The sequence below is a fragment of the Nonomuraea sp. CA-143628 genome (genome assembly GCF_050942315.1).
Classification (GTDB): Bacteria; Actinomycetota; Actinomycetes; order Streptosporangiales; family Streptosporangiaceae; genus Nonomuraea.
Window position 1 is genome coordinate 12,569,031 of sequence record NZ_CP192072.1, and the last position, 219,683, is coordinate 12,788,713.

Annotated in this window: 239 protein-coding genes, 4 tRNA genes and 2 pseudogenes (2 of these 245 cut by a window edge); 111 read left to right on the forward strand and 134 right to left on the reverse strand. The window is 68.3% G+C overall.

The features are described from left to right. A protein-coding gene (locus tag ACQP2T_RS56985; protein WP_433513047.1) for a DNA polymerase domain-containing protein crosses the window boundary here: on the reverse strand, window positions 1–108 show its 5' portion. The gene continues 837 nt to the left of window position 1, outside the view; only the first 108 of its 945 coding nucleotides appear in the window; it begins with the start codon at window positions 106–108; the stop codon falls past the left edge of the window. A gap of 165 nt (window positions 109–273) precedes the next feature. On the opposite strand from ACQP2T_RS56985, the gene ACQP2T_RS56990 reads away from it, so the two are divergent. From ACQP2T_RS56990 to ACQP2T_RS57005, 4 genes are read left to right on the forward strand one after another with little or no spacing between them, the layout of a single operon-like run. Then, window positions 274–1,551, forward strand: coding sequence for an ABC transporter substrate-binding protein (locus ACQP2T_RS56990; RefSeq protein ID WP_433513048.1), 1,278 nt, complete (start codon window positions 274–276; stop codon window positions 1,549–1,551). Further along, window positions 1,518–2,429 (forward strand): carbohydrate ABC transporter permease, encoded by a 912-nt coding sequence (locus tag ACQP2T_RS56995; RefSeq protein WP_433519972.1) that lies wholly within the window; start codon window positions 1,518–1,520, stop codon window positions 2,427–2,429. Before ACQP2T_RS56990 ends, ACQP2T_RS56995 begins: the two co-directional genes overlap by 34 nt. Further along, window positions 2,419–3,249 (forward strand): carbohydrate ABC transporter permease, encoded by an 831-nt coding sequence (locus ACQP2T_RS57000; RefSeq protein ID WP_433513049.1) that lies wholly within the window; start codon window positions 2,419–2,421, stop codon window positions 3,247–3,249. The genes ACQP2T_RS56995 and ACQP2T_RS57000 overlap by 11 nt, the downstream gene beginning before the upstream one ends. Before the next feature lie 19 nt (window positions 3,250–3,268). Next, entirely contained in the window at window positions 3,269–3,796 is a 528-nt protein-coding gene (locus ACQP2T_RS57005; RefSeq protein ID WP_433513050.1) for a GNAT family N-acetyltransferase, read from the forward strand. On the opposite strand, the gene ACQP2T_RS57010 is transcribed toward ACQP2T_RS57005, so the two are convergent. From ACQP2T_RS57010 to ACQP2T_RS57020, 3 genes are read right to left on the reverse strand one after another with little or no spacing between them, the layout of a single operon-like run. Further along, window positions 3,793–4,551 carry a methyltransferase domain-containing protein gene (locus tag ACQP2T_RS57010; protein WP_433513051.1) on the reverse strand — a complete coding sequence of 253 codons (759 nt, stop codon included), beginning with the start codon at window positions 4,549–4,551 and terminating at the stop codon, window positions 3,793–3,795. The genes ACQP2T_RS57005 and ACQP2T_RS57010 overlap by 4 nt on opposite strands. Further along, a complete protein-coding gene (locus ACQP2T_RS57015; protein ID WP_433513052.1) occupies window positions 4,548–5,162 on the reverse strand; it encodes a GNAT family N-acetyltransferase in 615 nt (204 codons plus the stop codon). Before ACQP2T_RS57015 ends, ACQP2T_RS57010 begins: the two co-directional genes overlap by 4 nt. Window positions 5,163–5,213: 51 nt before the next feature. Next, window positions 5,214–6,038 carry a Uma2 family endonuclease gene (locus ACQP2T_RS57020; protein WP_433513053.1) on the reverse strand — a complete coding sequence of 275 codons (825 nt, stop codon included), beginning with the start codon at window positions 6,036–6,038 and terminating at the stop codon, window positions 5,214–5,216. A gap of 284 nt (window positions 6,039–6,322) precedes the next feature. Between ACQP2T_RS57020 and ACQP2T_RS57025 the strand changes: the two genes are divergently transcribed. The 4 genes from ACQP2T_RS57025 to ACQP2T_RS57040 all read left to right on the forward strand — a co-directional run bounded on the left by ACQP2T_RS57025 (window position 6,323) and on the right by ACQP2T_RS57040 (window position 9,831). Then, the gene (locus ACQP2T_RS57025; RefSeq protein WP_433513054.1) at window positions 6,323–7,594 is read left to right on the forward strand and encodes an MFS transporter; all 1,272 of its coding nucleotides are present in this window, start codon (window positions 6,323–6,325) and stop codon (window positions 7,592–7,594) included. 48 nt (window positions 7,595–7,642) lie between these two features. Continuing rightward, window positions 7,643–8,086, forward strand: coding sequence for an AAA family ATPase (locus ACQP2T_RS57030; protein ID WP_433519973.1), 444 nt, complete (start codon window positions 7,643–7,645; stop codon window positions 8,084–8,086). A 22-nt stretch (window positions 8,087–8,108) separates the two neighbouring features. Beyond that, the gene (locus ACQP2T_RS57035) at window positions 8,109–8,675 is read left to right on the forward strand and encodes a dienelactone hydrolase family protein (protein WP_433513055.1); all 567 of its coding nucleotides are present in this window, start codon (window positions 8,109–8,111) and stop codon (window positions 8,673–8,675) included. A gap of 142 nt (window positions 8,676–8,817) precedes the next feature. Continuing rightward, window positions 8,818–9,831, forward strand: a complete 1,014-nt coding sequence (locus ACQP2T_RS57040) for a hypothetical protein (protein WP_433513056.1) — start codon at window positions 8,818–8,820, stop codon at window positions 9,829–9,831. 54 nt (window positions 9,832–9,885) lie between these two features. On the opposite strand, the gene ACQP2T_RS57045 is transcribed toward ACQP2T_RS57040, so the two are convergent. Next, window positions 9,886–10,170, reverse strand: a complete 285-nt coding sequence (locus ACQP2T_RS57045; protein WP_433513057.1) for a hypothetical protein — start codon at window positions 10,168–10,170, stop codon at window positions 9,886–9,888. A gap of 40 nt (window positions 10,171–10,210) precedes the next feature. Between ACQP2T_RS57045 and ACQP2T_RS57050 the strand changes: the two genes are divergently transcribed. Together ACQP2T_RS57050 and ACQP2T_RS57055 are read left to right on the forward strand one after the other, a co-directional pair. Next, window positions 10,211–10,429: a hypothetical protein gene (locus ACQP2T_RS57050; protein ID WP_433513058.1), complete on the forward strand. Its 219-nt coding sequence runs from the start codon at window positions 10,211–10,213 to the stop codon at window positions 10,427–10,429. Window positions 10,430–10,569: 140 nt separating this feature from the next. Further along, complete coding sequence (locus ACQP2T_RS57055) at window positions 10,570–10,926, forward strand: hypothetical protein (RefSeq protein WP_433513059.1); 357 nt, start codon at window positions 10,570–10,572, stop codon at window positions 10,924–10,926. A 57-nt stretch (window positions 10,927–10,983) separates the two neighbouring features. Here the strand turns inward: ACQP2T_RS57055 and ACQP2T_RS57060 are convergent, their stop codons facing one another. Beyond that, window positions 10,984–11,607 carry a DJ-1/PfpI family protein gene (locus ACQP2T_RS57060; RefSeq protein WP_433513060.1) on the reverse strand — a complete coding sequence of 208 codons (624 nt, stop codon included), beginning with the start codon at window positions 11,605–11,607 and terminating at the stop codon, window positions 10,984–10,986. Between the two features lie 105 nt (window positions 11,608–11,712). On the opposite strand from ACQP2T_RS57060, the gene ACQP2T_RS57065 reads away from it, so the two are divergent. Both ACQP2T_RS57065 and ACQP2T_RS57070 read left to right on the forward strand, forming a co-directional pair. Next, on the forward strand, window positions 11,713–12,600 hold the full coding sequence (locus ACQP2T_RS57065; RefSeq protein WP_433513061.1) for an amidohydrolase family protein: 888 nt from the start codon (window positions 11,713–11,715) through the stop codon (window positions 12,598–12,600). 17 nt (window positions 12,601–12,617) lie between these two features. Then, window positions 12,618–13,316: a hypothetical protein gene (locus ACQP2T_RS57070; RefSeq protein WP_433513062.1), complete on the forward strand. Its 699-nt coding sequence runs from the start codon at window positions 12,618–12,620 to the stop codon at window positions 13,314–13,316. On the opposite strand, the gene ACQP2T_RS57075 is transcribed toward ACQP2T_RS57070, so the two are convergent. Then, a complete protein-coding gene (locus ACQP2T_RS57075; RefSeq protein ID WP_433513063.1) occupies window positions 13,273–13,914 on the reverse strand; it encodes a TetR/AcrR family transcriptional regulator in 642 nt (213 codons plus the stop codon). The two genes, ACQP2T_RS57070 and ACQP2T_RS57075, sit on opposite strands and share 44 nt — an antisense overlap. 118 nt (window positions 13,915–14,032) lie before the next feature. On the opposite strand from ACQP2T_RS57075, the gene ACQP2T_RS57080 reads away from it, so the two are divergent. Continuing rightward, window positions 14,033–14,803 carry an SDR family NAD(P)-dependent oxidoreductase gene (locus ACQP2T_RS57080; RefSeq protein ID WP_433513064.1) on the forward strand — a complete coding sequence of 257 codons (771 nt, stop codon included), beginning with the start codon at window positions 14,033–14,035 and terminating at the stop codon, window positions 14,801–14,803. Between the two features lie 10 nt (window positions 14,804–14,813). Here the strand turns inward: ACQP2T_RS57080 and ACQP2T_RS57085 are convergent, their stop codons facing one another. Next, a complete protein-coding gene (locus tag ACQP2T_RS57085; protein WP_433513065.1) occupies window positions 14,814–15,704 on the reverse strand; it encodes an EamA family transporter in 891 nt (296 codons plus the stop codon). A 68-nt stretch (window positions 15,705–15,772) separates the two neighbouring features. Between ACQP2T_RS57085 and ACQP2T_RS57090 the strand changes: the two genes are divergently transcribed. Next, window positions 15,773–16,630, forward strand: coding sequence for a LysR family transcriptional regulator (locus ACQP2T_RS57090; protein WP_433513066.1), 858 nt, complete (start codon window positions 15,773–15,775; stop codon window positions 16,628–16,630). On the opposite strand, the gene ACQP2T_RS57095 is transcribed toward ACQP2T_RS57090, so the two are convergent. Continuing rightward, complete coding sequence (locus ACQP2T_RS57095; protein ID WP_433513067.1) at window positions 16,605–17,204, reverse strand: chloramphenicol phosphotransferase CPT family protein; 600 nt, start codon at window positions 17,202–17,204, stop codon at window positions 16,605–16,607. The genes ACQP2T_RS57090 and ACQP2T_RS57095 overlap by 26 nt on opposite strands. 214 nt (window positions 17,205–17,418) lie before the next feature. Here ACQP2T_RS57095 and ACQP2T_RS57100 point away from each other — a divergent pair, with 214 nt between their 5' ends. The 3 genes from ACQP2T_RS57100 to ACQP2T_RS57110 all read left to right on the forward strand — a co-directional run bounded on the left by ACQP2T_RS57100 (window position 17,419) and on the right by ACQP2T_RS57110 (window position 19,620). Further along, window positions 17,419–17,928 (forward strand): hypothetical protein, encoded by a 510-nt coding sequence (locus ACQP2T_RS57100; protein ID WP_433513068.1) that lies wholly within the window; start codon window positions 17,419–17,421, stop codon window positions 17,926–17,928. A gap of 213 nt (window positions 17,929–18,141) precedes the next feature. Next, on the forward strand, window positions 18,142–18,648 hold the full coding sequence (locus tag ACQP2T_RS57105) for a GNAT family N-acetyltransferase (protein ID WP_433513069.1): 507 nt from the start codon (window positions 18,142–18,144) through the stop codon (window positions 18,646–18,648). Window positions 18,649–18,990: 342 nt separating this feature from the next. Next, window positions 18,991–19,620: a hypothetical protein gene (locus tag ACQP2T_RS57110; protein ID WP_433513070.1), complete on the forward strand. Its 630-nt coding sequence runs from the start codon at window positions 18,991–18,993 to the stop codon at window positions 19,618–19,620. Window positions 19,621–19,742: 122 nt separating this feature from the next. Here the strand turns inward: ACQP2T_RS57110 and ACQP2T_RS57115 are convergent, their stop codons facing one another. Beyond that, complete coding sequence (locus tag ACQP2T_RS57115; protein ID WP_433513071.1) at window positions 19,743–21,089, reverse strand: sialidase family protein; 1,347 nt, start codon at window positions 21,087–21,089, stop codon at window positions 19,743–19,745. A gap of 1,072 nt (window positions 21,090–22,161) precedes the next feature. On the opposite strand from ACQP2T_RS57115, the gene ACQP2T_RS57120 reads away from it, so the two are divergent. After that, window positions 22,162–22,527, forward strand: coding sequence for a hypothetical protein (locus tag ACQP2T_RS57120; RefSeq protein WP_433513072.1), 366 nt, complete (start codon window positions 22,162–22,164; stop codon window positions 22,525–22,527). A gap of 246 nt (window positions 22,528–22,773) precedes the next feature. Here the strand turns inward: ACQP2T_RS57120 and ACQP2T_RS57125 are convergent, their stop codons facing one another. From ACQP2T_RS57125 to ACQP2T_RS57135, 3 genes are all read right to left on the reverse strand, one after another. Beyond that, window positions 22,774–23,085, reverse strand: coding sequence for a hypothetical protein (locus ACQP2T_RS57125; protein WP_433513073.1), 312 nt, complete (start codon window positions 23,083–23,085; stop codon window positions 22,774–22,776). Between the two features lie 317 nt (window positions 23,086–23,402). Continuing rightward, window positions 23,403–23,555 carry a DUF433 domain-containing protein gene (locus ACQP2T_RS57130; RefSeq protein ID WP_433513074.1) on the reverse strand — a complete coding sequence of 51 codons (153 nt, stop codon included), beginning with the start codon at window positions 23,553–23,555 and terminating at the stop codon, window positions 23,403–23,405. A 273-nt stretch (window positions 23,556–23,828) separates the two neighbouring features. Continuing rightward, window positions 23,829–24,200, reverse strand: coding sequence for an ankyrin repeat domain-containing protein (locus tag ACQP2T_RS57135; RefSeq protein ID WP_433513075.1), 372 nt, complete (start codon window positions 24,198–24,200; stop codon window positions 23,829–23,831). Between the two features lie 364 nt (window positions 24,201–24,564). On the opposite strand from ACQP2T_RS57135, the gene ACQP2T_RS57140 reads away from it, so the two are divergent. Then, the gene (locus ACQP2T_RS57140) at window positions 24,565–24,777 is read left to right on the forward strand and encodes a hypothetical protein (protein WP_433513076.1); all 213 of its coding nucleotides are present in this window, start codon (window positions 24,565–24,567) and stop codon (window positions 24,775–24,777) included. Between the two features lie 243 nt (window positions 24,778–25,020). Continuing rightward, on the forward strand, window positions 25,021–25,209 hold the full coding sequence (locus ACQP2T_RS57145) for a hypothetical protein (protein WP_433513077.1): 189 nt from the start codon (window positions 25,021–25,023) through the stop codon (window positions 25,207–25,209). 271 nt (window positions 25,210–25,480) lie between these two features. Here ACQP2T_RS57145 and ACQP2T_RS57150 read toward each other — a convergent pair. Continuing rightward, window positions 25,481–25,554 (reverse strand) — tRNA-Gly (locus ACQP2T_RS57150). Window positions 25,555–25,653: 99 nt separating this feature from the next. Between ACQP2T_RS57150 and dcd the strand changes: the two genes are divergently transcribed. The 3 genes from dcd to ACQP2T_RS57165 all read left to right on the forward strand — a co-directional run bounded on the left by dcd (window position 25,654) and on the right by ACQP2T_RS57165 (window position 28,662). After that, window positions 25,654–26,229 (forward strand): dCTP deaminase, encoded by a 576-nt coding sequence (gene dcd, locus ACQP2T_RS57155; RefSeq protein ID WP_364010684.1) that lies wholly within the window; start codon window positions 25,654–25,656, stop codon window positions 26,227–26,229. 805 nt (window positions 26,230–27,034) lie between these two features. Next, window positions 27,035–27,652 (forward strand): DUF47 domain-containing protein, encoded by a 618-nt coding sequence (locus ACQP2T_RS57160; RefSeq protein ID WP_225294450.1) that lies wholly within the window; start codon window positions 27,035–27,037, stop codon window positions 27,650–27,652. A 5-nt stretch (window positions 27,653–27,657) separates the two neighbouring features. Beyond that, a complete protein-coding gene (locus ACQP2T_RS57165) occupies window positions 27,658–28,662 on the forward strand; it encodes an anion permease (protein WP_433513078.1) in 1,005 nt (334 codons plus the stop codon). On the opposite strand, the gene mshD is transcribed toward ACQP2T_RS57165, so the two are convergent. After that, window positions 28,595–29,563 (reverse strand): mycothiol synthase, encoded by a 969-nt coding sequence (gene mshD, locus ACQP2T_RS57170; RefSeq protein WP_433513079.1) that lies wholly within the window; start codon window positions 29,561–29,563, stop codon window positions 28,595–28,597. The two genes, ACQP2T_RS57165 and mshD, sit on opposite strands and share 68 nt — an antisense overlap. Window positions 29,564–29,671: 108 nt before the next feature. On the opposite strand from mshD, the gene ACQP2T_RS57175 reads away from it, so the two are divergent. Then, a complete protein-coding gene (locus ACQP2T_RS57175) occupies window positions 29,672–31,456 on the forward strand; it encodes a bifunctional metallophosphatase/5'-nucleotidase (RefSeq protein WP_433513080.1) in 1,785 nt (594 codons plus the stop codon). A gap of 157 nt (window positions 31,457–31,613) precedes the next feature. Here ACQP2T_RS57175 and ACQP2T_RS57180 read toward each other — a convergent pair whose 3' ends face one another. Beyond that, window positions 31,614–31,886 carry a hypothetical protein gene (locus ACQP2T_RS57180; RefSeq protein ID WP_433513081.1) on the reverse strand — a complete coding sequence of 91 codons (273 nt, stop codon included), beginning with the start codon at window positions 31,884–31,886 and terminating at the stop codon, window positions 31,614–31,616. Here ACQP2T_RS57180 and ACQP2T_RS57185 point away from each other — a divergent pair, their 5' ends adjacent. Both ACQP2T_RS57185 and ACQP2T_RS57190 read left to right on the forward strand, forming a co-directional pair. Continuing rightward, window positions 31,887–32,549, forward strand: coding sequence for a hypothetical protein (locus tag ACQP2T_RS57185; protein WP_433513082.1), 663 nt, complete (start codon window positions 31,887–31,889; stop codon window positions 32,547–32,549). After that, on the forward strand, window positions 32,546–33,526 hold the full coding sequence (locus ACQP2T_RS57190; protein ID WP_433513083.1) for a 2-hydroxyacid dehydrogenase: 981 nt from the start codon (window positions 32,546–32,548) through the stop codon (window positions 33,524–33,526). The genes ACQP2T_RS57185 and ACQP2T_RS57190 overlap by 4 nt, the downstream gene beginning before the upstream one ends. Here the strand turns inward: ACQP2T_RS57190 and ACQP2T_RS57195 are convergent. Beyond that, window positions 33,483–34,874 (reverse strand): ATP-binding protein, encoded by a 1,392-nt coding sequence (locus ACQP2T_RS57195; RefSeq protein WP_433513084.1) that lies wholly within the window; start codon window positions 34,872–34,874, stop codon window positions 33,483–33,485. The two genes, ACQP2T_RS57190 and ACQP2T_RS57195, sit on opposite strands and share 44 nt — an antisense overlap. A gap of 261 nt (window positions 34,875–35,135) precedes the next feature. On the opposite strand from ACQP2T_RS57195, the gene ACQP2T_RS57200 reads away from it, so the two are divergent. Both ACQP2T_RS57200 and ACQP2T_RS57205 read left to right on the forward strand, forming a co-directional pair. Next, window positions 35,136–36,125, forward strand: coding sequence for an NAD-dependent epimerase/dehydratase family protein (locus tag ACQP2T_RS57200; RefSeq protein ID WP_433513085.1), 990 nt, complete (start codon window positions 35,136–35,138; stop codon window positions 36,123–36,125). Between the two features lie 110 nt (window positions 36,126–36,235). Further along, a complete protein-coding gene (locus tag ACQP2T_RS57205) occupies window positions 36,236–37,642 on the forward strand; it encodes a purine-cytosine permease family protein (protein ID WP_433513086.1) in 1,407 nt (468 codons plus the stop codon). Window positions 37,643–38,082: 440 nt separating this feature from the next. Here ACQP2T_RS57205 and ACQP2T_RS57210 read toward each other — a convergent pair whose 3' ends face one another. Next, complete coding sequence (locus ACQP2T_RS57210) at window positions 38,083–39,852, reverse strand: alkyl/aryl-sulfatase (RefSeq protein ID WP_433513087.1); 1,770 nt, start codon at window positions 39,850–39,852, stop codon at window positions 38,083–38,085. 79 nt (window positions 39,853–39,931) lie between these two features. On the opposite strand from ACQP2T_RS57210, the gene ACQP2T_RS57215 reads away from it, so the two are divergent. From ACQP2T_RS57215 to ACQP2T_RS57230, 4 genes are all read left to right on the forward strand, one after another. After that, window positions 39,932–40,573: an HAD family hydrolase gene (locus ACQP2T_RS57215; RefSeq protein WP_433513088.1), complete on the forward strand. Its 642-nt coding sequence runs from the start codon at window positions 39,932–39,934 to the stop codon at window positions 40,571–40,573. A gap of 67 nt (window positions 40,574–40,640) precedes the next feature. Then, window positions 40,641–41,114 carry an N-acetyltransferase family protein gene (locus tag ACQP2T_RS57220; protein ID WP_433513089.1) on the forward strand — a complete coding sequence of 158 codons (474 nt, stop codon included), beginning with the start codon at window positions 40,641–40,643 and terminating at the stop codon, window positions 41,112–41,114. Between the two features lie 18 nt (window positions 41,115–41,132). After that, entirely contained in the window at window positions 41,133–42,071 is a 939-nt protein-coding gene (locus ACQP2T_RS57225; protein WP_433513090.1) for a ribose-phosphate diphosphokinase, read from the forward strand. Window positions 42,072–42,129: 58 nt separating this feature from the next. Next, on the forward strand, window positions 42,130–42,906 hold the full coding sequence (locus ACQP2T_RS57230; RefSeq protein WP_433513091.1) for an SDR family NAD(P)-dependent oxidoreductase: 777 nt from the start codon (window positions 42,130–42,132) through the stop codon (window positions 42,904–42,906). A 260-nt stretch (window positions 42,907–43,166) separates the two neighbouring features. Here ACQP2T_RS57230 and ACQP2T_RS57235 read toward each other — a convergent pair whose 3' ends face one another. Further along, a complete protein-coding gene (locus ACQP2T_RS57235; protein ID WP_433513092.1) occupies window positions 43,167–43,925 on the reverse strand; it encodes an SDR family oxidoreductase in 759 nt (252 codons plus the stop codon). A 10-nt stretch (window positions 43,926–43,935) separates the two neighbouring features. Between ACQP2T_RS57235 and ACQP2T_RS57240 the strand changes: the two genes are divergently transcribed. Together ACQP2T_RS57240 and ACQP2T_RS57245 are read left to right on the forward strand one after the other, a co-directional pair. Beyond that, the gene (locus ACQP2T_RS57240; protein WP_433513093.1) at window positions 43,936–44,664 is read left to right on the forward strand and encodes a nucleotidyltransferase domain-containing protein; all 729 of its coding nucleotides are present in this window, start codon (window positions 43,936–43,938) and stop codon (window positions 44,662–44,664) included. A 65-nt stretch (window positions 44,665–44,729) separates the two neighbouring features. After that, complete coding sequence (locus ACQP2T_RS57245) at window positions 44,730–45,368, forward strand: maleylpyruvate isomerase N-terminal domain-containing protein (protein ID WP_433513094.1); 639 nt, start codon at window positions 44,730–44,732, stop codon at window positions 45,366–45,368. 16 nt (window positions 45,369–45,384) lie between these two features. Here ACQP2T_RS57245 and ACQP2T_RS57250 read toward each other — a convergent pair whose 3' ends face one another. Continuing rightward, window positions 45,385–45,951, reverse strand: a complete 567-nt coding sequence (locus ACQP2T_RS57250; protein WP_433513095.1) for a TetR/AcrR family transcriptional regulator — start codon at window positions 45,949–45,951, stop codon at window positions 45,385–45,387. 73 nt (window positions 45,952–46,024) lie between these two features. Here ACQP2T_RS57250 and ACQP2T_RS57255 point away from each other — a divergent pair, with 73 nt between their 5' ends. Continuing rightward, complete coding sequence (locus ACQP2T_RS57255) at window positions 46,025–47,200, forward strand: FAD-dependent monooxygenase (protein WP_433513096.1); 1,176 nt, start codon at window positions 46,025–46,027, stop codon at window positions 47,198–47,200. A 67-nt stretch (window positions 47,201–47,267) separates the two neighbouring features. After that, the gene (locus tag ACQP2T_RS57260; RefSeq protein WP_433513097.1) at window positions 47,268–48,092 is read left to right on the forward strand and encodes an NAD(P)H-binding protein; all 825 of its coding nucleotides are present in this window, start codon (window positions 47,268–47,270) and stop codon (window positions 48,090–48,092) included. On the opposite strand, the gene ACQP2T_RS57265 is transcribed toward ACQP2T_RS57260, so the two are convergent. From ACQP2T_RS57265 to ACQP2T_RS57290, 6 genes are all read right to left on the reverse strand, one after another. Beyond that, window positions 48,082–49,086 carry an ABC transporter ATP-binding protein gene (locus ACQP2T_RS57265; protein ID WP_433513098.1) on the reverse strand — a complete coding sequence of 335 codons (1,005 nt, stop codon included), beginning with the start codon at window positions 49,084–49,086 and terminating at the stop codon, window positions 48,082–48,084. The genes ACQP2T_RS57260 and ACQP2T_RS57265 overlap by 11 nt on opposite strands. Further along, complete coding sequence (locus ACQP2T_RS57270; protein ID WP_433513099.1) at window positions 49,083–50,057, reverse strand: ABC transporter ATP-binding protein; 975 nt, start codon at window positions 50,055–50,057, stop codon at window positions 49,083–49,085. Before ACQP2T_RS57270 ends, ACQP2T_RS57265 begins: the two co-directional genes overlap by 4 nt. Further along, window positions 50,054–50,938, reverse strand: a complete 885-nt coding sequence (locus ACQP2T_RS57275) for an ABC transporter permease (RefSeq protein WP_433513100.1) — start codon at window positions 50,936–50,938, stop codon at window positions 50,054–50,056. The genes ACQP2T_RS57270 and ACQP2T_RS57275 overlap by 4 nt, the downstream gene beginning before the upstream one ends. Beyond that, the gene (locus ACQP2T_RS57280; RefSeq protein ID WP_433513101.1) at window positions 50,935–51,987 is read right to left on the reverse strand and encodes an ABC transporter permease; all 1,053 of its coding nucleotides are present in this window, start codon (window positions 51,985–51,987) and stop codon (window positions 50,935–50,937) included. Before ACQP2T_RS57280 ends, ACQP2T_RS57275 begins: the two co-directional genes overlap by 4 nt. Then, window positions 51,984–53,798 carry an ABC transporter substrate-binding protein gene (locus ACQP2T_RS57285; RefSeq protein ID WP_433513102.1) on the reverse strand — a complete coding sequence of 605 codons (1,815 nt, stop codon included), beginning with the start codon at window positions 53,796–53,798 and terminating at the stop codon, window positions 51,984–51,986. Before ACQP2T_RS57285 ends, ACQP2T_RS57280 begins: the two co-directional genes overlap by 4 nt. A 118-nt stretch (window positions 53,799–53,916) precedes the next feature. After that, complete coding sequence (locus ACQP2T_RS57290) at window positions 53,917–55,545, reverse strand: ABC-F family ATP-binding cassette domain-containing protein (RefSeq protein WP_433513103.1); 1,629 nt, start codon at window positions 55,543–55,545, stop codon at window positions 53,917–53,919. A gap of 28 nt (window positions 55,546–55,573) precedes the next feature. Here ACQP2T_RS57290 and ACQP2T_RS57295 point away from each other — a divergent pair, with 28 nt between their 5' ends. Beyond that, window positions 55,574–55,927 carry a DUF2809 domain-containing protein gene (locus ACQP2T_RS57295; RefSeq protein WP_433513104.1) on the forward strand — a complete coding sequence of 118 codons (354 nt, stop codon included), beginning with the start codon at window positions 55,574–55,576 and terminating at the stop codon, window positions 55,925–55,927. A gap of 123 nt (window positions 55,928–56,050) precedes the next feature. Further along, window positions 56,051–57,580, forward strand: coding sequence for an amino acid permease (locus ACQP2T_RS57300; RefSeq protein WP_433513105.1), 1,530 nt, complete (start codon window positions 56,051–56,053; stop codon window positions 57,578–57,580). Here ACQP2T_RS57300 and lipB read toward each other — a convergent pair. The 4 genes from lipB to ACQP2T_RS57320 are packed head-to-tail and all read right to left on the reverse strand — an operon-like array spanning window position 57,577 to window position 59,931. Then, a complete protein-coding gene (gene lipB, locus ACQP2T_RS57305) occupies window positions 57,577–58,212 on the reverse strand; it encodes a lipoyl(octanoyl) transferase LipB (RefSeq protein ID WP_358553236.1) in 636 nt (211 codons plus the stop codon). The genes ACQP2T_RS57300 and lipB overlap by 4 nt on opposite strands. 19 nt (window positions 58,213–58,231) lie before the next feature. Further along, window positions 58,232–58,414 (reverse strand): PspC domain-containing protein, encoded by a 183-nt coding sequence (locus ACQP2T_RS57310; protein ID WP_219529398.1) that lies wholly within the window; start codon window positions 58,412–58,414, stop codon window positions 58,232–58,234. A gap of 60 nt (window positions 58,415–58,474) precedes the next feature. Next, window positions 58,475–59,017, reverse strand: coding sequence for an HAD domain-containing protein (locus ACQP2T_RS57315; RefSeq protein ID WP_433513106.1), 543 nt, complete (start codon window positions 59,015–59,017; stop codon window positions 58,475–58,477). Further along, window positions 59,014–59,931 (reverse strand): AraC family transcriptional regulator, encoded by a 918-nt coding sequence (locus ACQP2T_RS57320; protein ID WP_433513107.1) that lies wholly within the window; start codon window positions 59,929–59,931, stop codon window positions 59,014–59,016. The genes ACQP2T_RS57315 and ACQP2T_RS57320 overlap by 4 nt, the downstream gene beginning before the upstream one ends. Window positions 59,932–60,005: 74 nt before the next feature. Between ACQP2T_RS57320 and ACQP2T_RS57325 the strand changes: the two genes are divergently transcribed. Continuing rightward, complete coding sequence (locus ACQP2T_RS57325) at window positions 60,006–60,818, forward strand: NAD(P)H-binding protein (RefSeq protein ID WP_433513108.1); 813 nt, start codon at window positions 60,006–60,008, stop codon at window positions 60,816–60,818. Window positions 60,819–60,828: 10 nt separating this feature from the next. Here ACQP2T_RS57325 and ACQP2T_RS57330 read toward each other — a convergent pair whose 3' ends face one another. The 6 genes from ACQP2T_RS57330 to ACQP2T_RS57355 are packed head-to-tail and all read right to left on the reverse strand — an operon-like array spanning window position 60,829 to window position 67,074. Beyond that, complete coding sequence (locus ACQP2T_RS57330; RefSeq protein WP_433513109.1) at window positions 60,829–61,590, reverse strand: ABC transporter ATP-binding protein; 762 nt, start codon at window positions 61,588–61,590, stop codon at window positions 60,829–60,831. Between the two features lie 49 nt (window positions 61,591–61,639). Next, entirely contained in the window at window positions 61,640–62,584 is a 945-nt protein-coding gene (locus tag ACQP2T_RS57335) for an ABC transporter ATP-binding protein (protein WP_433513110.1), read from the reverse strand. Next, window positions 62,584–63,423, reverse strand: coding sequence for an ABC transporter permease (locus tag ACQP2T_RS57340; protein WP_433513111.1), 840 nt, complete (start codon window positions 63,421–63,423; stop codon window positions 62,584–62,586). The genes ACQP2T_RS57335 and ACQP2T_RS57340 overlap by 1 nt, the downstream gene beginning before the upstream one ends. Then, window positions 63,420–64,334: an ABC transporter permease gene (locus ACQP2T_RS57345; protein WP_433513112.1), complete on the reverse strand. Its 915-nt coding sequence runs from the start codon at window positions 64,332–64,334 to the stop codon at window positions 63,420–63,422. The genes ACQP2T_RS57340 and ACQP2T_RS57345 overlap by 4 nt, the downstream gene beginning before the upstream one ends. A 2-nt stretch (window positions 64,335–64,336) precedes the next feature. Then, a complete protein-coding gene (locus ACQP2T_RS57350) occupies window positions 64,337–65,944 on the reverse strand; it encodes an ABC transporter substrate-binding protein (protein ID WP_433513113.1) in 1,608 nt (535 codons plus the stop codon). Continuing rightward, window positions 65,941–67,074: a C45 family autoproteolytic acyltransferase/hydolase gene (locus ACQP2T_RS57355; RefSeq protein ID WP_433513114.1), complete on the reverse strand. Its 1,134-nt coding sequence runs from the start codon at window positions 67,072–67,074 to the stop codon at window positions 65,941–65,943. The genes ACQP2T_RS57350 and ACQP2T_RS57355 overlap by 4 nt, the downstream gene beginning before the upstream one ends. A gap of 114 nt (window positions 67,075–67,188) precedes the next feature. Between ACQP2T_RS57355 and ACQP2T_RS57360 the strand changes: the two genes are divergently transcribed. Both ACQP2T_RS57360 and ACQP2T_RS57365 read left to right on the forward strand, forming a co-directional pair. Continuing rightward, complete coding sequence (locus ACQP2T_RS57360) at window positions 67,189–68,070, forward strand: MurR/RpiR family transcriptional regulator (protein ID WP_433513115.1); 882 nt, start codon at window positions 67,189–67,191, stop codon at window positions 68,068–68,070. Between the two features lie 41 nt (window positions 68,071–68,111). After that, window positions 68,112–68,942 (forward strand): undecaprenyl-diphosphate phosphatase, encoded by an 831-nt coding sequence (locus ACQP2T_RS57365; RefSeq protein ID WP_433513116.1) that lies wholly within the window; start codon window positions 68,112–68,114, stop codon window positions 68,940–68,942. A gap of 4 nt (window positions 68,943–68,946) precedes the next feature. Here the strand turns inward: ACQP2T_RS57365 and ACQP2T_RS57370 are convergent, their stop codons facing one another. Continuing rightward, complete coding sequence (locus ACQP2T_RS57370) at window positions 68,947–69,906, reverse strand: hypothetical protein (protein ID WP_433513117.1); 960 nt, start codon at window positions 69,904–69,906, stop codon at window positions 68,947–68,949. A gap of 87 nt (window positions 69,907–69,993) precedes the next feature. Between ACQP2T_RS57370 and ACQP2T_RS57375 the strand changes: the two genes are divergently transcribed. Continuing rightward, entirely contained in the window at window positions 69,994–70,608 is a 615-nt protein-coding gene (locus ACQP2T_RS57375) for a TetR family transcriptional regulator (protein WP_433513118.1), read from the forward strand. Here ACQP2T_RS57375 and ACQP2T_RS57380 read toward each other — a convergent pair. After that, window positions 70,557–71,708 (reverse strand): MFS transporter, encoded by a 1,152-nt coding sequence (locus ACQP2T_RS57380; protein WP_433513119.1) that lies wholly within the window; start codon window positions 71,706–71,708, stop codon window positions 70,557–70,559. The genes ACQP2T_RS57375 and ACQP2T_RS57380 overlap by 52 nt on opposite strands. Before the next feature lie 83 nt (window positions 71,709–71,791). Here ACQP2T_RS57380 and ACQP2T_RS57385 point away from each other — a divergent pair, with 83 nt between their 5' ends. Then, complete coding sequence (locus tag ACQP2T_RS57385; RefSeq protein WP_433513120.1) at window positions 71,792–72,109, forward strand: ArsR/SmtB family transcription factor; 318 nt, start codon at window positions 71,792–71,794, stop codon at window positions 72,107–72,109. Continuing rightward, the gene (locus ACQP2T_RS57390) at window positions 72,096–74,768 is read left to right on the forward strand and encodes an ATP-dependent RNA helicase (protein ID WP_433513121.1); all 2,673 of its coding nucleotides are present in this window, start codon (window positions 72,096–72,098) and stop codon (window positions 74,766–74,768) included. The genes ACQP2T_RS57385 and ACQP2T_RS57390 overlap by 14 nt, the downstream gene beginning before the upstream one ends. An 18-nt stretch (window positions 74,769–74,786) precedes the next feature. On the opposite strand, the gene ACQP2T_RS57395 is transcribed toward ACQP2T_RS57390, so the two are convergent. The 4 genes from ACQP2T_RS57395 to ACQP2T_RS57410 all read right to left on the reverse strand — a co-directional run bounded on the left by ACQP2T_RS57395 (window position 74,787) and on the right by ACQP2T_RS57410 (window position 79,124). Continuing rightward, a complete protein-coding gene (locus ACQP2T_RS57395; protein ID WP_433513122.1) occupies window positions 74,787–76,028 on the reverse strand; it encodes a serine hydrolase domain-containing protein in 1,242 nt (413 codons plus the stop codon). Between the two features lie 59 nt (window positions 76,029–76,087). Beyond that, a complete protein-coding gene (locus ACQP2T_RS57400) occupies window positions 76,088–77,317 on the reverse strand; it encodes a serine hydrolase domain-containing protein (RefSeq protein ID WP_433513123.1) in 1,230 nt (409 codons plus the stop codon). A gap of 248 nt (window positions 77,318–77,565) precedes the next feature. Further along, complete coding sequence (locus tag ACQP2T_RS57405; RefSeq protein ID WP_433513124.1) at window positions 77,566–77,946, reverse strand: VOC family protein; 381 nt, start codon at window positions 77,944–77,946, stop codon at window positions 77,566–77,568. A 293-nt stretch (window positions 77,947–78,239) separates the two neighbouring features. After that, window positions 78,240–79,124 carry a LysR family transcriptional regulator gene (locus tag ACQP2T_RS57410; RefSeq protein ID WP_433513125.1) on the reverse strand — a complete coding sequence of 295 codons (885 nt, stop codon included), beginning with the start codon at window positions 79,122–79,124 and terminating at the stop codon, window positions 78,240–78,242. Between the two features lie 179 nt (window positions 79,125–79,303). Here ACQP2T_RS57410 and ACQP2T_RS57415 point away from each other — a divergent pair, with 179 nt between their 5' ends. Both ACQP2T_RS57415 and ACQP2T_RS57420 read left to right on the forward strand, forming a co-directional pair. Further along, a complete protein-coding gene (locus tag ACQP2T_RS57415) occupies window positions 79,304–79,447 on the forward strand; it encodes a helix-turn-helix domain-containing protein (protein ID WP_433513126.1) in 144 nt (47 codons plus the stop codon). Beyond that, on the forward strand, window positions 79,444–80,220 hold the full coding sequence (locus tag ACQP2T_RS57420; protein WP_433513127.1) for a hypothetical protein: 777 nt from the start codon (window positions 79,444–79,446) through the stop codon (window positions 80,218–80,220). The genes ACQP2T_RS57415 and ACQP2T_RS57420 overlap by 4 nt, the downstream gene beginning before the upstream one ends. Window positions 80,221–80,317: 97 nt before the next feature. On the opposite strand, the gene ACQP2T_RS57425 is transcribed toward ACQP2T_RS57420, so the two are convergent. Further along, a complete protein-coding gene (locus ACQP2T_RS57425; RefSeq protein WP_433513128.1) occupies window positions 80,318–81,493 on the reverse strand; it encodes a threonine synthase in 1,176 nt (391 codons plus the stop codon). Window positions 81,494–81,551: 58 nt separating this feature from the next. On the opposite strand from ACQP2T_RS57425, the gene ACQP2T_RS57430 reads away from it, so the two are divergent. From ACQP2T_RS57430 to ACQP2T_RS57440, 3 genes are read left to right on the forward strand one after another with little or no spacing between them, the layout of a single operon-like run. Then, on the forward strand, window positions 81,552–82,382 hold the full coding sequence (locus ACQP2T_RS57430) for an SPFH domain-containing protein (protein WP_433513129.1): 831 nt from the start codon (window positions 81,552–81,554) through the stop codon (window positions 82,380–82,382). Next, window positions 82,375–82,536 (forward strand): hypothetical protein, encoded by a 162-nt coding sequence (locus ACQP2T_RS57435; RefSeq protein ID WP_433520012.1) that lies wholly within the window; start codon window positions 82,375–82,377, stop codon window positions 82,534–82,536. Before ACQP2T_RS57430 ends, ACQP2T_RS57435 begins: the two co-directional genes overlap by 8 nt. Window positions 82,537–82,555: 19 nt before the next feature. Beyond that, window positions 82,556–84,001: an amidase gene (locus ACQP2T_RS57440; RefSeq protein ID WP_433513130.1), complete on the forward strand. Its 1,446-nt coding sequence runs from the start codon at window positions 82,556–82,558 to the stop codon at window positions 83,999–84,001. A 37-nt stretch (window positions 84,002–84,038) separates the two neighbouring features. Here ACQP2T_RS57440 and ACQP2T_RS57445 read toward each other — a convergent pair whose 3' ends face one another. Continuing rightward, window positions 84,039–84,989: a LysR family transcriptional regulator gene (locus ACQP2T_RS57445; protein ID WP_433513131.1), complete on the reverse strand. Its 951-nt coding sequence runs from the start codon at window positions 84,987–84,989 to the stop codon at window positions 84,039–84,041. A 71-nt stretch (window positions 84,990–85,060) separates the two neighbouring features. Here ACQP2T_RS57445 and ACQP2T_RS57450 point away from each other — a divergent pair, with 71 nt between their 5' ends. Beyond that, complete coding sequence (locus tag ACQP2T_RS57450; protein WP_433513132.1) at window positions 85,061–86,377, forward strand: FAD-binding oxidoreductase; 1,317 nt, start codon at window positions 85,061–85,063, stop codon at window positions 86,375–86,377. Window positions 86,378–86,412: 35 nt separating this feature from the next. Here ACQP2T_RS57450 and ACQP2T_RS57455 read toward each other — a convergent pair whose 3' ends face one another. The 4 genes from ACQP2T_RS57455 to deoC are packed head-to-tail and all read right to left on the reverse strand — an operon-like array spanning window position 86,413 to window position 89,803. After that, window positions 86,413–87,261: an aldehyde dehydrogenase family protein gene (locus ACQP2T_RS57455; RefSeq protein ID WP_357959180.1), complete on the reverse strand. Its 849-nt coding sequence runs from the start codon at window positions 87,259–87,261 to the stop codon at window positions 86,413–86,415. Further along, the gene (locus ACQP2T_RS57460) at window positions 87,254–87,448 is read right to left on the reverse strand and encodes a hypothetical protein (protein ID WP_358432328.1); all 195 of its coding nucleotides are present in this window, start codon (window positions 87,446–87,448) and stop codon (window positions 87,254–87,256) included. Before ACQP2T_RS57460 ends, ACQP2T_RS57455 begins: the two co-directional genes overlap by 8 nt. Then, window positions 87,441–88,874, reverse strand: a complete 1,434-nt coding sequence (locus ACQP2T_RS57465; protein ID WP_433513133.1) for an aldehyde dehydrogenase family protein — start codon at window positions 88,872–88,874, stop codon at window positions 87,441–87,443. Before ACQP2T_RS57465 ends, ACQP2T_RS57460 begins: the two co-directional genes overlap by 8 nt. Beyond that, on the reverse strand, window positions 88,874–89,803 hold the full coding sequence (deoC, locus tag ACQP2T_RS57470) for a deoxyribose-phosphate aldolase (RefSeq protein WP_357959308.1): 930 nt from the start codon (window positions 89,801–89,803) through the stop codon (window positions 88,874–88,876). The genes ACQP2T_RS57465 and deoC overlap by 1 nt, the downstream gene beginning before the upstream one ends. A 195-nt stretch (window positions 89,804–89,998) precedes the next feature. Here deoC and ACQP2T_RS57475 point away from each other — a divergent pair, with 195 nt between their 5' ends. Both ACQP2T_RS57475 and ACQP2T_RS57480 read left to right on the forward strand, forming a co-directional pair. Next, window positions 89,999–90,145: a hypothetical protein gene (locus tag ACQP2T_RS57475; RefSeq protein WP_214640428.1), complete on the forward strand. Its 147-nt coding sequence runs from the start codon at window positions 89,999–90,001 to the stop codon at window positions 90,143–90,145. 289 nt (window positions 90,146–90,434) lie between these two features. Further along, window positions 90,435–93,335 (forward strand): helix-turn-helix transcriptional regulator, encoded by a 2,901-nt coding sequence (locus ACQP2T_RS57480; protein WP_433513134.1) that lies wholly within the window; start codon window positions 90,435–90,437, stop codon window positions 93,333–93,335. A gap of 180 nt (window positions 93,336–93,515) precedes the next feature. Here ACQP2T_RS57480 and ACQP2T_RS57485 read toward each other — a convergent pair whose 3' ends face one another. Then, complete coding sequence (locus ACQP2T_RS57485) at window positions 93,516–95,777, reverse strand: ATP-binding cassette domain-containing protein (RefSeq protein WP_433513135.1); 2,262 nt, start codon at window positions 95,775–95,777, stop codon at window positions 93,516–93,518. 73 nt (window positions 95,778–95,850) lie between these two features. Here ACQP2T_RS57485 and ACQP2T_RS57490 point away from each other — a divergent pair, with 73 nt between their 5' ends. Next, complete coding sequence (locus tag ACQP2T_RS57490; RefSeq protein ID WP_433513136.1) at window positions 95,851–96,627, forward strand: TetR/AcrR family transcriptional regulator; 777 nt, start codon at window positions 95,851–95,853, stop codon at window positions 96,625–96,627. 21 nt (window positions 96,628–96,648) lie between these two features. On the opposite strand, the gene ACQP2T_RS57495 is transcribed toward ACQP2T_RS57490, so the two are convergent. The 10 genes from ACQP2T_RS57495 to ACQP2T_RS57540 all read right to left on the reverse strand — a co-directional run bounded on the left by ACQP2T_RS57495 (window position 96,649) and on the right by ACQP2T_RS57540 (window position 104,219). Next, the gene (locus ACQP2T_RS57495) at window positions 96,649–98,253 is read right to left on the reverse strand and encodes an ABC-F family ATP-binding cassette domain-containing protein (RefSeq protein ID WP_433513137.1); all 1,605 of its coding nucleotides are present in this window, start codon (window positions 98,251–98,253) and stop codon (window positions 96,649–96,651) included. Between the two features lie 111 nt (window positions 98,254–98,364). After that, window positions 98,365–98,931, reverse strand: a complete 567-nt coding sequence (locus tag ACQP2T_RS57500) for a TMEM165/GDT1 family protein (protein WP_357959194.1) — start codon at window positions 98,929–98,931, stop codon at window positions 98,365–98,367. A gap of 223 nt (window positions 98,932–99,154) precedes the next feature. Next, window positions 99,155–100,189 (reverse strand): UDP-N-acetylmuramate dehydrogenase, encoded by a 1,035-nt coding sequence (locus ACQP2T_RS57505; protein WP_433513138.1) that lies wholly within the window; start codon window positions 100,187–100,189, stop codon window positions 99,155–99,157. Window positions 100,190–100,223: 34 nt separating this feature from the next. Beyond that, a complete protein-coding gene (locus tag ACQP2T_RS57510) occupies window positions 100,224–101,282 on the reverse strand; it encodes a hypothetical protein (RefSeq protein WP_433513139.1) in 1,059 nt (352 codons plus the stop codon). A 55-nt stretch (window positions 101,283–101,337) separates the two neighbouring features. Next, window positions 101,338–101,766: a MaoC family dehydratase gene (locus tag ACQP2T_RS57515; protein ID WP_433513140.1), complete on the reverse strand. Its 429-nt coding sequence runs from the start codon at window positions 101,764–101,766 to the stop codon at window positions 101,338–101,340. 1 nt (window position 101,767) lies between these two features. After that, window positions 101,768–102,217, reverse strand: coding sequence for a MaoC family dehydratase N-terminal domain-containing protein (locus ACQP2T_RS57520; RefSeq protein ID WP_433513141.1), 450 nt, complete (start codon window positions 102,215–102,217; stop codon window positions 101,768–101,770). 239 nt (window positions 102,218–102,456) lie between these two features. Continuing rightward, a complete protein-coding gene (gene rpmG, locus ACQP2T_RS57525) occupies window positions 102,457–102,621 on the reverse strand; it encodes a 50S ribosomal protein L33 (RefSeq protein WP_019632658.1) in 165 nt (54 codons plus the stop codon). Window positions 102,622–102,691: 70 nt separating this feature from the next. Beyond that, window positions 102,692–102,765: transfer RNA gene (locus ACQP2T_RS57530), tRNA-Met, on the reverse strand. Between the two features lie 296 nt (window positions 102,766–103,061). Further along, on the reverse strand, window positions 103,062–103,487 hold the full coding sequence (locus tag ACQP2T_RS57535; RefSeq protein WP_433513142.1) for a hypothetical protein: 426 nt from the start codon (window positions 103,485–103,487) through the stop codon (window positions 103,062–103,064). Window positions 103,488–103,739: 252 nt separating this feature from the next. Then, the gene (locus tag ACQP2T_RS57540) at window positions 103,740–104,219 is read right to left on the reverse strand and encodes a GntR family transcriptional regulator (protein WP_433513143.1); all 480 of its coding nucleotides are present in this window, start codon (window positions 104,217–104,219) and stop codon (window positions 103,740–103,742) included. Window positions 104,220–104,833: 614 nt separating this feature from the next. Here ACQP2T_RS57540 and ACQP2T_RS57545 point away from each other — a divergent pair. Continuing rightward, window positions 104,834–104,971: a hypothetical protein gene (locus tag ACQP2T_RS57545; RefSeq protein WP_433513144.1), complete on the forward strand. Its 138-nt coding sequence runs from the start codon at window positions 104,834–104,836 to the stop codon at window positions 104,969–104,971. Window positions 104,972–105,110: 139 nt separating this feature from the next. Here the strand turns inward: ACQP2T_RS57545 and ACQP2T_RS57550 are convergent, their stop codons facing one another. The 8 genes from ACQP2T_RS57550 to ACQP2T_RS57585 all read right to left on the reverse strand — a co-directional run bounded on the left by ACQP2T_RS57550 (window position 105,111) and on the right by ACQP2T_RS57585 (window position 109,514). Then, complete coding sequence (locus tag ACQP2T_RS57550; protein WP_433513145.1) at window positions 105,111–105,479, reverse strand: DUF6247 family protein; 369 nt, start codon at window positions 105,477–105,479, stop codon at window positions 105,111–105,113. 129 nt (window positions 105,480–105,608) lie between these two features. Further along, window positions 105,609–105,681: transfer RNA gene (locus ACQP2T_RS57555), tRNA-Thr, on the reverse strand. Window positions 105,682–105,749: 68 nt separating this feature from the next. Continuing rightward, window positions 105,750–105,953: a transposase gene (locus ACQP2T_RS57560; protein WP_433513146.1), complete on the reverse strand. Its 204-nt coding sequence runs from the start codon at window positions 105,951–105,953 to the stop codon at window positions 105,750–105,752. 167 nt (window positions 105,954–106,120) lie between these two features. Beyond that, window positions 106,121–106,285, reverse strand: a complete 165-nt coding sequence (locus ACQP2T_RS57565) for a hypothetical protein (protein WP_433513147.1) — start codon at window positions 106,283–106,285, stop codon at window positions 106,121–106,123. A 39-nt stretch (window positions 106,286–106,324) separates the two neighbouring features. Further along, window positions 106,325–106,486, reverse strand: a complete 162-nt coding sequence (locus ACQP2T_RS57570) for a DUF6444 domain-containing protein (protein ID WP_433513148.1) — start codon at window positions 106,484–106,486, stop codon at window positions 106,325–106,327. A 485-nt stretch (window positions 106,487–106,971) separates the two neighbouring features. After that, window positions 106,972–107,295, reverse strand: coding sequence for a DUF6247 family protein (locus tag ACQP2T_RS57575; protein ID WP_433513149.1), 324 nt, complete (start codon window positions 107,293–107,295; stop codon window positions 106,972–106,974). Between the two features lie 588 nt (window positions 107,296–107,883). Further along, window positions 107,884–108,390, reverse strand: coding sequence for a C40 family peptidase (locus ACQP2T_RS57580; protein ID WP_433513150.1), 507 nt, complete (start codon window positions 108,388–108,390; stop codon window positions 107,884–107,886). Window positions 108,391–108,503: 113 nt separating this feature from the next. Next, the gene (locus ACQP2T_RS57585) at window positions 108,504–109,514 is read right to left on the reverse strand and encodes a lysozyme (protein WP_433513151.1); all 1,011 of its coding nucleotides are present in this window, start codon (window positions 109,512–109,514) and stop codon (window positions 108,504–108,506) included. Window positions 109,515–109,763: 249 nt separating this feature from the next. On the opposite strand from ACQP2T_RS57585, the gene ACQP2T_RS57590 reads away from it, so the two are divergent. Continuing rightward, window positions 109,764–110,714, forward strand: coding sequence for an ATP-binding cassette domain-containing protein (locus ACQP2T_RS57590; RefSeq protein WP_433513152.1), 951 nt, complete (start codon window positions 109,764–109,766; stop codon window positions 110,712–110,714). Beyond that, window positions 110,695–111,438 (forward strand): ABC transporter permease, encoded by a 744-nt coding sequence (locus tag ACQP2T_RS57595; protein ID WP_433513153.1) that lies wholly within the window; start codon window positions 110,695–110,697, stop codon window positions 111,436–111,438. The genes ACQP2T_RS57590 and ACQP2T_RS57595 overlap by 20 nt, the downstream gene beginning before the upstream one ends. A 3-nt stretch (window positions 111,439–111,441) precedes the next feature. Here the strand turns inward: ACQP2T_RS57595 and ACQP2T_RS57600 are convergent, their stop codons facing one another. Next, a complete protein-coding gene (locus ACQP2T_RS57600; RefSeq protein WP_433513154.1) occupies window positions 111,442–112,509 on the reverse strand; it encodes a calcium:proton antiporter in 1,068 nt (355 codons plus the stop codon). Window positions 112,510–112,610: 101 nt separating this feature from the next. Between ACQP2T_RS57600 and ACQP2T_RS57605 the strand changes: the two genes are divergently transcribed. From ACQP2T_RS57605 to ACQP2T_RS57645, 9 genes are all read left to right on the forward strand, one after another. Then, window positions 112,611–113,117 carry an NUDIX hydrolase gene (locus tag ACQP2T_RS57605; protein WP_433513155.1) on the forward strand — a complete coding sequence of 169 codons (507 nt, stop codon included), beginning with the start codon at window positions 112,611–112,613 and terminating at the stop codon, window positions 113,115–113,117. A 39-nt stretch (window positions 113,118–113,156) separates the two neighbouring features. Continuing rightward, entirely contained in the window at window positions 113,157–113,507 is a 351-nt protein-coding gene (locus tag ACQP2T_RS57610; RefSeq protein ID WP_433513156.1) for a PadR family transcriptional regulator, read from the forward strand. Then, window positions 113,504–114,388, forward strand: a complete 885-nt coding sequence (locus ACQP2T_RS57615; RefSeq protein WP_433513157.1) for a hypothetical protein — start codon at window positions 113,504–113,506, stop codon at window positions 114,386–114,388. Before ACQP2T_RS57610 ends, ACQP2T_RS57615 begins: the two co-directional genes overlap by 4 nt. 34 nt (window positions 114,389–114,422) lie before the next feature. After that, window positions 114,423–115,325: a hypothetical protein gene (locus tag ACQP2T_RS57620; RefSeq protein ID WP_433513158.1), complete on the forward strand. Its 903-nt coding sequence runs from the start codon at window positions 114,423–114,425 to the stop codon at window positions 115,323–115,325. A gap of 6 nt (window positions 115,326–115,331) precedes the next feature. Next, a complete protein-coding gene (locus ACQP2T_RS57625) occupies window positions 115,332–117,071 on the forward strand; it encodes a peptidoglycan-binding protein (protein ID WP_433513159.1) in 1,740 nt (579 codons plus the stop codon). Further along, the gene (locus tag ACQP2T_RS57630) at window positions 117,064–117,741 is read left to right on the forward strand and encodes an ABC transporter ATP-binding protein (protein ID WP_433513160.1); all 678 of its coding nucleotides are present in this window, start codon (window positions 117,064–117,066) and stop codon (window positions 117,739–117,741) included. The genes ACQP2T_RS57625 and ACQP2T_RS57630 overlap by 8 nt, the downstream gene beginning before the upstream one ends. Next, complete coding sequence (locus ACQP2T_RS57635; protein ID WP_433513161.1) at window positions 117,741–118,919, forward strand: ABC transporter permease; 1,179 nt, start codon at window positions 117,741–117,743, stop codon at window positions 118,917–118,919. Before ACQP2T_RS57630 ends, ACQP2T_RS57635 begins: the two co-directional genes overlap by 1 nt. Window positions 118,920–118,929: 10 nt before the next feature. Beyond that, on the forward strand, window positions 118,930–119,334 hold the full coding sequence (locus tag ACQP2T_RS57640) for a GNAT family N-acetyltransferase (protein WP_433513162.1): 405 nt from the start codon (window positions 118,930–118,932) through the stop codon (window positions 119,332–119,334). A 69-nt stretch (window positions 119,335–119,403) separates the two neighbouring features. Next, on the forward strand, window positions 119,404–121,116 hold the full coding sequence (locus ACQP2T_RS57645) for a GMC oxidoreductase (protein ID WP_433513163.1): 1,713 nt from the start codon (window positions 119,404–119,406) through the stop codon (window positions 121,114–121,116). Window positions 121,117–121,160: 44 nt separating this feature from the next. Here the strand turns inward: ACQP2T_RS57645 and ACQP2T_RS57650 are convergent, their stop codons facing one another. Then, the gene (locus ACQP2T_RS57650; protein ID WP_433513164.1) at window positions 121,161–121,376 is read right to left on the reverse strand and encodes a hypothetical protein; all 216 of its coding nucleotides are present in this window, start codon (window positions 121,374–121,376) and stop codon (window positions 121,161–121,163) included. Between the two features lie 164 nt (window positions 121,377–121,540). On the opposite strand from ACQP2T_RS57650, the gene ACQP2T_RS57655 reads away from it, so the two are divergent. Then, complete coding sequence (locus tag ACQP2T_RS57655) at window positions 121,541–121,951, forward strand: hypothetical protein (RefSeq protein WP_433513165.1); 411 nt, start codon at window positions 121,541–121,543, stop codon at window positions 121,949–121,951. A gap of 61 nt (window positions 121,952–122,012) precedes the next feature. Here ACQP2T_RS57655 and ACQP2T_RS57660 read toward each other — a convergent pair whose 3' ends face one another. From ACQP2T_RS57660 to argG, 3 genes are all read right to left on the reverse strand, one after another. Then, window positions 122,013–122,663 (reverse strand): hypothetical protein, encoded by a 651-nt coding sequence (locus ACQP2T_RS57660; RefSeq protein WP_433513166.1) that lies wholly within the window; start codon window positions 122,661–122,663, stop codon window positions 122,013–122,015. Then, window positions 122,647–123,027 (reverse strand): hypothetical protein, encoded by a 381-nt coding sequence (locus ACQP2T_RS57665; protein ID WP_433513167.1) that lies wholly within the window; start codon window positions 123,025–123,027, stop codon window positions 122,647–122,649. The genes ACQP2T_RS57660 and ACQP2T_RS57665 overlap by 17 nt, the downstream gene beginning before the upstream one ends. A gap of 86 nt (window positions 123,028–123,113) precedes the next feature. Continuing rightward, complete coding sequence (argG, locus tag ACQP2T_RS57670; protein WP_358553123.1) at window positions 123,114–124,562, reverse strand: argininosuccinate synthase; 1,449 nt, start codon at window positions 124,560–124,562, stop codon at window positions 123,114–123,116. A gap of 125 nt (window positions 124,563–124,687) precedes the next feature. On the opposite strand from argG, the gene ACQP2T_RS57675 reads away from it, so the two are divergent. The 4 genes from ACQP2T_RS57675 (at window position 124,688) to ACQP2T_RS57690 (ending at window position 127,337) form a co-directional block, all read left to right on the forward strand. Next, on the forward strand, window positions 124,688–125,194 hold the full coding sequence (locus ACQP2T_RS57675) for a SigE family RNA polymerase sigma factor (RefSeq protein ID WP_433513168.1): 507 nt from the start codon (window positions 124,688–124,690) through the stop codon (window positions 125,192–125,194). Further along, the gene (locus tag ACQP2T_RS57680) at window positions 125,191–126,414 is read left to right on the forward strand and encodes a hypothetical protein (RefSeq protein ID WP_433513169.1); all 1,224 of its coding nucleotides are present in this window, start codon (window positions 125,191–125,193) and stop codon (window positions 126,412–126,414) included. Before ACQP2T_RS57675 ends, ACQP2T_RS57680 begins: the two co-directional genes overlap by 4 nt. Window positions 126,415–126,522: 108 nt before the next feature. Next, a complete protein-coding gene (locus ACQP2T_RS57685; RefSeq protein WP_433513170.1) occupies window positions 126,523–126,933 on the forward strand; it encodes a hypothetical protein in 411 nt (136 codons plus the stop codon). Window positions 126,934–126,941: 8 nt separating this feature from the next. After that, the gene (locus ACQP2T_RS57690; RefSeq protein ID WP_433513171.1) at window positions 126,942–127,337 is read left to right on the forward strand and encodes a hypothetical protein; all 396 of its coding nucleotides are present in this window, start codon (window positions 126,942–126,944) and stop codon (window positions 127,335–127,337) included. A 25-nt stretch (window positions 127,338–127,362) separates the two neighbouring features. On the opposite strand, the gene ACQP2T_RS57695 is transcribed toward ACQP2T_RS57690, so the two are convergent. Next, complete coding sequence (locus ACQP2T_RS57695; protein ID WP_433513172.1) at window positions 127,363–128,274, reverse strand: hypothetical protein; 912 nt, start codon at window positions 128,272–128,274, stop codon at window positions 127,363–127,365. A gap of 106 nt (window positions 128,275–128,380) precedes the next feature. Then, a complete protein-coding gene (locus ACQP2T_RS57700; RefSeq protein ID WP_433513173.1) occupies window positions 128,381–128,743 on the reverse strand; it encodes an Lrp/AsnC family transcriptional regulator in 363 nt (120 codons plus the stop codon). On the opposite strand from ACQP2T_RS57700, the gene ACQP2T_RS57705 reads away from it, so the two are divergent. Both ACQP2T_RS57705 and ACQP2T_RS57710 read left to right on the forward strand, forming a co-directional pair. Next, entirely contained in the window at window positions 128,711–128,890 is a 180-nt protein-coding gene (locus ACQP2T_RS57705; protein WP_433513174.1) for a zinc-binding dehydrogenase, read from the forward strand. The genes ACQP2T_RS57700 and ACQP2T_RS57705 overlap by 33 nt on opposite strands. 17 nt (window positions 128,891–128,907) lie before the next feature. After that, on the forward strand, window positions 128,908–129,243 hold the full coding sequence (locus tag ACQP2T_RS57710) for an antibiotic biosynthesis monooxygenase family protein (protein WP_433513175.1): 336 nt from the start codon (window positions 128,908–128,910) through the stop codon (window positions 129,241–129,243). Here ACQP2T_RS57710 and ACQP2T_RS57715 read toward each other — a convergent pair. After that, window positions 129,218–130,042 (reverse strand): class I SAM-dependent methyltransferase, encoded by an 825-nt coding sequence (locus ACQP2T_RS57715; protein WP_433513176.1) that lies wholly within the window; start codon window positions 130,040–130,042, stop codon window positions 129,218–129,220. The two genes, ACQP2T_RS57710 and ACQP2T_RS57715, sit on opposite strands and share 26 nt — an antisense overlap. Window positions 130,043–130,141: 99 nt before the next feature. Here ACQP2T_RS57715 and ACQP2T_RS57720 point away from each other — a divergent pair, with 99 nt between their 5' ends. Further along, window positions 130,142–130,744, forward strand: coding sequence for a TetR/AcrR family transcriptional regulator (locus tag ACQP2T_RS57720; RefSeq protein ID WP_433513177.1), 603 nt, complete (start codon window positions 130,142–130,144; stop codon window positions 130,742–130,744). A 57-nt stretch (window positions 130,745–130,801) separates the two neighbouring features. On the opposite strand, the gene ACQP2T_RS57725 is transcribed toward ACQP2T_RS57720, so the two are convergent. The 3 genes from ACQP2T_RS57725 to ACQP2T_RS57735 form a co-directional block, all read right to left on the reverse strand. Further along, window positions 130,802–133,567 (reverse strand): helix-turn-helix transcriptional regulator, encoded by a 2,766-nt coding sequence (locus ACQP2T_RS57725; RefSeq protein ID WP_433513178.1) that lies wholly within the window; start codon window positions 133,565–133,567, stop codon window positions 130,802–130,804. A 40-nt stretch (window positions 133,568–133,607) separates the two neighbouring features. Beyond that, on the reverse strand, window positions 133,608–134,864 hold the full coding sequence (locus ACQP2T_RS57730) for a S1 family peptidase (protein ID WP_433513179.1): 1,257 nt from the start codon (window positions 134,862–134,864) through the stop codon (window positions 133,608–133,610). 117 nt (window positions 134,865–134,981) lie between these two features. Continuing rightward, window positions 134,982–135,398 (reverse strand): hypothetical protein, encoded by a 417-nt coding sequence (locus tag ACQP2T_RS57735; protein ID WP_433513180.1) that lies wholly within the window; start codon window positions 135,396–135,398, stop codon window positions 134,982–134,984. 72 nt (window positions 135,399–135,470) lie between these two features. On the opposite strand from ACQP2T_RS57735, the gene ACQP2T_RS57740 reads away from it, so the two are divergent. From ACQP2T_RS57740 to ACQP2T_RS57750, 3 genes are all read left to right on the forward strand, one after another. Next, window positions 135,471–135,935 carry a hypothetical protein gene (locus tag ACQP2T_RS57740; protein WP_433513181.1) on the forward strand — a complete coding sequence of 155 codons (465 nt, stop codon included), beginning with the start codon at window positions 135,471–135,473 and terminating at the stop codon, window positions 135,933–135,935. Further along, window positions 135,932–136,420, forward strand: coding sequence for an RNA polymerase sigma factor (locus ACQP2T_RS57745; RefSeq protein WP_433513182.1), 489 nt, complete (start codon window positions 135,932–135,934; stop codon window positions 136,418–136,420). Before ACQP2T_RS57740 ends, ACQP2T_RS57745 begins: the two co-directional genes overlap by 4 nt. A gap of 81 nt (window positions 136,421–136,501) precedes the next feature. Beyond that, the gene (locus ACQP2T_RS57750) at window positions 136,502–137,515 is read left to right on the forward strand and encodes a zinc-dependent alcohol dehydrogenase family protein (protein ID WP_433513183.1); all 1,014 of its coding nucleotides are present in this window, start codon (window positions 136,502–136,504) and stop codon (window positions 137,513–137,515) included. 13 nt (window positions 137,516–137,528) lie between these two features. Here the strand turns inward: ACQP2T_RS57750 and helR are convergent, their stop codons facing one another. After that, a complete protein-coding gene (gene helR / locus ACQP2T_RS57755) occupies window positions 137,529–139,676 on the reverse strand; it encodes an RNA polymerase recycling motor ATPase HelR (protein ID WP_433513184.1) in 2,148 nt (715 codons plus the stop codon). Window positions 139,677–140,079: 403 nt separating this feature from the next. Here helR and rpoB point away from each other — a divergent pair, with 403 nt between their 5' ends. Next, the gene (rpoB, locus tag ACQP2T_RS57760) at window positions 140,080–143,550 is read left to right on the forward strand and encodes a DNA-directed RNA polymerase subunit beta (protein ID WP_433513185.1); all 3,471 of its coding nucleotides are present in this window, start codon (window positions 140,080–140,082) and stop codon (window positions 143,548–143,550) included. A gap of 132 nt (window positions 143,551–143,682) precedes the next feature. Here the strand turns inward: rpoB and ACQP2T_RS57765 are convergent, their stop codons facing one another. Further along, window positions 143,683–144,333 (reverse strand): TetR/AcrR family transcriptional regulator, encoded by a 651-nt coding sequence (locus ACQP2T_RS57765; RefSeq protein WP_433513186.1) that lies wholly within the window; start codon window positions 144,331–144,333, stop codon window positions 143,683–143,685. A 197-nt stretch (window positions 144,334–144,530) separates the two neighbouring features. Here ACQP2T_RS57765 and ACQP2T_RS57770 point away from each other — a divergent pair, with 197 nt between their 5' ends. Together ACQP2T_RS57770 and ACQP2T_RS57775 are read left to right on the forward strand one after the other, a co-directional pair. After that, window positions 144,531–145,754 (forward strand): FAD-dependent monooxygenase, encoded by a 1,224-nt coding sequence (locus ACQP2T_RS57770; RefSeq protein WP_433513187.1) that lies wholly within the window; start codon window positions 144,531–144,533, stop codon window positions 145,752–145,754. 25 nt (window positions 145,755–145,779) lie between these two features. After that, window positions 145,780–146,499 carry a TetR/AcrR family transcriptional regulator gene (locus tag ACQP2T_RS57775; protein WP_433513188.1) on the forward strand — a complete coding sequence of 240 codons (720 nt, stop codon included), beginning with the start codon at window positions 145,780–145,782 and terminating at the stop codon, window positions 146,497–146,499. Here ACQP2T_RS57775 and ACQP2T_RS57780 read toward each other — a convergent pair. Both ACQP2T_RS57780 and ACQP2T_RS57785 read right to left on the reverse strand, forming a co-directional pair. Next, the gene (locus ACQP2T_RS57780) at window positions 146,481–147,035 is read right to left on the reverse strand and encodes a 2'-5' RNA ligase family protein (RefSeq protein WP_433513189.1); all 555 of its coding nucleotides are present in this window, start codon (window positions 147,033–147,035) and stop codon (window positions 146,481–146,483) included. The two genes, ACQP2T_RS57775 and ACQP2T_RS57780, sit on opposite strands and share 19 nt — an antisense overlap. 125 nt (window positions 147,036–147,160) lie before the next feature. Then, window positions 147,161–147,694, reverse strand: coding sequence for an RICIN domain-containing protein (locus tag ACQP2T_RS57785; protein ID WP_433513190.1), 534 nt, complete (start codon window positions 147,692–147,694; stop codon window positions 147,161–147,163). A 530-nt stretch (window positions 147,695–148,224) separates the two neighbouring features. Here ACQP2T_RS57785 and ACQP2T_RS57790 point away from each other — a divergent pair. Further along, complete coding sequence (locus ACQP2T_RS57790; RefSeq protein ID WP_433513191.1) at window positions 148,225–149,403, forward strand: hypothetical protein; 1,179 nt, start codon at window positions 148,225–148,227, stop codon at window positions 149,401–149,403. Between the two features lie 46 nt (window positions 149,404–149,449). On the opposite strand, the gene ACQP2T_RS57795 is transcribed toward ACQP2T_RS57790, so the two are convergent. Genes ACQP2T_RS57795 through ACQP2T_RS57805 form a run of 3 tightly spaced genes read right to left on the reverse strand, consistent with a single transcriptional unit; the run spans window position 149,450 to window position 150,785 of the window. Next, window positions 149,450–149,590, reverse strand: a complete 141-nt coding sequence (locus tag ACQP2T_RS57795; RefSeq protein ID WP_433513192.1) for a hypothetical protein — start codon at window positions 149,588–149,590, stop codon at window positions 149,450–149,452. Between the two features lie 30 nt (window positions 149,591–149,620). Next, a complete protein-coding gene (locus tag ACQP2T_RS57800) occupies window positions 149,621–150,115 on the reverse strand; it encodes a DinB family protein (protein ID WP_433513193.1) in 495 nt (164 codons plus the stop codon). Window positions 150,116–150,134: 19 nt separating this feature from the next. Next, a complete protein-coding gene (locus ACQP2T_RS57805; RefSeq protein WP_433513194.1) occupies window positions 150,135–150,785 on the reverse strand; it encodes a class I SAM-dependent methyltransferase in 651 nt (216 codons plus the stop codon). A 117-nt stretch (window positions 150,786–150,902) separates the two neighbouring features. On the opposite strand from ACQP2T_RS57805, the gene ACQP2T_RS57810 reads away from it, so the two are divergent. Both ACQP2T_RS57810 and rpsO read left to right on the forward strand, forming a co-directional pair. Further along, entirely contained in the window at window positions 150,903–151,490 is a 588-nt protein-coding gene (locus ACQP2T_RS57810) for a helix-turn-helix domain-containing protein (protein WP_433513195.1), read from the forward strand. 242 nt (window positions 151,491–151,732) lie between these two features. Beyond that, window positions 151,733–152,002 (forward strand): 30S ribosomal protein S15, encoded by a 270-nt coding sequence (rpsO, locus tag ACQP2T_RS57815; RefSeq protein ID WP_433513196.1) that lies wholly within the window; start codon window positions 151,733–151,735, stop codon window positions 152,000–152,002. 52 nt (window positions 152,003–152,054) lie between these two features. Here rpsO and ACQP2T_RS57820 read toward each other — a convergent pair whose 3' ends face one another. Next, complete coding sequence (locus tag ACQP2T_RS57820; protein WP_433513197.1) at window positions 152,055–152,414, reverse strand: YybH family protein; 360 nt, start codon at window positions 152,412–152,414, stop codon at window positions 152,055–152,057. Between the two features lie 136 nt (window positions 152,415–152,550). Here ACQP2T_RS57820 and ACQP2T_RS57825 point away from each other — a divergent pair, with 136 nt between their 5' ends. Then, on the forward strand, window positions 152,551–152,904 hold the full coding sequence (locus ACQP2T_RS57825; RefSeq protein WP_433513198.1) for a winged helix-turn-helix transcriptional regulator: 354 nt from the start codon (window positions 152,551–152,553) through the stop codon (window positions 152,902–152,904). An 88-nt stretch (window positions 152,905–152,992) separates the two neighbouring features. After that, entirely contained in the window at window positions 152,993–153,334 is a 342-nt protein-coding gene (locus ACQP2T_RS57830; protein ID WP_433513199.1) for a hypothetical protein, read from the forward strand. A 79-nt stretch (window positions 153,335–153,413) separates the two neighbouring features. Here ACQP2T_RS57830 and ACQP2T_RS57835 read toward each other — a convergent pair whose 3' ends face one another. From ACQP2T_RS57835 to ACQP2T_RS57900, 14 genes are all read right to left on the reverse strand, one after another. After that, complete coding sequence (locus ACQP2T_RS57835) at window positions 153,414–153,734, reverse strand: GYD domain-containing protein (protein ID WP_433513200.1); 321 nt, start codon at window positions 153,732–153,734, stop codon at window positions 153,414–153,416. Window positions 153,735–153,856: 122 nt separating this feature from the next. Beyond that, window positions 153,857–154,405 carry an RICIN domain-containing protein gene (locus ACQP2T_RS57840; RefSeq protein WP_433513201.1) on the reverse strand — a complete coding sequence of 183 codons (549 nt, stop codon included), beginning with the start codon at window positions 154,403–154,405 and terminating at the stop codon, window positions 153,857–153,859. Between the two features lie 84 nt (window positions 154,406–154,489). Further along, window positions 154,490–154,669 (reverse strand): hypothetical protein, encoded by a 180-nt coding sequence (locus ACQP2T_RS57845; RefSeq protein WP_433513202.1) that lies wholly within the window; start codon window positions 154,667–154,669, stop codon window positions 154,490–154,492. A 142-nt stretch (window positions 154,670–154,811) separates the two neighbouring features. Beyond that, on the reverse strand, window positions 154,812–155,528 hold the full coding sequence (locus ACQP2T_RS57850; protein ID WP_433513203.1) for a DUF4328 domain-containing protein: 717 nt from the start codon (window positions 155,526–155,528) through the stop codon (window positions 154,812–154,814). Between the two features lie 265 nt (window positions 155,529–155,793). Further along, on the reverse strand, window positions 155,794–156,468 hold the full coding sequence (locus tag ACQP2T_RS57855) for a hypothetical protein (protein ID WP_433513204.1): 675 nt from the start codon (window positions 156,466–156,468) through the stop codon (window positions 155,794–155,796). Window positions 156,469–156,702: 234 nt separating this feature from the next. After that, window positions 156,703–156,906, reverse strand: a complete 204-nt coding sequence (locus ACQP2T_RS57860; protein ID WP_433513205.1) for a hypothetical protein — start codon at window positions 156,904–156,906, stop codon at window positions 156,703–156,705. A 151-nt stretch (window positions 156,907–157,057) separates the two neighbouring features. Beyond that, window positions 157,058–157,423, reverse strand: coding sequence for a DinB family protein (locus ACQP2T_RS57865; protein WP_433519974.1), 366 nt, complete (start codon window positions 157,421–157,423; stop codon window positions 157,058–157,060). A gap of 271 nt (window positions 157,424–157,694) precedes the next feature. After that, window positions 157,695–158,513 carry a phosphatase PAP2 family protein gene (locus ACQP2T_RS57870; RefSeq protein WP_433513206.1) on the reverse strand — a complete coding sequence of 273 codons (819 nt, stop codon included), beginning with the start codon at window positions 158,511–158,513 and terminating at the stop codon, window positions 157,695–157,697. Between the two features lie 15 nt (window positions 158,514–158,528). Further along, entirely contained in the window at window positions 158,529–159,440 is a 912-nt protein-coding gene (locus tag ACQP2T_RS57875) for a hypothetical protein (RefSeq protein WP_433513207.1), read from the reverse strand. Then, complete coding sequence (locus ACQP2T_RS57880) at window positions 159,437–159,928, reverse strand: hypothetical protein (protein ID WP_433513208.1); 492 nt, start codon at window positions 159,926–159,928, stop codon at window positions 159,437–159,439. Before ACQP2T_RS57880 ends, ACQP2T_RS57875 begins: the two co-directional genes overlap by 4 nt. Before the next feature lie 3 nt (window positions 159,929–159,931). Further along, the gene (locus ACQP2T_RS57885) at window positions 159,932–161,155 is read right to left on the reverse strand and encodes a macrolide family glycosyltransferase (RefSeq protein WP_433513209.1); all 1,224 of its coding nucleotides are present in this window, start codon (window positions 161,153–161,155) and stop codon (window positions 159,932–159,934) included. Then, window positions 161,152–162,060 carry a patatin-like phospholipase family protein gene (locus ACQP2T_RS57890; RefSeq protein ID WP_433513210.1) on the reverse strand — a complete coding sequence of 303 codons (909 nt, stop codon included), beginning with the start codon at window positions 162,058–162,060 and terminating at the stop codon, window positions 161,152–161,154. The genes ACQP2T_RS57885 and ACQP2T_RS57890 overlap by 4 nt, the downstream gene beginning before the upstream one ends. A 189-nt stretch (window positions 162,061–162,249) precedes the next feature. Then, window positions 162,250–162,510: a hypothetical protein gene (locus ACQP2T_RS57895; RefSeq protein ID WP_433513211.1), complete on the reverse strand. Its 261-nt coding sequence runs from the start codon at window positions 162,508–162,510 to the stop codon at window positions 162,250–162,252. Continuing rightward, window positions 162,507–163,313 carry a phytanoyl-CoA dioxygenase family protein gene (locus ACQP2T_RS57900; protein WP_357954939.1) on the reverse strand — a complete coding sequence of 269 codons (807 nt, stop codon included), beginning with the start codon at window positions 163,311–163,313 and terminating at the stop codon, window positions 162,507–162,509. The genes ACQP2T_RS57895 and ACQP2T_RS57900 overlap by 4 nt, the downstream gene beginning before the upstream one ends. A 90-nt stretch (window positions 163,314–163,403) precedes the next feature. On the opposite strand from ACQP2T_RS57900, the gene ACQP2T_RS57905 reads away from it, so the two are divergent. Both ACQP2T_RS57905 and ACQP2T_RS57910 read left to right on the forward strand, forming a co-directional pair. Further along, window positions 163,404–164,162 carry a helix-turn-helix domain-containing protein gene (locus tag ACQP2T_RS57905; protein WP_433513212.1) on the forward strand — a complete coding sequence of 253 codons (759 nt, stop codon included), beginning with the start codon at window positions 163,404–163,406 and terminating at the stop codon, window positions 164,160–164,162. Window positions 164,163–164,207: 45 nt separating this feature from the next. Next, window positions 164,208–164,966, forward strand: a complete 759-nt coding sequence (locus tag ACQP2T_RS57910; protein ID WP_433513213.1) for a DUF4184 family protein — start codon at window positions 164,208–164,210, stop codon at window positions 164,964–164,966. Window positions 164,967–164,973: 7 nt separating this feature from the next. Here the strand turns inward: ACQP2T_RS57910 and ACQP2T_RS57915 are convergent, their stop codons facing one another. The 3 genes from ACQP2T_RS57915 to sigJ form a co-directional block, all read right to left on the reverse strand. Beyond that, window positions 164,974–166,338, reverse strand: coding sequence for an ankyrin repeat domain-containing protein (locus ACQP2T_RS57915; RefSeq protein ID WP_433513214.1), 1,365 nt, complete (start codon window positions 166,336–166,338; stop codon window positions 164,974–164,976). Between the two features lie 188 nt (window positions 166,339–166,526). Then, window positions 166,527–167,714 (reverse strand): NAD(P)/FAD-dependent oxidoreductase, encoded by a 1,188-nt coding sequence (locus ACQP2T_RS57920; RefSeq protein ID WP_433513215.1) that lies wholly within the window; start codon window positions 167,712–167,714, stop codon window positions 166,527–166,529. An 81-nt stretch (window positions 167,715–167,795) separates the two neighbouring features. Continuing rightward, complete coding sequence (gene sigJ / locus ACQP2T_RS57925; RefSeq protein WP_433513216.1) at window positions 167,796–168,737, reverse strand: RNA polymerase sigma factor SigJ; 942 nt, start codon at window positions 168,735–168,737, stop codon at window positions 167,796–167,798. Window positions 168,738–168,770: 33 nt separating this feature from the next. Here sigJ and ACQP2T_RS57930 point away from each other — a divergent pair, with 33 nt between their 5' ends. Beyond that, a complete protein-coding gene (locus ACQP2T_RS57930; RefSeq protein WP_433513217.1) occupies window positions 168,771–169,247 on the forward strand; it encodes a GNAT family N-acetyltransferase in 477 nt (158 codons plus the stop codon). A gap of 98 nt (window positions 169,248–169,345) precedes the next feature. Further along, window positions 169,346–169,555, forward strand: coding sequence for a DUF3027 domain-containing protein (locus ACQP2T_RS57935; RefSeq protein ID WP_433513218.1), 210 nt, complete (start codon window positions 169,346–169,348; stop codon window positions 169,553–169,555). A 45-nt stretch (window positions 169,556–169,600) separates the two neighbouring features. Here ACQP2T_RS57935 and ACQP2T_RS57940 read toward each other — a convergent pair whose 3' ends face one another. The 3 genes from ACQP2T_RS57940 to ACQP2T_RS57950 form a co-directional block, all read right to left on the reverse strand. Then, complete coding sequence (locus ACQP2T_RS57940) at window positions 169,601–171,343, reverse strand: hypothetical protein (protein ID WP_433513219.1); 1,743 nt, start codon at window positions 171,341–171,343, stop codon at window positions 169,601–169,603. Between the two features lie 213 nt (window positions 171,344–171,556). Then, window positions 171,557–172,111, reverse strand: a complete 555-nt coding sequence (locus tag ACQP2T_RS57945) for an EF-hand domain-containing protein (RefSeq protein WP_433513220.1) — start codon at window positions 172,109–172,111, stop codon at window positions 171,557–171,559. A gap of 244 nt (window positions 172,112–172,355) precedes the next feature. Next, window positions 172,356–172,772, reverse strand: a complete 417-nt coding sequence (locus ACQP2T_RS57950; RefSeq protein ID WP_433513221.1) for a hypothetical protein — start codon at window positions 172,770–172,772, stop codon at window positions 172,356–172,358. Window positions 172,773–172,966: 194 nt separating this feature from the next. On the opposite strand from ACQP2T_RS57950, the gene ACQP2T_RS57955 reads away from it, so the two are divergent. Beyond that, window positions 172,967–173,191 (forward strand): hypothetical protein, encoded by a 225-nt coding sequence (locus tag ACQP2T_RS57955; RefSeq protein WP_433520013.1) that lies wholly within the window; start codon window positions 172,967–172,969, stop codon window positions 173,189–173,191. A gap of 204 nt (window positions 173,192–173,395) precedes the next feature. On the opposite strand, the pseudogene ACQP2T_RS57960 reads toward ACQP2T_RS57955, so the two are convergent. Then, window positions 173,396–173,815: pseudogene (locus ACQP2T_RS57960) on the reverse strand (hypothetical protein); the annotation flags it as partial. Between the two features lie 257 nt (window positions 173,816–174,072). On the opposite strand from ACQP2T_RS57960, the gene ACQP2T_RS57965 reads away from it, so the two are divergent. The 3 genes from ACQP2T_RS57965 (at window position 174,073) to ACQP2T_RS57975 (ending at window position 178,764) form a co-directional block, all read left to right on the forward strand. Continuing rightward, window positions 174,073–174,462, forward strand: coding sequence for a hypothetical protein (locus ACQP2T_RS57965; RefSeq protein WP_433513222.1), 390 nt, complete (start codon window positions 174,073–174,075; stop codon window positions 174,460–174,462). A gap of 644 nt (window positions 174,463–175,106) precedes the next feature. Then, entirely contained in the window at window positions 175,107–177,392 is a 2,286-nt protein-coding gene (locus tag ACQP2T_RS57970; RefSeq protein WP_433513223.1) for an ATP-binding protein, read from the forward strand. Window positions 177,393–177,882: 490 nt separating this feature from the next. After that, window positions 177,883–178,764 carry a hypothetical protein gene (locus ACQP2T_RS57975; protein ID WP_433513224.1) on the forward strand — a complete coding sequence of 294 codons (882 nt, stop codon included), beginning with the start codon at window positions 177,883–177,885 and terminating at the stop codon, window positions 178,762–178,764. A 200-nt stretch (window positions 178,765–178,964) separates the two neighbouring features. Here ACQP2T_RS57975 and ACQP2T_RS57980 read toward each other — a convergent pair whose 3' ends face one another. Further along, window positions 178,965–180,536 (reverse strand): ISL3 family transposase, encoded by a 1,572-nt coding sequence (locus ACQP2T_RS57980; RefSeq protein WP_433513225.1) that lies wholly within the window; start codon window positions 180,534–180,536, stop codon window positions 178,965–178,967. A 304-nt stretch (window positions 180,537–180,840) separates the two neighbouring features. Here ACQP2T_RS57980 and ACQP2T_RS57985 point away from each other — a divergent pair, with 304 nt between their 5' ends. Together ACQP2T_RS57985 and ACQP2T_RS57990 are read left to right on the forward strand one after the other, a co-directional pair. Continuing rightward, entirely contained in the window at window positions 180,841–181,047 is a 207-nt protein-coding gene (locus ACQP2T_RS57985) for a hypothetical protein (RefSeq protein WP_433513226.1), read from the forward strand. A gap of 22 nt (window positions 181,048–181,069) precedes the next feature. After that, complete coding sequence (locus ACQP2T_RS57990) at window positions 181,070–181,474, forward strand: DUF4279 domain-containing protein (RefSeq protein ID WP_433513227.1); 405 nt, start codon at window positions 181,070–181,072, stop codon at window positions 181,472–181,474. A 197-nt stretch (window positions 181,475–181,671) separates the two neighbouring features. On the opposite strand, the gene ACQP2T_RS57995 is transcribed toward ACQP2T_RS57990, so the two are convergent. Beyond that, window positions 181,672–181,869 (reverse strand): hypothetical protein, encoded by a 198-nt coding sequence (locus ACQP2T_RS57995; protein ID WP_433513228.1) that lies wholly within the window; start codon window positions 181,867–181,869, stop codon window positions 181,672–181,674. A 53-nt stretch (window positions 181,870–181,922) separates the two neighbouring features. Continuing rightward, entirely contained in the window at window positions 181,923–182,393 is a 471-nt protein-coding gene (locus ACQP2T_RS58000) for a hypothetical protein (RefSeq protein WP_433513229.1), read from the reverse strand. Window positions 182,394–182,455: 62 nt separating this feature from the next. On the opposite strand from ACQP2T_RS58000, the gene ACQP2T_RS58005 reads away from it, so the two are divergent. Continuing rightward, the gene (locus ACQP2T_RS58005) at window positions 182,456–182,794 is read left to right on the forward strand and encodes an integrase core domain-containing protein (protein ID WP_433513230.1); all 339 of its coding nucleotides are present in this window, start codon (window positions 182,456–182,458) and stop codon (window positions 182,792–182,794) included. Here ACQP2T_RS58005 and ACQP2T_RS58010 read toward each other — a convergent pair. The 6 genes from ACQP2T_RS58010 to ACQP2T_RS58035 all read right to left on the reverse strand — a co-directional run bounded on the left by ACQP2T_RS58010 (window position 182,737) and on the right by ACQP2T_RS58035 (window position 186,525). Then, on the reverse strand, window positions 182,737–183,081 hold the full coding sequence (locus tag ACQP2T_RS58010) for a hypothetical protein (protein WP_433513231.1): 345 nt from the start codon (window positions 183,079–183,081) through the stop codon (window positions 182,737–182,739). The two genes, ACQP2T_RS58005 and ACQP2T_RS58010, sit on opposite strands and share 58 nt — an antisense overlap. Window positions 183,082–183,102: 21 nt before the next feature. Beyond that, window positions 183,103–183,393, reverse strand: a complete 291-nt coding sequence (locus tag ACQP2T_RS58015; RefSeq protein WP_433513232.1) for a hypothetical protein — start codon at window positions 183,391–183,393, stop codon at window positions 183,103–183,105. A 381-nt stretch (window positions 183,394–183,774) separates the two neighbouring features. Continuing rightward, complete coding sequence (locus tag ACQP2T_RS58020) at window positions 183,775–183,912, reverse strand: hypothetical protein (RefSeq protein ID WP_433513233.1); 138 nt, start codon at window positions 183,910–183,912, stop codon at window positions 183,775–183,777. 153 nt (window positions 183,913–184,065) lie between these two features. Continuing rightward, window positions 184,066–184,572 carry a hypothetical protein gene (locus tag ACQP2T_RS58025; RefSeq protein WP_433513234.1) on the reverse strand — a complete coding sequence of 169 codons (507 nt, stop codon included), beginning with the start codon at window positions 184,570–184,572 and terminating at the stop codon, window positions 184,066–184,068. 369 nt (window positions 184,573–184,941) lie between these two features. Beyond that, complete coding sequence (locus ACQP2T_RS58030) at window positions 184,942–185,256, reverse strand: hypothetical protein (protein ID WP_433513235.1); 315 nt, start codon at window positions 185,254–185,256, stop codon at window positions 184,942–184,944. Between the two features lie 546 nt (window positions 185,257–185,802). Continuing rightward, on the reverse strand, window positions 185,803–186,525 hold the full coding sequence (locus ACQP2T_RS58035; RefSeq protein ID WP_433513236.1) for a hypothetical protein: 723 nt from the start codon (window positions 186,523–186,525) through the stop codon (window positions 185,803–185,805). 145 nt (window positions 186,526–186,670) lie between these two features. Between ACQP2T_RS58035 and ACQP2T_RS58040 the strand changes: the two genes are divergently transcribed. Further along, window positions 186,671–187,096: an HIT family protein gene (locus ACQP2T_RS58040; protein WP_433513237.1), complete on the forward strand. Its 426-nt coding sequence runs from the start codon at window positions 186,671–186,673 to the stop codon at window positions 187,094–187,096. 183 nt (window positions 187,097–187,279) lie between these two features. Here the strand turns inward: ACQP2T_RS58040 and ACQP2T_RS58045 are convergent. After that, window positions 187,280–187,361: transfer RNA gene (locus ACQP2T_RS58045), tRNA-Tyr, on the reverse strand. 520 nt (window positions 187,362–187,881) lie between these two features. On the opposite strand from ACQP2T_RS58045, the gene ACQP2T_RS58050 reads away from it, so the two are divergent. From ACQP2T_RS58050 to ACQP2T_RS58065, 4 genes are all read left to right on the forward strand, one after another. After that, window positions 187,882–188,379 (forward strand): YajQ family cyclic di-GMP-binding protein, encoded by a 498-nt coding sequence (locus ACQP2T_RS58050; protein WP_433513238.1) that lies wholly within the window; start codon window positions 187,882–187,884, stop codon window positions 188,377–188,379. Between the two features lie 195 nt (window positions 188,380–188,574). Continuing rightward, a complete protein-coding gene (locus ACQP2T_RS58055; RefSeq protein ID WP_433513239.1) occupies window positions 188,575–189,396 on the forward strand; it encodes a glycerophosphodiester phosphodiesterase in 822 nt (273 codons plus the stop codon). 28 nt (window positions 189,397–189,424) lie between these two features. Then, window positions 189,425–189,925 (forward strand): hypothetical protein, encoded by a 501-nt coding sequence (locus tag ACQP2T_RS58060; RefSeq protein ID WP_433513240.1) that lies wholly within the window; start codon window positions 189,425–189,427, stop codon window positions 189,923–189,925. Window positions 189,926–189,929: 4 nt separating this feature from the next. Next, window positions 189,930–190,442: a hypothetical protein gene (locus ACQP2T_RS58065; protein ID WP_433513241.1), complete on the forward strand. Its 513-nt coding sequence runs from the start codon at window positions 189,930–189,932 to the stop codon at window positions 190,440–190,442. Between the two features lie 20 nt (window positions 190,443–190,462). Here the strand turns inward: ACQP2T_RS58065 and ACQP2T_RS58070 are convergent, their stop codons facing one another. Continuing rightward, entirely contained in the window at window positions 190,463–191,746 is a 1,284-nt protein-coding gene (locus tag ACQP2T_RS58070) for a serine hydrolase (RefSeq protein WP_433513242.1), read from the reverse strand. After that, complete coding sequence (locus ACQP2T_RS58075; RefSeq protein WP_433519975.1) at window positions 191,743–193,032, reverse strand: alpha/beta fold hydrolase; 1,290 nt, start codon at window positions 193,030–193,032, stop codon at window positions 191,743–191,745. Before ACQP2T_RS58075 ends, ACQP2T_RS58070 begins: the two co-directional genes overlap by 4 nt. 60 nt (window positions 193,033–193,092) lie before the next feature. On the opposite strand from ACQP2T_RS58075, the gene ACQP2T_RS58080 reads away from it, so the two are divergent. From ACQP2T_RS58080 to ACQP2T_RS58095, 4 genes are all read left to right on the forward strand, one after another. After that, complete coding sequence (locus tag ACQP2T_RS58080; RefSeq protein WP_433513243.1) at window positions 193,093–193,644, forward strand: helix-turn-helix domain-containing protein; 552 nt, start codon at window positions 193,093–193,095, stop codon at window positions 193,642–193,644. 64 nt (window positions 193,645–193,708) lie between these two features. Beyond that, window positions 193,709–194,173, forward strand: a complete 465-nt coding sequence (locus tag ACQP2T_RS58085) for an NUDIX hydrolase (protein WP_433513244.1) — start codon at window positions 193,709–193,711, stop codon at window positions 194,171–194,173. A gap of 54 nt (window positions 194,174–194,227) precedes the next feature. Further along, window positions 194,228–195,442, forward strand: coding sequence for a cytochrome P450 (locus ACQP2T_RS58090; RefSeq protein WP_433513245.1), 1,215 nt, complete (start codon window positions 194,228–194,230; stop codon window positions 195,440–195,442). A 2-nt stretch (window positions 195,443–195,444) separates the two neighbouring features. After that, entirely contained in the window at window positions 195,445–195,654 is a 210-nt protein-coding gene (locus tag ACQP2T_RS58095; RefSeq protein WP_357955012.1) for a ferredoxin, read from the forward strand. Between the two features lie 73 nt (window positions 195,655–195,727). Here ACQP2T_RS58095 and htpX read toward each other — a convergent pair whose 3' ends face one another. The 7 genes and pseudogenes from htpX to ACQP2T_RS58130 form a co-directional block, all read right to left on the reverse strand. Further along, window positions 195,728–196,579 (reverse strand): zinc metalloprotease HtpX, encoded by an 852-nt coding sequence (htpX, locus tag ACQP2T_RS58100; protein ID WP_433513246.1) that lies wholly within the window; start codon window positions 196,577–196,579, stop codon window positions 195,728–195,730. Between the two features lie 258 nt (window positions 196,580–196,837). After that, the gene (locus tag ACQP2T_RS58105; RefSeq protein ID WP_433513247.1) at window positions 196,838–198,448 is read right to left on the reverse strand and encodes an NADH-quinone oxidoreductase subunit N; all 1,611 of its coding nucleotides are present in this window, start codon (window positions 198,446–198,448) and stop codon (window positions 196,838–196,840) included. Next, the gene (locus ACQP2T_RS58110) at window positions 198,445–200,100 is read right to left on the reverse strand and encodes a complex I subunit 4 family protein (protein WP_433519976.1); all 1,656 of its coding nucleotides are present in this window, start codon (window positions 200,098–200,100) and stop codon (window positions 198,445–198,447) included. Before ACQP2T_RS58110 ends, ACQP2T_RS58105 begins: the two co-directional genes overlap by 4 nt. Further along, complete coding sequence (locus ACQP2T_RS58115) at window positions 200,100–202,007, reverse strand: NADH-quinone oxidoreductase subunit 5 family protein (protein ID WP_433513248.1); 1,908 nt, start codon at window positions 202,005–202,007, stop codon at window positions 200,100–200,102. Before ACQP2T_RS58115 ends, ACQP2T_RS58110 begins: the two co-directional genes overlap by 1 nt. 278 nt (window positions 202,008–202,285) lie before the next feature. Beyond that, window positions 202,286–202,567 (reverse strand): annotated as a pseudogene (gene nuoK, locus ACQP2T_RS58120) (NADH-quinone oxidoreductase subunit NuoK); the annotation flags it as partial. Then, window positions 202,567–203,130, reverse strand: a complete 564-nt coding sequence (locus tag ACQP2T_RS58125) for an NADH-quinone oxidoreductase subunit J family protein (protein WP_225302321.1) — start codon at window positions 203,128–203,130, stop codon at window positions 202,567–202,569. The pseudogene nuoK and the gene ACQP2T_RS58125, both read right to left, overlap by 1 nt. Next, window positions 203,127–204,014, reverse strand: coding sequence for a 4Fe-4S binding protein (locus tag ACQP2T_RS58130; protein ID WP_433513249.1), 888 nt, complete (start codon window positions 204,012–204,014; stop codon window positions 203,127–203,129). Before ACQP2T_RS58130 ends, ACQP2T_RS58125 begins: the two co-directional genes overlap by 4 nt. A gap of 208 nt (window positions 204,015–204,222) precedes the next feature. Between ACQP2T_RS58130 and ACQP2T_RS58135 the strand changes: the two genes are divergently transcribed. Then, window positions 204,223–205,434 (forward strand): serine/threonine-protein kinase, encoded by a 1,212-nt coding sequence (locus tag ACQP2T_RS58135; protein WP_433513250.1) that lies wholly within the window; start codon window positions 204,223–204,225, stop codon window positions 205,432–205,434. A gap of 677 nt (window positions 205,435–206,111) precedes the next feature. On the opposite strand, the gene ACQP2T_RS58140 is transcribed toward ACQP2T_RS58135, so the two are convergent. Next, on the reverse strand, window positions 206,112–207,065 hold the full coding sequence (locus ACQP2T_RS58140) for a quinone oxidoreductase family protein (RefSeq protein WP_433513251.1): 954 nt from the start codon (window positions 207,063–207,065) through the stop codon (window positions 206,112–206,114). A 78-nt stretch (window positions 207,066–207,143) separates the two neighbouring features. Between ACQP2T_RS58140 and ACQP2T_RS58145 the strand changes: the two genes are divergently transcribed. Then, window positions 207,144–207,737: a TetR/AcrR family transcriptional regulator gene (locus ACQP2T_RS58145; protein ID WP_433513252.1), complete on the forward strand. Its 594-nt coding sequence runs from the start codon at window positions 207,144–207,146 to the stop codon at window positions 207,735–207,737. 294 nt (window positions 207,738–208,031) lie between these two features. On the opposite strand, the gene ACQP2T_RS58150 is transcribed toward ACQP2T_RS58145, so the two are convergent. The 7 genes from ACQP2T_RS58150 to ACQP2T_RS58180 all read right to left on the reverse strand — a co-directional run bounded on the left by ACQP2T_RS58150 (window position 208,032) and on the right by ACQP2T_RS58180 (window position 213,888). Next, complete coding sequence (locus ACQP2T_RS58150) at window positions 208,032–209,309, reverse strand: glycosyltransferase (protein WP_433513253.1); 1,278 nt, start codon at window positions 209,307–209,309, stop codon at window positions 208,032–208,034. Between the two features lie 548 nt (window positions 209,310–209,857). Continuing rightward, window positions 209,858–210,148 carry a hypothetical protein gene (locus ACQP2T_RS58155; RefSeq protein WP_433513254.1) on the reverse strand — a complete coding sequence of 97 codons (291 nt, stop codon included), beginning with the start codon at window positions 210,146–210,148 and terminating at the stop codon, window positions 209,858–209,860. A gap of 43 nt (window positions 210,149–210,191) precedes the next feature. Next, window positions 210,192–211,160 (reverse strand): hypothetical protein, encoded by a 969-nt coding sequence (locus ACQP2T_RS58160; protein WP_433513255.1) that lies wholly within the window; start codon window positions 211,158–211,160, stop codon window positions 210,192–210,194. Window positions 211,161–211,454: 294 nt separating this feature from the next. Beyond that, window positions 211,455–212,396, reverse strand: coding sequence for a complex I subunit 1/NuoH family protein (locus ACQP2T_RS58165; protein WP_433513256.1), 942 nt, complete (start codon window positions 212,394–212,396; stop codon window positions 211,455–211,457). Continuing rightward, entirely contained in the window at window positions 212,389–212,922 is a 534-nt protein-coding gene (locus ACQP2T_RS58170; protein WP_357954879.1) for an NADH-quinone oxidoreductase subunit C, read from the reverse strand. Before ACQP2T_RS58170 ends, ACQP2T_RS58165 begins: the two co-directional genes overlap by 8 nt. Next, window positions 212,919–213,449 (reverse strand): NADH-quinone oxidoreductase subunit B, encoded by a 531-nt coding sequence (locus tag ACQP2T_RS58175; protein ID WP_433513257.1) that lies wholly within the window; start codon window positions 213,447–213,449, stop codon window positions 212,919–212,921. The genes ACQP2T_RS58170 and ACQP2T_RS58175 overlap by 4 nt, the downstream gene beginning before the upstream one ends. A gap of 67 nt (window positions 213,450–213,516) precedes the next feature. Then, window positions 213,517–213,888: an NADH-quinone oxidoreductase subunit A gene (locus tag ACQP2T_RS58180; protein ID WP_433513258.1), complete on the reverse strand. Its 372-nt coding sequence runs from the start codon at window positions 213,886–213,888 to the stop codon at window positions 213,517–213,519. 85 nt (window positions 213,889–213,973) lie between these two features. Here ACQP2T_RS58180 and ACQP2T_RS58185 point away from each other — a divergent pair, with 85 nt between their 5' ends. The 5 genes from ACQP2T_RS58185 to ACQP2T_RS58205 form a co-directional block, all read left to right on the forward strand. Next, entirely contained in the window at window positions 213,974–215,464 is a 1,491-nt protein-coding gene (locus ACQP2T_RS58185; protein WP_433513259.1) for a polysaccharide deacetylase family protein, read from the forward strand. A 33-nt stretch (window positions 215,465–215,497) separates the two neighbouring features. Further along, window positions 215,498–215,572, forward strand: a complete 75-nt coding sequence (locus ACQP2T_RS58190; protein WP_358031365.1) for a putative leader peptide — start codon at window positions 215,498–215,500, stop codon at window positions 215,570–215,572. A 137-nt stretch (window positions 215,573–215,709) separates the two neighbouring features. Next, window positions 215,710–217,554 (forward strand): 2-oxoacid:acceptor oxidoreductase subunit alpha, encoded by a 1,845-nt coding sequence (locus tag ACQP2T_RS58195; RefSeq protein ID WP_433513260.1) that lies wholly within the window; start codon window positions 215,710–215,712, stop codon window positions 217,552–217,554. After that, window positions 217,547–218,593: a 2-oxoacid:ferredoxin oxidoreductase subunit beta gene (locus tag ACQP2T_RS58200; RefSeq protein WP_433513261.1), complete on the forward strand. Its 1,047-nt coding sequence runs from the start codon at window positions 217,547–217,549 to the stop codon at window positions 218,591–218,593. The genes ACQP2T_RS58195 and ACQP2T_RS58200 overlap by 8 nt, the downstream gene beginning before the upstream one ends. 74 nt (window positions 218,594–218,667) lie before the next feature. After that, window positions 218,668–219,683 carry the 5' portion of an acyltransferase family protein gene (locus ACQP2T_RS58205; RefSeq protein ID WP_433513262.1) on the forward strand. The gene runs 43 nt beyond the window's last position, so only the first 1,016 of its 1,059 coding nucleotides appear in the window; it begins with the start codon at window positions 218,668–218,670; its stop codon lies off the right edge, out of view.

Sequence of the window (219,683 nt, forward strand, 5' to 3'; positions counted from 1 at the left end):
CGCGTCCAGGTAGTCGACCAGATCCCGTTTGGTCGCGTTCGATCCGTCGAACAGCGGCTGGTCGAGATTGGTCAGCGACACTCCGTCCCGCGTCTCATCGCTGGTCACCCGGTTCACGATGCCGAGATCCGGACGTGAGGTCAACTTTCCGCCCAACACGGGTGGGGCTGGTTTTACGGGGGAAACAACCCACTGCAAACGATTGACGTCCCGTAGCCCTTTCATTACCGTCCTAAGTTAAATATTGCCTGGGTGTTACGAACGGACGTGGCCATGAGCGATCTGAGCCGACGTGGATTCCTGCAGGTCGGTGTGGCCGCCGGGGCGTTAGCCCTGACGGGCTGCGCGGGTGGCGGCGGCGGATCGGGCGGGGCGGCCAGCATGCAGTTCGCCTGGTGGGGCAGCACCGCCAGGCACAACGCCACCCAGCAGGCCCTCGCGGCGTTCCGTAAGAAGCGGCCCGGTGTCCAGGTCAGGACACAGTTCTCCGGCTGGGACGGCTACTGGGAGAAGCTGGCCACGCAGACCGCCGGCGGCAACGCCCCCGACGTGATCCAGATGGACTACTCCTACATCGGGGAGTACGCCCGGCGTGGCAGCCTGCTCGACCTGGGTCCATACCTCGGCAAGGGCTTGGACCTGTCCGGCTTCGCGAAGGACGTCGTCGACGCCGGGAAGATCGACGGCAAGCAGTACGGCGTCAACTTCGGCATCAACTCCATGGCCCTCATCTGGAACAGAACGCTGGCCAAGGAGATCGGCGTCGAGGTGCCCGAGACCTTCACCTGGCCGGAGTTCGGCGAACTGTCCAAGAAGATCGCCGAGAAGGCGCCCAAGGGCGTCTACGCCAGCGAGGACGGCGCCCAGGACGGCGGCGCGTTCGAGAACTGGCTGCTGGAGCGCGGCAAGATGTTCTTCACCGCCGACGGCAAGCTCGCCTACGACGAGAAGGACCTCACCGAGTGGTTCACGTTCTGGGACGGGCTACGCAAGGCGGGCGCGGCGGCCCCGCCCGACGTGCAGGCGACGGCCTTGGGCGATGTGCAGAACAGCCTGGTCGCCACCCGCAAGGCGGTGATGGACTGGGCCTGGTCCAACCAGCTCACCGCCTACATGAGCGTCACCAAGGACGACATAGCGGTCCACGCCTTCCCCACCGGGGACAAGCCTGGCCAGTACTACAAGCCGTCCATGCTGCTCACGGTCAGCTCGGCCACCAAACGGCCACAGGACGCCATCGCGCTGGTCAACGCGCTGGTCAGCGACGTGGATGTGGCCACGCCGCTCGGCTCGGAGCGCGGCGTACCGCCTTCTTCGGCGATCCGGGCGGCGCTGGAGCCGAAGGCGTCGCCGTCGGAGAAGCTCGTGTACGCCTACATCGAGTCGCTCTCCGACAAGGTCGGCCCCTTGCCGCCTCCGCAGCCGCTCGGCGCGGGCGAACTGCACAACAAGGTGCTCATGAACATCAACCAGCAGGTGGGCTTCGGGAAGCTGTCCGTCGCTGAGGGGGTGTCCCGATTCTTCGACGAAGCGCGCCGCGTACTGAAATAACGGCCAAGAGGAGAGAAGGGCGGTCGGCGTACCTCTTCCTGTTGCCGTGGTTCGCGGGGCTGCTCCTGCTGACCGGCGGGCCGATCCTGGCCTCGCTGTTCCTCTCGTTCACCGACTTCGACCTGCTCACGACGCCGTCGTGGGTGGGTCTGGACAACTACGCGCGGATCATGGACGATCCACACTTCGGCAACGCGGTGCGGGTCACGATGATCTACGTGGTCGCCTCGGTGCCGCTTTCGGGCGGTTTCGCCCTGCTCGTGGCGGTGCTGCTGAACCGGCCCATGCGCGGGGTGGGCGTGTACCGCGCGGCCTACTACCTGCCGTCGCTGCTGGGCGGCAGCGTGGCGGTCGCCATCCTGTGGCGGCAGATCTTCGGGCCGGACGGGCTGGTCAACGACGTGCTGTCGGCCTTCGGGATCGTCGGGCCGAGCTGGATCTCCACGCCTCAGTACGCCATCTACACCCTGGTGGCGCTGCACATCTGGCAGTTCGGCTCGCCCATGCTGATCTTCCTGGCCGGCCTCAAGCAGATCCCGGCCGAGCTGTACGACGCCGCGGCGGTCGACGGGGCCGGCAAGGTGCGGGCCTTCTTCCGGATCACGCTGCCCATGCTCAGCCCGATCATCTTCTTCAACCTGGTGCTGCAGACGGTCAACGCGTTCAAGGCGTTCACCCCGGCGTTCATCCTCAGCGGCGGGACGGGCGGCCCCGCGGACTCCACGCTCTTCTACACGCTCTACATCTACCAGGAGGGGTTCGGGAACTTCCGCATGGGCTACGCCTCGGCCCTGGCCTGGATCCTGCTCCTCGTGACCGCGGTCTTCACCGCGGTGGCCTTCCGTTCGTCGAGGTACTGGGTGCACTATGCCGACTAGGTCACGCTGGGCCGTTCACGTGCTGATCGTCGTGGGCGCGCTGGCCATGCTCTACCCGTTGTTCTGGATGATCAGCTCGTCGTTCAAGCCCAACGACGAGATCTTCGCCGATCCCGGCCTGGTGCCCCAAACCGTCGTCACGGACAACTACACCGAGGGCTGGAACGCCCTCGGCGTGCCGTTCACCGGCTTCTTCGCCAATTCGTTCATCGTGGCGACGGCGGCCGTCGTCGGTAACGTCATGTCGTGCTCGATGGCGGCCTACGCGTTCGCCAGGCTGTCGTTCCGGTTCAAGGGCGTCTGGTTCGGCGTCATGCTCGGGTCGATCATGCTGCCGATCCACGTGCTGATCGTGCCGCAGTACACCCTGTTCAAAGCGCTGGGGTGGGTCGACACGTTCCTGCCGCTGATCGTGCCGAAGTTCCTGGCCGTGGACGGATTCTTCGTCTTCCTGATGGTGCAGTTCATCCGGTCGCTGCCCAGGGAGCTCGACGACGCGGCCAGGATCGACGGCTGCGGGCCGATCCAGGTGTACTGGCGGATCATCCTGCCCCTGTCGAGTCCCGCGCTGATCACCACCGCGATCTTCACCTTCATCTGGACCTGGGACGACTTCTTCAGCCAGCTCGTCTACCTGAGCGACGTCTCGACGTACACGGTGCCGCTGGCGCTGCGGGCCTTCCTCGACTCCAGCAGCGGCTCCACGTGGGGGCCCATGCTGGCCATGGCCGTATTGTCGCTCGTGCCGATCCTGGGCTTCTTCCTCATCTTCCAGCGACGCATCACCGAGGGCATCTCCACGACCGGCCTCAAGGGCTGACGGGTGGCATGATGCGGGAATGGTGATAGTTCCCGAACTTCCGGCAGGCGAGAGGCTCCTGCTTCGCCCATGGCGGCTGGACGACGTCGTGGCGGTGCAGGAGGCTTCCGAAGACGCCTACATCCCCCTGGTCACCAGCGTGCCACCGAATTACTCGGCCGCCGAGGGCATCGCCTTCATCCAACGTCAGTGGAGCAAGGCCGCCGACGGGATCGGCTACTCCTTCGCGATCGCTCACCTGGGCGATGACCGAGCCGTGGGTCAGATCGGATTGTGGCCGGGTCTGCAGGGGCGGGCTTCGGTGGGTTACTGGGTGGCGAAGTCGGCCCGCGGCCAAGGCGTCGCCGGCACCGCCCTGCGGGCCATCTCGTCGTGGGGCTTGGAGCGGCTGCGGATTCCACGACTGCAGTTGCACGTGGAGCCGTGGAACACGCCGTCCTGGAAGGCCGCCGAGGGAGCGGGATTCCTCCGAGAAGGGCTCCTGCGCAGCTGGCAGGAGGTGGGCGGTGAACGTCGCGACATGTACCTGTACTCGAAGCTCCTTTAGGGGTGCTCGGCTTCGATGAGGAAGCGGTGATCGCGGGCGGTGAAAGCGCCCTGGGCGCAGATGCGCTCATGGAGCGCGCGTAGCCGCTGGTCATAACGGTTGAGGTCGAAGTCTCGGACCTGCCATGGAACCGCGCGCAATTGGAAGACGACAGCGCCGATGTCGTGAAAGACGTAGTCGACCATCTCCTCGCGGGCGTCCAGCACCCGCAGCCCGGCGTCGCGGAGCCGATCGACCGCGACTTCCAATGTCCAGCTCGCCGGATCGATCGGAGGCGGTGCGCCCAGGGCGTCATTCAGCTCCAACCCATTACAGCTGCCTACTTGCTGGGTGAGCAGCCGCCCATTCGGGACGAGAACGCGCGCGATCTCGGCGGCGTTCAGCGCGCCGTGCCTGTTGAGCACCAGGTCGAAGGTGGCCTCGCGGACGGGAATCCGATCGGCGGCAGCGCCCAATACCGCCACCCGCGACGCTCTCAGCCGCTTGCCGGCGATGGGGATGTTGGGCAGCCAGCCCTCCATGGCGACCGTGTGCCGGGGAAGCGGAGACAGCGAAGCGAGCAGCTCACCTCCGCCGGTGTCCATGTCGAGCAGTCGCCGCGCCGTTGGAAGGAGCGACGAGGCTCGCTCGGCGTACACCCACGACGGTTGTCCACCGCTCGTCCGCCCGCTCAGCCAGCCGAAGTCCCACCCGCTGAGGGATGCCTGTACGGCCTGCTCGACAAGCCGCTCATAGCTCGATGGGCTGTTCCTCAACGCGCAGGCTGGGTCGGATGCGGCTCGCTGGGAACCATGCCGGCCATGGCGTTGGTGATGACCCACCGTTCGTGATCCCGCCAGGCGCCGTCGATGAAGAGCAGCTCCGGTGAGCAACCCTCGCTGCGGAACCCGTGGCGTTGGACCAGCTTCAGGGAGGCCTGATTGCCGGGCTGGATCTGGGCTTCCAGCCGGTGGAGGCGCAGTTCCTCGAACGCGTAACGCATCGCCAGGCGGAGCCCTTCGGACATGTACCCCTGACCGGCGGTGGGGGCGAAAGCCGCATAGCCGAGGGAGGCGGTCTGGGCGCGCCCGCGGATGATGCTGTTGATGTTGATGTTGCCCGCCATGGCACCGGTGTCGCGCAAGCAGACCACCAGGCCTTCGGCCAGCAGCGGGTCGGTGAACTTTCCGAGAAAGGCGTGGAAATCCGGCGGCGTGGTGGGCAGGGACATGTACGGGCCGAACAGGTCGGCACTGGCCCTGACCAGCTCGGTGAACTCGTCCTGATCATCGACGGTCATCCGGCGCAAGGTCACGCGACCGGAATCTCCCCCAAAGCCGGTCAGAATGCTCTGATCGGTGCGTTCGGCGCCATCGTTCTGAATCACAGCCCACAGGCTAGCTTCTCTAGCACCCACGTGGTTCGGCCATTGCGGCGTTCAGGGAGCGGTCAGTACGAGGAACGGGACGGTCACCCTGATGGGTAGTTCGAGCTCGAGCTCCGTCTGATGCACCCGATGAAGCCTGTACTCGGAGGCCACGGCATCGAGATGGAACTCCTTCACTTCGACGATCTCGTACTTCTCGTCGAGCATGACGAGAAGGTAGAGCGGAATGCCGGCGGCGGCATACTGCGTGCGTTTATCCGTGAGATCTTCCCGCACGGTCCCAGGTGAGGAGACCTCGACGACGGCCAGGACCTGGGACGCATCCGGCTTCTGACCAGGGTCGTCCAGGCATCTGTAGACCACTACGTCCGGACGTCGGAAGGTGAATTTGGGAACCCGCCAGAGCACCACGTCGATGTCGGTCTCAACGCTCAAACATGGCCCACTGATCGGCCGGGCGGCTTCCATCGAGCCGGCCAGACGACGCGCGATGCGGTTGTGCTGCGGGGCAGGCGACTCGCACTTGATCACATGCCCATGCACTATTTCGATGTTCCTGGCGATGTCCTCGGGCAACGCTCGATACTCTGCTTCGCCAATGACTTCGGGAAGCGACTCGTACCATGAAGGTGTTGCCATGCCGGTCTCCCTCGCTTGGGGCTGACGTCGAAACTCGGCCAACTGGAAGACGTGGAGCGGATACGGGAATCGAACCCGTGCTGTCGGCTTGGGCACCGCACCAATCACGGTCACCGTACCACCAGGCGCCTGGCCAGCGACGCGACCCTCATTCTCTTGACCGATGAGCCGCACCACTAATCCCTGCGATAATCGGCGCGCGGCGAGCGTGCCGCCCCCGGCCGAGCGCCAGGTCATCAAATTGCCTTGTCCGCCGTATGGGCCGACGGCTAGTCTCGAGCAGCCAATGATCCTTCGAGGAGCTGAGATGCCCGGTCGACCGAGCACGCGCTGACGTTCTAGGTCACTTCCCGACCTGTCACCGCGTGCTGCACTCCAACTGCGGCACAGCGCACCTTCCTGCCCAGATCCTGCGGGACGGGCACCCTTCTCAGCGACTCAAGGACCCCTGTGCCGTACGTTTCCCTTGCCGTGCTCGCGTCCCCTGCCGTGCTCGCGCGCTCGCCCATGCGAGGCCGCCGATGACGGGACCCGCCCCGACTCCGCCCAGCGTGTGGCGAGAGGGTGACTTCCGTCGGCTCTGGATCGGCCAGACCACTTCCCAACTGGGAACTCAGGCCGCCCAGGTCATCCTGCCGCTCATCGCCGTCGTCGCCCTCAGCGCCGACACCGAGCAGGTCGGCGTCCTCCGCGCCGTCCAGCAGGCACCGATCCTGCTGCTCTCGCTCTTCGCCGGCGCCGGGGTGGACCGCCGACGCTCCACCGACGTGATGGTGCTGGCCGACGTCGGCCGTACCGTGGTGCTGGCCGTCGTCCCGGTCCTCTACCTCCTCGGCATGCTCGACATCCCACTGCTCGTCCTGGTCGCCTTCCTCGTCGGTGCCCTCACCGTGTACTTCGACGTGGCCTACCAGACCTCCCTCGTACGACTGGTGAAACGCGACCAGCTCACCCAGGGCACCAGCGCGCTCGAAGCCAGCAGATCCGCCACGCAGATCGCCGGCCCCGCGATCGGCGGCGCGCTGGTGTCGCTCGTCACCGCGCCGATCGCCATTCTGGCGAGCGCCTTCTTCCTCACCCTGTCCGTCCTGTCGATCCGGCGGATCCGTCGGCCCGAGTCGATGCCCAGGCCGGCCGCAGGGCAGGCGCGCGTGTGGCGGCAGATCCACGAGGGTCTGCGCCTCGTCGTCAACGACGCCTCATTGCGGGCGGTAGGGATCGCCTCGGCCCTCTTCCAGTTCTCCTTCGCCGCCGTGATGACCATCTATCTGCTCTTCTTGCCACGTACGCTGCATCTGTCGGGCGCCGCCGTCGGGCTCGTACTGGCGGCGATGGGGCCGGGCGCGCTGGTGGGTTCCCTGCTGTCGGCCAGGTTGCCGAGGCGGTACGGGTATGGCGCCGTACTGGTGTCCGCCGCAGTGCTCGCCGATGGCGTGATGCTGTGCGTCCCCGCGCTGCGCGGCTCCTCCGCGGTCACGATCGGCGCGCTGATGGCGGTCAACTTCCTGTTCGGCGTCTTCAGCCAGGTGGTCGACGTCACCGTCGTGACAGTACGCCAGGCCATCACCCCGATCCCGATCCAGGGGCGAGTCGTCGCGACACTCAACTTCGTCGGCATGGGCCTGACCCCGCTCGGGTCACTTCTCGGCGGCTATCTGGCCGGCGCGCTGGGACTGCGAACGAGCCTGCTGCTGACCGCTGTCGCTCTGGCCCTGTCTCCGGTGTTCATGGCTCTGTCTCCGCTCGCCCGCCTGGGGAAGCATCTCCCTGATCCAGCAGGCGGCTCCGGCTGATTCAGGGGCACGTAGATTGATGCCATGCCGAGGGTCTTGATCACAGGAATGTCGGGAGCCGGCAAATCGACCGCCCTTCAGATATTGAGCTCACGAGGGCACCGGGTTGTGGATACGGACTACGGCCTGTGGAGCCACTGGGTCACCCTCCCGGACGGGTCATCGGACTGGATATGGCATGAGGAGGCCATGTCCGCCCTGCTCGCCGGCCACGAGAAGGGCGGCTTGTTCGTGGCAGGTTGTAAGAGCAACCAGGCGAAGTTCTACCCGTGGTTCGACCACGTCGTGTTACTGAGCGCCCCGGCTGAGGTGCTACTGGCCCGGGTCATGGCGCGGACCAGCAATCCGTACGGCAAACAGCCGGAGGAGCGAGAGGAAATCCTGGAGAACATTCGCGTTGTCGAGCCACTGCTGCGAGCCACTTCGACCATGGAAATCGACGCGTCCGCTCCGATGGAGCAGGTCGTACGGCAGCTTGAGGGGCTTGCCTAGCGGGGCGACAGAGAATGGCGGGATGGCTCACATCGTTTTGCTGCATTCCGTGTACGGGCTGCGCGCCGTCGAACGCGCCGCCGCTGAGCGTTTTCGTGCCGCCGGCCACGAAGTGGTCACCGCCGACCTGTACGAAGGCCAGGTCGCCACGACGATCGACCATGGGTTCACCCTGATGAATCGGATCGGCTGGAAGGTCATCGTGGAGCGAGCCCGCGACGCGGTCCGGAAGATGCCCGCGAGCACGGTCCTCGCCGGCGTCTCGATGGGCGCCGGGGTGGTCGGGGAACTACTTCCCGACCGGCCCGACACGGCCGGTGTGCTGCTTCTGCACGGCATCACGGGGATTCCCGCGTCAGCGCGGGCCGGCCTTCCCGTGCAGCTGCACGTCGCCGATCCGGATGAGTTCGCGCTTCCCGCCGCTGTCGTCGCATGGGAGAAGGCCGCCATGGACGCGGGATCCGTCGTGGAGGTCTTCACCTATCCGGGAGTCGGGCACTTCTACACGGACGCGAGCCTGCGTGATCATGACGAAGAAGCGGCCGAGCTCGCCTGGCAGCGAAGCTTGGCCTTCCTCCACCGTCTGTGAGTCGCGGGGAGACTTGTGACCAGGAAGATGGCAAAGTTGCCGAACCAGTGGTCCAGCGGCTTCGATGAGCCCCGTGTCCCGTCCGTACCCCATAACCGCACGCCGGCGTTGGCCCGCCCTTCGCACGATCATGATCACCTCGATGATCATGATCCTCGGCCCGCTCACGCTGACCGGCTGCACCCGATCGGACGAGCCACCGTCGCTGCCGCCGAACAGCGTCTACGACCACGAAGCAGCGGGCGAGAACTCACGAGCCGAACCCGTCCCGGCCAACGGTACGGCCGGATCCGTCACTCGGCCGTTGACGCAGACCGGCTGGTTCTGTGCGCAGGTCCGGACCAATGCGGACGGTCGCGCCCTGTGGTGCCGGATCGGTCACCGAGACCAGACCGACACGGTCCACCCGCAAGTGGCGCAGTTCCTGCTTGACCACGACGACCGTCTCGCTTGGGCATGGTTCCCGCCCGCCGAGCAGTCGGCGAACCGTGAGACAGCTGCTCAGGTCACCACCGCCGCGGTACCGGCGCTGACCGCGATCTGGCCCGACACCGGCGAGCGCGTACGCCAGGAGATCGACGACTTCGATCGCGACCTCATGGACCGGCCGGTCGACGACCTCCCTCCGACCGCGTGGCGGGACACGCATGCGGACTACCGCTATTCCGGACTCGACGGACTCATCGTCACCGCCCGCGACAACCCCGTGCGGCGCTGGCCGTTCGGCGCCGAGCACTACGCGACCACGATGAGCTCGGCCGTGGACGATCTTCGGGCCGGTGGTTACGACTGCTTCTATCCGCCCCAGCAGAACTGCAATCGCCCACAGTCGAACGGCTACTTCCGCGTCACCCTCCATGACGATCAGATCGTCTCGGTACGGTTCGGCATCGGCAGCCGGATCGAGGCAGGGCGGCAACGGCATCTGCTCAAGGAGGAGTTCCCGCACGGCCTCGCCTTCCTCACCGAGGCGGTTCGCGGGCCGGTCACCGAGCGCATCGAGCAGTCCCGGCGATCCGGCACCGGCTTCGCCGGCATCGTGGCCGGGACGGTCGTGATCATCGACGCGGATCGGGGGGCGGCCGACGGAGACGATCTCGTGGCGTACTTCAACATCCAGATCGGCGCACCACTGGCCGCGACCCTGCCCATCTGATCATCCAGATCGAAGCGACGCCGGCCTGCCTAGAACCTGGATCACGGAAGGCCTTCAGCCTTTTGCCAGGCTGATGCGCCAGCGTGTCGCGCCTGCCGCACAGAGTGTGGCACCACCGGCTGTCATAAGGACGATCGCTGGAATATTCACAAGATTCCGAATGTCGTCGCATCCGGCCGTCATGGATTCTTCAGAGAACTCTGGAAGAGACTCATCCTGCGCAAGTCCCACGAAAGCCGACCCGCATTTCTCTCCCCCCGAGGTGACCGGAAGGATACCTGTGAGAATGCCGGAGCCGACCATAAGTAACCCAGCGAATACCAGCGCCTTGGCATTCATTCAGAAGCTCCCCCATTGTGTCGAGTGATCGCGATGAATCATGCCATGCCGCGACGCGGTGAGCCGGGAGGTCGCCGAGGAGACCGGCTACGACGCGGTGGTCGAACGCCTGCTGGGCGTGGACTCAAGGGTGATCATCGCCGACGTCGCTTGTCGGCGTCGATCCTCGCTCGTCGACATCGGCCTCGCCCTGGCGCAGACCGTTCCGGCGACCGGCCACGTCGCTCCCGTCCCGGTCGGCGGTCTGATCCAGCATTGAGGGGTGTCGCGGACCGCGCTCGAGCGATCGTGCGGTTCCTACCGACTCACGGCGGATCTCATCCAGCGCGCCGCTCGAGGCGAATGGTGATCAAGCCAGCCGCCGTACCGGCGGAGGTCCGAGTCGAAGGGGGTAAGACCGTGAAAAGCCTCAAGTTCATCAGTGTGATCTTGAGCGCATTGACCGCGCTCCTGTTCCTGCCTGTCAGCCCGGCCGGCGCGGCCGTCAACACAGTCTGCGCCGGAAGCCTGCCCACCGGCTGGGTCAAGACGAACGACTTCTGGGATCCGACGCGCTGCGGAAATCCGTCAAGGATCACCTACAACGTGTGGAACATCGCGTCCTACTATGACCAGCCCGTCGGCACGATCATGACCGTCTGCTCCAACCAGCTGCCCGTCGGCTGGGTCACCATCAACACCCAGTGGGACCCGACGAGCTGCGGCCACCCGTCCCGGATCTCCCAGAACATGTGGACCATCCAGCGCCTCTCCTGACGGCGTTCTCGCCATTGACCGGCCCCGGACGCCCGTACGTTCGGGGCCGAACCCCCTTCAGCGGATTCCACGAGCGAGCAGGTCTTTGGCGGCCTGAGGCGCCTTCGCCGGTGAGCCCGCGTCGAAGGGCGGTTGGGGGTCGTACTCGATGGCGAGTTGCACAGCCTCTGCGGTTGTCTGGTCAGCGATGCGCGCCACAAGCGCCAGCGCCATATCGATACCGGAGGAGACGCCGGCGGCGGTCACGATCTTGCCGTGGAACACGACTCTTTCGGGGGTGTAGGTCGCGCCGAACGACTCCAGCACGTCGACAGCTCCCCAATGAGTCGTCGCAGGCAGCCCGTGGAGCAGTCCGGCGGCGGCGAGCAACAACGAGCCGGTGCACACCGAGGTCGTCCAGGAACTTCCCTCGTGCATGCGGCCGATCCAGTCCAGAAGCGGGCGGTTGTTCAACTGCTCCCTGCTACCCGGGCCTCCAGGCACCACGAGCACGTCGCATGAGTCAACCTCGGCGAACGTGACGTCGGCGGTGATGGCCAGCCACTTCGGCACGTCCCGGATGGGCCCGGACGCCGCGGCCACGAAGACGATCTCAACATCGGGAAGGAACTTCAGCACCTCGTACGGGCCGACCGCGTCCAACGCTGTGAACCGATCGAACAACGGTATGGCGATACGCACCGTTACTCCTTTCGTCTGAAGAGCCGCCTATGGCCCTGCCCTCAGCACGGCGATGGCTTCTCATTGTGCATAGAGTCGTCGTCTTCGACAGAAAGGCGGTGCCGGGTGAGTTCCACCGACGAGGAGGCCGGTGAGGTCCGCCGCTTCTGGGCCGGACTCGGCCTTCCCGGGCTGATCGACGTCCATACCCATTTCATGCCCGAGCGTGTCCTGCACAAGGTCTGGGACTACTTCGACGGTACCGGGCCGCTGATCGGTGGGCTGAAGTGGCCGATCACCTACCGGAAGCAGGAGGCGGAGCGGACGGCTCTGCTGCGGGAGTTCGGGGTCCGGGCCTTCACCGCGATGCTCTATCCCCACAAGCCCGGCATGGCCAGGTGGCTGAACGAATGGGCGGCCGATTTCGCCCGCCGTACCCCCGACTGCCTGCACACCGCCACCCTCTACCCCGAGCCGGACGTCGAGACATACGTCCGCGAGGCTGTCGAATCAGGGGCACGCGTGTTCAAGGCTCATGTGCAGGTGGGCGCGTACGATCCGGCCGACGAACGTCTCCAGCGGGCATGGGCGCTGCTGGCCGAGGCCCGCATCCCCGTGGTGATGCACTGCGGCTCCGGGCCCGCGCCCGGCAAGCACACCGGCCCCGAGCCCATCGCGCGGGTGCTGGCGCACCATCCGAAGCTGCGGCTGATCGTCGCGCACATGGGCATGCCCGAGTACGAGGAGTTCCTCGACCTCGCCGAACGGTACGACCAGGTACGGCTGGACACGACGATGGCGTTCACCGACTTCACCGAAGAATTCATGCCGTTCCCCCGCAAAGCCCTGCCGCGGCTCACCGCACTTGGCGACCGCGTCCTGCTCGGCTCCGACTTTCCCAACCTCCCCTACCCCTACCTGCACCAGCTCCACGCCCTGGAACGACTGGGACTCGGACCGGACTGGCTGCGGGCCGTATGTCATGACAACGCGGCGACCCTGTTCGGCCTGTAGCACTGTTGGGACGGTACGTGGTGACGGAACTGACGATGTACGAAGCCGGCTGGCGCAAGGTCTGCGGCGACCTGGACAACCATCCCCAGGTCAAGATCCTTCACGCCTTGGAGGGTGAGCTCGACACGGGTTTCACCGATGTCGCCGCCTCGTGGGCGGTTCTCGTAAGCGAGCAGGAGGTCAAGGCGCCCGCCGCGCTGGAGCAGTGCGATCTGCGCTTTCGGGAGCTGGGGCGCCAGTGGATGGGTGAAGGACCGTACGTCAACGGCGAGTTCTACCTCACCCACATCGCGCGGGCGGGCAGCCCAGGGCTGGACGAGGAGTGGATCGAGTCGTGGACGGGCAAGGAGCTCTTCCCGTCATCGCAGCTGCGCGTCATCGATTGCCACCCCATCACGGGTACAGGTCACTATGCCGCACTGCGGCTGCTTCCAGGCGGGGACGAACCCGAAATCTGGTGGGTGGCCGAGCCTCGCTATGGCGCCTGGAAGATGGACGTTGGCTACCGGGAGTACCTGGAAATGCTTCAGCTGACCAAGGGCGCATTCTCCTGGCAGTTCTTGTTCACCCGGGCGCCGCTGGACAATGAAGAGTTCGAGGGCGTGCGCGATCGCATGGAGAACATGCTCGACGCGTTGCCGGTCCTGTTCCCCGGGCACGACTACAAGCCGCTCACAGAACGCTTCTCCGCACGTCTTCGAGACGGGCGTCGCTAGATCTCGTGGTCGCACGGAGGTGTTCGATGCCGGTGTCGAGCGCCGCCTTGAGGTGGGTCGAGTCGCCCGTGGCCATCATGATGGTCACGCCTCCCTGGATGCCCGCCAGCAGCGCGGCGGCCGTCCGGTCCACATCAAGGACCGGCCCGACCAGGCCGTTCGCCTGGAGGGCGCGCATGCCGCGGGCAAGCTGCCGCTGCCATTGGCGCATCAGCTCCGTCACGATTGCCCGTGCGCCGGGCGTTGACCGCCCCACCTGCAGGAACAGCGACCCCAGGGGGCAGTGGTCGCCCTGGCGTTCATAGCGTTCCACCACCATGTCCCGCCACTGATGCCAGGATTCCCACGAGTCCAGGCGTCCTAGGTGCGGCTGCTGCTCCTCCAGGACGCGGTCCGCTTCGAACTGGGCCACCGCCAGCAGCAGTTCGTCCTTGCCCTCGGGGAAATAGTGGAACAGCTGGCTCTTGCTCGTACCGGTGCGGCCGCGGATGTCGTCGAGCGTCGTGAGAGCGACACCTTGCTCGCGCAGCAACTCGGCCGCGCCCGTGACGATGCGGGCACGTGTGGCGCGGCCCTTCGCGGTCGGCGCGTCCGACATCCAGCCTCCTCCAGATCACCAGGCCCATTTTACCGACATGGGCCTCGTTCTGGACTTGCCGGTCCATTTTCTGCGAGGCACAGTTGTCCACGCACTGCGAGACAAGGGAGATCGCGTCATGAGTGAACGACTGCGGAACAAGACAGCGCTGGTCACGGGGTCGACGAGCAACATCGGACAGGCGATCGCCGAGGCGTTCGCCGCCGAGGGGGCCCACGTCATCGTGTCGGGGCGCAATCGCGAACGCGGGGCCCAGGTCGTCGAAGGGATCCGCGCATCCGGCGGCCGGGCCGATTTCCTGGTGGCGGACCTCGATGGCAGCGTGGCGTCCTCCCAGGACCTGGCAGATCGGGCCCGTGAGACCTTGGGCGGGCGGATCGACATCCTGGTGAACAACGCCGGCATCTATCCGGCCCCCAGCACCGCCGCCACCGACGAGAAGACGTTCGACAAGGTCTACGGAGTGAACGTGAAGGCGCCGTTCTTCCTCACCGCTGCCGTCGTTCCGGCCATGATCGAGTCAGGTGGCGGAGTGATCATCAACCTCGGCTCGTGGATCGCCCGCCTGGGCGTTCCTCTCGGCGCGCTCTACAGCTCCACCAAGGGAGCCATGGAGACGCTCACGCGGGCATGGGCCGCGGAGTTCGGCCCGATGGGCGTGCGGGTGAACGCCGTCTCGCCGGGGGTGATCCTCCCCCCGAGCGCGGAAGGCAGCGAGCCCCATCCGGGCGAGATCATGATGAAGGGCACCCCGGCCGGCGGCATCGGCACGCCGGACGCCATCGCGCATGCCGTGGTCTGGCTCGCCAGTGACGAAGCGACCTTCGTACACGGAACCGTGGTGGACGTCGACGGGGGCAGGACCGGGGTCGCCGTCATCGCCGCGTAGTGGCACGGATTCAGCCGCGCCGTACGAGGAAGCTGAGGGTGTTGGCGGCGACGATGGCGCCGATGCTCGCCCATTCGGTCGAACCCAGGTTCTGGCCCAGGCCGATCCAGCCGACGAGGGCCGCGAGGAGCGGGTTGACGCTCATGAAGAGCCCGAACGCCTGGGCGGGTACGCGACGCAGCGTGAACAGGTCGGCGAGGTAGGGCACCGCCGAGGAGAGCACACCGGCCACCACGGCACAGCCGACGGCCGCGGCGGTCGGCGGCCGGTGCAGGACGAGGATGACGCCGACCGGCAGGAACATCAGCGCGGAGATCCCGGCCGCCGCGGCCGAGCCCTGCGCGCCCGGGACGCGGCGGCCGACGGTGCGGTTGAGCAGGATGTACGACGCCCAGCAGCACGCGGCCAGCAGGGCCAGGCCCATCCCCACATAATCGGTCGAGGGCTGGGGGCGCATCAGTACGACGACGCCGGCCGCGGCGATCACCGCGCAGAAGGCGTCGACGCGGCGACGCGCGGCGGCGAGGGCGATCGTGAGCGGGCCGAGGAACTCCAAGGTGACCGCCAGGCCAAGCCCGATGCGGTCGATGGCGGTGTAAAGGGACAGGTTCATGGTCGCGAACACCACGGCGAGCCCCAGCACCGGCCGCCACTGCGCCCAGGTGAAGTCCCGCAGGCGAGGGCGGCCGACGGCGAGCAGGACGAACGCGGCGACGTACTGGCGGACCGCGACGACACCCACCGGCCCAAGGACGGGGAAGGCAAGGGCACCGATGGCGGCACCGACCTGGTTCGACAGGCCGCTGCCGGCCATCGTGACCACGCCGGCCAGCCGCCCCCTGGACGGCGCCGGGACCAAGGGACCCGAAGACCGGGGAACCGTGTTGGACGCGCTTCGCATGACTAGATGGTGCGACCTTGCGACGCTTGCACAAAATGCGTTTACTGCGGGATCTATACACTTAAGTCATGGATGATGTGGAGCTGCGGCAGTTGCGGTGCCTCGTCGCCATCGTCGACGAGGGCACCTTCACCGACGCCGCCATCGCTCTGGGCGTCTCCCAGGCGGCGGTGTCCCGGACCCTGGCCTCGCTCGAACGCGCTCTGGGGGTGAGGCTGCTCAGGCGTACCTCACGCGAGGTGACACCGACCACGACCGGGCTGCGGGTGGTCGCCCAGGCCAGGCGGGTGCTCAGCGAGGTGCACAACCTGGTCCAGGAGGCCACCTCGGGCCACGGCATCCTGCGGATCGGCTATGCCTGGTCGGCGGTCGGCCGCCACACACCCGCGTTCCAGCGCCGCTGGGCCGCGACGCACCCCGGGACGGATCTGCACCTGGTACGCGTCAACTCCGCGACCGCCGGCCTGGCGGAGGGCGCCTGCGACCTCGCCGTCATCCGCAATCCCCTGGACGACCGTCGCTTCGAGAGTGCCATCATCGGCCTGGAGCGGCGCCTGTGCGGCCTGTCCGCCGAGGACCCCCTGGCCACACGCCGGTCGCTGCGCCTTGCCGACCTCAGCGAGCGCATCCTCCTGGTCGACCGGCGAACCGGCACCACCACCCCCGAGCTGTGGCCACCCGGCTCCCGCCCGGCGACTGAGGAGACCCATAACGTCGACGACTGGCTGACCGTGATCTCCAGTGGACGCTGTGTCGGAATGACGGCGGAGTCCACCGCGCACCAGTACCCCAGGCCCGGCGTCGTCTACCGGCCGGTCCGCGACGCCGAGCCCATCGCCGTACGCCTCACCTGGTGGCGAGACGACCCGCATCCCGCGATCCAGGCGGCAATCGAACTGCTCACTGCCCTCTACCGGGGCGACTGACGTACTCGTCCAGCACACGTCGCGGCCCTCTCGCGCGCCAAGCGGTCGCTACTGACTGCACGAGGGTGGTTGATACGCCGTTCGTAGTGTTCACCTCGTAGTCGTACGGGCCGAACGCATGCATGCCATTGATTTCCACGTGCTCACGGCCTTCCCCGATACGGCGGTCCCCGCGCTCGTGTTCTCTTCGGTCGATCTCCGCGAGATCGCAATGCACCCCGACCAGGAACACGTCGAAGTCAGTCAATAGGCGTGACAGATCCTCGCGCCAGGTCCGGTATTCGATGACGTGTTCCACGATCAGGTCATTTCCTGCGGCCGCAAGGGCAGGCAGGCATCGGTGAAAGCCGTTGAAGAACCGTGGCCGCATCTCGTTCCACCAGGAGAAGGGACCTTGGTCTTCCCTCCGCTCCGGGAGCATGCCGCTGGCCACGAATTGGTCGGAGGAGACGTACATAAATGGCTCGTCCATTGAGTGCTGTAGCGCCTTGGCCAGGGTCGACTTCCCGGAGCTGGAGGCCCCGTTGAGGATGATGACGCGGCCTGGGCCTCTGTTCGGCGGGGTAGCTTCCATGCTCACACGATGGCAGAGGGCTGGAATGTGCCGTGTGCTGGATACGCCTGACGGCCTTTCGCGCCTCGACGATCAGTCCGCGGCCTGGGCCTTCCGCGCGTCGCCCCTCCCTGTCTATTTGACAGGGAGGGGCGACGCGCACACCTCGTCCTGCTGATCATCCCGAAGCCGAAGCCCTCCGCCGGAGGCGCGTTCTCAAAGGATAATGAATGCTGTGCCTGACCTGCTCTGGGATGACGTAAAGGCCCTCTTTGACCCTGAGGTCAATGGAGCGTTGCCCGACGTGATCGTAGAGGGGACAACTGCCGAGGACTGGCAGGTGCTGCTGGATCTCGTCCGGGCGCAGGGCTGGCAGTACGCCTACTCGGTAGACGGCGAGCCGGTGGAGCTCACTTCGGCTGCTGACATGGCCGCGGCTGCCACCGCCGACGGCAGGCCCGAGCAGAGAGTCACACCCGAGTTGAGAGTCTGGCCGAGCCCCGACATGCTGATGATCTTCCGCATGTATCAGGCCGAGTCCATCGACTTCGACGTCGATCTCAGAGAGTTGCAGGGGCAGGAGCGGTTGGATGTCCTGGTGGATTTCTTCTGCGCGATCGGACGGCGTCTCAGGAAGTCCGTGCTGATGACCGCAGAGGGATCTCGCGACCATCCGGATCTTGGGTTCGACATCGAGGCTGACCGCGTGGTGCTGATGGTGGATCCCGTTGATCCGCGCGTGTAGCGACTGTTGAAGGGCTTGAGAACGGGCTTCATGGCGCCAGGGGAAGCAGGCCAGAGCCACGCGGCCAAGGTGGAGCCCCGCTGGTGGCCCTGGTCTGCTTGGCTTGTCCCGGGGCGATGGTAGGCGGGATGATCAGGCTTCCACCTCAGCCGCTAACGGACCCTTGCCTTTCGCGATCGTCCCGGAGCCGGAGGCATTCGATAAGGGCATCGCGTGCGCGACAAGATTGAGACCATCAGGCTGCGGCTGACTGCTTGCACGCTCAACGACATTGACGAGTTTCACGGCCTATTTAGCGATCCGCTAACCCACACGATCGGGGCGGGGCCGTTCACGTCGCGGGCTGAGACGGTGGATTGGCTTGAGCGCAGGCTCAAGACGAAGCAGGATTATGGCTTTGTCTGGTACGGCATTCGCCATCGCGAGGGTGGCCCGCTGATCGGTGGCTGTGGCATTCTCGCCAGCCGCACAGGGGTCCTGGAGCCGGAGATTGGTTACGAGATCAAGCACTCCGAGCGTGGAAACGGACTCGCGCTTGAAGCGGCTCAGGCCGTTGTGTCCGAGCTACAGGCAACCACGACCGTGAAACGTCTGTGGGCGACGGTTCGGCCTCTCAATGCTGCCTCACTCAGGATCTGCGAACGACTGGGCCTGGTGCTGGACCGCGTCGAAACCGACAAGCGTGGTGAGCTGCTTTATCTGGTGCGCGATCTCGCATAGGCGCGGCTTGAGTGGGGGGTGCGCGCGAGAAGGGCCCAGGCCGCACGCGCGGCCTGCGTGTGATCAAGTCCCAGAAAGTTCACGCCGACTCTCGGAGGCAGGTCACACCATCTGACCAGAGAAAACGACGATCTGGGCCGATGTCGATCGAGTGACCGTGAGTTCCCACGACTCCCCGTTGGTCATTGTCCGAACGGGGCGCGCAGCAGCCATGGCCTGGCAGTCCGCGCACTCCGTCGTTCTGCTCAGGCATCTCTCTCCACCATTTACAGCCCCGCCGAAGAGTGACTCGTGATCGTAAAGGGTTGGACAGCGCTCCTGCGCGGACAAGAAGATCTCGGCATGGGGACCGACATCCACGGATTCATCGAGTGCCGCACGTGGACTCGCGGGCTCGATGTTGGCGAGACCGCTTGGTGCGCCGCTATCCCGCTAAGGATGTTGTTGGCGGGGAGAGAGTACGCTGCCTTCGATTGCCTCTTCGGGGTCCGCGGCGCAGGTGACTGGCGGCCGATCGCGGCCGATCGCGGGCTCCCCCAGGATGCGTCGAAGACCACTCGGGCGGGGCTGGCGGAATGGGGAGATGCTGCCTTCGGTGTCACGTGGTTGACCTGGGGTGAGGTCGCCGCGATCGACTGGGATGAACCAGCCCTCCGTCCGACGAACGTGGCCCAGTACCGGCAGCTTCCCGATCAGAGTCTGGAACTCGTCTACCGCTCGGTATGGAGTCGCGGGTTCGCTCGGGTAAGTGGTGTGAACACCTTGGCAGTCGATCCTGATCAGGTCGCTGTGCTGTGGGACGACGGCACCGAGTGGAAGGACAGAGACACTGTCTTCCGTGTTGAACGTCTCACACGCCGCCATGCTGTACCGCCTGACAGCCACTGGCACGGCGTATGGACAGTCATGCGTACGCTCGCGCACGTTCACGGAGACGACGCTGTCCGCCTGGTGGCGTGGTTCGAGGAATAGGCGATCCGGCATGCCGGACAGCGCCATCCTCCGGACCTGCTCCAGCCGCGCCTCCAGGTCGATACTGCCGTGAAGGAGGCGGGGTTCGGTCTGACCGAACCCCGCCGGTGGCGCAAAACCGCTCAGCTAGAGAAAACCGCGCTGTGAATGTCCACAGGGTTGGCGGCGTCGCCGGTGGCCACGCCATACACAGCCGTGAAGGCTCCACCAACCGAGACCAGGCCGGTGTAGTCCCCGACCAGGCGTCCGACGCTTGTCGCCGGAACCTTCCGCGCGTCGAACGGCCCTTCGATGTGCTGCTCGCGCCACGCCCCGGGCTGCGTGCAGTCGTCGGCGCAGGTGACGGCCCACACGTCGGTCGGCAGGGTGGCGGGGTCGGACGTGTTGTTGCGGAAGTCGTAGTAGGTGATCGCAACAGTGCCCGTACGGGATGCGGCTATGACTGGTACGGCGGCGGAACCGGTGGGCGTCTTGTCCACGCGGACCGGGCTGGACCAAGTCTTTCCGCCGTCCGTCGACCGCGAGTAGGCCACGTGGAAGGTGCCGTCGGAGTCCTGGCTCTGCCATGCGGCGTTGACCACCTGGGTGCCCGGCTGGGCGGCCAGGAGCGGCAGGGAAGCGTTGCGGATCGGGTCACCCGAGTTGTCCGGGTCCGGGATGCGGGGGCCCACCGCGAGCGGCGCCGGAACGTTCAACGTCGGCGCCGACCAGGTCTGGCCGCCGTCGGTCGAGCGGATGACCTGGGTGGCACCATCGGTGTCCGTCTCGTGGTGCATGCCGATCAGCAGCGTCCCATCGGGGAGCGGCACCAGTTGTGTGCCGATGACGCCGCTGTTGGCGGGTACGTCGTACACCTTCTTCGTGGTCCAGGTGCGCCCGTCGTCGGTCGACTTCGCCAGATAGATCGGCTGTACCCAGCTCTGCTCCGTGCTGTCGATGCGGTCCCACACGGCGTAGACCACGCCCGGGTGGTACGGGTCCGCGGTCACCGACGGGCGATCGTTGAAGTAGCGCGGGTTGTCGTCCCGTTGCAGGGTTACCGGGGCGTCCCAGCGCCGGCCGCCGTCAGCGGACCGGGACACCAGAATGGCGGTCACGTCGCCGGTGCGCGACAGCGAGAACGACGCGGCCACCGCCGCACCCGATGGTGTGACCGTGACCCAGTTGTCGGTCGTGACGTCGTAGTCTCCGCCGTTGGCGGTCGTGCCGCCGTTGCACCGAGAGAAGGCAGGCAGGTTCTCGGACCGCTGCCAGGTCTTGCCGTAGTCGTCCGATACGGCGGTGACCGCGCCGTTGCTGCCGTACCGGTTCCAGCGGTCCTGCTGGAACACCGTGACGAGGTGCCACGGACGATTCGGGTCCCGCGCCAGCATGGGCAGGACTTCGGTGTTCGGGTTGAGCGTGTAGCCGTCGGCCGGGGGAAGTCCGCAGCCTGCGGGCAGGGGGCTGGTACCCGAGACCGGGCGCACGATGGCAGGTCCGGCAGATGCGGCACCTTGCGCGGAAGCGGGTTGCGCGACAGCGCAGGCGATCAGGATGGCCGCTGCGGGTAATAAAGCCCTGGAGCGTCGAATCACGAGCCTTCCTCATCTTTGTTGATGGGGCGTCTACGGGGGCGTCGACCGCCTCTCCGGGGAGTGTGCCCCCCAGGAGTCGGCAGACGATGCGAGGGCACATTACTGCCTCAAGATCAGTTGTGTCTGCCCCATTGGCCGTACGCGCAGTCAAGCTGGGTGTCCGAACCGAACCCTCGCCCCAAGCCTTGAAGCACCTACAGGAGTCCGTCGACCCTAGGCAAACCCCAGGACGGGCAGACCTCCTACTGCCTGATCGGCTCCGCCCGCGTCGACGGCAAGCCCCGGACCGTCTCCCAGCAGCATCCGGCCGCAAGCGAGAACTTCCTCCCCCAACGACCCAGTTGATCAAGTCAAGGCGGGCAGGTGGACCGTGGGCGTTCCCGAGAGCATCATCCCCATCCTCAAGGAACCTGTGGACACGTACGTCCAAGAGGAGCCGAGAACGCTGATGTCCCCCGGCGGGACGGCTGCAGCACCCGTATATGTGTGAATAGGTTGAGCCATAATGGGCCAGGTGGGGATGTTCGATGATTACCGACCCTCGGACCACCTTGTATGCCCCTGGTGTGGCGGGGCCCTGATGCAGTGGCAGGGGCAGGACGGGCCTTGCCGGCTACTCCCCTGGGTTCAGGGGTTTCGGCACCCGGTCGTACCAGCCGGAGCGGGTTATGAGCTTCCTGAAGATGAGGCAACCGCTGTGCTGCCGGAACGCTTCATGATCTATACGGCGTGCGGAAGCGATCATTGGGTTGAGGCTGAGGGGCGCTGCGTTGACGGTGTATGGCTCAAGACACGCTTGGTCGATGAGTCCGAATATCGTTGAGAACGTGGGTCACTGTGCGCTGGCTGGATCTCGTGCCTGGTCTCACTTGATGCTTGACACTCCCTAGCCCGCTCCAACATCGAAGGCGATCGAACGCATTCCCGGAGCCGGAGCGCCCCCGCCGGAGACTATGGTCTGCCCATGCCAGACTTTGACGCATGGGCGCGGCTTTCTCTATGGGAGCAGGCCGACTTCCTCGTCGGTGACGCCGAGATTGTGATTGATCGTCCTGCGGGCACGCCGCATCCCAAGGTGTCGAGCTTCATCTACCCGCTGGATTATGGCTTCTTGTCGGGGACCCAAGGCGGGGATGGTGAGGGCATCGACGTGTGGATCGGCTCATCTCCGGTGCGGACCGTGTCGGCCGTGGCCTGCACGGTGGATCTGCTCAAGCGGAACGCAGAGGTCAAGTTTTTATGGTGCTGCTCGCCGGATGAGATTGCACTGGTGGAGGATTTCTACGCCCCTCAACCTCAAGCGGCCGTGGTGATCCACCGGCCGAACTGAGCAAGGCCGCGTGGCTCTGGCGGCGGCGTGACGGTGGCCGTCGCGGTGGCTCGGTACGGCGTGGTGCGGCTACGGCGATGCCCCGCGCGGCGCCCGTGCCGCAATCGCCCCCAGGCCGCAGCGCGGAGATGCTGGCACGGGGCGTACGGCGGCGATCGACAAGCACCTGATCTGACACGAACGGGGACGCGAAGACGAGGAGGATCTGCCCGACCTACTCGCTCCTGTCAGATGATCACCAATGCATCACATGCGCTCCTCGGCGAGGCGTGCGATCTGGTCGACGGCTTCTAGCGGCACCGTGACCGCAATGTCCCATGTCTCGTCGTCCTGGCCGATGAGGATCGTCGCTTGCCCATCGTTTGCCGCCCAGAACACGGGCGCGTCAGCACAGGTCCCGACTGGAAATGAGCCGCGTGCATCCCAATCTGCCTCCTCGATCCCGCGGAGGCGCATCAAATCCGCCAGAGGCGCCCGGATGTTAAGCTCCCAGGCTTCGGCCTGGAGCTTCACCACGGCCCCGGAATCCTCGGCCTCATCCAAGGTCACATCAACCACGCGGCCATAATCGCACTCATATGACGCCTAATGGCACGCAGGGATCAACAACTCACTGCATGATCAAAGCCCAGCACCGAATCCGTCGGTCTACCTGGGCTTTCACGATGAGAGCGGGTGACGGGAATCGAACCCGCGCTGTCAGCTTGGGAATTGCAGGGATCTTGACTCCGTACGCAGAGATGGCGTTGACCTGCGGCTGAGGCCGGTCCTCAGTGACCGTGGTTGACCCCTCGTCACCGCCCTTAATGGCATGCCGGATAGGTTTTCTCTGTTCAACGGAGCGGGAACGCTCGCACTCTGATGCCCGCAGGGGGCTAAGGCCACGATCGCACCCGTAGACAGGTGAGGCTCGAGGACCATCCAGCCGCGACGAGCCTTACTACCGTCTCCACGGTGATGCGCAGCCCTCGGATGGTCGGCTTGCCATCGAGCTTGTCGGGCTCGACAGTGATCCGGTCGAAGTTCATCTATTTCTATCCGCCCCTGATGCTGCCAGGTTGGCGGCCCACTGCGTGCGTAAAGTCGCATGTCGGATCGAGCGCGCCGTACGGCTGGCGGGCTTGGCGTTCGCCGTTCAGCAACAGGCGAGTCAGTCGTCGAACTCGGAAACGTTCGCCTCGGCGGTTGCGACGAGCCGCAGCATGCGGTCGGCGTGCCTTCCAGGGCAGGGGCCTTACAGTCGACCCGCCCGAAGGGGAAGCGGGCCAGGGCCATTTACGGACCTGCCAACCGTATGGCGATCATCCCGGAGCCGGAGCGCCCCCGCCGGAGGCGTAGTTCTCGTTCTCTGGTGTCTCGCGTCGGGCGATCCAGGCTCGGATGATCTCGGCGGCGAGCCAGTGGCGTCGCCGCTCGGCTTCTTGGAGAGGGGTCCCGTGTTTCGGGGATGTAGCGAGGGGGTTGGCGCCTCGGGCAAGGAGGTAGGCCGTGACATCGACGTGCAGGGGTTTGCCGGTCTGATGATGTGCGTCGATCTCCATGTCTATGGCGTGGTGTAACAGGGTCCAGCCATCTTCGCCGGGGTCTTCGACGCTGTGGCCGTTGTCGAGCAGTTCGCGGAGCGTGGGGAGGTCTTCGAATTCAACTGCCTGATGTGCTGGGCTATAGGTCATTGGGGAAGCTTGGCATAGGTGCTGACCTGCGGCCGGAGCCGCCGGCGGCCGGGACCAGCCCCAGGCCGCATGCGCAGTCGGCCTCCCTGGTCTGCACTTCCATGGCCTTTGCCACACCGGGAACATGATCGCCACAGAGTTCGGGGCGGGACTCAAGGACCTGATGGCCCGGATGGGTCACGACAACGCCAGGGCCGCGATGATCTATCAGCACGCGATCAGAGCCGTCGAGTGCCGCATGTGGACCCACGCAGCGTCGGACAGCTCGCTCCGCGTACGGGCACGCAACGGGCACAGACCCCGGTCTGCCTCGGCCTGCACAAATGGCCAGGGAGGCGAGCATGGCGAGGCATAGACTGCGACCATGAGCGCGATATGTGAAGAGTTGCATGCTCTGGTCAATCGACTTCCGGAAGACCGTGTCCAGCCGGTTCTCGCACTTGTCCGTGAGAACCTTGAGACAGTCAGTCGGCGCGAGCGAGCGCTGGCCATTATGGAGCGGGTTCAAGAGCGGATGCGCGGCGTGACGGGCGTCGACGAGGAACTGGACCGTCTCCGGGAAGGCGCGCGTGGCTGACGCGTACGTCGTGGACACCGGCGTGTTCCTACGGTGGTTCGTCGATCAACCTTGCTTCGAGCACGCCCGCCAGATCCGGGACGACTTCCTGCACGACCGGGTAAGACTGGAGACAGCGGACTTCGCGCGGATCGAGGTTGCCGGAGTGCTGCGGAAGAAGGGTCTGCTCGCAGGTCGGCTATCCGCAGACGAGTTCATCGCGGCCGTTCGGATCATTGACGAGCTCGTGTCCGGGTCCATCCCGTGGACACCGACCGGTTGGAGCGGGCCGCCACTCTGGCGGTGCGGTTGACGTTGCGCATGTATGACGCCGTCTTCGCGCAGCTTGCTCTCGATCGAGAGATTCCGCTGCTGACCACCGACGCGAAACTCCACCGTGCGCTTGATGGCATCGTCGAGACCGAACTTCTCAACGACGCAGGCCCTCAGTGATCACCGCTGGATGTGGGACTGAGCACTGTTCCGAACTCAGGTCAACAAAGGAACCACCCCGGCGAGCCCAGCGGTCGGGGAGCTCGAGGGGCGGCAGCCCCTCGAATCGGGGTTTGGGGCGGAGCCCCAATAGACACAGTCTGAGTTTGATCGGCGCGAAGCGCCCCATGGACGAAGGCGATGCAGTTGAGCGGGGTGTGGGGGCCGCGCCCCCACTGGACACAGTCTGAGCTCTTGAGCGCGAAGCGCCCCACTTCGAAGACCTTGCTTGTGGAGCGGGTGACGGGAATCGAACCCGCGCTGTCAGCTTGGGAAGCTGATGTTCTGCCATTGAACTACACCCGCATCGGCCGTAGCCGCGACCACCACTCTAGCGGAAACTCGGCCCACATCAGCCAGCCGTGCCCCCCGAGTTTCCCACCGGCACGCGGTAGGTTGCTCTGCGTGCTGCTATCTGACCGCGACATCCTGGCCGAGATCGACTCGGGACGGCTGGCTCTCGATCCGTTCGATCGGGACATGATTCAACCGTCCAGTATCGACGTACGGCTCGATCGGTTCTTCCGCGTGTTTGAGAATCATCGGTATCCGCATATCGATCCATCCGTGGAGCAGCCGGATCTGACGCGGATGGTGGAGCCTGAAGGGGATGATCCGTTCATTCTGCATCCCGGGGAGTTCGTGCTGGCCTCGTCGTACGAGGTGATCAGCCTGCCTGATCACCTGGCGTCGCGGCTGGAGGGGAAGAGTTCGCTGGGGCGGCTCGGGCTGTTGACTCACTCGACTGCCGGGTTCATCGATCCGGGGTTCAGTGGGCACGTCACGTTGGAGCTGTCCAATGTGGCCACGTTGCCGATCAAGCTGTGGCCGGGGATGAAGATCGGGCAGCTGTGTGTGTTTCGGTTGAGTTCGCCGGCTGAGCATCCGTACGGGTCGTCGAAGTACGGGTCGCGGTACCAAGGGCAGCGTGGGCCGACGCCCTCCCGGTCGTTCCGGAACTTCCATCGGACGAAGATCTGAATGATGATCGTGTCCGATGAAGGTCTCTGACGAAGGTCGGATGCTCTGGGGTGTTCGAGGGCCAGCTGTTGCTGTTTGGGGCTTGTCTGGGGGGTGCGGGCGTCCCTCCGAGTACTGGCGGGCGGTTTGCGGGAAGCTGGCGCGGGTGCCTCGGGCGGCTCGCAAGGGCTCCTCGGGCGGCTGGCGGGGCGTCTCGGGGTAACTGACGGGCCTCCCCGGAGTACTGGTGGACGGCCTCGGGGTAGCTGGTGACCGGTTCCCGAACGGACCACCTGGCCTCCCTCGGGCGGGTGTCCCTCGGATGGATCTTCCGGGCGGCGGTCCCTCGGATGGATCTTCCGGGCGGGTGGCCCTCGGAAAACTGGCGGGCGTGTCTCAGGTGGCTGGCGGGGGCGCTTCTGAAAACTGGCGGGCGGCTTGCGGAGAGCAGCGCGTCTCCAGCGTCCGACCCATGAGCAGCGGCGATGCACCTGCCCGTACACACAAGACGCCCGAAGACACAAGACGCCCGAAGACACAGGACGCCCGAAGCCGCAAGACGTCCGAAGACACGCCCCAACAACCCACGACCGGACTAGCGGTGATCCGGAAATGTCACCAAGATGGACTGGACAAGCGGTGACCGCAACCCACGGCCAGGTCTCCCCCACATCGCCGTGAAAAAAGGGCAACCAAAGTACCAACTGCCCCGGTGTCGCACACCATACGAAGGGTAGCCAGTAGGAGAAGGGGACATGAAGTTCGCATTTCTCCTGGTAACCCGTACTCTCTACCACGGACCATCCCCGCACATCTGGAGAACGACGTGCGCCTGCGTCTCACGCCACGTGAGGACAGCTACTACGACCTGTTCGCCGACTCCGCGAACAACCTGGTCACGGCATCCCGTCTATTGGTCGAGATCATTAGTGAGGGATCGGACAGGGAAACCCTGGCCGAAAAGATGCGCGCCTGCGAGCACGCCGGGGACGAACGCACCCATGCGATCATGAACCGCCTCAATGAGAGCTTCATCACTCCGTTCGACCGTGAGGACATCTACCGCCTCGCCTCGAACCTCGATGACGTGATGGACGCCATGGAGGCGGCATCCGACCTCATCGTGCTCTACCAGATCGACCACCTCCCCAAGGACGTCGTCCGCCAGGTGGAGGTGCTGGAGCGGGCCGCCGAGCTGACCGCCGAGGCGATGCCGCGCCTGCGGTCGATGAAGAACCTCAACGAGTACTGGATCGAGGTCAACCGGCTGGAGAACCAGGGCGACCAGGTCTACAGAAGGCTGCTGGCCAAGCTGTTCAGCGGTGAGTACGACGCGTTGACGGTCATGAAGATGAAGGAGGTCGTCGACGCCCTTGAGGAGGCGGCCGACGCCTTCGAGCACGTCGCCAACACGGTCGAGTCGATCGCGGTCAAGGAAAGCTAACCTCTGTGGACCTTTCGCTCGCCCTCGTCATCGGCGTGGTCGTCATCGCACTGGCCTTCGACTACACCAACGGGTTCCACGACGCGGCGAACGCCATCGCGACCTCGGTCTCGACTCGCGCGCTCACTCCCAGGGCCGCGTTGTTCATGGCCGCCGCGATGAACTTCATCGGCGCCCACCTGGGCACCCAGGTCGCCGCGACCGTAGGCAAGGGCATCATCGACGCGCCGGACGGCTCGCATGGCCTGGTCATCGTGGCCTCGGCGCTCATCGGCGCCATCTGCTGGAACCTGATCACCTGGTATTTCGGCCTGCCCTCCTCCTCCAGTCACGCCCTCATCGGCGGCCTGGTCGGCGCGGCCCTCGCGTCGGCCAGCGCCGTCCACTGGGACGGCGTGCTGGAGAAGGTGGTGGTCCCGATGGTGCTCTCGCCACTGCTCGGGTTCACGCTGGCAGCCGCGATCATGATCGCAATATATTGGATCTTCCGCAACAGCCAGCCCGGCAAGACCAACCGCGGCTTCCGCTACGCGCAGACCGTCTCGGCGGCGGCCATGGCACTCGGCCACGGCCTGCAGGACGCGCAGAAGACGATGGGCGTCATCTTCCTGTCCCTCGTCGTCGGCGGCTACGTCAGCCCGGGGTCGGAGATCCCGCAGTGGGTCATCCTCGCGTCGGCGGGGGCGATCTCGCTAGGCACGTACGCCGGCGGCTGGCGCATCATGCGTACGCTGGGCCGCCGGATCATCGCGCTCGACCCGCCGCAGGGCTTCGCCGCCGAGTCCGCGGCGGCAGTGGTTCTGTACACGGCGGCGATCGGGTTCGGGGCGCCCATCTCCACCACGCACACGATCACCTCGGCGATCATGGGCGTCGGCGCCACCAAGCGGCTCTCGGCCGTGCGCTGGGGCGTCGCGGGCAACATCGTGACCGGGTGGATCCTTACGATTCCGGCTGCGGCTCTGGTGGCAGCGGTGTCCTACTTTGCCCTGCACTGGATGGTGGAATAACGGCGTACATCACGTCGACGTCCCAGCGGTCGAAGCCCAGGGACTCGTACAGGCGGATCGCCGCCGTGTTGGCCTCGTCCACGTAGAGCATCGCCTGGGCGAGGCCACGCGCGCGTAGATGGTCCAGACCCGCCAGCGTGAGCGCCTTGCCCAGCCCGGTGCCCTGCTGGGAGGGGTCGACGCCGACGACGTACACCTCGCCGATCGGCTCGTGGCCGTGCTCGGACGAGCCGTGGATCTTGGTCCAGTGGAAGCCGGCCAGCCGCTCGCCGCGGAAGGCCAGGAAGAAGCCCTCAGGGTCGAACCAGGGCTCCTGCTCGCGCTGGCGCAGGTCGCTCGCCGTCCAGGCGCCCTGTTCGGGGTGGTGGGCGAAGGCCGCGGCGTTGACCTTGAGCCACGCCTCCTCGTCCTGACCTGGTACGAAGGTGCGCAGCCGTACCCCCTCGGGCATCTCGAAAGCGGGCAGCGGCGTGGACAGGGAGCGTCGCATCTGCCAGAGCGAGCGCATGCGCTCGAACCCCGCCGACGCCGCCAGGATGCCCGCGCCCTCATGATCGCCGTGCGCCCACAGGCGCAGGCTGCCACCCGACACCTCGAGTACGGCCCGTAGCAGCCGCGTGCCGTGCCCCTGCCGACGGCGGGCGGGGTGGATGGCCAGTTCGCCGCTGGGACCCTCGACCTCGTCGGTGGGATCGATGTGGGCATAGCCCACCAATGCCTCATCGTCGTCGTACAAGAGCAGGGAACGGGCCTGCGGATCGCCGCCATAGCGCAGGTGGAGCATGACATGCTCGTTGAGCGGGCGGACGCCGTCGGCCTCCGTCGCCGCGTCCACCACGCCGAGCACCTGAGCGATTTCGCGGTCATCAAGTCGTTGTCTGATCTCCACGTGCGCTGTCACAGTCCGAACTCTAGGGGTACTGATGGCAAATAACGCCATGTGGCGGGCCGATGAATCGTTACCTTTGCGACATTGGCTGCATAGGTTCCGGCCGTAACGTCTTAGGCCATGACCTCACGTTCCCTCCTCCGGCTAGTGCTGGCCGGAGCCGTCGCCGCGGGCGGGTTCGCCGCGGCGACCACCCCCGCGAACGCGAGCAAGGCACCCAAGACCGTTCCGGTACGGCTGCTCGCGCTCAACGACTTCCACGGCAACCTCGAACCCCCGACCGGATCCTCCGGCCGGATGGTCGACGAGAACGGCGCCACCGTCGAGGCGGGCGGTGCCGCGTACGTCGCCACCCACATGAAGGCCCTCAGCGACAAGAACACGATCGCGGTGGCCCAGGGCGACCTGATCGGCGCGAGCCCGCTGATCTCGGCGGCCTACCACGACGAGCCGTCCGTCGAGTTCATGGGCAAGCTCGGGCTCAAGGTGGCCGCGGTCGGCAACCACGAGTTCGACGAGGGATACACGGAGCTGCGCCGGATCATGAAGGGCGGCTGCCACCCGGTGGACGGGTGCTCGCCCGCCGGCACGTGGAAGGGCGCCCAGTACGACTACGTCGGCGCCAACGTGCTGTTCAAGAACCCGAACGAGAAGACCGACGCGCTCGCGGCGCTGGGCGCGCAGCAGGCGCAGGTGAAGCAGCTGATGAGCGACTGGGGCGTGCCCGCCCTGCCGCCGGTCAGCGTCAAGTGGATGAACGGCGTGCCGATCGGCTTCATCGGCCTGGTCACCCAGACCACCCCGAACATCGTCACCGCCGAGGGCATCAAGAACCTCAAGTTCGTGGACGAGGTCAAGGCCGCGAACCTGGCGTCCAAGCTGCTCAAGCTGGTGGGCGTCAAGGCCCAGGTCGTCCTCATGCACGAGGGTGACCAGGTGACCGCGGGCCAGTCGCCGGACGCCTGCAGCGCCGTGCCGGGCGCGGGCAACCGCATCGCCACGCAGGTCGACCCCGAGATCGACGTGATCCTCAGCGGCCACTCGCACCAGGCGTACCTGTGCAAGGTCAAGGACCCCGCCGGTCAGGACCGCCTGTACTCGCAGGGTGGTTCGTTCGGCCGCGTCATCACGAAGGTCGATCTCAACGTGAACGTCAAGACGCGGGACATCGACCGCGCCTCGGTGGCGGCGGACAACCAGATCGTGACCCGTACGGTCACCCCGGATCCCGAAATTTCCGCCTTCGTGCAGACCTGGAAGGACCGGGTCGCCCCGGTCGCCAACAAGCCCGTAGGCAAGATCACCGCGGACATCACCAACACCGCGGCCCCCAGCGGCGAGTCGGCGCTCGGCGACCTCATCGCCGACGGCCAGCTGGCCGCCACCAAGACCGGCGGCAACGCGCAGATCGCCCTGATGAACCCGGGTGGCGTCCGGGCCTCGCTCACCTTCGCCGGCTCCGCGGCGGGCGAGGGCGACGGCGTGGTCACCTATGGCGAGGCGTTCACCGTGCAGCCGTTCAACAACCTGATGCAGGTCGTGACGCTGACCGGTGCGCAGCTCAAGACGGTCCTGGAGCAGCAGTTCACCGGCGGGCCGAACGCCCAGCCGTTCACCAAGATCCTCCAGCCGTCGGCGAACTTCACCTACACCTACAGCAGCGGCGCCGCGTGGGGTTCCAAGGTGTCGAACATGAAGATCGACGGCGTCGCGGTGACGGACGCGCAGACGATCCGGGTCGCGGCCAACAACTTCCTGGTCGGCGGCGGTGACGCCTTCCTCGGCTTCAAGGACGGTACGGACCTCTGGAGCGGGCCGCTGGACATCGACGCCTTCGTCGACCAGCTGGGCCGCGACAACCCGATCGCCCCGCCCGCCACGACCCGCATCACCGTAACCCCCTAGCGAACCGGCGAAGGGCCCGCTTCCAACGCGGAAGCGGGCCCTTCCTCATGTGAAGGACCCGCTTCGGAAACGAGAAGCGGGCCCTTCTTCCTTCTTCGCCCGACGCTGTCTTTCGCCCGACGCTGTCTTTCGCCCGACGCTCTTCTTCGCCTGATGGTCAGCCGGCGGTCGGCTCCACCTTGCGGATCAGCAGGCCGAAGCAGAGTGCGCCCAACACCGCCACCACACCGGTCACCAGTAGCGGGACCACGAACGACCCTGTGGCCTGGGCGAGGGCACCGATGACGATCGGGCTGAGCGCGCTGGCGATGTTGGCCGCGAAGTTCTGCAGCCCGCCGAGCGTGGCGACCTGGTGCGCGGGCGCGACGTCGGCGGGCAGGCACCAGAGCGACACGATGGCGAACGCGATCGCGGCGTAGCCACGACGCATGTGGTCACGCGGAGCTCCGCCGTACCTGATCGGGCGCCGCGGGTGTTGCAGCGCGCGGACGTACGGCCGGGCAGATGGCTGTGGCATTCCGCGACCAACGGCGGCGTGGCTCTGTCGGTCGCGGCGCGGCTGCTCGGCTACGGCGACGCGGTGGAGGAGCTGATCGCCATAGCGGGGGCGGCCACGATCGCGCAGGCCGAGGCGGCGCCCGTGTTCATCCCGCATGTGACGCCCGAGCGCGGCCCGCTGTGGCTGGAACGGCCCCGCACCGCCCTGCTCGGCTACCTGCCCGACACCGACGCCTGGTCGGCGGCGTGGGGCGCGGTCGAGGGGGTGGCCTTCGCGGTCCGCCTGATGCTGGGCGACTCCGATCATGTCGTTATGGTGGGCTCGCTGGATTACGCCGGGATCGTGGCGGACCTGTTCGGACGGCCGGTCCATCTCGTGGAGGAGACGTACCTGCCCGCGATGGGAGCCGCGGCGATGGCCGCCGAGGGGACGGACGGGGTCATACTCCCCGCGCCGCCGTATCGGCGCATCGACCCGCGTCCCGAGTGGGCGCACGTCGTCGCCGCGCGCTGGGAGTCGTACGGCGAGACCTGGGGCAGGATCGTGGGCCGCCCCACCCCCACGGCACCCCCGATGAGCGAGGAGAGTCGATGATCTACGTGACCCGCACCTTGACCGACACCGCCATGGCGCTCGTGCACTCGCTGGGCCGGCCCGTGGTGTGCGGCGAGGAGGACCCGCCCGACCGCGCCACGCTGCTGCGCCTGGTCGCGGGCGCGGAGGGGGTCGTGTGTACGCTCACCGAGCGCATCGACGCCGAGTTCCTCGACGCGGCGGGCCCGTCGCTGCGGGTCGTCGCCAACACCGCGGTCGGCTACGACAACATCGACGTGGCCGCGGCCACCGAGCGCGGGATCCAGATCACCAACACCCCAGGAGTGCTCGACGGCGCCACCGCCGACCTGACGATGGCGCTGATCCTGGCCGCCGCGCGCCGTGTGCTGGACGGCGACCGGCTGCTGCGGGAGCGTACCCCGTGGATCTGGGGGCCGCGCATGCTGCTCGGGCTCGATCTCAGCGCCGGGGCATCGCTCGGCGTGGTCGGCTACGGCCGCATCGGGCGGGCCGTCGCCCGGCGCGCCCGCGCGTTCGACATGGAGATCCTGGCCACCCCCACCTCGTCGCCGCTGTCGGAGGACGATCGGCGGGGCGTCGAGTTCGTCGAACTGCCCGAGCTGCTGGAGCGCGCCGACGTGGTCAGCCTGCACTGCCCGCTCACCCCGGCCACCCGCCATCTCATCGACGCCGACGCCATGGGCCGCATGAAGCGCACCGCGATACTGGTCAACACCGCTCGTGGCGGCATCGTCGACGAGGAGGCGCTGGTGAAGGCGCTGAGGGCGGGGACGATCGCGGGGGCGGCCCTCGACGTGTTCGAGGGCGAGCCGGCGGTGAACCCGGCGCTGGTCGAGCTCGGCAACACCGTGCTGACCCCGCACATCGGCAGCGCGGGCACGGCGACCCGCGAACGGATGTGCCACCTGTCGGTCTCGAACGTCGCGGCCGTGCTGGACGGGCGCGAACCGCTCACGCCGGTGAATCTCCATCCAGGTGCAACGGCAGACGGGTGACGAACTGGGCGCCTGGATAGTGGTCGGTGATCGTCAAGGTCCCCCGGTGCGCCTGGGCGATCTCCCTCGACAGGGCGAGGCCAAGTCCGCTGCCCTCCTTGTCCCTGGCCCGGCCCTCGGCCAGGCGGGTGAAGCGCTCGAAGACGTGCTCGCGCTCGTCGGCCGCGATGCCCGCCCCGTCGTCCGTGACCGTGATCTCGACGGTCTGGTCTCCATGGTTCACCGCCACCTGGAGGTCGATCCTGGTGGCGGCGTGCCGGGTGGCGTTGTCGAGCAGGTTGGTCAGCAGCCGGTCCAGCTGGATGCGGGAGCCCATGACGGGGGCCGTGCCCATCACGTGGGTGACGACGCTGATATCGCCTCCCGCGCGGCGGCGCCCCTGCTCCTCCGCCAGTTGGCAGGCGTCGACGACGTGCCATTCGATGACGGCGCCCGCGTCGAGCCGGGCCAGCATCAGGAGCTCCTCGATGATGTCCGTCAGACGGTCGGCTGAGGCCAGGGCCCGGGCGCCCGTCGACGCCCAGTCCGTGTCGTCCGGGTAGGCGCTGGCCACCTCCAGCTGGGTACGCAGTGCGGTGATGGGGCTGCGGAGCTCGTGCGAGGCGTCGGCCACGAAGCGGCGTTGCGTCTCGGCGGAGCGTTCCAGCCGGTCGAGGGTGTCGTTGGTGGTCACGGCGAGGTTGGAGATCTCGTCCCCGGCACCGGGCACGGGGACCCGGCGGCTCAGGTCGTGCCCGGTGATCTCGGCCAGCTCGGCCCGGATGCGCTCGACCGGGCGCAGGGTGTGGCCGACCACTGCCCAGGTGATGCCCGCGACGCCGAGCAGCATCAGTGGGGTGCCGAGGAAGATCAGGGCATAGAGCCACCCCAGTGCCCGGTTGACGTCGCTCAGCGAGGACGCGCCGTACACGGTGATCAGGCCGTACGACGTCCGCGACTGCATGGCCATGACCAGGTACTTGGATCCCTGCTCCACGCTCTCGCTGTCGCCGGTGAGCTCGATCTCGGTGGCGTAGATCGTCTCCGGCTGGGGCAGCTGGAGGTTCGCGATAGGCGGCTGGCCCCTCAGGTTGTGGCTGGAGGCGAGGACGATGCCCTCGGACGAGACGACCTGCAGGAGGGGTACACGGGGCGGCGTCGGGAGCAGGCTGCGCAGCTCCTTCGTCCGGGCGTCGTTGGCCACTCGTCGTACGGCCAGCTCCACCCGGTTCTGCACGGCGCCGCGGAGGTTGCCCGGCAACGTGCTCAGGGTGAGGCCGACCGTGGCGGCGAAGACCACGGCCGCGACCAGGGTCGCGATCATGGTCAGGCGAGCCCGGATCGAGCAGGGGAAGATCCTTTTCACCATTCCATGGCCCCTAGCATCACTATCTGTGACACTTCCCTATTATGCCGCGAGGAACAGCATTGACACTGACCTGCTGATATATCTACCTTTGCAGCGCTAAATCGTCGCGGAGAGTAAGGGCCGCCACTGTCGGCGATTCCCTGCCGACGATGGCGCAGTCAGTGATTTCGCTGTCGGCGATGCCTTGGTTTCGCTGCCGGCGATTCCGCTGTCGGCGTGCACGGCTACCGGGCGGCGGCCGGGATCGGCAGGGTGGTGGCCATGAGGCTTCTGGTGCTGGGCGGGACGGAGTTCGTGGGGCGGGTCTTCGTCGAGGAGGCTGTCGCGTCCGGCTGGGACGTGACCGTGTTCAACCGGGGCACGCATGCCCCGCCGCCCACGGTGACGGTGCTGCGGGGCGACCGGGCGAAGCCGGGCGGGCTGGCGGCGCTCGACCGTGGTGAGTGGGACGTCGTGGTCGACACCTGGTCGTGGGCGCCGTCCGCCGTACGCGACGCGGCGACACTGCTGGCCGAGCGGGCGGGACACTACGTCTACGTGTCCAGCCGGTCCGTCTACACCTACCCGTCGGCGGCGGGTGCCGACGAGGACGCCCCGGTGGTGGCGGCCTCGGCCAATGACGGCGATGACGTGGGTTACGCGCGGTTCAAGGCCGGTGGGGAGCTGGCGGCGGTGGCCGCCTTCGGGGAGCGGGCCCTGCTGGCGCGGGCGGGGTTGATCCTGGGACCGCACGAGAACATCGGGCGGTTGCCGTGGTGGTTGAGCAGGATCGCGCGTGGCGGGCCGGTGCTCGCGCCGGGGCCCGCCGAGCTGCCCCTGCAGTACGTGGACGCGCGCGACATGGCCCAGTGGTGCCTTGAGGCGGCCAAGGACGGACTGGGTGGGGCCTACAACGTGGTGAGCCCATCGGGATTCGTCACCATGGAGGAGTTGCTGCGGACCTGCCGGCAAGTGACCGGGTCCGGGGCCGAGCTGCGATGGGTGGAGCCGGAGCCGATCCTGGCGGCCGGAGTGGAGCCGTGGACCGATCTGCCGATCTGGCTGCTGGGCGAGGACCACGACACCATGCACCGGGGTGACGTGTCGAAGGCGGTGGCGGCCGGGCTGCGGTTCCGGCCGGTGGCCGAGACGGTGGCCGACACGTGGGCGTGGCTGCGAAGCATTGGCGGGCGGGCGCCCATGCGTCCTGACCGGCCGCCGGTCGGCCTGGACTCGAAGGTGGAGGCCGCGCTGCTGGGGCTCGACGGCTGATCCCAGCCCGCATCAGGTGCGTGTCGCCTGCTCTGGGGCAGCGCGATTGCCGAGCGCAACGTCCGATACCTGCTCTGGGGCAGCGCGGTCACCAGGTGTACCGTCCGATCATGGACATGATGACCGTTGAGCAGAACGGCATCAACGCCGTTCCGGCAGCCGAGCGGCGGGGCACGCCTCGGGACCTGTTATGGCCGTGGGCCGGCGCCAACCTCTCCCTGTTCGGCGTCGCCTTCGGTGTCTACATCGTCGGGCTCGGTCTGGGCGTCGTCCCGGCGATCATCACGGGAGCGATCGGTTACGCGCTCTCGTTCGGGCTGGTCGGGCTGGTCGCCATCGCGGGCACCCGGTCGGGGGTGCCGACGATGACGCTCGGCCGCGCCCCGTTCGGCTACCAGGGCAACAAGCTGCCGGCCGTACTCTCCTACGTCTCGAACGTCGGCTGGGAGATCGTGCTCGTGACGCTGTCGGCGCAGGGCGGCGCGGCGATCCTGAAGCGGGTCGCGCCCAGCATTCCCGGCACGACCGCCATGGCGGTCTGCTTCGCGGTCGCCGCGTTGCTCACGATCGTGATCGGGGTGTACGGCCACGCGTTGATCATGGCGGTGCAACGGTATCTGACGTACGCGTTCATCGTGCTGACCGTCGTCTACATGATCCTCATGGCCCCGAAGCTCGGCACCTCGCTGGACACCACCGCCGGCCCCGGCGGCTGGGTGGGCGCGGTCATCTTCGCGATGACACTGCTCGGCCTGGGCTGGGTCAACTGCGGCGCCGACTACTCGCGCTACCTGCCCACCGCGTCCAAGCCCTCGTCGGTGGCGCTGTGGACGACGGTGGGCGGGGCGGTGCCGCCCATGGTGCTGCTCGTCTTCGGCGTCCTGCTGGCCGGCGGCGACCCCAAGCTGGCCCAGGCCGCGGGCGCGGATCCCGTCGGAGCGCTGGCGGCGGCGCTGCCGACCTGGTTCCTGCTGCCGTACCTGCTGACCGCCATCGGTGGCTTCCTGGCCGGGGCGATCATGGACATCTACTCGTCGGGACTGTCCATGCTGGCGCTGGGGGTGCCGATCAAGCGGCACTACGCGGTGCTCATCGACGGCGCGCTGATGGTGCTCGGCGGCTACTACCTGCTGTTCGTCTCGACCAGCTTCCTGGCGACCTTCCAGGCGTTCCTGGCGATCATCGGGGTGGTGATGGCCGCCTGGGTGGCCGTCTTCCTCGTCGACATGTGGCTCCGGCGGGCGGGCGGGCGGTCCTACGACGAGCGGCTGCTTCGGCCCGGGGCGCCCGCTCTGAACTGGGCGGGAGTGATCTCGCTGGTCGCGGCGTCTGTTGTGGGTGTCGGGCTCATCACCTCCACCGACCCGAACATCGCCCGGGTTGTCGGCTTCCTGATGAGTGACCAGCTGAGGGCGGGGACGTTTGGGGCGGCCAATATCGGGGTGGTGGTGGCGCTGGTGTTGGCGGGGGTTCTCTACTTCGCGATTTCGAGTTTGGCGCCGCGCCGTAGCGGCTGAGCGCTCCCGGTCCGTCACACGACGGTCTCTGCCCCTGCGACGGTCCGTGGTGGCTGGGGTCCTAATGAGAGATACCCCTCCAGGGGGAGAAGAGGAAACGGGCCGTCGTGGCGGGTGTCCCTCTGGAGGGATGCCCCCTCCGAGGGCGGGGAGGAAGACGGGCCGTCGTGGCAGATGTCCCTCGAGGGTGGGGAGGAAGCCGGGCCGTCGTGGCGGGTGTCCATCGGGTCGTGGTTGGCGTCCCTCGGGAGGGACACCCCCTCCGGGGGAGGAAGGTGCCGGTCCGTCTTGGCAGAGACCTCAAGGACGGACACCCCCCGGGGGGAGAGGAAGAAACCGGCCGTTCTGATGCAGGCCCCAAGAACGGACACCCCTCCGGGGGAAAGCCGGTCCGTCCTGGCACAGGTCCCAAGGACGGACGCCCCTCCGGGGGGACCGTGTTAGGCGGTCACGATGGCGAAGTCGGGGATCGGGTGGTCGAGTACGGCCACCAGGCGTCGCAGTACGCCGATGTCGCCTTCTCGCTCGACCCGCTCGACCCCCCGGCCGGCCAGCAGGCCGAGCAGCTGCGCCTTGGTCAGTCGCAAGGTCAGGTCGACCGGCCCCTCGGGCGGGTCGGCGTGCTGGATGAGCGCGCCGTTCGACAGCGTGGTCCGGTACCTCTCGCCCAGGTCGGTCAGGTGCCAGTCGATGGACAGGCTCTCGTTCCAGGCCCGCGGCCCGTCGATCCGGATGGCGATCGAGTCGAGGATCTGGTCGACGCCGAGCGCCGCGACCAGGCCGGGCGCGGCCCGCTCCGTGGCGGCCGGCACGACGCCGTCGCTCAGCTCCAGCGCGCCCGTCAGGTAGAGGTTGCGCCAGGTGGCGTTCTCCGCGCCGTGCCCAAGCCGGGTGTACACCTCGGCGAGCAGGTCGCGCGCCTCCTTGTTGCCCTCGTCGGCGAAGACCGCGTGGTTGAGCAGTTGGGCGGCGAAGCGCAGGTCGTTCTCCTTGAGGTAGCGCCTGGCGAAGGCGACGACGGCCGCACCGCCGCCGAGGCACTCCACGTAGCGGGTCGCGCTCTCCCTGGGCGGGTGCTCCCACAGGTGCGCGGGGTTGCCGTCGAACCAGCCCAGGTAGCGCTGGTAGATGGCCTTGACGCTGTGGCCGACCGGTCCGTGGTAGCCGTGGGTGTGCCAGACCTGCTCCAGCTCGGGCGGCACCCGCATGGCCTCGGCGATCTCGGCTCCGGTCAGGCCTTTGTTCATCAGCCGAAGGGTCTGGTCGTGCAGGTAGGAGTACAGGTCACGCTGCTGCGACAGGAACCGGGCGATCTCCGGCCCGCCCCAGGTGGGCCAGTGGTGCGAGGCGAAGGCGACGTCGAGCTCGGCCGCGAACAGCGTGACCGTCTCGTCCAGTTGCCGAGCCAGGGCTTTGGCGTCCCGCAGGGGCAGGAGGTTGTGCGGGTTGCGGGTGGCGTTCTCGCCCAGGCAGAGGGCCCGGCGGCCGGGCAGGTACAGGGCCAGCTCCGGTGGCGACTGGGCGAGCTGGAAGACGATGCGTACCCCGTCGACGGTCTCCTCCTGTCCCGTACGTTCGACGTCGACCGTGGGGGCGATGAGCGAGATGGAGCGGGTCTTGCCCAGGCCCGTACCGATCTGGCCATCGGGTGATCGTTCGAGGGCCTGGCCGTACAGGTAGACGGATCGGCGGGCTGTGGCGGACCAGGCGTGCAGGTGTTCGCGGGCGACGTTCCGCAGGAAGCCCGCGGGCGCCAGGACCGGCACGCCGCCGCCGGTGACGCCGCGCACGCCGCCGAAGTGGTCGACGTGCGGATGCGTGTAGATCACCCCGGTCACGGGCCGGGCGCCGCGATGGGCTCGGTAGAGGCGCAGCGCCGCGGCGGCGCACTCGGTGGAGATGAGCGGGTCGATGATGATCACACCGGAGTCGCCCTCGACGATCGACATGTTCGACAGGTCGAACCCGCGCACCTGGTAGACGCCGTCCGTCACCTCGTACAGCCCCTGCCTGGCGGAGAGCCGCGCCTGCCGCCACAGGCTGGGATGCGCGCTGCCGGGGCACTCCTGCTCCAGGAAGGCGGCCGACTCGCCGTCCCAGATGACCTTGCTGTCGGCGGCGCTGACCACCGCCGGGCTGAACTTCGCGATGAAGCCGCGATCCGCCGCCGCCTCGAAGTCGTTGGAATCGTGGAGTGGAAGGTCGGCCATGCCCAGGCCCATTCCCGAGAACCGGTCAACGCATATCCTCGTTAATGGGCAATCCCGACAAAGCCCGCTAGGGGGTTCCGTGGAAGCGTGCGTGTTCGACCTCGACGGCGTACTCGTCGACTCCGAGCCGGTCTGGGAGGAGGTGCGGCGGGCGTTCGTCGCCGAACACGGCGGCACCTGGCAGGAGGACACCCAGTCCAGGCTCATGGGGATGAGCACCCAGGAATGGGCTGCCTACCTGCACGAACTCGGTGTGGCGCTGCCTCCGGACGAGATCGCGCGCGGCGTGGTGGACCAGATGGCCGAGCGCTACCGGCACGGCGTACCGCTGATGAAGGGGGCGCCCGAGGCGGTGCGGCGCCTGGCGGCGGACCTCACGCTGGGCCTGGCCAGCTCCTCGCCGCGTGCGTTGATCGAGGTGGTGCTGGACGCGGCCGACTTCCGTGACTGCTTCGCCGTCACTGTCTCCACCGAGGAGGTACCGCGCGGCAAGCCCGCCCCCGACGGCTACCTGGAGGCGACCGCCAAGCTGGGGGTCGATCCGCGCGGGTGCGTGGCGGTGGAGGATTCGAGCAACGGCCTGCGCTCGGCGCACGCGGCCGGGATGCGGGTGATCGCCGTGCCCCATCCCCGTTATCCGCCCGCCCCCGACGCGCTGGCGCTCGCCTGGAAGGTCGTCCCCGACCTCGACTCCCTCACGGTCGCGGCGCTCGAACGATGACCCGACTTCGAGGCTTCCGTACGATGACCCGACTCACCAACCCCCTCACGATGGCGGCGCTCCAACGATGATCCGGCTCAGAACTCCCGACGATCTCGACGCGTGCGTGCGGGCGCTGGCCGAGGTTCAGGCCGCCGACCGGTACCCCGTGGACTGGCCCGACGATCCGCACCGCTGGCTCACGCCCGGCGACCTGCTCCGAGCCTGGATCGCCCTGGACGAGCAGGGCGTCATAGTCGGTCATGTCGGGCTCGCTCAGGTCGAGTCGCGGGTGGCCGAGCTGGTCGGCACGCCCGTCCGCGCGTCCGTGACCCGCCTGTTCGTCACGCCGTCCGCCCGGCGTGACGGGCTCGCCGCCCGTCTGCTGGACACCGCCCTCGCCGACGCGGACGGACGTCTCACGCTGGAGGTCTCCGCCGAGGGCCGGGCGGCCATCGCCGCCTACGAGAGGTACGGCTGGCAGCGCGTCGCCACCTCCCGGGCCCGATGGCGCAACGCGGCCGGTGAACCCGCCCTGGTGCACCATTACCTGAGCCCGTGAAGCTATCCTTTCGGAATCGTGCGAGACATCACGGTATTCAGCGGCAGTGCCCACCCCGACCTGGCTGAGGAGATCTGCTCCCACCTGGGCACCCCGCTCCACCCGGTCAAGGTCAACCGCTTCGCCAACGACGTGCTGGAGGTCCAGCTCCAGGCCAACTGCAGAGAACGCGACGTCTTCATCATCCAGCCGCTGGTCCCGCCCGTACAGGAGAACCTGGTCGAGCTGCTGCTGATGCTCGACGCGGCCCGTGGGGCGTCCGCCGCCAGGACGACCGTGGTGATGCCCCATTACGCTTTTGCCCGGAGCGACAAAAAGGACGCGCCGCGCATCTCCATGGGGGCCAGGCTGGTGGCGGACCTGCTGGTGACGGCGGGCGCCGGGCGGGTGCTGACGATGACGCTGCACTCGCCACAGGTGCACGGGTTCTTCAGCGTGCCCGTCGACCACCTGCACGCGCTGCGCGAGCTGGCCGCCCATTTCCGCCAGTACGACCTGTCCAACACCGTCGTCGTCTCCCCCGACCTGGGCAACGCCAAGGAGGCCGCGCACTTCGCCCGGCTGCTCGGCGCCGACGTGGCGATGGGGGCCAAGCAGCGCTTCAGCGACGACCGGGTGGTGATCAGCTCGGTGATCGGCGAGGTCAAGGGCAAGGACGTGATCATCCTGGACGACGAGATCGCCAAAGGCACCACCGTCATCGAGCTGCTCGACCGGCTGCGCGAGCGTGGCGTCAACTCCGTACGCGTGGCGTGCACGCATGGGCTGTTCGCGGCCGGGTCGATCGAGCGTCTGAGCGCGCTGCCCGAGGTCGAGGAGATCGTCTGCACCAACACCGTGCCCGTGCCCAAGCCCACGGACAAGCTCACGGTCCTGTCCATCGCCCCGGCGCTGGCCGAGGCGATGCGGCGGATCCACGACGGGGAGTCGGTGAGCGCGCTGTTCAGCGCGCCGTGACAAAAGGTCATCACGTGGGCTTCTCGCAATTGTGGATCTATCACGACATGCTGCTCGGATGATCGATACGAAGCTCGCCGGTCGGATCGTTCTCGTCACCGGCGCCAGCAGAGGGATCGGCGCGGCGGTCGCGCGTGCCTTCTCGGCTGAGGGGGCGCGGGTGGCGGTGCACTACTTCAGCGGGAGAACCGCTCCTCCGGGCGTCACCTGGGAGCACGTCACCCCCGCCAGGGACGTCGCCGAGGCGCTGGCCGCCGAGCTCCGCGACGCGGTGGCCGTACCCGCCGATCTACGTGAGCCGGAGGCGGCGCGGCAGCTGTTCGACACGGTCGAGCGGCTGCTGGGGCCGGTCGACGTGCTGGTGAACAACGCCGCGCACTGCGAAAGCCCGGACACCTTCGGCGCCCTCACCGCCGACGGCCTGCGCCGCCACTACGAGGTCAACGCGATCGCCCCCGCGCTGCTCGTCTCCGAACTGGCGAACCGGCGGCGGGACGGCCGCGAGCCGTGCGTGGTGAACGTCTCCACGGACGCCGCGCGCGCCTTCCCCGGTCAGATCGGGTACGGGACGTCCAAGGCGGCGCTGGAGGCCCTTACGCGGGCGGCCGCGCTCGACCTCGGTGCGGCCGGCATCCGGGTCAACGCGGTGGCTCCTGGGCCGGTGCAGACCGGCTGGATGGACGCCGAGATGTGCGCGCGGGTCGGCGAGATCGTGCCGCTGGGGCGGGTGGGCGAGCCCGCCGACATCGCCGACGCCGTCGTGTTCCTCGCCTCGCACCAGGCTCGGTGGATCACCGGTCAGGTTCTCCAGGTGGCGGGTGGCCACGCGCTCTAGTGTGGTGACCGCCTCAGCCCCTGTGACGGTCCGTGGTGGCTGAGGTCTCTCGGGAGAGATACCCCCTCCGGGGGGAGAAGAGGGAGACGGTCCGTCGCGGGCTGAGGTCCCTCAGGACAGATACCCCCTCCGGGGGGAGAAGAGCGACACGGTCCATCGGGACAGATACCCCTCCGAGGGGAGCGGAAGAAGACAGTCCGTCGTGAGGACAGACGTCCCCACGGAGGCGCGGAAGATGACGGTCCGTCGTGGACACCGCTCTAGGCGAAGCCGCCGTTGCTCATCAGCAGTTGGCCGTTGATCCACTGGCCCTGCGGGGAGCACAGGAAGTCGACCAAGTCGGCGGTCTCCTTGGGCGTGCCGAGGCGGTTGAGCGGGGTCTGGCGGAGGAGGCTCTCCCGGGCCTCGTCCGACATCCAGCCGGTGTCCACCGGTCCGGGATTGATGACGTTGGCGCTGACGCCGAGGTGGGCCAGCTCGCGGGCGGCGGCCAGGACGATGCGGTCCAGGGCGCCTTTGCTCGCGCCGTAGGGCAGGTTGCCGACCGTGTGGTCGCTGGTGAGGCCGATGATCCGGCCGGTCCCGTGGGCGCCCGAGAAGCGGCGGCCGTACTCGCGGACCAGCAGCCAGGTGGCCCGCGCGTTGACGGCGAAGTGGCGGTCGAAGCTGGCGAGGGTGGTGTCGAGCAGGCCGGAGGCGACTGATTCGCAGTGGCACATCACCAGGGCGGTGACATTGCCCAGCCGGCGTTCGGCCTCGTCGAAGATCCGTGCGGGGGAGTCGGCGTCCGTCAGGTCGGCCTCGATCGCCGCGCCGCGCCCGGCGAGGCTTTCGCCGATCGCGTCGGCCGCCCCCGGCTCGGCGCCCCAGGACATGCGCTCGTCGTACGGGGTCCAGTACGTGTAGGCGATGTCCCAGCCCGCGGCCGCCAGCCTGCGGGCGATGCCGGCGCCGATGCCGACAGTGCGCCCCACACCGGTGACCAGGGCCACTTTTCCGTCGCGTCTCCTGTCGACCATAGTGGCCATCATGCATGCGCCAACCGATCTTCTGCTAACCCGTTTCCTCCACGACATCAGGCCGGCCGTACCCCTGGTCGCCCTGTGGGCGCACGGGTCGCTCGCGGCGGGTGACTACCAGCCGGGCAAGAGCGATCTCGATCTCATCGCGGTGGTCGAGACGGACCTCACCGAGGAGCAGCGGCAACGGCTGGCCAAGCTGCACGAGGAGATCGTGCTGCCGCTCGCCGAGCATCTGCACTGCTCCTACATGCCCAAACACCGGCTGAGCGACTTCGCGACCGACCATGTGACCTGGGCGCACCAGGAGCTGTACGAGCGGCCGGTCACCCCGGTGACCCGTCGTGAGCTGCACTCGGGCGCCCTTGAACTGTACGGCGAGCCGCCCGCGGGCCTGCTGCCGACGGTGTCGGACGAGGAGCTGAGCGAATTCATCCGGACGGATCTCCAGGATTTCTGGCTGGCCAAGACGCGCGAGCGCGAGCTGTGGCTGCGGGACATCTGGGTGGATCTCGGGATGATCACCGTGGCGAGAGCGACGGTCACCTTGCGGGACGGGCGGCTGATCACCAAGCGGGAGGCCCTGGACGTGCTGGCCGAGCTCGGTGCGCCGATGAACGTGGTGGCGGACATCCGGGCCCGCAGGTACGGCCTGCCGCAACCGTTCCTGAGCCGGTTCAGGCGCGGAACCCTGGCCAGGGTCTTCATCAGGGCGGCGATCAAGCGTGCCCTCGGCTGACGATCAGAACACCACCCCGGATAGTCTTTGCCGGGTCACCACCAGAAAACGGGGAAAGGCGGGACATGGGGGAGATCAGGGAGTCCTATCTGGTCGCCGCGTCGTCCGCGGTCGCACTGCTGCGTGAGCCGGCCGTGGCCGCCGCGTGGGAGAAGCCGAGCGCGTTGACCGAGTTCAGCGTGGCCGGCCTGGCCGCGCACCTGGCCCACCAGATCGTCCGGGTCGACAGCCTGCTCGACGACGGCGGACCGATCGGTGAGCCGATCCCGCTGATCGAGCACTTCACCAGGTCGCCGTGGGTGCAGGCGGGCCTCGACCACGAGAGCAACGTGGGCATCCGGCGGGCCGGTGAGGTGGCCGCCGCCGACGGCCCGGTGGCGCTGGCCGCCAAGGCGGGCGAGCTCTTCGACCGGCAGCGGGTCGCCCTGCCCGCGCAGCCCAGCGACAAGGTGGTGTATCTGCCCTGGTCGGGCTGGTCGCTCCGGTTCGACGACCTCCTGCTCACCCGCCTGATGGAGCTGGTCGTACACTCCGACGACCTGGCCGCCAGTGTGGGTGTGGAGACTCCCGAGCTGCCGTCCTCGGTCGTCGAGCCGGTCGTCGAGCTGCTGGCGCGGCTGGCCGTACACCGTCATGGCGCGACGGCGGTGATCCGCACGCTGAGCAGGGCCGAGCGGGCGCCCGCCACGATCAGCGCCTTCTGACCAGGGCCCGCCACAACTACCTCTGGACCATGCGCAGGGCCGCGACCACCTCGCGGCCCGACAGCGCGCTGCCGGGATCGATCAGCCACTGTGACAGGAACCCCGTCAGCATGGCCTGATAAAACGTGCCGACCAGCCGCGCCCGCTCCGGCTCCGCCGCCGGGTCGATGCCCTCGAACAACTCCGCGAGCCCCTGACGCCCCTCCTGGATCCCGGCCACGAGCTGCTCCCGGACCTCCGGCAGGTGGTCGATCTGGCCCAGCAGCTCGAACTGGGTGACCCAGAGCGGCCGCAGCCGCTCGAATGACTCGATCACCCGGTCCCATGCCGCCTCGAAGCGTTCGAGCGGCTCCGTGTTGGCCTTGACGTCGGCGGCCAGCGTCGCCGCCAGGTCGTCGCCCCACTCCCGCATCACCTCGAACAGCACCTCGTTCATCAGCGCGTCCTTCGACCTGAAGTGATAGCCGATGCCCGCCAGGCTCACTCCGGAGGCCGTGGCGATGTCGCGCGCCGTCGTGCGCGAGTAGCCCTTCTCGATCAGGCAGCGCTTGGCCCCGGCCAGCAGGTCTTCACGGTTTCCCATGCCCAGAGTCTAACACGATCGTCTCAGAAATCCGTACTAGACAAGCGTCTGAGACGTGTGTACTTTTCGAGACATGACGAACATCCTGATCTCCGGCGCGAGCATCGCCGGCACCGCGACGGCTTACTGGCTGCGGCGGCACGGCTTCACCCCCACCGTGGTGGAGCGGGCGCCCTCGATCCGCGAGGGTGGCTACAAGGTCGACATCCGCGGCGTGGCGCTCGACGTGGTCGAGCGGATGGGCCTGCTCGACGCGGTCCGCGCCAGGAGCACCGACATGCGGATCGCGACGCACTACGACGGCAAGGGCCGACGGATCGCGGAGATGGACGCCGACCTGTTCGGCGGGCGCGAGGGCGCCGACGCCGAGATCATGCGCGGCGACCTCAACGAGCTTCTCTACGACCTGACCCGCGACGACGTGGAATACCTCTTCGACGACTCGATCACCGGCATCGCCGAGGACGGGACGGTGACGTTCGAGCGGTCGGCGCCGCGGCGGTTCGACCTGGTCGTCGGGGCCGACGGGATGCACTCCAACACGCGCGGACTGGTCTTCGGCGCGGAGTCGGCGTTCGTGCGCGATCTCGGCTACTACATCTCGATCTGTACGGTCCCCAACCGCCTGGGCCTCGACCGCGAAGAGGCGGTCCACGCCGCCCCCGGCCGGACCGCGAACGTCTACAGCACCAAGCAGGACAGCAACGCCAAGGCGCTGTTCATGTGGTCGTCGCAGCCGCTCGCCTACGACCGCCGCGACCCGGACCAGCAGAAGGAGTTGCTCGCCCAGGCCATGGCCGGGGTCGAGTGGGAGGTGCCCGCGCTGCTGGAGGCCGTGCGCGGGTCGACGGACTTCTACTTCGACTCCGTCAGCCAGATCCACATGGACCGCTGGTCCAAGGGCCGGGTCGTGCTGGTCGGCGACGCCGCCTACTGCGCCTCGCCGGCGTCGGGCCAGGGCACCAGCCTCGCCCTGGTGGGGGCGTACGTGCTGGCCGGTGAGCTGGCCTCCGGCGGCGGCGTGGACGGCTACGAGCAGGAGATGCGCGCCTTCGTGGAGGCCAACCAGAAGCTGGGCCCGGCCAACGTCAAAGGTATGGTGCTGCCCTCACGCGCGGTCATCTGGTTCCAGACCAGGATGATCAGGCTGCTCCCCCACCTGCCCGGCCGCGACCGGATGATCGACCGGATCGCCGGGCCCATGGCCCGCGCCGCGACGGCCATCACGCTGAAGAACTATGTGGAATAAAGCGTTCCGTTCTGATAGATTAGGAATCGAACGTTCCGTTCCGAATAAATGCCAGAAGGAGCCTGTCATGACGATCCTCGTCACCGGTGCCACCGGAACCGTCGGCCGCCTCATCGTCGACGAGCTCACCCGGACCGGGCACCAGGTGCGTGCCCTGACCCGCGACCCGGCCAAGGCCGACCTGCCCGAGGGCGTGGAGGTCGTCGCCGGGGACCTGGCCGAGCCGGGCAGCCTCACGACCGCCTTCGAGGGCGTCGAGGCCGTTCACCTCATCAACTTCGCCGGCGACGACTACGCGCCACTGAAGACCGGCGAGCAGATCGTGGAGCTGGCCGTCAAGTCGGGCGTGCGCAAGGTCACCGTTCTGGGCGGGCGCGCCGACGGCCCGCTTGAGCAGGCCCTGGCCGCCAGTGAGCTGGAGTGGACGCTGCTGACGCCGGTCGAGTTCATGTCCAACACGTTGCAGTGGTGGGCCCAGACGATCAAGGCCGAGGGCGCCATCAGGGAGCCGTTCGGCGGCCGGCTCAGCGCCATGGTGCACGAGCGTGACATCGCCGCGGTGGCGGCCACCGTGCTGACGAGCGATGGCCACGCGGGGAAGTCGTACACGCTGACCGGGCCGCAGGCCGTCACCACCACGGAGAAGGTGCGCATCCTCAGCGAAGCCGTCGGCCAGGAGATCCGCTTCGTTGAGCTCTCCGAGGCCGAGGCCCGCGCCAAGTGGCGCGCCGACGGCATGGGCGCGGAGACGATCGAGTTCCTCATCGGCGCGCTCGGCAACACCCCGGAGATCGGCTACACGGTGGTCCCGACCGTCGAGCAGGTCACCGGCCGGGCACCGCGTTCCTTCGCCGAGTGGGCCGCCGAGCACGCCACGGCATTCAAGCGCTGAGCTCCGCGTAATGGCAGGCCGCCCGCGCGGCCGGTGTGGCGGGCAGGATGTCGAGCTGCTGCGACCTGCACTTGGCGTCCACCCCCGCCTCGGCCGCCTTGCCGGAGGCGAGCACCTGGCAGCGGGCGTGGAAGCGGCAGCCACCCGGGATCCGCGTCGGGTCCGGCGCCTCACCGGTCAGCACGATCCGCTCGGGCGACTCCGGCAGCACCGACAGCAGGGCCTGCGTGTACGGATGGCGCGGCGCGGTCAGCACCTGCTCGACCGGCCCCGCCTCGACGATCCGGCCGAGGTACATGACCGCGACCCGGTCGGCGATGTTCCAGGCCAGCCCGAGGTCATGGGTGACGACCAAAGCCGACAGGCCCAGGTCCGTGCGGAGCCGGAGCAGCAGCGCGAGGATCTCGCCCCGCACCGAGGCGTCCAGCGAGGCCACCGGCTCGTCGGCGACCAGGACCTTCGGGTTGAGGGCCAGCGCGCCGGCGATGACCACACGCTGACGCTGACCGCCCGACAGCTCGTGCGGGTAGCGCAGGAAGAACCGCTCAGGAGGCCGCAGCCCGGCCCTGGACAGCGCCTCGGCCACGATCTCCCGCTCGCCGGACAGGCCGTGGATGCGCGGTCCTTCGGCGACCGCCTCGTAGACGGTGTGCCGCGGGTTCAGCGAGCCCATCGGGTCCTGGAGGACCAGCTGCACGGCCTTCCGGTACGCCTTGAGCGCCTTGGAGCGGTAGTCCAGCTCCTTACCGTCATAGACGACCGACCCCGAAGTGGGCCGTTCCAGGCCCATCAGCGTGCGCGCCAGCGTGGTCTTGCCGCAGCCGGACTCACCGACGAGGGCCACGATCTCACCGGCGCCGATCGCCAGGTTCACCCCGTCGACCGCGCGGGCCCGCCGCCCGCGCGACGGGAACTCCACGTGCAGGTCACGGGCCTCCAGCAGGGTTTGGTGCCCCGTGGCGACGGTCTCCGAGGACGTCTCCGTCTCGGTCATGAGGCCTCCTCCTTCGCCCGTACGTGCACGCAGGCAGCGGTACGGCTGTCGCCCGCGGGCCAGAGCCCGACATCGAGGGTCGCGCACTCCTCCAGCGCCACCGGGCAGCGCGGATGGAACGCGCAGCCGGTGGGCAGGTCCATCGGGTCCGGCGGATCGCCGCCGAGGCCCTTGGGCGCCAGCCGCGACACCGGGTCGCCGACCGTGGGGAAGGCCGCCGCCAGTGCCCGCGTGTAGGGGTGCTTGGCCTCGTGGAACACCTCGCGCGACGGGCCGTGCTCCACGACGCGGCCCGCGTACATGACCGCGAGCTGCCCGCAGACGTCGGCGAGCACCGACAGGTCGTGCGAGATCATGATCAGCGAGATGTTCCGCTCGGCGATCAGCTCCTTGATCAACGTCAGGACCTGGGCCTGGACCATCACGTCGAGCGCGGTCGTCGGCTCGTCGGCGATGATCAGCCGGGGCGAGCAGGCCAGGGCCATCGCGATCATCACGCGCTGCCGCTGGCCGCCGGACAGCTCGTGCGGGTAGCTGCGGGCCCGCCAGGCGGGCAGGCCGACCTGTTCGAGCAGTTCGGCGACCCGTTTGCCAGCCTGGTCGGGTTTGGCCAGGTTGTGCACCAGCAGCGGCTCGGCGACCTGGTCGCCGATCTTGCGGACCGGGTTGAGGCCGTGCTGGGCGCCCTGGAAGACGATCGACGCCTCGGCCCAGCGGACCGCGCGCATGCGGCCCCATTTCATGGCCAGGATGTCCTCGCCGTCGAGCAGGATCCGGCCGCCGACGCGGGCGTCGCGGGGCAGGAGCCGCAGCAGCGCCATGGCCAGAGTCGACTTGCCGGATCCCGACTCACCGGCTACCCCGAGCGCCGCGCCCGACTCCAGTTTCAGCGACACTCCCCGTACGGCGGGCACCTCGCCGGAGGCGATCCGGTAGGTCACCGTGAGGTCGTCGAGTTCGAGGAGAGTCATGCGCCCGCCTTCCTGAGTCGCGGGTTGAGCACGGCCTCCAGCGCGCGTCCCACCAGCGTGAACGCCATGACGACGGCCAGGATGCAGAGGCCGGGAATGAGGATGTACCACCAGGCACCTTCGGCGGGAGCGTTGAAGTCGTAGGACGCGCGCAGCATCGTGCCCCAGGAGGTCTTGTTCGAGCTGACACCGAGGAAGGCCAGCGTGGATTCGGTGACGATCGCGCTGGCGACCTCCAGCGTGGTGCTGGCCAGCAGCAGCGGCGCCACGTTCGGCAGCACGTGCCGCGTGGTGATGTGCCAGTGCCCGCCGCCGAGCGCCTTGGACCGCTCGATGTACGGCCTGGCCTCGACGGACAGTGTCTGAGACCTGATCAGCCGGGCGGTTGACGGCCAGGTGGTGATGCCGATGGCCACGATGATCGTGGCCGTGCTGCCGCCCAGGATGGCCGCCAGCACCAGCGCCGTGATCAGCGAGGGCAGCACCAGGAACCAGTCGGTGACCCGCATGAGCGCGGCCCCGATCCAGCCGCGGAAGTGCCCGGCGGCGATGCCGATGACCGTGCCGATCACGATGCTCAGCAGGGCGGCGAGGAAGCCGATGAGCAGCGAGGTACGCGAGCCCCACCAGACCATCAGCAGGATGGACCGGCCGGACTCGTCGGTGCCGAACGGCTCCGCGAGGCTGGGCGCCGCGAACTCGTCGCTCGTGCCGCTCACCACGCTGGTCACGCCGTCATCGATGAACAGCGGCGCGACCAGTGCCAGAAGGACCGCGGTGACGAGCACCACCAGCCCGGCCATCCCGGCCCGCTCCTGGCGGAAACTCCCCCAGAAGCGGCCGAGCGCCAGACGCCTGCGAGACGTGGCCACGGCGGTCATGCCGACCTCACCCTCGGGTCGATGATGTGGTAGACCACGTCGGCCAGCGTGTTCATGAGGATCACGGCCACCGTGATCAGCATGAACGTGCCCTGCATGAGTGTGAAGTCAGGCACTCTGACCGCCTCGTAGAACAGCTGCCCGAGCCCCGGCCAGCTGTAGATCGTCTCGACGGTGACCGCGCCGCTGACCACGAAGCCGATACGCAGGAAGACCAGCGTCACCGTCGGCAGCAGCGCGTTGGGGACCGCGTGGCGGCGGCGCACCTCGTCGTCGCGCAGGCCCTTGGCGCGAGCCACGTTCACGTAGTCCTGGCTGACCTCCTCCAGCAGCGACGAGCGCATGACCAGCAGGTATTGGGCGTAGACCACGGCCACGAGGGTCAGGCACGGCAGCACCATGTGCATGCCGACGTCGAGCACGTAGGCGAAGCCGTCGGGCGCGTCCACGCTCTCGATGCCCCGGGTCGGGAAAATGCCGGGAATCGGGCCGATCCCGACGCCGAACACCATGAGCAGGAGCAGCCCCAGCCAGAACGTCGGCATGGACCACAGCACCAGCGAGACGCCCGTGGAGACCTGGTCGAAGCGGCTGCCGCGCCGCCATCCGGCCCGCTGGCCCTGCCAGATCCCGAGTCCGACCGCGATGACCAAGCCCCCGCCCGCGAGCAGCAGCGTCGCGGGGAACCGCTCGCCGATGAGGCTGAGGACCGGCCGGTTGTACTCGTAGGAGGTACCCAGGTCGAGGTGGAGCGTCTTGCCGACGAAGTCGAAGAACTGGTCGATCAGCGACTTGTCCAGGCCGAGCCGGTGCCGTTCCAGGGCGAGCTGCGTCGGGGTCATGTTGCGGCCCTGCGCCAGGTTGCGCACGGGGTCGCCGGGCAGCAGCCGGAACACGAAGAACGTGCCGACGATCACCATCGCGATGCTGAACAACGCCCCGCCGACCTTCGACAGCGCGTACTTCAGCGTGCCGCGGTAGGCGGGGCGGTCATCACCGGAGCCCGCCGCCTGGACGGCGGGCTCCGCTGCTTCGAGCGGTGTGGTCATTCGCGCTCGTCGGCGACGCTCTTGCGACGCCGGGTCAAGAGGAAGGCCACGAGTCCGATGACCACCACGCCGCCGACCACGCCGGCGATGAGGCCGGTGTTGGAGCCGCCGTCGCTGCCGGCCGCACTGGTGCCGCCGGTGGCCTTGACGTCCATGGCGTAGAACGGGTAGCCGCTGCTGCCGCCGTAGAGCAGGCCCTTGTCCTCGGGGACCGGGGTGATGCTGGTGATGCGGTCCTTGCGGTAGCCCTCAAGGTCGTTCGGGTAGTAGATCGCGATCACCGGAGCGTCGGTGTAGAGGCGCTCCTGCATCTTCTTGATGATCTCGACGCGCTTGGCCCGGTCGAGCTCCTTGAGCTGCTCCTGGTAGAGCTTCTCGAAGGTCGGGTCGCAGTAGAACGACTCGGTGCCGCCGCCCTCGCCCGCCGGGGTGGGCCGGCGGCTGCACAGGTGCGTGGCCAGGACCTCCTCGGGGTCGGGGTTGACCGACCAGCCGCTGATCGCGATGTCGTACAGGCCCGTGACGCCCGTCTGCTCGGAGAACTTGCTGGAGTCGAGCTTCACCGTGGTCAGCGTGACGCCGATCTCCTTGAAGAAGCCCGTCAGGTATTCGGCGAGCTTGTCCTCGATCGGGGTGTCGGTGTGGATGCTGAAGCGGAACTCCAGCTTCCTCTTGCCGTCGGGCATCGTACGGACGCCGTCGGCGCCCTTCTTGTAACCGGCGTCGTCGAGGATCTTGTTGGCCTTGGCGACGTCATAGGTGACCTTCTGGTCGCCCGTGGCCTCCCAGAAGAACTCCTTGTACATCGGCGGGATGATCGAACCGTCGGCGGGCTTGGCCAGGCCGCTCTGCACCTCGTCGGCCAGCTTCTGCTTGTCGATCGCATAGTGCAGCGCGGTGCGCACCTTCGGGTCCTTCAGCGCGGGGTGACCGTCGCCGACAGGCTTGTTGTCCGTGGTGGTGGCGCCGGGGTTGACCTCCAGGTACGCCGCGCGGCGGCCCTGGGTGTTCCACTGCTCGATGTTGGGGTCGCCCTTGATCGACTCGAAGTCCGGCGGCGTCATGCGGCCGATCAGGTCGATGTCACCCTTCTTCAGACCGGCGATGGCGGCCTGCGGGTTGTCATAGAAGATGAACTGCAGCTCGTCGACCTTGGGCTTGCCCCGCCAGTAGTCGGGGTTGGCCTTGAGCTTGACGAACTGGTCCTTCTTGTGCTCGACCGCGATGTACGGCCCGCTGCCCACGGCCGGGTAGACGTCGGCCTCGTACTTGGCCATGTCGGTGACCTTCTCCCAGACATGCTTGGGCATGATCGGGATCGGGTTCTCCAGCATGGACGCCTGCGGCGCCTTGGTCTTGATGGTCAGTTCCTGGCCGTTGGCGGTGACGCTCTCGAAGTTCTCCACGGCCGGACCGTTGGCGGTCTTGGCCGCGTCGTCCGTCATGACCTTGTTGAAGGTCCAGGCCGCGTCCTCGGCGGTGACCGGCTGACCGTCGGACCACTTGGTGCTGCGGATCTTGAAGACCCACGTGAGCCCGTCGGGCGAGGTCGTCCACGACTCGGCCAGGTCCGGGCTGGGCTGCAGCGTCTTGGGGTCGGGCGTGGTCAGGAAGCTGTACATCTCGCGCTGGACCGCCGACGAGACCAGCCTGACCGCCAGGAAGGGGTTCATCGAGTCCATCGACTGCGTGGCGCCGATGCGGACGATCTTCTTCCCCGCTGCCGGTTCCGCGGCTTGGGCCGCCTGGCCCTGACCTGCGACTAATACCGCTACGCCCAGCAGAGCCAGGCGTGCGAACCATTTCCTCATTGTGCCTCACCTTCAGGCGGGGGTGTCCTGTGTAGAGAAAGGCACACCATACGAACACTGCGTGTCAACGAGTGCCGGAAAATTGTTTCACCTTCGTTTCCTTGAGCGGTGTAAATTTTCAGCCGCGCTCAAGGACCGTCCCGTCGCTCACACTCAGGCGGCGATCGACGTGCACCGCGTCGAGCATCCGCCGATCGTGGGTGACCAGCAGCAACGTGCCAGGATAGCTCGACAGAGCCGACTCCAGCTGCTCGATCGCGGGCAGGTCGAGATGGTTCGTCGGCTCGTCCAGCACCAGCAGATTAACGCCTCTGGCCTGCAACAACGCCAGCGCCGCGCGGGTACGCTCGCCGGGCGACAGCGTGTCGGCGGGCCGCAGCACATGCGCGGCCCGCAGCCCGAACTTCGCCAGCAGCGTCCGCACCTCGGCGGGCGGCAGCTCCGGCGTCTGCGCGCCGAACGCGTCGAGCAGCGGCTCCCCGCCCTCGAACAGCCCTCTGACCTGATCCACCTCGCCGACCACCACGCCGGGCCCGAGCGTGGCGTGCCCCTCGTCGAGCGGGGTGCGGCCGAGCAGCGCGGCCAGCAGCGTCGTCTTGCCCGAGCCGTTGGACCCGGTGATCGCCACCCGCTCGGCCCAGCCGATCTCCAGGTCGACCGGGCCGAGCGTGAACGCGCCCCGCCTGACCACCGCACCGCGCAGCGTGGCCACCACCGCGCCGGAGCGCGGCGCGGCGGCGATCTCCATCCGCAGCTCCCACTCCTTGCGCGGCTCCTCGACCACGTCCATGCGCTCGATGAGCTTCTCCGTCTGGCGGGCCTTGGCGGCCTGCTTCTCCGTCGTCTCGATGCGCGTGTTGCGGCCGATCTTGTCGTTGTCGGTCGCCTTGCGCCGGGCGTTCTTGACGCCCTTCTCCATCCAGGCCCGCTGCGTCCGGGCGCGGGACTCCAGCTGGGCGCGGGTGTCGGCGTACTCCTCGTACCGCTCGCGGGCGTGCCTTCTGGCCACTTCGCGCTCGTCGAGGTAGGCCTGGTAGCCGCCGCCGTACAGATGGATCTGCTGCTGGGCCAGGTCCAGCTCCAGCACCTTGGTGACGGTCCTGGCCAGGAACTCCCGGTCGTGGCTGACCACCACCGTGCCGGCTCGCAGGCCCTGGACGAATCCTTCCAGCCGGTCGAGCCCGTCGAGGTCGAGGTCGTTGGTCGGCTCGTCGAGCAGGAACAGGTCATAGCGGCTGAGCAGCAGCGAGGCCAGCCCCGCGCGGGCCGCCTGGCCGCCCGACAGCGAGGTCATGGGCTGGTCCATGCCCACCGGCAGCCCGATCTCCGCCGCGCGATCCTCCAGGTCGGCGCCGCCGAGCGCGAGCCAGCGCTCCAGCGCGACGCTGTAGGCGTCGTCGGCGCCCGGCCGCTCCTCGACCAGGCCCTGGGTGGCGTCGTCGAGCTCCCGCTGCGCCTGCTCCACGCCGGTGCGCCTGCTCAGGAACCGCCCGACCGTCTCACCGGGGCGGCGCTCCGGCTCCTGCGGCAGGTGGCCGACCGTGGCCGTGGCCGGGCTGAGGCGTATGGAGCCCTGCTCGGGCCGGTCGATCCCGGCCAGCAGGCGCAGCAGCGTGGACTTCCCGGCGCCGTTGGCCCCGACGAGCCCGATGACGTCGCCGGGGGCCACCACCAGATCCAGGTTCGAGAACAGAATCCGCTCGCCGTGCCCCGCCGCAAGGTCCTTGACCACCATCGTCGCGCTCATGTAGGCCGATGCTACTAACGTGAGCCAAATGTCTCGCTGGCTCGCGCTCGCCGCCGCTGTCGTCACCGTCGTGGCCGGGCTGGGGGTGCGGCTGCTGTGGGACGGACCGTTCGCCAAGTACGCGGGCGACGCGCTCTACACGGTCCTGATCTACCTGCTCATCGTGCTCGTCCTGCCGCGGGTCCGGCCGGTGTGGGCCGCGCTGGGGTCGGCCGCGCTGAGCTGGGCGATTGAGTTCGCCCAGCTCTGGGAGATCCCGCCGCTGCTGCGGCCGCTGCTGGGCAGCACGTTCAACCCGCCGGACCTGTTCTGGTACGTCGTGGGCGCCGCCGTGGCTTGTGCTGCGCATATGACGGTTCGCCGCTCATATAGCGATATTTAGGTAAAGAACGCTCCTTACCAGGTCGAAACTCCGCTGTAACGCCTTGCCTGTGGGATGGAAATGGTCTAGAGATAGACCAAATCCAGAGAGTCCTCCGCCGCGCATCCCCCCAAGGAGACCTCAATGACCACAGAAGAGGATTCCAGGCGCCTCGCCGAGCTCGGTTACAAACAGGAGCTGTCAAGGACCTGGAGCGGTTTCTCCAACTTCGCCATCTCCTTCTCCATCATCTCGATCCTGGCCGGCTGCTTCACCACCTTCGGCCAGGCCTGGAACAACGGCGGTCCCATCGCCATCTCCTGGGGCTGGCCGCTGATCTCCGTCTTCATCCTGATCATCGGCCTCTGCATGTCGGAGCTGGTCTCGGCGTACCCGACGGCGGGCGGCATCTACTGGTGGGCCGCCACCATGGGCAAGCCGATCCACGGCTGGTTCACCGGCTGGCTCAACCTGATCGGACTCATCGCGGTCACCGCTTCGGTGGACTACGGCTGCGCGACGTTCCTGAACATCACCATCAACCGGCTCACCGGCGGCGGCTGGGAAGCCTCGCTCGGGAACGCCTTCCTGCTGTTCGTGATCATTCTGGTGCTGCACGCGCTGATCAACATCTACAGCCACCGGCTCATCTCCATGCTGCAGAACGTCTCGGTCTGGTGGCACGTGGCGGGTGCCGCGATCGTGGTGGCGATCCTGATCTTCGCGCCGAGCCACCACCAGACGGTCGGCTTCGTCTTCACCGACACCATCAACAACTCCGGCTTCGGTAACGGCGAGGGCGGCATACCGTTCTGGTTCTACGTGCTGCCGCTGGGCTTCCTGCTCACCCAGTACACGATCACCGGCTTCGACGCCTGTGCGCACGTGTCGGAAGAGACGCAGGGCGCCTCCACGGCGGCCGCCCGCGGGCTCTGGCAGTCGATCTTCTACTCGGCGATCGGCGGCTGGATCCTGCTGCTGGCCTTCCTGTTCGCCGCGACGAACGTGGACGAGATCAACAAGCAGGGCGGCTTCGTGGGCGCCATCTTCGAGACCGCGCTCTCCTCGCCGCTGGCCACCGCGGTCTTCGCGATCTCCACGATCGGCCAGTTCTTCTGCGGGATGAGCTGCGTGACCTCGATGTCGCGGATGACCTACGCGTTCTCACGAGACGGTGCCGTGCCGGGCTGGCGGCTGTGGTCGAAGGTCGACCGCAACCGGACGCCGGTCAACGCGATCCTCGCCGGCTGCGTGGTGGCCGCGCTGATCACGCTGCCCGCGCTCTGGGCGCCGCCCGGCTCGACCACTCCGGTGGCCTTCCTGGCCGTCGTGTCGATCGCGGTCATCGGGCTCTACCTGGCGTTCCTCATCCCGATCTGGCTGCGGCTGCGCATGGGCGACAGCTTCCGGCCCGGCCCGTGGACCCTTGGCCGGAAATATCGGGTCATGTGCTGGATCGCCTGCATTGAGATCGTGATCATCTCGATCTACTTCATCATGCCGATCAAGCCCTCGGCGATCCCCGGAAACGAGAACTTCACCTGGACGGACGTGAACTACGCGCCGGTCCTGGTCGGGGTCGTGCTGCTCGGCATCGCCCTGTGGTGGAAGCTGTCGGCCAAGCACTGGTTCACCGGGCCCCGCCGGACCATCGACGAACTCCCGATGCCCTAAGACGCCTCGAAAGCCGTGGCCACGGCCGCGCGGACGGTGTCCATGGACGTGGCCTCCAGCTCTCTCTTGAGCGAGGTCATGTCCACGTCGGGCATGCCGCAGGCGACGGCCCAGTGCCACGGCTCCAGGTCGCCGTCGACGTTGAGCGCGAAGCCGTGGCTGGTGACGCCACGGCTCTGCCGCATCCCGATGGAGGCGACCTTGCGCCCCGTCTCGGAGGTCCAGACGCCGGTCAGCAGCTCGGAGCCGGGCGGGGTGTCGCGGCGCTCCGCGGGCAGCCCCAGCGCGCCCAGGGCCTCGACCAGCCGGAGCTCCACTTCCCGTACGTAGTCGACGATGCCCTCCTCCTCGCCCAGCTTGACGATGAGGTAGCCGACGAGCTGGCCGGGACCGTGGTAGGTGAGCTGGCCCCCGCGACCGGTCTCGACCACGGGGATGCCGCGCGACGGGTCCGGCAGGTGGGTCACCGGCGTGCGGCGCCCGACCGTGTAGACCGACGGGTGGCTCAGCAGCCAGAGCGTGTCCGGCCGCTCGTCTCGTTGGCGCTCACCGACGAGGTCGGTCATGCGCTCCATCGCCTTGTCGTAGTCGACGAGCTCATCCTGGACGAGTGTCAGCGGCCTAGCCCTCATGCGTCCCAGGATAGGACGTCTAGTAGCGCTTCGGCTCCTCGGGGACGAGGATCCACATGGCCACGTAGACCACCCAGAGCGGTCCGGGGATGAGCGACAGCAGCAGCCAGAGGATCCGGACGAGGGTGGGGGGCAGGCCCATCTTGTCGGCGAGACCGCCGCAGACGCCGGCCAGGATTCTGTGCTCTCGTGAGCGGTACATCGTTTCCTCCGTGTGGTTGCACCTACCTGGAAAACGGATGTCCAGGCTGGAGATATCCCACTAGGCACCCTGAGAAAACCCTGAGAGGGTCAGCCACTCGTGCGCCTGGGCGAGGTGTTGGCTGGTCAGACCCTTTCTTGGATCAACATGAATGAGCAGGAAATCATCGAGACCCTGAGTGCCCCTGAGGTATTCCTCGTCCTCCAGCCATACCTGGTCGTCGAACCATACGAACGGCCTGCGACCGACATAAGCGGCTACGTGCGGGGTTTTAAACATTTCCCCGTACAAACCCCCCTGGTCCGGTCCCATGGGGATGACGGGCAGCTCGGGCAGGCCGAGCCGGGGCCCGATCCACTCGTTGGCGTGCTCCTCCCAGGTCGTCGCCCAGACCAGCTCGGCCCCGGTGACCAGGGCCAGCTCCAGCAGCCTGGTGCCGTGCCTGGCGTTGAGCTGCACGGTGTAGACCTGGTCGCCGACCGTGCAGTGGTAGCGGCGGAAGTCGGGCGTGGGCCGGCTGAACGGGTTGAGCACCCCGTCGACGTCGATCAGCAGCAGCGGCCTCCCCGGACCGCCCGGTGCCCCTGTGGGCTGCGGTCTCACCGGACGGCCCCCCGGTGCTCCTGCGGGCTGACGCCGCGTACCCGCTTGAAGGCCGCGCTGAGCGCGAACGGGCTGCCGTAGCCGACCTGCCTGGCCACCGAGCCGACCGTCGCGTCGGGTTCGCGCAGCAGGTCGGCGGCCAGCGCCAGCCGCCAGCCGGTCAGGAATGCCATGGGCGGCTCGCCGACCAGCTCGGTGAAGCGCCTGGCCAGCGAGGCCCGCGAGACGCCCACCTGCGCGGCCAGCGCGGCGACCGTCCACGGGTGGGCCGGGTTGTTGTGCAGCATCCGCATGGCCCGGCCCACCACCGGATCGCTCTGCGCCCGATACCAGGCCGGCGCCTCGTGGGTGGCGAACCACGACCGCAGCACGGAGATGAGCAGCAGGTCGAGCAGCCGGTCGAGGACCGCCTCCTGACCCGGCTGGTCCTTGACGATCTCGGCGCCCAGCAGCGGGACGAGCGGGTCGCCCCGCTGGACCAGCAGCGTGGGCAGCGCCTCCAGCAGCCGCCTGCTCACCTCTCCCTCCATGAGGTAGGCGCAGGTGATCATCACGGTCTCGCCGTCCACGGCGTTGCCCCAGGTGCGTACGCCCAGGTCCATGGCCTGGGCGAGCGACACTCCATCGACCGTGGTGCAGTGCTGGCCGGGGTGGATGACGATCTGCGGCGGCGTGGCGGGGCTGTCGGCCACCGTGTACGGCTTGGGCCCGCGAATGATCGCCACCTCCCCGGGACACAGCTGGACGACGTCCCCCTCATCGGGCACCACCCACGCCTCGCCGCGCACCATCACCACCACCGTGAGCGGGGCCTCGTCCTGGATGCGCAGCGACCAGGGCGGATCGAGCAGGCAGCGGAGCATGAAGGCGCCTCTTGCCCGCGGACCGTCGAGCAGGGCGGCTAGCTGGTCCATGGCTTAGACGATCGCATATGGGATTGCGCTTCTCAACCATGGAGAGTCTCAGGCTTCGGCGGCTTACTTGAGCCATGACAACTTTGGTGCTGGGCGGCACGGGCAAGACCGGCCGCCGCGTGGCGAACAGGCTCACCGTTCTCGACCACCCGTGGCGGATCGGCTCCCGCTCCGCGCGACCGTCCTTCGACTGGACCGACCGATCCACGTGGGCGCCCGCGCTGGACGGCGTCGACTCCGTGTACGTGACCTACTACCCCGACCTCGCCTTCCCCGGCGCCCTGGAAGACATCGACGCCTTCACCTCGCTCGCCGTGGCCGGCGGCGTCACCCGGCTGGTCCTGCTCTCCGGCCGGGGCGAGCCGATGGCCGAGGCGGCCGAGCGGGTCGTCCAGTCGTCCGGGGCCGACTGGACGATCGTGCGGTGTAGCTGGTTCATGCAGAACTTCAGCGAGGGCTACCTGCTGGACCCGGTTCTCGAAGGGGTGATCGCGCTGCCGATCGCGGACGTGCCCGAGCCGTTCGTGGACGTGGACGACATCGCGGACGTCGTGGTCGCGGCGCTGACCCAGAAGGGCCACGGCGGCAAGCTGTACGAGCTGACCGGGCCGAGGCTGCTCACCTTCGCGGACGTGGCCGCCGAGCTGTCCAAGGCGACGGGCCGGGACATCGTCTACGTGCCGGTGACGGCCGAGGAGTTCGCGGCCGGGGCCCGCGAGCAGGGCGTGCCGGAGAACGAGATCGAGGGGCTGAACGGGCTGTTCGCCGAGGTCCTGGACGGCCGCAACGCGCACCTCGCCGACGGCGTCCACCAGGCGCTCGGCCGGCCCGCCAGGGACTTCACCGACTACGCCACAGCGAACAAGGCGACCTGGACCGTGCGTTGACGCTGTGCGCTCAACGCACCACTTTGGCCGGATCCCAGCCGGGGCCGGGCACCGAGGCCAGCAGCAGGCGCGTGTAGGGGTGCTCGGGCTCGGCCAGCACCCGCTCGACCGGGCCCCGCTCCACGACCACCCCCCGATGCAGCACCAGCGTCTCCTCGCACAGGTGACGGACCACGGCCAGGTCGTGGCTGACGAACAGCAGGGCCACGCCCGCGTCGCGACGTACCTGGGCCAGCAGCTCCAGGATCTGGGCCTGGATGGACACGTCGAGCGCGGCCACGGCCTCGTCGAGCACCAGCACCGAGGGCTCGACCGCGAGCGCCCTGGCGATGGCGAGGCGCTGTCGCTGGCCGCCGCTCAGCTGGTGCGGGCGCGCGCCGGCCTCGCGGCTGCCCAGGCCCACCTGGTCGAGCAGCTCGGCGGCGCGGGCGGGCGGCTTGCCGTGCAGGCGGAGCGAGGTGTGCAGGCATTCGGTCGCTGTCAGCCGGGGGTCCAGCGAGAGGTAGGGGTCCTGGAAGACCATCTGGATCTCGCGGGCCCGGCGCAGCCTGGCCGCCCTGCCGCGCTCCTTCGGGCCGCGGGCGCGGCCGGCCACGGTGATCGTGCCGGAGTCGGGGGTGACCAGGCCGACGAGCATGCGGGCGATCGTGGTCTTGCCGGAGCCGGACTCGCCGACCAGCCCGAGCGAGCCGCCCGGCGCCAGCTCGAAGGAGACCTCGTCGGCGGCCACGGTGCCCTGGAAGGACTTGCTGAGCTTCTCAACGACCAGCATCAGGTCTCCCCCAGGTCTCGTACGGGCGGCATCAGGCCGTGGACGGCGGTCATCGGGCCTCCACGAGGCGGCAGGCGGCCGAGCCGCCCGCGACGGTCAGGGGCCGCGGCTGCCAGGCGTCGCAGTCGCCGGTGGCGTGCGGGCAGCGCGGCGCGAACGGGCAGCCGGTGAACGCGTCGTCGAGCGACGGCGGCCGGCCCGGAATGGGGCGGATCGGGCGCGGGTCGCCGAGCTCGGGTGTGCAGGCGAGCAGCCCGGCCGTGTACGGGTGCCGCGGGTCCGCGAACAGCTCCTTGGCCGGCCGCGACTCCACCACGGCGCCGGCGTACAGCACGTGCACCCGGTCGCAGTAGGCGGCGGCCAGGTGCAGGTCGTGCGTGATGAACAGCATGCCGAGCTCCCGTTCGGCCTGGATCCGGCGCAGCAGCGCGAGCGTCTCGGCCTGGGTGGTGACGTCGAGCGCGCTGGTCGCCTCGTCGGCCAGGAGCAGGGCCGGGTCGGCGGCCAGCGCGGCGGCGATGACCACGCGCTGGAGCATGCCGCCGGACAGCTCGTGCGGATACTGCCGCACGCACCGCTCGGGGTCGCGCAGGCCGACGGCGGCCAGCAGCTCCAGCGCCCGCGTACGGGCCTCGGCCTTGGACCGGCCCAGCGTGAGCACCATGCGTTCGGTGAGGAAGTCGCCGATCCGGCGTACCGGGTTGAGCGACGAGCGCGGATCCTGGTAGATCATCGACACCTGGGCGGCTCGCAGGTCCCTGAGCGCCGCGGGGCCCATCGAGAGCACGTCGTCGCCGGAGACCAGCACCCGGCCCGACACCCGCGCCCCCTGCGGCAGCAGGCGCAGCACCGCGCGGGCGATCGTGGACTTGCCCGAGCCGGACTCGCCGACCAGGCCGACGACCTCGCCCTTGCCGACGCTCAGCGACACCTCGCGCAGGATCGGCCGTCGGCCGCCCGCCTCGATAGTGAGGTCCTCCACGGAGAGCAGCATCAGATTCCCCTCACGCCCATGCGGTCGGCGAGCCGTACGCCGATCACGTTGAACGACACGACCACCAGGGCGATGGCCGCGCCGGGCACCAGCACGGGCAGGAAGGCGCCCTGTACGATCGCCGGCTGCCCCTCCTTGACCATGAGGCCCCAGTCGGACGACGGGGGCTGCGCGCCGAACCCCAGGAAGCTCAGCGTGGCCAGGCTCATCAGCCCCTCGCCGAACAGCACCACGAGGTAGCCGACGATCGAGCGCCCCATGTTCGGCACCAGGTGGCGCACGCAGATCGCCAGCCCGCCCATGCCCTGCACCCGATAGGCGTCGATGTACGGCTTGCCGCACTCGGCCAGCGCGACGCTCCTGGTGTACTTGGCGATCGTCGGCGCGTAGGCCAGGCCCAGCGCGATGACCGCCGTGGTCATGCCGTTGCCGAAGACGGCCACGATCAGCACCACGGACAGCAGCCCGGGGAAGGCGTACATCACGTCGGTCACCCTGGACACCACCGCGTCGACCCAGCCCCGGTGCCAGGCGGCCAGCGTGCCCAGGGCGACGCCGAGGGCCGAGGCGATGGCGAGCAGCAGCAGCGGGCCGACCAGCGAGGTGCGGGCGCCGTACAGGATGCGGGTGAGCAGGTCGCGGCCCGACTGGTCGGCGCCGAGCAGGTGCTCGGGCGAGACCGGCGCGAGCGAGGCGCCGAAGTCGACCGCGTCCGGCTCGAACGGCGTGACCAGTGGCGCGCACACCGCGCCGACCACGACCAGGCCGAGGAACGCGGTGGCGAGCAGGTAGCCGAGCGGCCGGACCGGTCGCGGGGACAGCGTGGCAACGGCAGTCATGCCCGCCTCCTTGCTCGGGGGTCGATCAGCGGCTGGACCAGCTCCACCAGCGTGGTCACCACGATGTAGGCGGTGACCATGAGCAGCAGCACCGCCTGCGTCACGGGGAAGTCGTGCGTGTTGATCGCGTTGACCAGCAGCGAGCCGATGCCGCTGAGGCCGAACGCGGTCTCCACGGTCACCGTCCCGGCGAGCATCCCGGCGGTCACCAGCCCGCACATGGTCACGATCGGGCCCAGCGCGCCACGGAAGACGTGCCTGACCACGATCAGCCGCTCGGACAGCCCGGAGGCGCGGGCGACGGTCACGTGGTCGAGTTCGCGCTGTTCGACCATGGCCTGCCTGGTGACCCGGCTGATGATCGCCAGCGCGCCGAGCGCCAGCGTCACGGCCGGCAGGGTCAGGTGCCAGAGTGAGCCGCCGCCCATGACGGGGAACCAGCCGAGCCGGACGCCGAACAGCGAGATCAGCACGGTGGCCACCACGAACGGCGGCACGGAGGTGGCGAACGTCGTGCCCGCCACCACCGCCGCGTCGGTCCGTCCGCCGCGTACCGCCGCCAGCATGCCCAGCGCGATGCCGAACACCACGAACAGCACGGCCGCGTAGGCGACCAGCCCGAGCGTGCTCGGCAACCGCGCCGCCAGCAGGTCGCCCACCTGGTCGTTGTACTGCGTGGACCGGCCCAGATCGCCCGTCACCGCGTCGCCGAGCCAGCGCCCGAACTGGACGAGGAACGGGTCGTCCAGGTGGTACTGCGCGCGGACGGCCGCCAGGTATTCGGGCGTCAGGTTCTCCTTGCCGCCCGCCAGGAACGTCACCGGGTCGCCGGGCGCCGCGTACGACGCCCCGAAGATGACGAACGAGGTGACCAGCAGCGTCGCCAGAACCCCCGTCAGCTTGCGGACCATGCTCAGCCCTTGGCCCCGAGGTCGGCGGCCCATGGGTAGCCCATGTAGACCTGGGAGGCGGGCGGGCCGGTCACCTTGCCGCCGAGCACGACCGCGGACGGCACCTCGACGAGCGAGATCCACACCATGTCGGCCGTGAACCGCTGCTGCAGGTCGATGACGTCCTTGGCGCGCTGGGCGTCGTCCGTGCTCGCCAGCGCCTTGGCGACGAGCGCGTCGTATTCGGGCGAGCTGAAGCCGACCCAGTTGTTGGCCGAGCCCGTCAGGCCGTTGTCGTAGAAGCCGATCGGGTCGGACTTGGTGATGTACCAGTCGTCGGGCACCAGGTCGACCTGGGCGCGCAGCGACTTGTCGGTGTAGAAGCTGCCGAACTCCGACGGCGGCACGGTCTTGATCTGCGCGGTGAGCCCGATCTTCTTGGCCGCGTCGACGACCGCGTTGGCGATCACCGTACGGGTCTCGTCCCCGTTGGTGGCCACCACGATCGGCTCCTTGGGCGTGCCGGCCTCCTGGACCAGCTTCTTGGCCTCGTCGAGCGACGGCGTCTCGGGCGCGCCGGACAACTGGTCGTAGGCCGTCTGGAACGCCTGCTTCTCGTACGACCAGGCGCCCGCGCCCACCGGCACCTTCCACGGCCTGGCCAGCCCGGCGAACCCGGACTTGGCGATGCCCGCCCGGTCGACCGCCAGCGACAGCGCCCGGCGGATCTTCGGGTCCTTCATCACGCCGCGGTCGGTGGGCAGCAGCACGAACACCCGCGTGGTGGGCCCATAAGCGACATTGACCGCCTGGTTAGCCTGCAGCGCGACCGCCGGGCCGGTGTCGGAGAGGTAGGCGCCGTCGGCCGCACCCGTCGTCAGGCTGTTGACCAGCGCGGTGTCGCCGGCCCATTTGAAGGTCACCGTCTTGGTGAGCGGCTTGACGTCCTTGTTCCAGTAGGCGTCATAGCGCTCGATGGACAGCTCGGTGCCCGACTTCCAGTCCTTCACCTGGTACGGACCGCTGCAGGCGTCCGGGTTGCCCGGCGTCCCGTACTCCTTGCCGAGCTTGTCCACGACCTTCTGGTTCAGCACGATGCCGCCGCCGCCCGCCATGGCCTGGACGAAAAGGGCGTTCGGCTTCTTGAACGCGATCGTGACCTGGCCCTCGCCGGACTTGCTGATCGACTCGACGTCCTCGAACTCGTCGGACTCGTCCATGCCCTCGCCCGAATGCCGCTTCAGGCTCCACACGACGTCCTCGGCGGTGACCGGCGAGCCGTCGTGGAAGGTGGCGTCCTTGCGCAGGGTCATGACCATGGTCTTGGGGTCGGGCTGGTCGACCTTCTCGGCCAGCCACGGCTTGACCGTCATGTCGGGCTGCGTCTGCATGAGCCGCTCGCAGACGTTGGCCAGGATCGTGCGGTTGTCGGTGTTGCCGTCGATGTCCATGTCCAGCGTGCCCGGTTCCTCGTCGAGCAGCCAGGTGGCCGAGTCGAGCGCGCCGGTCGCCTTGGCCGTCTGGTTCACCAGCGTGAGCTTGGCCGGGTCGGGCGCCTTGGTCGTGGCGGCCGGGCCGCCGCACGCGGCGGTGAGACCGAGCAGCCCGGCCACAGCGAGTGTCTTCTTCACAACGTCTCTTCTCCGTGCGGTCCGTCGTAGAGGTTCCAGGGCACGCGCTCGTACTCGTGGTCGCAGGGCGTGCCGGCGGCGATGAAGTAGTCGCCCGTGGTGAGGTCGACGCAGTTCGACAGCAGGGTGGCCCACTGCTTGACAGGGGGCTGGCTCTGGTCCGGGTGGGTGCAGAGCGACTCGGGGTAGCCGAGGTGGTCGGACATGGCGTGCCTGATCAGCTTGCGCGCCTCGTCGCTGCCGGACGCGTGGCGTACGGCGCGCAGCCCGCCCTCCGCGCGCGGCACCCGGAACAGCGAGTCGGCCGAGCCGGGGCGGTAGGTGGCGGCGAGCTGGGGCGGCATGAACGCCTGGTAGTGGTTGCCGTGCACGAGCAGCCCGTCGGTGGGATACATCCAGCCGACGGCGCCGGGCGTGGTCTCCAGGTCGATCGCGAAGCCGGCGCGGTGGGTGACCAGCGCGTTGCTGGCGATGTGGGCCCGCGACTTGGTCAGCGCCTCCAGCGCCGAGTTGAGGTCGGCGCTGTCGAGGACCCGGCGCCTGATCAGCGTCTGCGGCACGCCGATCGCGTCGTCGAAGCGCCCGCCGAGCCCGTTGGCGTTGAGCGCGATGCCCGCCGAGTTGGCCCCCTGCCGCCCGACCTGGCCCGCCTCGACGTGCATGATCACGGTGGGCTTGCCCGGCTGAACCACCCTGAGCACCATGACCGTGTCGGCCACGCCGGCCCGCCAGTCCCAGTTCTGGCCCGCGTAGACGTGTCCGTCGCCGGACGCCTGCTCCATCAGGGCGAAGGAGGTGCACCCGTCCGGCTCCATGGAGTTGAACGTGGTGTCGTAGATGATCTCCCCGCGGGCGTTCAGCGCGACGATGTCGAGGAACTCGACGCCGGCGCCCTCCGCGATGCCCTCCATCTCCTCGACCAGGTCGGGGGCGAACGCCTTGCTCGGCTCCACCCAGCGCGCCGCCCGCTGCGTCACCTGTGGCCAATCCAGGCCGCTGGAGTGGGCGAACGCCTCGGCGTAGAAGGCCAGCGCGCGGTGGATCCGTTCGCGGGCCTGCTCGCCGTACTGACGCCCGCGTTCTCGCGGACCTCCGGCGATCTCGACGAGGGGCAGGGAAGTGAGGCTCAATGGTGCTCCTTGGACCGGCCGATGCCTGTAACGTTCATTTCAGTGAGGCAACGAGTCCGTAGCGGTCGTTTCCAGGAAAGAGTAATGAGCGCTACACAGGAGTCAAGGTTCGTAATGGAAAATTCACACAGTCCGATCGAGCAGCTCAGGAGCACGGTGAAGCAGCTCTGGGACGAGCTGTCTCCCGCCGAGCGAGCCGTGTGCCAGTTCTTGATCTCCGCTGCGCCCGAGCAGATCCTCTTCTCCAGCGCGCAGGAGCTGGGCACGGCCTCCGGCACGAGCAACGCCACCGTGATCCGCACCATGCAGCGGCTCGGCTTCGGCGGGCTGCCGGGGCTGAAGCGGGCGCTCGCCGGTGAGTTCACCTCGGCCGTGGCGCCCGACGTACGCATGCGGCAGCGCATCAGCCATGTCGGCCACGACCTGTCGGCGATCTGGGACCGGGTGTTCGACGAGGCCCGCGAGCGCCTCGACCATTGCCGCCGGCTCTATGACGCCGAGGCGTTCCAGCGCGCGATCGAGGTGATGGCCCCAGCGAGCGCGGTGCTCGTCTACGGCGCGGGCGCCTCCGAGCCGTCGGCCCGCTATTTCGCGCTCAAGCTGGGCCGTCGTGGTCACCGGGCCCGCGCGGTCTCGGCCACCGGCTTCGCGCTGGCCGACGACCTGCTCTCGCTCCAGCACGGCGAGGCCGTGGTCATCTTCCAGCCCGGCCGCAAGCTCAGGGAGCTCACTGTCCTGATCGACCGCGCGCACGCGGTGGGCGCCGGCGTGATCCTCATCTCGGACGAACTGGGCGGCACCTTCGCCGACCGGGTCGACGCCGTACTCGCCGCTCCCCACACGCCCACCGGCATCAGCGCCGAGCCGCTGACCGGCATCATCGTGGCCGACGCGCTGCTGCTGGCGCTCGATTCGCTCGACGAGAGCCGTTCGGTCGAGCATTCTCACCAGCTGACCTCGCTCCGCGAGCAACTGCTGGGCCCCCGTATCCGCTAGCCTCGCCTCGTCACTTACGCGGGTATGGGGAAGGTGTAGCCGTGATCGGCTGGTTCGAAGCGGCGGTGCTGGGGCTGATTCAGGGCCTCACGGAGTTCCTACCGATCTCCTCCAGCGCCCATATTCGCGTGGTGTCCGCGTTCTTCAAGTGGCCGGATCCCGGCGCCGCGTTCACGGCGGTGATCCAGCTCGGCACCGAGACGGCCGTCCTGATCTACTTCAGGAAAGAGATCTGGGAGATCATCTCCACCTGGACCCGCGCCCTGTGGACGCCCGAGCTGCGCAGCCACTACGCCGCCCGCATGGGCTGGTATGTGATCATCGGATCCCTGCCCATCGGCATCCTGGGCCTGGTGTTCAAGGACCAGATCGAGACGGTCTTCCGCGACCTGCGCCTGGTGGGCACCACGCTGATCGTCTTCGGCATCATCCTCTGGTTCGCCGACTACACCGCCCGCAACAGGCTCACGCTGGAGAAGCACCTGAGCTTCACGCACGCCATCGTCTACGGCTTCGCGCAGGCGCTGGCGCTGATCCCCGGCGTCTCCCGCTCCGGCGGCACGATCACGGCGGGCCTGCTGCTGGACTATCGGCGCGAAGACGCCGCCAAATACTCCTTCCTGCTGGCCATCCCCGCGGTCCTGTCATCGGGCCTGCTGGAGATCGTCCAGATCGGCGGGGACAAGGCTCCGGCCTGGGGCCCGACGATCCTGGCGACGGTCATCTCGTTCATCGTCGGATATGCGGCGGTGGCCTGGTTCCTGAAGTACATCAGCCAGCACCGCTTCACCGGGTTCGTCATCTATCGCATCCTGCTCGGGCTGTTCGTCATCCTCGCGGTCACCCTCGGCTGGATCCCCGCCCAGGGCTGATCCGTCACCGGCGGATGCGATGAGCCGCCTGGTGGGAGCTCGTACGGCGGCGGGGCAGCGCCAGGAGGATGACCCCGAGCAGCGCCCACGCCGCCAGCACCCCGAGCGGCGTCCCCAGCGCGGCCCCGTCGAAGTAGACGGTGTTGCGCACCACCTCGCTCCCCGGTTCGACCGGCAGGAACCGGCCGATCGCGGCGTACCACTCGGGAATGAACCGTGCCCCGATCGGGCCGCCGCTGGCCGGTAGCCCGATCGGGATGAACAGCAGCGCCGCCAGCACCAACCCCACGGTGCCGACGGTCTTGAGCAGGCCCGAGACGACCAGCCCGATGGTCAGCACGATCCCCGCCGACACCACGACCAGCCAGCCGTATCTACCGGGCAGGGCGCCGAGCACCACGTCCGCGAGCCAGGCATTGACCGAGGCCGCCACCAGGGCGCCCGCCACCATCACCCCGACCCGCAGAGCCGGGCCGTGGCCGGGCGCGACCTTCGTGAGCAGCAGCGCCATCGCGAGGCCGGGCAGCACCAGGCTGAGCACGTAGAACATGCCGGACGTGCCGCCCACGTCACCGGCGGCGAGCGGCACCGCGTCCTCCACCCGCAGCGCCCGGCCCTGTGCCTTCTCAGCGGCTTGGAAGGCCCCGGTGATCGCGGCGGCGCCCGCGCGCCCGCCCGCGCTGGCCACCACGAGCCTGCCCTCTTGCGGGACCAGGACCGCGTCCACCTCCCGGCCGAGCAGGGCCTCGTGGGCGACGTCGACGGAGGTGTATTCCCGCAGGTCGAAGCCGCCGGGTTTGTTGTCTTCCATGGCCCCCGACAGCTGGTTCACCAGCGTGTCCGGCCCGACCACCGCTACTGGCACCCCGTGCGGCTCCGGCTCGAAGAACGTCCCGAGGAACGATCCGGAGAAGAGCATGCCGAGCAACGAGACCCCGACGAGCACGCCGATGATCTTCTTCATAGAGATTCACTGCCTGTTGACTTCATCACTGTTGAATTCATCGCCGTCGAATTCTACATAGATGAATTTCCGTAGTTGAATGGCCCCATGGCCGAAGAACGCGGAAGGCGCCCGGGAAGCCCCCCGACCAGGACCTCGATCCTGGAGGCCGCGGTCGCCGCCTTCACCGCGCAGGGCTACGGGCAGACCACGATCAGGGCCGTGGCCCGCGCGGCGGGCGTCGATCCGGCGCTGGTGATGCACTTCTTCGGGAGCAAGGAGGGGCTGTTCCGCGCGGCGATCGAGCACAGCATGCCGGTCAGACTGATGGCCGAGGCCCTCGACGGCGACCCGGAGCACATAGGCGAGCGGCTGGTGACCAGATATCTGTCGCTCTGGGAGCATCCCGCGCACGGCCCGCGGCTGACCGCCATCCTGCAGGCGGCCGCCGCCACCCCGGCCGCAGCCGACCTGGTGACGAACCTCACGCGGGTGGATCTGCTCGGGCCGCTCGCCGAGCGGCTGCCCGGCGACCACGCCGAGACCCGCGCGCTGCTCGCCGCGTCGCAGCTGGTCGGCATGGCCATGTTCCGCTATGTGCTCAAGGTCGATCCGCTGGCCTCGCTGCCCGTGGGCCGGGTGGCGGCCCTGGTGGCGCCCAACGTACAGCGCTATCTGACCGGCACGCTCTCCCTCGACGAGCTGACCGTCTCCGGCCGGTAGGTCACCAGTGTGAAGACCAGCGCCAGCAGCGCGAGCCCGGTGGCCAGCACGATTACGCCCGGCCTGCCATACCCGTCGAGCGCCAGGCCTCCGGTGATGCCCGCCACGAACAACCCGACGTACTGCGCCGAAGACAGCAGTCCGAGACCGATCGGCACGTTGTGCGGCACGGCGGCGACGGTCCTGTACTGCTGCGCCGGCGCGACCACCCACCCGAGCGCGCCCCAGCACAGCGCCCACACCAGGGCGACCGGCAGGGCGAGGTTCGCGACCGGGATGAGCGCCAGGAACACCGTCGAGGCCGCCATGCCGATCAGCACCATCCGCCGCGGCCCGAACTTGTCGGTGAACCGCCCGCCGACCTGGTTGCCCACGACCCCGCCGATCCCCCATGCCCACAGCACGGCCGGCAGCGGCAGGTCGAACAGCGAGCCGATATAGGTGTAGGCGGCGAACCCGGCCGCGAACATCAGCAGCTGAGTCACCAGCACCGCCAGCACCCGCCGGTCGGCCAGCGGGGCGAACCGTTCGGCCAGCCGCCCCGTGGTCTCGATCATGACATCGGGCACCACGGCGGCCACCCCGACGAGGCCGAGCACACCGAGCGCGACCACGAGCCAGATCGTGGCCCGCCAGCTCAACGCGGACCCGAGCCAGGTGCCCAACGGCACGCCGATCGCCGACGCGACGCTCAGGCCGCCCATCACCAGCGCGAGCGCGCGACCACGACGTTCGGGCGAACTCAGCGCCGTGGCGACGCCGGAGGCGGTCGGCGTGAACATCGCCGCACCCGCCGCCGCGACCACGCGGGTGACCATCACCAGCGGGTACGTGGGCGCCAGCGCGGTCAACGTGTTGCCCAGCACGAACACGGCCAGCGCGATCAGCAGCACCCGCCGACGCGACAACCGCGCGGTCAGGGCGGCCAGCACCGGCGACAGCAGCGCGTAGGCCAGCGCGAACACGGTCATCAGCTGGCCGGCCGCCGATAACGAGATATGCAGATCATGTGAAATGGGCGCCAGCAGCCCGGCGGTGACGAACATGCCGGTGCCGACGGCGAAATTCCCGAGCGCGAGAGGGTAGAGCCGACTGCTCACCGAGCCTCCTTCAGTTTGATGTCCATCAAACTGGACTATCGTTGGATTGTTGTCAAACAATGCGACGGAGGTAAGGTCGGACCATGCGCCTGCTTCCACATCCGGCCACTGCCGACATCCAGCTCACAGAGGTGTTGCGGGCGCTGTCCGATCCCATACGCATGGAGATCGTCATCCGGCTGGCCAGCCGCGGCGAGATAACCTGCACCGAGGCGTGCGACGACCTAGGCGTCCACAAGTCGACGGCCTCGCACCACTACCGGACGCTGCGCGAGGCCGGGGTGATCATGTCCAGGCAGGAGGGGCGGCTGAAGTACATCAGCCTGCGGCGCGACGGCCTCGACACCCGCTTCCCCGGCCTGCTCGACGCGATCCTTTCGGCGGCTCATGTCCTCGTCTGACGCTTCGCCTCCGTCTGACGGGCTACCCCCTTTTGGGCTGCTTCCGTCTGACGGGCTGCCCATCCGGCATGTCCTGCCGGAGCTGCTCGGTGTGCTCGACCGCGCGGGGGCGGCCGTCCTGACCTCACCGCCCGGCACGGGCAAGACCACCGTCGTCCCGCTCGCCCTGGCGGAGGCCGGGCTGCGGGTGCTGGTGGCGGAGCCGCGGCGACTGGCCGTACGCGCGGCGGCCAAGCGGATGGGCGTCAGCTACACGATCCGCGGCGAACGGCACACCGGCGCGAACCCCCTGGTGGAGGTCGTCACCACCGGCGTGCTTCTACAGCGGCTCCAGCGCGACCAGGAGCTGGCCGGGGTGGACGTGGTGATGCTCGACGAATGCCACGAACGCCATCTCGACGCCGACACCGCGCTCGCTTTCCTGCTCGACGTAAGGGACACACTCCGGCCTGACCTGCGCCTCCTCGCCGCCTCGGCCACCGCGGACGCCGCTCCCTGGTCCCGCCTGCTCGGAGACGCGCCGATCGTGCGCGCGTCGGGGGCGACGCATCCCGTCGAGATCGTGTGGACGCCACCGATACGGCCGGTCGCCCCGCCGCACGGCCTCCGGGTCGATCCCGCGCTGCTCTCGCACGTCGCCCAGGTGGTACGGCAAGCGCTGGCGGAACGGGAGGGCGACATCCTGTGCTTCCTGCCCGGCACGGGCGAGATCGCCCGGGTGGCCGCACTGCTCGGCGACGCGCTCTCCGGCGACGGGTCCTCGGGCGGCGGGCCTTCCGGTGGCGGGCGCTCCGACGGCCCGCTCTCGGGCGGAGGGCGCTCCGGTGGCGGGTCCACAGGTAGCGGGCCCTCGGGCGGCGTCGAAGTGCTTCAGGTACACGGGCAGGCCCCGGCCCGGGTTCAGGACGCGGTGCTGTCGCCCGGGTCGCGGCGCAGGGTGGTGCTGGCCACGTCGGTGGCGGAGTCGAGCCTGACCGTGCCGGGGGTGCGGGTGGTGGTGGACTCGGGCCTGGCCAGGGAGCCGCGCACCGACCACGCCCGTGGGCTCGGCTCGCTCACCACCGTACGGGTCTCGAAGGCGTCGGCCGACCAGCGCGCCGGACGGGCCGGACGGGAGGCTCCCGGCACGGTGTACCGGTGCTGGACGGCAGCGGAGCACGAGCGGCTGGCCGACCACGCACGGCCGGAGATCGCCCTGGCCGACCTCACGGGGTTCGCGCTGCAGGCCGCCTGCTGGGGCGACCCGGACGCCTCGGGCCTCGCCCTGCTCGACCCGCCACCACCCGCCGCGATGACCGCCGCCACCCGCACCCTCCACACCCTGGGCGCCCTGGAACCGGCCCCCGGCACCACCACGCCCTCGTACGCGCCGGACGACATCACCGACCACGTGACCGGCGACGGCACCGACCGGATGATGTGGCGAGTGACCGCGCGGGGACGGCGAATGGCACTGGTCGGCGTACACCCGCGCCTGGCCAGAGCGCTACTCGACCTCGGACCGCGCGCCGCCGAGGTGGTGGCGCTCCTGTCTGACCAACTCCCCCGCGACGCGGGTGACGACCTCGTGGAGATCTGGCGCTCGGCCCGCCACGGCCGCGACGGCTTCACGGCCCGCTGGCGCCAGGAGGTCCGCCGCCTCACCAGAAGCACCCCATCCCAGGACCGGCCCACCCCACCAGACCGACAGGCCCCACCACCGGACGGACGGGAGATGACCGACGACGCCCTGGCCGGGCTGGCGGTGGCGTTGGCGTTTCCTGAGCGGGTGGCGCGGCGGCGGGGCGGTGGATATCTGATGGCGTCGGGCACCCAGGCGCAGTTGGCCGAGGGGTCGAGGCTCGGCGAGGCGAAGTGGCTGGCCGTGGCGGTGGCCGACCGTCCCACCGGCTCGGCGTCGGCCCGGATCCGCCAGGCCGTGGTGATCGACGAGGAGACCGCCAGGCTGGCGTTCCCGGTGACCACCGAGGAGGAGATCGCCTGGCGCACCCCGCCGGGCGAGCGCCGCGGCGACGTGTCCGCCCGCGTCGTCGAGCGGCTCGGCGCGATAGAGCTCTCCGCCGCCCCGCTCAAGAACGCCGATGTACGCGAGGCCATCCTGTACGGCCTGCGCACCGAGGACGTACTCACCTGGACCAAGGAGGCCACCGCCCTTAGGGACCGCCTGGCGTTCTGCCATCGCGAACTCGGCGACCCGTGGCTCCCGATGGACGACCTGGCGGAGATCGCCGAACGCTGGCTGGAGCCGGAGCTGTCCCGCGCCCGCCGCCGCGCCGACCTGGAGCGCATCGACGTGGCCACCGCCCTGAAGCGGCTGATCCCGTGGAGCCGGCGGCTGGACGAGGTGGCGCCCGAGCGCGTCGCGGTGCCCAGCGGCTCCCGCGTCCGCGTGGACTACTCGGGCGGGCAGCCGGTGCTGGCGGTCAAGCTGCAGGAGTTGTTCGGCTGGACGGAGACGCCGAGGATCGCGGGCGTGCCGCTCCTCGTACACCTGCTCTCCCCCGCCGGACGCCCGGTGGCGGTCACCGCGGACCTTGCGTCGTTCTGGCGCGAGGGCTACCGTGCGGTCCGCGCGGAGCTACGCGGCCGCTACCCCCGGCACCCCTGGCCGGAGGACCCGCTGACCGCGGCCCCTACCCGCCGCGCGAACCCAAGGTAACCCCTGCCGCCGGGGCCCCTACTGAGCCGGCTTCGCCTCGTCGGCCGCCCCGCCCTGCCCGCCGCAGAACACTTCATTGACGAGCTTGTCCACCAGCTTCTGGAAGTCCTTCGCCGGGCCCCTGGTGGCCTCGTCCACCCAGGTCACCGAGGCGGTCAGGGTCTTGCTGCCGTCGGGTGAGCTGTACATCAGCGCCCCGTAGCCGTGCGGCGGGCTGCCGTTGTGCTGGTAGACGGTGCCGCAGTTCGGGCCCAGGTCCTGCACGAACAGCCCGAAGCCGTAGTTGTACTTCCCGTACGGCTTGCGCATCTCGGCCAGCAGCGGCGCCGGCAGGAGCTTGCCGCCCATCAGCGCGGAGATGAACGTGTGGAGATCCTCGGTGGTCGAGATCAGGTCACCGGCGCCGGCCAGCAGGGAGAGGTTCTGGCGGGAGATGTCGACCGTCTTCCACTGGCCGGCTTCCTCGTAGCGGTAGTAGCCGTGGGCGTGCGGCCCGGGGAGCTCGGTCCGGTTGCCCGGCACCACGGTGCCCCGCAGGCCGAGCGGCCGCAGGATGCGCCGCCGCGCCTCCTCGGCGTAGGAGTGGCCGGTGACCTTCTCGATCAGCAGCAGGGCCAGCGTGTAGTTGGTGTTGGAGTAGTTCTGGTCCGTGCCCGGCTCGAACCGCGCGGGCTTGGACAGCGCGAGCCGTACCAGCTCTTCGGGCTGGTAGCTGTGGAACCGGTTGTCCAGCCACGCATCGCCCGTAGCGGGGATCCCCGGCACGACCGTCCCGTCGTCGTAGTACTCGCCGGTGTAGTTGAATAATCCGCTGGTGTGCTGCAGCAGCATCCGCACGGTGATCCGCTGGTCCAGCCCGAGCTCGGGCAGGTAGCCGGCCACCGGGGCGTCCAGGGCGATCTTGCCCTCGGCCACCAGCTGGAGCACCAGGGTCGCGGTGAAGGTCTTGGTGACGCTGCCCGCCCAGAACCGCCCGTTCGTCGGCGGTTTGGCGCTCTGGCCCAGCTTGCTCACCCCGGCGCTGCCGGCCCACTGGCCTCGCTCATCGTGCACGCGCACCTGCACCCCGGCGAAACCGGCGTCGATGAACGCCTGCGTGGCCTGCTGCAGCTCCGGGCGATCCTGCCTGACAGCGGCCTTCGGCACGGCCACGCTACCGGCCACGGCGGGCGTGGCCACCCCGGCGAGCAGCGCGGCCGCCAGCGCCGTGACCGCCACTCGCCGGAAGACCTTGGTCGCTGGTGGGGATTGCGTTTTCATGGTTGCTTGTCCTTCGGTGTCGTGGGTTGCGGGCGGTCCTACCGGGGGCGGACTCGGTGTCAGTCGTCGAGCGCCTGGTAGGTCGTGGTCCAGAAGTCGTGGATCAGCCGCGCCGGGTCCGGGACCGACATCCCGACCTGGGTGAGCAGGATGCCGGTGAGCTGGTTGACCGGGTCGGCGTAGGTCGAGGTGCCGGTTCCGCCGTCCCAGCCGAACTGGCCGATGGGTGCGTAGTCGCCGCGGTAGGTGCGCACCGCCATCCCCATGCCCCAGCCGCCGTGCTGCCCTTGGCCGAACGACACATGGACGTTGTTCTTGGCCAGGTCGTCTCGAGCGGCGTTCTGCTCGGGTGTGAGGCGATTGGTGGTCATCAGCTCGACGGCGGGCCGGGACAGGATCCGTTCGCCGCCGTGCATACCGTGATTGAGCAGCATCTGGAAGTAGGCGTGGTAGTCGTCGACGGTGGAGGCCACGTCGTTGGCGGCCGACTGGAACTCCCGAGGTTGGCTGTAGCGTCCCCCTTCGGCCTCGTCCCATACGGTGAACTCGCCGGTCTCCGGATCGGGGGCGTAGGTGGGCGGCAGCCGGTCGATCTTGTCGGCGGGCACGTGGAGACCGGTGTCTTTCATGCCCAGCGGGTCAAGGATGCGTTCGCGTAGAAACTCCTCGAACGGCCGGCCGGTGACCCTGGCGACGAGCACGCCGAGCACATCGATGCTGATGTGGTACTGCCAGCGCTCTCCGGGCTGGTGCATCAGCGGGAGTGTGCCGAGGCGGCGCATCCACTCGTCCGGGCCGGGCACCGGCCCTCCATGGCCGGTGAGCTCCAGCTCGAAAACTCTGCCCATGATCGGAAAGCTCATCGCCGTCAGATCCATGCCGAGCCCGAACGTGGAGGTCAGCAGGTCCCGTACGATGATCGGCCGCCGCGCCGGCACGGTGTCGTCCAGCGGGCTGTCGGGTCGCTTCAGCACCTGCCGGTCGGCGAGTTCGGGTAGCCACTCCTGTACTGGGTCGTCCAGCCGCAGCCGGCACTCATCGAGCAGGACCATGACCGGCGCGACCGTGAGCGGTTTGGACGTCGACGCCATCCGGAAGATCGTGTCCCGGCGCATCGGCGCGCCACCGTCATGACGCATCGTCCCGACCGCTTCGACGTGCGTCTCACCGCCCCGGCTGACCAGAGCGACCAGCCCGGGAATCTTCCCGGACTCGACATGCCGTGCCAGCATGTCGTGCAGTCTGCGCAGCCCTGCAGCGGAGAAGCCGCTGTTGCCTTTTTCCATCATGAATCTCCTTACGTTTAGTGTTTCGATCTGCCAGACGGGTCCCGGCGCGGCGCTTACGGCTTCGGCGAGCTGGGCCCGGTGGGCCGAGCCGCGGAAGTGTGACCGCTGAACCGTTCATGGCGTCCACCATCGCCGACCGCTCTGATACCGGGCCGTTGCCGTCCTGACGCGGCCGCTGACACGGCAGCACATGGTCGGAGGTGATGCCGGTGACGGTGAGCGACACGCCCAGGTCGGCCAGTCTGGGATCAGCCCGCGATCGGGGAGATCCACTCGGTGAGCTGGATCGCCACGCCGTTGGGGTCGGTGAGCCGCATCAGCAGCTCACCCCACGGCTCCCGCCGGAGCGGGATGGTGATGGTGGCGCCTTCGCGGCGTAGCCGCTCGTACTCGGCGGCGAGGCCGGTGACCGTGAACACCACGATGGCGTCCGCCAGTCCCTGTTCCGGTCGCCGCCGCTCGGGGTCGCGCTCCATCAGGATCAGGTCGACGGCCGCGTCGTCACGGCCCAGCGCGATGAACTCCTCGCCGACCAGGATTTCGCGGAAGCCGAGATGGCTGGTGAAGAACCGGCTGGAAGCGGCCGGATCGGTGACGGTCAGGGATATGGCGGAGGAGACGATGTTCACGCCACACCACCAGAAAATGACATATCCCGATTTACCTCCCGACGGGGCGTGTTCTTTGGATGGATCAAGCATCACGCCGGGCAGTGCCGCGGATCAACGGCGACTATCGCAACGGTCGTTAACCCGCGGTTGACGGTCTCAGCCGGGCACCGGTCCCAACCGGGCAGTGGTCCCTACCGGGCAGCGGTCCCAGCTCGCGCAGCACGCGTGCGAGGGCGCGGATGAGATCGTTCTCCGCATCGCCGCGGCACACCAGCCCGTGCGGAACACCGTTATCGGGGTGTTCACCGGCGCTAGAACTTCAGTTCGCCGACATCGCGAGCGGCCTGGGCGAAGGCACGAATGAGGTCATTCTCCGATGCGGTACTCCAGATGAGCGCCCAGCGCAGCGGTGGCGCGTCGCGAATGGGCACATGGGCCAGATCGGGTCGCGCATAGTAACGGCTGGAGTGACCGAAGACGGGTGAGACAGCCTCGCCGGCGGCCAGGATGGGGAGCATCTCCTCTCCGGTGGAGACGATCGGTCCGATCCGGATGGGGCGTCCACTTGGAGTCCGGGTGGGGACGAGCGCTTCGCGCCAGTAGCCGGGCTTGGCGCCGCCCATGACGATCTCGTCGCCCAGATCTTCGTAAGTCACCCAGGGTCGCCCGGCCAGCCGATGGCCGGCCGACATGGCCAGGAAGGCCGCTTCGGTGGAGACGATCGGACCCACCGTGAGGTCGCGCTCCTCGACCGGGAGCCAGGCGAGCAGAACATCGGCCTCCGCCGCGCGCAGAGGGCCGAAGGGATCGCTGAAGCTGACATAGCGGAGCTGGATCTCGCAGGTGGGCTGTCGGACCATGAACGCGTCGAAGAGGGGACGGAGTTCGGTGGTGTTGGTGCTGAGCATGCCCAGCCGCAGCACGTCGGTCTTGTTCTGCGCGGCCGACCTGGCCCGCCCCAGACTCTCGTGGAGCCTCTGGTATATCGGGCGCAGGTCATCGCGGAGCCGCTGGCCGGCGGGCGTGAGCATGACGGCGCGGCTGTTCCGCGCGAACAACTCCGTTCCGATACTGCGCTCTTGCTTCTTGATCGCCTTGCTGACCGCCGCCACGGAGACGCGCAGCCGCTCTGCCGCGCGGCCGAAGTGCAGCTCCTCGGCAAGGGTCAGAAAGATCTCAATGTCGCGCAGCTCCACACGACCCCTCTCGGCCGATCCCATCATCGAGACCGTTCATTCGGGGCGCAAGTATGACATGTCTGCCCTATTGGAGCGGTCACCGTGAGTATGAAGCGCTCCGCCGCGCCCGCGTCGTCTCCAAGGGCGGCGCGATGTCGCCGTAATCGTGTCCCTCGCAGGTGTGGTGGGCGGCCACGGTGTACCTGCGCGAGGGAGTACGGCTGGCCGCGGCCCATGACGAGGGCGGCGTCTCCTACCGTACGCTGCAACGGTGGTTGGCCGACTACTGGCGAGGCGGTCTTGACGCGTCGGACGAGCCAGGTGGAACGGAGCCGAGATGACCGATGACCGGCTGCTTGAGGCGGCGCGCAACAACGCCGAGTGGTGCGACGCGGTGTGCCGCTCGCACGGGTCCCCCGGCACGTTCAGCGCGCTGAGCTGGACCAACCCCGGCGTCAGCCCGACCTACTACCCCGACGCCATCACCCTCTTCCCGGAGGCGACGTGGGCCGACCTGCTGGCCGGGGTCGAGGGGAAGCGGAGCGCCTCGGTCAAGGACAGCTTCGCCGTGCTCCGGCCGCCGCCCGGGTGGGACCTGCTGTTCGGGGCCCAGTGGATCCATCGCCCCGCCCACAGAGCGACCGGCGAGGCCGTCACGCCCACGGCGACCGGCGAAGCCCTCACCCCAGCGGCTACCGGTCAGGCCACTGCCCCGGCCGGCGTGGCCATCGCCCCGGCCGCAACCGGGGACGTCATCGCCTGGGAGGCGGTCCGCGACGCGGGTACGCTCCGCGACTGGGAGCGCGCCTGTTTTCCGGCGGATGACGGCAACCTGTTCCGGCCGCCGCTGCTGGGCGAGGTCACCGTGCTGGCGGGCCGGATCGGTGGCGACATCGTGTGCGGGTCCGCGCTCAACGCGAGCGGCAGTGTCGTAGGTGTGTCGAACGTGTTCGCCCTCGGCTGCGATCTGAACGCCGCCTGGTCGGGCACGGTGGCGCTGGCGACCGAGCTGTTCCCCGGCCGCCCGTTGGTCGGCTACGAGACCGACCCGGCCCCCGCGTCCCGGCACGGCTTCACCCCGATCGGCCCGCTCCGGGTGTGGCTGAAGGCGTGACCCCGGACGCGCCGCCCTCGCCCCGGCGGCGCCGCAGCGGCCCTCAGCGCACGTCGCAGGGCCATGGACAGGCCGACAGCGCGCGTCACAGACGACCTCACAGCACGTCGTCCATGGTCGGGTTCGTCAGCACCTCGACCGTCTCCGACCCCACCCCCACATCCTTGAACCCGCTGGACGTGGCGACGCAGACCACCGGCCCGTCGAAGTCCCGCCCCAGCCTGCGGTAGGCGGCCAGCCCCGCCGCTCCCGACAGCTCCTGCCACAGCCCCTGCCTGGCCAGCGCCCGCTGCGCCGCCCGCATCTCCTCGTCGGTGACCAGCAGCGCCTCACCACCGCTGTCGCGCACCGCCCGTACGCCCCGGTGGCCGCCCACCGAGCCGCCGATGCCGTACGCGTCGGTGTGCCCGAGCGAGACGATCGCGGCCGGCGCCCCCGTGGCGATGGCCCGCGCGTGGGGACCGCCCGCGGCGGCCTCGCAGGAGAACATGCGCGGCGTCGTGCCCGCCAGCCCGAGCCGGCGCAGCTCGGTGAATCCCTTCCAGACCCCGTACAGCAGCTCCGCGTAGCCCGTCGGCGCGAACACCGCCGCCGGCACCCCGCCGAGCTGCAGGAACAGCTCGTACGCGATCGTCTTGTAGCCCTCGGCCCCGAACGGGTGCCCGGTGTGGGTGACGGTCAGGTTGCTGACCGGGTGGTAGCCGAGCCGGTCCACGATCTCGCGCATCAGCGGCCAGCGGGTTTCGACCGGCACGGCGAGCACCTTGGCCCCGTACGCGCGGACCAGCGAATGGACGGCGGGCGGCGCGTCGGCCGAGGCCAGCACGATGGCGGGCAGCCCGGCGCGGGCGGCGTACGCGGCGGCCGAGGCGCCGTGGTTGCCCGACGAGGCCACCACCACGCCGGGCGCCCCCGCGCCCACGGCCGCGCTGACGGCGACCCGGTTGAGCCGGTCCTTGTGCGACCAGGTGGGGTTGCGCGACTCGTCCTTGACGTACACGCCTTCCAGCGGGATCAGCGGCGTGCCGCCCTCGCCCAGCGTGGGCGCGTGCAGCGGCGGCAGCAGCGGCGACCAGCGCGCGAGGTCGGGGCCCGGCTCCTGCTCGAACAGGGTCGCGCTGACCCGGGCGTAGTCGTAGTCGACCTCGACCGGGTAGGCCAGCGAGGCGGTGCTCGTCGTCGGACAGCCGCGGGTCAGCGGCGGCCACAGCGGATACGTGATCGAGGGGTCGCCCAGGGAGCGCTGGCCGGTGGCCAGAGATGGTCCGTTCACGCGGACCAAGCGTAGACGGGCTATCATTGTGATATCACTTCGATAGCAAGGAGTCGGGATGGAACGATACGCCTTCCGCCTGAACGGTTTCCTGGTCCTCCTCGTCCTGCTGGTGCTCGCCGCCATAGCGGCCATCGGCTCGCCGCAGGTTCTGGGCATCGGGTGGATCGTCCTCTTCGCGCTGGTCGCCAGCGGGTTCACCGTGGTCAACCCGAACGAGGCGAAGGTGGTGCAGTTCTTCGGCCGCTACATCGGCACGGTCGAGGACGCGGGCTTACAGTGGGTGCTGCCGTTCACCAGCAAGACCACGATCACGCTCAGGGTCCGCAACTTCGAGACGGCCAAGCTCAAGGTCAACGACGCCGACGGCAACCCGGTCGAGATCGCCGCGGTGGTCGTCTACAAGGTGGACGACGCGGCCAAGGCCAAGTTCTCGGTGGACGACTATGAGGACTACGTCGAGATCCAGTCGGAGGCGGCCGTGCGCCACCTGGCCACCACACACCCCTACGACTCGCATGACCCCGGCCGCACCAGCCTGCGCGACGGCACGGAGGTGGCCGCCGAGCTCACCGCCGAGCTGCGCGAGCGCACCGAGCTGGCCGGGATCGAGGTGCTGGAAGCGCGCATCACGCACCTCGCGTACGCTCCCGAGATCGCCCAGGCCATGCTGGTCCGCCAGCAGGCCGCCCAGGTCGTGGCGGCGCGCACCCGAATCGTCGAAGGCGCTGTGGGCATGGTCCAGCTCGCGCTCGATAAGCTGGCCGCCGAGCAGGTGGTGGAGCTGGACGAGGAGCGTAAGGCGCAGATGGTCTCCAACCTCCTGGTCGTCCTCTGCGGCGACCGGGCTACCCAGCCGGTGGTGAACACCGGCAGTCTTTATGCCTGAGCGCAAGAAGCTCCTGCTGCGCCTCGATCCGGCCGTCTACGACGTCCTCGCCAAGTGGGCGGCCGACGATCTGCGCAGCGTCAACGCGCAGATCGAGTACGCGTTGCGGCTCGCGCTGAAGCAGGCCGGCCGGGAGCCTCGCAACGAAGGGTGAAAACCCGCACACTTTAAGCATGTTGTGGACAGGCAGGTCCGCCATCGAGATCGCGACGGCCGTACGCCAGGGTGAGGTCACGGCCGCGACCGTCGTCGAGGAACACCTTCACGCCATCGCCGAGCGCGATCCAGGAGTCGGGGCGTTCCGGCTGGTCAGGGAGCGGGCCCTGGACGAGGCGCGGGCCGTGCAGGAGCGCCGCGACCTGGCGGAGCTGCCGCTGGCGGGCGTACCCGTCGCGGTGAAGGACAACCTGGAGGTCGCGGGCGAGGCCACCCGCGGCGGATCCGCCGCGACGGCGGACACGCCCGCGCCCAAGGACCACGAGACGGTCAGCCGGCTGCGCGCGGCCGGCGCGGTGATCGTCGGCCTGACCAACCTGCCCGAGCTGGGCCTGGTCGCCTTCGGCGACAGCGCCTACGGCACCGTGCGCAACCCCTGGAACCTGGCCCGTACGTCCGGCGGCTCGTCGGCGGGCAGCGCCGCGGCGGTGTCGGCCGGGATGGTGCCGCTGGCCCTGGGCAACGACGGGATGGGCTCGCTGCGCATTCCCGGGGCCTGCTGCGGGGTGTTCGCCATCAAGCCGGGCACGGGCCTCGTACCACCGCCGACAGAGACGTGGGGCGGCCTCACCGAGAACGGCCCGCTGGCCAGGAACGTGCCCGACCTGGCCCTGATGCTCTCCGTCCTGGCCGCCGACGAGGGCCTGGCCGAGTCCTGGCGCGGCGGCGAACGGATCGAGCCCCGGCCGCGCATGCTCCGCTCGGTCTGGGCGGACGATGACGACGAGGTATGGGCGCCCCGGCCACCGCACGAGACCCCGGAGCCCTTCGACCTGCGCGTGGCCTACTCCCCGCAGCCGCTGCCGGTGGGCCTGCCGATGGACCGGGAGTTCCAGGCGGCGGTACGCGCGGCGGCCGAGACCCTCAGGATCGCCGGGCACACGGTCGTCGAGCACGACCAGCGTTTGCCGGCCGCGCTCGGTCCCGTCACGATCGCCACCTGGCTGACCCGCGCCGCCGGGGCGGCCGCCGGTCTCGACCGCGGGCGCCTGGAACCGCGCACCCGCGCGCTGGCCCGCGCGGGCCGGGTGCTCCACGCGCTCAGGCTGGACGGCGAGCGGGGTCGCGCCCGCTGGCACGGGTACGGCGCCGACCAGTGGTTCGGCGACGCCGACGTGCTGATCACGCCGACGCTGGCCCGGATCCCGCCGAAGGCCGACCGCTGGGGCGAACGCGGGCTCGCCCGCAACCTGCTGGCCAACGTCAGGTACGCGCCCGCCACCGGCGCCTGGAACATGTGCGGCTGGCCCGCGCTCACCGTCCCCATCGCCACCCACTCCAGCGGCCTGCCGATCGGCGTCCAGCTCATCGCCCCACCCGGCGGCGAGCCGCAACTGCTCGGCCTGGCCGCCCAGCTGTCGGCCGCCCACCCGCCGGTCCGGCCGCGCGGCTACTCAAGCTGACGGTCCGATTCAGCTGAAGTCGGCGAACGTGGTCGATTCAGCTGAAGTCGGGCAGTCGGCGGCGGGCGTGGTCGATGAACGCTCGCGCGGCGGGCCCCGACGGCCCCGTGGCCCGCCAGATGAGCGCCATCCGGCCGCGCAGCCGCGGCTCGGTGATCTCCAGTACGTGCAGGTCGTCCTTCGCGACGGTGACCGCCGACTCGGGCAGGACAGCCAGGCCGAGCCCTTTGGCGGCGAGTTGCCCCAGCACGTACGGCTCGCTGGCCTCGAAGGCGACATGCGGCGTGAACCCGGCGGCGGCGCACGCCTCGTCGAGCGCGGCCCGCAGACCGGTGCCGCGCGGCAGGCAGATCAGCGCCCGGTCCGCCAGCTCCCGCAACGTGATGGCGGGCGCCCCCGCCGAGTCGTGAGCGGCCCCCACGGCGGGCTCTTGAGCCAGCCCGGCATCGGACTTCCCCGCCAGGTCGTGAGTGAGCCCGACGGCGGCCACCAAAGCCTGGTCGACCACCACCTGCGCGTCGAGCCCCGGCGGCACGCTCGATCCGATGCCGATGAGCCCGAGGTCCATCCGCCCCGCCCGCACCGCCTCGATCAGGCTCTCCGGATCGGACTCCCGCAGCGAGATCTCCACGGCCGGATGCCGGTCGTGGAAGTCGGCCAGCAGCCCTGGCAGGTCGAGCACGGAGGGCGCCGAGACGGTGCCCATCACGACGTGCCCGCGCAGCAGCCCGGTCATCTCGTCGACGACCAGCCGGGCGGCGGCGACCGCCGCGAGCGCGGCCCGCGCATAGGGCAGCACGGCCTCCCCCACCTCGGTGAGCCGCACCTGCCGCGCCGAGCGGTCGAACAGCGGCTGGCCCAGCTCCCGCTCCAGCTGCCGGATCTGCGCGCTCACCCCGGGCTGCGCGACATGGAGCCGGGCCGCGGCCCGGGTGAAGCCGGCCTCCTCGGTCACAGCCACGAAGTACTCAAGCTGTCGGAGCTCCATAACAAATCATGCTAGCAGCCAGAAAATCCATCTCTTTGACTTCTGGATGAGCCCGACACAAGCTGAATCGCATGGACATGCTGAAGTGCCCGGTGTTCCGACCGGGTGATGAGGGATATGACGACGAGCGGGCCGGTTTCCAGGCCCTCGCCCGGCACCGGCCGGACGTGATCATCGGCGTGACGGACGCCGCCGACGTACGCGCGGCCGTGGCCCTGGCGGCGGCGGACGGGCTGCTGGTGGCCGTGCAGGCGACCGGGCACGGCATGCCGATGGCGGCCGAGGGCGGCCTGCTCATCAGCACCCGCAGGATGACCGGCGTACGGATAGACCCCGAGACCGCGACCGCCAGAATCGAGGCGGGCGTGCGCTGGGCGCGGGTCATCGAGGAGGCGGCCCGCCACGGCCTGGCCCCGCTGTCCGGCTCGGCCCCGTCCGTGGGCGCCGTGTCCTACACGCTCGGCGGCGGGCTCGGACTCATGGCGCGCCGCTATGGCTACGCCGTCGACCAGGTGCGCGCCGTCGAGGTGGTCACCGCCGACGGCGTGCTCAGGGAGGTGACGGCCGCGACGGAGCCGGACCTGTTCTGGGCGCTGCTCGGCGGGCGCGGCAACTTCGGCGTGGTCACGGCGCTGGAGATCGGCCTGGTCCCGGTGACCAGTCTGTACGGAGGCGGCCTGTTCTTCGATCTAGCCACCGACGTGGTGCGGCGCTGGGCCGAGTGGACACGGGACCTGCCCGAGGAGATGACCTCGTCCATCGCGGTGATCCCGTTCCCGGACGCCCCGCAGGTGCCCGAGGTGTTCCGCGGCCGCCGGGTCGGCCACGTGCGGATCGCGTACACGGGCGGCTCGGAGGAGGGCGAGCGCCTGCTGGAGCCGCTGCGCGCGATCGGGCCCCGGCTCGTGGACTCGGTGAAGGAGCTGCCGTACACCGAGTCGGGCAGCATCCACAACGACCCGGCCGAGCCGATGGCCTACTACGCCACCCACTCGCTGCTGCGCGAGCTGCCCGCGCGGGCCGTGGACGCGCTGCTGGAGACGGAACGCGCCATCCTGGAGATCAGGCATATGGGTGGCGCGCTGGACAAGCCGGGCCTCGGGCCCGTGGTCAACCGCGACGCCCAGTATCAGGTCGGCGTCCTGTCCCGGCTCGCGCCGGGCGGTGACCCCGGCGAGGTGCGCCCGCTCCACGACGGGGTCCGCGAGGCCCTGTCCCCGTGGGACACCGGAGGCCGCGGGCTCAACTTCCTGTACGGCGAGAACACCGCGCCCGACCAGGTCCGTCTGGCCTACGACCCGGACGACTACCGGCGGCTGGCCGCGCTGAAGACGGTGTGGGATGCCGGCAACCTGTTCCGGCTCAACGCCAACATCCCACCGGCGTGACGACGCTCAACGCCGACATCCCACCCGCCTGACGGTCAGACCCCCATCGGGTGCCAGACCGTCTTCGTCTCCAGGAAGCGCGTCATGCGGGTGAGGGCCGGGGCCGCCCGCCAGTCCTCGTCCGGCGACGGGCGCAGGACCCGCTTGAGGTTCTCCGCCGCCGCCTGCTCGCAGGTCAGCGCCAGCTCGGCGTCGGACACACCGGTCAGGTCCAGCCCGTTGACGTCCATGTGGGCCGCCAGCCAGGGCGCGAGCTCCCGCTGATGCCCCGTGAGGACGTTGACGACGCCGCCCGGCAGGTCCGAGGTGGCCAGCACCTCCGCCAGGGTGATGGACGGCAGCGGCGTCCGCTCGGAGGCGATCACGACGCACGTGTTGCCCGTCACGATCACCGGCGCGATCACCGAGATCAGCCCCACCAGCGGGTCCTCGGGCGCGACGACGGCGACGACCCCCGTGGGCTCCGGCGAGGACAGGTTGAAGTACGGGCCGGCGACCGGGTTGGCCGTGCCGTGCACGGAGGCGATCTTGTCCGACCAGCCCGCGTACCAGACCAGCCGGTCGACCGTGGCGTCCACGGCCTCCAACGCCGCCTTCTTGCCGCCGCCCAGCTCCTCGGCGAACTGCGCGCGGCGGCCCTCCAGCATCTCGGCGATCCGGTAGAGGATCTGGCCCCGGTTGTAGGCCGTGGCGCCCGACCAGCCGGGGAACGCCTTGCGCGCCGCCACCACGGCGTCACGGACGTCCTTACGGGAGGCCCGCGAGGCGTTGGCGAGGAAGTCGCCCTTGGGCGAGGTCACGGCGTAGGACCTCCCGCTCTCGGAGCGCGGGAACGCCCCGCCGATGTACAGCTTGTACGTCTTGCGAACGGCCAACCTACTCATCGCCGCGCCCCCTCCGCATGGTCTCCTCCGACATCTCGACCGGCACGAAGACCTGGCCGCACCGGCTCACCCCGCAGCGGTGGGCGTACCAGCCGGTGCGTACGGGCCTTCCGGCGCGGGCGAAGGCGTGGCCGCGCGTGGCCTGCGCCCGCCGTCTGCCCCGGCGGGAACGGCGGTGCTCACACATCAAGGTAGGCCTCCAACCCGAGCAGCCCGCCCTCGCGGCCGTATCCGGACTCCTTGTACCCGCCGAACGGCGCGGCCGGGTCGAACCGGTTGAACGTGTTGGCCCAGACCACTCCGGCCCTGAGCTTGTCGGCCATCCACAGGATGCGCGAGCCCTTCTCCGTCCAGATCCCGGCCGACAGCCCGTACGGCGTGTTGTTGGCCTTCTCCACGGCCTCGGCCGGGGTGCGGAACGTCAGCACCGACAGCACCGGGCCGAAGACCTCCTCCCGGGCGATGCGGTGCGACTGGGCCACGCCGGTGAAGACGGTCGGCGGGAACCAGAAGCCCTTGTCGGGCAGTTCGCAGGCGGGCGACCAGCGTTCGGCCCCCTCCTGCTCGCCGAGGTCGCTGAGCGAGCGGATCTTCGCCAGCTGCTCGGCCGAGTTGATCGCGCCGATGTCGGTGTTCTTGTCGAGCGGGTCGCCCAGCCGCAGCGTGCCGAGGCGCCGCTTGAGCGCCGTCAGCAGCTCGTCCTGGATCGACTCCTGCACCAGCAGCCGGGAGCCCGCGCAGCACACGTGCCCCTGGTTGAAGAAGATGCCGTTGACCACGCCCTCGACGGCCTGGTCGAGCGCGGCGTCGTCGAAGACGATGTTCGCGGCCTTGCCGCCCAGCTCCAGCGTGAGCTTCTTGCCGGTGCCCGCGACGGTCCTGGCGATGATCCGGCCGACCTCGGTGGAGCCGGTGAAGGCCACCTTGTTCACGTCGGGGTGGGCGACCACGGCGGCGCCCGTCTCACCCGCGCCGGTGACGATGTTGACGACACCGGGCGGCAGCTCGGCCTGCCGGCAGATCTCCGCGAACAGCAGCGCCGTCAGCGGCGTGGTCTCGGCCGGCTTCAGCACCACCGTGTTGCCGCAGGCCAGCGCGGGGGCGATCTTCCAGGCCAGCATGAGCAGGGGGAAGTTCCACGGGATGACCTGCCCGGCGACGCCGAGCGGCCGGGGGTCCGCGCCGAACCCGGCGTACTCCAGCTTGTCGGCCCAGCCGGCGTAGTAGAAGAAGTGCGCGGCGACGAGCGGCAGGTCCACGTCGCGCGACTCGCGGATGGGCTTGCCGTTGTCGAGCGACTCCAGCACGGCCAGCTCGCGGGCGCGTTCCTGGATGATGCGAGCGATCCTGAACAGGTATTTGGCCCGTTCGGTGCCCGGCATCGCGCTCCAGACCCCGAACGCCTTGCGCGCGGCCTGTACGGCCCGGTCGACGTCGTCGGCGGAGGCCGTGGCGACCTCCGCCAGCTTCTCCTCCGTCGCCGGGTTGATCGTCTTGAAGGGGGAGCCCGAGCCGTCCACGAACTCGCCGTTGATGAACAGCCCGTACGACGGCTTCAGATCGACGATGTCGCGCGACTCGGGCGCCGGTGCGTATGCGAAGGTCGCCATCATCAGTCCAAGGTGAAGTAGTCGGGGCCCGCGTAACGGCCGGTGGTCAGCTTCTGGCGCTGCATCAACAGGTCGTTCAGCAGCGACGAGGCGCCCAGCCTGAACCAGTCGGGCGACAGCCAGTCCTCGCCGGCGGTCTCGTTGACCAGCACGAGGTTCTTGATGGCGTCCTTGGTGGTGCGGATGCCGCCGGCCGGCTTCACGCCGACCTGCCGGCCCGTTTCGTCGCGGAAGTCGCGCACCGCCTCCAGCATGATCATCGTCACCGGCGGCGTGGCGGCCGGGGCCACCTTCCCGGTGGAGGTCTTGATGAAGTCGGCTCCGGCCAGCATCGCCAGCCAGGACGCCCGCCGTACGTTGTCGTAGGTCGACAGCTCGCCGGTCTCCAGGATCACCTTCAGGTGGGCGGAGCCGCAGGCGGCCTTCACCGCGACGATCTCCTCGTACACCTTGAGATAGTCGCCGGACAGGAACGCGCCGCGGTCGATCACCATGTCGATCTCGTCGGCGCCCGCGGCGACGGCGAGCGCGGTGTCGCTCACCTTGACCTCCAGCGAGGTGCGTCCGCTCGGGAAGGCGGTCGCCACTGAGGCGACCTTCACCCCCGAGCCGCGCAGCGCGCCGGCGGCCACCGCCACCAGGTCGGGATAGACGCAGACGGCCGCCACCCGGGGCGCTCCCTCGCCGGGGTGCCTCGCCTTGGTGCACATCGCACGCACCTTGCCGTGCGTGTCCGCGCCCTCGAGCGTGGTGAGGTCGACCATCGAGATGGCCAGGTCGATCGCCATGGCCTTGGCGCTGGTCTTGATGGAGCGGGTGCCGAGCATCGCCGCTCGCTGGTCCGCGCCGACCCGGTCGACACCGGGCAGGCCGTGCAGGAATGCTCGCAGCGTCGCGCCGGACGAGCCGACGTCGGCGAGCGAGGTAGTCACAGTTGACACCTCCACAGGATCGCCGACCAGGTGGGCTACGTCCAAACCGGATCTCTAAGGCGGCATCGGTGCCCCTCCTAGGTACTCCCTGGCCTGGAGTTTCCCGGGAGATAAGGCATCCGCCCGATGTGGCGGTGGGGGCCTTAGACCGAACCTTAAGAGTGTCAGCAAGACACAAGAAGGAGACACACCACCATGAGTCCCGAGATCGAATACCAGATCATGAAGAGCCACGTCAACGAGCTGCGCCAGGCGGCTGCCCGGCACCGTCAGGTACGCGAGGCTCAGGAGGGCAACAAGTCCGAGCGCCGCTCGGTCTTCGGCAAGCGCCGCTCCTCATGACCGCCCCACAAGCGCCCGGCCGCACCCTCCCTCGCGGCCGGGCCACCGTCCCTCCCTAGCTCTCCGAAGGGACCCCGACCACGACGGACCGCCCTTCTCCCCTCCCCCGAAGGGGGTATCTCTCCAAAAAACCCCGACCACGACGGACCGTCACACGGGATCCCAACGGTCTGCGTGACGAACCCCCGGGAACCCCATTTGCGGCCACCGCCCCAGCGGGCCAAAGCCGCTTATCAATCTGCCCAAAATGCGTCGAAAGCGGCTGGTGAGGCATGACATGCTGGACGACATGCTGGGACGTTCGGTAAGTCCCGTCTTCGTGGGGCGGGAAGAGGAGCTCACGGCCCTCTCTCAAGCCTTCGACGAGGCCCGGAAGGGCACCGCGACAGCCGTGCTGGTCGGCGGTGAGGCGGGAGTCGGCAAGACCCGGCTGGTGCAACGCTTCGCCGAGCAGGCGGCGCGGAGCGGCGCTCATGTGCTGTACGGCGGGTGCGTCGAGCTCTCCACGGAGGGCTTGGCCTACGCGCCGTTCACGGCTGCCCTGAGACAGCTGGTCAGGGAGCAGGGCACCACCCAGATCGCCGCGCTGCTGCCGGGCGGCGCCGAACGCGACCTGGCCCGGCTGCTCCCCGAGTTCGGCGAGCCCAGCGGCGACGGCGAGACCGACACGGGCCGGGCCCGCCTGTTCGAGCAGTTCCTGACGCTCCTCCAACGGCTGGCCGGCAACCGGCCGACGATCCTGCTCATCGAGGACATCCACTGGGCCGACCGGTCCAGCCGCGACCTGATCGCCTTCCTCAGCCGCAACCTCGGCACCGCGCAGATATTGATCGTCATGACCTACCGCTCCGACGACCTGCACCGGCAGCATCCGCTCCGGCCGGTGCTCGCCGAGCTGGGCAGGGTCAGCAGCGTGCTCAGGCTCGACCTGCCCCGCCTGTCCAGGGACGAGGTCGCCCTGCAGATGGCCGGGATCCTCGGCATCGACCCCGACTACCCCAAGGTGGAGAAGGTCTACGAGCGCAGCGAGGGCATCCCGCTGTTCGTGGAGGCCCTGCTGGACTGCGGCGAGGACTGCGCGTTCCCCGAGTCGATGCAGGACCTGATACTCGGCTCGGTCGAGCGGCTGCCCGAGGAGACCCAGCGCGTGCTGCGCATCGCCGCCGCGGGCGGCATCAGGGTCGGCCACTCCCTGCTCGCCGCGGTCAGCGGCCTGTCCGACCTGGAGCTGGAGGCCGCCCTGCGATCGGCCATCGCCGGGAACGTGCTGCAGATCGCCGACAACCGCGCCTACGTCTTCCGGCACTCCCTCATCCGCGAGGCCGTACACGACGAGCTGCTGCCCGGCGAGCATCAACGGCTGCACTCGCGTTACGCCGAGGAGATCTCCCGCGACCGCAAACTGGTGCCACCGGGCCGGGCCGCCGTGGAGCTGGCCCACCACTGGTACGGCGCGCGCAACGACCTCTGGGCGCTGATCTCGGCCTGGGAGGCGGCGCAGAAGTCGTTCAGGGCCTTCGCGTACACCGAGGCGATCCCGCTGCTCGAACGCGTACTCATGCTGTGGGACCGGGTGCCGGACGCGGCCGGGCGCATCGGCGCCGACCACACGGCGGTGCTCGAACGCGCCAGCGAGGCCGCACTCGCGGGCGGCGAGCTCGACCGGGGCATCAAGTTCGTCAAGGCGGCCCTGGCGCAGCTCGACGAGACCCAGGAGCCGGCCCGGGTCGCCACGCTGATCGTGCGCTGGGCCAACCTCAAGATCTACAAGGGCAAAACGGGCGTCCTCGACGACTTCCAGCACGCGCTGCGTCTGGTGCCCGAGCCGAACCTGGCCCGCGCGAGCGTCATCATGCCAATGAGCCAGCACCTGATGCTCCGTGGCGACGTCAAGGAGGGCACCCGGCTCATCGAGGAGGGCCTGCGCCTGAGCCGGGACCTCGGCGACAAGTGCCTCGAAGGAGACCTCCTGCTGAACCTGGCGCTCGGCCACTCGATCAACGGTGACACAGAGGCGACGCTGGCCACCAACCTGCGCGCGCTGGAAATGGGCCGTCAGGAGAGCTCGGGACGGCTCATCACGCGGGCGATCGGCAACAACATCGACGCGCTGAGCGACCTGGGGCGCTCCGAGGAAGCCCTCGCGCTGGCCGACGAGGGCTGGCAGCTGGCCAAGCAGTACGGCCGGATGCGACTCAACGGGCTGTTCATCCTCCTCAACAGGGCCGAGGCGCTGGAGGCCATCGGCCGCTGGGACGAGGCCCTCGAGGCCATCGGTCAGGCGCTCAGCCTCGGTCCCGTGCTGCGCACCCACAACCACCTGCTCCGCGTACGCGCCGACATCGCGCTGGCCAGGGGCGAGCTCGCGGTCGTCGAAGGCATCCTGGCGGAGCTGGGCGTGCTCAAGGAGCGGCCCGAGGAGTTCCTGCAAGACGTCACCAACAGCACCCGGCTGCGCATCGGCTGGCACCTGTTCAAGGGCGAGTCGCTGGCCGCGCTGGCCATGGCCGAGCGCATCCTGTCATTGTCGTCGCAGTCCTCGTCGTCGCAGTCCTCGTCATCGCAGCCCCCGTCGTCGCAGCCCCCCAAGGCCATGCTGGGCTGGCGGCGGCTGGCTCTGCTCACCCTGGTCTGCGACACCGCCGAGGACGCCGAGCCCGACCGGGTCCGCGCGGTGCGCGAGCAGGCCGCCAAGGTGGCCGCGAGCCTCAAGGTCAGCGGGCCGGTGGCGGAGGCGTACAAACTGACGTACTCGCGCGACTTCGACGCGGCGGCGGCCGCCTGGGAACGCCTCAAGCGCCCGCACAACCAGGCCAAGGCCCTCGTCAGGGCGGCCACCGTGGTGGCGCGGTCGGGCGACAGGGAGGGCGCGGCGACCCGGCTCACCGTGGCCGCGCCGCTGGCCGCCGCGCTGCGGGCGACGCCGCTGATCGACGAGATCGAGGCACTCTCCCGGCGGGTCGGCGTCGTCCAGCAGCAGGCGACCGTCCCCGAGCTGCTCACGCCACGCGAGACGGAGGTGCTGCGGCTGGTGGCGCTGGGCCGTACGAACCGGGACATCGCCGCTGAGCTGTTCATCTCGGCCAAGACGGTCAGCGTGCACGTGTCCAACATCCTGGCCAAACTGGGCGTGACCACCCGCGGCGAGGCAGCCGCGGCCGCACACCGCCTCTCCCTGCTGTCCCGGTAGAAGCGGGTCTCCTCCTATAGGACCCCAACCACGACGGACCGTCTCCCTCTCCTCCCCCGAAGGACCCCAACCACGACGGACCGTCTCCCTCTTCACCCCCGGGGGGTATCACTCCCGAAGGACCCTGGCCTCCACGGACGGTCACAAGGGTCGAGACGGTCGCGTGACGGACCCACTCCCCTAGGAGGCCAGGTCCCGCCGGAGGAACTCGGCGGTGTGGGAGCCGGTCGCCGCCAGCAGATCGCGCGGCGTGCCCTCGAAGAGCACCTGACCCCCCTGCCCGCCCCCTTCGGGCCCGAGATCGATGACCCAGTCGGCGTTCTTGACCACGTCCAGGTTGTGCTCGATGACGACCACCGAGTTCCCGGCGTCGACGAGCCGGTCCATGATGTCGAGCAGCCGCTTCACGTCCGACATGTGCAGGCCGGTGGTCGGTTCGTCCATGACGTACACGGTGCCGCTCTTGTGCAGTTCAGTGGCCAGCTTGATGCGCTGGCACTCGCCGCCCGACAGCGTGCTGAGCGGCTGGCCGAGCGTGAGGTAGTCGAGCCCGACGTCGTTGACCGCCCGCAGCACCCGCCTGAGCTTCGGCTGCGGGAAGAACGCGTACGCCTCGGCCGCCGTCATCTCCAGTACGTCGCTGATCGACTTCCCGTCCAGCTTGTGCTCCAGCACCTCCGGCCGGAAGCGCCGCCCCTGGCAGTCCTCGCAGGTCGACTTCAGCCCGTCCATGAACGCCAGGTCGGTGTAGATGACGCCGAGCCCCTGGCAGGCGGAGCAGGCGCCCTTGGAGTTGGGGCTGAACAGCGAGGCGCTCACCGACCCGGCCCGCGCGAACAGCCGCCGGATCTCGTCCAGCATCCCGGTGTACGTGGCGGGGTTGGAGCGGCGCGAGACGCTGACGGCCGACTGGTCGATGACCACCGCCTCGGGGTGCCGGCTCAGGAACACGTCGTTCACCAGCGTGCTCTTGCCGGATCCCGCGACTCCCGTCACGACGGTCAGCACGCCGGCGGGGATGTCGACGGTGACGTCCTTCAGGTTGTGCGTGTTCGCGCCGGCGATCGACATCATGCCGGTGGGGCGCCGGTTGTCGGTCTTCAGGGGTAGTCGCCGCTTCATGTACCGGCCGGTCAGGGTGCCGGCATCGGGCAGCGCCGCCGCGGTGCCCTCGTACACCACCTGCCCGCCGTGCGTCCCGGCCCCGGGGCCGATGTCCACGACGTGGTCGGCGATCCCGATCACCTCGGGGTCGTGCTCGACGACGATGACCGTGTTGCCCTTGTCACGCAGCTTGCGCAGCAGCGTGTTGAGCCGTTCGACGTCGCGCGCGTGCAGCCCGACGCTCGGCTCGTCGAAGACGTACATCATGTCCGTGAGGCTGCTGCTGAGGTGCCGCACCATCTTGACGCGCTGTGACTCGCCGCCCGAGAGCGTGGCGGTCTCGCGGTCGAGACTGAGGTAGCCGAGGCCGATCGTGACGAGGTCGCGCACCCGGTCGATCAGGCTCGCCACCACGGGGGCGCCCACCGGGTCGGTGAACCCGGCCAGAACCTCCACGAGCTCGGTGGCCTCCATCGTGGCGAGCCGGGCGATGTTGAAACCGTCGATCTCGCAGCCGAGCACGTCCTGGTTGAGCCGGGCGCCCGCGCACAGCGGGCAGGTGGCCGTCGTGACGTACTCCTGGAAGAGCCGGCGGTTGGCCTCGGACATCTCGGCGACGTCCTTCTTGACGTACAGGCGGGTGAACCGCGTCACCACGCCCTCGTAGCTGGAGTTGATCGTGCCGCCCTGCCACTCCAGCGGCACCTTGGTCTGGGCGCCGTGCAGCAGCATCGCCCATTCCCGCTCGTCGTAGTCGGCCAGCCTCTTGTCGTTGTCGAACAGGCCGGAGTTGGCGTAGATCTTCCAGTACCAGGTGCCGACGGCGAAGTGCGGGTGCAGGAGGGCACCTTCGTTCAGCGACCGGGACCTGTCCAGGAAGACGTCGAGGTCGAGCGCGACCGTCCTGCCCAGACCCTCGCATTCAGGACACATGCCCTGAGGATCGTTGAACGAGAACGCGTTGGAGTAGCCGACGAACGGCTTGCCGACCCGCGAGAACAGCAGTCTCAGCAGCGAGTAGATGTCGCTGATCGTGCCGACGGTCGAGCGCGAGCCGCCCCCGAGCCGCTTCTGGTCGACCACGATCGCGGCGGACAGGTTCTCGATCACGTCGACGTCCGGCTGCCCGTACTTCGGCAGCCTGTTGCGGGCGAAGGCGGTGAAGGTCTCGTTGAGCTGACGCTGCGCCTCGGCGGCGAGAGTGTCGAACACGATGGACGACTTCCCGGACCCGGATACGCCGGTGAAGACGGTGATCTGCCCCTTCGGAAGGCTCAGGGAGATGTCGCGGAGATTGTTCTCGCGCGCGCCGATGATCTGGATACGGGACGTCTGCAACGTCACTCCTCGACCTCGATGAACTCCGTACGCCGTACATCGTACTATGTACGGAGTTATGTTGAGTGAGAAGATGGATGACGTGCCGCCCACGATCGCCCGGACCAGCGCCGGAGACCCCGCCCGCACCATCGAGCTGCTCTGGCGGCAGCCGGGAGCGCGGCCGGCGCAGCGCGGGCCACGTCAGGGCCACACGGTCGACGAGGTCGTCGCGGCCGCGATCTCCGTCGCCGACGAGGAGGGGCTCGACGCCACGACGATGCGGCGGGTCGCCCAGAAGCTCGGGATCGGCACGATGTCGCTCTACACGTACGTGCCGGGCAAGGCCGAGCTGCTCGACCTCATGCTCGACACGGTCCTCGGCCAGATGCCCCGCCCCGACCTGTCGGAGCTGCCGTGGCGGGCGCGGCTGGAGGCGGTGGCGCAGGCCAACCTCACGGTGTACGAACAACACCCGTGGATGCTCGCTGTGTCCACCACACGGCCGCCGCTCGGCCCGGGGGTCCTGGCCAAGTACGAGCACGAGCTGCGGGCCTTCGAAGGGCTCGGCCTGGGCGACGTGGAGATGGACGCCGCCCTGACCTACATGCTCGGCTTCGTGCACTCCTCCGCCCGCTCGGCCGCCGACCAGCGGGCCGCCCAGAGCGAGGAGATGACCGACGAGCAGTGGTGGGCCGTCAGCTCCCCACTGCTCGCCCGCGTCTACGACGAGGCCGCCTATCCGACGGCCACCCGGGTCGGCGCGGCCGCCGGAGCCGCCAACAACGCCCCTTACAGCGCCGACCACGCCTACGAGTTCGGCCTCCAGCGCGTCCTGGACGGTCTCCAGGTCCTCATCGAACGACGCTAGAGCGTAATTGGGTGGGGCCCGTCAGGCGAGGGCGACCAGATCGCGGTAGTCCTCGCTCCACAGATCCTCGTCCGCGTCCGGCAGCAGCAGGACACGGTCGGGGCGGAGTGCGTCGATGGCGCCCTCATCGTGGGTGACCATCACGATCGCGCCTGGGTAGGAGCCGACGGCGGCCAGGACCTCGTCGCGGGAGGCGGGGTCGAGGTTGTTGGTCGGCTCGTCCAGAAGCAGCACATTGGCTCCGGAGTGGACCAGCCCGGCCAGTGCCAGGCGGGTCTTCTCCCCGCCAGAGAGCACCCCGCCGCGCTTGTCGGCGTCGTCCCCGCTGAACAAGAACGCGCCCAGGACCCGTCTCGCTTCGCCATCCGTCAGGTGAGGGGCGGCGTCCAACAGGTTCTGCCGGACTGTGCGGGCGGGGTCGAGGGTGTCGTGCTCCTGGGCGAAGTAGCCCAGCCGCAGCCCGTGCCCGTGCACCACCCGTCCGGCATCCGGCCGCTCGTGGCCCGCGAGGATGCGCAGCAGGGTGGTCTTGCCCGCGCCGTTGAGGCCGAGCACGACCAGGCGACTGCCCCGGTCCACGGCCAGATCGACGCCGTCGAGGACCCGGTGACCGTCGTAGGACTTGGCCAGGCTGACCGCGCCGAGCGGCATCCGGCCGCACGGCTCCGGTTCGGGCAGCCGGATCCGGGCCACCTTCTCGGTGCGGCGGGCCGGTTCCAGCTCGGCCAGCATGCGGTCGGCTCGGCGGGCCATGCTGCGGGCCATGACGGCGGTGGCCGAGCGGGCCTTCATCTTGTCCGCCTGCGTGTGCAGGGCGGCGGCCTTGCGCTCGGCGTTCACTCGCTCCCGGGTGCGGCGCCGCTCATCGACCTCCCGCTCGGCGAGGTACGCGACCCAGCCGGTGTTGTGGTGGTCGATCGTCGCGCGGGTGGCGTCCAGGTGGAAGACCCGGTTGACGACCTCGGTGAGCAGACCGGTGTCATGGCTGATCACCACCAGACCGCCCTGGTGGCCTTGGAGGAAGGTACGCAGCCAGGTGACGGAGTCGGCGTCCAGGTGGTTCGTCGGCTCGTCCAGCAGCAGCGCACCGTCGTGGCCGGCGAACAGGATCCGCGCCAGCTCCACCCGGCGCCGCTGCCCGCCCGAGAGATTGCCGACCGGCGCGGTCAGCACCCGATCGGGCAGGCCGAGCCCGGCCGCCACGCGGGCGGCCTCGGCTTCGGCCGAGTATCCGCCGCCGGCCTGGAAGGCTGCCTCCGCACGGGTGTAGGCGCGCATCGCCCGCTCCAGCGCGGCGGGCCCGGCCGCCTCGGCCAATACGCCCTCGGCCGCGCGCAGCCCGCGCAGGGCCCGGTCCAGGCCGCGGGCGGACAGGATACGGTCGGTGACGGTGACGGCCGGGTCGGCCGCGCGGGAGTCCTGCGGGAGGAACCCGACCGTGCCGGTGCGGATGATCGTCCCGGCGGCAGGCGTGGCCCGGCCCGCGAGAGCGGTCATCAAGGTGGTCTTGCCCGCGCCGTTGCGTCCGACCAAGCCGATGCGGTCGCCGGGGGAGATGGTAAAGGAGATGTCCGAGAGCAGCAGGCGGGCGCCCGCGCGCAGCTCGACATCACGAACGGTAATCATAATACTACGCTCCGAGAAAGCTTAAGGACACACTTCTGGCGTGGAAGCGGGTCCTCAGCTAGGAAACGCGGGGCGTAGACATGCTCCTACCGTAACCGATCACCCGGCGCGTTAGACGACCGCATCCACCAGCAGCGCGATTCCGAAGATCGCGAACACCGCGGCGGCTCCATACCTGATCGCCTTCTCCGGCAGGTGCTTGCCCAGCAGGCGCCCCACCACGATCGCGAGGGCGTCGGCGGCGACCATGCCCACCGTGGACCCGATCCAGGTGCCCAGCCAGCCGTGCTGCGTCGCCAGTGTGATGGTGGCCAGCATGGTCTTGTCACCCAGCTCGCTCAGGAAGAACGCCACCGTCACCGCGACCACGGCGTTCCTGGTGGTGCGCCGGGCCTTGCTCGACTCCTCGTCCGTCAGCTCGTCACCGCGCAGCGTCCACAGGGCGAAACCCAGGAAGGCGAGGCCGGCCACGACGGAGATGGCGGTCGTGGGCAACGCGTCGCCGATCAGCCCGCCCACCGCGACGCTGACCAGGTGCACGGCGGTCGTCGCGATCGTGATGCCGGCCAGCACCGGCCAAGGCTTGAAACGGGTGGCGAACGTCATCGCCATGAGCTGGCTCTTGTCACCCATCTCGGCCACGAAAATGACCGCGAGGCTGATCCAGAACGCTTCCAACTGTCCTCTTCCGCGCAACCGAGCCGGAAGCAGGCACCCAGGGAGTTTTCGGGCACGACTTCGGCCCGGCAGCGTCTTGATCCATAGCTACCAGGCCGAAGGTCTCGTCCGCCCGTACAGGCCCGCGTGACCGGGCGCGCTAGCGCGCCAGCATGTCGATCACGCGATTGGGACTACTCCCCTTCGGTAATTCCGAACAACCATAACAGCGGCTCTCCGGGACCTATTCCAGCGAGCAGCCGACCAGCACCGGCTCGTTGACGAGCGTGACACCGAACTTCTCCAGCACCCCGTCACGCACCTCCCCGGCCAGCAGCAGCAGGTCGGCCGTGGTGCCCGTGCCGTTGGGGTTGGTCAGGGCCAGCGTGTGCTTGGTGGAGATGCGGACCGGGCCGCGTTCGTAGCCCTTGGGGTAGCCCGCCTGCTCGATCAGCCAGGCGGCGGGCACCTTGACCAGGCCGTCCGGCATGTCCCAGCGCGGATGACCGGGGGCCCGCGCCGCCAGCTCCTCGGCCTCGGCGGCCGACAGGACCGGGTTGGTGAAGAACGACCCGGCGCTGCGGGTATCGGGATCGGCCGGATCGAGCACCATGCCCTTGCCGCGCCGCAGCTCCAGCACCGCTCGACGAGCCTGGTCGAGCGGCACGCGGGCGCCCGGCTCGACGCCCAGCCGGGTGGCCAGCTCCTGGTAGGCCACGGGGCCCGACAGCTCCGAGACGTCGAGCGCGTACGTCACGCCGAGCACCACATGCCGCGCCAGATCCCGCTTGAACGCGCTGTCGCGGTAGGAGAAGCCGCACTGCCGCGCCTCCAGGTCGACCACCTGCCGCGTCCTGCGGTCGTAGGCGCGTACGCACCTGATGGTCTGGGCCACTTCCTGGCCGTAGGCGCCGACGTTCTGGATCGGGGTCGAGCCCACGAGCCCCGGAATGCCGGACATGCACTCGATGCCGGACCAGCCCTCGGCCACCGCGCGGGTGACCAGTCCGTCCCAGTCCTCCCCCGCCTCGACCGTGACCAGCACCTCGTCACCGTCACGGGAGACGGACACGCCCTGGGTGACGACCCGGATGACCAGCCCGTCGAACCCCTCGTCGGCGACCACCAGGTTGCTCCCGCCGCCGAGCACCAGGGTGGGCTGGGCCTGCCGGTCGGCCTCGGCCACGAGGGAGACGAGGTGCTCCGCCGTACTGGCCTCGACGAATTCGCGGGCGGGGCCGCCCAGCCCGAGGGTGGTGTACGGCGCGAGGTTCTCCATGGGGCACAAGCTTATGAGGCCCTCGGCGGGGCTTTCACTCTTGGGGCGCCTCGGGCTCGTGCAGGCGGCGTACGGGAAGGCGGTCGGAGGGCACGACCAGCTCGCCCTTGAGGGCCATGGAGAGCTCCAGGTCGGCGTTCTCCCCGTCGCGGGCGTCCTCGGGCAGCGCGCCGATCGCGGCCGACCTGCGTACCGCCATCAGGTCGCCGCGCAACGCGCGCACGCGCCCCGGCCCCGCCTCGTGCCATCCCGCGCCGATCAGCTGCCGCTCCAGACCGGCCCCCGGCGCCTCCTGGCCGTCCGGCGGTCGCTCCAGGCCGTGCCACCCCGCCGCGACCGCGCCGTCCGCGACCGCAGCGACGAGCGGCGTGAGCGCGTCGCCCGTCAGTACGACCGAGGTCTCCATCAGTACGTGCACCTCTGACGTGTCGAGGCGCAGCAGCTTGGCCCGGCAGGCACCCCACGTGGCCGAGCCACCCCGCCAGTGCGGGGCCTCGGCCACCCGCCACTCGGTGATCCGCTTCGGATGGCGCAGGGCCAGCTCGTGCAGCACCTCACCGGCGCCGTCAACGTCGCCCAGGTCGAGGGCCAGGACATGGGCCTCGGTGTGCTCAAGTACCGACTCTATGGACGCCCGTACGTCCTCCGGCCGGCCGTCGACGATGAGACTCACAGACGCCGTGACGTCGGCGGTCGCCACCCGCTGCCGCTCGTCGGCGACGCCCGCCGCGTCGAGCCGGTTGGCGGCCAGGCTCGCGTCCCAGACGCGCTGGGCGTGCAGCATGTCGTCGCCCGGATCGCCCCGCTGCTCTGGGTCACCGGAGAAGCCCAGCTCGTCGGCGGGATTGGCGCGAGCGCCTCTTGGCCTGGCCCCCGCGGTGCCGACACCCGTCGCCGCGCCCGCGCCGCCGGCCGTGTCGCGGCCGCCGGTCGTGTCGCGGCCGCCGGTCGTGTCGCGGCCCGTGCCGACGGCGCCCGCCACGTCCTCGGTCCTGACGGGACCCAGGTGGCCGGGCGGCTTGTCGGTCACCGCGGAGACCGGGATCGATGCGACCGTGGGCCAGATCCTGCCTTGGTGCGGAGCTGTATCCATAGGCTCCCGCGTACCCGAGAGCCGCCCCGCCTATCATCCGGCCGAGCTCGTTGCCCTACGCGAGTTGAACCACCGCGCGAGCCTTGGACAGCACCCGGGTGTCGCCCGCCCTGGCCGTCAGCCCGACGACCACCCGCTTGTCCGGCAGCTTCTCCTCCACGACGCCGCTGATGGTGATCGTCGCACCCTCGTCGTCATCGGGCACGACCACCATCGAGGAGAACCGCACCCCGAAGTCGACCACCGCGCCGGGATCGCCCACCCAGTCGGTGACGAACCGGCCGCCCTGCGCCATCGTGTACATGCCGTGCGCGATGACGTCGGGCAGCCCGACCGCCTTGGCGAACCGCTCGTTCCAGTGGATCTGGTTGAAGTCTCCCGACGCTCCCGCGTACATCACCAGGTTGAGCCTGCGGACGTCGTAGCCGGTGGCCGGGATCTCGTAGCCGACCTCGATCTCGTCGTACTTCACCGTGGCAGTCATCTCAGGCCGCCCCTCCGCGCTCGACGATCGTGTTGTACGTGGTGCAGACCGGCTCACCGGAGACCGTGCTGATGTCGCTTCGCACCGTCAGCAGTTCGTTGCGCCCGGCGCTGCGGATGTCGGTGATCGTGGAGCTGGTGACGAGCTCGTCGCCGGCGTAGATGGGGCGTACGTACTCAAAACGCTGCTCCCCGTGGACCACCATGGCCAGGTTGAGGCCGAGGTCCGGATCGGCCAGCGCCTCGCCGCCGCTCTGCAGGCTGAACACGATGGGGAAGGTCGGCGGCGCGACCACATCGGGATGCCCGGCGGCCTGGGCGGCGTCCCGGTCTCGGTAGATCGGATTGCCGTCACCGATCGCGGCGGCGAACTCCCTGATCTTCACCCGGCTGACCTCGTACGAGGACTTGGACGCGTACGTCCGGCCCACGAAGTCGCGGTTCAAGGCCATCTGTGCTCCCTCGCATGTCCGTTACGCAGACGCTAACAGAACAAGGTTCGGCTGTCGCCGGGATGACCATGACTTTGCCGCAGTGACGGGCGGCGAATTCCACCGCCATGGCGGCTGGCGACTTCCGCAACCGAAACGGCCAGCAGACACGACAAACCGACGCCCTGATGCAGGACGCCGGTTGTGCGTTTGGTTAAGGCCAGGAGAATGCCCCCGGCGAGACCGCGCTCGGAAAAGAGCTAGCGGGTCTCGCGGTGCGCGCGGTGGCAGCGGCAGTTGGGGCAGTACTTCTTCAGCTCAAGCCGATCCGGGTCGTTGCGCCGGTTCTTCCGCGTGATGTAGTTGCGGTGCTTGCACTCCTGGCAGGCCAGCGTGATCTTCGGCCTAACGTCGGTGGCAGCCACGTGGGAGTGCCTTTCTACGTTTGGGACTGGGACATGCCCAAGCCCAGGTCGGCGACCTGGGGAGGGGCAGTAGCGGAGGCCGGACTTGAACCGGCGACACAACGATTATGAGCCGTTTGCTCTGCCTGACTGAGCTACTCCGCCTTTGAGCCGGACGAACGACCCCGGCCCGTAGAGGATACCTGACCTGGGGAGCACATACGTAATCGACCAACCCGCCCAAGCTGGCCAGCGAGCAAGCTTAGCAGCCGGGGTACGGCGGGCAAAATCCACGCACAACGAGAAACGCCCAGCTCCGCGATTTCGCAGGTCTGGCGAATTGCCTCGTCAGTGTGCGAAGGAGGCATACCAGCCCGCAGATACGGTTGCGGGCTGCGGAACATGTTCGGGAAACGCGGCACGTCACCGTACGCGTCCGCTGCGACCGCAGCCGGCGACCATCAAGGGGCCGAGGCGCTCCTGACGGCGACGGACATCCAGACGATCAACCCGGTGAGGGCCATGATGGCGATGATGATCAGTGCAGGAAAGTACCAGCCGGGAAAGAGCAGCCCGAGATCGAGATCGCCAGAGGGATACAGCACAGTGACATAAGTGGCCAATACGGCCAGGGCCAGAGTCAACAGGTAGACCACGCTGGTGGCCGTGCACAGCACGAGGCCACCGGCGGTCGATCGACGATTCAGCCGACCACCCAGCGCGGCGAGCAAGGCCGCCTCGACGGCGAGGATGAGGGTGATGCTGAGCGTCACCTGCCGCGCCCACGCGATTTCCCCGTCCAGCCGGTGTAGCAGCACGGGGTCTTCGAGCTCCGTCGGGTGGGCGGCCAGCTGGAGCGCGATCAGGGTCGCCGCGGCGTACAGCAAGGGCGCTGCCAGGGCGCACAGCAGAGCGGGTGAGCGTTTCAGATGGCGTAGGACCATGATCGATCAGACGGCTGACTCCAACTGAGCGTTCCGCGACGGATCAGCTCTACGTACGTGCTTGAGATGGCGATCATCTCGGCCAGTCGCAGATGTAGCGCGCTTGGCAATGGGCGGGTCCGACTCGGGTGAGGCGGCGAGCCATGCCGACCTGTTCCACTGCTGGAAGTACCAGTACACGGCCTGCCAGGGCGTTCAGGCCTTGGGCCAGTCCTTGCGCGCCGCCACGTACGTGCCGCGCATCGGCACCGTGAACACCCACCCCTGCTCGCGCAGCAGAGCGACCGCCCGCCTGACAGTGCCCTTCGCGAGGCCGTACTGCTGCATGAGCGTCGTCTCGCTCGGAATCGGGAAGTCAGGCCGGAGTTCGCCGGCGCGGATCCGTTCGGCGATCTCGGCGGCGACCCGCTGATAGGGCGACGTCGTCTCGGTGACGCGCGGCTGGTCTTCGGGACCGGCGAACGAGCCGACGCCACGGACCGTGTAGACCAGACCATCGTCTCGCAGCATGCGGATGGCTTTCGTCGCGGTGATGCGCGACACCTCGAACTCGGCGACGATCTGGTGCTCGCTGGGGATGGCGTGGCCAGGCGGGATCGTCCCGCTGGTGATGCGGCGCCTGATCTCATTGGCGACCTGCCGATAGATCGGCACAGGCCCCTCACGGTTGAGCACGCTCGCGACGATAGGTGAGCTATATCATGCCCTTTTGTTCCACTACATGCTCCTTGTTGATTGCAGTCAACCATCTAACTGATTTATAGCAATCCCTAGACCAGACAGGGCAAGTGGACGTACGGTCAAGACATGGCTGCTCCTGAACCCGCGCCTGACCTCCCCCTAATGACCTCGACCGCCCTCCGGGTGCCGCACGTCGTCGCCTACAGCGAGGAGACCGTCTCGCTGGCTCTCACCGTCCTCATCGACACGTGGGCGTTGAGCGGGCGGCGACTGTCGTACATCGACCCTGCGGCGAGCGACTGGGGCCTGGCGTCCTGTGGGCCCGGCAGCCGTCGCACCGCCTTGGGAGGCCCCAGTACGACGAGCTGCACACGCTGCGGCAGAGGGAATGCATGCTGCACCGACTCTGCCAGGTGTGCGCCAAGCCCGCGCTGAACCCCGATACCGGGCGCCTCCCCTGGGTTTTCCACGAGAAGGTACACGCCGCGTCCGGCCACCTCAGCAAGCCGCCGACGTGCCTGCGGTGTATCCCCGGGGCGCGAGCCGCGTGCCCACGCCTCCAGCAGGAGGCCCACGTCTACACTTCGCCCGACTATAAGCCGTGGGGTGTGAAGGGAATCGTCTTCTCCTCCGGCGGCCCGGCTCGCCAGGACGTCCCGCTGACGGACCACGCCACGCTGGAATTCACGCTCGCCAGGGCCCTCATCGTGCATGTATCGGATCTGCGGCCCGAGCGGGCCCCGTAGACAGCCCGGCCTTTGCCGCCTGGAGGGGACGAGCGAGGGCCGGGCCTCACTCCATAAATCCAGGTAGCGCCTCGACCAGTAGCGTGTCGCGTTGCTTCTCCGCCGGCGGCTCGAACTCGACGGCGTACACCAGGCGAGCCTACTGACCGCGCTTGATATGTTCCCGGAGATCGGCCTCAACGGCGTCATCCCACCGCGTGGCGCCAGGCGGGCGTTCTCCCCGCTCGTAGTACTCCGCTGCGCGCTCTCCAGCCTGGAGGGTCTCCGCGTACTCGTCCGGGTCGGCCTTGAGGACGGCGGCCATCCACCAGCGCGTCTGGAACTCCTGGATGGGTGCCAAATCGTAGGAGACCTTCGCCTGGTCCAGCGCAGTCCGGTATTCGCGGTCGAACAGCGCGTGGTCCTCGGCCGACAGCGCGGCACGGATGACTTTGGGGCTGCGGTCATCCTTGAGCGATGCCCGGACCTCCTCGGGCGTACCGCGTGTGCCATGCGGCTGAGCGCTCACCGGCCGCCCTCCTCTCGCTGCCCTTCGAGGCTACCGAGTCCAGCGGGCACCTGCCCGGTCGTCGCGCATAACGAGAAACGCCCGACTCCGCGATTTCACGGGTCGGGCGAATTGCCTTGTCAGTGTGCGAGCCCCCAAACGGAATCGAACCGTTGACCTTCTCCTTACCATGGAGACGCTCTGCCGACTGAGCTATAGGGGCCTGTCCGGCGCTGCGGACAGGTGTAACCATACACGGCCCTCAGCGATGACGCGAACTCGTCAGCCCCACTAGCCGACCGCCTCATAACCCCGCTGGAACGGCAGCTCCACGACCTCGCAGAGATCGGCTAGATCGACGTGCCGGGCCACCTCCGCGACCGACACGCAGTCGGCGACGGGAACCCCGTTCCTGCGCACCCGGAGCACCTGTCGCCCGTCACGCTCGGCGAGAACAACCTCGTAGCCGTCTAACCCAACCCATCGCCTGTCCATAGCGGCACACAGTAGCTCCTGGGTCTCTCAATTTCCGATAGGCGACATGCGTTACACGCCATACCGAGTTGCTACTGCGTCTACGCATCTAGGTTGTGGCGAGTGCCGATTCGATACCGGGCAGTAAGCAATCAGAAGGTTCTGTGACGCTGGGTGATACGTGCTGATCAGGCGTCGAGTGCGACCGGCGGCATCCAGAGGTTGCCGGTGAAGGCGCGGTGGATCGCCTCGAAGGCGCTCAGCCCGTGCTTGCGGGCGCTATCGAGGTAGGAACGGATGGTCAGCCGGTGCGCGGCACCGTCTTCGGATTGATGGCAGCCGGAGATCTTCACCTGCGTCTTGACCGGCCGCAGCGCGCTCTTGACCGGCGGCTACTTGCCCGGACGGACGAAGGTGTCGCTGGACGGCGGTAACGAGGAGTTCCCCGAATTGCGGTTCTGCCGGCGTTCCAGCTCGGCGACCTGGGCGGTCAGCCGCTCCACCGTTGCTTCCAGCTTCGCGATCGTCTCGCGCTGAGCCTCGATCGTGGCCATCTGCCGGACCACCAGCGATGCCAGCTCGTCATATAACGGACGGCGCTCCGGGGTCTTCGGCGCCCAAAGATCATCGCACCTCGCGGACAGCCCTCACGCCAGCAAGATCGAGAGCTACTGAATGCCTACGTTTGTATTCGCTTGAATCTGCCGTCTTGGAAGGAATCAAGGTCGCCCGGCTTGGTAGAGACTCCGCAGAGTCGTCTGTTGGCTTCGGGTGATCAGCCGAGGGAGGGCAGGCGGTTGATTCGCACGACCGCGACCTGCACCATCGACTCCACGATGAAGTAGACGACTTCGATGCCTTGGTGTGTCAAATGTGCGCATCGCGATGTCTTCTTGTGTGTCACGCTTCAGCTTGGTGCCGTTGTGGGGTACCAGCCGCAGCACATCGTAGACCTCCATGAGGGCGGAGAATTCACGATCATCGAGCGCTTCGGCCTGTGCCTCGGCCACCTTCCCGACCAAGACGATCGTGTAGGCCACTACCGGGTCACCGGGTAGCCGCGCTGGGCGGCGAGGTCGGCCAGGTCACGGGTGTGTACCTGCTCGCCGCGGCGGAGCTGTTCGCGGAGTTGGAGGACTTGCGCCCAGTCGTCGCGGTCGCGGTTGGCCGCGATCGCAGTCTGCCACCAGCGGGTCAAGAACTCATCCAGCGCCGCCATCGCTACGGTCGGCCGACTGGTCAGTTCGGCGTATTCCGCTTCGAACTCGGCGACGTCGTCGGGGTGAAACAGCGCGGCACGCACCGCCGTGAACGTCCGGTCGATCGGCGTGTCAGTGCCGGACTCATGTGGTTGAGCGGTCATCGACTACTCCTCGACTGGATTCCTGTGCATGCGCTCTTGGCCTACCTCGCAGGCACTTCTGGTTGGCGGAAGGCTACGCGCCTGCTGGGACGGCGGCAGCAAGCAGCCCCGCTGCGCGCCGTCCCCGATCCGATCACTGATCCAGGGCGAATCGCCGACCTGCCAGGTCCAGCCACGGGCTGGCGGCACCGCAGTCCGCCCAGTCGATGATCCCCGCGACGCCGCCTTGAGCGATGCGACCCCCGGCTCACCGGAGACGAGTCGCGTCACCAGGTGAGGGATCTCCGCGTCCGCCGCGCCGGCGATGACCGCGGGGACCGGAACGCCCCTCTCCGACATGGATCTCAAGGCCCATAACTCCACCTCGACTTCACGCGCGGCGGCGGCCTTGAAGACAGCGCGTGCCCCGGACTCCAGGGTCACTGCGGCGACCGTGTTGGCCGCGAATCCAGACAGCGGCTCATACCCTGTCACGCGTTGGGACAGCAAGCGCTGGATCACCTCACCATCGATGCGCCCAGCATCGCTCACAACTACTGGCTTCCTCTCACTCCCGTCGCAGGGTAGTCCGGATGGTACACACTGAGGTCAGTAGCGGTAGAAGCCCGCGAGATCCTTGATCCGTCGGATGTCGTCGACGCGTACCGAGGCCCCCGTCTCAGGGGCGTTCATCATCTTGCCGTGGCCCAGATAGACGCCTACGTGGTGGGTCTTAACGGTGTTTTTGGTGATTTTTCCGAAGAAGACGAGGTCGCCTGGTTCGGCCGAGCCGACTCGGCGCAGCCTGCGTACGTGGGCGTCGGTGGTGCCGGGGCCGAGTACGTCGGCGCCGAAGGCTCGGGCGTACACCCACCTGGTGAAACCCGAGCAGTCGAGCCCCCGAGTCTTGGCCGCCGGGCAGGGGCGCGTCTTTCCCCGGTAGCCCAGGCAGGTGCCCTTCGACGGTCCCGGATCCGTAGCGTGGCCGCCTCCCCAGGAGTAGACGACGCCCCGCTGCTGGATCTCGTACGCGATTCTGACGATCGCCGAAGGAGCGGGGAACCGCAGGAGCGGCACCGACGCGGTGGCGGTCAGCAGGATGAGGGCGATCGCCACCCAACGCCATCCCGATGCCGCCGCTAACCCTCGCAACCTAGGCATCGGGATTTATTCTGCTTTATCGGGCGCCCCGGCGAGCAGCGCGATAGGCCCCGACCGGCGGACCCGGTCTATCGGGCCGTCAGAGTGAGGTTCACCGAGCCGACCGTGACACGTATGCCGACCTTGCCCTTCCCCTTGGTCTTCGAGTTCGTGGTGAAGGTCAGTGTCGTCTTCTGGCCGCGTCCGAGCTCGGCGACGTCGCAGCGCACCGCCGTACCGCTGAAGTCGCAACCCGGCGCCCGCACCACCCGCTGGCCGCCGAACGCGCGCCCGGACACCTTGACGTGCGTGACGCTGACCGGTCCCGTGTTGGACACGGTGACCGTGTACGTCTTCCTGTTCCTGGCCAGGCCGGAGACCGTCACCTCGGCCGGCGGGTTGGCCAGCTCCGCCAGTTCGCCCTCGGAGCCGTTGAAGGAGTTCTGGCCGCCGGCCAGCGTGCCCTTCTCGGCGGACTGCCAGAACGTGTGCCGCTCCCAGCCCTTGGGCAGCTCACCGGGATCGCCGCCCCAGCGGGCCAGCCACAGCGGGTGGGCGCCGAACTTGCCGGAGTCGCCGGTGCACGTCTGCCACCAGGCCCGGGTCGTGTAGATGATCGCCTGGCGGCCGGTCTGCTCCCGGTACTTCGCGGTGAACGACTTGATCCAGCCGACCATGTCCTTGTGCGACAGACCGTAGCAGCCGTCCTTGCCGTTCTTGTCCTTGTACGGGTTCTCCTCCAGGTCGAGCACTCCGGGCAACGTTCGCCCGTCGATCTTCCAGTCCCCGCCGTTCTGCAGGAAGAAGTCGGCCTGGGCGGCGCCGTCGGACTCGTGCGGCTGCGCGAAGTGGTACGCCCCGCGTAGCAGTCCGGCCTCCGCCGCGCCGTCGTACTGGGCGTCGAAGGAGGGATTGCGGTAGTCGGTCCCCTCGGTCGCGTGGACGAACGCGAACTTCCCGCCGCCGGACGCGACGGCCGGCCAGTCGATCTCCCCGGTCCAGTTGCTGACATCCACCCCGGTGACCCCGTCGGCGGCCCACGCGGTGCCGGTCGTCCCGGCCGTCGCGACCGCCGCCAATAACAACAACAGACGTTTCACGCGGGAGATCATCGCCGAGCGCCGAGCGGCCTCGCAAGAAAATTCTTATATCGGTATAAAACCGCATTTCAGCGGCCGAAAATTGGTCATCCACAGGGTGTGTACGAGATGGCGTTTTCGCAGGTCAGAGCCGTTTATGAACGTCACTTTCACGTTTGCCAAACCGCCTTTACTGGGCTCAAGCTGATTCCGATCCTCAATCGAGCCCCCGACCTGGGGTTTCTTCGCCATGCCCGGAGGAGAACGACCATGATCCACGCCCGGGGACTGACCCGAGTGTTCAAGTTGAAGAAAGAGGCCGTCGAGGCCGTACGCGGCATCGATCTCGATGTGGAGGCCGGCCAGCTGGTCGCCTTCCTCGGCCCGAACGGCGCCGGCAAGTCCACCACCCTCCGCATGCTGACCACCCTGCTACCGCCCACCTCCGGCACCGCCACCGTGGCGGGCCGGGACATCGCCCGCGACCCCGCCGGCGTACGCGCCCGCATCGGGTACGTCGGCCAGAAGAACAGCGCCGGCGAGAACTTCCGCGTCCGCGACGAACTCGTCACCCAAGGCCGCTGCTACGGCCTGGCCCCCGCGGAGGCGGGCAGGCGCGCCGACGAGCTGCTCGACCTGCTCGAACTGCGGCCGCTGGCCCAGCGCAAGCCGGGCACGCTGTCAGGCGGCCAGCGCCGTCGCCTCGACATCGCGCTCGGCCTCGTCCACCGCCCGGGGCTGCTCTTCCTCGACGAGCCGTCCACCGGCCTCGACCCCAAGAGCCGCGCCGAGGTCTGGTCGCACATCCTGCGGCTGCGTGAGGAGTACGGCACGACGCTCTTCCTGACCACCCACTATCTCGAAGAGGCCGACAGCATGGCCGAACGCGTGGTGATCATCGACAACGGCGAGATCATCGCGGACGGTACGGCAGAAGGACTCAAGAACGACCTGGCCGGAGACCGCATCACGATCACCACCGTGACGGAGCAGGAAGCGGCCACCGCCGCCGGGATGACCAGTGAGGCGGCGGCCGAGGTCGAGGGCACGACCGTGCGGCTGCGCGTCGCCAACGCGGCCACGGCCCTGCCCGAATATCTGCGCACCCTGGAGGCGAACGGCGTCAAGGTCGCCACCGCCGAGACCGCCCGCCCGACCCTCGACGACGTGTTCCTCACTCTTACCGGGAGAAGTCTCACCGATGACGACATTCCTTCGTGACACCGCGACGGTCTTCACCCGCGAAATCACCCCCGCGCTCCGCGAGCCCGTCGGGCTGTTGTTCTCGATGGGGCAGCCGCTGCTGTTCCTGATCCTGTTCGGCTCGCTGCTCGATGGGGCGATGGGCTCATCTTGGCAGTGGTTCGTGCCAGGCATTCTCGTCATGATGTGCCTGATGGCGCCCATGTCATCGGGCTATCTCATGCTGGTCGAGTTGCTGGGCGGCTCGATGGAGCGGCTGATGGTCACCCCGTTGAGCCGTACGGCGATGCTGGTCGGCAGGACGATGAAGGAGATGGCGGTCCTGTTCTGCCAGGCCGTGCTGATCATCCTGCTGGCGCTCCCGCTGGGCTTCCGGCTGTATCCGGCGGGCGTGCTGGGCGGGCTCGCGATGTTGATCGTGCTCGGTGTCGGGCTGGGGGCGCTCTCGTTCGTCCTCGCGATCAAGTCGGCGCCCAGCGGAAACCTGTTCTACGTGGTCACCCAGGTGGTGCTCTTCCCGGTCCTGCTGTTGTCGGGGGTGCTGCTCCCCGTGGAGACCGGGCCCGCGTGGCTGCGGGTCATCGGACAGATCAACCCGATCTCGTACATCGTCGAGGCCGAACGCGCCCTCTTCGCGGGCGACCTCACCAACCTGTCCATCCTGTACGGCACTGCGGCCACCTGCCTCATAGCCGCGATCGGCCTCTGGCTGGGCAACCGGGCGATGCGCCGGGGCGTGTAATTTTCAAGGACTGATCGCCAAGAACAGGAACGCGGCGAACAGCACCAGATGCACGCCGCTCTGCAGCAGCGTCGCCCGCCCCGGCACCACCGTGAGCGTCGTCACGACGAAGGTCAGCCCCAGCAGCACCAGATGCGTGGCGCCGAGGCCGAGCACGAGCGGCCCCGTCAGCCAGATCGAGGCCACCGCGATGGCCGGGATCGTCAGCCCGATGCTGGCCATCGCCGAGCCCAGGGCCAGGTTGAGGCTGATCTGGATCTGGTCGCGCTTGGCCGCGCGGACGGCGGCGATGGTCTCCGGCAGCAGCACCAGCAGCGCGATCACCACGCCGACCACCGCCTGGGGCAGCCCGGCCGACGAGACCGCCAGCTCGATCACCGGCGACTCGACCTTGGCCAGGCCGACGACCGTCACCAGGGCCACCAGCAGCAGCCCGAGGCTGATCATGGTGGCCCGCGTCGAAGGCCGCGGCGCGTGCTCCTCAGCGGTGGCGGGCGCATCCCCAGCGGTGGCGACCGGCAGGAAGTAGTCGCGGTGCCGTACGGTCTGGGTCAGCACGAACAGCCCGTACAACAGGAGCGACACCACCGCCGCGAACCCGAGTTGCGCGGCGGAGAAGGCGGGCCCCTTGGCGCTCGTCGTGAACGTCGGCAGCGCGAGGCTGAGCGTGCTCAGCGTCGCGACCGTCGCCAGCGCGCCGCCTGTGCCCTCGGCGTTGAAGACCGCCACCTTTCGCCGGAGCGTTCCGCTGAGCAGTGACAACCCGACGATGCCGTTACAAGTGATCATGACCGCGGCGAACACCGTGTCCCGGGCCAGTGACGCCGAATGCTCGCCACCTGAGATCATCAGGCTGACGATCAGCGCCACCTCGATCACCGTCACGGCCACGGCCAGCACCAGCGATCCGAACGGCTCGCCCACCCGGTGCGCGATGACCTCGGCGTGGTGCACTGCGGCCAGGACAGCGCCGGCGAGCAGCACGGCCAGGATGATCGCCAGGACGAGCGGGAGTTCGCGACCCCATGCCAGGGCCAGAGCGAGGAGCGCCAGCAGGGGAACGACGACCATCCACTGTCTCGTTATGTAACGAAGCATATACAGGGTGTTGCCCAATCTTCCGGAGTTACCACCGATCATGCCTTGTCATCCGTTTTGGGGTGAAATAGACCATGGATCAAGTGATCGCGACGGAGACCGTGCCATGGATCCCGACAGCGCACCGGCTGGAGGTCGTCCTGTCCTCGCGACTGCCGCCGACCGGCCAGATCACCACGGCCTTCGCCGTCGTACGGGACGACGCCGACAGGATGCTGCTGACCTGCGTCGACCGGGTGGGACGCGGCTGGGACATCCCCGGCGGCCACCTCGAACCCGGCGAGTCCCCCGTGGACGCCGCCGTCCGCGAGCTGGCCGAGGAGACCGGGCTGGTGCTGGCGCCCGAGAAGCTGTCCGTTTTCGCGTGGTTGCGGATCGAACTGACGGGGCCGGTGCCCGATGGATACCGCTATGAGGCGCTGACGAACCTGGTGATGTTCCAGGCGCGGCTCGACTCGCCGGGGCCCGCCGTACGGCCCGCTCCGGGGTCGGAGAGTACGCGGGCCGCCTGGCTCCCGGCCGAGGAGGTGGAACGGTTGTGCGCCGGGCGGAGCTGGCTGATCGCGTACCGGACGCTCTAGCCGTTGCAGACGCTTCGTTCAACGGATTAACCTGGCCCTATGCCCAGGGGAACCTCAGAAGTCAGCGAGCCGATGTACTTCGTGCTCACCGCGCTGCGCGGCGGACCGCTCCACGGACACGCGATCAGCAAGTCGATCAAGGAGCTGTCCAGCGGCCGGGTCCAGCCCTCTGTCGGCACCCTGTACGGCATCCTTGAGCGGCTCAACGAGCGAGGCGTGATCGCCGTGGACCGCGAGGAGACGGTCAACGGCCGCAACAGGCGCTACTTCAGGATCACCGACGAGGGCCAGGCGCTGGTGGAAGCCGAGGCGAGACGCATGCAGGAGGCCGCGTCCCTCGTCCTGCGGCCGACCATGTCCGCCTCCCTCGTCCATCGCCTGACCGCATGACCACGCTCGAACGGCGTTACCGCAGGCTGCTGCTGGCCTACCCCAGGCAGTACCGCGCGGCGCACGGCGACGAATTACTCGACGTCCTGCTCGAATCCGCTACCCCGGGACAGTCCGCCCCGGTGCTCAGGGAGGCGTGGGGGCTGCTCCGAGGTGGCGTGCGCACCCGCATCACCCATCAGGCGACGGGCACCGCATGGGCGGACGGCCTGCACCTCGGGGTCACGGCGGTGTCGGCGGTGAACCTGGCCGCGCTGCTGCCGTTCGCGGGCTCGCTGCCGCTGTGGACGCTGCTGTCGGTGCTCGCGCTGCTGGCGGTCATGCGCGGATGGACGCGGACGGCGTTCCTGCTCACTCTCGCCACCGGCGTCAAGGCGGTCTCGATCGCCGGCGGCTGGCAGCCTTTGGACCTCACCCTGCTGCCGGTCTACCCGTCGCCGCTCGCCGAGCGTCCCCTGTTCGAGACCAGCAGCCCGACCGAGGTGGCCGTGGGCTACGGGGTGGTGCTGTCCGGCCTGGCGGTGCTGGCCTGGCGGCGGCACCGGCCACGGGTCCGGTCGTGGTGGTGGTTCGTGGCGGCGCTGGCGGCCTCGTGGGTGGGCCCGTCGTTGCTGCCGGAGGACTCCCGGCTCCCGATCAGCCTGAGCAAGATGGCCGTCGAGGTGGTGGTGCTGGGGCTGGCCGTGGCGGGCGCGTACCTGGCCCGTGACCCGCGCTGGGCGCTGGCCTCGGGCATCTACCTGCTGGTCACGTCGGGCGGTCTGGGCCTGCACGGCGACGAGCTGACCAGGCAGCACCTCGCCTACTGGGGCGTACTGCTCGTGCTGACCCTGGCGACCGCGTTCGCGCCCTACCGGCAGCGGCGGCACGCTCTGGATTGACCATGCTCTGTTAAACGGAGTATGGTCCTCTGCCATGCCCAAGAGATCCCCTCTTGCTCCTGTCGTGGCAATGGCCGCGCTGGTCGCACTCGGCGGCTGCGGGGGCACCGCCGAGAACGCGCCACAGCCGTCCCAGACGGCGGCGGCCAAGGACAAGAAGCACCTGCTCGAATCGGCCAAGGCGGACTGCATGAAGCTAAAAGGCTTCAAGTATGTCGCCTACGTACAGCCGGAGAAGCAGGACAGCGAGGATGACAAAGCCCGCAACGCTGGCGACTACCCGGCGATGCGGAAATATCGCGAAAAATACGGGTTCGGGGTGTTCGCGATGCACGTCTACCCCAAGGAGATGGGGAACCCGGCCGTCAAGCCCGACAACCCGGAGATCAACCCCAACTGGCAGATCCAGAACTCGCTGTCCAAGGCCCAGTCGACGGCCTACCGGAAGGCGACAGACGGTTGCATGATCGAGGCGGCCAAGAAGGTTCTGGGCAAGACCTTGAAGTCGATGGACGACTACTTCCGCCAGCAGAACCGGGCTTCGGAGCGGGAACTCGCCAGGACCGTCGACAGTGACCCCAAGCTGATCGAGCTGGCCGCCGCCATGGCCGACTGCCTCAAGGGCAAGGGCTACCCGATCGGCAAGACCACGCCGATGGCCATGGCCCGGCAGGGGCAGCAAGTGTTCCTCGCTCAGGAGGACAAGCTGGGCCGGCAACAGCTCGACGACGTGCCCGACGTCGCGCCGCCGGTCAAGGAGGGCGAGATGCCCATGACCTACTCCCCCACGCTCACCCCGGCCGAGGCCCGACCCTACCTGGACAAGGAGATCAAGGCGGCCCTCGACGATCTGGAATGCGGCAAGGACTTCTATCCGGTGTACCTGCCCAAGGAGACCGTCGCCGGTCAGCGGGTCGCCGAAGAATACGGTATGTGAGGCCCGATGAAGTCCCCCCGGAGGCTGCTCGCCTTCGTCATCGCGGGTGTCGTGGCCATCGCCGCCGCCGGCTGGGTCGTCAGCACCCGCCTGCGCTCCCCTGCCGACGAGGCCGCCCGCCGCGCCGCGCCGAAGGCGTCGCTCGTCACCGCAGCGGTCGAGCGCCGCAAGCTGGTCAGCACGGTCGTGGTCAGCGGCACGCTCGAATACGGCTCGCCCCTGCCCATCACCCTCGCGGGGGTGGTCGGCGGCACCTCGGTGCTGCAACGGGTCACCCGGGCGCCGCGCCAGGGCAGGCTGAAAGAGGGAGCGGCGTTCATGGAGGTGAACGGCCGCCCGGTGTTCGCGCTGCGCGGCTCCGTGCCGATGCACCGCACGATCGGCCCCGGCACCGAGGGCAAGGACGTCAAGCAGCTGCAGAAGGCGCTGCGCAGGCTCGGGTACGGCGGGCCCACCTCGGGGGTGTTCGACCGGGCCACGATCGCCGCCGTCACCAGGATGTACAAGAAGAAGGGGTACGAGGCCCAGCAGCCCACGCTGACCGACCGGCAGGCCCACGACCAGTTGCGCAAGGCCGTACAGACGGCGCAGGAAACCCTGGCGACCGAGAAGAACACGCTCGACCAGGGGCGTGACGTACTCCCGCTGAAGGTCAAGCTGACCAACGCCAAGGCGGACCTGAAGTCGGCGCGCGCCGCGCTGAAGGAGGCCGAGCGGCAGCGGCTCACTCCGGAGGACGACGCCAAGCTGGCGACGGCCGACGCGACCGTACGCGCGGCCGAGGAGAAGCTGCTCGAAGCCGAGCAGGCGCTCGCCGCGGCCAGGAATCAGCCGACCGCCGCCCCGACCGCCACCTCTACCGCCCTGCCTACCGCCACCGCCGCGCCGCAGCCGACCCAGGACACGAGCCTGCTGGAGATGAAGGTACGCAACGCCAGGGCCGATCTGGACCAGGCGCAGGAGGCGTACGGCCGGATCAAGGAGGAGTCGCGGCAGGCCCGCGAGAAGCTGCTCGAAGAGCTGCGCAAGGCCGAGCGCACGGCGAAGGACGGGCTGGTCACGGCCGAGCAGGCGCTGCGCCAGGCCCGGCGGCTCTCCCCCACCAAGCTCAAGGTGGCCAACGCGGCCAAGGACGTGAGCGCGGCCAGGTCGCTGCTGGCGGAGTTCGAACGGACCTATGGCACGGCGATCCCGCCGGGCGAGATCGTGTTCCTGCCGAAGCTGCCCGCGCGGGTGCAGAAGGCCGCGGTGAAGGCAGGCGAGGCCGTCGAGAAGGAGATCGCCACGGTGACCAGCTCGACGTTCATGGTGACGGGGTCGGTCGAGAGCGCGGAATCCGACCTGCTGCGTACGGGCATGAGCGCGGTCATCGAGCTCGACTCGGGCAAGACGTACCCGGCGGCGCTCACCGCGGTCGGCGAGAAGGCCACGGTGCCCGGCCAGGAGAAGGGCGTCGAGGGCACACAACCGGTCCTGCTCACGCCGAGCTCAGCGAAGGGGCTCAAGGGCCAGACGGGCGCCACGGTCACGGCCAGGGTGACCGTGGGGGCGACCAAGGAGCCGGTGCTGGTGGTCCCGGTGGCCGCGGTCGTCACGGGGGCCGACGGCAAGGCGCGGGTGCAGGTGGAGTACGCCACGGACAAGACCAAGGAGGTCGAGATCCGTACCGGCCTGACCGCCGATGGGAACGTCGAGGTCACCGGCGCGCTCAACGCCGGCGACCGAGTGGTGGTCAGCGGTGCCTGAGCCGGTCATCGAGCTGACCGCAGTGTGCAGGGAATACCCAGCGCAGCCGCCCGTCCGCGCGCTCGACGACGTCTCGCTCATGGTGGCGCGCGGCGACTACCTGGCGATCGTCGGCCCGTCGGGCTCGGGCAAGTCCACGCTGCTCAACGTCCTGGGCCTGCTGGACCGGCCCAGCTCGGGCGGCTACCGCCTGGACGGCACCGAGACCACCACCCTGCGCGACGGCGAACGGACCAGGCTGCGCGGCGACCGCATCGGCTTCGTCTTCCAGTCCTTCCACCTGCTCGCCCACCGCACCGTCGTGGAGAACGTGATGCTCGCGGAGATCTACGGCGGCCACCCGCGCAAGGGCAGGCGAGAGCGGGCGCTGGCCGCGCTGGAGCGGGTCGGGCTCGGCCACCGCGTGGGCTTCCTGCCCGACCGGCTGTCCGGCGGCGAACGCCAGCGCGCGGCCATGGCCAGAGCCCTCATGGGCGAGCCGTCCCTGCTGCTGTGCGACGAGCCCACCGGCAACCTCGACAGCCGCAACACCGAGGCGGTGCTCGACCTGTTCGACGAGCTGCGTGCGCAGGGGCTGACGATCGTGGTCATCACGCACGAGCGGGAGGTCAGCACGCGCGCCGGTCGCCGGGTGCGGATCACCGACGGCGTACTGGTGGAAGAGGCGTGATGCACGTACGGGATCTCCTCGGCGAGGCCGTCGCGGGCATGCTCGCCAGGCCGGTGCGCTCCGCGCTCACCACGCTCGGCACCGTGCTGGGCATCACCACACTGGTCATCACGCTCGGCGTGGCCGCCACCGCGGGCAACCAGATCGTCGGACGCTTCGACGAGCTGGTCGCCACGGCCATCACAGTGGAAGTACCGGAGAGCCCGAGCGTGCCGCTGGTCGCCTGGGACTCGCTCGACCGGGTGACCAGGCTGCGCGGGGTGGTCTCCGCAGCGGCGGTGGCCGAGACCAAGGACAGCTCGAACCTGTCCGTCCGCTCCAACGACCTCGTCGACCCGGCCAGGGTGACCACGCAGACCCTGACCGTACTGGCCGCCACGACCGGCCTGCCCGAGGCCGCCAGGGGCCGGGTCGTACAGGGCAGGTTCTACGATGCCGGCCACGTCAAGCGGGCGGACCGGGTGGCCGTGCTCGGCGACCAGGCGGCCAAGATGCTCGGCGTCACCAGTCTCGACCGGGCTCCAGCGATCTTCATCGGCAAGCACGCGTACACCGTCATCGGCATCCTCGGCGACCTGCGCCGCGAACGGAACCTGAGCGCCGCCGTCATCGTGCCGCCCACGGTGGGCAAGCAGTTCGGGCTGCGTGACGTGACCAGGGTGCTGGTCAACACCAGCCTGGGCGCCGCCGACCTGATCGCCGGGCAGGCGCCGAACGCGCTCTCCCCCGGCAACGGCGACCAGTTGCAGGTCGTCGCCCCGCCCAGCCCCACCAGGGCGCGCGACCAGGCACAGGACGACGTCAACGCGCTCTTCCTGATCCTCGGCCTGGTCTCGCTCGTGGTGGGCGCGGTCGGCATCGCCAACGTCACACTGGTCACCGTGATGGAACGCGTCGCCGAGATCGGCCTGCGCCGCTCGCTGGGCGCGGCCCGCCGCCACATCGCCGCCCAGTTCCTGCTGGAGTCGACGCTGATCGGGCTCGCGGGCGGCGTGATCGGCGCGAGCATCGGCGTGGTCGCCGTCGTCGCCGTCTCGGCCGCCAAGCAGTGGACGCCGCTCCTGGACGTACGGCTGGCGATCGGGGCGCCCATCGCCGGAGCCGTGGTCGGGCTGCTCGCCGGCCTGTACCCGGCACTGCGGGCGGCCAGGATGGAGCCGGTGGACGCGCTCAGGTAGCTTTTCGATCATGAACCCGACGCCCGAGGACGGCATCACGCTCACCGTGTGCCCTCCCCTGACCGACCACGACCTCAACGACCTCTTCGCGGCCTCGTGGCCCGGCCACGACCCGATCTCGTTCGCCCCCATCCTCGGTCGCGGCCTCTGCTGGGTCGCCGCCCATCGCGCGGACCGCCTGGTCGGCTTCGTGAACGTCGCCACGGACGGCGGCATCCACGCCTTCATCCTGGACACCACCGTGCATCCCGCCGAACGCCGGGCGGGCCTCGGTGTCCGCCTGGTCCGCGCGGCCGCCGACGAGGCCAAGGCGCGCGGCGCCGAGTGGCTGCACGTCGACTACGAACCGCATCTTGAGGGCTTCTACGCCCAGTGCGGCTTCCGCCCCACGCCGGCGGGGTTGATGCAACTCTGAGGATCGCGGCGCGGCGAGGCGGCGGCGAGGAGGATTGCGGGAAGGTCTTTCGCGGGGTCTACTTCGTCCATGGCACTCCCCGAACTCGTCCCCTCCGGGCAGCCGGTGGACGTCCAGAAGACCAGTTTCTCACTCGATGTTCTCGGCCGCTTCTTCTGCAGCACCTGGCAGGAGGCGACGGGCAGCGGCGGGCCACCGTTCTCGGCGGTGGTGGTCGGCGGCGGGATGTACGGGGCGTACTGCGCGACCAAGATCTACCGGCGGCACCCGGGCAAGCGGGTGCTGCTGCTGGACGCCGGCCCCTACCTGGTGCCCGAGCACGTGCAGAACCTCGGCCGTATCGGGCTCAACGTCCCCGCTCCCATCGCGCCCGGCGCCGATCCACGCGTGCCCCGGGAGCTGGTGTGGGGGCTGCCGTGGCGGGGCAACGTCGACTTTCCCGGGCTCGCGTACTGCACCGGCGGCAAGTCCCTCTACTGGGGCGGCTGGTGCCCCCGGCTCACGGCGGATGATCTCCGGCGTTGGCCGGCCTCGACGGCCGCGTACCTGGAGAGCACCTATCTGGAGGTGGAGAGCGAGATCGGCGTCGTGCCCGCGACCGATTTCATCGCGGGAGACCTCTGTACGACGCTGTTCGAGGCGTTCGCGAGCGCCGCCGCGGTGACGCCGGGGTTCGAGACCGGCCTCGGTGATCGCGGCGCCGAGGTCGCGCCGCTCGCGGTGCAGGGAGACTCGCCGGTGTCGGGCCTGTTCAGCTTCGACAAGTACAGCAGCCTGCCGATGCTCATGGACGCGGTCCGCGAGGATGTGACCGCCTCCGGAGGACGCGACGCGGACCGGCGGCTCTTCGTGGTGCCCCTGGCACACGTCCTGCGGGCGCACACGGCCGACGGGGTGGTGACCGGGATCGACGTGGACGCCGCCGGACGAGCGGAGTCCCTGCCGATCTCCCCCGACTGTGCCGTGATCCTCGCCGCGAGCGCGGTGGAGACCACCCGGCTCGCCCTGGGCTCGTTCCCCACACCGCTCATGGGCCGCAACCTGATGGCGCACGTACGCAGCGACTTCACCGTCCGGATCCGCCGGACGGCGCTGCCGCCGCTGCCCGAACACGTGCAGACCGGCGCGCTGCTGCTGCGCGGGCTGGTGCCCGCCGGCCGGTTCCACATCCAGATCACCGCGTCGACGAGCCAGGGCGGATCCGACGAACTCCTGTTCCGCATGCTCCCGGACATGGACCTGCTCGAACGGCAACTGGCCAACACCGATCCCGACTGGATCACCATCACCCTGCGCTGCGTCGGCGAGATGCACGGGGACCGGACGACCGAGATACCGGACCCGGACAAGAGCTGGATCAATCTCAGCCCGCACGAGGTCGACGAGTACGGGATAGCGCGCGCGTACCTGCACCTCACGCTCGATCCGCGGGATGAGCAGGTCTGGCAGGCGATGGACAGCGCGGCGCTCGCCATCGCCCAGGCGGTCTCCGGCTCGCCGGACCAGATCCAGTACCTGTACGACAACGCATGGCACGCGCGGCCGTTCCCCCTGGACAGGCCGTTCCCCGAATGGCATCGGGGGCTTGGGACCACCTACCACGAATCCGGCACGCTGTGGATGGGCGACGACCCGGCCACCTCGGTGACCGATCCGGTGGGCCGCTTCCATCACGTACGGAACGCCTATGCCTGCGACCAGTCGTTGTTCCCGACGGTCGGATCGGTCAACCCGGTCCTCACGGGACTGACCCTCGCCAGGCAGCTGGCCGACCGGATCTGAACGGAACGCCGCCCCCCTTGCGGGAGACGGCGACCGTGCGAGTCCTATCGAACCCAGAGGGGGTAGTAGCCGGTGCTACCTGTGCAGTCGTACTGGCTGAAGCCCTCCCGGACATACTGCTGACCCATGTCGATGCACTTGGACTTGGTGGTGAAGGTGCCGATGTACACCCAGTCGGCCGCCTGAGCGGGGGTGCTGAGCACGCTGACGCTCATGACGGCGATGGCCGTCGTGAGGAGTGCGGCACGTAGACGCGACATGTGTCTCCTTACAAACCCGGGGGAGCGATACGCGAAGATCATGTCAGGGCACGGTCCGAAACGCGATCTCGGCTCGATATTGTGATGCCCTACATCCCCCTGGCGGCACGTAGAGAGCTGAGGTAAGACAAGTGGTGGCACCTGGCTTCGGTGATTTCGCGAACATGAATGTCGACGCGTTCCTGCGGGATTCACAGAAGCGGGTGGCCCGTTTCACGGAAGCGCAGGAGAGGGCCACGGGCGCGGTCGGCCGGGCCACCACCGCCGACGACCACATCGCGGTCGAGTGCACCACCTCCGGGGTGAGCAGACTCGATATCGACCCGCGGGCCAAGCGCATGAGCGTCGAGGAGATGTCCGCGGCGATACTCCAAGCGATTCACCAGGCCGACACGGACCTCAAGCGCCAACTGTCGGAGATCCTGACGGATTCGTTCGACGGGGACGCCCTGAACCCGACCGGCGACCCGGAAGCCGCCAGAGCGCAGGTCGAAGAGGCGCAGAGAGCCTTCGACCGAATGATGACCGACACGATGGGCGAGCTGAACCGCATGCGCAAGGAGTTCGGCTACTGACCGGATGACCCGCGTCAGACCGCTCGGCGGCTGGAGTCATTCGGCGATGGCGCCCCACCCGTCACTTCAGGCCGTCTGTGAGGGTCTTGTCGTATCCCCAGGCGGCCCCACACGCCACGAGCAATCCGAAGAGCTCCCACAGAACCTTGTTGCGCAGGATCAGAATCCGTTGCTCAATCGAGAGCGCCGCTGAACGCGCCTCCAATTCAGCGTAGATCCGGCCGCCTCCGCCGAGCAGCCCGGCGAGCGCAACCGCCGCCACGTGAGTGGCGATCGCGAAGTTGAAGTAGATCCACACGGTCCAGACGTTGGCCAGCACTCTGAGAATCAACGAAAGACGATGGGCCGAGGTGGCGGCGGCCTGCGAGCCCATGGCGAACTCGGCGACCTTCTCCCCGAAAACCGCTCGATCCATTGACTGCCAACTGGCCGCCGACACACTGTCGTGCCGATCCCGCATGGACTCACCGGAGGCGGACACGTTGCCGCTGATGGCACTCCAGCCGTCCGCCGCCTTGTGCAGCAACTGCGGATCCACCGGGATCGTGAGGGCTTGATGGAGCACGGCCTTCTGCATCACCGGCAATATGGCCGCGGCGAAGGCGTATTCGCCGAGCGTCGTCAGCTGCATCCACAGGAGATCGCCGCCACCGCCGGGCTCGTACGGGCTGGGCGTGCCACCTGGAATGGGGAGCTTAAATCCGTCTGACATGCTCGATGCTCTCCACTTCCGCGGTGTCCACGTTTCCGGATGCCGTATACAGCTCGTCGCGATGGCCGTGCAACGATTGGGCCATGTCGCCCAGCCTCCGCTCGGCGGCGGCGACTATTTTGTCGTGCTCCAGAGCCAACGGAAATCCCAGCACACCCAACGCGCCCCAGCCGAGCCGCATGTTCGGGGGAAAGCCGCCGGCCTCTTCCAGATGTGACACGGGAGAGGTCCCGTCGGTGTCGTCGACAAGCGCGTCGCCGAGCCTCTTGATCGCTCCCCTGTCGTATATCCGGGCCGACTCATCCGCACCTGTGCCGGGTGTAGCCGAAGGCAAGGTCATCACCATCCGCGCCTGAGGAGTCACTTTTCGACAGTACGTCGGCAAGATCCTATAAGTCGGAAGCCCAGCCGCCGAACGCACGCGGCGCCGCCGCGTGCGCCTGAGGCCGGTCAGTCGTTGCCGAGCTCCATCGCGGCGCGGTCGAGCATCTCCTCGTCCTCGGAGACCTCGCCGCGTGAGGCGATGATCTCGGCGCCGCCCTGCGGCATGTCGCCGATCAGCGGGGTCGAGGGCGTCTGGGAGGCGTCGATGAGCGCGGGATGGGTGGGGCCGAGCATGCCGAGACTGGCGTACTGCTCCAGCTTGGCGCGCGAGTCGGCGATGTCGAGGTTGCGCATGGTGAGCTGGCCGATCCGGTCCACCGGACCGAACGCCGAGTCCTCCGTACGCTCCATCGACAGCTTGTCCGGGTGGTAGCTGAAAGCCGGGCCGGAGGTGTCGAGGATCGAGTAGTCCTCACCGCGCCGCAGCCGCAGCGTCACCTCGCCGATGACCGCCGTGCCGACCCAGCGCTGCAGCGACTCGCGGACCATGAGCGCCTGCGGGTCGAGCCAGCGGCCCTCGTACATCAGCCTGCCGAGCCGCCGTCCCTCGCTGTGGTAGCTCGCCAGCGTGTCCTCGTTGTGGATCGCGTTGACCAGCCGTTCGTACGCCGCGTGCAGCAGCGCCATCCCGGGCGCCTCGTAGATGCCGCGGCTCTTGGCCTCGATCACCCGGTTCTCGATCTGGTCCGACATGCCCATGCCGTGCCGGCCGCCGATCGCGTTGGCCTCCATCACCAGGTCGACCGGGGTGGCGAACTCCTTGCCGTTGATCGTCACCGGGCGGCCCTGGTCGAAGCCGATGGTCACGTCCTCGGTGGGGATCTCGACCGTGGGGTCCCAGAACCGCACGCCCATGATCGGGTCCACGGTCTCGATGCCGGTGTCGAGGTGCTCCAGGGTCTTGGCCTCGTGGGTGGCGCCCCAGATGTTGGCATCGGTCGAGTAGGCCTTCTCGGTGCTGTCGCGATAGGGCAGGCCGTGGGCCAGCAGCCACTCCGACATCTCCTTGCGCCCGCCCAGCTCGGACACGAAGTCGGCGTCGAGCCAGGGCTTGTAGATGCGCAGGTGCGGGTTCGCGAGCAGACCGTAGCGGTAGAACCGCTCGATGTCGTTGCCCTTGAACGTCGAGCCGTCGCCCCAGATCTGCACGTCGTCCTCGAGCATCGCCCGGACCAGCAGGGTCCCGGTGACCGCCCGGCCGAGCGGGGTGGTGTTGAAATAGGCCCGCCCGCCCGATCGGATGTGGAACGCGCCGCAGGTCAGCGCGGCCAAGCCCTCCTCGACCAGCGCCGCGCGGCAGTCGACCAAGCGCGCGATCTCAGCTCCGTACGCCGTCGCGCGACCGGGCACCGAGGCGATGTCGGGCTCGTCGTACTGGCCGATGTCGGCGGTGTAGGTGCACGGGACGGCGCCCTTGTCGCGCATCCAGGCGACGGCGACCGAGGTGTCGAGACCACCCGAGAAGGCGATGCCGACCCGCTCGCCGGTGGGCAGGGAGGTGAGAACCTTGGACATGAGACAAGAGTATGCATTGCTTCGCATGATCATGCAAGATTCGGCGCGGGCCGTGGTCTTCGCGTGCAACAGTTTTTGCCCCTGGCTCCTCTCGGAGGTGAAAGAACGACGAAGGGCGAGAACCGTTGGAAGGCGATCCCCGTTTCGCAGAGTTCGTCGCAGAACGCGGCGACGCGCTGCTGCGCTACGGCTATGTACTGGCCGGGAACCCCCATGACGCGGCCGACCTGGTCCAGGAGGCGCTGCTGAAGCTCCGTGGCGCCTGGCCGCGATTACGCCTGAAGGAGAACCCGGAGAGCTACGCCCGTACCACGATGGCCAGGTTGCACATCGCGAAGTGGCGCTTGCGGCGACGCGAGTTGCTCGTCTGGGACCTGCCGGAACGCGAGCACCACGATCCGCTGCCCAGCGGCGACGAGCGCGACATGTGGCAGGCGCTGGCCGGACTGCCACGCAAACAGCGCGCGGTGCTGGTGCTGCGCTACTACGAGCAGCTCGACGACGCGGAGATCGCCGCCGTGCTCGGGATCTCCCGCGGCACGGTACGCAGCCAGGCCGCCCGCGCGCTGAGCAAGCTGCGCTCCGCCTTACCGACTGAGCGGAATTCGATGACCGGAGGGAAGGCCCGATGAACGAGGTCGAGGAGACCCTGCGCAGGACGTTCGGTCAGGCGGCCGAGCAGGCGCCCAGACTGCCGGGGATGCTGCCCCAGCGGCTCGAACGGGTTCACCTGCGCAGGAGGCGGCGATCCCGGATGGCGCTGGCCGCCGCGGCGGTCGTGCTGGTCTCGGGCGGGACGCTGGCCGTAGTGCGTGGCGGCGACACCACGACAGCCGTACAAGGCGACGTCGCCTCGCAGGTCAGTGCCGAGGCGCCGGCCGAGCCCGTGGAGCAGGTCTGGCCGGAGGCGGTGCTCAAGGTCGCGGGAAAGGGGTACGGCGGGACGGCATGGCGGCCGGCCACGGTCATCGACGACCGCACGGTGCTCATGACGACAAAGGAGGGATTCGAGAGCACGGCGGCCATCTACGCCTACGACCTGGAGACCGCCGCCCAACGCAAGATCGCCGACGTGCCGAGGCCCGCGGGCACGGTGTCGTTCGCCTCGGACTTCGCCGTGGGCGGCGGCCACGTGGCCTGGTGGACCGCGACGGAGGACTCGGTCGCGCACCTTTGGGCCGTACCGCTGGCGGGCGGCGAGGCGAAGCTCGTCGCCGACCAGCGGATCCAGATCGACGACGGCAACGGGATCGACGGGCTCGAGGTGGTCAACGACAAGATCGTTTTCTCTCTGCGCTCGGGCGGAGTCTCCACCGTTCCCCTCGGGGGCGGCACGGTGGAGCCGATCGCGGAGAGCGCCGGAATGCACCTGCTGAGCTGGCCGTGGGTCGGCACGCCGGGGCCGGGCGGCCAGCCCGAGACGGGCCCGGTGGTCGAACGGAAGGGGGGCCCGCTGTTCGAACGGATCCGAAACCTGGAGACCGGGGAGACCGCCACCGCCGTCGTCCACGCCGACGAGCAACTCCGCTCGTGTGGCGTGCGCGTCTGCCTGGGCACCACCACGAGCGGCGAGAGCTTCTACCGGCAGCGGGACGGCTCACAGGAAAGAAAGGCGATCGGTCACCCTCTCACACTCGAACCACCGGCCCAAGACCGCTTCTCCTTCTCGGCGTACGGCCCGCAGCCCGCGGGCGTCGGGCTGTATGACCTGGTCAGCGGCAAGTCGGCCAGCCTGGGCATCAAGCCGGAGGGTAATTCGATCAGGCTGCCGATGGTGGATTCCACCGGAAGAATCCTCAGCTATCCGCTCGGGGACGACCTGTACATGATCGATCTGTCCAAGATCCGGTAGCCGTCGCGACGCCCCCTGGAAGCGGTCGAGACGGCATTCTCGCCGCCTCGACCGCAGCGGCGAGAATGGTTCGGCCGCCATTTGCGACCCGCGTGTTACCGTCGAGTCATGGTTGGGCTGATTTTCCCGCCGTCTTCAGATATTGCCCGCATTCGGCGGAACATTTTCTATGCGGATGCGGTGAGTGTGCTCGTCCTGTTAGGAACAGGGTGCTTTTTTTCGTTGAGCAGCCAGACGGCATTCGCAGGCTACCTATCGGCGGGGACGGGTGTGGTGTCGCAGGCGTGCGCCCCTGTGGCCGTCATCATTCTCGTGTTAGGACTCTGGTACCGGCCCGGCACCGGTAAATCCCTGCTGGACCTCGCCAGTCCCGGCGAGCAGCGCGCCGCGTCGAAGTCGGCGGAGACCGACCGGGTGACTCAGGCGCTCTATCGGAAACTGATCGTGCTACGCGTCGCCACCGGGATCGTCATCGTGCAGGCCGCCTTGTATGGCGTGTCGGCTGTGACGCCCTATTGAATATGGCAATGGACGAGTCGAGCGATCGCATCTACACGGCATTCGAACCCCGTCCGCTGACGGCGCTGGAGCAGGCGCTGGAGGTCGTCGAGCGCGACGTTCGCGTCCGAGGAATCACCGGCACACTCCGCTTGATCACCCCGGGCGACGGCGCTCTTACTTGGGTGGAGTTCCAGGGCGGCTACCACGGCGCCGGCATTACCGCTGACGGCGACATTTATGACCGGCTCGCTGATGTCGCCGAGGCCGTCCAGGAAACAATCATGGAGCTGACCTGGAAAGTCTGGCCGGTCTGCGTCACGCACGATCGTGGCCTGCACGTCGACGTGGAACAGGAAATCGCCGTATGGCGGTGCACCGGCGACGCCACGCATACCGTCTCGCGGGTCGGTGAGCTGCCTTGATCGCGTCGGCGCGCGCGATGATCCGCTACCCCATCTCGCCGAGGTCGAAGGAGACATCGGCCAGGCGGACCGTCCCGACGTCCGGGTCGTCGAGGAGCTTGCGCAGGTCGGCGAGTTTCCAGCGGTCGGCCACGAGCCCGTACACGACACCCTCCTTGGCCGCATCCGCGAGCCACCCGTAAGTTAACTCGAACTCGCTGAAATCATCCCCCTCGTCAAGCAGCCCCACCCACCTGCGGAACTCCGCCAGCGCCGCCTCCGGCTCGGTCTCGCACTGATAGGTGAGATCCGTCAGGCCTTGGTCCTTGGTCATGTCGCGGTTCCAGACGACCGCGTTCATCGAGGCCGGGTCACTGGAGTCGTCGTAGAAGGACGGCGAGTAGATGTAGGAGACGCCCGCCCCTCCGCAGAGTGCGTGCCTGCGGTTGAAGGCGACGAGCCGCTCGGTCGCCATCGGACGCGCGAACTCCACGACCCCGACGGCCTCGAGCGTCTGGGGAAGTCCGTCGATGGTCTTCCGGATCTCCTCCTTGTCGGCTTCGGGGTCCGGTTGCACGGAATCGATCGCGTCCTTCAGGCTGCCCGCCGACCCGTCGAGGGAAGGGGCGCGGACGGTGCCGAACAGGTTCTCCACGATTTCGTAGTCCGTCCAGCCCGCGCTGGGACCGGCCCGGCGCGGCTCCCCCTGCAGCGTGTAGGACGTCTCCATCAGCCCTGCGCCGTTGCCGTAACCGTACGACAGGCGTTTGTCCGGGTTCGCGATGCGGGCGGCCGTGCCGTACACCTCGCCGATCCGCGCGTCGTCGGAGGGATCGATGAACACCCACAGGACCCGATCGACGGCGCTGAAGGCCAGGAACAACGCTGCGGTGACGGCCAGGACCTTGACGAGAGACCTGCCCACGTACGCCCAGTCGGGCTCCCTCGTGTTCAGCACCGCGCACTCCTGCGACCTAGATCAAATCGGTAAGGCGCACCTTAGCCGCCCGGAACCGGGACGGGCGGGGGAATCAATCGCCTCCTCGGCTATGAAAGTGCCGCGCTCAGGGTCGGAGGCCGGCGCGTTTGATGACCCGGATCACGGGCGCGGTCTGGATCTCGCCGATCAGGGGCAGGGCGCCGAGGCGCTCGGTGAGGTATCGGTAGAGGTCTCGGCTGTCGCGGCAGACGATGGAGACGAGGAGGTTGGTCGGTCCGGTGGTGGCGGCGCAGAAGGCGACCTCGGGGTGGGCGGCGACGGCGGCGCCGGTGGCCCACAGACGTGTCTCGGTGCAGTAGCCCAGCGCCGCCGCGTTGACGTCGAGGTATTGACCGGCGAGCCCGCCCAGGTCGTCTCCATCGCCGATTTCAGCGCCCCCGAACTCGGGGCCCGGGTGTCCACCGGCTTCGGCCGGGACAAGACCCACGCCCTACGCGAGGGTGCCCGCCTGGCCGCCGCCGGCCGGCTCACCCTGCCCGTGGCACAGACCTTCCCGCTCGCTCAGGCCGGAGCGGCGCAGGCCGCGAGCGCGACCGGCCACGTCCGGGGGCGCATCGTCGTCACCGTGCCTTGATCTCAGAGAGGACAGCAATGACCATCACCCTCATCAACAGTTTCACCGTGCCGCCGGACAAGGAGGAGGAGTTCCTCCAGACCTGGCGCGGCACCATCGATCACTTCGCGGGCGCGCCCGGCTTCATCCAGGCCCGCCTGCACCGCAACACCGGCATGAACGACAGCACTTTCCAGTACGTGAACATCGCACTGTGGGAAGACGTCGAGACCTACCGTGCCGTCTTCCGGAACTTCACCCCAGCCGGGCAGCGCGTAGACGGTGTCAAGGCGTATCCGGGCTTGTTCGAGGTGTGTGCGGAGGTGCACCCCATCGGAAGTTCAGCGACTAGCGGGGGTTCAGCGTCGCGGTGATCACCATCGTGGTGTAGGCCATGGTGAAGCCGCCGCCGATCGCGTCGATGGCGGCCCCGACGCCCGCCAGCACCTCGGCCAGCTGGTCCGGTGGGAGTTGGGTGAGGGCGCCGGTGGTGGGCAGCAGGTCGAGCCAATCGTCGCGGCTGTAGTGCCGCTCCCAGTCGAATCGCCACTGCTCCGGCTCGCCGAACTCGGCCGCCTTCCGGATGCCGTCGGCGAACAGGTCGAACATCGCCTGGTAGATGTCCTGGGCCGGCCTCGGCGGTCCGGCACTGAGCGGCGAGTCGGGCGCCACCTTCCGGAAGACGGAGGCGAACGCCTCCGCGACGAAGGGCGGCGGGTCGTACGCGTGGGCGAACACCGCCAGCAGGCCGCCGGGACGCAGCACCCGCGCCGCCTTGGCGGCACCCGCGACGGGGTCCACCCAGTGCCAGGACTGCCCGGCGACGACCGCGTCGAAGGTACGGCCGGCGGCGTCCCAGTCCTCGAACGTCGCCACCTCGACCTCGATCCCGGTACGGCGGGCGAACTCGGCCATCCGGACGTCCGGCTCGACTCCCAGCACTTCGCACCCGGCCGCCAGGAACTGACGGGCTTCTATGCCGGTGCCGCAGCCGACGTCGACGATGTCACGGCCGGGGCTGGCGGCGATGATCTGCCGTACCAAGGCGTCGGGATAGTCGGGGCGGGCCCGGTCGTAGCGTTCGGCGTCGACCCCGAACGACTCCGCCATCCGCCTGGCCTTATGGGGCTCGTTCCGCGAAGGCTCTGGTTGCTCCTGCGATAAAGTGGGCATGCGCCCACCATAGTGGGCGGGCGCCCACTCCACAATCGGGCCGCCGTTCGCGGTGAGCGAAGGAGCGGGCGAAGGAGTGCGAAGAAGGAGGAACGGGCGATGCCGACTGGAGTGGCCCTCCGTGATGTGCGGCAGCAGTTGTTCGACGCCGCCGAGCGCGTCCTGCTCCGGGACGGGGCACCCGGTCTGACCAGCCGGGCGGTCACGGCGGAGGCGGGCGTCGCCAAAGGTGTCCTGCACAAGCACTTCGAGGACTTCGACGCCTTCCTCGCCGAGCTCGTCCAGGACCGCATCGCCCGGCTCGAAGGCCAGGCCGCCGCCCTTCGCGACTCCGCCGGCACCGGCACCGTCGCCGGCAACCTGATCGGGGCGCTGATGGACCTGTTCGACTCGGTCGCCGTGTCGATCGTCGGTCTCGTCATCTTCCGGGATGAGTTGCGGGCCCGGCTGCCTCGGGCCCAACCGGCTTTCGGCATCCCGGTCCTGACCGATGCCGTGGCCATGATCTCCGCCTACCTGAACGAGGAGTGCGAGCTGGGCCGCATCGCCGCGGACGCCGATGTGGACGCGCTGGCACTCTCCCTGATCGGGGCCGGGCACATGCTGTTCGCCGGCCGAGACGGGGTCGCGCCGGAGCCGGAGGAGGTCGGCAAGGTGGTCAACGCCGTCATCGCCGATGTCACGCAAAGACGACTGCTATGACACGCTCCTGCGATCTACCTCAAATCGGGCAGGGGACTCCAAGCGCGCTCGCCATCATCACGGCCGGACGTTGGCCGCAGGAGTCCCGAGGTCCAGGTGATCGAGTTGGGTTCGGGAGGTTACGCCGAGTTTGGGATATGCCTTGTAGAGGTGCTGCGCCACCGTTTTGGGGCTGAGGAAGAGTCGTCCGGCGATGTCGCGGTTGCTGAGGCCGGCCGCTGCCAACCGTACGACCTGGAGCTCCTGGGGCGTGAGCAGATGCGGGCTCGCGGCCTCGGTCCCGTATCCCAGCCGGGGCTCGCCGGTGGCGTCCAGCTCGGCCCGCGCCCGGTCTGCCCAGGGTCGTGCGCCGAGGTCGGTGAAGATCCGCAGGGCGGTCCTGAGCTGGATCCCCGCCCTGGCCCGGCTGCGTCGCCTGCGCAGCCACTCGCCGTATGCCAGGCACGTTCTGGCATGCTGATACGGCTGCGCGCATCGCTCGTGGACCTCGATCGCGGCCTCGAAATACTCCCCTGCCGCACCGCCCGAGGCCGTCATGGCCCGGCAGCGGAGCTCCATGGCCGAGACCCAGGGTTGCCTGACCGACCGTGTCCATTCCATGAGCGTCCGCAGCGACCGCTCTGCGACCTCGGTCCGGTTGGCGCGCACCCCCGCCTCGATCAGGTCGGCGGCGCACCACACGGCGACGATGGGGTGCCGCACGGCCTCCAGATGGCCGACGGCGTGCGCCGCGCGCCCCATGCCCAGCTCGAGAAGGCCGAGCGCCCAGGCGCCGAGCGCCCCGGCCGCCACCACTCCGTGGTCGCTTCCATAGCGGATGCCCGTCTCGGCTAGCGGGCGGCACCGCTCGTGGTCGCCGCTGATCGCGGCCAGCCAGGCCAGCACGCCGCCAAGATGGGCGAAGCGGTGGAGCTGACCGATGTCGCGGCCGAGGTCGTAGCCCTCGGTGGCGATGGTGAGCGCGTCCAGATGCCGCCCCCCGATCAGCTGCGCCTCAGCGATGATCTCGAGTGCGTGGGGCAGGATCCCGACCATGCCGTGCGTCCTCGCGTGCTCCGCGACGGGCTCGGCCAGCTCAAGCGCGATCGTGTCCTGCGCTGTGACGAGGGCGAGTGACGCCGCGAGGAGGCGCTCGGCGGGCCGGTGAGCCGGCAGGCGGTGCGCCGCCGCGACCAGCTCGTGAATGGGGGGTCCGACGTCGCCTCCACCCGCCAGCAGGCCGGCCATCGCCCGCATCGCCCTGACCAGCGGCGCCAGGCCCGAGCCCGGTGGCACGTCGATGTGACTCAGCCGCTCCGCGGCATCGTGCGCCCGGCCTGCCTCACCACTGAAGGAGAAGTTGCGGATGGCGTAGGCGAGCATCAGCGCGGCGCGCTCGGGATCTGAGCGCTCGATGGATTCGGCGCTCTTCACCAGGACCTCACCCGCGTCCGACGGGAAGCCCTGCTCGAACTCCACAGCGGCGCGCACCCTCGCCAGACCGGCCAGCTGGGCGGGGTCGTGGGTGAGGGACTCGGCACGCCGCGCGAGGTCACGTGCCTGCCCGAGCTGGCCTGAGTGGACCGCCGCCTCGGCCGCATAGGAGAGCCGCAGGCCGCGCAGGTGGCGATCGGCGGTCAGGTGGGCGGCCCGCTCGTAGGCGGCAGCCGCGGTGGCGTACCCGGCCCGGCCGCCCGCCCGGTGGGCCACCCCTTCGAGAGCCGCTCCGATGGCGTCATCGGAACGGGTGGCGGCAAGGGCCAGGTGCCAGACCCGGCGATCGGCGGCATCACCGTAAGTGAGCAGGACGTCGGCGAGCGCGCGGTGCGCCGCGCAGCGGCGGATGAAGGACGCGCCCTGGTAGACGGCCAACCTGACCAGCGGGTGCCGGAACGCCAGCAGGCCACCGTCGATCCGCACCAGGCCCGCGGTCTCGGCCGACTCAAGGGCCCGCTCGGCTTCGGCCGGCCCGTCGGCCAGGTCCGCGGACCGCAGGATCAGGTCCGCGGCTCGCAGGACCAGTTCCAGGTCGCCCGTGTCGTCGGCGGCCGCGAGGAGCAGCAGGCGCCGCACCGCCTCCGGCAGCGCGTCGACCTGGCGGTGGAACGTCTCGTGCAATTTCCGGGTGACCGGTAGAGCGGCCCGCGGGCCGCCGAAGCCCTGCGGATCGGCGACCTCGGCCGTCTTCGCGAACTCGATCAGCGCGAGCGGATTGCCGAACGCCTCACTCATGATCCGTTCGCGCAGCTGTGAGCTGAGCCCGGGCGCCCGCTCACGCAGCAGCGCTTCGGCGGCGGCCGGGTCCAGCCCCGTCAGGGGGAGCTCGTCGAGCCCCGCGAGCGCGGGCCAGTCGTCCCTGGCGGCGAACAGCAGCACCACGGCCTCGACGTTCAACCTGCGAGAGGCGAAGATCAGCGCGTCCGCCGAGGACCGGTCGAGCCATTGCGCGTCGTCGATCAGGCAGAGCACAGGACCGCAGTCGGCCAGCAGCGTCAGGACCGCCAGGCCGACAAGGAAGCGGTCCCCGGAGGCGGGGCCGAGCCCCATCGCGCCGCGCAAAGCGACCGCCTGCGTGCGCGGCAACTCCTTCAGCCGGTGCATGACGGGCTGAAGGAGCTGGTGCAACCCGGCGAAAGGGAGCTCGGCCTCGGTCTCCACGCCGTTGGCCCGCAGCAGGCGGATGCCTTCAGCGTTGTCCCGCGCGTGTTCGAGCAGTGCGGTCTTGCCAATGCCCGGCTCGCCCCTGATGATCAACGCGCCGCTTCCGCCGTCCGCCAAGCCGGCCAGCAGCCCGTCCACGACCTGCCGTTCCCGCACCCTGCCCGTCAAGAACGACCCGCGCACAGTTGATCAGTGTGCCCCGTTCTTCGTGCGCTGGCCAGAGTCAGGGCAGCACGCGGGGGAAGATGCCGGGGAAGGCGTCGAGGGCGTCCCACACGTCGGTGAAGTACTCCCTGCAGTCGCCCGAGCCGTCCAGATTGCTGCCGCCCGAGTGGACGCCCTTCACCTGGACCTTCCCGTTCGACATGACGTAGTACGTCGGGCCGCCCGAGTCGCCGTGGCCCGTGCACGTACCGGTCTTCGAGCCGGCCACGACATTGCGGACGGTCTCACCACCGCTGTAATTGATGTTGACCCCGTAGTTGTAGACCTTCCACCCGCAGAGCTCGCCGGTCTTGTAGCCGCTGTTGCAGTACGTGTCGCCCACTGTCGCGCGGCGCGGCGCGAGCTGACCGATGATCGAGGTGTAGGGGTTGCTGACGGATCCGCGATAGATGTAGTAGCCGCTGAACCCGTTGGGGATCTCGATCAGCGAGAGGTCGCCCCTGAAGACACTCTGTCCGGGGAGCAGCGTGGATCCCCGGCCGTCATACCAGTTCTCCCTGGTGTTCTCGCTGACCCAGCCCATGTAGCTGGTGTCGTTCCCGTTGAAGAAGAAGCCGCCCTTGGGAGCGCAGTGGCCCGCGGTCAGCATCCCCGACTTGTCGCCCGGCATCCAAACGGGGATGCCGGAGGAGCAGCCGACCACGTTCCCGTCGGGGGCCTGGCGGATCGTCATCTCCGCGGCTCCTCCCCAGTTATTGGGTCCATCGTCGGCGCGGCTGGACTTCGTGGGGTTGAAGGCGGGATCGACCTCGACGGCGAACGCGTCCGCCCCGTACCTGGCCGTCAGCGCCTGGAGCATCGCGTCGGTGGTCCTGTTCACCGTGACGATCACCCGGTTGTGCTCGGCGTCGATGCGGGTCATCCGGATGGCCGCCGCGTCGGGAACGTCCGCCGCCGGCTCCCCGATCGCGCCATCCTTGATCTTCTCCAGTACGGCCTTGCTCCGGGCGACCGGCCGCCGCAGGACGTCCTTCCCCTGGTCGGCGGCCAAGCGGTTGCCGGTTCCGGTCACCGTTGCGAGGATCACCTGGCCCGTCGCCGGGTCCACCCACGGCTCGCCGAAGTCATCGGGGTGCTGCTCGGCCAGCTTCCGCGCCTTGTCCAGAGCCAGTGCCGTGGGCTCGGGCAACGTCTTGACAGCGGTCGGCTGCGGCGACAGCAGCTCGGGCCCCGCCGCGGCGAGCGCCGCTACGGGCATGGTGGTCACCACGGTGAGAGCTAAAGCTGTGGCCAGACCTATGGTTCTCCTGCGCACGCGTTCCTCCACGTCCCGAAAGCCCCGAATCGCGACAAATCTAGGGACGTGGCAGAGAAAACGAATCAGGAGCATAGCCTCAAAAACCGTGCACGCGGGCTCGCTGGAATAGGTAGGTCACCGACGCGCGCGCACCAGGACGATGCCGACCGCGAGCGTCATGGCCAGGCAGACAGGTGTGTAGAGGAACAGGTTCAGCCAGTAGAACGGGCTTCCGGTGTCTGTACCGAAGCCGAAGGCCCAGACCAGGCCGGCAAGCCCGCGCACCAGCACACCGGCGCCCACGGCCATGGTGACCGCCTTGGCCGGCCACCCGCCCCGCCCGCCGGAGGCCGCCGCCACCGACAGGGCCCCCACGCTCAGCACGAGGACGAGCGGCAGCAGGACCCGTGGGGTGAAGGGCACCTCGGCGTTGAGGACGGCCAGCGAGAGCGCGCGGGGGTCGGCGATGGGCCGGACCACCCAGAACAGATGGACGAGTGCGTCGAGAAGCAGGACGGCGGCCGCGAAGGCGCCGGGGCGTGAGATGTTCATGCCCTCCAGGAGGCGCCGAACTCGCCAATGGTTCCATGGAACCTTCTGCCCCCGAGCCGCCTCTGGATAAACGTGAACTGGCCTGTTGCCGACCTGGACCCGGTGCGCCGGCTGCGCGTGCTCGCCGCCGGCGTCCCCGGCGCGCGTGTCGCCGAGCGGATTCTGCCCGACCCCTTCGAGCTGGTCTGGGAGGTGGCGAGCGACTTGGAGCGAGAGTTCGGCACCTTCGAGCCGGACATGCGGAACCTGCGGATCGTCGCGGACGACGGAGGCGGGCGGCTGATGGCCGAGGCCCGCAGCAAGTACGGCATGCGCGCCCGCTTCGACGTCGACCTGCGGCCCGGCTGGTGCTGGATGCAGAGCAGGTTCCTGCTCGTGGGGCTGGCGGCCACCGCCGTTCCGGAAGGCACGCTGGTGGCGCAGACCGGCGGCATCCGCGTGCCCGGACGTACCGCGCTGGTGCCTCTGGGCGTCCGGAGAGCCGGGGAGAAGGCCCTGGCCCGGCTGGCGGCACGGGTCGCCGAGCGTGCCCGATGAGCGCGGCGCTCGTCCGGGCCGCTCAGCTCGGCGACACGATGGCGATGAACGACCTGCTCCGCGAGCTGACGCCGTACCTCGGCCGGATCTGCGGGCCCATCGCGCTCGACAGCGGGCAGGACGCGGTCCAGGAGGCGTTGATCGCCGTCTTCCGCAACCTGCGCGCGCTGCGCGAGCCCGACGCGCTGTACGGCTGGGCGCGAGCGATCGCCGTGAGAGAGGCTGTCAGGATCGCCAGGCGCGACAACCGTGTCGGCCCCGCGGAGCCGGGCGACCTGCCGTCGCGGCAGGACGTGGAGAACGCGGTGGACATCCGCGACGTGCTGGAACGGCTCACGCCCGAGCACCGCGCCGTGCTGGTGCTGCGCGATGTGGAAGGGCTCGACGAGGCCACCGCCGCCAGGCTGCTGGAGGTGCCGGTGGGCACGGTCAAGTCCCGGCTGGCTCGGGCCCGGATGAGCTTCCGCAACGCCTGGCAATCGTGAGCGATTCCCTGAGGGGAATTGTCCGATGTCATGACTCGCCCGGAGGATCCTCACGTAACCGAAGTGGGGGAAGGACGTGCGATGAGGAGCTACCACCTGCGGCCGGGACGCGGTCTCGCCGGGCTGACCGTCGAGGAGCGGGACGAGCCCGCGCCGGGGCGCGAACAGGTCGTGGTCAGGATCCGGGCGAACGGGCTGGGTTATCGCGATCTGATGGTGCTGGCGAACGACTATCCGCTGCCGATCAGACCCGGCGTCGTGCCCGGCTGCGAGGGCGTGGGCGAGGTCGTGGCCGTCGGCGAGGACGTGACCCGGGTCAGGCCGGGCGACCGGGTGGCGGCCACCGTGTTCCCGCGCTGGCAGGACGGGCCCTTCCTGCTGGACAACGCCGCCCAGCTCGGCACCATGACCGACGGAGTCCTGGCCGAGTACGCGCTGCTGAGCGAGGACGGCGTGGTGCCCATCCCCGAGCACCTGTCGTACGAGGAGGCGGCGGCGCTGCCGCTGGCGGCCGTGACCGCGTGGAACGCGCTGACCTCCGGCGGCGCCCCACGGCCCGGCCAGACCGTGCTGACGCTCGGCTCGGGCGGGGTGTCGCTGTTCACGCTGATGTTCGCCAAGCTGAGCGGCGCCCGGGTGATCATGACGACGTCCGGCCCCGCCAAGGCGGAGCGGCTGCGGAAGCTCGGCGCCGACGAGGTGATCGACTACCGGGCGAACCCGTCATGGTCGGAGGAGGTCCGCGCGCTCACCGACGGCCTGGGCGCCGATCGCGTCGTCGACCCGGCGGGGCCGCTGGAGCAGTCGCTGAAGTCGGTGGCGTTCGGCGGCGAGGTGGCGTTCGTCGGTTACCGGCTGTCCGGTGCCGAGGGCGCCCGGCCGGTCGACCCGGCGCTGCTGTTCGGGGCGGGCGCGGTGCTGCGCGGCGTGGCGACCGGCAGCCGCGCCCACTTCCTCCAGGTCAGCCGCGCGGTCGCCACGCACCGGCTGCGTCCCGTCCTCGACCGGGTGTTCCCGTTCGAGGACGTCCACGAGGCGTACCGCTACTGCGAGGCGGGCGGCGGCTTCGGCAAGATCGTCATCAGCCACAACTGACTGAGGACCCCTGTCAGGAGCTCGTGAGGATGACGAGTTGCTGGGTCGCTCGGGTCATCGCGACATAGCGGTCGACCGCGCCTTCGATGCCCTCGCCGAACGCCTCCGGGTCGACGAGGACGACCAGGTCGAACTCCAGCCCCTTCGACAGCTCCGGGGTCAGCGACCGGACGCGGGGCGTCGTACGGAAATTGGGATCCCCGATGACGCACGCGATCCCGTCGGCGTGTGCGGCGAGCCAGGTGTCGAGGATCGAGCCCAGGTCTGAGGCGGATCCGTGGACGACGGGGACGTCGCTGCGGCGGATGGAGGTCGGCACGTTGGCGTCCGGGAGCACGGCCCGGATGACCGGCTCGGCTTCCGTCATGATCTCTTCCGGCGTCCGGTAGTTGATGCTCAGGGAGGCCAGGTTGATCCGGTCAAGCCCGATCCGCTCAAGCCGCTCCTGCCACGACTCCGTGAACCCGTGCCTGGCCTGGGCGCGGTCCCCGACGATCGTGAAGCTCCGGGACGGGCACCGGAGCAGCAGCATCTGCCACTCCGCGTCGGTCAGTTCCTGGGCCTCGTCCACGACGATGTGCGCGAACGGGCCGGCGAGCAGGTCCGGTTCGATGCTGGGCAGTGCGGTCTCGTCGACCAGAGAGACCTTCGCGTCCTGTCCGCGCAGCATCGTCACCAGGCCTTCGCCGTCGTCATCGGCGGCGAGCAGATTGTCGACGACCATGTCCATCTGCTCACGCTGGGCGGCGAGAGAGGCGTCGTGCCGGCGCTTACGGCGCGCCGCCTCCGGGTCGCCGAGCCGTTGCCGTGCCGCGTCCAGGAGCGGCAGGTCGGACACCGTCCACCCCTGGGCGTCCGCGCGCTGCAGCGCCCGAACCTCGTCGGGGCTGAGCCAGGGAGCGCACATCCGCAGGTAGGCGGGTACGGACCACAGGTCCCCGACAAGGTCGGCCGCCTCGATCAGCGGCCACGCCTTGTTGAAGATCGTGAGCAGCTCCCTGTCCCGCAGCAGCGACTTGCGGAGCAGGTCAGGCGAGACGTCGCCGTCGTGCTTGTCCATCAGGATCGTGAGCAGTTCCTCCCAGATCTGGTCACGCGCCTCGTTGTGCGGAGTGCCGGGATCCGGGGCCTGGAACGCCTCGGCCCAATCCTCGGCGCTCAGCCAGATGTCGGACCAGGGGGTCGTGATCGTCATCCCCTTGGTGGGCGGATTCTCGTAGAACCGGACGGCCGGCTCGATCGCCTGCGTCAGGTTCGCGGACGACTTCAGGCGGGCCACGTCCGGGTCGGCCTCGATCGCCGCCGCGGCTCCCTCGGCGACGAGGTCCCGCAGGGTGCAGGTCTGCACGCCCTCCTCTCCGAGGCTGGGGAGTACGTCGGCGACGTACGCCAGGTAGGGCTGGTGCGGACCGACGAACAGCACGCCGCCCCGGTGGTTACCGAGGCGAGGGTCGGAGTAGAGCAGGTAGGCGGAGCGGTGCAGCGCGACGACGGTCTTGCCCGTACCCGGACCGCCGTCGACGACGAGGGCGCCGCGGGAGCCCGCGCGGATGATGGCGTCCTGGTCGGCCTGGATGGTGCCGAGCACGTCTCGCATCCGTGCCGACCGGTTACTGCCCAGGCTGGCGATGAAGGCGGACTGGTCGTCGAGCGCGGCGTGCCCGACCAGCCCGTCCGAGGTGAACACCTCGTCCCAGTAGTCGCTGATCCGGCCGCGGGTCCAGCGGTACCGGCGGCGGCTCGCCAGCCCCATCGGGTTGGCGTGGGTGGCTCCGAAGAACGGCTCGGCCGCCGGGGAACGCCAGTCGACCAGCAGCTGACGGCCCGCGCTGTCCCTGAGGCCGAGCCGGCCGACGTACACGGGCTCGGGGTTGTCCGCGCTGACCATGTGCCCGAGGCACAGGTCCAAACCGAACCGGCGCAGCGCGCGCAGGCGAGCGGTCAGCCGGTGGATCTCCATGTCCCGGTCCATCGCCGCCCGGCCTATGCCGCCGGGCGCCTTGCGCTCGGCGTCGAGGCGGTCGGACAGGTCGGCGATCGACTGCTCAAGGCTCTCCGCGATGGCCGCGAAGTGCCGCTCATCGCCGGCGATCAGCGCCTGGTCGCCCTTGAGGGCGAGGCGGTCGGGAAGGTCGAACGCGCTGGTGGTCAGGGGGTTCACGTAACTAGGCTCCGATCTAAGGTCACTGGCGTTCTGGCCTCGGCCGCTGATTCTGCGGCACGACCCGGGTCTTGCCGCAAGCCCCCCGGTGCGCTATACGTTGAGAGTGGAAAGGTGCGGATAATCCCCTTTCCCCTTCACGAAGCGGCGCATCGACGCCGCACCCCACGGTTCGTCGAAGACGATCTTTAATCGCGTTCGGCGTTGACAAGTGGGGGCTCCATACGTCATCATGGAAATGCGACCGGAACACTGGTCTGCGTAAGCGTGGACAAATTGCATTTGAGCGAGTACGCTCATGCATCCACGCTGCTTTTCTGACGACCCGCTCCGCTTGCTCACGTTGCGAGGTTGTCTGGCGTGCGTGTAGTCAGTCCGCCGCGAGCCCTCGGAAGGACATCTGTTGGCAGCCTCGCGCAACGCCTCCGCCGTACCCGCTGGTCCCCGTCGCGTCTCTTTTTCGCGCATCCAGGAGCCCCTCGAAGTTCCTGACCTTCTCGCTCTGCAGACCGAGTCGTTCGACTGGCTGCTGGGCAACGAGAAATGGAAGGCCCGGGTTGAGGCGGCTCGTCAGGCCGGGCGCAAGGACGTCCCGACCCAGTCGGGCCTCGAAGAGATCTTCGAAGAGATCAGTCCCATCGAGGACTTCTCGGGGACCATGTCCTTGTCGTTCCGTGATCACCGGTTCGAGCCGCCCAAGTACTCCGTAGATGAGTGCAAAGACAAGGACATGACCTTCTCCGCCCCGATGTTCGTCACGGCGGAGTTCATCAATAACACCACTGGTGAGATCAAGTCCCAGACGGTGTTCATGGGTGATTTCCCGCTCATGACGCCGAAGGGCACGTTCATCATCAACGGCACCGAGCGTGTCGTGGTCTCGCAGCTTGTTCGGTCGCCTGGGGTCTATTACGAACGTAGCGTCGACAAGACCTCCGACAAGGATCTCTATGGCTGCAGGGTCATCCCGTCGCGGGGTGCCTGGCTGGAGTTCGAGATCGACAAGCGCGACAGTGTCGGTGTCCGTATCGACCGTAAGCGCAAGCAGGCCGTCACCGTGCTTCTCAAGGCACTGGGCTGGACCAGCGAGGCGATTCTGGAGCGGTTCGGCCAGTACGAGTCGATGCGCGCCACGCTGGAGAAGGACCACACGGCCGGCCAGGACGACGCGCTGCTGGACATCTACCGCAAGCTGCGTCCGGGTGAGCCGCCGACCAAGGAGTCGGCGCAGACCCTGCTGGAGAACCTGTACTTCAACCCCAAGCGTTACGACCTGGCCAAGGTCGGTCGTTACAAGATCAACAAGAAGCTGGGTGTTGATTCCGCGATCACTCAAGGCACGCTGACCGAAGAGGACATCGTCTCCGCGATCGAGTACATCGTCCGGCTGCACGCGGGCGAGGAGTCGATGTCGGGCACGGACGACCGCGAGGTCATCGTCGAGGTCGACGACATCGACCACTTCGGCAACCGCCGTCTGCGCAGCGTCGGCGAGCTCATCCAGAACCAGGTCCGCCTGGGTCTGGCCCGTATGGAGCGCGTCGTCCGCGAGCGCATGACCACCCAGGACGTCGAGGCGATCACGCCGCAGACCCTGATCAACATCCGCCCGGTCGTGGCGTCCATGAAGGAGTTCTTCGGCACCTCGCAGCTGTCGCAGTTCATGAATCAGACCAACCCGCTCGACGGGCTGACGCACAAGAGGCGTCTGTCCGCGCTGGGGCCTGGTGGTCTGTCGCGTGAGCGGGCCGGCTTCGAGGTGCGTGACGTGCACCCGTCGCACTACGGCCGGATGTGCCCGATCGAGACGCCGGAAGGCCCCAACATCGGCCTGATCGGTTCGCTAGCCTCTTATGGCCGGATCAACGCCTTCGGTTTCGTCGAGACGCCTTATCGCAAGGTCGTCGACGGCAAGGTGACCGAGCAGATCGACTACCTGACCGCCGATGAGGAAGACCGTTTCGTCAAGGCGCAGGCCAACACGGTCCTCAACCCCGACGGCACGTTCGCCGAAGCGCGGGTCCTGGTCCGCACCAAGGGTGGCGAGACCGAGCTGGCGCGGGCCGACGAGGTCGACTACATCGACGTGTCGCCGCGTCAGATGGTGTCGGTCGCCACGGCGATGATCCCGTTCCTGGAGCACGACGACGCCAACCGTGCGCTCATGGGCTCCAACATGATGCGCCAGTCGGTGCCACTGCTCAAGAGCGAAGCGCCCCTGGTCGGCACGGGGATGGAATACCGGGCCGCGACCGACACGGGCGACATGGTGACCGCCGAGAAGTCCGGCGTGGTGCAGGAGGTCTCCGCCGACTACATCACGGTCTCCAATGACGACGGTACGAGCACCACCTATCGGGTCGCCAAGTTCAAGCGTTCCAACCAGGGCACTTCGTTCAACCAGAAGCCCATCGTGGCCGAGGGCGACCGGGTCGAGGTCAACCAGGTCATCGCCGACGGGCCCTGCACCGACAGCGGTGAGATGGCTCTGGGCAAGAACCTGCTGGTGGCGTTCATGCCGTGGGAGGGTCACAACTACGAAGACGCGATCATCCTGTCCCAGCGGCTGGTCCAGGACGACGTCCTGTCCTCGATTCACATCGAGGAGCACGAGGTCGACGCCCGCGACACCAAGCTGGGCCCGGAAGAGATCACCCGGGACATCCCGAACGTCTCCGAAGAGGTCCTGGCCGACCTCGACGAGCGCGGCATCATCCGCATCGGCGCCGAAGTAGTGAACGGTGACATCCTGGTCGGCAAGGTCACGCCGAAGGGCGAGACCGAGCTGACGCCGGAAGAGCGGCTGCTGCGCGCGATCTTCGGTGAGAAGGCCCGCGAAGTCCGCGACACCTCGCTGAAGGTGCCGCACGGCGAGCAGGGCAAGGTCATCGGGGTGCGGGTGTTCTCCCGCGAGGAGGGCGACGAGCTGCCGCCCGGTGTCAACGAGCTGGTCCGTGTTTATGTGGCCCAGAAGCGGAAGATCAACGATGGCGACAAGCTGGCCGGCCGGCACGGCAACAAGGGCGTCATCTCCAAGATCCTGCCGGTCGAGGACATGCCGTTCCTGGAGGACGGCACCCCGGTCGACATCATCCTCAACCCGCTGGGCGTGCCCGGCCGGATGAACGTCGGCCAGGTGCTGGAGACCCATCTGGGCTGGATCGCCGCCCGTGGCTGGGACATCTCCGGCGTCCAGGAGGCCTGGGCCGAACGACTGCGTGACAAGGGCTTCGACAAGGTCGCCCCGCGCACCAACATGGCCACCCCGGTCTTCGACGGCGCCCACGAAGAAGAGATCGTCGGCCTCCTCAACAGCACGATCCCCAACCGCGACGGGGATCGGATGGTGCAACGCAGCGGGAAGGCCCAGCTGTTCGACGGGCGTAGTGGGGAGCCGTTCCCCTATCCCATCGGCGTCGGCTACATGTACATCCTCAAGCTGCTCCACCTGGTCGACGACAAGATCCACGCACGTTCGACCGGCCCCTACTCCATGATCACCCAGCAGCCGCTCGGCGGTAAGGCCCAGTTCGGTGGCCAGCGCTTCGGTGAGATGGAGGTGTGGGCTCTGGAGGCCTACGGTGCCGCCTATGCCCTCCAGGAGCTGCTGACGATCAAGTCCGACGACGTCCTGGGCCGCGTGAAGGTCTACGAGGCGATCGTCAAGGGCGAGAACATCCCCGAGCCGGGAATCCCCGAGTCCTTCAAGGTCCTCATCAAGGAAATGCAGTCGCTGTGCCTGAACGTCGAGGTGCTCTCCAGCGACGGCATGTCCATCGAGATGCGTGACACCGACGAGGACGTCTTCCGCGCCGCGGAAGAGCTCGGCATCGATCTGTCCCGGCGTGAGCCGAGCAGCGTCGAGGAGATCTGACCGCTTTACGGCTTCTGGGCACCTGGTAACTCCTGGGTGCCCGGAAGCGCCTAGCAACTTCTGGGTGCCCAGAAGCGCCTAGCACTTCTGGGTGCCCGGAAGCGCCTAGCGACTTCTGGGTGCCCGGAAGCGTCAGCGTAGCGTCGGCAGGCCCGCGAGGAACGCGGCGATGGCGCGCTTCAGCGTCGGCAGGAACGGCGGGCGCCCGGCGGCGATCCCCGGCTCCTGCGCGTAGAGCTCGGCGAGCACCGGGGGCGGATGGGCCATCGGGTAGAGGAATCCGGCCAGCCCGGTGGCCGCCCCCACCAGCTCCAGGCCCTCGCCCTCCGTCAGCTCGGTGGCCCGCGCGACCTCGGCCCCGACGTCGGCGCCCACACCGAGGAGCACCACCTTGAAGGCGCGGGCCGCCTCCAGCGACACGTTGTGCTCCAGGCTGGCCGCGGCGTAACCCAGCAGGTCGCACATGAGCGGCCGCGCCTCCAGCGTCTCGGCCAGCGCGTCGACCACGTCGCCCGGTCCGGCGGCGGCGCGCAGCCGCTCGGTGACCGCCTCTTTCCAGCCCTGCCACTCTTCGGCGGCGAGTTCGAGATAGATCTCCTCGCGCGTGCCGAAATAGCGCACCACATTGGACTTCGCCAGCCCGACGGCCGCCGCCACGGCGCGGAGGCTGACCGTGCGTACGCCCGACCGCAGGGCGAGCTCGCGGGCGGCGGCGAGGATCGCCTCGCGTCGCTGTTGCTTGTGCTCCGGCCGCCTGGCCCGGAGAAACTCCGACTCTCTCATTTTCCCCGCCAGCATAACGGCACCCGTAACAGACCACTGTCCGCTTGTGTGGCCGGCGCGACCGCGAGCGCCGTCCACCACGCCACCGGCAAGCGTGTCTACGAGCTGCCGATCACTCTGGCGAAACTGACCGATAGAACTGTTTTGGTCAGTTTGTCGGCTAGAGTGATGGCGGACACGACAGGAAGGGAGCCGTCATGGCGGGCACGGTCAGGCATGGGCGGGCGCTGGTGGTCGGGCTGGGGATCGCGGGCATCGCCACCGCGCTGCGGCTGCGGCAGGTGGGCTGGGAGCCGGTGCTGGTGGAGCGGGCCGCCGCGCGCCGCTCGAGCGGCTACTTCATTCTGTTGTTCGGCGCCGGGGTCGCCTCGGCGCGGCGGCTGGGTGTGCTGGACGCCATCGGCGACCGCGGTCATCCGGAGCTCGCCGTGTACGAGGTGAACCGGGCCGGGCGCCGCACCCCCGGCACGAGCCCGACCGAGCTCCCGGACCTGGTCAGCAAGCCCCGGCAACTGCTGCGCGGCGACGTGGAACAGGGACTGTTCTCCGCGCTGCCGGACGACGTGGAGATCCGCTACTCCACCGTGCCCACCCGCATCACCCAGGACGACTCCGCGGCCGAGGTCACCCTGCACGACACCGCCGCCGACACCACCGTGACCGAGCGCTTCGACCTGGTGGTGGGCGCCGACGGGCTGCGCTCCACCGTACGAAGGCTGGTCTTCGGCCCTGAGGACTACCTGCGCCCGCTGAACTACATGATCGGCGCCACCGCGCTGGATGCGCCGATCGCGGGCTTCGGCCTGCATGAGGGCCTGATCCTGGCCGAGCCGGGGCGCTCGGCCTGGACATTCCCCTTCGCCGACCACGCGCCGAGCCTGCTGTTCTCCTACCGCACCGACGACATCGACGCCGAGTTCGCGCGCCCGCCGATCGAGTCCATCCGCACCGCCTTCGGCGCACAGCCCGCCGGTCCGCTGCTGGAAAGCTTGTTCACGGCGTTCGAGCGGGCCCCGGAGCACCTGTTCGACGCCGTACACCAGGTCAAGATGCCGAGCTGGCACCGTGGCCGGGTCGTCCTGGTCGGCGACTCCGCCTGGTGCGTCACCCTTTACGCGGGCATGGGCGCCTCCAGCGGCATCGCCGGAGGCGAGCTGCTGGGCACCATGCTGCAGCGCCACCCCGGCGACCTGCCCGGCGCGCTGCACGCGTGGGAGGCCCAGATGCGGCCGTTCATCCACACCGAGCAGGACAGCGCGCTCGTCATGCGCAGGCTGTTCACCCCGCATGACCGCAGGGAACAGATCATGCGCACTGTGATGGTCCGCCTCATGAACCGGCCGGCCCTCTGGCAGGCCATGGGCAAAATAATGAAGGGGCCAGACTTCACGAACAAAGAGTTCGACATCGCCGCCGTGTGACAAGCCATGGAAGAGGATGAGTCCGGTGAGCCAGCTGATCGAGCACCAATCGCGTAAAGCCGCCCGCATTCTGGACAGCGCGCGCGAGCTTGTGCTCGACCACGGCGTACGCAAGGTCACGGTCAGCGAGATCGCCCGCACTGCCGGCGTCGGCAAGGGCACCGTCTACCTCTACTGGCCGGCCAAGGAGGACCTCATCCTCGGGCTTTTCGCCCGCGAACTGCTGACCCTCGTGGACGAGATCATCGCCCGCGTCACCGCCGACCCCGCCGTGGTGCTGCCGCACCGCCTGGCCCCGCTGCTGATCCGCACGGCGGAGAAACTCCCGCTGGCGGGCCGCCTCTACGGCGGCGACCCCGACCTGCTGCGGCTGCTCACCCAGCAGGCCGGCGACCGCGAGTTGTTCGCCCGCACCAGGCCCAGCGCGCTGTGCAACGCGGTCATGCCGATCCTCCACCGCCACGGCCTGATCCGCCACGACCGCCCGTGGCCCGACCAGGCGTACACCGTGCACGCCGTACTCACCGGATTCGGCACGGCCATGTCCGACCCGGCCACCGCCCCGCTCGGCGTCGACGACCCTTACGAGGTCCTCGCCGACACCGTGGCCCAGCTGCTCGAACCGCCGGTCGCTCCTGGCGGGCCGGCCATCACCGCGGCCGCCGCCGACACCATCGGCGTCCTGCGCGACACCAGAGACGCCGTACTGGAGCTCATCGAGCGTAGTCAGGTCACCGGAGAATGACCACCCATGAGGAATTCCATGTGTTGGTGCCAGCGGCGGCCGTCGCTGACGAACAGGCTGACCGACGATACGAGGGCGGTGACCGGCAATCGTGGGGTGATCGCGGCTTCCACCTCGTGGAACACCTGGGCCTGCTGGCCGTGGGCGACCGTCAGGTGCGGGATGACGTCCGCGAACTGTCCACCGTACGGTGGCGCTTCAGGCCATCGCGCCACGACGGCCTCGGTCAGGGCGCGGAACGGCTGCTCGGGCGTCGGCGCGAGATAGAGCACGTCAGGGAAACGCCGGCACGTCTCGAACCGGACGGCGAACGGGCTGTGCTCGCCGATCAGCGCGGTCAAATCCTCGATGACCGCGGGCCCGACGCGATCGATGTCGAGGAAGGGGAAAAGCACCGTCACGTGCGCGGGAATCCCCGCACTCGCGGACGAATCGAGACGCCGCCGCCAGTTCCCGACCAATGGCTCGGCTTCCCGCACCGCGGCCAGCAGCGCCGTCTCGCCTGCTCGGTACGGTCCTGAAGCGTCATCCGACATGGCCGGATGATCTCGAACTAGTCGGCAGGTTCGCCACCCATATTCCGGCCACGGCCTGCCTCGAGGTCGCGATCGTCGACGCCACGCAAGCGCGACCCTTGGCCTGAAGCGGTGCGGGAAATCTGTCAGCTCGTGAATCCGTAGGCCGATGGCCTGTTCGGGAGCAGCCACTGCTGGTCGGGGTTACCGTGGCAGTCCCAGAGCACCAACCAGGTGCCGTTGGTGGTGGCTCCTCTGTTGGCCAAACCGACGCACTTGTTAGGGGCGGCGAGGCTGCGAATGGCATAGGCGTTGCCGCCGACATTGGCGAACTTCCACTGCTGGTCGGGATGCCCATGGCAGTCCCACAGCACGAGCGGAGTGCCATTGTCGACGCTTCCGCCGTTGGCCAGACCGACGCACTTGTTGGTGGCGGCGCGGCTGCGGATCGAAGCGTCGGCATTGCCATGCCAATACTGGTCGACATGATAATGGCAGTCCCACAGCACGAGCAGAGTGCCGTTGTCGACGCTTCCGCCGTTGGCCAGGCCAATGCATTTCGCGCTGCTACTGGCATTACTGCGAATGTAGGTCGACGGGTACGTGTCGGCGTGGGCGGCGGTCGCCGGCCCGAACGTCAGGGCCAGCGCGGCGGGGATGGCGAGCAGCGAACGACGCACGATTTCCTCCGAAAGCCTGGGGAAGTTTTTCTGACACGACTGTCGCCTGACCAACTGGGGGAGGGGCATCCCCAGCTTTAGGGGGTAGCGGATCAGCTGCTTCCTGGAGCTCACCTACCAGCCGCTCGACCTGCCCATGTCCGCCCACGAGGTGCACTCTCTGACCATCTACACCGCCGAACCCTGGTCGCGCTGGCTTACCTCATTCGGGCCCGACCACCATCAGAGCGTCGGCCGTTGAGCCCGGTCCCGCCCGACCAAGCCGGTGTCTCCCCCGAACCAAGGCGTCGGGATGGCGGCGATCAGGAGCCGGGCGGGTCGGGAAGCCGATCCAGGGCAGCAGGATCATCCGGGCTTCCGAGATTCCGCATCCCATGTGACGATCGCTGAGAACGCGTGCGTACCAGGGCAACCTTGGTCATGTGCACGGCGTCGTATTCGTTGTGGATCTTTCCAGGGTTCGTGGGCTGCGCGTCGCCGCCGCAGCCGTCACCCTATTGTTCACCCTCGGTGGTCTCGATCAGCTGGCTATGCCTGCGCTGCCGATGCCCAAGGACGCGGCGGCCTCCGTCGAGGAGATCGCTGAGCGACTGCGGGGCCGCGCGGACGACGACGTCGACCGCGGCCTAGAGGAATTCGGCGTCACCTACGCGCCCTACGCACTGAGCTTGAACGCCCCTTTGTTGCATTGGTGCTGGCCGGAACAGGGGCAGGGCGTCGAGGCCCGACTGCCGCCCGAGGGCGTGCCCGGCTACACCGCGCAATTGCACGCTGTGGAGGTGGCAAGGCCGTTGGAGGTACGGTTCTGGATCACCTCGCCCGCGCAGGCGACCCGCTTGGTCACGGCAGCCCGGCGCGGTACCCAGCGGTGCGATGATCGCCCTGACTATGCGCTCAGCGAGGTGGCCGATTTCGACCGCTGGGGATGGCGCGGCATGCAGGCCCTGGTCACCACGAAGAACTGGACGGAGCTTGGCGACTCAGGCGCCAGGGCGACGATCGTGGCCGCCCGTGGCGCGCTGCTGGCCGAAGTGTCGTGGGAATGGGAATTCGAGGCGGGCGGCCTACCGGATCGGCTGCCGCTGCTCCAAGGCGCCGCGGTGGCAACGTCCGTGCTGGCCGCCGTAGGCGGTGCCCCCACCAGCCCCGCACCGTCTGGTGCCGCCCCCGCGGCCTCAACAGCGATAGCCGCGGCTCTGCCCCCGCCGTCCGTCTACGGCCAGGACATGGCGCTGTGGTCGAACCCTACTGATGCCGACCATGACTTGATCTGCTCACTGGCTTTCGACGAGAACGTGTACGGCAGCGCGCCCGCCATCACGCGTCGCCTGATCGGTGAGGTCTCCGTCCGCGAGGACGTGCTGTTCCTGCCCGATGAGCAGAGCGCCGAACAGGCGCGCGGCCGGGCACTTCTTTGGGCCGGACCAGGCAAGAGCGGGGGAAGGAGCTGCGACTTCCGCGACGCGATCTTCAAGAATGTCCGCCCCCGCGTCGAGCCCTTCACCAGGGGTCCATGGATTGGCGAGATCGAGACCTTGGCCGCCGGTCAGGACTCTGTCACGCACGTCGCGGTGTCCGTGCGGCGGAGTTCTACCGTGGTCTATCTGCGCTGGCAGGGCCCCTCCGGGACCGATCCGGCCGCCGCTCTGCGCAGAGGCCGCGCCGCCCTCACTCACACACTCGATCTCCTGGCCACCGCCGGCGGCTGAGGCCGTTGACCCGAGCATCCTCACCCTGCGGTTGCGGGCCCCTCGATCACTGACCTGCGGCCGCCTGACGCTCCTCTGGGGTGGGCACGAAGCTGCCCATGCCGGGTTCGGTGCGAATCAGGGCGTCCGCCCGCAGAGCGCGCATGACCTTCTGACCGGTGACGTTGGCGATGCCGACAAGTTGCAATTTAGGCGGGAGGATGGCACCACGCGCTGGTCAGCGGCCGGTCGATCCGTCGATCTGTTCGCGGAGGATGTCGGCGTGGCCGGCGTGCCGGCCGGTCTCCTCGATCATGTGCGTCAGGACCCATCGCATCGATGGCGCCGGCCCTGGGCGCGAGGGTCGCGGGGCGGGAAGGGCCAGGTCTGGGCAGGCGTCGATGACCTGGTTCGCTCGCTCGACGGTCTTCCGGTAGTCGGCGAGTACGCCGTCGACGGTGTCCTCCGCGGACGGCCGCATGGTCGCGGGCCAGTCGCCGGCATCCTCACCGAGGAAGTAGAACCGTTCGACAAACGCCAGATGCTTGACCAGCCCCAGAAGGTTGGTGCCCGAGGGCACTCCGGCCGTACGGACCTGCGGTTCCGGCACGCCCGCGACCTTGTCCGCGATCGCGTTCCGCAGATAGTCGAGGAAGCCCCGCAGGGTGGCCTTCTCGTCGGCGCCGGTGCGCGGCGGTGTGGTGTCCTTCGTCCGTGTTCTGGATCGCTGCATCGAGTCACTCCCCTGTGGTTCAGGCGGTTCGTTGGACGAGCAGGATGTTGTCGATGACGGTGGCGGTCTCACCGGCGGGTCCGGTGGCCTGGCGGCGGGGCATGTCGGCGCGCAGGACGGGCCAGTGCGCGGGGTCGAGATCGAGGTCGGCGGCGATCTCGGTGGGTGTGGGGTAGTGGATGTCGGGGTCCTGGTTCCATGACCAGGGCGCGGTGGAGCCGTGGTCGACGATCAGCATCAGACCGCCGCGGCGCAGGGCCTGTGCCGCGGTGCGCAGGACTTGGCCGCGGAGCAGCGGGAACGGGGTCTGGAAGTACTGGGCGGAGACGAGATCGAACCGCCCGGCCGGAAAGCTTCTGGCCAGATCGTGCTGTTCGGTGGCGACCCGGTCCGGGATGCCGAGATCGCGGGCGCGTTCCCGTACCCGCTCGACGGCGGTGGTGGAGATGTCCACAGCGGTGACGTGCCAGCCCTGCTGGGCGAGCCAGATGGCGTCGCCGCCTGCGCCGCAGCCCAGATCGAGGGCGGCGCCGGGGCGCAGCGGTGCGGCGGTCTCGGCGAGCAGCGGGTTGACGCGTGCGTCCCAGGTACGCCGGGTGCGATAGAGCCGCTCCCAGAACAGCTCGGCGTCCTCGTCGGCGGCGGGACGTCCGCTTCGGTGGGAATCCATCTGAGTTGCCCCTTCGTCAGTCGTGATGGGCACTTTCAGCGCCGGTGATGTACGACAGCATCGCCACCGCCACTTCCTACTTGCAAGAAAAGTTGCGGATCCGCATTATCGGGAGGCATGGACAACCCCGCAGAAGACGTGTTGGCCGGAGTCGGGCCGCGTCTGCGCGCCCTGCGCAAGGCGCGGAGCACCACGCTGGCGGCGCTGGCCGACGAAACCGGCCTCACCGCGAGCACCCTGTCCCGCCTCGAGAACGGCAAGCTCCGCCCCACGCTGGAGCAGCTACTGCCTCTGGCCCGGGCGCACGGCGTCCCGCTCGATGATCTCGTCGCGGCCCCGCCCACCGGCGACCCGCGCATCCACCTGCGACCAGTGCGACGATCCGGGCTGGTGATGGTGCCACTGACCAGGCGAGCCGGTGGCATACAGGCGTACAAGGTGATCTATCCACCCGCCGGCCGAGCGCCCACGATGAAACTGCGGACCCACGAGGGATACGAGTGGTTCTACGTCCTCAACGGACACGTCAGGTTCGTGCTCGGCGAGCAGGAGTTCCGGCTCGGCGTCGGCGAGGCCGCGGAGTTCGACACCCACGTACCGCACTGGATCGGCAGCGCCGACGGCCGGCCCGCGGAGGTGCTCACCCTGTTCAGCGCGCAGGGAGAACGCGCCCATCTGGCACCGGCCAGACCTTCGCCGCGATAAACCAGTTGTGCTTCGCGCGTCGATCGGCCAAGGATCGGCACGACGGTACGGCGAGCAGAACCGCCGACCGTCTTTCTAGATCGTGTCGCGGCACGGGAGGAGAGCCAGCATGTGTACCGACTCTGATCAATGTGGCAGGGAAAACCCTGGTCAGCGCAAGCATGCCCTACGGCTCTGACACTTCGGGCCCCCGCTGCGGCGGCCTGCCTGCGCGCTGACCGACCTCCAGAAATCAGGAGATCATGGCGCTGGAAGACGCGCGCAAGAAAGCGATCATCGCGGAGTACGCGACCTTCGAAGGTGACACCGGTTCACCGGAAGTGCAGATCGCGCTGTTGACCCATCGGATCGCCGACATCACCGCACATCTGCGCATCCACCAGCTGGACCATCACAGCCGTCACGGGTTGCAGAAGCTCAACGGTCGTCGTCGGCGACTGCTGAAGTATCTACGTAACACCGACATCGAACGCTACCGACGCCTCATCCAACGGCTCGGCCTGCGCCGATGACACCCGAGCCGGGGGGAAACGACCGCAATGCCGCTTCCCCCCGGCTCACAGATCACAGCTGGCCGCCGATTCCCGGCTTCACGCCGAAAGGGTTGTCGATGGCGTATCGCCAGCGCCCATCTTTTCCGCGTCGGGCGACATCGGTGGCGGTGCCCTCGATGTGTACGGGACGGCCGTCACGATCCGTCCCGTCGATGACCCAGTCGACGATCAGCAAGGCGATGTCGCCGGCGGTGTAGACATGTCGCGGCCGAACGGTGATCGGCAGCCCGAGATTCAAGAATCGCTCGTTGGCGGCATCGGCCTCCTGCCCGGTCAGCGGCGAGCCCGGCTCCGGGACGAACACCGCCCCGCTCTCATAGACCTCCGCCACCGCCTGCGCATCACCGGTGTTGAACCGCTCGGCGAACACCGTAGGAACGTCCTCGGGGCGTTCAGCAAGCTGCCGCATGCATGTCCTTCCATCAGGTACAAATCAGTCAGACGCGGCAACGCTAGGAGGCGCCCTCGTGACTCACCAAACGGTTGGTTACCCAGGCCGGCCAGGCTTGCCCGACGACCCTCGCGCCGACGTCACCGAACCCACCCCCTCCTGCCCGGTGGAGATCACCCTCGCGGCCCTGCACGGCCGCTGGACAACCCTGGTGATCCGCGAATTCCTGCAAGGCGATCGCACGTTCACCGAACTCCGCCACGCCCTGCCCGCGCTGTCGGACAAGGTCCTGTCCGATCGGCTGGCGCACCTGACGGAAGCCGGTGTGCTCGCTCGCCACCGTCAGTCTGGCTGGCCGCCCCGGGTCTCCTACACACTCACCGCGGACGGGCGGCGTCTCGGCCCTGTTCTGCAAGCACTATGGGATTGGGGCGCGGAGCAGCAGCTCTCTTCGCCCGAAACCCGATAACGTCCCACCCAAGATCTATGGCCGGCGCATTACCGATCAAGCAGTACCGACCTTGTCGTGATCGCTTGCCTATGCTTACGTGTTCGGAATGAGCCGTGATTCCGAGGCAGGCAGGCTTCTCGAACCCGTTCCAGCGCAGGTGAACCGGGCAGGCGAGAAGGCGAGACCCATCACGCTGCTCCTCGTCCTGGGCGCGGTCCCCCTTCTGCTTGCCAACTTTTTCATCGTTGCCACGATTCTGGGACGTGACTGCACCCTTCTCTATGAGGGCGGCAACATAACGGAATGTGCCGGCGGCCTTTCGGAGGAAGAGATGAGCGCCGCATCGGGACTGATCGCGCTGGTGCTACTTGCCATCCAGATAGTGCTGATCGTCCTGGTCAACCGGCGCAGGCGCTCCCGCCCGATGCGCGCATCGGAGGCCGGCTAGCCTCCGTGCCCCACCTTGTGCGGGCCATGGGACCTGATGCTGGCCTGATAACGCGCGTTAGCAACGCTGGAGAGATCTGTCAGGCGCCAGGAGCCCGGTATGCCACCTCCATCCGCGTGGCATCGTCGATCTCCTCCGGCGTCAGCAGGACAGCCGTCTTCGTTCGTACCGCCCCGGTCGCCGAGATCGTGAGCCCCACAGCGGCCGAGGCCGCGTTGCTCGGCAGCTCGACGATCACATACGTGTCCGTCTCGCCGAACGCGAAGTACATCTCCTCAACCCGGCCACCGACGCTTTCCGCCATGCGCTCCACCGCTTGCCGGCGTCCGGTACCGCCATCTCGCAGCACTCCTTTGAGGCCATCCGCGGTGTAGGTCGCCTGGATCATGTACTTGGGCATGGTCGAGTCCCTCTTCTCGTACAGCCACCCTGCGCTGGGGCGGCCATTGCGGTCACGAGGTCGAAATTCTCGGCTTAGGGCGACGGTAATCCCTCCCGCTGTACTGGTTTTCCCCTTCTAGCTCAGCCGTTGTAGTCGCGAATTTCCCAGTAACGGGAGGGGTGGCCGTCGCAGGTGTACTGGACGGCCTCGATGTTGTTCTCGGTGCTGACGCCGCCGGCGATGGTGAGGCATTTGCCGGTCTGGACGTTCCGGAATTGAAGGTGTTGGCCGATCTGATTGCCAAGCGCCCAGTAGCGCGAGGGGTGGGTGTCGCAGGTGTACTGGAGGGCGACGATGTTGTTCTCGGTGCTGACGCCGCCGGCGATGGTCAGGCATTTGCCGGTCTGGCGGTTCTTGATCTGCAGGTACGCACTGGAGTAGCCCCAGACGTCCCAGCGGCGGGAGGGGTGGCTGTCGCAGGTGTACTGGACGGCGTGGACGTTGTTCTCGGTGCTGACGCCGCCGGCGATGGTCAGGCACTTGCCGGTCTGCCAGTTCACGAGCTGGACGTTCGACGCGGCCCAGACGGCCCTGGACGACGGCGCGGCGGATGCCGGGGTGGCGGTGGTCGCGCCGAGGGCGAGGAGGGGAGCGATGACGGCTGCCGTGCGAAGGATGTGTGACTTCATGTGACCCAGCGTGCTGGCGTGGGGCCAGGATGGCCTGAGTACCTCGTACTCAATGTGTGCGCCCGAGGGCGGTACCGCCGCGCCTCACACCAGGCGATTACCACCCGATTCGCCGTCGGACAGCACGATGGCCCCTTGCGGCGACGGCTGTTGCGGCTTGCGGATCACGGTATCCGCATGTGCAGGAGCGATGCCCAGCGCCAGCACGGCGGCCAGGCCGACGGCCGAAGCGGCGGCACGGCGAGTCCAGGTACGGGTCTTCATACGGCTCTCCCTGTCGGCCGGTGATCATGACAGCACTGCCCACCAGCATCAGTGCCACATCTCCGCCCGTCCACCCCAGAATGGCCGAGTGGCCACAAGCGGACAGGCCCTCGCACCCCCGCCTGTGCCTTCGGCGCAACCGTCAGTACCCCGGGTAGCCACCGCCAGGAGCACCGGGCACCACGCCACCGGGAGGCATTCCGCCAGAAGGCATGCCTCCGTAGGTCGCGGCCGCCGAGCGGCGTTCTTCCTGGGCCTCGGTGATCTTGCGGATGACGCCGATCGCCAGCACGGCCGCGATGAGCATCAGCCCGATGCTCACCACGTCGAACCGCGCGGCGGCGGCCAGCGACTCCAGCTCGTCGGCCTTGAACAGCAGGCGGCTCCCCAGATTGGTCACCCAGGTGCCGATCAGCCAGGCCGCCCACCAGGCGTTGAACAGCCCCCGAGGAGGCGAGGGGACGAGGGAGGAGGCGTACCAGATGTCGTCCACGATCTGCTTCGGGAACCAGAAGTTGACGATCGGCACCACCCAGCCGAAGATCAGCCACGGCTGGCCGCGCCGGTGGCCGCCGGGTGAAAGGATCTCGGCGTTCGCCCGGACCTTGAACAACCACACCAGGAAGGCCACGACGGCCACGACGTAGACGACCGCCTCAAGGATGCCGGACAGGCCGTAGACGAGGTCAGCCGTGTTGATCTCCGCCTCGGACACGGAGTCGAGGTCAACGACCATGCGGTCCACGAACGAGGCGTACCAGAGGTCGATCCCGGCCACGACGACGCCGACGACGGAGTCGCACACCAGAGCCACCACGGCGAAGATGGCGACGCCGCGGACCACCGGGCGTATCGGCATCGGCGGTGGGGGGTAGCCAGGGTGGGAGGGGGGGTGGCGGATACATGGGTGGGTTTCTCCTGTGATCATCCTGTTTGTGGCGTTCTATCAGCCCCAGTAGTTGAAACCAACCCATTTAGCCGCTTGGACGCAGAGTTCACCATGGTCCACGGGCCTGATCGCGGGCGCCACGGGAGGCGGGACCAACCACGCCGTCGCCCGGCCGTTGAGCTCTGCCCGATCGTCCGTTCAGGCGCCTCCCAGAAGACCAGCCGAGCGTGCGCGGTCAGTTCCGCGCCAGGAGAAACCTCGCAGCCAGATCATCGGCCAACTCAGCGATGCCCCGAGAGCCATCGACATCCAGCAGCGGCAAATCCTGCTTGAGAGCCTGGCGTCGCACCTCGTCGTCCCAGAGCTCGTCGCGGCCCAGCCGATTCGCCATCGCCTCGGCGTGGTCGCAGTTTCCCCAGTTGGCTCGCGCTCGGGCCGGGTCAGCGAATCGGGCGCCCAATGCATGGCGCCGGAATTCGGGCGTCGGCCGCAGAAATACAGCTTGCTCGCGCCACTTCAGCAATGGTGCGACGTGTTCGGGCAAGGTACGGAAATCGTCGACCAGCACGGGGCGGTCGGTTGGCAGGGTGAGCAGGTCTTCGATGACGAGCCCGATTGTCTCGCCGTGCAGACTGGGCATGCTCTGGAAGATCTCTTCCGGCGTGCGGCCCGTCCATCTCTGTTCCAGGGGCGTTTGCAGCAGGGCGCACATGTAGGGATGTCGTTGCGGGGAACACCGCCGGATGTAGTGACGTTCGGCCAGATCGCCGTCATAAACGACCACGTCATAGCGTTCGGCCAAGACCTGGCTGAGGGTGCTCTTGCCCGCGCCGGCACCACCGGCGATCCAGCGGACATGCGCGAGCCGAGGGACGAGATCAGCGAAGTCATATTCGTTCAGGCTGTTCATGCCCGTCAGTCTCACAAGATCGAGCAGCTGGAAACAGTCTTGTTCTCGCGCCCCTTGCCGGTGAAGACTGGAGGAGAGGGACGGTTCGTACATGCCGCCGTCCGACACAGGCTTCTTCGTCCCAGACCCGGTCTCCCCCACCAACTCCCGTCGCCGTCGCCCAGGACAAGCTGAGCGGGGCAGAGGGTCGGGGCGACGGGAAGATCCGGCGGGATACGGGCGCGGTCCAGGACTCTAGGAGTAGAAATCCCGTCCGTACTGCTTGCGGTGCTTCACGAAGTCTGCCGGACGTGCCTCCCGAAGGCGCGCGTAGCGCTCAGCAAACCTATCGATGGCTTCGTGGATGGTGTCACCAAACTGCTCGCGCATGATCACCAGGGCAGGGAGGATACGCTCAGCAAGAATGTGATCATCGATGGCTTCCCAGGGATCTTCCACGAGCCCATCCTCTCGCCACCAGCTTGGGAGATGCAGTGATCTCGCTCGTAGACGCGCTGACCAGCAGTTGAGATTGGTCGTGCCGCTCAGGAGGCGGGCCCGTCGTCGGCTAAGGGCGAGCAGCGTAGCCCCACCGGGCCGTCAGCTAAAGTCAGCGCGCTTCGAGCACCGCGATGTCGCGCACCATGTAGCGGCGATGCTCGCACTCCTCCTCCATCACCACACGCAGGCAACTCCCGACCGAGCCCGGTTCCTCGGGATAGCCGGGTGCGGGTGCGCGCGTGCACATCCGTACAAGCTCGATGTCAGTGAGGCCGTCGACGATGCCGCGCACCAGCGCCATGCGGCCGGCGCGCGCCTCCATCACTTCCGCGTACGACGGGCGCGCATCAAGGTCTATGCCGAGTGTCGCCGCGTCCGTGGCCGGATAACCGGTATGGGTGAGACCGAGCCGGTGGAACGGCATCGGCTCGTCGAGGATCGTCCGGCTTGCCCAGGCGTCGGTGGCGAAGACCAGGTGGCGAAGCGTCTCGGCAAAGGACCATTCGCCGTCAACTCGCTCGTGGCGCGCTCGGGATGTCGCCGGTCGAGTTCGGCCTCGACGAAGGGAGTGACGTCCACGTCGTTGACGAGGAAGTTGCGTACGTCTCCGGACACGCTGACGTCCACGACCAAGGAGTCGACGATCTTGACCTGGCGCAGGTCACAGTCCCGGAACTTCGCCGCTGCGAAGGTGGCGCTCGTGAAGCTCGCACCGCGGAACTCATCGGTGTTGTCGTACCGCGTCGTCATCGCGCCAATGTCCCCATGCCGCCGCGATCCCGAGCACGCCGGCGCTCGGCGAGGTGGTTCCACGCTGATACGACAGCGATGGAGACGAGCAGCAACACGACGCTTCCGGCGATGTCGAGCACATAGTGGTTCCCCGTGACGAGCACGACTGCCGTCATACCCAGCGGAAAGATCCACGGCAGCAACGCCAGTCGCGGATGGGAGGCCCGCAGCGCGCACCACGCGGCGTACGCGCACCACAACGACCACCCCACGTGCATGCTGGGCATCGCTGTCAGGTTCTGGCCGTTCGCGATCTCTCGTGAGGCATGGCCGCCCAGGATGTCGTACTCGGCGATGATGTCGACGACGCCCGGCAAGGCGAACCGTGGGGGCGACATGGGCAGCGCCCAGTAAACGGGCAGCACGAGAACGACCATCGCGACGAGGGTCCGCCGGAGCTTGACGTAGACCTCGGCATGCCGGACGAAGACCCACACCAGCACACCGATGATCGCGAGGTAGTACAGGCGGTAGTAGTACACCGCCGGCTGGATGAGGGCCGGATGCTCGGTCAGCCACTGGTTCGCCCTCAGCGCGATGTCCAGATGGACGGCCTGCTCTATCGACTGCACGGCCAGAGCGTTGGCGGTGGCGGCTGCGACGTCCTTACCGACGGCGGTATGAAGCCATGCGAAGAGCAGGATCACGAGCAGCAGAGCGGCCACTTCGACGAGTGGTGCGGGGCGTCCACCCATCTTCCCGGCAAGTGCCGCCGATCGGGCACGAGCCACCAGGCTCGATAATCGGCCTACCGCCACCTCACGTGGGCTCACGCGGGTCACCCTAACTCACCGTTCCTCAAAAGACCGGATGAGGGCGATCACAGTGTCGGTGGTGCGGTCGAGGAAGCTGTGGCCATCGGGCAGTTGCGGCTCTGGGCTGATGTAGCTGCGCCGCCCCATGTGGGTGGCCGGGTCAAGCCTGTGTACGGCGATCTTTCCGGCGCGGGCGGCCCGATTCCATTCGCTGCGGCGGAACAGCCGCCAACGCTGAGGGAAGATCCAGGTGCCGACCCGCTCGATCCAGTCGTTCGCGCTGGTGAGCTGATGCAGGTGATCGGCGTGGGTGAGATCGTTGGCGCCGTTGTGGAATCCACCGATGGTGATCAGCAGGAGCGGTGCACGCAGCCGGGTGTGCAGTTCTTCGACCGCGCCGGTGGCGACCTGGGCGCCACCGCTGTAACTGAGCAGCACCACAGGTATGCCGCTGTCGGGACGGTAACCCGCCCGGCGCAGCTGGTTGACGATCTGGGTGCCCACGGCGCGGTTGTACAGGGGACGGTATCTGTGGTCGGCGGCCACGAAGATCTGCATGACGTTGTGCAGGAACAGCAGGAGCCCGACTCGGTGCCGGAGCCACGCCCACACAGGCCGGTCGGCCAGCGGGTCGGCCAGTGGAGAATAGGGCTGCACCTGACCCAGCACCCGCAGCTCCGGCGCACCGGTGATCAGGGCCTGGACCAGCTGGCCCCCGTCGCGGGTGTCGCGGAAGCGACGTTTCCCGATGCCGTCCAGATAGACCAGGTAGGCGTCCGGCGGACGGTCGGGCTCCGCACCTCGGGCATAGGGCATGTCCTGCGGTAGCTCGGTGACAGGAGTACGCCAACCGGCGGTGTAGGCCGTGACCTCGTAGCGGGCGAGCAGAGCTTCGGCGAGCAGGACCGGACCGAGCAGCAGGACAAGGAGCGGGATCTCAATCACGTGGCCGGCTCCTGCGTCCCGGTGGCGTTGATCCGCACGACCAGGCGCCGTACAAGCTCGATGGCGGCGGCCAGCCCGACTCCGGCGACGGCCACGCAACCTGCGGCAGCCCACCAGCCCAGCCCCGTCGTGGCGGCGAGCGGGGCGACGAGGCCGGCCCCGACCCCCGCGAGGAGCAGCAGGTGCAGCAGCGGCCCGAGCAGCGGGAACGCCAGAACGGCGGCGAGAAGCAGCGGAGCGACCAGGCCGGGTGTCCAGGTCAACGCGGCGGCGACCGACAATGGAGCGGACAGCAGCAGCTCGGCGAGGGTCCATGCGGTCAACGGCCACAGAGCGAACGCGGCGCCCTCGACCACGGCACCGGTCAGCATGAGCAGGATCGTATGAGGCCGCGACACGCCGGGCCGGCGAGCCACCAGGGGCAGGAACCGCCCGACAGCCTCGGACAGCCCGGCGAACAGCAGCAGGACGACAACGACGGGTGACATCGCTCAGTGCTCTCGTGCCGAATCCGCCGGGTCCGGCAGTCTGCCCCGGCCGGCCCGGTGCAGGTAGCGCTCGAGTTCGTCGGCGGCGCGCAGATAGCCGCCGGCTCCGCGCTGGTCGATCCGCAAGCCGGCCGCCGCGGCCCGGAAGCGTGGCTCGTCGAGCAGGCGTCGTGCGAGGGCATTCACGGATTCCGCCGCGGCGTCCTGGGGACGGATCGACAGCCCGGCGCCGAGTTCGACCACCCGCCGGGCCACGAGCGGCTGATCCGCGCCCTGCGGGACCACCAGCATCGGAACCCCGGCGTACAGGGCCTCGTTGGCGCTGTTCATCCCTCCGTGAGAGACGAACAGCGCGGCACGGGCCAGCACGTCGAGTTGCGGTACGAAGCGGCGAGCCCGCACGTTGTCCGGCAGCGGACCCAGCGCGGCCGGATCGGCCTCTCCGGTGGAGATGATCACGGTGCCGCCCAGTGGCGACAGCGCGGTCGCGAAGTCGCGCAGCAACCGGGGGGCGGCTTTCAACACGGTGCCCACCGAGGCGTACAGCACCGGATCTCGCAGGCTGTCGGCCGGGAACGACGGGTCAGGTGGGCGTACGCCGATGCTCGGGCCGACGAACTGGTACGACCGGTCGAACGCGTCGACGTCAGGCTGGAACGCGCGCGAGGTGAAGACCAGGTTGAGCGGCTGCCGTACGTTCGCCAGGTCTACCAGCGGCAACCCACGAGTGTCGTAGCGGCGGGACAACTCCCACCGCGACCGCAGGTAACCTCGGCCATTGCGCGGCCGGGTCGCCGCTGCGGCCAGCAGCTCCCACGAGGCGGCGGTGGGGCTGGGCGCGGACCGGTTGAACGCGAACGTGGTGAACAACGCCGCTGCCGGCACCTCGAGTTCGCGGGCGGCGACCGCGCCCCAGGGGCAGGCGGAGCCGTGGACGATCAGGTCAGGCCGGATGCGACGCAGCTCGGAAAGCACCGGCGGCAGCAGGCCGACGGCGGTGCGCGCGAGCCCCTCCAGCATCGTGAGCGGTATCGGCGGATCGGGGAGCGGTTGATCGCCCCCGGGGTAGAGGTACACGGTCGCACCGGTGGCCTCGATCTCCTTCGAGAACGCGGGCGAGGTGTGATATGTGACGGAGTGGCCACGGCGGACAAGCTCGGCCACGACCGGCAGCGTCGGGTTGATGTGCCCGTGCATGGCGATGTTGAGGAACGCGATGGTGCTCACCGGCCGACTCCCGACGCGGAGGCGGTCTGTGCCTCGCCCAGACCGTCCGGAGAAGTCCGATACAGGCCGGGCCCACTGACGCGCAGCCCGTCGAGAAAGCGGCCCGCTTCGCGGCAAGCGGTCTCGATCAGCCGGTGGGATTGGCCGAAGTCCCACGGGGCGGGCCAGGTCTCGATGCCGGTCGGCAGCACGACGGTCGGAATATGTGCGGATACGTCGTGCAGGTCGCGCTCGATCTGGTGGTGCCACAGCAGCAGCCCCGCCCGGGCGGCGACCGCGCCGGCCTGCCGGGGAGGGATGGCCGGGCTCAGCGGATAGCTCGCCGGGCCGGTCGAGAGCACCACCACGCTGGCCGCCCCTGCCTGCAGAGCCGCGCGTACCGGGACATAGGCGATCACCCCGCCGTCGACGAGCGTCCGGCCGTCCCGCTCCACCGGGGGCAGGACTCCCGGAATGGCCGCGCTGGCCAGCAGCGCGGACTCGAGATCTCCATGGTCGAGCAGCACCTGGTCGCCGGTGGCGAGATCCGTGGCCACCGCGGTGAAGGGGATCTCCAGCTGTTCGATCCGCGACGGCAGCTCCGCCCGGGCGATCAGTCGGCGCAGGCCGCGGTCCGCGCAGATGCTGGCCCGCGAGGACAGATAGCCGAACGGAAACACCTCACGGCGACGCGCCTGGGTCCACACGCGATCCAGCCATGGTGCGGCCTTGCCGGGGTGGGCGGCCGCGATCGCTCCGTTGAGGGCTCCCACCGAGGTTCCGATGATCAGGTCCGGTACGAATCCGCGCTGCTCCAATGCCCACCCGACGCCGACCTGCGCGGCCCCGAGCACTCCCCCGCCTCCGACCACCACCGCCACGGGACGGGGAAGGGCGCGCAAGCCCGCCGACAATGCGACCCTCATGCTCCGCCCCTCTCTCACCGTGGCCTTTCTGGTTCCATTACGCCCGCAACCGTATCATTCGAAATAGTATCATTCAATACTATATCGAGAGAGGGACCGCCGACCGGTGCTTCCCGGCCGCTGACGACGACCGCGAAGGCCCGCGCATCTGCGTGGCCTCGGTCGCCCCGGCGGGCCGGGAAGCGGCCATCAGGACAGTTTTTCGAAGAAGAACTCGTGCTTGAGAAACGACGTGTCGTATTCGTGCCCTGGGTACGGCGGGATCAGCTGCGACGCCTGGAACAGCCGCCAGCCGTCGCGCAGCGCGTCCACCCCCGTCTCGTACGGCGGTTCGTCCCCGTCACCCGCCGTGGGATCGGTACGCCCGGTGCCGTCGTAGCGGGACCATCCCACCACCTTGGCGTCGAGGGCGGAGGTGGCCAAGTAGAGAACAAGCACTTCTTGCTTCATGCGACCCTCCCGGGGCGGTTGTTCACACGCGTGATCCAGTAGTCGATGTCGAACGAGGGATCCGCGGTCATGGCACGCCACAGCAGTGCCCGATTGTGGTACTCCAGCCGCCCGGTTGCCTGCTCGTACCAGGGGAAACGCCTGCCCAGCTCGTCGAGGACGGCGGGGTCGGCGAGATCGGAGGTGTCCCACAGGAGCACCTGCGGGACGGTGGGGTTGAACCGGATCTTGAACATGTACCGCCGAACCGCGCTGTCGTTGCGCCGACCGCCGTGCCAGATGCCGTGGTGCAGCAGCATCACCGTCCCGGCGGGGCAGGTCAGCCGGGTCTGGCCGAGCAGGTTCTGGTAGCGGCCGGTGTCGCTCTCGTTGACGCGGCGCAGGTGGCTGCCGGGCACCACGAGGGTGCCGCCCATGTCCGCGGTGACCTCGCGGGGGTAGTACATGAGCTGCACGTCGAAGGCGTCCACGCGGGTGTCGATGATGGCGTCGGCGTGCAGCGGCTGGGCCTGCCCGTTGTACGGCTCGCGGATGTGCACGGCGTGGTGGTCGACGGTCGGGCCGGGCCCGACGAGGGAGTGCAGGGCCCCGGCGACCTGGGGCAGCTCGATGAGGCGGCGGGCGAACGTCCCCTCGGGGAACGCCTTGTCGATCGGGGTCCCGTACGGCAAGCGCGGGATTCCCGCCTCCAGTACGTCGATCGCCTGGTCGTTGAGCTCGTCCGGGACGACTCCGTCGAGCCGCAGGTAACCGGCGGCCACGAAGCCGGCCACCTGCGCGGAGGTGAGCAAAGTGGTTCTCATGCCTCAAAGCTAGAATCGGACACTCGCCGTGTCGTGGGTTGTAATCCTCATCTACTGGTTGATTTTCCCCCACTGGGGTAGACATGCGCTGTGCGTCACCTGACGATCGCGCTCTCCGAGCCGCCCGTGGTGGCCGGGGCAGGAGTGGGCGTGCACGGCGTCGTCGGCCTCCACGACGTATTTCGGTTGCCCGACCTGTGGCAACTCCACCTGTACGGCTACGCGGCCGATCTCGTCCTTGACAACACCACGCACGCCATCAAGCCGGGACACGTGAGCCTGATCCCGCCCGGCGCCGAGGTGCACTACCACTATCGGGGCAGATCAGAGCACCTGTACGCGCACTTCCGCCTGCCCGGCGAGGACGAGCGCCGCACCGTGCCGGTCATGCGGGACGCCGGCGACCAGGCCCCGGTCATCGGCGCCGCGCTCCGCCAGGCCATCGCGGCCGTCCCCGGCACCCCGGCCAGGGCGTCGGCCGAGGTGTGGTCGGTGCTCTGGCGGGTGGCGAGCCTGCCCGTGGTCGGCAGCCGGCCCGCCGTGGTGGCCGCGGCGATCGAGTACATCGAGGCGAACCTGGCCGCGCCGCTGACCGTACCGGACGTCGCCAGGGCCGCCGGAGTCTCGCACAACCACCTCACCCGGCTGTTCCGCGCCCAGAGCGGTGACACGGTGGTCGCCTACATCCGCCGCCGCCGGCTGTCGCGGGCGCTGCACCTGCTGCGCGAGTCGACGCTGGCGATCCCCGCGATCGCCGCGGCAGTGGGGATCGCGGACCTGCAGGCGTTCAACAAGGCGTGCCGCCGCGAGCTGGGCGCCTCTCCCCGCGTCCTGCGCACGCGACGATGATCCACGCCTTTCCCGACCACCGAGATCATCATCCGATAATGGCGTGTGCCGTTCACTCTGAGCCATGTCGCCGCGATCCTGCCGATGCGGCGGTGGTTACCGCCGTCGGCGCTGACGGTCGGGGCGGTCATACCTGACCTGCCGTACTACCTGCCGCTGCCGTTCTCGTCGGCGAGCACGCACGCATGGTGGGGGGTGCTGCTGCTGGGGGTGCCGTCGGGCGCGGCACTGCTGGTGCTGTTTCATCACGTGCTCCGGGCGCCGCTGCTCGCGTTGGCCCCGGCCGCGCTGCGCGCCCGGCTGCCCGTCGCGCCGCGCCCGGCGCCCGTGACGGTGGTGGCGGCGCTGGTCGCCGGGATGGCCACGCACCTGCTCTGGGACGGATTCACGCAGGTCGGCGGGTTCGCGGTGGAGCAGTGGCAGGTGCTGCGGCTACCGGTCGTCGGCCCGCATCGCGTGTTCAACGTGCTCATGTACGCCAGTTCGGCAGGTGGTCTGGCGGCCCTGGCCGGATGGTTCGCGCTCTGGTATCGGCGGACCCCGATCCGGCCGGAACGGCTGCCCGGGGTGGCGGGCCGGGTGCGCGGCGCGGTGCTGGCCATGGTCACGGTGGCCGCGATCACCGGTGCCGCCGCCGGGGCGGTGACCGACCGCGCCGCGGTGAGCGGCTACGACCTGGTTCGGAGCATGATCCTGGGAGGCGCCGACGGGGCCGCTGTGATACTTGCCTGCTACGTACTCGCCTGGCATGGGCGCAACGTAGTGAGCACCCGACGTCGCGATTTGGGCCGCCCGGACCCGTAGCGGTGATTCAACGCGGTCGAGACCCGATCAGATCGTGGAGCCGCTGAGCCACGAAATCGTGCGGGCGAGCTGCGAAGGCGATGTGCAGCCAGCCATCGGCGTCGGCTTGGAGGAGATCGTCGCGGATGGACGGGTCGGCACCGCGCTCCAGAAGCAGGCGGATCACTTGGAGACGACCGCCCGGAATCGCCCAATGCAGGCCGGTCCGCCCGAGGTAGGGCGCGACGTCGGGATGGACACCCCGGTCGAGGAACCAGCGCACGACCTCGACCCGCCCGTGCTGGCAAGCATGAACGAACGCCTCCCCCACGATCTCCTCCGGATCATCGGTCGCCGGCAGCCGAGACGGAAAGCCCGCACCGGTGTCGGCGAGGTCGGGGCGCGCCGACGAGGCGTCCGGCCGGAGGCTGCCGTCCGCGTCGAAACAGGCCCGCACCAGATCCAGCCGACCGCAGGCGGCATAGGTCCAGAGCGCCCGCGGGACGATTCCATGCTCGGCGAGCAGGTCGACGACCTCCGTGTTGCCGTGGTAGATGGCGTTCTCCAGCGGGGTGCTGCCCCATGTCCGGATGCCAGGCTCGGCACCGGCGTCGAGCAGCAGGCGTACGTACTCCACCCGGTTGAAGCGGGCCGCCCAGGTGAGCGGGAGATCCAGGTTGGTGGCCTTGCCGAGCAGGACATCGACCGCGGCGCGCGGCGCGCCGAGATCCTGCTCAAGCCGTACACCGGGGATCGGCTCGGGCCCCGCGAGCATGTACAGCAGCGTGTCGGCCTGCTCGGCGGTCAGACCGGCAAGCCGATCGGTGTCGCCGGCCAGCAGGGCTTCGGCCTCGCGGTGCAGCCGCCGCCACTTCTCCCGGCGTTCGCCGAGATCGCGCCGGGATTTCTCGGTGTACGACACGAGCTCCTGCCAGGTCGGAAAGCCGAGCTCCCGCGCGATGATCAGCCGCGCGTCGCGAAGCCCGGCGGTCGCGGCGGAGGCGGCGGTGGCGTGCCGGGGTACGTAGGCCCGCAACCGTCGCAGCGCGCCGGGATCGTCGCGACGCAATTCGAGGAGGAGGGTATCGGCCATCGAGGCGTAGATGCCCGGCCTGACTCCCATGAGGCGGGAGACCGGCCGGTCCTCGGTGGTGCGGCGGCTTTCGACATGGGCGCGAAACTCGGCCCAGGTCCGGAATCCGTGTTCCTGAGCGAGCACGAACTGGGCGTCGCTGAGCAGGAACCGCTCGGCGGCTCGATCGCTCAGCACCTCGGTAACCCGGGCCGCGGCTGCCGCATCGCCGGCCGCGTACGCATGCCGCAGGTGCTTGGCCTGCTTGCGGTAGTACTCCAGATTCGGATGAGCTGGGAGCTCGAAATGACGATCGGACATCACAACCTCCTTCGTCGCCGAGGTCCGCTTGCCCGGCCGGAAAGAGGTTGGTCTTGTCCAGTGCGTTGACGTGCTGATCGAGGTGGGAAAATCCCTGCCCGCGGACTGGCAGCGCCCTCGCACGCTCCTCTCAGAGTAAGGATCGGCTCTGCGCGGAGGCAACCGTCAGGAAGCGTCGACCACGATGTTCATACAGTCTGCTGCCGCGTCGGCGTCTGCTCATGCGTGACGCGGTGGTGCCGGGTCGGCAGCCCAAGTGTCGGGTTGGCGACGCTCCACGCGGCGCTCTTGCAGATCAGTTCCTTGTAGACGGCGGCCAGTCGGCCGGTCAGGACCGCCTGCTTGGCACGGTCGTCGGCCGTGACGTACTGGATCAGGCCCTCCTTGCGACCCAGTGAGACGCACAGGTTGAAGTAGCCGATCGTCTTGTTCGGGACCTTCCGGCCGGTCAGGCGCGCCGCGATGGCGTCGGCGGCCAGCCAGGCGGCGGGGATGCCCGAGGCGCACGACATCCGTAGCGGCTTGTCTCCGGCGCCCATCGCCATGGCCGCGTCGCCGACGGCGTACACATCGGGGTGTGAGACCGAGCGCATGGTCCGGTCGACCACGATCTGGCCGGTGCCGGAGACCTCCAGGGAGGTCGCCTTCGCGATCGGGTGGACCGCGAAACCGGCGGTCCATACGGTGACCGCGGCGGGGATGACCTTGCCGTCGGCGGTGGTGACGTGGTCGGCTTCGACGCCGCTGATGGCGGCGTGCTCGTACGCGGTGATGCCGAGCCTGCCGAAGACCTTCCCCACGTGCTCGCGCCCCTTGGGTGAGAGCCAGTCGCCGAGGCCGCCGCTGACGGCCAGCGCGACGTCGAGGTCCGGACGGGCCTCGGCGATCTCGGTGGCGGCCTCCACGCCGGTGAGGCCGCCGCCGACCACCACCACAGCCTGCCCGGCATCGAGGCCCGCCAGGCGCTCGCGCAGCCGGAGCGCTCCGGTACGGCTGGCGATCTGGTAGGCGTGCTCAGCGGTCCCGAGTACGCCTTGGCTGTTCCAGTCGCTGCCGAGGGCGTACACGAGGGTGTCGTACTCCAGTTCTTCGGTACCGTTCGCACCGGCGATGGCGACGGTCTTGCGGTCGACGTCGACGCCGGTGACCTTCGCGAGCCTCAGTGCGACGCCGGTGCCGGCGAAGATCTCGCTGAGTGGCCGGGGCCTGAGGTCCTGGCCGGTCGCGAGCTGGTGATTGCGGACGCGTTCGACGAAGTCGGGCTCGGCGGTGACGAGGGTGATGGCGACGTCCTCGCGGCGCAGCCGCCTGGCGAGGCGGCCGGCGGCGCCGGCTCCGGTGTATCCGGCTCCGAGAACGATGACGCGGTGCTGCATTTCAGGCTCCTGTCCGGTTCGGATGTGCCACTTGAACCGGATGGCCCGCTGTTTCCTGACAGGAACTCGATGTGAGACACCTCACATCACGAGCAGGGGCTCCCCATGGCCGACCGCCGCCCATTGCTCGGTCGCGCGTTCGAGCTTGTCGGGGTTCGCCTGGGTACGGCAGGCGGTGATGCCCTCGGCCGTGACCTCCAGGCACATGATGGCGACGACCCGGCCCGCCACGACGGCCACAACGGCGGGTTCGCCATTGGCGGTCCAGGCGTATATCTCGGGCGAGCCGCCGACGATGGCCCGCTTGGCCTCTCCGGGCTTGAACAGGCCCCACACGAACTTCGCGACCGCGACGGCGCCCTCGAACGCCTTGGTGCGTGCCGGAACCTTCCCTCCGCCGTCGCCGATGGAGATGGCGTCCTTGGTGAGCAGGCGTACGAGCTCATCGGTCTGGCCACTGGTGGCGGCCGCGAGGAACTCCTCGACGATCCGCCGGGCGGCGGCCTCGTCGATCTCGGTGCGGGCTTTGCCGTACGCGACATGCTTCTTGGCGCGGTGAAAGATCTGCTGGCTGGCCGCCTCGGTGATGTCGAGGATCTCGGCGATCTCCCGGTGCGGGTAGTCGAAGGCCTCCCGCAGCACGTACACGGCCCGTTCGTTGGGGGACAGGCGCTCCATGAGGGTGAGGACCGCGTACGAGACCGATTCGCGCTGCTCAGCGGTGTCGGCCGGGCCGAGCATCCGGTCCCCGGCGAGCAGCGGCTCGGGAAGCCACTGGCCCACGTAAGTCTCGCGACGCGCCCGCGCGGAGGTGAGCTGGTTGAGGCACAGGTTGGTGAGCACCTTCGTCAGCCAGGCCTCGGGGACCTCGACGCGGTCGACGTCGGCGGCCTGCCAGCGCAGGAACGTCTCCTGCACGGCGTCCTGTGCCTCGTCCGCGGAGCCGAGGAGACGGTAGGCGATGGCCTCCAGACGGGGCCTCGACAGCTCGAACCGGTCCACGTCAATCACCGTCAGAGGCATGGCCCGAATCCTAACTACTCGTATGGTTCTCGCATGCCTCAGAGCCTCCGCCTCGCGCCCATCACCCCCGCCAACATTGAGACGGCCATTGCCGTGAAAGTCCGCCCCGAACAAGAACACTTCGTCTCACCTGTGGTGAAGTCGCTGGCCGAGGCGTACGTCCAGCCGAACGTGGCCTGGCCACGCCTCATCCTCGACGGCGACCGTCCGGTCGGCTTTCTCATGGCTTTCCTCGATATCGACTGGGACGGCAAGGGCATCGACTTCCGGTCCGGCTTGTGGCGTCTCAACGTCACTCCCGACGCACAAGGGCGGGGAGTCGGCCGCTTCGCCGTCGAATCAGTGGCGGGCGAAGTCAGGCGTCGTGGTGGTATGCAGATGTATGTGACGTGGGAACCGGGAGTGGGCAGTCCCGAAGGCTTCTACCAGAAGCTCGGGTTTCAGCTCACAGGTGAGAAGAGCGGGGGCCAGACGGTCGGAGTGCTGGACCTGACGAAGCCCTCGTCATGACAGCACCCCCACCGCACAGCCAGGGGGCCGCTGGTGAGCCTTGGACGGGTAACGATCCAGGTCACAATGATCAGTGCCACGCGCGATGGGGTGCGTCGTTGAACCGCTCCACCGCCCAGGCCGATTACCTGGACAAGTGGTACTCCGCCCAATGCGGAGGATGCCATTTCTGGATCGCATTGAGCGGTCAGCTCGGCTTGGACTACGGGGCCTGCACCAACCCCGCCTCATCGTTCGACGGACGGGTGCGTTTCGAGCATGACGGCTGCCTACGGTTCGTCGACCGCGAGGACGGCTCGTTCGGGTAGCGGCCCCGGTCAGGCGACATGAAAGCTCTGCGCGCCCGCCGCCGCTCACGGCTTCAGCTTGAGCCTCTTCTTCGACGCACCCGGGAACACGACGACCAGGTGCTGCTCCTCCCCCGCATCGTCGACCCGCATGTAGACACGGAGCCGGTAGCGGCCCTTCCCCGAGATCGCCAGGTTCGGCATCGGGGCGCCCGCGCCCACCTCTCCGCCCTCGCCCATATACGGCACGGTGAGCCGGCCGCTGCGGCTGACGATCGGCACCTCGTTGACCTGATCCCACCCGGCCGTCCGCCGTGGCGGTGCGGTGCGGAATGCCTTCACGGTAAGGCACAGATCAACGACGTCTTCGACGTGCCCGATGAGCACCGCGCTGCCGGCCACCCCGATGAGGTCGCCGTCGTCGTCGTAGAGATTGTCCATCGCCCGCTCAGCCACCTCTTCGGTCGCTTCGTTCTCAGGGTCCTCGACCAGATAGCCGGGATCGCCGTCGACGAACAGGAAGTATTTGGCCGTGGCCTGGACGACACCCTTTGTCCGGGGCCACGGGTCGCGGCACTTCGCGTTCTCCTCGGCGATGTAGGCGGCGTTCGCCGCCTCCGCCTCTGTGGTCGACCGCAGCAGCTCAGGACGGGTTGCGCCGACGATCTCCGGGCAGACGTAGACGAGGTCCCACAGGTCCACGCTCGAGGTGGGCCGCGCGCTTCCGGCCCGCGTCAGAATCGCCTTCTGCTCGTCGCGGTCCTTTGCACGGCACAGCGCCCGCCCGGACGCGAGGATCGCCTGATCCGACAGGCTGTCAGGGAACATGGGCGGGACTCCGCCGTCTGTGCTCCGCGCTAGGCACAGGAACGTGGCGTCGCGCTCCGCGGGTTTCAGGTCGCCGAAGCTAGGCCGGTCATAGCAGTCCATCGACCGGCCGGTGTAGGTGAGGTGCGCGGCCTGCTCCGGTTGGATCATTGCGGTGATCGGCAGTACGACCACGGCCGCCACCGCGACGCGGATCACGCGCCGCCGCGCGGGCGGAAGGTCCGCCGGGCGGTACTCAGTGGGCAGCTCACGGGCGGTCGCCGCGATCCACACGGTGGTGACGAGCCCCATCGCGTCCAGCATGACGCGCATCGCCAGGCTGCCGCTGTAGATCCTTTCGAAGAGAAAGTCGAGCGGTATCACCAGCGCGTAGAGACCCAGCGACAACCACCCGGCGGCCTGCGTGCCGCGGCTCCATCGGCCGTCGCGCCGCTGCCCGACGAGCGTGATGACGGTCGCCGCCACTCCGCCCAGCATCAAGCCCGATTCGACGATGCCGCCCGAGCCGAACTCTGGGAGGTCGAGTTCGTCGAGCAGTTGGTTGGCCATCCCGGCCAGCTCGACCGCGAATATCGCTGCGGCCGCCGCCCGCAGCACGCGGGACCGCCAGCCGATGACGAGCAGGTAGAGGATGTTGATCGCGGTCCACAGCGCGAGCTGGAATGCCGTGTCGACCGCGTCGGGGAGCAGCGCGATCGGGTACCACAGCACGAGGGTGTACGCCACCGCCAGATACAGCAGCCGGCGCAGCACCTTCGCCCGGCGGTCCAGCGGTCCCGGCGCCGGGGTACGCAGGATCAGCCACAGGAGCGCGGCCTTCACCAGGGCGGCCACGAGCAGCGCCACGACCGTCGGAGTGTCGAACCCGTCGCGTGCGTAGAACCCCGCGTAGGTCGACGGCGACCATTCGACGGCCACCCAGAGCCAGGCGTCGCCGAGCACCAGGCCCGCGACCGCCGCCGCAAGAACCAGGCCTACCAATCCAAGCCTGATAAGCCGCCATAAACCATCAGAAGGCACGGGACGCGATCTTAGCGCGACACCGCCCCGAAGCTTCCGGATATTTCTGGACCTTCCTTGGCCTTACGCGCCTTGCGTAAGGCGCCCGAACGGTTCACCTACCCCTGGCACCCCGATTTTCGGGCCTAGCAGATACTTCTGAATGAAACCTGCGACCGTCGGATTAGAAGTGGCTCAGCCCACCCCCGTCTGCCCCAGGATCGCCGATCCAGGGGCATCGGGGTCTTCACTTGTGATCAGCATCCAAACGCCTTCGCCGTACTCCTGGCGGGAGATCCTGCCGTCTCCGTCGCTGTCCAGTTGGGCGAAAGCACCCTCGGCCACCTCGTGGGGGATACCCATCGCGCTGAAAAAGCGATCGAGTTCCGGCGCTGAGATGAACCCGTCTTCGTCGGTGTCGGCGGCGTCGAAGGCGGTGCACGACAGCGTGATGGTCATCTGCTGGAACTGCGGATGACCTGCGACCAGGCGGTCCACCGCCTGGATGAATTCCGCCTCGCTCACCGCGGCATCGCCATCGATGTCGGCGTCCTCGCGGACGTGTTCCCACCAGTCCGCGCACAACTGGTGAATGGCCTGATGCTGACGCGAGTCCGGGTCGGGGGCCACCACCGCACATAGGTCGTCCGCGATGCGCTTGAAGTCATCGGCGGCGATCTGCCCATCGCCAGTGCTGTCAAGCAAAGCGAACAGGGCAGCGACGTTGGACTCATGCAGAGAGCGGGTCACAGGAGTACCTTCCGGGAGGGAACGGCGTGGATCACAACCGATGCCCTAAGTATCCGGATCGCTCCGCTCAGTGACAGATGGCGCCGTGGTAGCGACGCGGCAACACTAATGTGCCTTGAGAGACCGCGTATAAGCAACGCCGGCGTGCGCGAAAGACCGGCGGTCGAGCAGCGCGCTCGAACCGAGCGTTCAGCCGGGACGAGCGCGCCGCTCTGTCATGGCCCGCTGGATACGGGCGAGCAGCTCAGCTGCAGCGCGCGACGCGGGTCACGGAATACGGCTTGTAGACAGCCGCGTAGAACTTCTTCTTGCCCTTGGTGTGGGCGTTGACCGTCATGCAACGGTACTTGGTGACCTTGTCGCCGACCGAGCCCTTCCTCTCGAACGCGATCTTGGCGCTGACCTTGTGGCTGCAGTGGTTGTTGAAGTAGATAGTCACGGTCGTGTTGCCCTCGCCCCACGAGTAGTTGGCCCACTTGCCCCTGGGCTTGGAGCACCTGATGCTGTCGCGCTCGACTCCAGCTTGAGCCGACGCGGTGGTGGCCTTCGCCGCAGCGGTCTTCGTGCTCGCCTGTGCGGTGCCTGCGGTTGCCGGTGCCACCAGCAGGGCCGTCGCGGCGGCGGAGCCAAGCAGAACGGATGTGAGCTTCTTGCGGTACATGCATCAACCTCATAACAGCAAAGATCTTGACTTCTTTTACCGTATCGGCCATCCCAATGCCCTGTAAAATCGAGGTTGTCTTCCCGTCAAGCAGACTGTTCACCAGCATCGTCCCAGCTGGGGGGGGACTTGGTGCAGCGAGAGCGCCCTCCGCCGTGGCTCGTTTCATGCCTTCACGACGAGGCCGGTCAGGTGTGGAGAGAGCGGAGAAACCGCTCGACGAGTCGCTGGCTTTCCCGTGCGGGATCGCCGGACCAGCGCAGTACGCCGTCGTTCGCCTTGAGCAGCAGCAGGATGTCGTTCTCGTCAACGTCCTGGCGGAGGTCGCCGTGACCTTGGCTGCGTCGAGCAATTGCCGCAGAGCCCTTCCGGCCTCGGCGTGGGAGTGGCTGACCGGGCTGTCCGGCGGGAAGTCGTAGAGGAACACCGCGGTGAAGGCCCGGCCCTCCAGTTGCAGGTGCATGAGGTAGTTGAGGTGGTCGACCAGGCCCTGGCAGGGGTCGGAGTTGGCCAAGCGCGCTGTGTACTGAGTCCTCGCATTCGGTCAGCCGGTCAGCGAAGACGTAGGCCAGGAGGTCTTCGCGGGTCGGGAAGCGTCGGTAGAGCGTGGCGGTGCCCACACCCGCGCGCTTCGCGATCTCCTTCGTCGGCACGTCGGCTCCGAGTTCGCGGAAGGCGGCGCGGGCCGCACCGGCGATGCGGTCGCGGTTGCGTTCCGCGTCGGAGCGCAGGGTTCGGTGCGCCGTCGTCGGCGCCTGTCCTGGGCGCTGAGGCGGACGTTCCCGTATGGATGCGAGGAAGACCGACGTGCGCGGATTGATCACGACGAAGGATGGCTCAGTAGAGTTCGCCGAGGTGCCGGAGCCCAACCGCGCAAGCAACGAGCTCCTGGCGCAGAGATTCGCTCGTTCAACTCCTCGACAGCGCAGGAGAGGAAGCAGGCCATACGCGCCGTCGGGCGCTCGCGGCCGGAGCGTACTTCGAGATATGGCCGGACCCGGTCGAGGCGCTCCACCTGACCAGGACTTACCAACGTCGCGCACGTTTTACCCACCGGCTAGAAATCCCATCCCTCGGCTATGAGGAGGCGGTCGCGCAGCTCAGCTGCTGCGGGCTTCAGTACCTCATCGTGAGCATCGTCAAAAGCACAGAGCCCGCCTACCACTTTCAGCTCTTCCTATCTCCCGACGCATCACGTGTGGTCGCTTGGCTTGGCGTCAGCCAGCGGGCGCGCCAGGCGCACCACCCCTGACTGAGATCATCCCGATGCTGGAGGCCGCGCCGACGGCATGGTTGTACGGTGGCCGCCATGGATGCGTCATATGCCGCTGATGCTCGCAGGATCTGGCAGACCCATGTACCACGTCGGGGCCAGGCGGAGACCGTCCAAGGCGAGCTGTTGCGTGCAATTGAGAAGCTTCGAGATGAGGCGCAGCGCAATGGCAACATCAACTGGGACGAGCACCATGAACGTCTCCTGGCCTACCTGCGCGAGACGCTCACCAGGTCGGGGCTCTTCACCGAGGAGACCTTGACGGAATTGGCCATGGACCTGGATCGCGTGGCCGACTTCGAATGCCCCCTCACCAATGACGCGCCTTTCGACCGCATCACGTACCGCATCGTGGACTGGTGCCGCGCCCAGTCCGAGCCGGTTCGGCATGAGCAGAATCCACATCTACAGCGATAAGCATGGCCTCGCCAGATCGGTAGAGATCAGCCACGTTCTCCGGTGAGCCAGAGTAAGGAACGAACCCTGGATCGTCGATCGCCCCGAAGCACGTACGGCGGCCAGCCACGCAGGGGCGATCGCAGGGCTGCATCTGTAAGTCGGTGCGGCAACCCCGGTCGGTGCGTTCGGTCGGTACGGCGGGCCGGCGCGATGCCCGGCCCGGGGGTCCCGCCGCCGTCCGGGACCGGCCCCCAGACCGCACGCCCGGACGGCGGGCGGGCGTAGGGCCGAGGGTACGTCGGCGCGCCGCGCCGCCGCTTGGTACCTATAGGAACAATTCTGCAAAAGGCATGCTCCTATACGGCTGAAACAGAGCACGCTCTGCGGCGGTATGCTCACCAGCGAAGCGACTGCTCGTATCGGCCCGGCGGACTGCGTCAAGCGATTCGGACAATTACCTGCTGCAAGCATCCGATCAGCATCACAAACTGTACCTCGCCCCAGCTCCGGTGGATCTCTCGCGTAAGACGGGGCTCCTGGCCTGCCGAAACGCACATCCACGTAAAGTGTCAGACCCACGACGTACACTGACGTACTGCATTGGAAAGATCGGGCTGTCCAACGCAGCTCATGCACTCTGTCACACATCCAGGAGGCTGAAGATGGCAGGGACTTTGCACTTTCGTCTGCGGGTTGCTCACATATATCAGCGCAGGTTTGACTCCATCAGCCTTGCACAAGCTCTCTCCTCCAGCCACTGGTACCTGATTACACGCAGACCAGGAGTTAAGCTGATACCGGGCTCATTCAGATACGAGGATGAGATTCTCACGGCCGACTTCGTCACTCGAGATACTGTTACTGGGGTGAAAAATATACTCACCCTGGGCTCAGACACTCGACATCTTGGCGAGCTAACGGACTTTCATATCTACGAGGAGGGATCTTATTTCTCGTTTCGAACAGAAAGAATGGTCGTGCATGGCGACTCATGGGCTCTAGCCTCCCTCCTAGCCCAGGCAAGAGGCGACATTTCACACCACGAAATTCTCTATGCGGGCCAGGCTTATGGAATCAACAATTCACGCAACTCTTACGAGCGCACACTAACCCACAAAAAGCTACAGCGCATCTATGAAGACCATATCGATAGTGGGTACGAAATTTTTGTAGCGCCCTTGGTTTGCGATAAATCGACAATGATCAGCGATGATCATATCGATGATGCAGAACCTGGCCCTGATCTCACGCGCTACCTGGAAGACTTTGTGGCGACAGACGGTAAGGTTTTGAAGTCTTCCGTTGATTTGATAGAACATAGTATCATTTCGCATTTCACCCCCTATTACAATGAGAAGCTAGTAGAGTGGCGCGCCTCTCGCCCTACGGATGCGATGCGTAAGATGCGCGAGGCCGGCTTTCGACTCATACATATCCACCTGAGTGGCTGGCATGGCCTTGCGCGATTCTTTTCCCCCTCCGCAACAACTCCCTTCAGAAGCCATTTGATCTCTCATGATCTTCCTCCTATAGAGATAGCGGCCCCTGATGTATTGCGCGGAATTTCTGCTCAAAAGTTGAGCGATTGGCGCTTTGGGTCGTTTATGTTGCGAGAAGGACAGGAGCTATTGGCAGATTTGGCTGAGAACTCCGGTGCAACGATGACGATCTTCGGAGAAGCTGCACCATCGGTACGCAAACCGCCTGGGATCAGCATTACTCTCTCAGCACCACCTACTGATACTGACGCCCCAAGCCGTATAAGTCTCACCAGTGAAATTTATGAGGCGAGAGAAAGAGAACGGAGAGCTAGCGAGGCTCCGCAACACCCTGGAATTCCGACTTATGACCCCGCAACAGGAGCCGTTAAGATTGGGGAATATGTCGATGGCAAACCGTCTTATATGCAACTGCATGACCCTGAAACGGGAAGTCTACACTCGATCCTAATCATAGGCGATCCGGGAATGGGTAAATCAACTGGCTTGCGCAGCTTGGCCATGGAAGCTTACGGCTCCGACGTATTCGATGTCATACTAGTTGATCCGCTGGATAGAAATGGCCTCGCACACCTCAGCGAGCTGATGTACAAAGACCTTCGTGCAGCAACAAACCTAAGCGAGTCAGTCGGCGTGCTTGAGGTTGCACTCAAGCTAATACGCGAACGCAAGGAGAAAGAACCCTACGGCGTGCCTACAAGGGATAACCGAGGGCTGTTCATTGCGATAGATGACGCTGACAACCTATTCCTTGACGAAAGGGGCGCGCTTCTCATTGAGCTCATCCTTTCCGCTGGAGGCGATCTCGGAATTGGTCTAATTGTCGCCGTATCAAATATTTCAGACTTCGAGCCCAACGGGGCTCTTATGCGGGCGTTGATGAAGTGCAAGCAGAGAGTCGCATACATGCCCAACGGGTACTATGTGATGTCGGATCTAATGGCTCGATTTGGCTCGCACCGACCATACACATGGGACGGAGACTCGGTATCATTTATCCTCCGTCGCGATTCCGCCAGCATCAGCATCGGGATAATTGCAGCTATATTCGACCCGGAACTAGACCCGCCCTCCGTCCAGTCTCTGTGTGCAGATGAGCTTATACCCTCGGACTTTCAAGTTGAGGGATGGAGCAAAGTGGAGTCCATGGACTATTGGCGAATAATGGACCTCAATATGACTGACTGGAGACTAAGCAAGCACGAAGACGCATGGATTTTGTCGCATGGTATCTCTACAATCTCCAGCACCGCTCTGAAGACTAGCGCGGACGCACTTGCATGGGCAGATGGGGTCTTCAAGTTCAGATTTGAGGGCGACCTTACCCCGTGGCAAGTGGGTCCTACAGTTGATGGAGTGGTCACTCTGTACGCTGATACAGTCGGAGAAGTGATCGCGAAGCATCAGTCTCTAGAATCTGCGTACAGGCTTTTCATGGAACGTTATTGAGACGCCGCATGTCGCCTGTTGCGGACTCAGGATCGCTTCTGGTTATGGGCTTTAGACACCCGAGGTGATAGGCCCTCGACAAGGGGAAACGCGCCAGGATCCATTCCAGGCATATTCCGGGACCTGCGACAACGGGCCGCTCTCAGCGGCATCCGGCTGCACACGCCTGAAATGCAGACGAAGCCCCGAAGGGCTTCTGATCTGCACTTACTGATGTGGCAGGTGCAAGGTTCGAACATGCGTAGGCTGAGCCAACAGTTTTACAGCGCGTGACCATTTCTGCGCTCACATGGCTTCTGACCTGCGGCGCTTGGATCTCACAACGCTTGCACCGCCATGATCATTGTGCTCATATTGCACGGTGCCACCTGCACGTCCTGCGAGTTGCACTACCTCATCGAGGACTGGCACCTCAAGCTGCGTCATAGACGATCGAACCCTCATTCTGTCGGTCCACTGACTTATGGTGTGCTGCCTGACGGTAACCGTGATGATCGGAGAAGAAGACGTGGGCCTAACGACGCCCCCGGCACCGTTCGACGTGGCGAAGCTCTTTCCCGAACTGGCCGGTCAGAGCAAGATCACTGTCCGGCTGCACCCACGTTCCGGCGCGCCTTCACCTACAGACAGCTCCATGGGTGGCCCACTGCTCTGGCCCATCGGCGAACCTTGGCCGTTGTGCACGTCTTCTGACCACGAAGACTTCACAAGATCACAACCGATCGCGATGGTGCCGATCCTCCAACTCCACGCCCGGGACGTACCCGAGCTGCCGTTCCCGCCGAACACGGACGTGTGCCAAATACTGTGGTGTCCCTTCGTGCACGAGTCCGACTTTCGGCCGGTCGTATGCGTGCTCTGGCGGAAGGCGAGCCTCGTCGCAGAGCTCCTCACCGAGGTTCCGGAGCCCGTGGCCAGCGAGGAAGGACTTGTCCCCTACCCGTGCGTGCTCTCACCCGAACGAGTCAAGGAGTATCCGGCCTGGGAGACGTCGGCAGAGCTGGCCGAGAAAATCGAGGAATGGGAATCGTCGCTGGACGATGCGGAAGATTGGAGTTACCACTACCACCTGTCGGCTGCTCCGGGCACGAAGGTCGGCGGATGGGTCGACTGGATCCAATCGCCCGAGACCGTCACATGCGGCCAGGGCCATGAGATGGCGCATCTGCTGACGGTCGCCAGTTGGGAGCACGATCCCGGATCCGCGACGAGGTGGGTACCGCTTGAGGAGCGGCACCTCCTCAGCCCAGACTTCGACCCAGGGCAGATGGGTCCCTCCGGACTCGTGATCGGCGATGCCGGCGCAGCTTACCTCTTCGTCTGTATGGAGTGCCCTGATCGGCCCATCGGCAGCGTCGCCCAGTGGTCGTGAAGTTGCCTGATGGAGTCTCTGACCGTGAAGCGGGTCGGGAATCGAATGCCGCGCTGTCAGCTTGGGAATCGCACCCATCATCGGCCCTGGACCTCGGGTCGCCTGGTCAGCTGTCAATGGCCTGTGAGCTCTCCCCGCTGGCGGCCAGATAATTAGGTTCTGAGCCACTTCTTGTGATCCGTGACGGGACGTAACCATGCTCAGTCGGCGTGGAGGATCTGAAGGCGGAGAAGGTCGAAGCTGGCACGCCCGTAGCCGTCCCTTTTGATCCGCTTAATTCGATTCACATTGCCTTCCACACGGCCGGAGTTCCACTCCAGGGTGAGCCCGGCGGTGACGGCGTCGAAGTCTTGGCGCAGGCCACGGGCCAGGCTGCGCAACGGCTGCAGGCCGGTGGCCTCGGCCTGGTCGAGCCAGTCCGGTAGCAGGTGACCGTGGCGGTTGGTCATCATCACGGCGAAGGCGGTCACACAGTCGGCGACAGCATCCAGCTCGGGACACCGAGCCCGCAGCTTCTCCAGCCGCAAGATCCCGACCTCATCCAGATGGTCCGGGTGGCTGGTGAGCAGGCGCGCGGCGCGGCGGACAGTGAGTTCCTCGCCCGCCTTCGGCGCAGGCTTGCCACTGGCGCGAAGATCTTGAAAGTGGCGGCGCAGGGTGCGTTTGCTGCCCTGGTAGCCCTGCTGCTGAATCTCGGCGAACAGTCGAGCGGTATCGGTGCAGCCCTCGTTCCAGCGCTGGTGCAGGTAGGGCAGGAACGCATCCACGCGAGTGCCCCGCAGTACGGGCCCGCTGACCAAGTCTTGCGGGCAGGCGGCCTGGGCGTAGCGGCGTACGGTCTTGCGGTCCAACTGCAACGCCTCGGCGATGGCGGAGATCCCGACCCCCTTGTCCAGCAGGGCATGTACGGCGGCATGGCGTTCGCGTCGGGTGGCAGCGCGTCGCCCTTCGGCTTGTGCCGGAACCGCTGTGGGATCGTCTGAGAGGTGCCCTGCCGCATCAGGTTCGCCGCGGCCGGAGTCACTCTCGGCCGCCTCGATCAGGCATCCGCGATGAGCCTGGACGCACTTTTCGACCGCGTCGCACAGGTTCTTCCAGATGTGGTACCTGTCGGCTACCTGCGTCGCCTCGGGGGCGGCGGTGCGTACAGCCTCGGCATAGGCACCTCCACGATCTCGGCACACGACCTGCACGCCGGGGTGAGCCCGCAGCCAGGCGGCGAACGTCTCGGCCGTGCGGTCGGGGAGCACATCGACACGCTCGCCAGTCTCCATGTCCAACAAGATCGTGGCATAGACGTGTCCCTTCCTGGTAGCCCAATCGTCGACTCCCAGCACGCGAGGCGCCGGTCCGATCACCTTGTCGGGCAGCTTGCGGATCAGCCGCAGCAGCGTATTCGCGCTCGCGCTCATCGCCAGGTGCCCGAGCAACCGGGCCGCCGGTCTGCCGCCCGTGGCCAGCACGATCCGCTCCAGCGCCCGGCGTAGCGCCGGTGTTCGACGCGCGAACGGCTCGGTCAGCCCGTCCACCTGCTCCACGAACGTCTTGCGCGCGCACTGCGGTGTCCGGCAGGCGAACCGGCTGACCAGCAGGCTGATCACCGTCCGACAGCCCGCCGCCCCCAGATCGGCCAGGCGGCGTCGATACCTACCATGCCGCCGGTCCGACACGATTCCGCAGGTAGGACACGCTGCGCTCGTCGTCACGGTTTGCGCGCAAATGGCCACCGTTCGATCGTCAACGACGACATCCTCCACGGCCACGGCATCCACGTGACCCCATAGGGCAGAGAGCAATCCACAGTCACACGAACCTTGATCATTCCTGAACGCGTGACACGGTGTGATCACTTCACAAGAAGTGGCTCAGAACCGCATCCCATGGCCGCCGTCAGTCAGCGGCGCTCTCGGGCCGGTCACGAGTGACCGTGGTCGACCCCTCTTCACCGGGGTTAATGGCACGGTGATCATGCCGTCGCCCAGGCAGTACGCTCCTGGCATGCCCGCCACGCGGTGACCTGACGACTTCGATGGCCACGCCTGGGAGACCGAGGCCAAAGGCTGGTTTGAGGGCGTCATGGTGAAATGGAACGGGCGCCATATCCGGCCGGTGTTCTGCGACCCCGTACGGCTCGGCCAAGAGATCGCCGATACCTTCGCTCGAGGTGAGGCATACTTCCGGGAGCCCAATCTGATCGTGGTCCAGGCCACTATTCGGGACTACATGCAGGCCGCTGTTGAGGGTCTGTCCGATGAGGAGCTGGAGCAGTTTGTAACCGAATGAGGGCTGTGGAAGGTGAGGCGCGGTGCGTGTCGAGCAGCTGGCGGCTGTGTGGATTCGTAGCGATGAGCTGACCCCCGAGGAGATCACCGATCTTCTGGGAGTCCGCCACTCGTCCACCGGTCCGGGAGATGTGTGGATACTCGAACCTTCGGTCGCTGACGAGGCGGCATCGCTTGATGATCAGATCGCGGCTGTTATCAATCCCCTCCGCGTGGTGGCGGACAAGCTCTCAGAGCTGGCCGAGAAGGGAGCCGAGTTCGAATTGCTACTCACCCGCAGCCTGTTGGGGCCCGGCGTGGGGATGCTGTGTTTCATGCTCGACAGCCCTGTGATCAAGTTCTTAGCGGATGTGGGTGGATCAGTGTGGTTCGACGAGTACGACGAGACCACCGAGGAGAGCGCGATGCGCACACCGCCGCCCGCCTGATCACCCCGCCGGAGGCATGGGTTTGTACTGTGATCGTCATGGACGCGCAGTATGCCGCCGACGCTCGCCATATCTGGCGGACCTACGTTCCGCGTCGTGAGCAGGCTGACACTGTCCAGGGCGAGCAGCAGTTGGGTTGAGGGCGGCTCTCCATGGTGCTGGGAGCCGCTCTTTCATTGATCATCTACCGCGCGGCATCAGGTCGTTGCGCCTGCGCAGGTGGTGACGCCGCACGCCTTCTTGCCTGCTGCGACGGCCGCACTTAGTTCCACCCTTTCGATCGGGCACGGTTCACGACCTACGGTTTCGCTGCTCATCTGGCCGCCTACCAGCCCATGGCAGTCCAGTGTCGTGTGCCAGCAGTCTCCCCTTTCGGTGATGAAGACGGTGGTCATGGTGTCGTCCCCCTTCAGGTTCGTTGCGTGTGGTGAGTTGGTCACACGAGGTGTTATCGCCGCCAGTGTCCGTCGCGGCAGATGTAGGTGCGCCCGTTCGACGCGACGCCCATCGCTCCGGGACTGCCGCAGAAACCTCCCGGGTGTGCTCTGGCGAGCGGTGCCGGCTCCGGTTCCGCTACAGGCTTGGGCTTGGGAGTACGCTTCGGCGAACGCCGCCCCTCATCGGGGTCGCGGTCGTCTCGGTCGCGGGACTTGATGACGCCGTCGCCGTCTTTGTCGTCGTCGTAGCGCTCTTCGGTGCCGTCCTCGTCGAGGTCTTCGATGACCTCAACGGGTTCCGGTGTCGGCGTCCAGGAGGGCCAGGAGATGGTGCGCGACGTGATCGGAGGCGCGCTGGCCACGGCTGCGGGTTCTTGGTCGTTGCCGACGAAGAGGGCGTTGCAGCCAACGACAACAAAGGCGATTACGGCGAGGCAGCCCCATGCCCCACCCTGGTTGCCTGACTTGGATTTGTTGGGCATGGCGTCCCCTCGGCTCCGCGTGGACACGAACGGTATGTGGGACGCTGCTTTGCGCTACTTAGTTGGCGGTAGAGCCCTCATCTAGCAGGCTGGTACGCCCCGGCCCGCTGCCAGGACCGGTAGCGGCATCTGGGCGTGGCGCAGTCGATGGGCCGGGTCGGCTGCCGGACAACGCAGCAGCCGAAGCGTTCAACAGCACCCTCATCGTCGCGTACGTCCACCGCCACCGCTTCCACACTAAAGCCGAGCCCCGCATGAAGATCGCTACCTGGATCACCGATGTCCACAACACCACCCGGCGGCACAGCACCGACAACGGGCTGCCGCCCATCACATTCGAGCATCACCTGGCCGGGCCGTACGAGCTGGTGAGCAGAATCGTGGTCCCGGTAACCGAGTGATGTCGCTGTTCGATCGTGCGAAACGCGCCCTCAGCCAGCACGTGCGCCGCCTTGATGCCGTCGGGCACGCCCGGAGCCTCCGGCCACTTCGGTTCCAGGTGATCCGCCCAGTCGATGATCTCGGAGGCGAGGGCCAGCGCCTGCGCGTTGCGGCCGTGCACGAGTTCCACGGCGAGCCGCAGGTACGTACCCTGCCGCGTCCCATCGTTCGCGGCGGCCAACGCGGCGATCCGATCGGCGGCCCGCACACCGTGCCCGGGATGCTGCGCGGCAAGGACAGCGAGCACGAAACGCCCCCTCCTCGTCCGCTAGCTCGCGCAGCAGGCCGGGCACGTCGTCGGCGGAACGTGCGCGTGCTCCAGGTCGCCCCACGGCACGTCGTCGAGACCGGCCAGCTCCACGATCCCCGGGGTGGCGAAGTCGGGCGTCAGCGCCAGTGGTTCCAGAGGTGGCGCCGGGACGACGGTGACCTCCGGGACCGGCGGACCCGCCTTTGCCCCCCTCACCTCGATCAGGCGGGTCCAGCTGCGATACTCGGCCACCCTGCTGACGTCGAACCGGCTGCCGCCACTGGGCCGGCCGCCATGCATCCCCGTCATAGCGCTCCAACCAGCCACGCGCACGTCTCCGTCCTGCCGCTTCTGCTGTCCTCCGCCGCCTGCCAGCCTGCCAAATCGCCCGCTCTCGTTCTCCGCGGCTGCCCGATGGTCCAGTAGCCGGGCCACCTGTCCCATCGCCGCGTTGACTCTGGCTTCGACGCTGGGGGCTACCAGCCGTTCCAGGAGTACAGGCCGCACCCCCCGCAAGCGCCAGCTCGCAGGCCGGCATCAGCCCGGTAGGGCCGGGGTCGGCGACGATCACCTCGCGTGTCATGGCAGACCGGCCCCTCGGCCCGGTGGTGTCGAGCGTAAACGCAGCCATCGCGGTGACGCGCCGTCCTTTCCACGCCCAGCAGACCGCCAGGCTCAACGTCTGGTTGATCAGGCTGATTGGGGTGGTTGGTCGTCGTGGGACTTTTCCTCATCGGAGCTCTGGTCCTTCTTTCGGCCAATCCCGAGGGCGATGACAATGGCGATCAAGATGCCGATGGCGGAAATTGTCCAGCCTGCCAGGTCCATTGGTCTCCTTTGGGCGCTCTCTCTGCGGTACTAGGTAGCGGGCGACCGTGTCAGCTATCGCGGCACCAGTTCGGCCAGTCGCTCGTGGATCGGCGCGCACGGCCCGCACGGCGGTGCCATGCGGGCCCTGCGGCGGTGGCGCGTCAGGCGTCCTCAGTGGTGGCAATTGCCCCAGGCGTTGCGGGAGCCCTGGGCCAGGGGGCCGCCGTGGCCGCCGCTGCTGATCGCGCCGTAGAACCTGACGCACTGCCCGGAGGTGTGCTCCACGGCTGCGGCGAAGTGGCGGTATCGTCCGTTGTCATCCGCATTGCCCTCGGCGCCGCTTCCTGAGCTCCGGTAGTAGAGCACGGCTTGGGTGAACGTGGCCCTACCGTGCCAGGACGACTTGAGTGTCACCACGCAGTTCTCGCCGTACTTGCTGCTCCACAGCAGGTACACCTTGCCGTACTTGGTGCCCTTGCGATTGATGGCCGATCGTGAAGACTGAGTGGTGTATCCCCCGGATGACCATCCGCATCCCTTCGATGAGCGGACGACCTCAGAGAGGCTGTGCGCGGAGGCCTGTGTCGATGTGAGGCCGATCACGGCGGCGGACAGCAGCAGGGTGGCTGCTGTCGAGCCGGCGAATCGGCTGAATGGATGTCGAGCGAATGCAGACATCTTCTCCTCCTCGGTTATCGAACCCGGGACGACGAGCGAGTCGCGTACATCCCGGATGTGGATCTCGTGTATCAGCGCTCTTGTCGGCGCTCCCGCCACTCGGGCAAACCCTTGGGCCTACCCGTCCGCGGCCGCCCAAACATGCTCCGGTGCGCCAGATTCTTCGTCACGCACGACGACAAGCACCGGCAGATCGACGCCGCGGCCGGGCACGACCCCAAGGCCGTCATCGATGTCTGACAGGAGAGTGGGCCGCTACGGGTCCGCCACGAGTTCGCCGGCTCCGGCGATGGCCCGGCGCAGCATGAGGCAGTGCCGACCCATCAGCCTCCCCGGGACCCGCGCGTGCCACACGGAGCGCCCGCGTGGCTAGTCACAAGCCTTCGCTGTGGTGCCGCTGCCCTTGTTGGCGCGACCGGCCCCGGCCGTCACCGTGCCCATGGCCTTGGCGCAGACGCCGCTGGGGGCGTAGATCATGTTGCCCCAGTGGTGCCCGCCGTTGCCCGGCCGGTAGGTGAAGGATCTGCTCTTGGCACTGGTGTAGACCGTGATGGAGCCGGAAGCGCGCGTGGCGACCGACACCTCGCCCCAGTTGGTTCCGCAGTGGCGAGAGTAGAACAGCCGGATCGTGCCCAGATGATCTCCGACCTCGTTCTTCAGCGAGGCATACTTCCCGGTGTTCACCTTGGACTTGGCGCACCCGCTCCTGTAGGGGTCCTGTCCGTCGTACAGGTGAGCGCTCGCCGGCCCTGCGGTCCTCGCGACCGAGAGGGGGCGGCGTGGGCCGCACCGTTCATCAGACCGATGGTCATGAGACCACTGGCCAGGGCGGCGCCCATGCCGAGGACGGCCATCTTTCGGGTGATCGATGTAGTGGTGCCGTGATTCATAAGGTGACGGCGGGCCTGCTGTCAGATTGCATCGCCCGGCCCGTTGTTCCGTCATTTGGACGTCTGGCCTTTCGTGTTCCACTCTTGCGGCAGTCTTGCTCGTGAGTCTGTGTAAAAGGGCACACTGGCCGAACTTTTTTGGACAGGCCGAAGACGCGGCCGACGGTCGGTACTGGGGGACTTCTCAGCTGCGCCCTCGCAACCCTCGCCTACGGTGAGTACGACAGCCTGCCCGGCCTGAATGGCGGCTACGAACAGCTTCCGAATCGCAGGTGCATCCCGAGCTCGCAGCTGGGTTCTAGGTGGGACGATCCTTCGGGGGTTGGTAGCCGCTGCGACGTCAGAGCTGCTCGCGTTCCCAGGACGGCCCCGCAATGTTCGGCGGCGTAGTCACCCAGCCCTTGACGGAATGCCACGTGGCGGGCCACTCATGAGGAGGACGCGCCAGGATCGCGCAGACCTCGCGCGCCAGTTCGGTCGGGCTGCGGCTGCGCCAGGGGGTGGCGACGAAGATCTGGTAGTCATCCTCGATCTCAAGCCAGACCTCGAACAGATCAGGATCTCGGGGGACGGCTCTCTTGGCGCTGAGGCCGTAAGTCAGCAGTCGGTCATGGTCAATGCTCGTCAGGACCAGCCGTCCCGCGGTGCGCATCGAGGTCTCCCATGAATGATCCGCGGCGACCCGCGCGACCTCCAGCTCATACTGAGTGGCCGAGAAGCAGGCGTCTCGGTCCGCGGGCACCTCTCTCGACCATTCCCAGCGCACCAGGTCCCCATAACGGGTGATGGTGACGTCCGTGCCCCCGCAGTCGTAGAAGCCGCATGCGCCGCAGCGAGCGATCGCGACAGTGTGCGGCCGGGAATCGGCCAGCAGTCGATCGGCCGGGACCAGGACGTCGTACGGATCCATCCCCAGCCCCGCCCCAGCGGAGGTCATCTCCGCTCCGCTGACGTAGACCTGCAGCTGGAATGATTCGCTGCCTGGCGTGCTGGACGCGGGCGCGACCGCCAAACGGAGAAGGTCGACGCCCAGTTCTCCGCCGTTCCTGTTCACACCACTCATGATCCACCATCACGACGGCCTGACCGCCCGCTTTCAGCGATAAGCCCTGTGGGGACGGCTCGGACGATCGTCAAGATCAGACATGCCGCTCCAAGTAGGCGCTCACGAGGAATCCGGGTGCGGTAGACCTGGTGCAACCGAGATCATGATCGGTATGGGAGTTTGCATTTTCTGCGAGATCATCGCGGGGCGAGCCGAGGCCAGCGTCGTCTATGACGACGACAATGTGGTGGCAATCCTAGATCACAAGCCAGCCACGGTCGGTCACGTACTGGTGATCCCGCGCGTACACATGGCCGGGCTGGCGGACACCGATGACGCGATCGGTGCGGCGATCTGGCGGACGGCACGGCATGTGTCGGTTGCGTTGCGGGCGTCGGGACTCCGCTGTGACGGGGTGCGCCTGTCATTAGCTGACGGGGAAGCCGCAGGACAGGATGTCTTCCACCTCCACCTGCACGTTGTGCCGCGTTATCCGGGGGACGGCGTTGTGGTTACCGCCGACTGGAAGAAGCGCTCGCGTGAGTTTCTCGACCAGGACGCGGCGCTGATACGGGATGCACTCGCGTAGGCGAAGTGACGAAATCGCGATCTGTCTTCAGGCAGGTTAGGTGCAGTGATCACGTGCCAGATCCGTGCCAGATCCGTGCCAGACGCCACGGGAAACCAGGGGGAATCGCGGGAACTCACGGGCGATCAACGCGAGAGGCCCGTCACCGCGTTTCCGCTGGTGACGGGCCTCTTCCCGCTGGTGTGGCAGGTGCAAGGTTCGAACTTGCGTAGGCTGAGCCGACGGTTTTACAGACCGCTCCCTTTGGCCACTCGGGCAACCTGCCGCGCCATCCGCTCTCGCGGCGACATCAGAAGAATAGCGGACTTCCGAGGTACACGTGACACCGGTTTGTCCCACGCCGGATCCCGCCTAGCTGCTCCGCCGAAACGGTATTCGCCCCACCATCGACCGAACCGTCCCCTTGACCGTACCCGCGTCCTTGACCTGCGGTAACGGCTTGTCAGGCGCCAGGTCGCAGAGCGGGGTCTAGCTCTGGCCTTCCTTGAAGACGAGCAGGCGATCACCCGGAATGATGTCTCTGACCTGAGCAAGCGCGTTTCGAGAAGGCGGAGGGTCCGGCCCCAGGCGCCCGCGCAATGCCCACCAACGCCATCGAAAAGCGCCCCAATCGGGAAGCAACGCCGATGATCCTTCGGTGTGGCGCGTGGATCGAGGCCCGGCGCCCTGCACGACGCGCCGATGCTGGCTAGGCTCGTACGCTGGGGTCCGCGTTCGCAGAGGGCGCGTTTCGAGGTCCGCAAGATCTGGAACCGGATACCGCCTAATGCTTACGCAGCGAGAGGATGTGCGTTTTGGCCGATTCATCTTTCGACATCGTCAGCAAGATCGACCGCCAGGAGGTCGACAACGCGCTGAACCAGACGGTCAAGGAGATCGGACACCGCTTCGACTTCAAGGGCACCGGGGCCAGCATCAGCTGGTCCGGGCAGAGTATCGAGATCAAGGCCAACAGCGAGGAGCGGGCCGGGGCCGCGCTCGACGTGTTCAAGGAGAAGGTGATCAAGCGAGGCCTCTCCTTGAAGATCATCGACGCGGACGAGCCCAAGCTGTCCGGCAGGGAATATCGCATGCTGGTCTCGCTCAAGGAGGGCATCGACCAGGAGAACGCCAAGAAGATCTCCAAAATGATCCGTGACGAGGGACCCAAAGGCGTCAAGGCCCAGATTCAGGGTGAGGAACTGCGGGTCAGCTCGAAGAAGAAGGACGACCTCCAGGAGGTCATGTCCATGCTCAAGGGCAAGGACCTGGACATCGCCCTGCAGTTCGTGAACTACAGGTAGCGGGCACCCCGCCGTACGTCAGAGATCGCGCAGGGCATATCCGGGGCACACGGCCGAGCGCGCTGTCCACAGGGCACGCGTTTTCTCCTGTGCCTCGGGCCTCTGCTCTCCATAAACGCTGTCCCGTATTCGATGCCTTGCGGTGATCCGGATATGCCAGGGTTGGCGTAATTGGGCGAGCGAAAGGTGAGGGTCTTGGCGTTATCGCGTGTTGTGGCCGGGTTAGCCGTCGGAGTGCTGGCGACCGTACTGCCTGCAAGCAGTCCCGCTCAGGCGAGCGCCGCGTTACCGCCCTGTCCGCAGATATTCGGACATGGCGGCTACCCCAGCGGCGCCAACGGGGCCGACACCTGGAACCGGGATCAGGTACGCCAGCCCAACAACCCCACCGCCATCCGGAAGTACAAGGGCTGGGGTGCGGCAGGGGTCGAGGCGGATCTCCAGCTCACCAAAGACGGTACGAAGGCCGTCATGTGGCACAACACCTCCACCTGGGGCCTGAGCGGGGTCAAGAAGAACATCACCGACATCTGGTGGGCCGCTGGCGACACCGCGCTCAAGGGGCGGACCATCAACCGGGGCAGCTTCAGCGGTGAGACCGTCTATACCTTCCGCGAGTGGCTGGCCGCTATGAAGACCGATGGCATGATCGGGCTGGTCGAGATCAAGCCCGAGACCCGGCAGTTCCTGCTCGGCGCCGACGCCACGATCAAGTCGCGGGCGTGGGCCGAGGTCCTGGATCCGGTCAAGGAGCGGTATGAGTCGCAGGAGATCATCCTGTACTCCCACGATGCCGGTATCGCGGCCGAGCTCAAGAGGCGCGTCACCGCCGCGGGCCTGGCGCGGGTGCTGACTGGCGGGCCCAGTTGGCCGGAGGTGACCAAATGGGAGGAACCGCCGCCCTCGTGGACCCTGAACGAGAGCGCGTGGCAGGCCGCGCTCGAGCGGTCGACCAAGCGGATGGCGACCGACTACACATCCCAGCTCAGCGCGTGGCTCAAGGGGAAGTGCCAATAGCTGGTCATCGGCCAGAGGGGGCGTAATCATGACCATGCTCGTTCACATCACCGCGGCCAAGAACACGCGGTCCATGCGGCGCAGCGGCATCCGGGCGGTGAGCGGTGGGCATGACGGTGTCTCTGGTGTCTATTGCCTGCCGGTGCTCCCGTCGTACCAGATCACCCATCAGTGGGTCCGCGAGCTGCGGCGAGGCGGGCAGCGTACCCTCGTCGCGGTCTATTTCCGGCTGCCAGATGACGAACCGGTGCAGGTCGGCCACTACAGCCGCTTTCCCGCCGAGATGGCCAGCACGGAGGCGGCCGCGCTGATCGCGGCCCAGCAGGATGCGCGCGGGTACGAGTTCTTCGTCGCACGGCCCATCAGGGCCGACGAGATTCACCGTATACGCGGCGTCAATCAGGTGACCGGGTGGCGCTACATGCCGGACGCCCATGGAAGACCGCCATGCGCGTGCCCGATCTGCAATCCCTCGGGCCAGTACGGCGCGGCCAAAATCCGCCAAGCCTTCGGCGACCCTGACGACTAGTCCGATGAACGAGGAAATCAGTGAGGAACTGCGAGGCAAGCTGATTGAGCTTGCCCGGCTGCAAGGCGGCGAAGCCGGCGAATTGACGGACGAGCATGAACGCTGGGCGCTCTACCGAGTCGCGATCGACGATGGCATCGGAGTAACCGAGCTTTTCGATCTGATCTCGCTGGAGCCGGATTCCGCGTTGGCCTCTTCTGTGGTCGTACACATGGTGGAGCGGTCAGCTCCTGAGGAGCGGCGGCTGTGGGTCGCTCGGCTTCCGGCAGAGGTTCAGGGCTCTGCGCAGGTGCGGGTGGCCGAGCTCGAGACGGTGGACATGCTCTGCTCTGGCGGCTTTCCGCATGACCAGGTGGCTGACAGCTTGGCAGGTTGGTCCACCTGGCTCCAACTCCGGATCATCGCGTTCGTTCAGGACACGCACGTGTTGAGGATCCTGGCGGAACAGGGCCGGACCAAGAGGGTGCGCAGGCAGGCAACGGAGGCGACGCACGTGTCCGCCCGTAGTACTCGGTGACAGGTATCCGGCCGTGTGGGTCAGGCGAGGGGATGGTCGGGTGCGACGTCTTCACCGTGGTGGGACAGGAGGTGGAACGCGCCTCGGATGATGGACTGGCCTTTGGCCGCCACGTCCACCGTGTCAGGTGCGGTGGTGGGGTCGGACACCATGAGGCTGGTGGCCAGAGCGCGGCCGTCAGCCGTGCGGGCGAGGTAGTGCATGGTCACGACGCCGGGCTCGCTGCCGCCTTTGTACCAAACCGCCGGGAACTGGGCCGCGTCCAGGTTGAGCCCGTCGTCGTTGAGTGACAGCGCGTGGTGGATCTCGGGCTGGTCGAGCCGCAGCAGCCCCGCGTACGCGTGGCAGATGTCGGCCGGCGAGGCGAACCATTCGATCTGGTCGATGTTCTTCGGTTGGGGCCAGGTCTTTCGTACGTCGGGCAGAGGCCGCCGTTCCAGTTCCCGTAACGCGGCGGCGCGCTCGTGTCGCGGAAGGGCCAGGTACTGCTGTGCCCGAGCCGCATCCGGGGCGGCCTTGAGCTGGAAGAGCGCCTTGGTGGTGAGGAACGGGACGTTCTCCCGGGGCTGCCGGTGGCCGAACAGAGACAGCTGGCGCACCACAGCCTCCCTGCCCAGGTGGTGGATCAGGTGGTCGGTGGCGGTGTTGTCACTGATCGAGATCATGTGGTCGGCGAACGCCGCCAGCGGAAGGGTGGTGCCGGCCGGGCGGTCCTGCAGTGTGCCCGAGGGCAGGCTCTTCCAGTCCTCGCGGATCGCCAGCTCTTCGTCCCACGCGGCTCGCTTCTCTGCGACGGCTTGGGCGAGCGCGCCCAGTACGTACAGCTTGAACGCCGAGCCGATCGGCCGTTGCGTGTCGGCGGCGAGGCCGTGTGCGATCCGGCACTGCCCGTCCGGCTCGATCTCCGCAGCGGCGAAGGACACGCGTGTTCCCAGCTCGGCCAGCCGCGTGTCGATCCGCGTCCACGAGGTCGGCTCGCCTTCGTCCGGGGTCAGGCGGAGGTTGTCCACGAGCCCCGCCCCGTCCACACGCACCGTGAGGAGGTAGACGGCAGTACGACCACGCACCTCCGCCTGGGCCAGATCCGATCGCGTCGTGAGGATCTTGCCTGCCACGAGCCTGCCCACCCCGGCCAGCGCGGCGTTGAGCCCGTCCGGCCCGCCGCTCGCGTCCAGCAGGGCCGGTGCCAGGCGCTGACGGATCTCGTTGTCCGGCAGCGGAGCTCGGGCTGACGCGCCCAGCAGCCAGTCCAGCTGTTCTGTGGCGGTCTTGGAGGAAGCATCCGCCGCGGTTTCTTCGATCATTGCCGTGCCCTTCGTCCAGGCGTCGAGCCAATGTGGTCAGCACGGGGTGCCAGCCAGTCGGCGATGTCGGCGACGACGGCCGCGTCGACGTGCTGCGGCGACTCGTATTCCGCGGGAGTGGACGGGCCTGAGCCGGAGAAGAACAGGTGATTGTCGGCCTCGTGGACGCGGATGGTGACGTCCGCCCGGTGGGCGAGACCTGCCTGCCAGCGGGCGAGGTCGTCGGCGACGGTCACCTGGTAGTCGCGACCGCCCTGCAGGATGAGCATCGGCTTGTCCAGCGCCGCCGCGGTCGCCACCGGGTCATAGCCTCGCAGATCCAGCCAGTACGCCCCCGAAAAGCCGAACGGCAGCTCGGCGGCGGGCGTGTCGGGCGACAGGTCGGGGCTGTCGACCATCGCGGCCTGCCGCGTGATCATCTCGACGGCGGCCCGCGCGCCGGGGTCCAAGGAGGCGAGGTAACTGACGACGCGCACGGCGGCCTGGTGCATCGGCTGGGCGTCACCGGCCAGCAGCACCAGACCGGCCACGGACGGCTCGGCGGCGGCGACTCGCGGGGCCACCTTGCCGCCCATGCTGTGGCCGGCGACGTACACATGGGCGGGGTCGACGGCCGGGTGGCGCTGAAGCAGGTGGATGGCGGCGACGGCGTGCGGGACGTACTCGTCGGTCATCGTGAAGTCGGACCGGCCGGCGTGGGTGTAGGTCACCTTGTCGAAGCGCAGCACCGCCACACCACGACTGGCCAGCCCCCAGGCCAGGTCCTTGAGCGGCTTGTTGGGGCCGCTGGTCTCGTCCCGGTCGAACGGTCCGCCGCCGCTGAGCAGCACCACGCCGGGCCACGGGCCGCGCCCGCTCGGCAGGCTCAATGTCCCGGGTACGGCCAGCGCGCCGGCACCCACGGTGACCTCGTGCTCGTCGAAACTCTCACGACGCGCGTACGGCGGCGGCGTCCATTGCTCGGTGAGCGGGGGCGCGAGCCGCAGACCATGCAGCAGGCCGGTCTCGTCGACCGACATGACCACCGTCAACCCGCCCCGCTCGCACGTCACCGGCACGCTCACTCGGGTCAGCCCTGCCTTGACCGGCTCGCTCACCGGTGTCCCCAACGCCGAGATCGACCCGATCCTGGAGGTCAGGCCCTCCCACTCGACGCGCAGCGCCTCAGCGGACACCACCGCTCGCAGAGGCGGGGCGAATAACTGCTCGATGTCCGCGAAGTGCCCACTCTCCGCCATTTCGACAACCGCCGTGGCGGCGGCCGCCGGTCCCATTTCCACCATCATCACGACACCAACCTTTCTACTGTTTTGCGAACGGTAGCACAGCATGAGATCGTTGTGCGGATGGAATCCTTGGAGCTACTGGCACATCCGGTACGGCTGCGGATCGTGCACGCGATGCGCGGCGGGCGCTCACTCACCACCACTCAGCTGTGCGCCCGGATCCCCGACGTCTCGAAGGCCATGATCTATCGGCACGTCGACCTGCTCGCGTCCGGCGGAATCCTGGAGGTGGCCGACGAGAGGCGGGTTCGTGGCGCGGTGGAACGTCACTACCGCCTACGCCTCGACCGGGTCACCGTCGACGCCGACGCGCTCGCGGCGCTGTCGCCCGACGACCACCGGCGCGTCTTCGCCACCTCAATGGCGGTCCTGGTCGCCGAGTTCAACGCCTACCTCGACCGCGAGAACGCCGACCCGGTCGCGGATCTCGTCGGTTACCGGCAGCACGCCATCTGGCTCAACAGCGGCGAGCTGGAAGAGATGATTATCGGACTGCGTCGCGTACTCCTGCCCCTGCTGGCCAACCAGCCGACGCCGGACCGCGCGCAATACCTGCTCAGCCCGCTCTTCTTCCCTCTCGAACAGCCATCCGGCGACTCCGAGATCGATTGACGTCCCGGCGAACCTGTCGCATCACATCCGCAAGCCGGAGAACACCCGCATAAGCTCCAATGACGTGACGAAAATCCCCCTGCGCCGTTTCACGGCCCGTGCCCTGCCCATCGACGAACAGGGCAGGGTGCTCCTGCTCCATGGGTTCGATCCCGCCCGGCCCGATGAACCGTTCTGGTTCACCATCGGTGGCGCCGCCGAGGACGGCGAGACGCTCCAGGAGGCCGCTCTGCGCGAGCTGCACGAGGAGGTCGGGATCCGGGCCGGGGCCGACCGGCTCACCGGTCCGTACGGCACGAGCACGATCGAGTTCTTCTTCGCCGAGTACGTCATCACCCAGGACCAGACGTTCTTCGCGGTCAGGGTGGCCGAGGGCACGGACATCTCGTACGAGCACATGGAGGAGATCGAGAAGGCCACCACGCTGGGTCACCGCTGGTGGAGCCCCGAGGAACTGGATGCCACTGACGAGGTCTTCTTCCCCGAGGACCTCGCCACCATTCTGCGCAAGATCAATTCGGCTGCTTGACGACCATAAGGCAATTGTTTTAAATGCGGTCATATCGGCTATCTGGAGGTCACCGTGAGTGGCGCGCCCGATTACCCGTTCCGCAATCCCACCGCTCTGGAGCCGCCTGAGGAGTGGGCGAGCATGCGCGAGGGCTGCCCGGTAGCCCGGGTCCGGCTGGCCAGCGGCGATGAGGCGACGCTGCTCACCCGCTACGAGGACGTCAAGCAGGTGCTGTCAGACCCGCGGTTCACCCGGCACCTGGACGCTCCCGACGCCGCCAGGGTCAGCGCCGACGCCTCCGGCGGATCGTTCGCCAAGCGCAGGACGGGCATGGCCACCTCGGTCGGTGAGGGGCACCAGCAGTGGCGGCGGCTGGTCGGCAAGGCGTTCACCGTCAAGCGGGTCATGGCGATGCAGCCGCGGATGGTGGCGATGAGCGAGCGGTTGATCGACGCGATGGTGGAGCAGGGGGCGCCGGCCGATCTCGTCTCCGGGCTGGGGTTCCCGCTTCCGGTATGGGTGATCTGCGACCTGCTCGGGGTGCCCGATGAGGATCGTTTCCGGTTCCCGTACTGGTCAGACACGCTCCTCAACATGACGAAGTTCGAGCAGAAGGAGATCGACGCCGCGCAGGCCGACTTCAACGACTACCTCACGGCGCTCATCGCCGCCAAGAAGGCCGAGCCGGGCGACGATCTGATCAGCGCCCTCCTGGCCCTCGTCGAGGAGGACGGCCTGATGACGGAGGCCGTCGTCCTGGGCACCTGCCAGGGCCTGCTGGTCGCCGGGCACGAGACCACCGCGAACATGATCGGCAAAATGGTGGCCATGCTCCTGGCCGACCGGCGGCAGTGGGAACGCCTGCTGGCGGACCCGTCCCTCATCCGCTCGGCGGTCGAGGAGATCCTGCGCTTCGACGCGAACCCCGGGTTCGGAATGCCGCGCTACCTCACCGAGGAGGTCGAGGTCGCCAGTACGACACTGCCGGCCGGAACCACGGTGGTCTGCAGCCTGGCCTCGGCCAACCACGACGAGGACGCCTTCGCGCAGGCCGGCGACATGGACCTGGGTCGCTCGCCCAACGTCCATCTGGCCTTCGGCGTCGGGCCGTACTCCTGCTTGGGCCAGGCACTGGCGCGTACCGAGTTGCAGACCGTTCTGGCCGTGCTGCTGCGGCGGCTGCCGTCGCTGGAACTGGCGGTCCCCGCTCGGGAGCTGGCCCGCCGCGAAGGACTGCTCATCGGCGGGCTTCAGCAGGTGCCCGTCAAGTGGGCGACCGGCCGATGATCATGAGGGTGGCGGTGGACCGGGACAAGTGCTGCGGGGCCGGGCAGTGCGCGATGATCGCGCCGGAGGTGTTCGACCAGGATGAGGATGACGGGGTCGTGCTGCTGCTCGACGACACGCCGGACGCGCGCCTGCATCGGGCCGTACGGGAGGCGGCGAGCGTGTGCCCGGCCGCCGCTATCCAACTGTCCGAGTCCGACGTGACGGCGTAGTCACACCCCTGCCGTCCAGCTGTACGAGTCGCCATGTGGTCCGCCCGACTGCCCGAGCCATCGGTGTGGCGGATCAGCGGCGGTAGCCCGCCATGCGCTCCAACCGGGCGACCCGCTCGGCAGTGGGCGGGTGGGTGGAGAACAGCCGCCCGAACCCGGACCCGCTGAACGGGTTGGCGATCATCATGTGGGAAGCCGAGGTGAGACGGCTGTTCTCCGGCAGCGGCAGCCGGCGCGCGCCCATCTCGATCTTGCGCAGCGCCGAGGCCAGCGCCAGCGGATCGCCCGTCAGCCGAGCACCGGACTCGTCCGCCTGGAACTCCCGCGTCCTGGAGATCGCCATCTGCACCATCCCCGCCGCCACCGGTCCGAGAACCATCATGAGCAGCGCCCCCACGAACCCAGGCCCCTCATCGTCATCCGACCCGCCGAAGAACACGGCCACATAGCTGAGCCAAGTGATCATCGTGGCCAGAGCACCGGCTACCGACGAGACCAGGATGTCTCGGTTGTACACATGGGACAGCTCGTGGCCAAGGACTCCGCGCATCTCGTCCGGATTGAGCAGTTGCGTCAGCCCGTACGTCACGCAGACCGCCGCCTGGCGCGGGCTCCGGCCGGTCGCGAAGGCGTTCGGTTGCACGGTGGGCGAGATGTACAGGCGCGGCATCGGCTGCCGGGCCTCGTTGGACAGCTCCCGTACGATCCGGTAGAGCATCGGCTGCTCGACCTCGCTGACCTGCCGCGCCCGCATCGCCGACAGGGCGATCCGGTCGGAGAAGAAGTAGGCGACACCGCTGCTCGCCATGGCGAGCACGAACGCGAGCTGCAGCCCGGTGCCGCCGCCCAGCCACCCTCCCACCGCGAGTATCAACGCAGATAGGCCGCCCAGCAGAATGGCGGTCCGCAGACCGTTGTGGTGCAAGGTTCCCCCCTTCGCGGTGTGGGTTCACCTGGTCCAACGACGATCCCCCGGTTCATCGTTCCCTACGGTGCCCGCCGTAGGGCACAGCGCGACCGAACCGCCTGCTCAGAGGGTCGGAACCACGCTCCATCCGCCTGCTCTTCCGGAGGGAGATGCGCCCCAGCCGCTGGCTCAGCACGTCAGAACCACGCCCCATCCACCAGCCCTTCCGGAAGGAGATGCGCCCCAGCCGGCGGCGGATGTGTCTCATCCGCGTGCTCACCCGGAGGCGGACAGCGACGTCATCCCCAGCACCAGCTGCGGCGCGACCGAGAACAGCAGCGCCACCACCACAGCGATCCCGACGGCCACCCAGGCGGCGGGAAGCGCCCGGCGGACCCCGGCGGGCACGGGTTCGGCCGGGGTGAACAGCCGGGCCGTCCAGACCACGTAGTAGTACAGACCGATCACGGTGTTGACGGCCATGACCACCGCGAGCCACCCGGCCCCACCCTCGATGATCTCCCGGAACACCACCACCTTGGCGAACAGACCCGCCAGGCCCGGCGGCAGACCGGCCAGGCAGATCAGGCAGAACGCCAGCGCGATCGCCGCCACCGGACTGCGAAAGGCGAGGCCACGGTAGTCGTCCAGCTCGTTGCGCGCGGTCGTCCGCGACATCAGCATGACGACCGCGAAGGCGCCCAGATTCATGGCCGCGTAGATGACGAGGTACGCCATCGACGCCCCGACCACACCGGCGACATCACCGGCAGTGCCAGCCGCACCGACGGAAAGGCTGGGAGCACCGGTCTGGGCCGTCACCGCGAGCGGGGCCAGGATGTAGCCCGACTGGGCGACCGAGGACCAGGCCAGCAGGCGTACGGCGGAGCGTTGGCGCATGGCCAGGAGGTTGCCGACCGTCATGGTGAGCGCCGCGACGATCGCGATGATGGGCGACCAGGTCGACGTCTGGCCGGGCAACGCCGTGACCAGAACGAGGATCAGGCCCGCGAACCCGGCCGCCTTCGAGATCACCGAGAGCAGCGCGGCGACCGGGATCGGCGCGCCCTGGTAGACGTCCGCCGCCCAGGCGTGGAACGGCACCACAGCGATCTTGAACGCGAAGCCCGCCACGACGAGCACCAGCCCGACCGTGACCACGCCCGGTAGCCCGTGACCGGCCGCCAGCAGCGACGAATAAGTCTCCGGCGCCCCCACACCCGGCGCGGGGGTCTTCCCGCTGAACACCGAGGCGAGACGGGAAAGGTAGACCGTACCCGCGATCCCGTACAGCAGCGAGACCCCGAACAGCATCACGGCCGTCGACACGACCGAGACCAGGAAGAGCTTGACCGCCGCCTCGGAGGAGCGCCCGTCGTAGCGTTTGAGCGCGGTGAGGGCGAAGACCGGCAGCGAGACCAGCTCCAGGGCGACCACCAGCATGATCAGGTCACGCGAGGCGGGCAGGGTCACCGCGCCGACCAGCGTACAGAGCAGCAGGAAATACCACTCACCTGCCGGAATGCCGCCCCCGGCCAGCTGGGTCATCGACATCAGCACGACCACGACGCCCGCGACCAGCACCAGCCCGGCGAAGATCAGCGTGAACCGGTCGACCACGAACGAGCACGCCGGCTCACTTCCGGGACCCGCCGCGGTGGCGAGGCTTTCGGGAACGCAGAAGGTCGCCCGTGCGCCGTCACCTCGTACGGCCTGCGCCACGACGAACCCCAGCGCGACAACCACGCCCGCGAGACTGACCAGACCGAGCCCGGTCCTGGTGCGTCCCCCGCTGGGAAGGAACGCGTCGAGCATCAGCACGAGCCCGGCCACCAGCGCGAGAACCAGAGGCACCGCGATGACGGAGTAGTCGATCTGCTGGATCATGACAGGGCTCCCAGCAGGGTCTGTACGGCAGGTGTGGTGAGCGAGAGGAGCAGTTTCGGCCAGAGCCCGAACAGCAGGATCAGCACGATCAACGGCACCCAGGCGGCGAACTCGTACCCCTGGATGTCCCGCAACACCCACCCGCCGACGCCACCCTCGCCCTTGATCGCCCCCGCGACCCGCTCACTGTCCGGCAACGCAGACCCGTCGGATGGCCGACCGCCCACGCCGGAAGCGCCCGAGAGGGCGGCGGCCGGGACCGCCTGGGCGCGTTCGGGGCGTCCGTGTGTCACGCGGGACAGCATGACGAGGAAGTACGCCGCCGTCAGCACCGCGCCCAGCCCGCCGATCACCATGAATGTCAGGAACAGCCCCCGAGGCAGCCCGCCCGCCGGCTGGAAGGCGCCGAACAGGGACAGCATCTCCCCCCAGAAGCCGGCCAGCCCCGGCACCCCGAGCGAGGCGATGGCCGCGAAGGTCAGCACCGAGCCCAGATGGGGAAGTGTGGCCAGCATGCCGCCGCCGAGTGCGCGCATGTCGGCCGTGCCGTAGCGCTCCTTGATCGCGCCGGCGAGGAAGAACAGCAGGCCGGTGATGAGGCCGTGGGCGACATTCGCGAACAGGGCGCCGTTGATGCCCACGGTGGTCAGCGTGGCGAAGCCCAGCAGGACGAAGCCCATGTGGCCAACGGATGAGTAGGCGATCATGCGCTTGAGATCGCGCTGCGCGAGGCAGGCCAGGGCCCCGTAGACGATGCCGACGACGGCGAACGCCCCCAGCCACGGCGCCACGGCCGCCGCCCCTTCGGGCAGGACGGGGATGGCGATCCTGGCGAAGCCGTACGTGCCCATCTTCAGTAGCACGCCGGCCAGCAGCACCGAGCCGACGGTGGGCGCTTCGGTGTGCGCGTCGGGGAGCCAGGTGTGCAGCGGCCACATAGGCGTTTTGACCGCCAGCCCGGCGCCGATCGCCACGAACGCGAGGATCTGTACGGCCCTGGGCATGCCCGCGCCATGTGCCTGGCCGAGAGCGATGATGTCGAGCGTGCCGGTGCGCGCCCAGACGAGCAGCAGGCCGAGCAGCATCACGACCGAGCCGAGCAGCGTGTAGAGGATGAACTTGATCGACGCCCCCCGGCGGCCCTTGCCGCCCCAGATGGCGATCAGGAAGTACATCGGGATCAGCACGATCTCGAAGAACACGAAGAACAGCAGCAGGTCGAGCGCGAGGAACGTACCGATCATGCCGACTTCGAGCACGAGCAGCGTGAACACCAGCGCCCGCGGCCGCCCACCCCCCGCTCTCGGTCGCAACAGCTGGCCGGGGCCGCGCGCGTCTCCCCAGCTCAGGTAGACGAAGCAGAGGAAGGTCAGGAGGGCGGTCAGCGCGATCAGCGGCAGGGAGATGCCGTCGACGCCCAGGTGGAAGTGGAGCCCCAGCCCGGAGATCCATTCCCGGTCGACGGCGAACTGCGGCCGCGCCGCCTGCCCGTAGTCGAACGTCGCCACCATCACCACGGCCAGCGCCAGCGCGACACCCGACACGACCAGCCCGTAGACCCGCAGCCATGGACGCAACACGGTAGGCGACACCAGCAGGAGCAACGCGCCGAGCAGAGGCACCGCCAGCAGCGCCACCGGAAGCCAGCTCATCATGTGAACACCACCGCCCCCACCACGATCAGCAGGACCCCGGCGAGCACGCCGCTCACATAGAGCTGGACGTTGCCGTTCTGGGCGAGCCGGAGCAGCCCGGACAGCCCTCGCGCGGACCGCCCCGAGCCGCGCACCGCCCCGTCCACGACCACGTCGTCCGTCCTGACCACAAGCCTGGCCAGCGCCAGGGCAGGCCGGACGAACAGGGCGGCGTAGACGCCGTCCACGTAGAACGCCCGCTCGCACGGCACACGCAGAGGACCGAGCAGCCGGGCCGGATCGGCGAAGGGGTCACTGCGCCAGAACGCGTACACCACCCCGCCGCCGAGCAGCGCGAGCACGACGCTGACGGCCGCCACCCCGAGCTCCACATGGAGCCCACCGGCGAACCCGAGAAGCACGGCGGGAACCGAGAGGAGCACGATGGGCACGAGCATCGTCCGTGGCGCCTCGCGGATGTCGACCACGTGGGCCGTGCCGGGCTCGGGCTCGGGGAGCGCCACGACTCTCGCCTCGCCGAAGAAGGTGCGCAGCCAGGCTCTGGTCGCGTACGCCCCGGTGACGGCGACCGTCGCGAGCGCGCAGCCGTACAGCAGCAGGGCGGCGGCATCCGTCAGACCGCCACTCGACAGCGCGCGGTCCATGGTCAGCAGGAGCTCGTCCTTGCTGAAGAAGCCGCTGGCCGGAGGCAGCCCCGCGAGGGCGGCGAACCCGATCGTCATCGTGACGAACGTGACCGGCAGCGCCCGTCTCAGCCCGCCCATCTGACTCATCAGGTTGGAGCCGACGTGGTGGATGACCGCCCCGGCGCACAGGAACAGCAGCGCCTTGAACGCGCCGTGCGTGAGGAGGTGGAAGATCGCCGCGCTGTCGGAGCCCGCCGCCAGCCCGCCGGCCATGTAGGAGAGCTGGCTGATCGTCGAGTAGGCGAGCACGCGTTTCAGGTCGTCCTGGGCGAGCGCGGCCAGGGCGGCGCCCAGCATGCCGAGGGCGGCCATGACGGCCAGCACGTCGAGCGTGGGACGGGCGCCTTGGAACGCGGGGAAGAGCCGCGCCACGATGAAGATCCCGGCGGCCACCATGGTGGCGGCGTGGATCAGCGCGCTGATGGGGGTCGGGCCCGCCATCGCGTCGGGCAGCCAGGTGTGCAGCGGAACCTGCGCGCTCTTGCCCGCCACCCCGGCCAGCAGCAGCATGGTGGCGGTCACCAGCGTGCCTGTGGACATCTCGGGCACCTTCGCCAGCACCTCCGATATCCGGAAGCTGCCCGCGGCGCCGCCGAGCACGAAGATGCCGAACAGGAAGCCGACGTCGCCGAGCCGGGTGACCAGGAACGCCTTGATGGCCGCCCGCGAGTTGCTCTTGTCCTCCCACCAGTGGCCGATGAGCAGGTAGGAGCACAGGCCCATGACCTCCCAGCCGACGTAGAGGACGAGGAGGTCGCCGGCGTAGACGACCAGCAGCATCGCGCTGGTGAACAGGCTGATGAAGGCGCTGTAGGAGGGATAGCGCGGGTCGTCGTGGAGGTAGCCGACCGAATAGACCTGTACGGCCAGCGCCACGAGGGTCACCAGGACGCCGAGGATGGCGGACAGGTCGTCGGCCTGGAGGGTCAGCGAGATCGGGACGGCGCCGGTGCCGATGGTGCCGTAGGTGCGACCGACCGCCGGGCCCGGCGTCGCGTCTTCGAGGAAGGCGAAGCCGGGCGCCCAGGCCAGCCAGAGCGCCAGGACCACGGCGGCCGCCGTGGGCACCACCGCGATCCACGCCGCCCGCGTGTTGGCCGCAGAGCCCTCCGAACCCGGTCTGCTTTCCAGGCGCCGATGCGGCCAGCGCGACAGCAGCAGGCCGGCGAAGGCCGCGACGAAGGGCAGGACGACGGCCAGGAGCGGGAAGATCGTCACGACGCGCCCCCTCGCTTGGCGGGCTCGGCTTTCGTGGCCGAGTCCCCCGCCGCCGCGTTCCCGGGTGTCGTGGTCGGGTCCCCCGCCACCGCGTTCTCTGCTGTCGTGGTCGAGTTCCCTGCCACCGCAGGCTCACCCAGCCGACGTGTCGGCGGGTCATCCGACGTGCTGGGATCTGCGGGATCGTCCGGCATGCCGGGATCTGCTTGGTCGCCCGACCTACCCGCTGAGTCCGCCGGGGTGTCCGACGTGCCGGGTTCGGACAGGTCGCGGAGCTGATCGATGTCGACCGTACGGCGGTTGCGGTAGAGGGACAGCACGATCGCGAGCCCCAGCCCGACCTCGGCGGCGGCGATCACGATGATGAACAGCGTGAGCACCTGGCCGCTGTGCAGCCGATCGCCCAGCCACACGTCGAACGCGACGAGGTTGAGGTTGACGGCGTTGAGCATCAGCTCGACCGACATCAGCACGAGGATCGTGTTGCGCCGGGCGAGCACCCCGTAGACGCCGACGGAGAAGAGGAGCGCGGAGACGATCGCCGGGTAGACGATGTGCACTAAGAACCCCCGGTCTGCTCAGGTGGCGAACCCCCGGGTATGTCCGTGCGGGACAGCACGATGGCACCGATCAGCGCGGCCAGCAACAGCACCGAGAGCGCCTCGAAAGGCAGCACCCACGTGCTGAACACGCTGGCGCCCAGCTCCTTCGCCGCGCCGGCACCGGGTTTCAGCGGTGTATACGCCGTGCGGAAGCCGTCGATCACCACTGTGACCAGGACGGCCGCCGTCGCCACCGCCACCACGGCCGCCACCCACCGGTTGCCGCTGTCGAGATCGGCGGAGCGGCCGATCGGGGCACGGGTCAGCATGATCCCGAACAGCAGCAGGACCACCACCGCGCCCACATAGATGAGCACCTGGACCCAGGCCACGAACTCGGCGGTCAGCACCAGGTAGCCGCCGGCGAGGGCGCCGAAGGAGACGACCAGCCAGAGGGCGGCGTGGACCAGTTGCCTGGTCGTGACAACGAGCAGCGCGGATCCGACCGCCACCGCACCCAGCAGCAAGAAGACGATCTCTTGCCCGGTGGGTGACAGATAGGAGGGCACCGCCTCGGTCACGAATCCTCCTCGGACTCCCTTGTCTTTTCAGGGTCGAGCCGCCCGGGCGGGCGGATGGATCGAGGATCGGCCATCCTGCGCCCGCGTCGGCTCGTGCCAGAAGTCTGCTCCCCGCGGCCGGGCGGCGAAGACGGTTGGCCCGTGCCTGTGGAAAACTCTTCGGCAGATGGCCGGCCTGTGGACGACGCGCCGGATTCGGCGCCGGATTCAGCGCCGGGAGCCGATTCGGAGGCAGGTCCGGACGCGGCACCGGAGGCAGGGGCGCTGGAAGCAGGGCCAGAAGCCGCTCCGGATGTGGGGCCGGAGACATGGCCAGAAGCTGTACCAGCGCGGTCCGCGGCCGGGCCGCCAGCGCCAGGGCGAGCGGTGGACTGGCCCGCGGCCTCAGGGCGGTCCCCGGCCGCGCCTGCGGCACCAGGGCGGGCGCCGGACGGGCCACGGGCCGGGCGGCGAGCAGCGGTGAGTTCCTTCGGCGGCTCGGCGCCAGGGTCGTGTGCAGGAGGAGGCGCGACCGTGGGCGCCCAGGCCGCGAGCCGATCCTTCTCATGCAGAAGGTTCCGAATGTCACCCTCGGCGTACTCGAACTCAGGCGACCAGAACAGCGCGTCGAACGGGCACACCTCGATGCAGATCCCGCAGTACATGCACAGGGCGAAGTCGATGGCGAACCGGTCGAGCACGTTCCGCTGGCGGGGCCGTCCGCCCTCAGGAGCCGGGAGGGTCTCCTTGTGCGAGTCGATGTAGATGCACCAGTCGGGGCACTCGCGCGCGCAGAGCATGCAGGAGGTGCAGTTCTCCTCGACCAGGGCGATGACGCCACGGCTGCGCGGCGGGAGGGCGGGCTTGACCTCGGGATACTGCTGTGTCACGGATTTGCGCAGCATGTGACGAAGAGTGACCGATAGACCCTTCGCGAGGCCGACTCCCGGTATCCGCGCCATATCAACATCATGTCGCACTTGACCGCGCAGGTGAACGCTCCAGGCCCGTTGTCCCCAAGTTTTCCACAGCTATCCACAGGCAGACCGAAGGTTATCCACAAGATGTGTCCACACCCGATATGTGAAAGTCCTGCGCGATAGTCTTCCCGCCATGTCGTACAGCCAGCCGCCCCGTCCGAGCGGCGGAGCATGGGCGGCGGCCATCGTCTGGGCGGTGCTGCCGCTGCTGACGTGTGGGCTGGCGACGCCGTTCACCATCGGGTTCGCGGCCTACTGGCTGCGGAGCACGTGGCACGTCGTCGCGGCGGGCTTCTATGCCATCTGCATCGGCTCGTTCGTGCTGGCGGCCATAAGCTACACGGAGTACGCCGAGATCCCGGACCCGCTGTCGAGTTTGGTCTCGTTCGGGCTGGTGATCAGCTGGCTGGGCGGGGTCATCCACTCCGGCATCATCGTCCCCAAGATGGTCAGGGCCCGCCTCAACAAACCCGTCTACCAGCCTCAGCCTCAGCCTCCCCACCAGCACCGAAGCGCTCCCCCGCCCTTCGATCTGCACCAGCGCACCACCGCCCCGAGCCAGCAGCGCCGCCCGCACGAGCCCGAGTGGATCGGACACTACCGGGTGCTCCAGCCGCTCGGGCGAGGCGGCCAGGGCGCGGTCTATCTGGCGATGGCGCCCAACGGCGTACGCGTCGCGGTCAAGGTCCTGCACGACCTCGTGGACGAGGTGGCGCGGGCCAGGTTCGCCAGGGAGGTGGACGCGGCGCGGCGGGTGGCGACGTTCTCCACGGCCCGGGTGCTCGACGTCAGCATCACGGGTCAGCACGCCTACATCGTCAGCGAATACGTCGAAGGGCCGTCGCTCGAACATCTCGTACGCAAGTACGGCCCGCGCGACGAGGACAGCCTGACGCGGCTGGCGTTATCCACAGCCGGGGCCCTCGCCGCCATCCACAAGGCGGGGGTTGTCCACCGCGACTTCAAGCCGAGCAACGTATTGATCGGATCGGACGGGCCGCGAGTGATCGACTTCGGGATCGCGCGGGCGCTCGACCAGATGACGGTGACCTCGGGCAAGATGGTCGGCACCCCGCCGTACATGTCGCCCGAGCAACTGTCGGGGGCGCCGGTGGGGCCGCCGTCCGACGTGTTCAGCTGGGCTGTGACGATGATGTTCGCGGCGACGGGGCGACCGGCGTTCGGGGAGGATACGGTGCCCGCGGTGTTCAACCGGGTGCTCACCTTCCATCCGGACCTGTCGCCGTTACCGCCCGCCCTGCGCAGCGTCGCGGGCGCCTGCCTCCACAAGAGCCCCGACGACCGGCCGTCCGCGTCCGACGTGATGCTGGCCATCGTCCACTGACCCGATCCACCTGAGCCCGACCCGCCGACATTCCCGCCTCTGCCGATCCGCATCGCCCCGGTCCGGTCCGCTGGCATTCCCGCGTCCGCTGACCCGCATCGCCCCGTCCGACCCGCCGACATTCCCGCTCGCTGACCCGGCCCGATCCGGTCCGACCCGCCGACATCCCCGCGTCCGCTGACCCGGCCCGGTCCGGCCTGCCTGACCTCCCCACCCACCAACCGGCCGGTCGCCGCTCAGGTGTGTGACTTCCGCCGCCCAGATGTCGGCTGGGCCGGTAAAGCTCCCATCGGTCCTCATGCTCGCCGTCGACGTCGTCGGCCGGGTGGCCATCCGGCCGGCGGAGCCGCAGGCGGGGATCGCGAAGTGCGAACGGCATGGTTCGCGCGGGCCAGGACGGATATTCAGCCGCCCCGGCAGGCGTGCGTTCGTGGTCGGGCTCACGACCTGAACAGGCCCACTGCTCCCGAGCGGGGGAAGTGATCCGGGCGCCGAACATGGCCTCCCTCGCAATCCACCGCTGCCCCCGAGCGGAGGGAGTGATCCGGGCGCCGAACATGACCTCCCTCGCAATCCACGCTGCCCCCGGGCATGAGGACGTGATCACCGCCGCTGGTGAAGGGGCGCTTGCTGGGCCCGACTCCCACATGCGGCTTCGGCGGGACTGCCGGAGCGGGCTACCGGCTGGGGTCGATGACTAGTTTGCCGGTCGTACGGCGGCTGCGGAGTTCCTCGTGTACGTGCTGGATCTCCGACATCGGGTGGTCACCACCATGGATGACGCGGAGTTCGCCTGCGGCGACCTGTGCCGCCAACTCCGCGTACGCCTTGGCAAGAGTCGCCGACTGGGCGAAGGCGTTCATGAGCCAGAAGCCGCTGACAGTGAGGGAGCGGCGCTGGAGCGCGCGTGGCGAGACCTTCTCGGGTTCGACCCGGCTGGCCATTCCGTAGAAGGCGAGTCGGCCGAAGGGGGCCAACGCGGCGATGCTCTGATCGGTGACAGGGCCGCCGGTCATTTCCAGGACCACGTCGACCTGCTCACCGTGATTCGCCGCGCACAGGGCCGCGGTGAGGTCCTCGGCCGCGGGGTCGACAGCGGCGTCCGCGCCGAGAGACAGCGCCAGTTCACGCTTCTCCGGAGTGGAAGCCGTGGCGATGACCCGGCCCGCGCCGCTCAGCTTGGCCAGTTGTACGGCCAGCGAACCGACGCCGCCGGCCGCCGCGTGCACGACCACGCTCTCGCCGGATCGCACGCGGCCGGTGTGGTTGATCAGCCACCAGGCGGTCAGCCCTTGGATGAGGAGGGCGACCGCGGCGACGTCGTCGACCCCGTCGGGCACGGGGAAGGCGGCGTCATCCCGTAGTAAGGCTTTCTCGGCGTACCCACCGCTCTCGATCATGGCGGCCAGCCGTCGGCCGTCCTCGGTCCGGCCGACGACTTCGCTACCTGGCACCAGCGGCAGCGTGGCCGGGGCGAGATAGGCGTTCTCGCGCAGGAGGGTGTCGGCGAAGTTCACCCCGCATCGCGCCACGTTAAGGAGGGTCTGGCCGGGGCCGGGCTGGGGGTCGGGCACCTCGCGTACGGCCACCACTTCCGGGCCGCCGAACTCCGTTATCTGCACTGCTCGCATTTCAGCTCCGAGGCATCTCGTACCAGTTGGTACTGAGTACCATAATGGATCGCGTTCGGAAAGCGATAGACTGCGTTGGTGTCTCGACCACCCCTCCGCGTGCGCAAGCGGCAGCGAGCTCGTGACGAGATCGTCGCGGCCGCGTACGAGTTGTTCGCCGAACGCGGCTATGCCGACGTGACCGTCGCGGACATAGCGGAACGGGCCGAGGCTGGGCGTACGACGTTCTTTCGGTACTTCGGCGACAAGCAGGAGGTCGTTTTCGCCGACGAGCAGGAGTGGCTCGACAAGGTCGCCCGTCGGCACCGTGAGCTAAGCGTCGACGGAGCGCCCACCTTGTCCGAGGCGCTCGCTCTGCTGCGTGAGACCACCCTGGCCATCTGCGCCGAAGTGACGCGGGACGCGGAGCACTACGTCCGGCGCGAACGGCTGATCGCCGACAACCCCGAACTCAGCGACCGCGCGGACCGCAAGCAGCGGCGCCTCGCCGAGACGCTGGGTGAGATCCTGCGTGACCAGGGCGCATCGCCCGAAACGGCCGCGCTGGCGCCGCAGCTCGCGCTGGCCTGCTACAACGCCGGCCGCGAGATCGCCGCTGACGACCCAGCCGCGCTCGGACCGAGCGTGGCCGCCGCGTTCGACCGGCTCGGCATCGCCTCGACCACAGCCTGACACCCCACCGGACTCCAAGCAGCCCAGCACCATCCCCACCACGGCCTGATACCCACCGGACGTGGGTAGGGGCGGCCCGAGCCTCCAGGACCCCGGGTTGAGACTGGTAGGAGTCGTTGATCAAGTGGTCTGTATCCGAGCCAGTCGCACTGAGGGCGTTCACTCTGAGTGGTCGTTCGGGCGTAGCGGGTTCCAGGTCCCGCCTGCGTCAGAGGCGACTCGGGGGGTGGTCTTGACGTGGAAGCCGAGGGCTCTGGCGCTGACCGGTGCGGGGCCTGAAGGACGAGTTCGCCGCTACCGGCGCCTGGGCCGGCGGGGGAGCCGGTCGAGCGTCTCGATGACGCGTGCGGGGCCGTCCTCGGCTCCGACGCGCCCGGCCAGCTCGGCGGCCCGCTGCCGGTAGGCAGGGTCGGTCACGGCCTGGCGTACCAGGTCACCGAGGCGCTCGGCCGACAGCTCGTTCATCGGCACGTACCCCGGGCTGACCCCCAGCCCCGCCAGACGGCGCGACCAGAACGGCGCGTCACCCATCATCGGCACGGGTACGGCCGGAACGCCCGCGCGGACACCCGCCCCCGCCGTGCCCGCCCCCGCGTGGTGGACCACGGCGGCCATCCGGGGGAACAGCCACTCGTGCGGCGTGTCGCCGATGGCCAGCACGTCGTCCCCCATCGCCGACAGCTCCGACCAACCCGCCTGGACCACCGCCCGCGTCCCTGCGCGGCGCATGGCGGCGGAAATGGTCTCGGTGATTTCCTCCGTGTCGTGCCGGGTGATGCTGCCGAAGCCGACGAACACCGGCGGCGGCCCGGCCTCCAGGAAGTCGGTCAGCTCGCGCGGTGGCCGCCAGTCCTCGCGCGCCGGCGGCCACCAGTAGCCGACCACCTCCACGCCGGGACGCCAGTCGGCCGGGCGCGGCACGACCTGGGGACTGTAGCCGTGCAGGATCGTCCAGTTCTCGTCCTCGATCGTCCGCCTGCGCACCTCGCCGAGCCCCGTCTGCGGCAGGCCGAGCTGCTGCTGGAAGGCCCTGATCGGGGTGTCCAGCGGGGTCCTGACGTGGCTGGTGACCCCCATTACGAGGCTCGGCAGGTGGCGGTTGCCCCACCTGCCGAGGAACCGTACGTCGAACGACGGCAGCGCGAAGTCGGCAGTCGGGACGCTGGGGAACAACTCCAGGCCCACAGCTGGGATGCCCATGACCCCCGCCGCCAGGTAGCCGTGCCACAGGGCGGTGCGGTGCAGCAGCAGCACGTCGGCGCCCTGGGCGGCCGAGACGACCCCCTTGCCGGTCTCCTCCAGCAACTGCATGCCCATCTGGATGTTGGTCTTCATGGAACGCAGCGTCCCGGTGCCGCGTCCCTGCCACCTCTGGCCCTCCTCGGACCCGAGCATGGCCCGCGTGTCGCCAGGGACGAGCCGGAACTCGCAGCCCGCCTCGTGGACGAGGCCGGCGAAGCTCTCCTGCGCGGCTATCGCCACATCGTGCCCCGCCGCCTTCAGGCGGGCTCCGAGGCCGGCATAGGGGGCGACGTCTCCACGGGATCCGCCGGTGATGATGACAACTTTCATGGGCGCGCTACGCCTCCGGACACGTTGGTGGGCAAGGCAATGCGCCGCGTGCGCGTCCCATCTGGCACGCCAAGGCGGGCATTCGATTCTGTACCAGCTAGCAATTTCAGCTTAGACTGAAATTACTAGCAATGACAATCGTCGATTTGCGCCAGTCTCCGGCTGGTCCCGGCCGCCGCCCGCCAGACAGCGCCCAACGAGTCCCCCAAGGCGTTCGCGGACTCCACGTACAGATGCAAGCGCGCGCGGACGTGCACATCCGGGAGATCCCGCCACGGGCGGTTCTCGTCTTCGATCCCGTACGCGAAAGCATCACCAAGTGGCTCGGTGGGGCGTCCGGTAGGCGGCGGTTCGGCAAGCGTGGGTGTCGCGCCTGGTAGACGGCGGTTCGGCAGGCGTGGGTGTCGTGGACGGCATCACGGCAGTGGCCGAAGCCGGGGCGAACCACCGCCCACACTGTGGGCATCGGCGCGCGACATCGGCCCTTTCACCGTAACGCCGACCAGCAGCCGGTCTTGTGGTGGAAGCGGAGGGAGTGGCTGCTTCTCCTACCGCTGTTCGCCGGGCTTGTCGACGACCTTGCGGCCCGCCGCGTCGATCGCGTCCTGCTTGGCCGAAGCCCCCTGGATCGTGGGCAGCGCCCGGAACAGCACGGCCCGCACATCGGCTACCAGCGGCGGGTCGCTCAGCAACTGGGCGATCGTCTGGAAGATCCGCTCCTGCCTGGTCGTGCCCGCGTCGTCGAATTCCGAGGTAGGAGTGGCGTCGACGCTCGCCCCGATCGTGGAGAACCTGCCGCCCCCGACAACGAACCGTTCGAACGCGTGACCAGAACCCACAGCCCCAAGCCGGAGTCATGCGAGGCGTGGCCCGGCGACGCGATCAGGGTGTCGCGTCACGAGAGTTGAGGGTCAGGGCGATGTACTCCTCACGCGACACCGCATGCACGGCCAGCCCCAGCCCATGTCGGTGCGCGAAACGATTGGCCGCGTCGGGCAGCCACGGCCCTGGCAGATGGTGCACAGCATCGCCCCGCATATTGCGGATGACAAGTCCGGATAAGCCGTCGTAGTGGTAGAGCAGCAAGCTCACCGCGTCCACCACCCTCTCACCGATCCTTATCCTCGGGAGCTGCTCCTTACCCCGGGTGATCTGCAGTTTGTCGCTTGACGTGACACTGATGTACGCCCCGGTGCCGGAGCCGAGGATCACGCCGCGATCAGCACGCCACCGCTGAATGCGAGCCGACACCGGACGTACGACGAGCAGTAGGGGGCTGAAGCCCACTGCCAGCCACTTGGCCTCCACCACGTCCAAGAGCATCCGGCCGACCGCGGAGATGCCGCGCCAGGCCATCCACATGCCGGTCGACGCGAGGTACACCATCGCGGCCAGTCCTGCGACGCCGACGCCGATGCTCACCGGTTTGCGGTACCTGAGCAGCACCGGTGGAGACTGGCCGTGGAGGCGACGCCAGCCGGGGGCCCGGGCGGCGAGCACGGCGCGTACCCGTTTCGAGTCGTGGTGGCGGGCATCGACCAGCGGGATGCCGGTTCTCGCCACGAAGTCGGTCAAGTGTGGGAAGTGCCATTCACCCGGCAGGTCGAGGAGCACCAGGCCGTCTTCGTCGAGCGCGGCCAAGCCCTGGACCGCGTGGGTCTTGGACTTTTTGGACGACACGAGGAACGCCTGGTCGTAGCTGTAGCAATAGAGCGTCGCGGGTCTCAGCTGTAAGGACTGGCCGGATGCGGCGTCGGTGGCCGCCAGTGCGTCACCGTCCCACGAGATGGCGGTCTTGGGGAAGCGCGCCCCGGGATGCGCCCCTGCTACCGGTCGAAGCTGAACGTCCATGACGATCGTCGTCCTCCCCCTCGCCCCTAGTCACATAAGACGGATAAGTCGAAGCTGAAGTTTCGGGTCCGGGAAACGCCCACGTGACGGCGCAAAGGACAGTCCCCGGGTGTTTCGTCACGCGACCGTCTCGATCTCTGTGACGGTCTGTCGTGGCTGGGGTCTTTTGGGTGGAATACCCCCTTCGGGGAAGCGGAAGAAACCAGCCCATCGTGAGCAGAGGCCCCGTGGAAGGACACCGCGTCGGAGACGCGGCAGAACGATGCCCGGCGAACCTTCGTGGACCCCGCCCCACTAAATGAGGACCTTCACCACACCCGTCAGCGCCAATTGCGCCAGCGCCAGCGGCACCAGCACCACCCAGGCCAGCTTCTGCAGCTGGTCCTCGCGCAACCGGGGAAAACTCACCCGCAGCCAAATCACCAAGAAGGCCAGCACGAACACCTTGACCAGCGTCCACACCCACCCGGCCAGCAACGGCCCGTGCCAGCCGCCCAGAAACAGCACTGCGGTCAGGAACGACAGCACGACGATCCCGACGTACTCCGAGAGCATGAACAGGGCGAATCGCATCCCGGTGTATTCGGTCATCGGGCCCATGATGATCTCGGACTCGGCGATCGGCATGTCGAAGGGCGGGCGGCGCAGCTCGGCCAGGCCGGCCAGGAAGAACACCACGCCGCCGATGGCCTGCCACGGCAGCCACCACCACTGCCACGCCGACACGATCCCCGGAATGGACAGCGTGCCCGCCGCCATCGCGACCGAGGAGGCGGCCAGCACCAGCGGCAGCTCGTACGACATGAGCTGGGCGGCCGCCCGCATGCCGCCGAGCACCGAGTATTTGTTGGCCGACGCCCACCCCGCCATGATCGAGCCGAGCACCCCGATGCCCATCACCGCGAGGACGAAGAACAGCCCGAGGTCGAGGTCCACGCCAACCAGGCCCTGGTCGACGGGGATGGCGATCAGTACGAGCAGGTACGGCACGAGCGCGACGCCTGGGGCGATCATGAAGATGCGCCGGTCGGCCGCGGCCGGGATGACGTCCTCTTTCTGCGCGAACTTCACCCCGTCGGCGATGAGCTGCGCCCAGCCGTGGAAGCCGCCCGCGTACATCGGCCCGAGGCGCGACTGCATGTGCGCCATGACCTTGTGTTCGGTCTGCCCGACGATCAGCGGTAGCACGAGGAACACGACGAGAATGGCGGCGAAGCGCAGCACCACGTCAAGCATCGGGTGTCCCCCAGTCGGCGGGTACGCCGGGCGGCAGCGTCTTGCGCCGGCTCGGCGAGCCGTGCCCTGATTCGCCCGGTTCCTTGGCTCCCGGCCAGGGCTTGGCCACCCGGGCGGCGAGGATGAAGTCCTTGCGCAGCGGATGCCCCTCGAAGCCGTCGGGCAGCAGCAGCGGCACCAGATAGGGGTGGCCGTCGAAGAGCACCCCGAACATCTCGTACGTCTCGCGCTCGTGCCAGTTGGCGCCCCGGTAAACGCCCACGGCCGAGGGCAGGCGCGGGTCGGCGCGCGGCACCCGGGTGCGGACCAGCACGCGCTCGCACGAGTCGGGGTCGTAGACGTGGGCGACCACGAAGAACCCGTCAGGCGGATCGTCGACCCCGGTCAGCCAGTCGAAGAAGGTGTGGCCGGAGTCCCTGAGGAAGGTCAGGACCTCGATCCAGTCCGCCGTGGCGACGTCGACGGTGGTCTCCCCGAAGGAGGTGGAGACCGAGACCCGCTCGCCGAACCGCTCCTCGAGAGTCACAATTCTCCCTCGTGCGAGCGGGACCACACGTAGCGGTCGCTGAGCCGCTCCGCCGCGATCTTCTCCTGCAGCTTCATGATCCCGTGCAGCAACGCCTCCGGCCTGGGCGGGCACCCGGGCACATAGACGTCCACAGGAATGATCTGATCGACACCATTGGTGACGCAGTAGGAGTCCCAGTAGGGCCCGCCGGTGTTGGAGCAGGCACCGAACGAGATCACGTACTTCGGGTCGGGCATCTGCTCATAGAGGCGCTTGACCGCGGGAGCCATCTTGTCGGTGACGGTGCCCGAGACGATCATCAGGTCGGCCTGGCGCGGCCCGTTGGCGAACGGGATCACCCCGAACCGGATGAAGTCGTGTCGGCTCATCGAGGTCGCGATGAACTCGATCGCGCAGCAGGCGAGCCCGAAGTTGAACACCCACAGCGAATATCGCCGCCCCCAGTTGAGCACGAAGCGCATCGGCTTGGGCGCCAAGCGCGAGATCGGCCCCACTGTGGGCATCGGGAGATCCGTGGCTGCCATACGTCCATTGTCCCTCGCGATCTCCCTCAGGAGTAGAGAGTCCCCAAGTGATCGACCGAAAAACAACCTAAGTCCAGGCGAGTACGCGCTTCCGCCAGGCATAGAGGATGCCGAGCGCGATGAACCCCAGGAAGACGAACATCTCCACGAGCGTCGTCAGCCCGTATCCCGGCGCGTCGAAGACCGTGGCCCACGGGAAGAGGAAGACGGCGTCCACGGCGAAGACCACGTACAGGTAGGTGAAGACGTAGTAGCGCACCTGCGACTGGGCCCAGCCGTCGCCGACGGGGTCGACGCCGCACTCGTACGTGGTCAGCTTCTCGGCCGTGGGCCTGGTCGGGCGCAGGAGGCGGTTGGCCATGAGGGCCCCGGCCACGATGGCCACGCCGATCAGCAGCAGCGCGGCGACCAGCACGTAGGACCCGAAGTAGCCGTCCATGTCCTGATCGTAACCCAGTCAAAGCTCCGTCCCTATAACCCCAAAACGGGGTAAACCACGCGATCTCCCCCATAATGTGGCGGCCATGCGTAAAAAGCGATTCTTCGGAGGAATCGCACTGCTAGTCCTCTCCGCAGCAGGTGGTGGGCTGGCTACCGCCTCCCCCGAGCCCGAGCACGAGCACGAGCACGACGTCATGGTCCCCGCGGAGCCGACCATGATCGACTTCGTCGACCCGGCGACCGTGGACGGTCTGGGGACCAGGAACCTGGGCGGCGACGAGGGCGAGAACGCGGGTCGCTATGTGCACATCGCCTACCCCCAGCTGCCACACGCCCCCCACCTCAACGTGGCCCTGCGCGGCGAGGCCGAGCGGGTGCTGCACGGCTTCCGCGAGGCCACCAGGTTCGACGCGCCGCGCCCCCGCCCCGAGCTGAACATGGACTGGCAGCTCACCGCCGCCTCGGGCGAGATCTTCGGGGTACGGCTGCGCACCGGCCAGTCCCTCGGCAACGGCTGGAGCAACTCCACCCGGACCCTCTGGTACGACCGCAAGACCGGCCAGGCGACCGGCTCGACGGGCCTGCTCGCCGGGCCGAGCGCGGTGCGCGACCTCACGCGCCTGGTCAGGAGCCAGCTCGCCAAGCGCGGCACCCCGACGACCGCCCACGAGCTGACGGGCGACCAGCTCGACTCGATGGCCTTCAACAATGGCGGAGACCTGGTGGTGGAGTTCGACGACTGCCAGGTCGGGCCGTGCTCCCTCGGCCGCCTGGCCGTGGCCGTACCCGCCCGGCAGGTGGAGCCCCTGCTGTCGCCGATCGGACGGGCCGCTCAGCATGCCGTACGGACGGCCGCCGAGCAGACGTCCGCGACCGTGCCGAAGACGGTCCCGACGCCCAGCCCGGAGGCCGCCAGCAACCAGGCGGGCTCGGTCGACTGCGCCGAGACCAGGTGCGTCGCGCTGACCTTCAACGACGGGCCTGGACCCGCCACGCCCCGGCTGCTCGACACGCTGCTCAAGGAGAGGGCGCGGGCCACCTTCTTCACCATCGGCATCAACGCCGCCGCCCGGCCGGACCTGGTGCGCAGGATGAGTGCCGAGGGGCACCTGGTGGCCAACCACACCTGGGCGCACCGGGACCTGTCACAGCTGCCGACCAGCAAGATCGCCGATTCGCTCGGCCGTACCCAGGACACCATCACGGCCACCATCGGCGAGCGCCCCACGCTGATGCGCGCGCCCTACGGAGCGGTGAACGAGGACGTCACGGACGTGGCGGGAGAGATGGGCCTCGCCATCGTCGGCTGGGACGTCGACGCGGGCGACGGGCGCGTGGACGACGCCAAGACGATCACCGACCGGGTGATCCGGCGGGCGCGGGCCGGGAGCATCGTGCTCATGCACAACGTCAACAAGACGATCGTGGACGCGGTGCCGGGCATCGTCAAAAGATTGCGCGGGAAGGGTTACACCCTCGTTACCGTTCCAGAGTTGTATGGAACAGCAGGGATGCAGGCAGGACGCCTATACCGGCCGGGGTCGGAGAGCACGCCAGAGCGCCCCCAGACGTAGTCCACGCCTTGGGGGGACGTATAGTTGGCGCTCGTGACCCGAACAGTCCTCTTCGCACGGCTGCACGTAGACCTGTGCAGAATCGCCGGCGGCCTGTGTCACCCCTAGTGGTTCTCCGGTAGCCCCTGATTGCCTCCGCGTTTACCCGCATTATGTGGCGAGGAAACGTGTTGAACCTCGCGAGGATCTAGCATGGAAACTGAGAACGCGCCCAAAGCCACCGGCGCGTCGAGGAGGACTGAGCTGTGACGAAGCAGGTCCAGCAACTCGACCGCGTGATCATCCGATTCGCCGGCGACTCCGGTGACGGCATGCAGCTCACGGGCGACCGCTTCACCGCGGGCACCGCGGAGTTCGGCAACGACCTGTCGACGCTGCCCAACTTCCCCGCCGAGATCCGCGCCCCCGCAGGCACCCTCCCCGGTGTGTCGAGCTTTCAGCTGCACTTCGCCGACCACGACATCCTGACGCCGGGTGACGCCCCCAACGTGCTCGTCGCGATGAACCCGGCGGCGCTGAAGGCCAACCTGGGCGACCTGCCCCGCGGCGCCGACATCATCGCCAACATCGACGAGTTCACCAAGCGCAACCTGCAGAAGGTCGGCTACGCGGCCAACCCGCTGGAGGACGACTCGCTCAGCGAGTGGCGCGTCCACGCGGTGGCGCTGACCTCGCTGACGGTCAAGGCGCTCGAAGGCTTCGAGCTGTCCAAGAAGGACGCCGAGCGTTCGAAGAACATGTTCGCGCTGGGCCTGCTCTCGTGGCTGTACCACCGGCCGACCGAGCACACGATCAAGTTCCTTGAGCAGAAGTTCGCCAAGAAGCCGGAGATCGCCAAGGCCAACATCGCGGCCTTCCAGGCGGGCTGGAACTACGGCGAGACCACCGAGGCGTTCTCGGTCTCCTACGAGGTGAAGCCGGCCCAGCTGGCGCCCGGTGTCTATCGCAACATCTCGGGCAACCAGGCCCTGGCCTACGGCCTCATCGCCGCGAGCGTGCAGTCGAAGCTGCCGCTGTTCCTCGGCTCCTACCCGATCACGCCGGCCAGCGACATCCTGCACGAGCTGTCCAAGCACAAGCGGTTCGGCGTCCGCACCTTCCAGGCGGAGGACGAGATCGCGGGTGTCGGCGCGGCGCTGGGCGCGGCGTTCGGCGGCGCGCTGGGCGTGACCACGACGTCGGGGCCCGGCGTGGCGCTGAAGGCCGAGACCGTCGGCCTCGCGGTCACCACCGAGTTGCCGCTGCTCATCGTCGACGTGCAGCGGGCGGGTCCGAGCACCGGCATGCCGACCAAGACCGAGCAGACCGACCTGCTGATGGCCATGTTCGGCCGCAACGGCGAGTCTCCGCTGCCGATCGTGGCGCCGATGTCGCCGAGCGACTGCTTCGACGCCGCCATCGAGGCGGCGCGGATCGCGGTCAAGTACCGCACCCCGGTCATGCTGCTGTCGGACGGCTACCTGGCCAACGGCTCCGAGCCGTGGCGCCTGCCGGAGGTGTCCGAACTTCCCGACATCTCCCAGGAGTTCACCACGGCGCCCAACGGTGCCGACGGCGAGTTCCTGCCGTTCAAGCGCGACACCGACACGCTCGCCCGCCCGTGGGCCATCCCCGGCACGCCGGGCCTGGAGCACCGGATCGGTGGCATCGAGAAGGCCGACGGCACGGGCAACATCAGCTACGACCCGAACAACCACGACCTGATGGTCAGGACCCGGGCCGCCAAGATCGCCGGGATCGACGTACCCGACCTGGAGGTCGACGACACCGACGGCGACGCCAAGGTGCTGGTGCTGGGCTGGGGTTCGACCTACGGCCCGATCGCGGCGGCCGTACGCCGCATCAGGAAGAGCGGCGGCAAGGTCGCGCAGGCGCACCTGCGTCACCTCAACCCCCTGCCCGCCAACACCGGCGAGATCCTCAAGAGCTACGACAAGGTGCTGCTGCCCGAGATCAACCTGGGCCAGCTCGCGCTGCTGCTGCGGGCGCGCTACCTCGTCGACATCATCAGCTACAACCGTGTGCGCGGGCTTCCGTTCAAGGCCGAGGAGCTGGCCGGAGTCATCCAGGACGTGATCGACAGTGACTGAGCTGATCAATGGGAAGGGCCTCTCGCTCGTCCCCAAGACGGACACCAAGCAGGGCCTGAAGGACTTCAAGTCCGACCAGGAGGTGCGCTGGTGCCCCGGTTGCGGTGACTACGCGATCCTGGCCGCGGTGCAGAGCTTCCTGCCGGAGCTCGGGCTCAAGCGCGAGAACATCGTGTTCGTCTCCGGGATCGGCTGCTCCTCCCGCTTCCCGTACTACCTCAACACCTACGGCTTCCACTCCATCCACGGCCGCGCGCCGGCGATCGCGACGGGGCTCGCCGCGAGCCGGCCCGACCTGTCGGTGTGGGTGATCACGGGTGACGGTGACGCGCTGTCGATCGGCGGCAACCACCTGATCCACGCGCTGCGCCGCAACGTCAACCTCAACATCCTGCTGTTCAACAACAGGATCTACGGTCTGACCAAGGGCCAGTACTCCCCCACCTCGGAAGTCGGCAAGATCACCAAGTCGACGCCGATGGGCTCGCTGGACAAGCCGTTCAACCCGATCTCGCTGGCCATCGGCGCCGAGGCGTCGTTCGTGGCCAGGACGATCGACTCCGACCGCAAGCACCTGCAGTCGGTGCTGCGCGAGGCCACCGCCCACCGCGGCACCTCGCTGGTGGAGATCTACCAGAACTGCAACATCTTCAACGACAACGCCTTCGAGCAGCTCAAGGATCCGGAGATCCGCGACGACATCACGCTGCGGCTGGAGCACGGGCAGCCGATCGTGTCGGCGTCGAAGGCGGTCGTCAGGGCGGCCGACGGCGGCATCGAGGTGGCCGACCGCGCCTCGGTGAGCGCGGACCAGATCCTGGTCCACGACGCGCACCACCCCGACCCGTCGCTGGCCTTCGCGCTGTCGCGGCTGGACGAGCCCGCGTTCGAGCACGTCCCGATCGGCATCTTCCGCTCGATCGACCGGCCCGCGTACGACGTGCTGATGGCCGAGCAGATGGAGGAGGCCGTGGCGCAGAAGGGCGCCGGTGACCTCAGCGATCTGCTCATGGGTGGAGACACCTGGCGCATCGGCTGAAAACCGTGGGGTAACGCAGCTCCTTCGCGAACCGATACACCTCCGATGCATCGGACTCGCGGGGGAGCTGCGGAGTGGCCGAAGCGCAAAACGGGCCTGGTCAATCCCGACTGAACGCCTTCAACCTGCTGCGCCTCCTGGGAGCGCTCGCGGTCATCGTCGAGCACAGCTGGGTGCTGACCGGGCACGGGACACCCCTGACCCCGGACAGCGGGATAGGGGTCGGCGGCATAGGCGTCGGGGTCTTCTTCCTCATCAGCGGCTACCTGATCAGCACGAGCTGGCTGTCCGACCCGTCGGTGCGCCGCTACACACTCCGCCGGGCGCTGCGCATCTATCCCGCGTACGCGCTCGTCGTCGTCGCCACGGCCCTGCTGCTCGGGCCCCTGGTGAGCGCGCTGCCCGCCGCCTCCTACTTCTCCGGCACCGGCGCCTGGAGCTACATCGCCAGAGGGCTGCTCATCCAGCCGGTGAGCTACGCGCTGCCCGGCGTCTTCCAGGGGCTCCCCTATCCGGGCGCGGTCAACGGGTCGCTCTGGACGATCTGGGTGGAGGTGCTCTGCTACGTCGGTGTGGCGGTCATGGGCCTGCTGGGGCTGCTGCGCCGCCGGACGGTCCTGATCGGGCTGGTGCTGCTCGCGCTCGTCGCCGCGTCGGTCATCCACCTCACCGGCTACTCCGGTCCGCTCATCCCCCTGGTCGTGTCGGCGTACGCCGCGCAGCCCGTGGCGTTCTTCGCGCTCGGCATGCTGATCAGGGAGTTGCGCTGGGTCCCGTCGCTCTGGCTGACGGTCCCCGTGGTGCTCGCGTGGTGGCTGCTGTGGGGCACGCCGGTGGCCAATCTGGGGGCGATCGCGGCGGTCACCTGCCTCACGTTCCTCATCGCCTTCCGCGCGCCGACGTGGCTGCACCGGCCGACCGGCTCCTACGACCTGTCGTACGGGACCTACCTGCTGGCCTTCCCCGCCCAGCAGGTCCTGGTCCAGTACGGGCTCCGGGCGCCCGCGCTCGTGTTGCTGGCCACGGTCGGCATCGTGCTGCCGCTGGCCGCGCTGAGCTGGCGGCTGGTCGAACGGCCCGCGCTGCGCCT

Coding starts and splice junctions, on each gene's coding strand:
- ACQP2T_RS56990 (WP_433513048.1), top strand. CDS start 274: ATGAGCGATCTGAGCCGACGTGGATTCCTGCAGGTCGGTGTGGCCGCC.
- ACQP2T_RS57000 (WP_433513049.1), top strand. CDS start 2,419: ATGCCGACTAGGTCACGCTGGGCCGTTCACGTGCTGATCGTCGTGGGC.
- ACQP2T_RS57005 (WP_433513050.1), top strand. CDS start 3,269: ATGGTGATAGTTCCCGAACTTCCGGCAGGCGAGAGGCTCCTGCTTCGC.
- ACQP2T_RS57020 (WP_433513053.1), bottom strand. CDS start 6,038: ATGACCTGGCGCTCGGCCGGGGGCGGCACGCTCGCCGCGCGCCGATTA.
- ACQP2T_RS57025 (WP_433513054.1), top strand. CDS start 6,323: ATGACGGGACCCGCCCCGACTCCGCCCAGCGTGTGGCGAGAGGGTGAC.
- ACQP2T_RS57030 (WP_433519973.1), top strand. CDS start 7,643: ATGTCGGGAGCCGGCAAATCGACCGCCCTTCAGATATTGAGCTCACGA.
- ACQP2T_RS57035 (WP_433513055.1), top strand. CDS start 8,109: ATGGCTCACATCGTTTTGCTGCATTCCGTGTACGGGCTGCGCGCCGTC.
- ACQP2T_RS57040 (WP_433513056.1), top strand. CDS start 8,818: ATGATCATGATCCTCGGCCCGCTCACGCTGACCGGCTGCACCCGATCG.
- ACQP2T_RS57045 (WP_433513057.1), bottom strand. CDS start 10,170: ATGAATGCCAAGGCGCTGGTATTCGCTGGGTTACTTATGGTCGGCTCC.
- ACQP2T_RS57050 (WP_433513058.1), top strand. CDS start 10,211: ATGCCATGCCGCGACGCGGTGAGCCGGGAGGTCGCCGAGGAGACCGGC.
- ACQP2T_RS57075 (WP_433513063.1), bottom strand. CDS start 13,914: ATGTCGGACGCGCCGACCGCGAAGGGCCGCGCCACACGTGCCCGCATC.
- ACQP2T_RS57080 (WP_433513064.1), top strand. CDS start 14,033: ATGAGTGAACGACTGCGGAACAAGACAGCGCTGGTCACGGGGTCGACG.
- ACQP2T_RS57085 (WP_433513065.1), bottom strand. CDS start 15,704: ATGCGAAGCGCGTCCAACACGGTTCCCCGGTCTTCGGGTCCCTTGGTC.
- ACQP2T_RS57090 (WP_433513066.1), top strand. CDS start 15,773: ATGGATGATGTGGAGCTGCGGCAGTTGCGGTGCCTCGTCGCCATCGTC.
- ACQP2T_RS57095 (WP_433513067.1), bottom strand. CDS start 17,204: ATGGAAGCTACCCCGCCGAACAGAGGCCCAGGCCGCGTCATCATCCTC.
- ACQP2T_RS57110 (WP_433513070.1), top strand. CDS start 18,991: ATGGGGACCGACATCCACGGATTCATCGAGTGCCGCACGTGGACTCGC.
- ACQP2T_RS57120 (WP_433513072.1), top strand. CDS start 22,162: ATGCCAGACTTTGACGCATGGGCGCGGCTTTCTCTATGGGAGCAGGCC.
- ACQP2T_RS57130 (WP_433513074.1), bottom strand. CDS start 23,555: ATGAACTTCGACCGGATCACTGTCGAGCCCGACAAGCTCGATGGCAAG.
- ACQP2T_RS57135 (WP_433513075.1), bottom strand. CDS start 24,200: ATGACCTATAGCCCAGCACATCAGGCAGTTGAATTCGAAGACCTCCCC.
- ACQP2T_RS57140 (WP_433513076.1), top strand. CDS start 24,565: ATGAGCGCGATATGTGAAGAGTTGCATGCTCTGGTCAATCGACTTCCG.
- ACQP2T_RS57175 (WP_433513080.1), top strand. CDS start 29,672: ATGACCTCACGTTCCCTCCTCCGGCTAGTGCTGGCCGGAGCCGTCGCC.
- ACQP2T_RS57180 (WP_433513081.1), bottom strand. CDS start 31,886: ATGCGTCGTGGCTACGCCGCGATCGCGTTCGCCATCGTGTCGCTCTGG.
- ACQP2T_RS57190 (WP_433513083.1), top strand. CDS start 32,546: ATGATCTACGTGACCCGCACCTTGACCGACACCGCCATGGCGCTCGTG.
- ACQP2T_RS57195 (WP_433513084.1), bottom strand. CDS start 34,874: ATGGTGAAAAGGATCTTCCCCTGCTCGATCCGGGCTCGCCTGACCATG.
- ACQP2T_RS57200 (WP_433513085.1), top strand. CDS start 35,136: ATGAGGCTTCTGGTGCTGGGCGGGACGGAGTTCGTGGGGCGGGTCTTC.
- ACQP2T_RS57205 (WP_433513086.1), top strand. CDS start 36,236: ATGGACATGATGACCGTTGAGCAGAACGGCATCAACGCCGTTCCGGCA.
- ACQP2T_RS57210 (WP_433513087.1), bottom strand. CDS start 39,852: ATGGCCGACCTTCCACTCCACGATTCCAACGACTTCGAGGCGGCGGCG.
- ACQP2T_RS57220 (WP_433513089.1), top strand. CDS start 40,641: ATGATCCGGCTCAGAACTCCCGACGATCTCGACGCGTGCGTGCGGGCG.
- ACQP2T_RS57230 (WP_433513091.1), top strand. CDS start 42,130: ATGATCGATACGAAGCTCGCCGGTCGGATCGTTCTCGTCACCGGCGCC.
- ACQP2T_RS57235 (WP_433513092.1), bottom strand. CDS start 43,925: ATGGTCGACAGGAGACGCGACGGAAAAGTGGCCCTGGTCACCGGTGTG.
- ACQP2T_RS57240 (WP_433513093.1), top strand. CDS start 43,936: ATGCATGCGCCAACCGATCTTCTGCTAACCCGTTTCCTCCACGACATC.
- ACQP2T_RS57245 (WP_433513094.1), top strand. CDS start 44,730: ATGGGGGAGATCAGGGAGTCCTATCTGGTCGCCGCGTCGTCCGCGGTC.
- ACQP2T_RS57250 (WP_433513095.1), bottom strand. CDS start 45,951: ATGGGAAACCGTGAAGACCTGCTGGCCGGGGCCAAGCGCTGCCTGATC.
- ACQP2T_RS57255 (WP_433513096.1), top strand. CDS start 46,025: ATGACGAACATCCTGATCTCCGGCGCGAGCATCGCCGGCACCGCGACG.
- ACQP2T_RS57260 (WP_433513097.1), top strand. CDS start 47,268: ATGACGATCCTCGTCACCGGTGCCACCGGAACCGTCGGCCGCCTCATC.
- ACQP2T_RS57265 (WP_433513098.1), bottom strand. CDS start 49,086: ATGACCGAGACGGAGACGTCCTCGGAGACCGTCGCCACGGGGCACCAA.
- ACQP2T_RS57270 (WP_433513099.1), bottom strand. CDS start 50,057: ATGACTCTCCTCGAACTCGACGACCTCACGGTGACCTACCGGATCGCC.
- ACQP2T_RS57275 (WP_433513100.1), bottom strand. CDS start 50,938: ATGACCGCCGTGGCCACGTCTCGCAGGCGTCTGGCGCTCGGCCGCTTC.
- ACQP2T_RS57280 (WP_433513101.1), bottom strand. CDS start 51,987: ATGACCACACCGCTCGAAGCAGCGGAGCCCGCCGTCCAGGCGGCGGGC.
- ACQP2T_RS57285 (WP_433513102.1), bottom strand. CDS start 53,798: ATGAGGAAATGGTTCGCACGCCTGGCTCTGCTGGGCGTAGCGGTATTA.
- ACQP2T_RS57290 (WP_433513103.1), bottom strand. CDS start 55,545: ATGAGCGCGACGATGGTGGTCAAGGACCTTGCGGCGGGGCACGGCGAG.
- ACQP2T_RS57295 (WP_433513104.1), top strand. CDS start 55,574: ATGTCTCGCTGGCTCGCGCTCGCCGCCGCTGTCGTCACCGTCGTGGCC.
- ACQP2T_RS57300 (WP_433513105.1), top strand. CDS start 56,051: ATGACCACAGAAGAGGATTCCAGGCGCCTCGCCGAGCTCGGTTACAAA.
- lipB (WP_358553236.1), bottom strand. CDS start 58,212: ATGAGGGCTAGGCCGCTGACACTCGTCCAGGATGAGCTCGTCGACTAC.
- ACQP2T_RS57310 (WP_219529398.1), bottom strand. CDS start 58,414: ATGTACCGCTCACGAGAGCACAGAATCCTGGCCGGCGTCTGCGGCGGT.
- ACQP2T_RS57320 (WP_433513107.1), bottom strand. CDS start 59,931: ATGGACCAGCTAGCCGCCCTGCTCGACGGTCCGCGGGCAAGAGGCGCC.
- ACQP2T_RS57325 (WP_433513108.1), top strand. CDS start 60,006: ATGACAACTTTGGTGCTGGGCGGCACGGGCAAGACCGGCCGCCGCGTG.
- ACQP2T_RS57330 (WP_433513109.1), bottom strand. CDS start 61,590: ATGCTGGTCGTTGAGAAGCTCAGCAAGTCCTTCCAGGGCACCGTGGCC.
- ACQP2T_RS57335 (WP_433513110.1), bottom strand. CDS start 62,584: ATGCTGCTCTCCGTGGAGGACCTCACTATCGAGGCGGGCGGCCGACGG.
- ACQP2T_RS57340 (WP_433513111.1), bottom strand. CDS start 63,423: ATGACTGCCGTTGCCACGCTGTCCCCGCGACCGGTCCGGCCGCTCGGC.
- ACQP2T_RS57345 (WP_433513112.1), bottom strand. CDS start 64,334: ATGGTCCGCAAGCTGACGGGGGTTCTGGCGACGCTGCTGGTCACCTCG.
- ACQP2T_RS57360 (WP_433513115.1), top strand. CDS start 67,189: ATGGAAAATTCACACAGTCCGATCGAGCAGCTCAGGAGCACGGTGAAG.
- ACQP2T_RS57370 (WP_433513117.1), bottom strand. CDS start 69,906: ATGAAGAAGATCATCGGCGTGCTCGTCGGGGTCTCGTTGCTCGGCATG.
- ACQP2T_RS57375 (WP_433513118.1), top strand. CDS start 69,994: ATGGCCGAAGAACGCGGAAGGCGCCCGGGAAGCCCCCCGACCAGGACC.
- ACQP2T_RS57385 (WP_433513120.1), top strand. CDS start 71,792: ATGCGCCTGCTTCCACATCCGGCCACTGCCGACATCCAGCTCACAGAG.
- ACQP2T_RS57390 (WP_433513121.1), top strand. CDS start 72,096: ATGTCCTCGTCTGACGCTTCGCCTCCGTCTGACGGGCTACCCCCTTTT.
- ACQP2T_RS57395 (WP_433513122.1), bottom strand. CDS start 76,028: ATGAAAACGCAATCCCCACCAGCGACCAAGGTCTTCCGGCGAGTGGCG.
- ACQP2T_RS57400 (WP_433513123.1), bottom strand. CDS start 77,317: ATGATGGAAAAAGGCAACAGCGGCTTCTCCGCTGCAGGGCTGCGCAGA.
- ACQP2T_RS57420 (WP_433513127.1), top strand. CDS start 79,444: ATGACCGATGACCGGCTGCTTGAGGCGGCGCGCAACAACGCCGAGTGG.
- ACQP2T_RS57430 (WP_433513129.1), top strand. CDS start 81,552: ATGGAACGATACGCCTTCCGCCTGAACGGTTTCCTGGTCCTCCTCGTC.
- ACQP2T_RS57435 (WP_433520012.1), top strand. CDS start 82,375: ATGCCTGAGCGCAAGAAGCTCCTGCTGCGCCTCGATCCGGCCGTCTAC.
- ACQP2T_RS57440 (WP_433513130.1), top strand. CDS start 82,556: ATGTTGTGGACAGGCAGGTCCGCCATCGAGATCGCGACGGCCGTACGC.
- ACQP2T_RS57445 (WP_433513131.1), bottom strand. CDS start 84,989: ATGGAGCTCCGACAGCTTGAGTACTTCGTGGCTGTGACCGAGGAGGCC.
- ACQP2T_RS57450 (WP_433513132.1), top strand. CDS start 85,061: ATGGACATGCTGAAGTGCCCGGTGTTCCGACCGGGTGATGAGGGATAT.
- ACQP2T_RS57455 (WP_357959180.1), bottom strand. CDS start 87,261: ATGAGTAGGTTGGCCGTTCGCAAGACGTACAAGCTGTACATCGGCGGG.
- ACQP2T_RS57460 (WP_358432328.1), bottom strand. CDS start 87,448: ATGTGTGAGCACCGCCGTTCCCGCCGGGGCAGACGGCGGGCGCAGGCC.
- ACQP2T_RS57465 (WP_433513133.1), bottom strand. CDS start 88,874: ATGATGGCGACCTTCGCATACGCACCGGCGCCCGAGTCGCGCGACATC.
- ACQP2T_RS57475 (WP_214640428.1), top strand. CDS start 89,999: ATGAGTCCCGAGATCGAATACCAGATCATGAAGAGCCACGTCAACGAG.
- ACQP2T_RS57480 (WP_433513134.1), top strand. CDS start 90,435: ATGCTGGGACGTTCGGTAAGTCCCGTCTTCGTGGGGCGGGAAGAGGAG.
- ACQP2T_RS57490 (WP_433513136.1), top strand. CDS start 95,851: ATGGATGACGTGCCGCCCACGATCGCCCGGACCAGCGCCGGAGACCCC.
- ACQP2T_RS57495 (WP_433513137.1), bottom strand. CDS start 98,253: ATGATTACCGTTCGTGATGTCGAGCTGCGCGCGGGCGCCCGCCTGCTG.
- ACQP2T_RS57505 (WP_433513138.1), bottom strand. CDS start 100,189: ATGGAGAACCTCGCGCCGTACACCACCCTCGGGCTGGGCGGCCCCGCC.
- ACQP2T_RS57510 (WP_433513139.1), bottom strand. CDS start 101,282: ATGGATACAGCTCCGCACCAAGGCAGGATCTGGCCCACGGTCGCATCG.
- ACQP2T_RS57515 (WP_433513140.1), bottom strand. CDS start 101,766: ATGACTGCCACGGTGAAGTACGACGAGATCGAGGTCGGCTACGAGATC.
- ACQP2T_RS57520 (WP_433513141.1), bottom strand. CDS start 102,217: ATGGCCTTGAACCGCGACTTCGTGGGCCGGACGTACGCGTCCAAGTCC.
- ACQP2T_RS57560 (WP_433513146.1), bottom strand. CDS start 105,953: ATGGACAGGCGATGGGTTGGGTTAGACGGCTACGAGGTTGTTCTCGCC.
- ACQP2T_RS57570 (WP_433513148.1), bottom strand. CDS start 106,486: ATGGCCACGATCGAGGCTCAGCGCGAGACGATCGCGAAGCTGGAAGCA.
- ACQP2T_RS57575 (WP_433513149.1), bottom strand. CDS start 107,295: ATGACCGCTCAACCACATGAGTCCGGCACTGACACGCCGATCGACCGG.
- ACQP2T_RS57590 (WP_433513152.1), top strand. CDS start 109,764: ATGATCCACGCCCGGGGACTGACCCGAGTGTTCAAGTTGAAGAAAGAG.
- ACQP2T_RS57595 (WP_433513153.1), top strand. CDS start 110,695: ATGACGACATTCCTTCGTGACACCGCGACGGTCTTCACCCGCGAAATC.
- ACQP2T_RS57600 (WP_433513154.1), bottom strand. CDS start 112,509: ATGGTCGTCGTTCCCCTGCTGGCGCTCCTCGCTCTGGCCCTGGCATGG.
- ACQP2T_RS57605 (WP_433513155.1), top strand. CDS start 112,611: ATGGATCAAGTGATCGCGACGGAGACCGTGCCATGGATCCCGACAGCG.
- ACQP2T_RS57610 (WP_433513156.1), top strand. CDS start 113,157: ATGCCCAGGGGAACCTCAGAAGTCAGCGAGCCGATGTACTTCGTGCTC.
- ACQP2T_RS57615 (WP_433513157.1), top strand. CDS start 113,504: ATGACCACGCTCGAACGGCGTTACCGCAGGCTGCTGCTGGCCTACCCC.
- ACQP2T_RS57620 (WP_433513158.1), top strand. CDS start 114,423: ATGCCCAAGAGATCCCCTCTTGCTCCTGTCGTGGCAATGGCCGCGCTG.
- ACQP2T_RS57625 (WP_433513159.1), top strand. CDS start 115,332: ATGAAGTCCCCCCGGAGGCTGCTCGCCTTCGTCATCGCGGGTGTCGTG.
- ACQP2T_RS57635 (WP_433513161.1), top strand. CDS start 117,741: ATGCACGTACGGGATCTCCTCGGCGAGGCCGTCGCGGGCATGCTCGCC.
- ACQP2T_RS57640 (WP_433513162.1), top strand. CDS start 118,930: ATGAACCCGACGCCCGAGGACGGCATCACGCTCACCGTGTGCCCTCCC.
- ACQP2T_RS57645 (WP_433513163.1), top strand. CDS start 119,404: ATGGCACTCCCCGAACTCGTCCCCTCCGGGCAGCCGGTGGACGTCCAG.
- ACQP2T_RS57650 (WP_433513164.1), bottom strand. CDS start 121,376: ATGTCGCGTCTACGTGCCGCACTCCTCACGACGGCCATCGCCGTCATG.
- ACQP2T_RS57655 (WP_433513165.1), top strand. CDS start 121,541: ATGAATGTCGACGCGTTCCTGCGGGATTCACAGAAGCGGGTGGCCCGT.
- ACQP2T_RS57660 (WP_433513166.1), bottom strand. CDS start 122,663: ATGTCAGACGGATTTAAGCTCCCCATTCCAGGTGGCACGCCCAGCCCG.
- argG (WP_358553123.1), bottom strand. CDS start 124,562: ATGTCCAAGGTTCTCACCTCCCTGCCCACCGGCGAGCGGGTCGGCATC.
- ACQP2T_RS57680 (WP_433513169.1), top strand. CDS start 125,191: ATGAACGAGGTCGAGGAGACCCTGCGCAGGACGTTCGGTCAGGCGGCC.
- ACQP2T_RS57685 (WP_433513170.1), top strand. CDS start 126,523: ATGGTTGGGCTGATTTTCCCGCCGTCTTCAGATATTGCCCGCATTCGG.
- ACQP2T_RS57690 (WP_433513171.1), top strand. CDS start 126,942: ATGGACGAGTCGAGCGATCGCATCTACACGGCATTCGAACCCCGTCCG.
- ACQP2T_RS57710 (WP_433513175.1), top strand. CDS start 128,908: ATGACCATCACCCTCATCAACAGTTTCACCGTGCCGCCGGACAAGGAG.
- ACQP2T_RS57715 (WP_433513176.1), bottom strand. CDS start 130,042: ATGCCCACTTTATCGCAGGAGCAACCAGAGCCTTCGCGGAACGAGCCC.
- ACQP2T_RS57720 (WP_433513177.1), top strand. CDS start 130,142: ATGCCGACTGGAGTGGCCCTCCGTGATGTGCGGCAGCAGTTGTTCGAC.
- ACQP2T_RS57735 (WP_433513180.1), bottom strand. CDS start 135,398: ATGAACATCTCACGCCCCGGCGCCTTCGCGGCCGCCGTCCTGCTTCTC.
- ACQP2T_RS57745 (WP_433513182.1), top strand. CDS start 135,932: ATGAGCGCGGCGCTCGTCCGGGCCGCTCAGCTCGGCGACACGATGGCG.
- ACQP2T_RS57750 (WP_433513183.1), top strand. CDS start 136,502: ATGAGGAGCTACCACCTGCGGCCGGGACGCGGTCTCGCCGGGCTGACC.
- ACQP2T_RS57765 (WP_433513186.1), bottom strand. CDS start 144,333: ATGAGAGAGTCGGAGTTTCTCCGGGCCAGGCGGCCGGAGCACAAGCAA.
- ACQP2T_RS57770 (WP_433513187.1), top strand. CDS start 144,531: ATGGCGGGCACGGTCAGGCATGGGCGGGCGCTGGTGGTCGGGCTGGGG.
- ACQP2T_RS57780 (WP_433513189.1), bottom strand. CDS start 147,035: ATGTCGGATGACGCTTCAGGACCGTACCGAGCAGGCGAGACGGCGCTG.
- ACQP2T_RS57790 (WP_433513191.1), top strand. CDS start 148,225: ATGCCTGCGCTGCCGATGCCCAAGGACGCGGCGGCCTCCGTCGAGGAG.
- ACQP2T_RS57800 (WP_433513193.1), bottom strand. CDS start 150,115: ATGCAGCGATCCAGAACACGGACGAAGGACACCACACCGCCGCGCACC.
- ACQP2T_RS57805 (WP_433513194.1), bottom strand. CDS start 150,785: ATGGATTCCCACCGAAGCGGACGTCCCGCCGCCGACGAGGACGCCGAG.
- ACQP2T_RS57810 (WP_433513195.1), top strand. CDS start 150,903: ATGGACAACCCCGCAGAAGACGTGTTGGCCGGAGTCGGGCCGCGTCTG.
- rpsO (WP_433513196.1), top strand. CDS start 151,733: ATGGCGCTGGAAGACGCGCGCAAGAAAGCGATCATCGCGGAGTACGCG.
- ACQP2T_RS57830 (WP_433513199.1), top strand. CDS start 152,993: ATGAGCCGTGATTCCGAGGCAGGCAGGCTTCTCGAACCCGTTCCAGCG.
- ACQP2T_RS57835 (WP_433513200.1), bottom strand. CDS start 153,734: ATGCCCAAGTACATGATCCAGGCGACCTACACCGCGGATGGCCTCAAA.
- ACQP2T_RS57840 (WP_433513201.1), bottom strand. CDS start 154,405: ATGAAGTCACACATCCTTCGCACGGCAGCCGTCATCGCTCCCCTCCTC.
- ACQP2T_RS57845 (WP_433513202.1), bottom strand. CDS start 154,669: ATGAAGACCCGTACCTGGACTCGCCGTGCCGCCGCTTCGGCCGTCGGC.
- ACQP2T_RS57850 (WP_433513203.1), bottom strand. CDS start 155,528: ATGCCGATACGCCCGGTGGTCCGCGGCGTCGCCATCTTCGCCGTGGTG.
- ACQP2T_RS57855 (WP_433513204.1), bottom strand. CDS start 156,468: ATGAACAGCCTGAACGAATATGACTTCGCTGATCTCGTCCCTCGGCTC.
- ACQP2T_RS57880 (WP_433513208.1), bottom strand. CDS start 159,928: ATGTCACCCGTCGTTGTCGTCCTGCTGCTGTTCGCCGGGCTGTCCGAG.
- ACQP2T_RS57890 (WP_433513210.1), bottom strand. CDS start 162,060: ATGAGGGTCGCATTGTCGGCGGGCTTGCGCGCCCTTCCCCGTCCCGTG.
- ACQP2T_RS57895 (WP_433513211.1), bottom strand. CDS start 162,510: ATGAAGCAAGAAGTGCTTGTTCTCTACTTGGCCACCTCCGCCCTCGAC.
- ACQP2T_RS57900 (WP_357954939.1), bottom strand. CDS start 163,313: ATGAGAACCACTTTGCTCACCTCCGCGCAGGTGGCCGGCTTCGTGGCC.
- ACQP2T_RS57915 (WP_433513214.1), bottom strand. CDS start 166,338: ATGTCCGATCGTCATTTCGAGCTCCCAGCTCATCCGAATCTGGAGTAC.
- ACQP2T_RS57920 (WP_433513215.1), bottom strand. CDS start 167,714: ATGCAGCACCGCGTCATCGTTCTCGGAGCCGGATACACCGGAGCCGGC.
- sigJ (WP_433513216.1), bottom strand. CDS start 168,737: ATGCCTCTGACGGTGATTGACGTGGACCGGTTCGAGCTGTCGAGGCCC.
- ACQP2T_RS57930 (WP_433513217.1), top strand. CDS start 168,771: ATGCCTCAGAGCCTCCGCCTCGCGCCCATCACCCCCGCCAACATTGAG.
- ACQP2T_RS57950 (WP_433513221.1), bottom strand. CDS start 172,772: ATGTACCGCAAGAAGCTCACATCCGTTCTGCTTGGCTCCGCCGCCGCG.
- ACQP2T_RS57970 (WP_433513223.1), top strand. CDS start 175,107: ATGGCAGGGACTTTGCACTTTCGTCTGCGGGTTGCTCACATATATCAG.
- ACQP2T_RS57975 (WP_433513224.1), top strand. CDS start 177,883: ATGATCGGAGAAGAAGACGTGGGCCTAACGACGCCCCCGGCACCGTTC.
- ACQP2T_RS57985 (WP_433513226.1), top strand. CDS start 180,841: ATGGTGAAATGGAACGGGCGCCATATCCGGCCGGTGTTCTGCGACCCC.
- ACQP2T_RS57995 (WP_433513228.1), bottom strand. CDS start 181,869: ATGACCACCGTCTTCATCACCGAAAGGGGAGACTGCTGGCACACGACA.
- ACQP2T_RS58000 (WP_433513229.1), bottom strand. CDS start 182,393: ATGCCCAACAAATCCAAGTCAGGCAACCAGGGTGGGGCATGGGGCTGC.
- ACQP2T_RS58015 (WP_433513232.1), bottom strand. CDS start 183,393: ATGACGGGGATGCATGGCGGCCGGCCCAGTGGCGGCAGCCGGTTCGAC.
- ACQP2T_RS58020 (WP_433513233.1), bottom strand. CDS start 183,912: ATGGACCTGGCAGGCTGGACAATTTCCGCCATCGGCATCTTGATCGCC.
- ACQP2T_RS58025 (WP_433513234.1), bottom strand. CDS start 184,572: ATGTCTGCATTCGCTCGACATCCATTCAGCCGATTCGCCGGCTCGACA.
- ACQP2T_RS58035 (WP_433513236.1), bottom strand. CDS start 186,525: ATGAGTGGTGTGAACAGGAACGGCGGAGAACTGGGCGTCGACCTTCTC.
- ACQP2T_RS58040 (WP_433513237.1), top strand. CDS start 186,671: ATGATCGGTATGGGAGTTTGCATTTTCTGCGAGATCATCGCGGGGCGA.
- ACQP2T_RS58050 (WP_433513238.1), top strand. CDS start 187,882: ATGTGCGTTTTGGCCGATTCATCTTTCGACATCGTCAGCAAGATCGAC.
- ACQP2T_RS58060 (WP_433513240.1), top strand. CDS start 189,425: ATGACCATGCTCGTTCACATCACCGCGGCCAAGAACACGCGGTCCATG.
- ACQP2T_RS58065 (WP_433513241.1), top strand. CDS start 189,930: ATGAACGAGGAAATCAGTGAGGAACTGCGAGGCAAGCTGATTGAGCTT.
- ACQP2T_RS58070 (WP_433513242.1), bottom strand. CDS start 191,746: ATGATCGAAGAAACCGCGGCGGATGCTTCCTCCAAGACCGCCACAGAA.
- ACQP2T_RS58075 (WP_433519975.1), bottom strand. CDS start 193,032: ATGATGGTGGAAATGGGACCGGCGGCCGCCGCCACGGCGGTTGTCGAA.
- ACQP2T_RS58080 (WP_433513243.1), top strand. CDS start 193,093: ATGGAATCCTTGGAGCTACTGGCACATCCGGTACGGCTGCGGATCGTG.
- ACQP2T_RS58095 (WP_357955012.1), top strand. CDS start 195,445: ATGAGGGTGGCGGTGGACCGGGACAAGTGCTGCGGGGCCGGGCAGTGC.
- ACQP2T_RS58105 (WP_433513247.1), bottom strand. CDS start 198,448: ATGATCCAGCAGATCGACTACTCCGTCATCGCGGTGCCTCTGGTTCTC.
- ACQP2T_RS58110 (WP_433519976.1), bottom strand. CDS start 200,100: ATGAGCTGGCTTCCGGTGGCGCTGCTGGCGGTGCCTCTGCTCGGCGCG.
- ACQP2T_RS58130 (WP_433513249.1), bottom strand. CDS start 204,014: ATGCTGCGCAAATCCGTGACACAGCAGTATCCCGAGGTCAAGCCCGCC.
- ACQP2T_RS58135 (WP_433513250.1), top strand. CDS start 204,223: ATGTCGTACAGCCAGCCGCCCCGTCCGAGCGGCGGAGCATGGGCGGCG.
- ACQP2T_RS58140 (WP_433513251.1), bottom strand. CDS start 207,065: ATGCGAGCAGTGCAGATAACGGAGTTCGGCGGCCCGGAAGTGGTGGCC.
- ACQP2T_RS58150 (WP_433513253.1), bottom strand. CDS start 209,309: ATGAAAGTTGTCATCATCACCGGCGGATCCCGTGGAGACGTCGCCCCC.
- ACQP2T_RS58160 (WP_433513255.1), bottom strand. CDS start 211,160: ATGGACGTTCAGCTTCGACCGGTAGCAGGGGCGCATCCCGGGGCGCGC.
- ACQP2T_RS58165 (WP_433513256.1), bottom strand. CDS start 212,396: ATGCTTGACGTGGTGCTGCGCTTCGCCGCCATTCTCGTCGTGTTCCTC.
- ACQP2T_RS58175 (WP_433513257.1), bottom strand. CDS start 213,449: ATGGCAGCCACGGATCTCCCGATGCCCACAGTGGGGCCGATCTCGCGC.
- ACQP2T_RS58180 (WP_433513258.1), bottom strand. CDS start 213,888: ATGGACGGCTACTTCGGGTCCTACGTGCTGGTCGCCGCGCTGCTGCTG.
- ACQP2T_RS58185 (WP_433513259.1), top strand. CDS start 213,974: ATGCGTAAAAAGCGATTCTTCGGAGGAATCGCACTGCTAGTCCTCTCC.